Source organism: Pseudomonas urmiensis (genome assembly GCF_014268815.2).
In the GTDB taxonomy this organism is placed as follows: domain Bacteria; phylum Pseudomonadota; class Gammaproteobacteria; order Pseudomonadales; family Pseudomonadaceae; genus Aquipseudomonas; species Aquipseudomonas urmiensis.
The window spans coordinates 4726584-4949644 of record NZ_JABWRE020000001.1 but is presented as its reverse complement, the minus strand read 5'-3'; the positions used below and the strand labels follow the sequence as shown (position 1 = coordinate 4949644).

Annotated in this window: 208 protein-coding genes, 1 tRNA gene and 5 pseudogenes (2 of these 214 cut by a window edge); 114 read left to right on the top strand and 100 right to left on the bottom strand. The window is 62.0% G+C overall.

Annotated features, from left to right (window positions below; translation table 11 throughout):
* The 7 genes from HU737_RS22415 to HU737_RS22385 form a co-directional block, all read left to right on the top strand.
* Positions 1-761 carry the 3' portion of a phosphate ABC transporter substrate-binding protein PstS gene (locus HU737_RS22415; protein WP_186553054.1) on the top strand. 238 nt of this gene lie to the left of the window's left edge, so 761 of the gene's 999 nt are visible here — the last part of the coding sequence; its start codon lies off the left edge, out of view; its stop codon occupies positions 759-761.
* Positions 762-899: 138 nt separating this feature from the next.
* Positions 900-3188, top strand: a complete 2289-nt coding sequence (locus HU737_RS22410) for an ABC transporter permease family protein (RefSeq protein WP_186553053.1) — start codon at positions 900-902, stop codon at positions 3186-3188.
* Between the two features lie 17 nt (positions 3189-3205).
* Positions 3206-4876 carry a phosphate ABC transporter permease PstA gene (pstA, locus tag HU737_RS22405; RefSeq protein ID WP_186553052.1) on the top strand — a complete coding sequence of 557 codons (1671 nt, stop codon included), beginning with the start codon at positions 3206-3208 and terminating at the stop codon, positions 4874-4876.
* Positions 4877-4949: 73 nt separating this feature from the next.
* Positions 4950-5783, top strand: a complete 834-nt coding sequence (pstB, locus tag HU737_RS22400) for a phosphate ABC transporter ATP-binding protein PstB (protein ID WP_186553051.1) — start codon at positions 4950-4952, stop codon at positions 5781-5783.
* Between the two features lie 148 nt (positions 5784-5931).
* Complete coding sequence (gene phoU, locus HU737_RS22395; protein WP_186553050.1) at positions 5932-6702, top strand: phosphate signaling complex protein PhoU; 771 nt, start codon at positions 5932-5934, stop codon at positions 6700-6702.
* 163 nt (positions 6703-6865) lie between these two features.
* On the top strand, positions 6866-7768 hold the full coding sequence (locus tag HU737_RS22390) for a response regulator (protein WP_186553049.1): 903 nt from the start codon (positions 6866-6868) through the stop codon (positions 7766-7768).
* A 160-nt stretch (positions 7769-7928) separates the two neighbouring features.
* Positions 7929-8825: a M23 family metallopeptidase gene (locus HU737_RS22385; RefSeq protein WP_186553048.1), complete on the top strand. Its 897-nt coding sequence runs from the start codon at positions 7929-7931 to the stop codon at positions 8823-8825.
* A gap of 125 nt (positions 8826-8950) precedes the next feature.
* On the opposite strand, the gene HU737_RS22380 is transcribed toward HU737_RS22385, so the two are convergent.
* The 3 genes from HU737_RS22380 to phoB form a co-directional block, all read right to left on the bottom strand.
* On the bottom strand, positions 8951-10291 hold the full coding sequence (locus HU737_RS22380; protein WP_186553047.1) for a hemolysin family protein: 1341 nt from the start codon (positions 10289-10291) through the stop codon (positions 8951-8953).
* Positions 10292-10475: 184 nt separating this feature from the next.
* Positions 10476-11783 (bottom strand): phosphate regulon sensor histidine kinase PhoR, encoded by a 1308-nt coding sequence (gene phoR, locus HU737_RS22375; protein WP_186553046.1) that lies wholly within the window; start codon positions 11781-11783, stop codon positions 10476-10478.
* 47 nt (positions 11784-11830) lie between these two features.
* Positions 11831-12520: a phosphate regulon transcriptional regulator PhoB gene (phoB, locus tag HU737_RS22370; RefSeq protein WP_003253341.1), complete on the bottom strand. Its 690-nt coding sequence runs from the start codon at positions 12518-12520 to the stop codon at positions 11831-11833.
* A gap of 149 nt (positions 12521-12669) precedes the next feature.
* On the opposite strand from phoB, the gene HU737_RS22365 reads away from it, so the two are divergent.
* A complete protein-coding gene (locus HU737_RS22365; RefSeq protein ID WP_186553045.1) occupies positions 12670-13041 on the top strand; it encodes a COG4315 family predicted lipoprotein in 372 nt (123 codons plus the stop codon).
* 123 nt (positions 13042-13164) lie between these two features.
* On the opposite strand, the gene ubiA is transcribed toward HU737_RS22365, so the two are convergent.
* Both ubiA and HU737_RS22355 read right to left on the bottom strand, forming a co-directional pair.
* On the bottom strand, positions 13165-14055 hold the full coding sequence (ubiA, locus tag HU737_RS22360) for a 4-hydroxybenzoate octaprenyltransferase (RefSeq protein ID WP_186553044.1): 891 nt from the start codon (positions 14053-14055) through the stop codon (positions 13165-13167).
* On the bottom strand, positions 14055-14612 hold the full coding sequence (locus HU737_RS22355; protein ID WP_186553043.1) for a chorismate--pyruvate lyase family protein: 558 nt from the start codon (positions 14610-14612) through the stop codon (positions 14055-14057). The genes ubiA and HU737_RS22355 overlap by 1 nt, the downstream gene beginning before the upstream one ends.
* Positions 14613-14852: 240 nt before the next feature.
* Here HU737_RS22355 and HU737_RS22350 point away from each other — a divergent pair, with 240 nt between their 5' ends.
* From HU737_RS22350 to HU737_RS22335, 4 genes are all read left to right on the top strand, one after another.
* A complete protein-coding gene (locus HU737_RS22350) occupies positions 14853-15020 on the top strand; it encodes a rubredoxin (protein WP_186553042.1) in 168 nt (55 codons plus the stop codon).
* Positions 15021-15054: 34 nt separating this feature from the next.
* Positions 15055-16203, top strand: a complete 1149-nt coding sequence (locus tag HU737_RS22345) for an NAD(P)/FAD-dependent oxidoreductase (RefSeq protein ID WP_186553041.1) — start codon at positions 15055-15057, stop codon at positions 16201-16203.
* Between the two features lie 189 nt (positions 16204-16392).
* Positions 16393-16698 carry an HU family DNA-binding protein gene (locus HU737_RS22340; protein ID WP_186553040.1) on the top strand — a complete coding sequence of 102 codons (306 nt, stop codon included), beginning with the start codon at positions 16393-16395 and terminating at the stop codon, positions 16696-16698.
* A gap of 149 nt (positions 16699-16847) precedes the next feature.
* Positions 16848-17225, top strand: coding sequence for a helicase (locus HU737_RS22335; protein WP_186553039.1), 378 nt, complete (start codon positions 16848-16850; stop codon positions 17223-17225).
* 35 nt (positions 17226-17260) lie between these two features.
* Here HU737_RS22335 and HU737_RS22330 read toward each other — a convergent pair whose 3' ends face one another.
* From HU737_RS22330 to exbB, 6 genes are all read right to left on the bottom strand, one after another.
* A complete protein-coding gene (locus HU737_RS22330) occupies positions 17261-18664 on the bottom strand; it encodes an aminoacyl-tRNA deacylase and HDOD domain-containing protein (RefSeq protein WP_186553038.1) in 1404 nt (467 codons plus the stop codon).
* A gap of 78 nt (positions 18665-18742) precedes the next feature.
* On the bottom strand, positions 18743-20821 hold the full coding sequence (recG, locus tag HU737_RS22325; protein ID WP_186553037.1) for an ATP-dependent DNA helicase RecG: 2079 nt from the start codon (positions 20819-20821) through the stop codon (positions 18743-18745).
* Positions 20822-20824: 3 nt separating this feature from the next.
* Complete coding sequence (locus HU737_RS22320) at positions 20825-21754, bottom strand: hydrogen peroxide-inducible genes activator (protein WP_186553036.1); 930 nt, start codon at positions 21752-21754, stop codon at positions 20825-20827.
* A 93-nt stretch (positions 21755-21847) separates the two neighbouring features.
* Positions 21848-22582 (bottom strand): energy transducer TonB, encoded by a 735-nt coding sequence (locus HU737_RS22315; RefSeq protein ID WP_186553035.1) that lies wholly within the window; start codon positions 22580-22582, stop codon positions 21848-21850.
* Complete coding sequence (exbD, locus tag HU737_RS22310) at positions 22579-23007, bottom strand: TonB system transport protein ExbD (RefSeq protein ID WP_186553034.1); 429 nt, start codon at positions 23005-23007, stop codon at positions 22579-22581. The genes HU737_RS22315 and exbD overlap by 4 nt, the downstream gene beginning before the upstream one ends.
* A gap of 3 nt (positions 23008-23010) precedes the next feature.
* On the bottom strand, positions 23011-23988 hold the full coding sequence (gene exbB / locus HU737_RS22305; protein WP_186553033.1) for a tonB-system energizer ExbB: 978 nt from the start codon (positions 23986-23988) through the stop codon (positions 23011-23013).
* Between the two features lie 191 nt (positions 23989-24179).
* On the opposite strand from exbB, the gene HU737_RS22300 reads away from it, so the two are divergent.
* Positions 24180-25037, top strand: a complete 858-nt coding sequence (locus tag HU737_RS22300) for an SDR family oxidoreductase (protein ID WP_186553032.1) — start codon at positions 24180-24182, stop codon at positions 25035-25037.
* 125 nt (positions 25038-25162) lie between these two features.
* Here the strand turns inward: HU737_RS22300 and HU737_RS22295 are convergent, their stop codons facing one another.
* From HU737_RS22295 to HU737_RS22275, 5 genes are all read right to left on the bottom strand, one after another.
* A complete protein-coding gene (locus HU737_RS22295; protein WP_186553031.1) occupies positions 25163-25894 on the bottom strand; it encodes a hypothetical protein in 732 nt (243 codons plus the stop codon).
* Between the two features lie 56 nt (positions 25895-25950).
* Positions 25951-26331 (bottom strand): RidA family protein, encoded by a 381-nt coding sequence (locus tag HU737_RS22290; protein ID WP_186553030.1) that lies wholly within the window; start codon positions 26329-26331, stop codon positions 25951-25953.
* 23 nt (positions 26332-26354) lie between these two features.
* Positions 26355-28463, bottom strand: a complete 2109-nt coding sequence (spoT, locus tag HU737_RS22285; RefSeq protein WP_186553029.1) for a bifunctional GTP diphosphokinase/guanosine-3',5'-bis pyrophosphate 3'-pyrophosphohydrolase — start codon at positions 28461-28463, stop codon at positions 26355-26357.
* A 59-nt stretch (positions 28464-28522) separates the two neighbouring features.
* Positions 28523-28786: a DNA-directed RNA polymerase subunit omega gene (gene rpoZ / locus HU737_RS22280; RefSeq protein ID WP_012312123.1), complete on the bottom strand. Its 264-nt coding sequence runs from the start codon at positions 28784-28786 to the stop codon at positions 28523-28525.
* Positions 28787-29008: 222 nt separating this feature from the next.
* On the bottom strand, positions 29009-29884 hold the full coding sequence (locus HU737_RS22275) for a LysR family transcriptional regulator (protein ID WP_186553028.1): 876 nt from the start codon (positions 29882-29884) through the stop codon (positions 29009-29011).
* A 248-nt stretch (positions 29885-30132) separates the two neighbouring features.
* On the opposite strand from HU737_RS22275, the gene HU737_RS22270 reads away from it, so the two are divergent.
* The 3 genes from HU737_RS22270 (at position 30133) to HU737_RS22260 (ending at position 33915) form a co-directional block, all read left to right on the top strand.
* Positions 30133-31476 (top strand): glutamine synthetase family protein, encoded by a 1344-nt coding sequence (locus tag HU737_RS22270; protein ID WP_372353292.1) that lies wholly within the window; start codon positions 30133-30135, stop codon positions 31474-31476.
* A 4-nt stretch (positions 31477-31480) separates the two neighbouring features.
* A complete protein-coding gene (locus tag HU737_RS22265) occupies positions 31481-32254 on the top strand; it encodes a gamma-glutamyl-gamma-aminobutyrate hydrolase family protein (RefSeq protein WP_186553026.1) in 774 nt (257 codons plus the stop codon).
* A 113-nt stretch (positions 32255-32367) separates the two neighbouring features.
* Positions 32368-33915, top strand: a complete 1548-nt coding sequence (locus tag HU737_RS22260; RefSeq protein ID WP_186553025.1) for an APC family permease — start codon at positions 32368-32370, stop codon at positions 33913-33915.
* An 83-nt stretch (positions 33916-33998) separates the two neighbouring features.
* Here the strand turns inward: HU737_RS22260 and gmk are convergent, their stop codons facing one another.
* Both gmk and HU737_RS22250 read right to left on the bottom strand, forming a co-directional pair.
* The gene (gene gmk / locus HU737_RS22255; protein ID WP_186553024.1) at positions 33999-34619 is read right to left on the bottom strand and encodes a guanylate kinase; all 621 of its coding nucleotides are present in this window, start codon (positions 34617-34619) and stop codon (positions 33999-34001) included.
* A gap of 13 nt (positions 34620-34632) precedes the next feature.
* Positions 34633-35496 carry a YicC/YloC family endoribonuclease gene (locus HU737_RS22250; protein WP_186553023.1) on the bottom strand — a complete coding sequence of 288 codons (864 nt, stop codon included), beginning with the start codon at positions 35494-35496 and terminating at the stop codon, positions 34633-34635.
* Between the two features lie 227 nt (positions 35497-35723).
* Between HU737_RS22250 and rph the strand changes: the two genes are divergently transcribed.
* On the top strand, positions 35724-36446 hold the full coding sequence (gene rph / locus HU737_RS22245) for a ribonuclease PH (RefSeq protein ID WP_186553022.1): 723 nt from the start codon (positions 35724-35726) through the stop codon (positions 36444-36446).
* A 25-nt stretch (positions 36447-36471) separates the two neighbouring features.
* On the top strand, positions 36472-36840 hold the full coding sequence (locus HU737_RS22240) for a DUF4870 domain-containing protein (protein ID WP_186553021.1): 369 nt from the start codon (positions 36472-36474) through the stop codon (positions 36838-36840).
* A 115-nt stretch (positions 36841-36955) separates the two neighbouring features.
* On the opposite strand, the gene crc is transcribed toward HU737_RS22240, so the two are convergent.
* Positions 36956-37735 (bottom strand): catabolite repression control protein Crc, encoded by a 780-nt coding sequence (crc, locus tag HU737_RS22235; RefSeq protein WP_186553020.1) that lies wholly within the window; start codon positions 37733-37735, stop codon positions 36956-36958.
* A gap of 80 nt (positions 37736-37815) precedes the next feature.
* Here crc and pyrE point away from each other — a divergent pair, with 80 nt between their 5' ends.
* Positions 37816-38457 carry an orotate phosphoribosyltransferase gene (gene pyrE, locus HU737_RS22230; protein ID WP_014861506.1) on the top strand — a complete coding sequence of 214 codons (642 nt, stop codon included), beginning with the start codon at positions 37816-37818 and terminating at the stop codon, positions 38455-38457.
* A 158-nt stretch (positions 38458-38615) separates the two neighbouring features.
* Here the strand turns inward: pyrE and argB are convergent, their stop codons facing one another.
* The 4 genes and pseudogenes from argB to coaBC form a co-directional block, all read right to left on the bottom strand.
* On the bottom strand, positions 38616-39524 hold the full coding sequence (gene argB / locus HU737_RS22225) for an acetylglutamate kinase (protein WP_186553019.1): 909 nt from the start codon (positions 39522-39524) through the stop codon (positions 38616-38618).
* A gap of 30 nt (positions 39525-39554) precedes the next feature.
* Positions 39555-40934: pseudogene (locus tag HU737_RS22220) on the bottom strand (phosphomannomutase/phosphoglucomutase); the annotation flags it as partial.
* Between the two features lie 128 nt (positions 40935-41062).
* Entirely contained in the window at positions 41063-41518 is a 456-nt protein-coding gene (gene dut / locus HU737_RS22215; RefSeq protein ID WP_186553017.1) for a dUTP diphosphatase, read from the bottom strand.
* A gap of 5 nt (positions 41519-41523) precedes the next feature.
* Positions 41524-42735 (bottom strand): bifunctional phosphopantothenoylcysteine decarboxylase/phosphopantothenate--cysteine ligase CoaBC, encoded by a 1212-nt coding sequence (gene coaBC, locus HU737_RS22210; RefSeq protein ID WP_186553237.1) that lies wholly within the window; start codon positions 42733-42735, stop codon positions 41524-41526.
* Between the two features lie 131 nt (positions 42736-42866).
* On the opposite strand from coaBC, the gene radC reads away from it, so the two are divergent.
* Complete coding sequence (radC, locus tag HU737_RS22205; RefSeq protein WP_186553016.1) at positions 42867-43547, top strand: RadC family protein; 681 nt, start codon at positions 42867-42869, stop codon at positions 43545-43547.
* Between the two features lie 108 nt (positions 43548-43655).
* Here radC and HU737_RS22200 read toward each other — a convergent pair whose 3' ends face one another.
* Positions 43656-45248, bottom strand: coding sequence for an ABC transporter substrate-binding protein (locus HU737_RS22200; protein WP_186553015.1), 1593 nt, complete (start codon positions 45246-45248; stop codon positions 43656-43658).
* A gap of 362 nt (positions 45249-45610) precedes the next feature.
* Between HU737_RS22200 and rpmB the strand changes: the two genes are divergently transcribed.
* Complete coding sequence (gene rpmB / locus HU737_RS22195) at positions 45611-45847, top strand: 50S ribosomal protein L28 (protein WP_023629974.1); 237 nt, start codon at positions 45611-45613, stop codon at positions 45845-45847.
* 11 nt (positions 45848-45858) lie between these two features.
* Positions 45859-46014: a 50S ribosomal protein L33 gene (gene rpmG / locus HU737_RS22190; protein ID WP_021702025.1), complete on the top strand. Its 156-nt coding sequence runs from the start codon at positions 45859-45861 to the stop codon at positions 46012-46014.
* A gap of 115 nt (positions 46015-46129) precedes the next feature.
* Here rpmG and HU737_RS22185 read toward each other — a convergent pair whose 3' ends face one another.
* On the bottom strand, positions 46130-46489 hold the full coding sequence (locus HU737_RS22185; protein ID WP_186553014.1) for a cupin domain-containing protein: 360 nt from the start codon (positions 46487-46489) through the stop codon (positions 46130-46132).
* Between the two features lie 196 nt (positions 46490-46685).
* Here HU737_RS22185 and HU737_RS22180 point away from each other — a divergent pair, with 196 nt between their 5' ends.
* The gene (locus HU737_RS22180; RefSeq protein ID WP_186553013.1) at positions 46686-48179 is read left to right on the top strand and encodes an aldehyde dehydrogenase; all 1494 of its coding nucleotides are present in this window, start codon (positions 46686-46688) and stop codon (positions 48177-48179) included.
* Positions 48180-48348: 169 nt separating this feature from the next.
* On the top strand, positions 48349-49488 hold the full coding sequence (locus HU737_RS22175) for an MFS transporter (RefSeq protein ID WP_186553012.1): 1140 nt from the start codon (positions 48349-48351) through the stop codon (positions 49486-49488).
* 87 nt (positions 49489-49575) lie between these two features.
* Here the strand turns inward: HU737_RS22175 and HU737_RS22170 are convergent, their stop codons facing one another.
* The gene (locus tag HU737_RS22170) at positions 49576-51132 is read right to left on the bottom strand and encodes a phospholipase D family protein (RefSeq protein WP_186553011.1); all 1557 of its coding nucleotides are present in this window, start codon (positions 51130-51132) and stop codon (positions 49576-49578) included.
* 61 nt (positions 51133-51193) lie between these two features.
* Positions 51194-52624 (bottom strand): aminotransferase-like domain-containing protein, encoded by a 1431-nt coding sequence (locus HU737_RS22165; RefSeq protein ID WP_186553010.1) that lies wholly within the window; start codon positions 52622-52624, stop codon positions 51194-51196.
* A gap of 178 nt (positions 52625-52802) precedes the next feature.
* On the opposite strand from HU737_RS22165, the gene HU737_RS22160 reads away from it, so the two are divergent.
* Complete coding sequence (locus HU737_RS22160; protein WP_186553009.1) at positions 52803-53033, top strand: DUF1127 domain-containing protein; 231 nt, start codon at positions 52803-52805, stop codon at positions 53031-53033.
* A gap of 146 nt (positions 53034-53179) precedes the next feature.
* Here HU737_RS22160 and HU737_RS22155 read toward each other — a convergent pair whose 3' ends face one another.
* Entirely contained in the window at positions 53180-54472 is a 1293-nt protein-coding gene (locus HU737_RS22155; RefSeq protein ID WP_186553008.1) for an NAD(P)/FAD-dependent oxidoreductase, read from the bottom strand.
* 192 nt (positions 54473-54664) lie between these two features.
* Between HU737_RS22155 and HU737_RS22150 the strand changes: the two genes are divergently transcribed.
* Positions 54665-55018, top strand: coding sequence for a YkgJ family cysteine cluster protein (locus HU737_RS22150; protein WP_186553007.1), 354 nt, complete (start codon positions 54665-54667; stop codon positions 55016-55018).
* A 6-nt stretch (positions 55019-55024) separates the two neighbouring features.
* On the opposite strand, the gene dadR is transcribed toward HU737_RS22150, so the two are convergent.
* Complete coding sequence (dadR, locus tag HU737_RS22145) at positions 55025-55513, bottom strand: transcriptional regulator DadR (protein ID WP_003258963.1); 489 nt, start codon at positions 55511-55513, stop codon at positions 55025-55027.
* A 155-nt stretch (positions 55514-55668) separates the two neighbouring features.
* Between dadR and dadA the strand changes: the two genes are divergently transcribed.
* The 6 genes from dadA to HU737_RS22115 all read left to right on the top strand — a co-directional run bounded on the left by dadA (position 55669) and on the right by HU737_RS22115 (position 61745).
* Positions 55669-56970, top strand: coding sequence for a D-amino acid dehydrogenase (gene dadA, locus HU737_RS22140; protein WP_186553006.1), 1302 nt, complete (start codon positions 55669-55671; stop codon positions 56968-56970).
* Positions 56942-57295 carry a RidA family protein gene (locus tag HU737_RS22135; protein WP_186553005.1) on the top strand — a complete coding sequence of 118 codons (354 nt, stop codon included), beginning with the start codon at positions 56942-56944 and terminating at the stop codon, positions 57293-57295. The genes dadA and HU737_RS22135 overlap by 29 nt, the downstream gene beginning before the upstream one ends.
* 89 nt (positions 57296-57384) lie before the next feature.
* Positions 57385-58458: an alanine racemase gene (gene alr, locus HU737_RS22130; protein WP_186553004.1), complete on the top strand. Its 1074-nt coding sequence runs from the start codon at positions 57385-57387 to the stop codon at positions 58456-58458.
* 109 nt (positions 58459-58567) lie between these two features.
* Positions 58568-59116 carry a cupin domain-containing protein gene (locus tag HU737_RS22125; protein ID WP_186553003.1) on the top strand — a complete coding sequence of 183 codons (549 nt, stop codon included), beginning with the start codon at positions 58568-58570 and terminating at the stop codon, positions 59114-59116.
* Positions 59117-59251: 135 nt separating this feature from the next.
* Positions 59252-59674 carry a c-type cytochrome gene (locus tag HU737_RS22120; protein WP_312153681.1) on the top strand — a complete coding sequence of 141 codons (423 nt, stop codon included), beginning with the start codon at positions 59252-59254 and terminating at the stop codon, positions 59672-59674.
* Between the two features lie 208 nt (positions 59675-59882).
* Entirely contained in the window at positions 59883-61745 is a 1863-nt protein-coding gene (locus HU737_RS22115) for an acetyl-CoA hydrolase/transferase C-terminal domain-containing protein (RefSeq protein WP_225915637.1), read from the top strand.
* A gap of 266 nt (positions 61746-62011) precedes the next feature.
* On the opposite strand, the gene HU737_RS22110 is transcribed toward HU737_RS22115, so the two are convergent.
* A complete protein-coding gene (locus HU737_RS22110; protein ID WP_186553001.1) occupies positions 62012-62584 on the bottom strand; it encodes a xanthine phosphoribosyltransferase in 573 nt (190 codons plus the stop codon).
* Between the two features lie 64 nt (positions 62585-62648).
* The gene (rep, locus tag HU737_RS22105; protein ID WP_186553000.1) at positions 62649-64658 is read right to left on the bottom strand and encodes a DNA helicase Rep; all 2010 of its coding nucleotides are present in this window, start codon (positions 64656-64658) and stop codon (positions 62649-62651) included.
* Positions 64659-65076: 418 nt separating this feature from the next.
* On the opposite strand from rep, the gene HU737_RS22100 reads away from it, so the two are divergent.
* The gene (locus tag HU737_RS22100) at positions 65077-66663 is read left to right on the top strand and encodes a putative bifunctional diguanylate cyclase/phosphodiesterase (RefSeq protein WP_496198508.1); all 1587 of its coding nucleotides are present in this window, start codon (positions 65077-65079) and stop codon (positions 66661-66663) included.
* A gap of 101 nt (positions 66664-66764) precedes the next feature.
* Here the strand turns inward: HU737_RS22100 and HU737_RS22095 are convergent, their stop codons facing one another.
* Positions 66765-68153 (bottom strand): NorM family multidrug efflux MATE transporter, encoded by a 1389-nt coding sequence (locus HU737_RS22095; protein ID WP_186552998.1) that lies wholly within the window; start codon positions 68151-68153, stop codon positions 66765-66767.
* Between the two features lie 157 nt (positions 68154-68310).
* On the opposite strand from HU737_RS22095, the gene HU737_RS22090 reads away from it, so the two are divergent.
* The 3 genes and pseudogenes from HU737_RS22090 (at position 68311) to HU737_RS26685 (ending at position 71415) form a co-directional block, all read left to right on the top strand.
* On the top strand, positions 68311-69240 hold the full coding sequence (locus HU737_RS22090) for a LysR substrate-binding domain-containing protein (RefSeq protein ID WP_186552997.1): 930 nt from the start codon (positions 68311-68313) through the stop codon (positions 69238-69240).
* A gap of 189 nt (positions 69241-69429) precedes the next feature.
* Positions 69430-70551: pseudogene (locus HU737_RS26690) on the top strand (Cache 3/Cache 2 fusion domain-containing protein); the annotation flags it as partial.
* A complete protein-coding gene (locus tag HU737_RS26685; RefSeq protein WP_409456900.1) occupies positions 70546-71415 on the top strand; it encodes a methyl-accepting chemotaxis protein in 870 nt (289 codons plus the stop codon). The pseudogene HU737_RS26690 and the gene HU737_RS26685, both read left to right, overlap by 6 nt.
* An 82-nt stretch (positions 71416-71497) precedes the next feature.
* Here the strand turns inward: HU737_RS26685 and hglS are convergent, their stop codons facing one another.
* Positions 71498-72892 carry a 2-oxoadipate dioxygenase/decarboxylase HglS gene (gene hglS / locus HU737_RS22080; protein ID WP_186552995.1) on the bottom strand — a complete coding sequence of 465 codons (1395 nt, stop codon included), beginning with the start codon at positions 72890-72892 and terminating at the stop codon, positions 71498-71500.
* A gap of 190 nt (positions 72893-73082) precedes the next feature.
* A complete protein-coding gene (locus HU737_RS22075) occupies positions 73083-73973 on the bottom strand; it encodes a LysR family transcriptional regulator (RefSeq protein ID WP_186552994.1) in 891 nt (296 codons plus the stop codon).
* 136 nt (positions 73974-74109) lie between these two features.
* Here HU737_RS22075 and amaB point away from each other — a divergent pair, with 136 nt between their 5' ends.
* Both amaB and amaA read left to right on the top strand, forming a co-directional pair.
* A complete protein-coding gene (gene amaB, locus HU737_RS22070) occupies positions 74110-75600 on the top strand; it encodes an L-piperidine-6-carboxylate dehydrogenase (protein WP_186552993.1) in 1491 nt (496 codons plus the stop codon).
* Between the two features lie 126 nt (positions 75601-75726).
* Positions 75727-77013: an L-pipecolate oxidase gene (amaA, locus tag HU737_RS22065; RefSeq protein ID WP_186552992.1), complete on the top strand. Its 1287-nt coding sequence runs from the start codon at positions 75727-75729 to the stop codon at positions 77011-77013.
* A 313-nt stretch (positions 77014-77326) separates the two neighbouring features.
* Here the strand turns inward: amaA and HU737_RS22060 are convergent, their stop codons facing one another.
* Both HU737_RS22060 and HU737_RS22055 read right to left on the bottom strand, forming a co-directional pair.
* On the bottom strand, positions 77327-78754 hold the full coding sequence (locus tag HU737_RS22060; protein ID WP_186552991.1) for a mechanosensitive ion channel family protein: 1428 nt from the start codon (positions 78752-78754) through the stop codon (positions 77327-77329).
* Positions 78755-79322: 568 nt separating this feature from the next.
* Positions 79323-80720: a PAAR domain-containing protein gene (locus HU737_RS22055; RefSeq protein WP_186552990.1), complete on the bottom strand. Its 1398-nt coding sequence runs from the start codon at positions 80718-80720 to the stop codon at positions 79323-79325.
* Positions 80721-81023: 303 nt separating this feature from the next.
* Between HU737_RS22055 and ycaC (HU737_RS22050) the strand changes: the two genes are divergently transcribed.
* The 4 genes from ycaC (HU737_RS22050) (at position 81024) to HU737_RS22035 (ending at position 85355) form a co-directional block, all read left to right on the top strand.
* The gene (ycaC, locus tag HU737_RS22050) at positions 81024-81653 is read left to right on the top strand and encodes an isochorismate family cysteine hydrolase YcaC (protein ID WP_186552989.1); all 630 of its coding nucleotides are present in this window, start codon (positions 81024-81026) and stop codon (positions 81651-81653) included.
* A gap of 88 nt (positions 81654-81741) precedes the next feature.
* Positions 81742-82308: an antibiotic biosynthesis monooxygenase gene (locus HU737_RS22045; protein ID WP_186552988.1), complete on the top strand. Its 567-nt coding sequence runs from the start codon at positions 81742-81744 to the stop codon at positions 82306-82308.
* A gap of 53 nt (positions 82309-82361) precedes the next feature.
* Positions 82362-83180 carry an alpha/beta fold hydrolase gene (locus HU737_RS22040; RefSeq protein ID WP_186552987.1) on the top strand — a complete coding sequence of 273 codons (819 nt, stop codon included), beginning with the start codon at positions 82362-82364 and terminating at the stop codon, positions 83178-83180.
* 333 nt (positions 83181-83513) lie between these two features.
* A complete protein-coding gene (locus tag HU737_RS22035) occupies positions 83514-85355 on the top strand; it encodes an amidohydrolase (RefSeq protein ID WP_186553235.1) in 1842 nt (613 codons plus the stop codon).
* Between the two features lie 53 nt (positions 85356-85408).
* Here HU737_RS22035 and HU737_RS22030 read toward each other — a convergent pair whose 3' ends face one another.
* Complete coding sequence (locus HU737_RS22030; RefSeq protein ID WP_186552986.1) at positions 85409-86671, bottom strand: OprD family porin; 1263 nt, start codon at positions 86669-86671, stop codon at positions 85409-85411.
* Positions 86672-86891: 220 nt separating this feature from the next.
* On the bottom strand, positions 86892-87803 hold the full coding sequence (locus tag HU737_RS22025; RefSeq protein WP_186552985.1) for a LysR substrate-binding domain-containing protein: 912 nt from the start codon (positions 87801-87803) through the stop codon (positions 86892-86894).
* Positions 87804-88024: 221 nt separating this feature from the next.
* On the opposite strand from HU737_RS22025, the gene ycaC (HU737_RS22020) reads away from it, so the two are divergent.
* On the top strand, positions 88025-88654 hold the full coding sequence (gene ycaC, locus HU737_RS22020; protein WP_186552984.1) for an isochorismate family cysteine hydrolase YcaC: 630 nt from the start codon (positions 88025-88027) through the stop codon (positions 88652-88654).
* A gap of 84 nt (positions 88655-88738) precedes the next feature.
* On the opposite strand, the gene HU737_RS22015 is transcribed toward ycaC (HU737_RS22020), so the two are convergent.
* From HU737_RS22015 to HU737_RS22005, 3 genes are all read right to left on the bottom strand, one after another.
* Complete coding sequence (locus HU737_RS22015) at positions 88739-89032, bottom strand: hypothetical protein (RefSeq protein WP_186552983.1); 294 nt, start codon at positions 89030-89032, stop codon at positions 88739-88741.
* Between the two features lie 471 nt (positions 89033-89503).
* The gene (locus HU737_RS22010) at positions 89504-91288 is read right to left on the bottom strand and encodes a monovalent cation:proton antiporter-2 (CPA2) family protein (RefSeq protein ID WP_186552982.1); all 1785 of its coding nucleotides are present in this window, start codon (positions 91286-91288) and stop codon (positions 89504-89506) included.
* A 133-nt stretch (positions 91289-91421) separates the two neighbouring features.
* A complete protein-coding gene (locus HU737_RS22005; RefSeq protein ID WP_186552981.1) occupies positions 91422-92396 on the bottom strand; it encodes a GlxA family transcriptional regulator in 975 nt (324 codons plus the stop codon).
* Positions 92397-92531: 135 nt separating this feature from the next.
* On the opposite strand from HU737_RS22005, the gene HU737_RS22000 reads away from it, so the two are divergent.
* Entirely contained in the window at positions 92532-92894 is a 363-nt protein-coding gene (locus HU737_RS22000) for a helix-turn-helix domain-containing protein (protein ID WP_186552980.1), read from the top strand.
* A 59-nt stretch (positions 92895-92953) separates the two neighbouring features.
* The gene (ycaC, locus tag HU737_RS21995) at positions 92954-93580 is read left to right on the top strand and encodes an isochorismate family cysteine hydrolase YcaC (protein ID WP_186552979.1); all 627 of its coding nucleotides are present in this window, start codon (positions 92954-92956) and stop codon (positions 93578-93580) included.
* 31 nt (positions 93581-93611) lie between these two features.
* Here ycaC (HU737_RS21995) and HU737_RS21990 read toward each other — a convergent pair whose 3' ends face one another.
* A complete protein-coding gene (locus HU737_RS21990; RefSeq protein WP_186552978.1) occupies positions 93612-98711 on the bottom strand; it encodes a trifunctional serine/threonine-protein kinase/ATP-binding protein/sensor histidine kinase in 5100 nt (1699 codons plus the stop codon).
* Positions 98712-98973: 262 nt separating this feature from the next.
* On the opposite strand from HU737_RS21990, the gene HU737_RS21985 reads away from it, so the two are divergent.
* Together HU737_RS21985 and HU737_RS21980 are read left to right on the top strand one after the other, a co-directional pair.
* A complete protein-coding gene (locus HU737_RS21985) occupies positions 98974-99969 on the top strand; it encodes a response regulator (RefSeq protein WP_186552977.1) in 996 nt (331 codons plus the stop codon).
* 29 nt (positions 99970-99998) lie between these two features.
* Positions 99999-100349, top strand: a complete 351-nt coding sequence (locus HU737_RS21980) for a response regulator transcription factor (RefSeq protein WP_186553234.1) — start codon at positions 99999-100001, stop codon at positions 100347-100349.
* Between the two features lie 42 nt (positions 100350-100391).
* Here HU737_RS21980 and HU737_RS21975 read toward each other — a convergent pair whose 3' ends face one another.
* The 3 genes and pseudogenes from HU737_RS21975 to HU737_RS21965 all read right to left on the bottom strand — a co-directional run.
* Positions 100392-101693, bottom strand: a complete 1302-nt coding sequence (locus HU737_RS21975; RefSeq protein ID WP_186552976.1) for an Nramp family divalent metal transporter — start codon at positions 101691-101693, stop codon at positions 100392-100394.
* A gap of 174 nt (positions 101694-101867) precedes the next feature.
* On the bottom strand, positions 101868-102119 hold the full coding sequence (locus HU737_RS21970; protein WP_186552975.1) for a DUF2790 domain-containing protein: 252 nt from the start codon (positions 102117-102119) through the stop codon (positions 101868-101870).
* A gap of 142 nt (positions 102120-102261) precedes the next feature.
* A pseudogene (locus HU737_RS21965) lies at positions 102262-102906 on the bottom strand (ATP-binding protein); the annotation flags it as partial.
* 255 nt (positions 102907-103161) lie between these two features.
* On the opposite strand from HU737_RS21965, the gene HU737_RS21960 reads away from it, so the two are divergent.
* The 5 genes from HU737_RS21960 to HU737_RS21940 all read left to right on the top strand — a co-directional run bounded on the left by HU737_RS21960 (position 103162) and on the right by HU737_RS21940 (position 109027).
* Positions 103162-103710: a TnsA endonuclease N-terminal domain-containing protein gene (locus HU737_RS21960; RefSeq protein ID WP_186553233.1), complete on the top strand. Its 549-nt coding sequence runs from the start codon at positions 103162-103164 to the stop codon at positions 103708-103710.
* Positions 103707-105629: a TnsB C-terminal domain-containing protein gene (locus tag HU737_RS21955; RefSeq protein WP_186552974.1), complete on the top strand. Its 1923-nt coding sequence runs from the start codon at positions 103707-103709 to the stop codon at positions 105627-105629. Before HU737_RS21960 ends, HU737_RS21955 begins: the two co-directional genes overlap by 4 nt.
* On the top strand, positions 105626-106516 hold the full coding sequence (locus HU737_RS21950; RefSeq protein ID WP_186552973.1) for a TniB family NTP-binding protein: 891 nt from the start codon (positions 105626-105628) through the stop codon (positions 106514-106516). The genes HU737_RS21955 and HU737_RS21950 overlap by 4 nt, the downstream gene beginning before the upstream one ends.
* The gene (locus HU737_RS26465) at positions 106474-107595 is read left to right on the top strand and encodes a TniQ family protein (protein ID WP_186552972.1); all 1122 of its coding nucleotides are present in this window, start codon (positions 106474-106476) and stop codon (positions 107593-107595) included. The genes HU737_RS21950 and HU737_RS26465 overlap by 43 nt, the downstream gene beginning before the upstream one ends.
* Positions 107596-108265: 670 nt before the next feature.
* Positions 108266-109027 carry a hypothetical protein gene (locus HU737_RS21940; RefSeq protein ID WP_225915636.1) on the top strand — a complete coding sequence of 254 codons (762 nt, stop codon included), beginning with the start codon at positions 108266-108268 and terminating at the stop codon, positions 109025-109027.
* Here HU737_RS21940 and HU737_RS21935 read toward each other — a convergent pair whose 3' ends face one another.
* Entirely contained in the window at positions 109028-110752 is a 1725-nt protein-coding gene (locus tag HU737_RS21935) for a hypothetical protein (RefSeq protein WP_367616049.1), read from the bottom strand.
* 322 nt (positions 110753-111074) lie between these two features.
* On the opposite strand from HU737_RS21935, the gene HU737_RS21930 reads away from it, so the two are divergent.
* Positions 111075-111749 carry a hypothetical protein gene (locus tag HU737_RS21930; protein ID WP_186552971.1) on the top strand — a complete coding sequence of 225 codons (675 nt, stop codon included), beginning with the start codon at positions 111075-111077 and terminating at the stop codon, positions 111747-111749.
* Between the two features lie 160 nt (positions 111750-111909).
* Here the strand turns inward: HU737_RS21930 and HU737_RS21925 are convergent, their stop codons facing one another.
* Positions 111910-112314 (bottom strand): tautomerase family protein, encoded by a 405-nt coding sequence (locus HU737_RS21925; RefSeq protein WP_186552970.1) that lies wholly within the window; start codon positions 112312-112314, stop codon positions 111910-111912.
* A gap of 188 nt (positions 112315-112502) precedes the next feature.
* A pseudogene (locus tag HU737_RS21920) lies at positions 112503-112691 on the bottom strand (hypothetical protein); the annotation flags it as partial.
* A 320-nt stretch (positions 112692-113011) separates the two neighbouring features.
* Between HU737_RS21920 and HU737_RS21915 the strand changes: the two are divergent.
* The 8 genes from HU737_RS21915 to HU737_RS21880 all read left to right on the top strand — a co-directional run bounded on the left by HU737_RS21915 (position 113012) and on the right by HU737_RS21880 (position 118204).
* Positions 113012-113797: an SDR family NAD(P)-dependent oxidoreductase gene (locus HU737_RS21915; protein ID WP_064491855.1), complete on the top strand. Its 786-nt coding sequence runs from the start codon at positions 113012-113014 to the stop codon at positions 113795-113797.
* Positions 113798-113858: 61 nt separating this feature from the next.
* Positions 113859-114419 carry a TetR/AcrR family transcriptional regulator gene (locus HU737_RS21910; RefSeq protein WP_064491856.1) on the top strand — a complete coding sequence of 187 codons (561 nt, stop codon included), beginning with the start codon at positions 113859-113861 and terminating at the stop codon, positions 114417-114419.
* 94 nt (positions 114420-114513) lie between these two features.
* Positions 114514-114855, top strand: coding sequence for a carboxymuconolactone decarboxylase family protein (locus tag HU737_RS21905; protein ID WP_186553230.1), 342 nt, complete (start codon positions 114514-114516; stop codon positions 114853-114855).
* Between the two features lie 47 nt (positions 114856-114902).
* Complete coding sequence (locus HU737_RS21900) at positions 114903-115574, top strand: DsbA family oxidoreductase (RefSeq protein WP_186552969.1); 672 nt, start codon at positions 114903-114905, stop codon at positions 115572-115574.
* A gap of 67 nt (positions 115575-115641) precedes the next feature.
* Positions 115642-116208 (top strand): OsmC family protein, encoded by a 567-nt coding sequence (locus HU737_RS21895; RefSeq protein ID WP_186552968.1) that lies wholly within the window; start codon positions 115642-115644, stop codon positions 116206-116208.
* Between the two features lie 28 nt (positions 116209-116236).
* Positions 116237-117334 (top strand): alkene reductase, encoded by a 1098-nt coding sequence (locus tag HU737_RS21890; RefSeq protein ID WP_186552967.1) that lies wholly within the window; start codon positions 116237-116239, stop codon positions 117332-117334.
* A gap of 49 nt (positions 117335-117383) precedes the next feature.
* Positions 117384-117599 (top strand): tautomerase family protein, encoded by a 216-nt coding sequence (locus tag HU737_RS21885; protein ID WP_047595890.1) that lies wholly within the window; start codon positions 117384-117386, stop codon positions 117597-117599.
* Positions 117600-117808: 209 nt separating this feature from the next.
* Complete coding sequence (locus HU737_RS21880; RefSeq protein ID WP_186553229.1) at positions 117809-118204, top strand: antitoxin Xre-like helix-turn-helix domain-containing protein; 396 nt, start codon at positions 117809-117811, stop codon at positions 118202-118204.
* Here HU737_RS21880 and HU737_RS21875 read toward each other — a convergent pair whose 3' ends face one another.
* Positions 118205-118834 carry a GIY-YIG nuclease family protein gene (locus tag HU737_RS21875; protein WP_225915740.1) on the bottom strand — a complete coding sequence of 210 codons (630 nt, stop codon included), beginning with the start codon at positions 118832-118834 and terminating at the stop codon, positions 118205-118207.
* A 181-nt stretch (positions 118835-119015) separates the two neighbouring features.
* On the opposite strand from HU737_RS21875, the gene HU737_RS21870 reads away from it, so the two are divergent.
* Positions 119016-119756: a DNA adenine methylase gene (locus tag HU737_RS21870; protein ID WP_225915635.1), complete on the top strand. Its 741-nt coding sequence runs from the start codon at positions 119016-119018 to the stop codon at positions 119754-119756.
* The gene (locus HU737_RS21865) at positions 119756-120583 is read left to right on the top strand and encodes an 8-oxoguanine DNA glycosylase (RefSeq protein ID WP_186552965.1); all 828 of its coding nucleotides are present in this window, start codon (positions 119756-119758) and stop codon (positions 120581-120583) included. Before HU737_RS21870 ends, HU737_RS21865 begins: the two co-directional genes overlap by 1 nt.
* On the opposite strand, the gene HU737_RS21860 is transcribed toward HU737_RS21865, so the two are convergent.
* The 3 genes from HU737_RS21860 to HU737_RS21850 are packed head-to-tail and all read right to left on the bottom strand — an operon-like array spanning position 120524 to position 122986.
* Positions 120524-121198: a nitroreductase family protein gene (locus HU737_RS21860; protein ID WP_186552964.1), complete on the bottom strand. Its 675-nt coding sequence runs from the start codon at positions 121196-121198 to the stop codon at positions 120524-120526. The genes HU737_RS21865 and HU737_RS21860 overlap by 60 nt on opposite strands.
* Positions 121176-121781 carry a 7-cyano-7-deazaguanine synthase gene (locus HU737_RS21855; RefSeq protein WP_186552963.1) on the bottom strand — a complete coding sequence of 202 codons (606 nt, stop codon included), beginning with the start codon at positions 121779-121781 and terminating at the stop codon, positions 121176-121178. The genes HU737_RS21860 and HU737_RS21855 overlap by 23 nt, the downstream gene beginning before the upstream one ends.
* Positions 121778-122986: a PfkB family carbohydrate kinase gene (locus HU737_RS21850; RefSeq protein ID WP_186552962.1), complete on the bottom strand. Its 1209-nt coding sequence runs from the start codon at positions 122984-122986 to the stop codon at positions 121778-121780. Before HU737_RS21850 ends, HU737_RS21855 begins: the two co-directional genes overlap by 4 nt.
* On the opposite strand from HU737_RS21850, the gene HU737_RS21845 reads away from it, so the two are divergent.
* Together HU737_RS21845 and HU737_RS21840 are read left to right on the top strand one after the other, a co-directional pair.
* Positions 122985-123263 carry a hypothetical protein gene (locus HU737_RS21845; protein WP_186552961.1) on the top strand — a complete coding sequence of 93 codons (279 nt, stop codon included), beginning with the start codon at positions 122985-122987 and terminating at the stop codon, positions 123261-123263. The genes HU737_RS21850 and HU737_RS21845 overlap by 2 nt on opposite strands.
* Before the next feature lie 323 nt (positions 123264-123586).
* Positions 123587-123895: a hypothetical protein gene (locus HU737_RS21840; protein ID WP_186552960.1), complete on the top strand. Its 309-nt coding sequence runs from the start codon at positions 123587-123589 to the stop codon at positions 123893-123895.
* A 36-nt stretch (positions 123896-123931) separates the two neighbouring features.
* On the opposite strand, the gene HU737_RS26290 is transcribed toward HU737_RS21840, so the two are convergent.
* The 6 genes and pseudogenes from HU737_RS26290 to HU737_RS21810 form a co-directional block, all read right to left on the bottom strand.
* Entirely contained in the window at positions 123932-124747 is an 816-nt protein-coding gene (locus tag HU737_RS26290) for a hypothetical protein (RefSeq protein WP_225915634.1), read from the bottom strand.
* Positions 124748-124812: 65 nt separating this feature from the next.
* Positions 124813-125121, bottom strand: a complete 309-nt coding sequence (locus HU737_RS21830; protein WP_225915633.1) for a hypothetical protein — start codon at positions 125119-125121, stop codon at positions 124813-124815.
* Positions 125122-125143: 22 nt separating this feature from the next.
* Complete coding sequence (locus HU737_RS21825; protein WP_186552959.1) at positions 125144-126190, bottom strand: hypothetical protein; 1047 nt, start codon at positions 126188-126190, stop codon at positions 125144-125146.
* A 321-nt stretch (positions 126191-126511) separates the two neighbouring features.
* Positions 126512-127363, bottom strand: a pseudogene (locus tag HU737_RS21820) (YifB family Mg chelatase-like AAA ATPase); the annotation flags it as partial.
* A gap of 123 nt (positions 127364-127486) precedes the next feature.
* Positions 127487-128641, bottom strand: coding sequence for an ATP-binding protein (locus HU737_RS21815; RefSeq protein ID WP_186552957.1), 1155 nt, complete (start codon positions 128639-128641; stop codon positions 127487-127489).
* A 131-nt stretch (positions 128642-128772) separates the two neighbouring features.
* A complete protein-coding gene (locus HU737_RS21810; RefSeq protein ID WP_186552956.1) occupies positions 128773-129066 on the bottom strand; it encodes an accessory factor UbiK family protein in 294 nt (97 codons plus the stop codon).
* Between the two features lie 419 nt (positions 129067-129485).
* On the opposite strand from HU737_RS21810, the gene glnK reads away from it, so the two are divergent.
* From glnK to sutA, 3 genes are all read left to right on the top strand, one after another.
* On the top strand, positions 129486-129824 hold the full coding sequence (gene glnK / locus HU737_RS21805; protein ID WP_002555808.1) for a P-II family nitrogen regulator: 339 nt from the start codon (positions 129486-129488) through the stop codon (positions 129822-129824).
* 47 nt (positions 129825-129871) lie between these two features.
* A complete protein-coding gene (locus tag HU737_RS21800; RefSeq protein ID WP_186552955.1) occupies positions 129872-131194 on the top strand; it encodes an ammonium transporter in 1323 nt (440 codons plus the stop codon).
* A gap of 430 nt (positions 131195-131624) precedes the next feature.
* The gene (gene sutA, locus HU737_RS21795; RefSeq protein WP_186552954.1) at positions 131625-131948 is read left to right on the top strand and encodes a dormancy-specific transcriptional regulator SutA; all 324 of its coding nucleotides are present in this window, start codon (positions 131625-131627) and stop codon (positions 131946-131948) included.
* A gap of 104 nt (positions 131949-132052) precedes the next feature.
* Here sutA and HU737_RS21790 read toward each other — a convergent pair whose 3' ends face one another.
* Genes HU737_RS21790 through lptM form a run of 6 tightly spaced genes read right to left on the bottom strand, consistent with a single transcriptional unit; the run spans position 132053 to position 136663 of the window.
* Entirely contained in the window at positions 132053-132748 is a 696-nt protein-coding gene (locus HU737_RS21790; protein ID WP_186552953.1) for an HAD family hydrolase, read from the bottom strand.
* On the bottom strand, positions 132745-133644 hold the full coding sequence (xerC, locus tag HU737_RS21785) for a tyrosine recombinase XerC (RefSeq protein ID WP_186552952.1): 900 nt from the start codon (positions 133642-133644) through the stop codon (positions 132745-132747). The genes HU737_RS21790 and xerC overlap by 4 nt, the downstream gene beginning before the upstream one ends.
* Positions 133644-134354, bottom strand: coding sequence for a DUF484 family protein (locus HU737_RS21780; RefSeq protein ID WP_186552951.1), 711 nt, complete (start codon positions 134352-134354; stop codon positions 133644-133646). Before HU737_RS21780 ends, xerC begins: the two co-directional genes overlap by 1 nt.
* A gap of 13 nt (positions 134355-134367) precedes the next feature.
* Positions 134368-135198, bottom strand: a complete 831-nt coding sequence (gene dapF, locus HU737_RS21775; RefSeq protein WP_186552950.1) for a diaminopimelate epimerase — start codon at positions 135196-135198, stop codon at positions 134368-134370.
* A gap of 4 nt (positions 135199-135202) precedes the next feature.
* Positions 135203-136450 (bottom strand): diaminopimelate decarboxylase, encoded by a 1248-nt coding sequence (gene lysA, locus HU737_RS21770; RefSeq protein ID WP_186552949.1) that lies wholly within the window; start codon positions 136448-136450, stop codon positions 135203-135205.
* A 9-nt stretch (positions 136451-136459) separates the two neighbouring features.
* On the bottom strand, positions 136460-136663 hold the full coding sequence (gene lptM / locus HU737_RS21765) for an LPS translocon maturation chaperone LptM (RefSeq protein ID WP_186552948.1): 204 nt from the start codon (positions 136661-136663) through the stop codon (positions 136460-136462).
* Between the two features lie 188 nt (positions 136664-136851).
* Here lptM and cyaY point away from each other — a divergent pair, with 188 nt between their 5' ends.
* From cyaY to rnk, 3 genes are all read left to right on the top strand, one after another.
* On the top strand, positions 136852-137184 hold the full coding sequence (cyaY, locus tag HU737_RS21760; RefSeq protein WP_186552947.1) for an iron donor protein CyaY: 333 nt from the start codon (positions 136852-136854) through the stop codon (positions 137182-137184).
* A 1-nt stretch (position 137185) separates the two neighbouring features.
* Positions 137186-137398: a DUF1289 domain-containing protein gene (locus HU737_RS21755; protein WP_186552946.1), complete on the top strand. Its 213-nt coding sequence runs from the start codon at positions 137186-137188 to the stop codon at positions 137396-137398.
* A gap of 135 nt (positions 137399-137533) precedes the next feature.
* Positions 137534-137944, top strand: coding sequence for a nucleoside diphosphate kinase regulator (rnk, locus tag HU737_RS21750; RefSeq protein WP_186552945.1), 411 nt, complete (start codon positions 137534-137536; stop codon positions 137942-137944).
* 14 nt (positions 137945-137958) lie between these two features.
* Here rnk and HU737_RS21745 read toward each other — a convergent pair whose 3' ends face one another.
* The 4 genes from HU737_RS21745 to HU737_RS21730 all read right to left on the bottom strand — a co-directional run bounded on the left by HU737_RS21745 (position 137959) and on the right by HU737_RS21730 (position 142548).
* Positions 137959-138801 carry a PI-PLC domain-containing protein gene (locus tag HU737_RS21745; protein ID WP_186552944.1) on the bottom strand — a complete coding sequence of 281 codons (843 nt, stop codon included), beginning with the start codon at positions 138799-138801 and terminating at the stop codon, positions 137959-137961.
* A 90-nt stretch (positions 138802-138891) separates the two neighbouring features.
* Positions 138892-141750, bottom strand: a complete 2859-nt coding sequence (locus HU737_RS21740) for a class I adenylate cyclase (RefSeq protein ID WP_186552943.1) — start codon at positions 141748-141750, stop codon at positions 138892-138894.
* 180 nt (positions 141751-141930) lie between these two features.
* On the bottom strand, positions 141931-142176 hold the full coding sequence (locus tag HU737_RS21735) for a TIGR02647 family protein (protein WP_186552942.1): 246 nt from the start codon (positions 142174-142176) through the stop codon (positions 141931-141933).
* Between the two features lie 72 nt (positions 142177-142248).
* Entirely contained in the window at positions 142249-142548 is a 300-nt protein-coding gene (locus tag HU737_RS21730) for a hypothetical protein (RefSeq protein WP_186552941.1), read from the bottom strand.
* A 145-nt stretch (positions 142549-142693) separates the two neighbouring features.
* Here HU737_RS21730 and HU737_RS21725 point away from each other — a divergent pair, with 145 nt between their 5' ends.
* Positions 142694-143353 (top strand): glutathione S-transferase, encoded by a 660-nt coding sequence (locus tag HU737_RS21725; protein WP_186552940.1) that lies wholly within the window; start codon positions 142694-142696, stop codon positions 143351-143353.
* A gap of 169 nt (positions 143354-143522) precedes the next feature.
* On the opposite strand, the gene argH is transcribed toward HU737_RS21725, so the two are convergent.
* Positions 143523-144917 (bottom strand): argininosuccinate lyase, encoded by a 1395-nt coding sequence (gene argH / locus HU737_RS21720; protein WP_186552939.1) that lies wholly within the window; start codon positions 144915-144917, stop codon positions 143523-143525.
* 311 nt (positions 144918-145228) lie between these two features.
* Between argH and HU737_RS21715 the strand changes: the two genes are divergently transcribed.
* The 7 genes from HU737_RS21715 to rsd all read left to right on the top strand — a co-directional run bounded on the left by HU737_RS21715 (position 145229) and on the right by rsd (position 151633).
* Positions 145229-145978, top strand: a complete 750-nt coding sequence (locus HU737_RS21715) for a LytR/AlgR family response regulator transcription factor (protein WP_186552938.1) — start codon at positions 145229-145231, stop codon at positions 145976-145978.
* 135 nt (positions 145979-146113) lie between these two features.
* The gene (gene hemC, locus HU737_RS21710) at positions 146114-147055 is read left to right on the top strand and encodes a hydroxymethylbilane synthase (protein ID WP_186552937.1); all 942 of its coding nucleotides are present in this window, start codon (positions 146114-146116) and stop codon (positions 147053-147055) included.
* Positions 147052-147819 carry a uroporphyrinogen-III synthase gene (locus HU737_RS26285; protein WP_312153037.1) on the top strand — a complete coding sequence of 256 codons (768 nt, stop codon included), beginning with the start codon at positions 147052-147054 and terminating at the stop codon, positions 147817-147819. The genes hemC and HU737_RS26285 overlap by 4 nt, the downstream gene beginning before the upstream one ends.
* A gap of 45 nt (positions 147820-147864) precedes the next feature.
* Positions 147865-148965 (top strand): uroporphyrinogen-III C-methyltransferase, encoded by a 1101-nt coding sequence (locus HU737_RS26280; RefSeq protein ID WP_312153038.1) that lies wholly within the window; start codon positions 147865-147867, stop codon positions 148963-148965.
* A complete protein-coding gene (locus tag HU737_RS21700) occupies positions 148962-150200 on the top strand; it encodes a heme biosynthesis protein HemY (RefSeq protein WP_186552936.1) in 1239 nt (412 codons plus the stop codon). Before HU737_RS26280 ends, HU737_RS21700 begins: the two co-directional genes overlap by 4 nt.
* Before the next feature lie 224 nt (positions 150201-150424).
* Positions 150425-150931, top strand: coding sequence for a disulfide bond formation protein B (locus HU737_RS21695; RefSeq protein ID WP_186552935.1), 507 nt, complete (start codon positions 150425-150427; stop codon positions 150929-150931).
* Positions 150932-151162: 231 nt separating this feature from the next.
* Positions 151163-151633 carry a sigma D regulator gene (gene rsd / locus HU737_RS21690; RefSeq protein WP_186552934.1) on the top strand — a complete coding sequence of 157 codons (471 nt, stop codon included), beginning with the start codon at positions 151163-151165 and terminating at the stop codon, positions 151631-151633.
* Positions 151634-151642: 9 nt separating this feature from the next.
* On the opposite strand, the gene HU737_RS21685 is transcribed toward rsd, so the two are convergent.
* A complete protein-coding gene (locus HU737_RS21685) occupies positions 151643-152308 on the bottom strand; it encodes an FKBP-type peptidyl-prolyl cis-trans isomerase (RefSeq protein WP_186552933.1) in 666 nt (221 codons plus the stop codon).
* A gap of 223 nt (positions 152309-152531) precedes the next feature.
* Here HU737_RS21685 and HU737_RS21680 point away from each other — a divergent pair, with 223 nt between their 5' ends.
* Positions 152532-153680, top strand: coding sequence for an AlgP family protein (locus HU737_RS21680; RefSeq protein WP_186552932.1), 1149 nt, complete (start codon positions 152532-152534; stop codon positions 153678-153680).
* Here the strand turns inward: HU737_RS21680 and HU737_RS21675 are convergent.
* Positions 153656-154138 (bottom strand): TIGR02444 family protein, encoded by a 483-nt coding sequence (locus tag HU737_RS21675; RefSeq protein ID WP_186552931.1) that lies wholly within the window; start codon positions 154136-154138, stop codon positions 153656-153658. The genes HU737_RS21680 and HU737_RS21675 overlap by 25 nt on opposite strands.
* Positions 154139-154188: 50 nt before the next feature.
* Here HU737_RS21675 and HU737_RS21670 point away from each other — a divergent pair, with 50 nt between their 5' ends.
* The 3 genes from HU737_RS21670 (at position 154189) to HU737_RS21660 (ending at position 157417) form a co-directional block, all read left to right on the top strand.
* Positions 154189-156099 (top strand): ATP-binding cassette domain-containing protein, encoded by a 1911-nt coding sequence (locus tag HU737_RS21670; protein ID WP_186552930.1) that lies wholly within the window; start codon positions 154189-154191, stop codon positions 156097-156099.
* A complete protein-coding gene (locus tag HU737_RS21665; RefSeq protein ID WP_186552929.1) occupies positions 156099-156686 on the top strand; it encodes a mechanosensitive ion channel family protein in 588 nt (195 codons plus the stop codon). Before HU737_RS21670 ends, HU737_RS21665 begins: the two co-directional genes overlap by 1 nt.
* 98 nt (positions 156687-156784) lie before the next feature.
* A complete protein-coding gene (locus HU737_RS21660) occupies positions 156785-157417 on the top strand; it encodes a LysE family transporter (protein WP_186552928.1) in 633 nt (210 codons plus the stop codon).
* A gap of 29 nt (positions 157418-157446) precedes the next feature.
* Here the strand turns inward: HU737_RS21660 and HU737_RS21655 are convergent, their stop codons facing one another.
* A complete protein-coding gene (locus HU737_RS21655; protein ID WP_186552927.1) occupies positions 157447-158202 on the bottom strand; it encodes a slipin family protein in 756 nt (251 codons plus the stop codon).
* A 2-nt stretch (positions 158203-158204) separates the two neighbouring features.
* Positions 158205-159566: an NfeD family protein gene (locus HU737_RS21650; RefSeq protein WP_186552926.1), complete on the bottom strand. Its 1362-nt coding sequence runs from the start codon at positions 159564-159566 to the stop codon at positions 158205-158207.
* A 177-nt stretch (positions 159567-159743) separates the two neighbouring features.
* On the opposite strand from HU737_RS21650, the gene HU737_RS21645 reads away from it, so the two are divergent.
* From HU737_RS21645 to HU737_RS21635, 3 genes are all read left to right on the top strand, one after another.
* Positions 159744-160202, top strand: a complete 459-nt coding sequence (locus tag HU737_RS21645) for an aminoacyl-tRNA deacylase (RefSeq protein ID WP_186552925.1) — start codon at positions 159744-159746, stop codon at positions 160200-160202.
* 61 nt (positions 160203-160263) lie between these two features.
* On the top strand, positions 160264-160506 hold the full coding sequence (locus tag HU737_RS21640) for a DUF2789 domain-containing protein (protein WP_186552924.1): 243 nt from the start codon (positions 160264-160266) through the stop codon (positions 160504-160506).
* Between the two features lie 71 nt (positions 160507-160577).
* Positions 160578-161216: an NADH:ubiquinone oxidoreductase subunit N gene (locus tag HU737_RS21635; RefSeq protein WP_186552923.1), complete on the top strand. Its 639-nt coding sequence runs from the start codon at positions 160578-160580 to the stop codon at positions 161214-161216.
* Here HU737_RS21635 and HU737_RS21630 read toward each other — a convergent pair whose 3' ends face one another.
* The 5 genes from HU737_RS21630 to HU737_RS21610 form a co-directional block, all read right to left on the bottom strand.
* A complete protein-coding gene (locus tag HU737_RS21630) occupies positions 161217-161654 on the bottom strand; it encodes a CBS domain-containing protein (RefSeq protein ID WP_186552922.1) in 438 nt (145 codons plus the stop codon). It lies immediately after the preceding gene.
* 331 nt (positions 161655-161985) lie between these two features.
* A complete protein-coding gene (locus HU737_RS21625; protein WP_186553225.1) occupies positions 161986-162450 on the bottom strand; it encodes a DUF805 domain-containing protein in 465 nt (154 codons plus the stop codon).
* A 22-nt stretch (positions 162451-162472) separates the two neighbouring features.
* Positions 162473-162829, bottom strand: coding sequence for a DUF4190 domain-containing protein (locus HU737_RS21620; protein WP_186552921.1), 357 nt, complete (start codon positions 162827-162829; stop codon positions 162473-162475).
* A 265-nt stretch (positions 162830-163094) separates the two neighbouring features.
* Positions 163095-164825, bottom strand: coding sequence for a dipeptidase (locus tag HU737_RS21615; RefSeq protein WP_186552920.1), 1731 nt, complete (start codon positions 164823-164825; stop codon positions 163095-163097).
* Positions 164826-164989: 164 nt separating this feature from the next.
* A tRNA-Arg gene (locus HU737_RS21610) sits at positions 164990-165066 on the bottom strand.
* 214 nt (positions 165067-165280) lie between these two features.
* On the opposite strand from HU737_RS21610, the gene HU737_RS21605 reads away from it, so the two are divergent.
* From HU737_RS21605 to HU737_RS21570, 8 genes are all read left to right on the top strand, one after another.
* Positions 165281-166030 carry a GntR family transcriptional regulator gene (locus HU737_RS21605; protein WP_186552919.1) on the top strand — a complete coding sequence of 250 codons (750 nt, stop codon included), beginning with the start codon at positions 165281-165283 and terminating at the stop codon, positions 166028-166030.
* Positions 166027-167751 carry a fumarate reductase/succinate dehydrogenase flavoprotein subunit gene (locus HU737_RS21600; protein WP_186552918.1) on the top strand — a complete coding sequence of 575 codons (1725 nt, stop codon included), beginning with the start codon at positions 166027-166029 and terminating at the stop codon, positions 167749-167751. The genes HU737_RS21605 and HU737_RS21600 overlap by 4 nt, the downstream gene beginning before the upstream one ends.
* A 111-nt stretch (positions 167752-167862) precedes the next feature.
* Positions 167863-168108, top strand: a complete 246-nt coding sequence (locus HU737_RS21595) for a 4Fe-4S dicluster domain-containing protein (protein ID WP_186552917.1) — start codon at positions 167863-167865, stop codon at positions 168106-168108.
* 118 nt (positions 168109-168226) lie between these two features.
* Entirely contained in the window at positions 168227-169633 is a 1407-nt protein-coding gene (locus HU737_RS21590; protein ID WP_186552916.1) for an ABC transporter substrate-binding protein, read from the top strand.
* Between the two features lie 50 nt (positions 169634-169683).
* Positions 169684-170466: an ABC transporter permease gene (locus HU737_RS21585; RefSeq protein WP_186552915.1), complete on the top strand. Its 783-nt coding sequence runs from the start codon at positions 169684-169686 to the stop codon at positions 170464-170466.
* A complete protein-coding gene (locus HU737_RS21580) occupies positions 170466-171323 on the top strand; it encodes an ABC transporter ATP-binding protein (RefSeq protein ID WP_186553224.1) in 858 nt (285 codons plus the stop codon). Before HU737_RS21585 ends, HU737_RS21580 begins: the two co-directional genes overlap by 1 nt.
* Positions 171320-172285, top strand: a complete 966-nt coding sequence (locus HU737_RS21575) for a HEAT repeat domain-containing protein (protein WP_186552914.1) — start codon at positions 171320-171322, stop codon at positions 172283-172285. Before HU737_RS21580 ends, HU737_RS21575 begins: the two co-directional genes overlap by 4 nt.
* Complete coding sequence (locus HU737_RS21570) at positions 172285-172560, top strand: DUF971 domain-containing protein (RefSeq protein WP_186552913.1); 276 nt, start codon at positions 172285-172287, stop codon at positions 172558-172560. The genes HU737_RS21575 and HU737_RS21570 overlap by 1 nt, the downstream gene beginning before the upstream one ends.
* An 89-nt stretch (positions 172561-172649) precedes the next feature.
* Here the strand turns inward: HU737_RS21570 and HU737_RS21565 are convergent, their stop codons facing one another.
* A complete protein-coding gene (locus tag HU737_RS21565; RefSeq protein ID WP_186552912.1) occupies positions 172650-173513 on the bottom strand; it encodes an ABC transporter ATP-binding protein in 864 nt (287 codons plus the stop codon).
* The gene (locus HU737_RS21560; protein ID WP_186552911.1) at positions 173510-175084 is read right to left on the bottom strand and encodes an ABC transporter permease; all 1575 of its coding nucleotides are present in this window, start codon (positions 175082-175084) and stop codon (positions 173510-173512) included. The genes HU737_RS21565 and HU737_RS21560 overlap by 4 nt, the downstream gene beginning before the upstream one ends.
* A 297-nt stretch (positions 175085-175381) precedes the next feature.
* Here HU737_RS21560 and HU737_RS21555 point away from each other — a divergent pair, with 297 nt between their 5' ends.
* Together HU737_RS21555 and HU737_RS21550 are read left to right on the top strand one after the other, a co-directional pair.
* Positions 175382-176434 (top strand): ABC transporter substrate-binding protein, encoded by a 1053-nt coding sequence (locus tag HU737_RS21555; protein WP_186552910.1) that lies wholly within the window; start codon positions 175382-175384, stop codon positions 176432-176434.
* A gap of 42 nt (positions 176435-176476) precedes the next feature.
* Positions 176477-177382: a TauD/TfdA dioxygenase family protein gene (locus HU737_RS21550; protein ID WP_186552909.1), complete on the top strand. Its 906-nt coding sequence runs from the start codon at positions 176477-176479 to the stop codon at positions 177380-177382.
* A gap of 130 nt (positions 177383-177512) precedes the next feature.
* Here HU737_RS21550 and HU737_RS21545 read toward each other — a convergent pair whose 3' ends face one another.
* Positions 177513-178427 (bottom strand): LysR family transcriptional regulator, encoded by a 915-nt coding sequence (locus HU737_RS21545; protein WP_186552908.1) that lies wholly within the window; start codon positions 178425-178427, stop codon positions 177513-177515.
* A 191-nt stretch (positions 178428-178618) separates the two neighbouring features.
* Here HU737_RS21545 and HU737_RS21540 point away from each other — a divergent pair, with 191 nt between their 5' ends.
* The 5 genes from HU737_RS21540 to HU737_RS21520 all read left to right on the top strand — a co-directional run bounded on the left by HU737_RS21540 (position 178619) and on the right by HU737_RS21520 (position 187367).
* Positions 178619-180955, top strand: coding sequence for a TonB-dependent receptor (locus HU737_RS21540; RefSeq protein ID WP_186552907.1), 2337 nt, complete (start codon positions 178619-178621; stop codon positions 180953-180955).
* A gap of 17 nt (positions 180956-180972) precedes the next feature.
* A complete protein-coding gene (locus tag HU737_RS21535) occupies positions 180973-182649 on the top strand; it encodes an aryl-sulfate sulfotransferase (RefSeq protein ID WP_186552906.1) in 1677 nt (558 codons plus the stop codon).
* A 364-nt stretch (positions 182650-183013) separates the two neighbouring features.
* The gene (gabD, locus tag HU737_RS21530) at positions 183014-184456 is read left to right on the top strand and encodes an NADP-dependent succinate-semialdehyde dehydrogenase (RefSeq protein WP_186552905.1); all 1443 of its coding nucleotides are present in this window, start codon (positions 183014-183016) and stop codon (positions 184454-184456) included.
* A gap of 191 nt (positions 184457-184647) precedes the next feature.
* Positions 184648-185928, top strand: a complete 1281-nt coding sequence (gene gabT / locus HU737_RS21525) for a 4-aminobutyrate--2-oxoglutarate transaminase (protein WP_186552904.1) — start codon at positions 184648-184650, stop codon at positions 185926-185928.
* Positions 185929-186071: 143 nt separating this feature from the next.
* Positions 186072-187367 carry a response regulator gene (locus HU737_RS21520; protein WP_186552903.1) on the top strand — a complete coding sequence of 432 codons (1296 nt, stop codon included), beginning with the start codon at positions 186072-186074 and terminating at the stop codon, positions 187365-187367.
* A gap of 110 nt (positions 187368-187477) precedes the next feature.
* On the opposite strand, the gene HU737_RS21515 is transcribed toward HU737_RS21520, so the two are convergent.
* Both HU737_RS21515 and desA read right to left on the bottom strand, forming a co-directional pair.
* Complete coding sequence (locus HU737_RS21515; RefSeq protein ID WP_186552902.1) at positions 187478-188464, bottom strand: GGDEF domain-containing protein; 987 nt, start codon at positions 188462-188464, stop codon at positions 187478-187480.
* Between the two features lie 139 nt (positions 188465-188603).
* The gene (gene desA / locus HU737_RS21510) at positions 188604-189785 is read right to left on the bottom strand and encodes a delta-9 fatty acid desaturase DesA (protein WP_186552901.1); all 1182 of its coding nucleotides are present in this window, start codon (positions 189783-189785) and stop codon (positions 188604-188606) included.
* Positions 189786-190039: 254 nt separating this feature from the next.
* Between desA and dibA the strand changes: the two genes are divergently transcribed.
* A complete protein-coding gene (gene dibA, locus HU737_RS21505) occupies positions 190040-191935 on the top strand; it encodes a phosphodiesterase DibA (protein WP_186552900.1) in 1896 nt (631 codons plus the stop codon).
* An 87-nt stretch (positions 191936-192022) separates the two neighbouring features.
* On the opposite strand, the gene HU737_RS21500 is transcribed toward dibA, so the two are convergent.
* The 9 genes from HU737_RS21500 to tcyJ form a co-directional block, all read right to left on the bottom strand.
* Complete coding sequence (locus HU737_RS21500; RefSeq protein ID WP_186552899.1) at positions 192023-192667, bottom strand: methionine ABC transporter permease; 645 nt, start codon at positions 192665-192667, stop codon at positions 192023-192025.
* Positions 192657-193766 carry a methionine ABC transporter ATP-binding protein gene (locus HU737_RS21495; RefSeq protein WP_186552898.1) on the bottom strand — a complete coding sequence of 370 codons (1110 nt, stop codon included), beginning with the start codon at positions 193764-193766 and terminating at the stop codon, positions 192657-192659. The genes HU737_RS21500 and HU737_RS21495 overlap by 11 nt, the downstream gene beginning before the upstream one ends.
* A gap of 1 nt (position 193767) precedes the next feature.
* Positions 193768-194568 (bottom strand): MetQ/NlpA family ABC transporter substrate-binding protein, encoded by an 801-nt coding sequence (locus HU737_RS21490; RefSeq protein WP_186552897.1) that lies wholly within the window; start codon positions 194566-194568, stop codon positions 193768-193770.
* Complete coding sequence (locus HU737_RS21485) at positions 194561-195949, bottom strand: LLM class flavin-dependent oxidoreductase (protein WP_186552896.1); 1389 nt, start codon at positions 195947-195949, stop codon at positions 194561-194563. Before HU737_RS21485 ends, HU737_RS21490 begins: the two co-directional genes overlap by 8 nt.
* Complete coding sequence (locus HU737_RS21480) at positions 195949-197202, bottom strand: SfnB family sulfur acquisition oxidoreductase (RefSeq protein WP_186552895.1); 1254 nt, start codon at positions 197200-197202, stop codon at positions 195949-195951. The genes HU737_RS21485 and HU737_RS21480 overlap by 1 nt, the downstream gene beginning before the upstream one ends.
* 147 nt (positions 197203-197349) lie before the next feature.
* The gene (locus HU737_RS21475) at positions 197350-198591 is read right to left on the bottom strand and encodes an SfnB family sulfur acquisition oxidoreductase (protein ID WP_186552894.1); all 1242 of its coding nucleotides are present in this window, start codon (positions 198589-198591) and stop codon (positions 197350-197352) included.
* Between the two features lie 314 nt (positions 198592-198905).
* Entirely contained in the window at positions 198906-199667 is a 762-nt protein-coding gene (gene tcyN, locus HU737_RS21470; RefSeq protein ID WP_186552893.1) for an L-cystine ABC transporter ATP-binding protein TcyN, read from the bottom strand.
* A 2-nt stretch (positions 199668-199669) separates the two neighbouring features.
* Positions 199670-200338 carry a cystine ABC transporter permease gene (tcyL, locus tag HU737_RS21465; protein ID WP_186552892.1) on the bottom strand — a complete coding sequence of 223 codons (669 nt, stop codon included), beginning with the start codon at positions 200336-200338 and terminating at the stop codon, positions 199670-199672.
* Positions 200335-201129 carry a cystine ABC transporter substrate-binding protein gene (gene tcyJ, locus HU737_RS21460; RefSeq protein WP_186552891.1) on the bottom strand — a complete coding sequence of 265 codons (795 nt, stop codon included), beginning with the start codon at positions 201127-201129 and terminating at the stop codon, positions 200335-200337. Before tcyJ ends, tcyL begins: the two co-directional genes overlap by 4 nt.
* Positions 201130-201510: 381 nt before the next feature.
* Here tcyJ and epsC point away from each other — a divergent pair, with 381 nt between their 5' ends.
* Together epsC and betT are read left to right on the top strand one after the other, a co-directional pair.
* The gene (epsC, locus tag HU737_RS21455) at positions 201511-202440 is read left to right on the top strand and encodes a serine O-acetyltransferase EpsC (RefSeq protein ID WP_186552890.1); all 930 of its coding nucleotides are present in this window, start codon (positions 201511-201513) and stop codon (positions 202438-202440) included.
* Between the two features lie 254 nt (positions 202441-202694).
* Positions 202695-204692, top strand: coding sequence for a choline transporter BetT (gene betT, locus HU737_RS21450; RefSeq protein WP_186552889.1), 1998 nt, complete (start codon positions 202695-202697; stop codon positions 204690-204692).
* Positions 204693-204919: 227 nt separating this feature from the next.
* On the opposite strand, the gene tauD is transcribed toward betT, so the two are convergent.
* Genes tauD through tauA form a run of 4 tightly spaced genes read right to left on the bottom strand, consistent with a single transcriptional unit; the run spans position 204920 to position 208421 of the window.
* The gene (tauD, locus tag HU737_RS21445) at positions 204920-205753 is read right to left on the bottom strand and encodes a taurine dioxygenase (RefSeq protein WP_186552885.1); all 834 of its coding nucleotides are present in this window, start codon (positions 205751-205753) and stop codon (positions 204920-204922) included.
* Between the two features lie 52 nt (positions 205754-205805).
* The gene (tauC, locus tag HU737_RS21440) at positions 205806-206645 is read right to left on the bottom strand and encodes a taurine ABC transporter permease TauC (RefSeq protein ID WP_186552882.1); all 840 of its coding nucleotides are present in this window, start codon (positions 206643-206645) and stop codon (positions 205806-205808) included.
* Positions 206642-207436, bottom strand: a complete 795-nt coding sequence (tauB, locus tag HU737_RS21435; protein ID WP_186552881.1) for a taurine ABC transporter ATP-binding subunit — start codon at positions 207434-207436, stop codon at positions 206642-206644. The genes tauC and tauB overlap by 4 nt, the downstream gene beginning before the upstream one ends.
* A gap of 13 nt (positions 207437-207449) precedes the next feature.
* Positions 207450-208421, bottom strand: coding sequence for a taurine ABC transporter substrate-binding protein (tauA, locus tag HU737_RS21430; RefSeq protein WP_186552879.1), 972 nt, complete (start codon positions 208419-208421; stop codon positions 207450-207452).
* 597 nt (positions 208422-209018) lie between these two features.
* Between tauA and HU737_RS21425 the strand changes: the two genes are divergently transcribed.
* The 8 genes from HU737_RS21425 to HU737_RS21390 all read left to right on the top strand — a co-directional run bounded on the left by HU737_RS21425 (position 209019) and on the right by HU737_RS21390 (position 216325).
* A complete protein-coding gene (locus HU737_RS21425) occupies positions 209019-210380 on the top strand; it encodes an OprD family porin (RefSeq protein ID WP_186552878.1) in 1362 nt (453 codons plus the stop codon).
* 157 nt (positions 210381-210537) lie between these two features.
* Complete coding sequence (locus HU737_RS21420; RefSeq protein WP_186552877.1) at positions 210538-211176, top strand: peroxiredoxin; 639 nt, start codon at positions 210538-210540, stop codon at positions 211174-211176.
* A gap of 423 nt (positions 211177-211599) precedes the next feature.
* Positions 211600-212193, top strand: coding sequence for an NADPH-dependent FMN reductase (ssuE, locus tag HU737_RS21415; RefSeq protein WP_186552876.1), 594 nt, complete (start codon positions 211600-211602; stop codon positions 212191-212193).
* Between the two features lie 93 nt (positions 212194-212286).
* Entirely contained in the window at positions 212287-213252 is a 966-nt protein-coding gene (locus HU737_RS21410) for a sulfonate ABC transporter substrate-binding protein (protein ID WP_186552875.1), read from the top strand.
* 59 nt (positions 213253-213311) lie between these two features.
* Positions 213312-214460, top strand: a complete 1149-nt coding sequence (ssuD, locus tag HU737_RS21405) for an FMNH2-dependent alkanesulfonate monooxygenase (RefSeq protein ID WP_186552874.1) — start codon at positions 213312-213314, stop codon at positions 214458-214460.
* A gap of 11 nt (positions 214461-214471) precedes the next feature.
* Positions 214472-215269, top strand: a complete 798-nt coding sequence (gene ssuC / locus HU737_RS21400) for an aliphatic sulfonate ABC transporter permease SsuC (RefSeq protein WP_186552873.1) — start codon at positions 214472-214474, stop codon at positions 215267-215269.
* Entirely contained in the window at positions 215266-216078 is an 813-nt protein-coding gene (gene ssuB / locus HU737_RS21395) for an aliphatic sulfonates ABC transporter ATP-binding protein (RefSeq protein ID WP_186552872.1), read from the top strand. Before ssuC ends, ssuB begins: the two co-directional genes overlap by 4 nt.
* 31 nt (positions 216079-216109) lie before the next feature.
* Entirely contained in the window at positions 216110-216325 is a 216-nt protein-coding gene (locus tag HU737_RS21390; RefSeq protein ID WP_027595183.1) for a TOBE domain-containing protein, read from the top strand.
* 142 nt (positions 216326-216467) lie between these two features.
* Here HU737_RS21390 and HU737_RS21385 read toward each other — a convergent pair whose 3' ends face one another.
* The 4 genes from HU737_RS21385 to HU737_RS21370 all read right to left on the bottom strand — a co-directional run bounded on the left by HU737_RS21385 (position 216468) and on the right by HU737_RS21370 (position 221655).
* Positions 216468-217097 (bottom strand): TetR/AcrR family transcriptional regulator, encoded by a 630-nt coding sequence (locus tag HU737_RS21385; protein WP_186552871.1) that lies wholly within the window; start codon positions 217095-217097, stop codon positions 216468-216470.
* Positions 217097-218674 (bottom strand): glutamate--cysteine ligase, encoded by a 1578-nt coding sequence (gene gshA / locus HU737_RS21380; RefSeq protein ID WP_189661657.1) that lies wholly within the window; start codon positions 218672-218674, stop codon positions 217097-217099. Before gshA ends, HU737_RS21385 begins: the two co-directional genes overlap by 1 nt.
* Positions 218675-218947: 273 nt before the next feature.
* Positions 218948-219331: a PaaI family thioesterase gene (locus tag HU737_RS21375; RefSeq protein WP_186552869.1), complete on the bottom strand. Its 384-nt coding sequence runs from the start codon at positions 219329-219331 to the stop codon at positions 218948-218950.
* Positions 219331-221655, bottom strand: coding sequence for a Tex family protein (locus tag HU737_RS21370; protein ID WP_186552868.1), 2325 nt, complete (start codon positions 221653-221655; stop codon positions 219331-219333). The genes HU737_RS21375 and HU737_RS21370 overlap by 1 nt, the downstream gene beginning before the upstream one ends.
* A gap of 231 nt (positions 221656-221886) precedes the next feature.
* On the opposite strand from HU737_RS21370, the gene ompR reads away from it, so the two are divergent.
* Together ompR and HU737_RS21360 are read left to right on the top strand one after the other, a co-directional pair.
* Positions 221887-222627, top strand: coding sequence for an osmolarity response regulator transcription factor OmpR (gene ompR, locus HU737_RS21365; protein ID WP_186552867.1), 741 nt, complete (start codon positions 221887-221889; stop codon positions 222625-222627).
* 119 nt (positions 222628-222746) lie between these two features.
* On the top strand, positions 222747-223061 hold the beginning of the coding sequence (locus HU737_RS21360) for an ATP-binding protein (RefSeq protein ID WP_186552866.1). Its footprint extends 999 nt past the window's final position; 315 of the gene's 1314 nt are visible here — the first part of the coding sequence; the start codon lies at positions 222747-222749; the stop codon falls past the right edge of the window.

The window sequence follows — 223061 nt, the reverse complement described above, 5'->3', positions numbered from 1 at the left end:
CCGCGCCACCCGCGCTGACCGAGGGCACCGCCAACCTCGGCCCGATGAGCCGCAAGATGAAGGACGTCGAGCTGCAGGCCTTCGAGCAGAAGTACGGCTACAAGCCAACCGCCATCCCGGTTGCCGTCGACGCCCTGGCCGTATTCGTGCACAAGGACAACCCGATCAAGGGCCTGACCATGGCGCAGGTCGATGCGATCTTCTCCTCGACTCGCCTGTGCGGCGGCAAAGCCGACGTGAAAACCTGGGGCGACCTGGGCGTGACTGGCGACCTGGCCAACAAGCCAGTGCAGCTGTTCGGCCGTAACTCGGTATCTGGCACCTACGGCTACTTCAAGGAAGAAGCCCTGTGCAAAGGCGACTTCAAGCCTAACGTCAACGAACAGCCTGGCTCGGCTTCGGTCGTGCAGTCGATCAGCAGCTCGCTGAACGGCATCGGCTACTCGGGCATCGGTTACAAGACCGCCAGCGTCAAGACTGTAGCCCTGGCCAAGAAAGAAGGCGGGGAGTTCGTTGAAGACAACGAAAGCAACGCCCTGAATGGCACCTACCCGCTGTCGCGCTTCCTCTACGTCTACGTCAACAAGGCGCCGAACAAGCCTCTGGCCCCGCTGGACGCCGAGTTCATCAAGCTGGTCCTGTCGCAAGCTGGCCAGCAGGTCGTGGTCAAGGATGGCTACATCCCATTGCCGAAGAAAGTGGTCGACAAGGCCATGGCTGACCTCGGTCTGTCGCACAACGGTAACGTTGCCAAGAAGTAAGTGAGACCCCGGTGAGGGCTGGCCTGCGGCTAGCCCTCCCACCCATTCTCGGTCCGAAGCCAGAACTCCTGAGCGGCGGGCTTTTTTGCGTCAATGCACTGTCATGTTTTTGTAATACGGGACCGCTAGGGTGTGCGCATGAATGATCTGGCCAACTCCACCATGACCCAAAATTCTCCCCCCGTGCGGATTGATTTCAATACGCCCGAGTTGCAACGCAAGCGCAAAATGCGTGCGTTCAAGGATCGCCTGACCCGCTGGTATGTACTGGTGGGCGGGCTTGCCGTGCTGGCGGCAATCACCCTGATCTTCTTCTATCTGGCCTATGTCGTGCTGCCACTGTTCCAGGGCGCCGAACTGACCAGCAAGAAGGCCCTGGAGCCGACCTGGCTGCAGCAGGATGCCGGCAAACCGCTGATGATCGCCCTCGAGGAGCAAAACCTGGTCGGCATGCGTGTGTCCGATAAAGGCCAGGCGCTGTTTTTCGACACCAAGAGCGGTGCTGAAATCAATCGCGTGAACCTGCCCGTTCCGGCAGGCGCCCAGGTGACGTCGATCAGTACCGACCAGCCGGGTAGCCCGCTAATCGTGCTGGGCCTGTCCAATGGTCAGGCGGTGGTGTTCCACCACACCTACAAGATCACCTACCCGGACAACAAGAAGACCATTACCCCTGGCATCGATTTCCCGTATGGCCAGGAACCGTTCGTGCTCGACGAGCAGGGCCGCGCGCTTGAGCACGTCAGCGTCAACGTCAACGGCGAGACCGTCACGGTAGCCGGTTCGCACGGTTCGCAACTGCTGGTGACCCAGCTGACTCGCGAAGAGAACATGATGACCGGTGAGGTCACCAGCGAGCAGAACCGCATCGACCTGCCGCAAATGACCGAGCCGGTGAAGGCGATCTTCATCGACCCGCGCCAGCAATGGCTGTATGTGGTTAACGGTCGCGCCCAGGCCGACGTGTTCAGCCTGCGCGACAAGAGCCTCAACGGTCGCTACAAGCTGCTCGACGACGGCCAGGCCGAGATCACCGCCAGTGCCCAGCTGGTCGGCGGTATCTCGCTGATCTTCGGTGATTCCAAAGGTGGCCTGAGCCAGTGGTTCATGGCCCGCGACCCGGATGGCGAGCAGCGCTTCAAGCTGATTCGCAGCTTCCAGATGGGCAACGCCCCGGTGGTGCAGATCGACGCCGAAGAGCGCCGCAAAGGTTTCATCGCCCTGGACAGCGCCGGCAAGCTCGGCGTGTTCCACAGCACCGCGCATCGTACCCTGCTGGTCGAGCCTGCCGCCGAAGGCGCGGGTATCCTCGCGCTGTCGCCACGCGCCAACCGTATCTTCATCGAAGAAGGCGGCAAGCTGCTGCCCTTGAGCCTGAAGAACCCGCACCCGGAAGTGTCCTGGAGCGCACTGTGGAGCAAGGTCTGGTACGAGAACTACGACGAGCCCAAGTACGTTTGGCAGTCGACTGCATCGAACACCGACTTCGAGCCTAAGCTGAGCCTTTCGCCACTGACCTTCGGTACCCTCAAGGCCGCGTTCTACGCGATGATCCTGGCGGCGCCGCTGGCCATTGCCGCAGCGATCTACACGGCCTACTTCATGGCCCCTGGCATGCGCCGCAAGGTCAAGCCGGTGATCGAGCTGATGGAAGCGATGCCGACGGTGATCCTCGGCTTCTTCGCCGGCCTGTTCCTCGCACCGTACCTTGAAGGCCACCTGCCGGGTGTGTTCAGCCTGTTCCTGTTGATGCCGATCGGTATCTTGCTGGCCGGCTTCACCTGGAGCCGCCTGCCGGAATCGCTGCGCCTGCGTGTGCCGGATGGCTGGGAAGCCGCGATTTTGATCCCGGTGATCCTGTTCACCGGCTGGTTCGCCCTGTACATGAGCCCGTTCATTGAAACCTGGTGGTTCGGCGGCGACATGCGCCTGTGGATCAGCAACGACCTGGGCATCACCTACGACCAGCGCAACGCCCTGGTAGTCGGTATCGCCATGGGCTTCGCGGTGATCCCGAACATCTACTCGATCGCCGAAGACGCCGTGTTCAGCGTGCCACGCAGCCTGACCCTGGGTTCGCTGGCGCTGGGTGCCACGCCCTGGCAAACCCTGACCCGCGTGGTCATCCTCACGGCCAGCCCGGGTATCTTCTCGGCGCTGATGATCGGCATGGGCCGTGCAGTGGGCGAGACCATGATCGTGTTGATGGCCACCGGTAACACCCCGGTCATGGAAATGAACCTGTTTGAAGGCATGCGTACCCTGGCCGCCAACGTCGCGGTGGAGATGCCCGAGTCGGAAGTCGGCGGCAGCCACTACCGCGTGCTGTTCCTCGCCGCGCTGGTACTGCTGATGTTCACCTTCGTGATGAACACCCTGGCCGAGCTGATTCGTCAGCGTCTGCGCAAGAAATACTCGTCGCTTTGATAGAAAGGTAGAGATCCGTGAAAAAGGATTCCCTCAAAGGCTGGTTCAAGAGCGGCGCCCCCGGCGTCTGGATCAGCGGTGGCGCGGTCGCCATCGCAGTGATCATGACCGTGGGCCTGCTGGCGGTGATCGCCGTGCGTGGCCTGGGCCACTTCTGGCCGGCCGACCTGATCCAGGCCACCTATAAGGTGCCGGGCCAGGCTGATCATGTAGTCATCGGTGAAGTGGTACAGAAGGAAGAAGTACCGCTGGCGCGCTTGAAGGGCGCCGGTCTGCCGGTGCCGGATAACGGCCCGGAGTTCATGACCCGCGAGCTGATCAAGGTCGGCAACCGCGACCTCAATGGCAGCGACTTCACCTGGGTGGTCGGTGACTGGCTGGTGGATCAAACCACCCCCGCCGAACTGATCGCCCTGGAGCGTCGCGAATGGGGCAACTTCTACGGCTACCTGGTCAGCGTCAAGGAGAACGGCAAGGTCGTCGCCGAAGGCCAAGCGGCCTGGACCGAACTGCAAGCGCGCCTCAAGCGTGCCAGCAAACTGGCCGGCGAGCTGCAGACCCTTGAGAAGAAAGACATCGGCGCGATCAACCATGGCCTGGAGCGCCTGCGCCTGCACAGCCGTAAGCTTGAGCTCGACGGCAAGCTGGACGCCGCTGCTCAGGCGGACATGGACGCCGAGCGCGCCGAGCTGAACAGCCGCTACAAGACCATCGAAGACCGCCTGGGCGCGCTGCACAGCGAGTTCAGCCGTGACAGCCTGGTTGCCCGTGATGGCAATGGCCGCGAAGTCGAGATCAACCTGGACAAGGTGGTGCATGCCTATCAGCCAAACGGCATGGGTACCTTCACCAAGCTGGGCACCTACTTTGCCAAGGTCTGGGAGTTCTTGAGCGACGACCCGCGTGAAGCCAACACCGAGGGCGGTATCTTCCCGGCCATCTTCGGTACGGTGATGATGACCCTGATCATGGCCGTGATCGTCACCCCGTTCGGCGTGCTGGCTGCGGTGTACCTGCGTGAATATGCCCGCCAGGGCCCGGTAACGCGGCTGATCCGCATCGCGGTGAACAACCTGGCGGGTGTTCCGGCGATCGTCTACGGCGTGTTCGGCCTGGGCTTCTTCGTCTACGTGCTGGGTGGTTCGATCGACCGGCTGTTCTTCCCTGAAGCCCTGCCGGCGCCAACCCTGGGGACTCCAGGTCTGCTGTGGGCTTCGTTGACCCTGGCCCTGCTGGCCGTGCCGGTGGTGATCGTGGCCACCGAAGAAGGTCTGGCGCGGATCCCGCGGACCGTGCGCGAGGGCTCGCTGGCCCTCGGCGCGACCAAGGCCGAGACGCTGTGGAAGATTGTTCTGCCAATGGCCAGCCCGGCGATGATGACCGGCATGATCCTCGCCGTGGCACGTGCCGCCGGTGAAGTGGCGCCGCTGATGCTGGTGGGTGTGGTCAAGCTGGCGCCATCGCTGCCAGTGGACGGTAACTACCCTTACCTGCACCTGGACCAGAAGATCATGCACCTGGGCTTCCACATCTATGACGTCGGCTTCCAGAGCCCGAACGTCGAGGCCGCGCGACCGCTGGTGTACGCCACCGCGCTGTTGCTGGTGCTGGTGATCGCCACCCTCAACCTTTCGGCGGTGTGGATCCGTAACCACCTGCGCGAGAAGTACAAGGCGCTCGACCACTGAGTCTGATTAGCAAGCATGCCGCCCGCGAGCCGGGCGGCGCTTTGAAACGAATTGATAGCGTATGGAGTTGACCATGCAGCAAGAATCCCACACCCACGGCATCGACATGTCGGCCCTGGGTCGCGACAAGCAGAGCCTGCGCCTGGCCGAAGAGACCGTGGCCATCGAAGTGCCCGGTCTGTCCCTGTACTACGGCGACAAGCAGGCGTTGTTCGACGTCAGCATGAACATCCCCAAGCAGCGCGTGACCGCCTTCATCGGCCCGTCCGGCTGCGGTAAGTCGACCCTGCTGCGCACGTTCAACCGCATGAACGACTTGGTCGATGGCTGCCGCGTCGAAGGCGAGATCAACCTGTACGGCAACAACATCTACCGCAAGGGCGAAGACGTCGCCGAGCTGCGTCGGCGGGTCGGCATGGTGTTCCAGAAGCCTAACCCGTTCCCCAAGACCATTTATGAAAACGTGGTCTACGGCCTGCGCATCCAGGGCATCAACAAGAAACGCACCCTCGATGAGGCCGTTGAGTGGGCACTCAAGGGCGCGGCCCTGTGGGATGAGGTCAAGGACCGCCTGCACGAGTCGGCGCTGGGCCTGTCCGGTGGTCAGCAGCAACGTTTGGTCATCGCCCGTACCATTGCCGTCGAGCCTGAAGTGCTGCTGCTCGATGAGCCGTGCTCGGCACTCGACCCGATCTCGACCTTGAAGGTCGAAGAGCTGATCTACGAATTGAAATCCAAGTACACCATCGTCATCGTTACCCACAACATGCAACAGGCGGCGCGTGTCTCGGACTACACCGCGTTCATGTACATGGGCAAACTGATCGAGTTCGGTGATACCGATACGCTGTTCACCAACCCGGCGAAGAAACAGACCGAAGACTACATCACCGGTCGTTACGGCTAGAGGCCGCAGGAACGACTCGGACCCTGTGGGAGCGGGCTGGCCCGCGAACAAGGGCGAAGCCCATGCCATGCGCCGTAGGCGCCTGCTTTGCGGGCAAGCCCGCTCCCACACGAACACACTTGAAGCTTGCAGCTCGCGGAGCGAACGCATGATCAACAAAGAAAGCCTTACCCATCACATCTCCCAGCAGTTCAACGCCGAGCTTGAAGAGGTTCGCAGCCACCTCCTGGCGATGGGTGGGCTGGTCGAGAAGCAGGTCAACGACGCCGTCACTGCGCTGATCGAAGCCGACTCTGGCCTGGCTCAGCAGGTGCGTGAAGTCGATGAACAGATCAACCAGATGGAGCGCAACATCGACGAGGAATGCGTGCGCATCCTCGCTCGTCGCCAGCCTGCGGCGTCCGACCTGCGCTTGATCATCAGCATCTCCAAGTCGGTGATCGACCTGGAACGCATCGGTGACGAGTCGACCAAGATCGCCCGTCGCGCCATCCAGCTGTGCGAGGAAGGCGAGTCGCCGCGCGGCTACGTCGAGGTGCGCCACATTGGCGATCAGGTGCGCAACATGGTCCGTGACGCGCTGGACGCGTTCGCCCGCTTCGATGCCGAGCTGGCCCTGTCGGTGGCCCAGTACGACAAGACCATCGACCGCGAATACAAGACTGCCCTGCGCGAGCTGGTCACCTACATGATGGAAGACCCGCGTTCGATCTCGCGTGTCCTCAGCGTGATCTGGGCCCTGCGTTCGCTGGAGCGGATCGGCGACCACGCACGCAACATCGCCGAGCTGGTGATCTACCTGGTGCGCGGCACTGACGTGCGCCACCTGGGCCTCAAGCGGATGAAGGCGGAAGTCGAAGGCAACGCCGGGGTCGAGGTTGAAATCGCTAATGTTCCGGCTGAATCGGACGATAAATAGGATTGCTCCCGAGCATGAACGCCCGGCCTGTGCCGGGCGTTTTCGTTTGCGGTCGAGCAGCCAGCAGGCACCCGCGAACAATGTGAGAACTCCCGGCGTGACCAGTGGTTTGGCAAATGGCCATCAGTCAGCGGTATGCTAGTCGGGATCAAGAGGAGTGTTGATGAGTAAAGTCAATGTGCTGGTTGTGGATGACGCGCCGTTCATCCGTGACCTGGTAAAGAAGTGCCTGCGCAATGCCTTCCCCGGCATGGTCATCGAAGACGCGGTCAACGGTCGCAAGGCCATGGCGATGCTGAGCAAGGAAACCTACGACCTGGTCCTGTGCGACTGGGAGATGCCGGAGATGTCTGGCCTCGAACTGCTCACCTGGTGCCGCCAGCAGCCTGAAATGAAAGCCCTGCAGTTCATCATGGTGACCAGCCGCGGTGACAAGGAAAACGTTATTCAGGCGATTCAGGCCGGCGTTTCCGACTTCGTCGGCAAACCGTTCACCAACGAGCAGCTGCTGACCAAGGTGAAGAAGTCGCTGAGCAAGATCGGCAAGCTGGACAGCCTGCTGGCAGGTGGGCCGGCGCGGGTCAATTCGGCGTTCGCCAACGATTCGCTCAGCGCCCTGACCGGTGGACGGCCTGAAGCGGCCAAAGTCGCGCCAGCGCCGGCTCCAGCAGCTGCCAAACCGCTGATCAATGCCCCGACACCGCGTACGGCGGCTGCCGCTGCGCAGAGCGGGCGCGGCCAAGGCCAGTTGCGTTTGTCCAGCGGCACCCAGCAATGCGTGATCAAGGCGTTGAGCCTCAAGGAGGCGCTGCTGGTCGTGCGTCGTAGCGCCAATCTGCCACAAGTGTTGGAAGGCGCGGTGCTGGACCTGGAGCAGGGTGAGAACGCCGAGGTGGCGCGGCTCAACGGCTATCTGCATGCCGTAGCAGCGCTGGAGCCCAAGCCAGAGAGCGACTGGTTGCAGCTGACGTTCAAGTTCGTCGACCAGGATGCGCAGAAGCTCGACTACCTGTCGCGGCTGATTGCCCGCGGGACTACCCAGAAGCACTTCACCCCGGGCGCTTGAGCGCCGGTTCAGGACTCATCGCGGGGCAAGCCCAGCTCGTGGCAGCGAGCTTGCCCCGCGATGAGGCGCGCACTGCCTGATCCAGGCGACCAACTGCACCTACACCCCGGTACTGGGCTGCTAGGCTTCGACAGATCTAACCTGTCAAAAAGCCACTATCATGCCCAGCCGCCTGCTGCTGTTTTGTGCCTTGCTCCTGGCCTCAGCGTCGAGCCTGGGCATGACCATCTACAAGACCACTGACGAATTCGGAGTGGTGTCCTATTCCGAGCGGCCGAGCGCGGGCGCCAAACCTCTGATTTTCCGCGAACCGATGGTCGAACGTTTGGAAGGCCAGGTACGCCTAAACACTGAGGCCTTCGCAGGAGGCGTTCGGTTTTCGGCGCGTAACGAGCTATTCGCACCTGTTGAGGTCGAGTTACGACTGCTGCGCCTGAGCAATGCCCTTGGCGGCAATGCACCGCGTATTGTCCGGCGCGTGCTACCGCCGCGCTCGACCCAGGTGCTAAGCGTGGTGAAGGTGCGGCCAGGCGCGAAGCTGGGCTATCAGAGCAAGTTGAACTATGCCATGGGCGACCCGGTGCAGCGCCCCCAGGCGTTTCGCTACCCGTTCCCCTGGCGGGGTGGGCCATTCCGTCTGACCCAAGGGCCGAACGGTCGCTACAGCCATTTTGGCGCCAAAGGCCGCTACGCCATGGACATTGCCATGCCTGAAGGTACGCCTATCGTCGCGGCGCGTGGCGGGGTGGTGGTGAAGATTGAGAACAGCCAGAGCGGCCGCGGCACCCATCCTTCCGGCAATTTTGTGCGCATCCTGCACCCGGACGGCACCATGGGGGTGTACCTGCACCTGATGCGCGGATCGGTGCTGGTGGGGGAAGGTCAGCGGGTGGGGCAGGGCGAGGTCCTGGCCAAGTCGGGCAATACCGGTAACAGCAGCGGGCCGCACCTGCATTTTGTCGTGCAGCGTAATGTCGGGTTGTCGCTGGAGTCGATTCCGTATCAGTTCGACCGGCCGCTTGGCGGGCTACCGAATTTCACTGCCGGTAACCCCTGAGAATGGGGGGCCGCTTTACAGCCCCATTTGGTGCAAGGCAGCGAGGTATCTGGGCTGCCTGTAGGAGCTGGCTTGTCGGGGCGCCGAACCGCTGCGATGGGCCGCAAAAAAGCGGCCCCAACGGGTCAGTCGAGCTTGAGCACCTTGGCCAGCACGATCTTCGGCCCTTTCATCTTCTTGATGATGATCCGCAGCCCTTCGACCTCGAGCAGTTCTTCTTCCTCAGGCACCCGCTTGAGCGTCTCGTACACCAAGCCTGCCAGGGTCTCCGCCTCGATGTGGTCAAGGTCCACGCCGAGCAAACGCTCGACCTTGAACAGCGGTGTATCACCACGCACCAGCAATTTGCCTGGCTGGTAAGCGAGGATGCCGCGCTCGGTCTTGCGGTGCTCGTCCTGAATGTCGCCAACCAGCACTTCCAGTACGTCCTCCATGGTCAGGTAACCGATCACCTTGCCATCGGCTTCCTCGACCAGCACGAAGTGTGCACCGCCCTTGCGGAACTGCTCCAGCAGCTGCGACAGCGGCATGTGGCGGGACACACGCTCCAGCGGCCGGCACAAGTCTTCCAGGTCGATGGTGCCGGGGATGTGGTCCAGGTCGGCCAGCTCCAGCAACAGGTCCTTGATGTGCAAGAGGCCGGTGAACTCCTCACGCTCGGCGTCGTACACCGGGTAACGGCTGAACTTGTGCCGGCGGAACATCGCCAGGATTTCCTTCAGCGGCGCCTTGGCATCGAGGCTGATCATGTCTTCGCGGGAGTTGGCCCAGTCGACCACTTCCAGCTCGCCCATCTCCACGGCCGAGGCCAGCACGCGCATGCCTTGGTCGCTAGGGTCCTGGCCGCGGCTGGAGTGCAGGATCAGCTTGAGCTCTTCGCGGCTGTAGTGATGCTCATGGTGCGGCCCAGGCTCGCCCTGGCCAGCAATGCGCAAGATGGTGTTGGCGCTGGCGTTGAGCAGGTAGATGGCCGGGTACATCGCCCAGTAGAACACGTACAGCGGCACTGCAGTCCACAGCGATAGCAGCTCGGGTTTGCGGATCGCCCACGACTTGGGCGCCAGCTCGCCGACCACGATATGCAGGTAGGAGATGACGAAGAAGGCGACGAAGAACGAAATGCCCTTGATCAACTCTGGCGTATCGACGCCAAGGTAGGCCAGCAGCGGTTCGAGCAAGTGGGCGAACGCAGGTTCACCGACCCAGCCCAAGCCCAGCGAGGCCAGGGTGATACCCAGCTGGCAGGCCGACAGGTAGGCATCCAGTTGGTTGTGCACCTTGCGCAGGATGCTGCCACGCCAGCCATGCAGTTCGGCGATCGACTCGACGCGGGTGGAGCGCAGCTTGACCATGGCGAACTCGGCGGCAACGAAAAAGCCGTTGAGCAAGACCAGGAACAGCGCAAAAAGAATCATGCCGAAGTCGGCAAACAGAGAGGTGAAGCTGATACCAGGGGAAGGGTCCATGATGGGGTTTTACGGGGTCCGTCTTCGAAAAGGATGAAAAACAAGTGCCAGCAGAGGCTGGCACAGGACAGCCAATGTAGCGGCTGAGGCCGCAAAAGCAAAGGGTATGCTGCGGTGGAGCTGGCTGGTCGGGGCGCCGAAGCGCTGGGATGGACCGCGTAGCGGCCCCAGCGATGCTTGGCGCTTATGCTTTGTTGGACACCAGCTGTCCCGGCGCAAAGTGGCAGGTAAAGGTACTGCCATGCCCCAGTACACTGCTGATCTCCAACCGGCCACGATGGCGCAACAGCACATGCTTGACGATCGCCAAGCCCAGCCCGGTGCCGCCAGTGTTGGAGTTGCGGCTCGAGTCGACCCGGTAGAAACGCTCGGTCAGGCGCGGCAAATGCTTGGCATCGATGCCCATCCCCGAGTCTTGTACCGACAGATGCGCGCCTTGCTCGTCCGCCCACCAACGAATACGGATGTGGCCTTCATCCTGGGTGTACTTGACCGCATTGAACACCAGGTTGGAAAACGCGCTACGCAGCTCCGACTCGCTGCCCTTGAGATGAACCCCGGGCGCCGCCTCCAGGCTGATCCGCTGGTTACGCGGCCCGGACAATGCCTGTGCATCGCTCTTGATCGCGTTGAGCAGGGCATCCACCGCCACTGGCTGGTTGTCCGAGGGGTAGTCGGTGGCTTCGAGCTTGGCCAACAGCAGCAGGTCGTTGAGCAGGGTCTGCATGCGTGAGCCTTGCTGGCTCATCTGCTGCAGCGCCCGGCTCCAACGCGGGTTGACGTCTTCGACGTTGTCCAGCAGCGTCTCCAGGTAGCCGGTGATCACCGTCAGTGGCGTGCGCAACTCATGGGAGACGTTGGCGACGAAGTCTTTGCGCATCTGTTCGAGCTGATGGATGCGCGTGACATCGCGTACCAGCATCAGATGCTCGTTGTTGCCATACCGGGTGATATGCAGCTGGACCCGCATGCGGTCGTTGATCGGCGAGGGGATTTCCAGCGGTTCGAGGTAGTTCTCCGCTTCGAAGTATTCCTTGAAGCGCGGGTGACGGACCAGGTTGGTCACCTGCTGGCCGCCGTCCTGCGGGGTCTTGAAGCCCAGCAGGGTCTCGGCTGCGCGGTTCCACCATTCCAGGTTGCCATCGCTGTCGAGCATGATCACCGCATCGCGCAACGCGGCGGTGGACTCCTGGACCCGGTCGATCACGGCCTGCAGCCGGCCGCGCACACGTTGGTCGCGCCGTTGCAGGTGATAGATGCTGTCGAACACTTCACCCCACAAGCCGTAGCCGTCGGGTGGTGCTTCGTCGGGTTGATGGTTGCGCAGCCAGTCGTGCAGGCGCAGCAATTGCTTGAGGGTCCAACCCAGGTAGAGCGCCAGGCCAAGGGCCAGGCTCCAGCCGTAATAGCCGCTGATCAACCCGCCGATCAGGCAGACGGTGATCAACAGCAGCAGGTGACGAATCAGGGTCGCGTGCCAGTTCTGGTTCAATTGACGGTCCTTGTACAGCGGCGTGCAGCTAGGCGCTCGGGCTTCGATCAGCTCTTGGTCGAGAAGCGATAGCCGGTGCCCCGGACGGTTTGTACCAGATTTTCGTAGGCCTCACCCAGCGCTTTGCGCAGGCGACGGATGTGCACGTCGACGGTGCGCTCCTCGACATAGACGTTGCCGCCCCAGACCTGGTCGAGCAACTGGCCACGGGTATAGGCGCGCTCCTGGTGGGTCATGAAGAACTGCAGCAGGCGGTATTCGGTGGGGCCCATCTCGGCCGGCTTGCCATCGATGGTCACCCGGTGGCTGATCGGGTCGAGCAGCAGGCCGCCGACTTCGATTGGCGCTTCGCTGTCGCTGGGGCCGGTGCGGCGCAGCACGGCCTTGAGCCGAGCCACCAGTTCACGCGGCGAGAAGGGTTTGGTGATGTAGTCGTCGGCGCCGACTTCCAGGCCCTGGATCTTGTTGTCCTCTTCACCCTTGGCGGTCAGCATGATGATCGGGATGTCGCCCGTCAGCTCGTCGCGCTTGAGGCGGCGGGCCAGCTCGATGCCGGAGGTGCCCGGGAGCATCCAGTCGAGTAGGATCAGGTCTGGCTTGCGGTCGACGATGATGGCGTGGGCCTGTTGCGAATTCTCCGCTTCCAGGCAGTCGTAGCCGGCCATTTCCAACGCAACGGCGATCATCTCGCGAATCGGTGCCTCGTCGTCGACGATCAGAATGTTCCTGCCAACCATGCTCAAAACCTCTCCTGGATACGGTGTCTTGGCCCGCATTAGATAACGGAATTATTGCAGTCGTGTGACATGTCGTGGGCCGTTGCGGCAAGTATTGATGACTGAGCTAGGCTTTAAATCCCACACCCGAACAAAAACGGTGAAATCCAATGACACGAAAAACGCTGAACTGGATGGCCCTTTTCGCTGTGCTGGCACTGCCGGGCGTGGCATCTGCCCACCATGCCATGGAGAAAGATGGCATGTGGGTCGACCATGACGGCATGACGCTGTACACGTTCGACAAGGATGCCGGCGGCAAGTCCATGTGCAATGGCGATTGTGCCAAGAACTGGCCGCCGTTGATGGTCAAGCCGGATGATGAGGCGGCCAAAGGCAAGTGGACCCATATCACCCGCGACGATGGCAGCATGCAGTGGGCCTATGACGGCAAGCCGCTGTATACCTTCGTCAAGGACAAGAAGGCAGGGGAGACCACGGGTGATGGCATGAAGGACGTTTGGCACGTAGCCAAACCCTGAAGCGCGTTTTCTGGCGATTTTGCGGTGTGGGAGCGGGCTTGCCCGATAACGGCGGTGAACCCGGTATCGTCATCGCGGGGCAAGCCCGCTCCCACGCATTACGCCTAGATGCGGACTGTGGATTCAGCGCAACGCGTAGTCCAGCACCACCCCAATGAACACCAGTAACCCCGCCCAGTGATTGTGCAGAAACGCCTTGAAGCACGAGTCGCGATCGAGCTTGCGCGTCGACCAGAACTCCCAGGCAAAGCACAACGCCGCACCCATCAGCCCCAGGTGGTACCAACCGCCCAGCTCGAACTGGTTACCCGCCAGCAGCAAGCAGCCCAGCGACAGCATCTGCAAGGTCAGGATGATCGCCCGATCTGCTTCGCCGAACAGGATGGCGGTGGATTTCACGCCGATCTTGAGGTCGTCATCACGATCGACCATCGCGTAATAGGTGTCGTAACCCACCGTCCACAGCAGGTTGGCGATGTACAACAGCCAGGCGCTGGCCGGCAGCTCGCCGCCCGCTGCGGTGAAGGCCATCGGGATACCCCAGGAGTACGCCGCGCCCAGCACCACCTGTGGGTAGTAGGTGTAGCGTTTCATAAACGGGTAGCAGAACGCCAAAGCCACCGCGCCGAACGACAGCCACACCGTGCGCGCATTGGTGCACAGCACCAGCAGGAAGCTCACCCCCACCAGGATCGCGAACAGCACCAGCGCCTCTCGCGATTTCACTCGGCCGCTGGCAAGGGGGCGGTCGGCGGTGCGTTTGACGTGGCCATCGACCTTGCGATCGGCAAAATCATTGATGCAGCAACCCGCCGCGCGCATCAGGACCACGCCAAGGCCGAAGATCAGTACGTTGGCAACGCTAGGCGAGCCATTGCCGGCGATCCACACCGCAGCCAGGGTCGGCCATAACAGCAGGTAGATGCCAATGGGTCGGTCCATGCGGCTCAGTTGGACGAAGTCCCAGGCGCGTGGGTGCAGGCGGTTGAGCGACTTGAGCAGTTGCAGGTACATCAGCGGTTGTCCTCCTTGTCCGCTTGCCACAGCGCCGGTAGGAACACTTCGGCCACCAGCAGGTCGAGGCCATCGCGCTCAAAGCGCGAGCGCCGGCCCCACAGGCCGTTCTCGGCAGTTTCAGGCGGCAGCCAGGCCTGTGGATAAGTACACACTTGCAGGGGGTGGCGCACGAACGCCTGGTCGCAGAACAGCAGCTCGCCGAGCGAGCGACTGCCGAGCGTTTCCAGATCCAGGCCACCACGCTCCAAGGCGCTGCGTGCGGCCACGCTGCGGGCGAATACCCACGGCTGGCCGTGGCCGCGCAGGTACACCTCGCGCACCCAGCCTTGCGCGCCTGGCTCAAGGTTCAGGGCCTGGCATTCATCATCACGCAGGGGCTGCCAGCCCTCGAACAGCGGGGTGACGCAGAAGTGATCGTGGGACAGGGCGGTCAGACGGCGGGTCAGAGAACCCTCGTCGAAGAGCCAGTCGAGGGTAGGCTGGTCGATGTCGGCAGCCAGCTGTGAATACGCCAGCCACGCGACAGCGGCTGCTTGCGAGGATTCGTACGACACGTCGGTATGCTTGTTACAGCCAGAGAGGCGGCGAGCTTAGCATGTTTGCCCGTGCTGCTTGCATACTGCTGGCAGGGCCAGTACAAAGCCCCCTGGCTGCCGCGCACGCCAAGAATCTGCAGTCGCGGGCAAGCCTGCTACACGCTTGCCTTGTGGTTCGGGACAACGTGGCAGCGAGTTTGCCCCGCGATAGCCCTACAAAGCGGCGGCGCCAAGCCTGAGCCTGACGAGGAGGTATTGATGAAGAAGTGGCAATGTATTGTCTGTGGCCTGATCTACGACGAAGCCGAAGGTTGGCCGGATGACGGCATCGCTCCAGGCACGCGCTGGGAAGATGTACCCGAAGATTGGCTGTGCCCAGACTGCGGCGTGGGCAAGATGGACTTCGAAATGATCGCCATCGGCTGATCGCAACCCTATTCAACGAACGAGGAAGCACGACATGACGTCCCCTGTGGTGATCATTGGTACCGGCCTTGCGGGCTACAACCTGGCCCGGGAGTTTCGCAAGCTCGATGGCGAAACGCCGCTGTTGCTGATCACTGCCGACGACGGTCGTTCTTACTCCAAGCCGATGTTGTCCACCGGCTTTGCCAAGGACAAGGACGCCGAGGGCCTGGTCATGGCCGAACCTGGCGCCATGGCCGAGCAGCTCAAGGCCGAGATCCGCACCCACACCCGCATCAGCGGCATCGACCCTGGCCACAAGCGTTTGTGGATCGGTGAGGAAGCGGTCGAGTACCGCGACCTGATCCTGGCCTGGGGCGCGCAGACCGTACAGGTGCCGATCGAAGGCGATGCTGGCGAGTGGGTGTTCCCGATCAACGACCTGGAGGACTATGCGCGCTTTCGCGCCGCGGCCGCAGGCAAGCGTCGGGTGCTGATCCTGGGCGCTGGCCTGATCGGCTGCGAGTTCGCCAATGACATGAGCCTGGGCGGATTTCAGGTCGACCTGGTCGCACCCTGCGAGCAGGTGATGCCGACCTTGCTGCACCCGGCGGCCGCTGGCGCGGTCCAGGCTGGCCTTGAGCGCTTGGGTGTGCGTTTGCACTTGGGCCCGGTATTGACTCGTTTGCAGCGTGTGGCTGATGGCCTGGAGGCGCACCTGTCGGACGGCGGTGTAATTGCTTGCGATCTGGTGGTCTCGGCCATCGGCCTGCGTCCACGCACCGACCTGGCCGCCGCTGCCGGGTTGCAGGTCAATCGCGGGGTGGTGGTGGATCGCGAGCTGCGCACTTCACACGCCAACATCTTCGCCTTGGGAGACTGCGCCGAAGTCGCGGGGATCAACCTGTTGTACGTGATGCCATTGATGACCTGTGCGCGTGCTCTAGCGCAAACCCTGTCCGGCAAACCTACGGCAGTCGCCTATGGGCCAATGCCGGTCACCGTGAAGACCCCGGTTTGCCCGTTGGTAGTCTCGCCACCACCACAAGGCCGTGAGGGTAACTGGCAGGTCGAAGGGCAGGGCGCTGATCTCAAAGTGCTGTGCCGCGATGCGCAGGGCAACCTCTTGGGCTACGCCTTGACCGGCACGGCCGTGATGGAAAAGCTGGCGCTAAATCGGCAGTTACCGCCACTCATGGCGTAAACGGCGGGCGTTCTGTCGGGTTTACCTTGTTGTTGAAGGCACATTGGCCGCCCAGACACTGGCGCGGTCCCTATCGGCGTGCCATTCTCAGTCGCGTCTGCCGCAGTTTAGAGCCTGCGGCGCCTTGAGCGCTGCTTTGCCAAGCAGCACGGCAATAACAACAAGAATTCCCGTCCAAGAGGCTTCACTATGCGTAAACCAGAACTCGCCGCCGTCATCGCAGAAAAGACCGATTTGACCAAGGAAAAGGCCAATCAGGTGCTGAATGCGATCCTAGACAGCATCACGGGTGCCCTCGACAAGGACACCGTCACCTTGGTCGGCTTTGGCACTTTCGAGAAGCGTCATCGTGGTGCCCGCACCGGCAAGAACCCGCAGACCGGCCAGCCGGTCAAGATCAAAGCCAGCAACACTGTTGCCTTCAAACCTGGCAAGAACCTGAAAGACAGCGTGAATCCGCCTGCTGCTGCGGCCAAATCCGCAAAGAAAAAGTAATCACTGGTTAATGCTTCAACTGTGATCCGAACGGGCGCCCAAGTGGCGCCCGTTGTGCTTTACACGCGGTAACTGTGGCGAACTTGCATAAACAGGTCGGGATAAGGATAAACTGCGCGACTCAGTCATTTTTCAATCGAGGCGCGTCGATGAAGTTTCGTTTTCTTCTCTGGGCCATGGGGCTGCTGATGGCTCGGGCCAGTCGCAATAACCCGGCGTTCCAGCAGCAATTGCGCGACAAGGAGCTGGTGTTCCAGATGCAGACGCTCGATGGCAAGGTCGCTCGGCATTTCCTAGTCAGTAACGAGCGGATCAGTAGCAAGGGCGGCCAGCACCCGCAGCCGGCGTTTGCCATTGCCTTCAAAGACGCCGCGTATGGCTTTGCCACCCTGCAGGCGAGCAATAAGCAATTGGCGTTCATGCAGGGCATTCAGGACAAGAGCATCCAGATCAAGGGCAACCCGGCGCTGGTGATCTGGTTCCAGGGCTTGATGAAGTACCTGAAGCCGAAAAAGAACAAGGCCTGAGAGTATGGGCCGTCCAAGCGGCCCCAATTATCAACTCAGTGCGGCGTCTGGAACTGCGAAGCCAATTCGCGCAACAGCGCCTCTGCCTCCAGCACCTTGCTGACCACATCTTCAGCCTTGTCCCGGCTCAGCCCCAGACGCTCGAACAGCGCATCCGGAATCTCCTCCTGCGGCCCCGAGCCAATCCCGCGCGAGCGCAGCAGGCGCGTAGCCAGGCAAACCAGATTCGGATAGGCCGACAACTCGCCATCGTAGAATGGGTCGTGCTGGAAACGCAGGGCGGTGCGCAGCTCATCTGGCATATCCCACAGCTTCATCAACCAGGCGCCGATCTGCTCACGGCTGATGCCCAGCAGATGCTGCTCGACGTAGGTATGGCACAGGTGCGGATTGACCTCCAGATGGCGGCAGATCAGCGAGAAGTGCGGCGGGAATACATGCGCCAGCAGCAGGTAGCCAAAGTTGTGCAGCAGGCCGGCCAGGTAGGTCAGGCCGCTTTCGGGGCGCTCGGCGCGGGGCATGGCGCGGGTCAGGCCCTCGATGACGGCAGCGGTGTAGATCGACTGCTGCCAGTACGGGGTTGCCTGTTGCGGATGGTCTTTCGGCAGGCTCAAGGTCTTGCCCAGGGCCAGGCCCAGGGCAAGGTTGATCACCAGGTCAAAGCCCAGCACGCGCACGATGGCGTCTTCCACCGAGCGGATCTTGCCGGGCGAGGCGTAGTAGGGCGATGCCGCCCAGCTGACGACTTGGGCGGCCAGGGCTGGATCGGTCTCGACCACGCCGGTGATGTCATCGATGCTGGCATTGGGGTCGACGCGCAGCTTGATGATCTTCTGTGCGGTGTCGGCCAGCGGCGGGATCTCGATGGTCTCTTCGAGACGTTTCTGGATCCGCCGGGCGGTGAAGTTCTCCACAGCCTGGGTGATCTCATGGCGGTCATCGTCCGGGCGATCGAGGTTTGGCCGAATGTCTTTGAGCTCCTGGCCAAAGCTGCTGGCGCTGGCTTTGGCGAGTAACCTCTTGAAGTCTTTTTGTTCGATCTCCAGCAACAGGCCCGCTTCCCCGGAGTGAATCCGCACGGTTTCGGCATCCAGCAGGCTCTTTTCGTACTGGCATGGCGAACTGGTCAATGCCGGGATGGCTGGCAGGGTCTTGAGCTGATGCTTGTCGAGCATGTGCTTGAGCCGCTCAACCGGAACGGCGGTGAGTTTGCGGCCAGTCAGCTCGGTCAGGCGATTCAGGTCCAGCAGCTGGCTCTGCGGGAACAGCACCATCAAGGCGCCGATCTCATCGTCGAGCAATACCGCCTGAACGCGTGAGGCGGCGGGCAACGACGGGTGCTCAGGCACTTCGCGGTAGGCTACGCCGAGTTTTTCGAGCAACAGCCGGATGACAGACGGTGCGTGTAGGGTTGCGGTGTCCAGGGCAACTTCAGTCATGGTCTGTATCCAAGAAATTCTTTAAACGCAAAGTATAACCAGCCTGACCGACAGACTGGATCCATTCCGAGAGCTGCGTCACACCTGGCCATATTGCTGGCCGTGGCGCAACCAACGGTCGAGCAGCGGGCTGACATGATCCGGCCAGCGCGCCAACAGCGCCTGGGCGGCGTCGCGCACCGACGGCAGCAGGTCGGCATCGCGCATCAGGTCGGCGACCTTGAACTGTAGCAGGCCGGTCTGGCGGGTTCCGAGCATCTCGCCGGGGCCGCGCAGTTCCAAGTCCTTTTCGGCGATGATGAAGCCGTCGTTGGTTTCCCGCATGATGCCCAGACGTTCGCGGCCGATCTGCGACAGGGGCGGGTGATAGAGCAATACGCAGTGGCTGGCCGCACTGCCTCGGCCGACCCGTCCGCGCAGCTGGTGCAGCTGGGCCAGGCCCAGCCGTTCAGGGTTCTCGATGATCATCAGGCTGGCGTTAGGGACATCCACGCCCACCTCGATCACCGTGGTCGCCACCAGCAACTGCAAGTTGCCGGCCTTGAACTCGGCCATCACAGCGGCTTTCTCGGCAGGCTTCATACGGCCGTGGATCAGCCCTACGCGCAGCTCGCCCAAGGCGCTGCCGAGGTCTTCGTAGGTGCTCTCAGCCGCTTGGCAGGTGAGCTCTTCGGATTCTTCGATCAGCGTGCACACCCAGTATGCCTGTCGGCCTTCAGCGCAGGCGGCGCGGACCCGCTCAACCACTTCGAAGCGGCGGCTGTCGGCGACCAGCACGGTATTGACCGGCGTTCGACCGGGCGGCAGCTCGTCGAGGATCGAGGTGTCCAGGTCGGCGTAGGCGCTCATCGCCAGGGTTCGCGGGATCGGTGTGGCGGTCATGATCAGCTGGTGCGGGCAGAGCTCGCCGGCGACGCCTTTCTTGCGCAGGGCCAGGCGCTGCTGGACGCCGAAGCGGTGCTGTTCGTCGATGATCGCCAGGGCCAGGTGCTTGAACTGAACCTCGTCCTGGAACAGCGCATGGGTGCCGACCACCATCGGTGTGCCACCGGCAATCTGCTCCAGGGCGCTGGCGCGGGCCTTGCCCTTGAGCTTGCCTGCCAGCCAGGCAACTTCGATGCCCAGCGGCTCCAGCCAGCGCTTGAAGGTGATGAAATGCTGTTCGGCGAGGATCTCGGTCGGTGCCATCAGGGCCACCTGATACCCGGCTTCCAAGGCCTGCAAGGCGGCAAGGGCGGCAACCACGGTCTTGCCGGCACCGACATCGCCCTGAACCAGGCGCATCATCGGCTCACCCTGGCTGAGGTCGTAGGCGATCTCGTTGCCGACCCGTTGCTGGGCTCCGGTGGGGGCGAAGCCGAGGTTGGCCAGGTACTGCGCGGGCAGGCGGCTGGGCTTGGGCAAGACCGGTGCACGTAACGCGCGCAGGCTTTCGCGCAGGCGCTGCTGAGACAGCTGATGGGTCAGCAGTTCTTCGAAGGCCAGCCGGTGTTGGGCCCAATGATGGCCCAGGGCGAGCTCTTCGAGGTCGGCGTCGGCGGGCGGGTTGTGCAGGTAGCGAATGGCATCATCCAGCGGTGCCAGGTGATAGTCGTTGGCCAGTTCATGCGGCAGCCAGTCGGGCAGGCTACGAGGGCCGAGCAGGGTCAGGCTCTGCTGGCAGAGCTGGCGCAGGCGTTGCTGGGTCAGACCCTCGGTGGTCGGGTAGATCGGCGTCAAGGTCTGCTCTACCGGCGGCGCCGGCTCGCTGCCATTGAGCGCGCGATATTCCGGGTGATAGATCTCCAGGCCCGAAGCGCCCGGACGGGCCTCGCCGTAGCAGCGCAGGTGCGTGCCGCGCTTGAGGCCTTCTTTCTGGGCGTTGCTGAAGTGGTAGAAGCGCAGGCTCAGCACGCCCGTGCCGTCACCCAGGCGCACCACCAGGCTGCGGCGCTTGCCCATGGTCACATCGGTGCCGCTGACCACGCCTTCGATGACTGCATCCTGGCCAGGCCTTAGCTGGCCGATGGGAACTACGCGGGTACGGTCCTGGTAGCGCAGGGGCAAGTGGAACAGCACATCCTGCAGGTTCTCAAGGCCGACCTTGGCGAGCTTCTCCGCCATCGCCTCGCCGACGCCTTTGAGTTCGGTGACCGGGACCTTCGACAGCTCGCTCATGGGTCAGGCCGGTTGTTCCACGGCGGCCGGCTTGGCTACCGAGCACAGGCGGATCGAGTCAGCCAGGATCTCGATCGCTTTCGGTCGCGGGAAGCTGGCGCGCCAGGCAATCGCCACGGTGCGGAACGGCGCCGGGGCGGTCAGTGGGCGTACTTCGATCACGCCTGGCGCGTAATGGTGGCTGTGTACCGCCGACAACGGCAGGATCGATATGCCCAGGCCGGAGGCGACCATGTGGCGGATGGTTTCCAGCGAGCTGGACTCCACAGTGGTGTGCTTGGAGCCTTCGCCACCCTTGTTCAGGGTCGGGCAGGCTTCCAGGACCTGGTCGCGGAAGCAGTGACCTTCGCCCAGCAGCAGCAGGCTCTTGTCATTGAGCATGGCGGTGTCGATGGTCTTTTTCGCGGTCCACGGGTGGTCGGCCGGCATCAGCGCGCAGAACGGCTCGTCGTACAGCGGCAGGGTCAGCACGTCGGCTTCATTGAACGGCAGGGCGATGATCACCGCGTCCAGTTCGCCGTTGCGCAGCTTCTCGCGCAGGACATGGGTGAAGTTCTCTTCGATGTACAGCGGCATCTGCGGGGCGACCCGGTGCAGCTGCGGAATCAGGTGCGGGAACAAGTACGGGCCAACGGTATAGATAGCACCGACTTTCAGCGGAGCGGTCAGCTGGTTCTTACCCGCCTGGGCCAGTTCGCGAATCCCTTGGGCTTGCTCCAGGACCTTCTGCGCCTGGGCAACGATGCTTTCGCCGACCGGGGTCAGGCGCACCGCGCTCTTGCTGCGCTCGAAGATCAGTACGCCCAGCTCGTCCTCAAGCTTCTTGACACCGACGGACAGGGTCGGCTGGCTGACATGGCAACGCTCGGCGGCGTGACCGAAGTGCTGCTCCTGGGCGAGGGTGACGATATAGCGGAGTTCTGTGAGGGTCATAACGTGCGTCCATGAAGTTGCGGCCCCAGCATAGCGGGTGCAATCGATAGACGCACGTTATCAGACTTGCCGTTTTGTGACAGAAACAAAGTATCAGCGTTTGTCCAGCGAGTAGACGAAAGGTGCTACCACTTCGATCGAGCCATTATTCAGCAATTCTGCCGGCGGCTTAGGCACAGTGCCGGCTCGACGGATCATCTCCAGGGTGGCCCGGTCCAGGGCTGCGCTGCCAGAGCCACCGGCCAGCGAGTAGGACACGACCTTACCTTCGGCATCGACTACGAAGCGCAGGCGGTTGATGCCCTGCAAACCGCGACGGCGAGCGTCTTCCGGATAGCGCTTGTACTTCGCCAAGTGGCGCAGCAGGTCGCTTTGCCAGGTCGGCAAGGCGTTGCTGTTGGACGCGATGCTCGGTGCTGGCGCTGCCGATTTCTGCGGTGGCGCATTGCTCGGCGGCGTATCGGCAACCTCTTGGTCAACCGGAGGCTCATCTTTCGGCGGCTCAGGCTTTTTCTCAGGCTTGGGCGGCTGTGGCTTGGCCTTGGGCTTGGGCGGCTTGGCGATGGCGATCTTCGGTTTAGGCGCTTCTACCAGTTTCGGCAGCGGCGGTTCTTCAACCGGGGCCGGTGGTTGCGGTGCGACTTTTGGGGGTGGTGGCGGCGCTGGCTCAGGCAGCGGTGCCAGTTCGACCATCATCGCTGCCGGAGGCAGCTCGATGGCTTGGGGCACCGACCAATTGAGCGTCAGCAGCACAGCGACGGCATGGAGACCCAGCACGATCGCCAAGCTGCCGCTGTAACGCGCCAGATTGTGCCGCGTCTTGGTCATTTTTTGGCTGCCGTCTCGAGACCTACCAGACCGACTTTGAGGTAGCCGGCCGCGCGCATGTTGTTCATCACTTCCATCAGGTCACCATAATCCACGCCTTTGTCGGCCTGGAAGAAGATGGTGGTTTCCTTGTCGCCCTTGGTCTTGGCGTCGAGCATCGGGCCAAGCTGGTCGGGTTGGGCAACCTGATCGTCGCCGACGTAGAGCTTCTGGTCGGCCTTGACGCTGACGAACACCGGTTTCTCCGGCCTCGGCGCCGGCTTGGCGGTGGAGGCGGGCAGGTCGACCTTGATGTCGACGGTGGCCAGGGGCGCGGCGACCATGAAGATGATCAGCAGGACCAACATCACGTCGATGAACGGCGTGACGTTGATTTCGTGGTTTTCGGCGAGGTCGTCGCCACCTTCGTTGAGATGCAGGCCCATGGCTTACCCCACTTTCACCATGTGCGGGGCGGCGCGCTCGCCACCTTGGTGGTCCAGGTCACGGCTGACCAGCAGCAGAACCTGTGCCGAAGCATCGGACACCTGAGCCTTGTAGCCGGCAATGGAGCGGGCGAAGACGTTGTAGATGACGACCGCCGGGATTGCGGCGACCAGGCCCAGGGCCGTGGCCAGCAGGGCTTCGGCGATACCGGGAGCAACCACCGCCAGGTTGGTGGTCTGGGTCTTGGCGATGCCGATGAAGCTGTTCATGATGCCCCATACGGTACCGAACAGACCGACGAACGGCGCGGTGGAGCCGATGGTAGCCAGCACGCCAGTGCCGCTGCTCATGTTACGGCCGCTGGCGGCAACCAGGCGCTCCAGACGGAAGCTGACGCGCTCCTTGATGCCTTCTTTCTCGCGGGCGTTGGCCGACAGGCGCATTTCTTCCAGCGCATCGTGAACCAGGGTATGGGCCAGGGTGCCTTCCTTGTTGGAGGCTTCGCTGGCTTCCTTGAGGCTGGCGACCTTCTTCAGCACTTCGACTTCGCCGCGCAGACGACGCTTGGCACCCATCAGCTCGAAGCCCTTGGCGATCCAGATGGTCCAGGTGATGATCGAGGCGATGGCCAGGCCGATCATGACGATCTTCACGACGATGTCGGCGTTCTTGTACATGCCCCAAGGGGACAGGTCATGGGCCATACCCAGCGAGGTGTCCTCGACCAGCGCTTCGACGTTCTCGCCTGCTGCGGCCTGGCCATCAGCCACGCTGGCTTGAGTGGCGGCGCCATCGGCAGGGGCCTGGGCAGCTGCGCTGGCGTCTGCAGGAGCAGCGGCGGCGGCCGGAGTGCTGGCCGCCGGGGCGACAGGCTCATCGGCCATGGCGACCGGGGCCAGTACCAGGCTGAACATCAGCGCGGCAATGGCGCGCCATGCGCGCGACGTGGTTGGCGAAGCGGAAGGTTGAGTACGAGTCATGCTGGCCGGACCTGATGAAGAAAATGAGTTGACGTTCACCACGGCCTCGAGGCAGGCCGAGAACAGATAGGGCGCCATTATTGCAAGTAATTCTTGTTAACAAAAGTAATAAGGTTGCTTTTTTTCACCTTTGTCTAGCCGCTGATCGCGTAATCCGGCTAGCCTGACCCTTTGAGAAATGGAGTTTAGAGATGTCGGATTTATCTGCTTTGATCGTCGGCTGCGGGGATGTAGGCGGTCGTCTAGCCCGTCAGTTACTGGCTTGCGGCTGGCAGGTCAGCGGCCTGCGCCGGTCGGTCGAGCAGTTGCCTGAAGGCGTCAGGCCAGTTGCTGCGGACCTGGCCAACAGCAGCATTCCCGCTGCCTGGCCTGAGCAGTCACCTGACTATCTGGTGTACTGCGTGGCTGCCAGCCAGCATGACGAGGCGGGCTATCAGGCGGCCTACGTCGAAGGCTTGCGCAATGTTCTGGAATGGTTGCAAACGCGTGGCCAGCGTCCGCGGCGGCTGCTGTTCGTGTCCAGTAGCAGCGTATTCGCCCAGCAGAATGGCGAGTGGATCGATGAAACCGCTGCGACCGAGCCTGAAGGCTATTCAGGAAGGGTGATGCTTGAGGCAGAGCAATTGGCGCTGCACAGCGGTATCCCGACCAGCCTGGTGCGTTTGACCGGTATTTATGGTCCGGGTCGTGAGTGGCTGCTTAGCCAGGTGCGTCAGGGCTATCGCGTCGCTGAACAGCCCCCGCTGTATGGCAATCGAATCCATGCTGAGGATGCGGCGAGCTTGCTGGCGTACCTGCTGCAGGCGGATGCGCGCGGGGTTGCGTTGGACGACTGCTACATCGGTGTGGATGACGATCCGGCGCCGCTGGCCGATGTGGTCGCCTGGCTGCGCGGCTATATGGGGGTTACCGAGTGGTCGGATGAGCAGCGCGTGCGGCGCACCGGCAGCAAGCGCTGCAGCAATGCACGGGCGCGTGCGTTGGGCTGGGTGCCGCAGTACCCGAGTTATAAAGAGGGCTATGCAGCGATTCTTGAAGGGCGCGAGTGATACAGCTGCTCTGTGGGCTTGCCGGCCCTATCGCGGGACAAGCCCGCTCCTACAGGTTCGCGTTGATCCAGAAGGCGATACATCTGGTGTAGGAGCGGGCTTGCCCCGCGATGGCCTCGCAGTGATCAGCTACGTTCCAGCACCCACTGCCGCGGGCCCGGCGTCAGCTGCGGAATCTCATCGGGCAATGCAGTGTTGACCGCGCGGAAGATCTCCAGCTTGTCACCCTCACGTTTGAAGATGAACGGACCGCCACGCTGATTGCGTTCCAGCCACAGGGTATCGTTCTCTCCCCCCATGGTCGCGCAATCACCTTCCAGGCACAGCGCGTAACGATCAGGCCCTGGTAGGCCGGTCACGCTGCCGTTGTCGGCGAAGCGCACCACGCCGCCGCTACCTTGACCCTCGACGATCTTCCATTCGCCGCCCAGGTACGCTTTATAGAGGGCCTTCTCGAAGCTGCCGCCTAAAGGGGCATCAGCAGGTGCGGGTTGCTCGGGCTTTACAAAATCCTGCTGTTTGCCGTTCGGGTCGGTGACCTGTAGCGCCTTCCCGGACAGCTTGATGCGTTCGATGTAGTTGCGCTCGAACCTGGCTTCCCACTCGTCCCCCACAGCGCTTAGTTGGCCGTCCCCAGCTTCGAAGCCATTGCTGAAGCTGGCCTGCTGGCGGGCAACGTCGAGCTTCCATTCGAACACTGGGCCATGCGCTCTGAGGGCATGGCGCAGGCTGCCACCTTCTGCGGCGGCATCAATGGCGGCCTGGTTGATCCAGGTGCCGTTGTAATCTTCGGGTTTATGGCTGGCGCAGCCGCCCAGGAGCAGGGCCGCCAGCGCGAGAGGCAGGGCTTTACGCATGATGAAAAACCTTGAGGCAGGGAAGGTGACGGGCAGGGCGCCCGTCACCAGGGGCATCACTCGATGACCAGGATCGCGTCCATCTCTACCTGTGCGCCCTTTGGCAGGGCGGCCACGCCAATGGCGGCGCGGGCTGGGTAGGGCTGCTCGAAGTAGCGACCCATGATCTCGTTGACCTTGGCGAAGTGGCTCAGGTCGGTGAGGAAGATGTTCAGCTTGACGATGTCCTTGAACGAGCCGCCAGCAGCCTCGGCCACCGACTTGAGGTTCTCGAACACCTGCACGGTCTGGGCTTCGAAGCCTTCGACCAGTTCCATGGTTTTCGGGTCCAGGGGGATCTGGCCAGACATGTACACGGTGTTACCGGCCTTGATCGCCTGGGAGTAGGTGCCGATGGCGGCTGGGGCCTTGTCGCTGTTGATGACGGTCTTGGTCATGATGACTCCTTGCGGTTGGCGGACTACGCACGCATGCGGGTGATGCGGACCACGCCGGACAGGGTGCGCAACTTCTTGATCACACGAGCCAGGTGCACACGGTCGTGCACGCTGACCACCAGCTGGACCACGCTGATACGGCCGTCGCGTTCGTCCATGCTGATCTTCTCGATGTTGCCGTCGGCAGCGTTGACGCTGCTGGCCAGCAGGGCGATCAGGCCGCGCTGATGCTCAAGCTCGACACGCAGCTCGACGTTGAACTCGCCAGTGACGTCCTTGGCCCAGGAGAGTTGCAGGCACTTCTCCGGGTTATGGCGGATTTCACTGATGTTGCGGCAGTCTTCCAGGTGCACGACCATACCCTTGCCCGCCGACAGGTGGCCGACGATCGGGTCGCCCGGGATCGGCGTGCAGCACTTGGCGTAGCTGAGCACCAGGCCCTCGGTGCCGCGGATCGCCAGCGGGCCTTCCGGCGCTGGCAGCTGCTCGCCTTCGGCAGACAGTAGGCGACGAGCGACCACATAGGCCATGCGGTTGCCCAGGCCGATGTCTTCGAGCAGGTCTTCGACGACTTCCAGGCGGTACTCCGTAAGGATCGGCTGGATGCGTTCGTGAGGGATCTTGTCCAGGCTGCTGTCGAAACCGGTCAGCACCTTGTTCAGCAGGCGCTCGCCAAGGCTGATCGACTCGGAGCGGCGTTGCTGCTTGAGCGCGTGGCGGATGTGCGTGCGCGCCTTGCCGGTCACTACGAAGTTGAGCCAGGCAGGATTGGGTCGAGCGCCCGGGGCGCTGACGATTTCCACGGTCGAGCCGCTTTGCAGCGGCTCGGACAGCGGCGCCAGGCGGCGGTTGATACGACAGGCGATGCAGCTGTTGCCGACATCGGTATGCACCGCGTAGGCGAAGTCGACGGCAGTGGAGCCTTTGGGCAGCTCCATGATCCGCCCTTTGGGCGTGAATACGTAGACCTCGTCCGGGAACAGGTCGATCTTCACGCTCTCGATGAACTCCAGCGAGTTGCCAGCGCGCTGCTGCAACTCGAGGATGCCCTTGACCCACTGACGGGCGCGGGCATGGCTGCCTTTTGGCTGCTCATCGTCGTTGGACTTGTACAGCCAGTGCGCGGCGATGCCGTTGTTGGCCATCTCTTCCATTTCGCGGGTGCGAATCTGGATCTCGATGGGCACGCCATGCATGCCGAACAGCGTGGTGTGCAACGACTGGTAGCCGTTGGCCTTGGGGATCGCGATGTAATCCTTGAAACGTCCAGGCAGCGGCTTGTAAAGGTTGTGCACGGCGCCGAGCACGCGGTAGCAGGTATCGACCTTGTCGACGATGATGCGAAACGCGTACACATCCATGATCTCGTTGAAGGCGCGGCGCTTGCCGCGCATCTTCTTGTAGATGCCATAGAGGTGCTTCTGGCGGCCGCTGACTTCGCCTTCGATACCATCGGTGGCCAGGCAGTTGGCCAGCGATTGTTCGATCTTGGCGACGATCTCTTTGCGGTTGCCGCGGGCGCGCTTGACCGCCTGGTGGATGCGCGACGAGCGCATCGGGTGCATGGCCTTGAAGCCCAGGTCCTCGAACTCTACGCGCACGGTGTGCATGCCCAAGCGGTTGGCGATCGGGGCGTAGATCTCGAGGGTTTCCTTGGCGATGCGTCGGCGTTTTTCGCCCGACAGCACTTCCAGGGTGCGCATGTTGTGCAGGCGGTCGGCCAGCTTGACCAGGATCACGCGGATATCGCGGGCCATGGCCATGGCCATCTTCTGGAAGTTTTCCGCCTGCGCCTCGGCCTTGGTCTCGAAGTTCATCTGGGTCAGTTTGCTGACCCCATCGACCAGTTCGGCAACCGTCTCGCCAAACTGCTGGCTGAGGGCTTCCTTGGCGATGCCGGTGTCTTCGATCACGTCGTGCAGCATGGCCGCCATCAGGCTTTGATGATCCATGTGCATGTCGGCGAGGATGCCGGCGACTGCCAGCGGATGAGTCACGTAGGGTTCGCCACTGCGGCGGCGCTGCCCATCGTGCGCCTGTTCGGCGTAGAAGTAGGCTCGGCGGACCAGGTTGACCTGCTCCGGACCGAGGTAGGTCGACAGCCGTTCGGCGAGGGTGTCTATGCTCGGCATGGGTTTACCTCCTGCCGAGGAAGAGGTCCTGTTGCCGCACGACGTCGACCGGGCATCAATCAGACAGCCTCGTTGGACTCGTCCTCGAACGCGGCGAACACCGGATCCTCGGTGACGATCTCTTCGGCTGCGATGAATTCATTGGTGACGATGCCTTCGGCGATTTCGCGCAGGGCGACTACGGTCGGCTTGTCGTTTTCCCATGCAACGCGTGGCTCTTTACCACCGGTGGCCAGCTGACGGGCGCGCTTGGTGGAGAGCATGACCAGCTCAAAGCGGTTATCCACGTGTTCCAGGCAGTCTTCAACAGTTACGCGGGCCATGGTCTTCCTCAGTAGCAATGCGGTAGGCGTACAGCCCAGAATGGGCAGGCGGACTGTGTAGTTTAAAAAATCACCAGCCAATAGGGAAGGGCTGTTTTGTCCTTCCTCGGTACTGCAAAACCCTGTGGGAGCGGGCTTGCCCGCGAAAGGGCCGGTGCAGACGCCTTGTATGCCTCTGACGATAACGGCTTCACGGGCCAGAACACAACAGGCGATAGCACCCTAACGCAACAACGCACCGCGCAGATGCGGCGTCAGCTCCTCGAACAGTGTCTGCACCGAACGCAGGGCACGGCAATCAGGGCGGGTCAGCAGCCACAGCTGGGTGTCGCAACCCGGCAGTGGCGCACTCAGCGCCTCGACGTCGGCCATGCCATGCACCATGTAGTCCGGCAGCGCCGCCACGCCCAGGCCGGTGCTGACCAGCTGGGCAATGGTCGACATGCCGCTGCACTGGTAGCGCGGGATCAAGTCGGGGTACTGCTGGTTGCGCCAGACCACGGTGGGGTGGTCTTGCATCGAGTCGTCCGGGGCGATCCACGGCACGCTGTTGGCCGACTCGGCCAGGCGCTCGCGCAGGCTGGGGTGCCCGCAGATGACGTACGAGGTCGAACCCAGGCAGCGGCCAACCAGATGCTCGGGCGGCGTATTGGTCAGGCGCAGGGCGATGTCGGCGTCGCGTCGGCTGAGGTTGGCGAAGGTATTCGAGGTGCCCAACTCCAGCGACAGCGCCGGGTAGTTGGGCATGAAGGTCGCCAGCGCCGGCAGCAACAGGCTGTGCAGCACCGCCTCGGTGCAGGTCAGGCGCACCGTGCCGCTGACCACTTGTTCACCGCTGGTCAGGGCAATCCGCGCTGCCTCCAGCGCAAGTTCGGCGCGCTCGGCCTGCTCGGCCAGGGCTTGGGCAGTGTCGGTGGGCAGGTAGCCCTTGCGGCTTTTGACGAACAGCGCGGTGCCTAGCGCCGATTCCAGTCGGCGAATCGAGCGGAACACCGTCGAAACGTCGACCTTGAGTAGCTCGGCGGCCTTGGCCAGCGACCGCCCCCGCTCCAGGGCCAGGACCAGGGAAAGGTCGGCGTGGGAGATTTGATATTGCATTGGTGCACGCTCTGCTTGCCGAATTGCCAATGTCTGTTGCGTTGGGGCCATTTTATAGTGAAACGGCCCGCCCGAATCAATGCACTCGGTCGGGTCGATAAATCCCCACGATGGGACAGTGAAAAGAACAACAGCAGCAACCATCGTCGCCCGTGAGGCGCCAGCCGTATCTCCCCACATCGCCGCTCCACATCAAAGGATGTACAGCCATGACGTCGGTCACCCCGTGCGCCAGTTCTTCCAGCGAGATGAAAGACTTCCTCCAGGCTCATCCAGACACCCAATACGTTGATCTGCTGATCTCCGACATGAATGGCGTGGTGCGTGGCAAGCGCATCGAGCGCGCCAGCCTGCACAAGGTCTACGAGAAAGGCATCAATCTGCCGGCCTCGTTGTTCGCCCTGGACATCAACGGCTCGACCGTGGAGAGCACCGGCCTTGGCCTGGACATCGGCGATGCTGACCGGATCTGCTACCCGATCCCTGGCACCCTGTGCGACGAACCCTGGCAAAAGCGCCCTACCGCGCAGTTGCTGATGACCATGCACGAGCTCGAGGGCGAGCCGTTCTTCGCTGATCCGCGTGAAGTACTGCGTCAGGTGGTGAGCAAGTTCGATGACCTGGGCCTGGACATCTGCGCGGCGTTCGAGCTGGAGTTCTACCTGATCGATCAAGACAACCTCAACGGTCGCCCGCAGCCGCCGCGCTCGCCCATCTCCGGCAAGCGCCCGCAGTCGACCCAGGTGTACCTGATCGACGACCTCGACGAATACGCCGACTGCCTGCAAGACATGCTTGAAGCCGCCAAGGAGCAGGGCATTCCAGCGGATGCCATCGTCAAGGAAAGCGCCCCGGCACAGTTCGAGGTCAACCTGCACCACGTCGCCGATGCGATGAAGGCCTGCGACTACGCGATCCTGCTCAAGCGCCTGATCAAGAACGTTGCCTACGACCATGAGATGGACACCACCTTCATGGCCAAGCCCTACCCGGGCCAGGCGGGCAACGGCCTGCACGTACACATCTCGCTGCTCGACAAGAAGACCGGCAAGAACATCTTCACCAGTGACGACCCGCTCGAAAGCGAGCAACTGCGCCATGCGGTCGCCGGGGTGCTGGAAACCATGCCAGCGTCGATGGCCTTCCTCTGCCCGAACATTAACTCCTACCGCCGCTTCGGCGCCCAGTTCTACGTCCCCAACGCGCCGAGCTGGGGCCTGGACAACCGTACCGTGGCCGTGCGCGTGCCGACCGGCAGCAGCGACGCCGTGCGCATCGAACACCGCGTGGCGGGTGCCGATGCCAACCCCTACCTGATGATGGCGGCCATCCTTGCCGGCATCCATCACGGCCTGGTCAACAAGCTCGAACCGGGGGAGCCAATCGAAGGCAACTCGTACGAGCAGTTGGAGCAGAGCCTGCCGAACAACCTGCGTGACGCCCTGCGTGCGCTGGATGACAGCGAGATCCTCAACCAATACATCAGCCCGGACTACATCGATATCTTCGTCGCCTGCAAGGAAAGCGAGCTGGCCGAGTTCGAAGTGTCGATCTCCGACCTCGAGTACAACTGGTACCTGCACACGGTGTAAGCCCATGAGCGCAAATGCGGTCCCTCTGATCGGTGTCAGCGCCTGCCGCCAGCAGGTGGGGAAGAACTCGTCGCACACGGTAGGCGACAAGTATGTGGAGGCGGCCGGCTTTGCCGGGACCCCGCTGATTCTCCCGGCCCGCGATGTCGCCAGCGACCCACAGGCGTTGCTGGCCATTCTCGACGGCATTGTTTTTACCGGTTCGCCTTCAAATGTCGAGCCGCATCATTACAATGGCGCCCCCAGCGCCGAGGGCACCCGGCATGACCAGGCGCGTGACCGACTGACCTTGCCGTTGCTGCAGGCGGCGATTGCCGCTGGCGTGCCGGTGCTGTGCATCTGCCGTGGTTTCCAGGAATTGAACGTCGCCCTTGGCGGCAGCTTGCACCAGCGGGTGCAGGAGCTGCCGGGCTACCTGGACCACCGCGAACCTGAGGACGCACCCTTGGCGGTGCAATACGGCCCTCGTCATGCTGTCCGCATCGAAGCGGGCGGGATGTTCGAGCGCTTTGGTCTGGCTGAGCAGTTTGAGGTCAACTCGCTGCACAGCCAGGGGATCGACCGCTTGGCTCCAGGCCTGCGCGTCGAGGCTAAGGCACCGGATGGCCTGATCGAAGCGGTGTCCATGCTGGACGCGCCGGGCTTTGTGCTCGGCGTGCAATGGCACCCGGAATGGCGTTTCGCCGAAAACCCGGTCTCGCTGCGTCTATTCCAGGCGTTTCGCGAGGCCTGCATCGCCCACGCTGTACGGGAGGGTTCGCGCCAGAAGGCATTCTGACGTCACCCGAAGGTCTCGGATGACTCGCCCCCACGCAGCAGCTTTCAATGAGTGAAAGCGGACCCTCTTCGGACGGTCTGTGAAAACAATACCAATATCGACGGCGAATACTCATGAGCAATTACACTGAATCCGGCCGCCCACCCGATGTGGCGACCGATGCAGGCAACAGCGGCACGCGCGTCAGCAAAGGCTTGGCCAAGGGCCGTTTGGGCCTGTTGGCCAGCGTGGTGCTGGGCATCTCCACCATTGCCCCGGTCTACACCCTCACCGGAGCCCTCGGCCCTACCGTACGCGAGGTGGGTGCCCACCTTCCCGCCGTATTCATCGTTGGCTTCCTGCCGATGCTGCTGGTTGCCCTCGGCTACCGCGAGCTGAACGCGGCAGAGCCGGACAGCGGCACATCCTTTACCTGGTCGGCACGTGCCTTTGGCCCGATGATCGGCTGGATCGGCGGCTGGGGCTTGGTGGTGGCTACCACCATCGTACTGTCCAACCTGGCCGGGGTTGCCGTCGACTTCTTCTATTTGTTCCTTGGCCAGATTACCGGCGACCAGTCGTTGGCGGCGTTGGCTGATAATTTATTGGTCAATATCAGCACCTGTTGCGTGTTCATCGCCCTGGCAGTGTGGATCTGCTGCCGGGGCATGGGCACGACCATGACCGTGCAGTACGGCCTGGTGGCCCTGCAACTGCTGGTGTTGATCGGCTTTGGCTTTGCCGCGTTCGGTGAAACCGCCGCGCCGCCGCCGCTTGAGTTCGATTTCGCCTGGTTCAACCCGTTTGGCGTCGAATCGTTCTCGGCATTTGCCGCAGGCCTGTCGCTGTCGATCTTCATTTTCTGGGGTTGGGACGTGTGCCTGACGGTCAGCGAAGAGTCGGTCGGTAGCGATGAGGTGCCGGGCAAAGCGGCAACCTGGACCGTGCTGCTGATCCTCGCCTTGTACCTGTTCACTGCGATTGCCACCTTGCAGTTTGCCGGTATCAGTGACGTCGGCTTGGGCCTGGGTAACCCGCGCATTCAAGAAAACGTGTTCGCCCACCTGGCCGGTCCAGTGATGGGGCCGCTGGCGATCCTGATGTCGATTGCGGTATTGGCCAGTACCGCCGCCTCCTTGCAGTCGACCTTCGTTTCGCCTGCGCGGACCTTGTTGGCGATGGGTTACTACGGCGCTGTGCCACAGCGTTTCGCCAAGGTTTGCCCACGGTCGCAGACGCCCCAGTACGCCACGATCTGCGCTGGTATCGCTGCGGCGCTGTTCTACGTGACCATGCGGACCCTGAGCGAAAACGTACTGGCCGACACCATCACTGCCTTGGGCATGATGATCTGCTTCTACTATTCGCTGACGGCGTTTGCCTGCGTCTGGTACTTCCGCCACAGCCTGTTCGACAGCCTGCGCCACTTCTTCATGCGCGGCGTGTGCCCGTTGCTCGGTGGTGTGATTTTGTCGGTGATCTTCGTGCGCACGGCAATCGACAGCGCTTCGCCAGACTTTGGCAGCGGCTCGCATGTAGGGGGCTTGGGGCTGGTGTTCGTGATCGCGGCGATCATCTCGCTGCTGGGGATTTGCCTGATGATGCTGTCGCGGCTACGGCTGCCGGCGTTCTTCCTTGGGGCTACCTTGCAGCAGCAGGCTACCCTGCAGATTCAGGAATAAAGCTATCGCGGGGCAAGCCCGCTCTCACGTAGCCCGCGAAAGGTCGGGGCTGGCGTGGGAGCGGGCTTGCCCCGCGATGTTTTTTAGCCAACCAATTGCTTGAGCAGCGCCCCATGGCGCTGTTTCTGTTTATCCAGCAGCAGACGGTTCGAGCGGAATACTGCTTTGATGTCTTCAAGCGCAGTCGCGAAATCGTCATTGATGATGACGTACTCGTATTCGCCGTAGTGCTCCATCTCGCTGACCGCTTCCTTCATGCGCCCCTCGATGATCTCCTCGCTATCCTGCCCGCGCCCGGTCAGGCGCTCACGCAGCGCCTCCTGGCTTGGCGGCAGAATGAAGATCGACAGTGCCTGCGGCATCAGCTCGCGAACCTGCTGCGCACCTTGCCAATCGATCTCCAGGATCAGGTCGATGCCTTGATCCAGGGTCTGCTGCAATGCGCTGCGCGACGTTCCGTAGAAGTTGCCGAACACCTCGGCATGCTCAAGGAAGTCACCCTTGGCGATCAGCGCCTGGAACTCTTCATGCGCCACGAAGTGGTAGTTCACCCCGTGCTCCTCGCCCTCACGCTTGGCACGGGTAGTGTGCGAAACCGAGACGCGGATGTTCTTGTCGACCTGGGTCAATGCTGTAACCAGGCTGGTCTTGCCAGCGCCGGAGGGCGCCGAGACGATATAAAGGGTGCCGCTGCTGTGATTCATGGTAGGGGTGGCCTTACTCGATGTTCTGTACTTGTTCACGCATCTGTTCGATCAACACCTTCAGGTTGACCGCCGCCTGCGTACTGCGCGGGTCGAAGGCCTTGGAGCCGAGGGTGTTGGCTTCGCGATTGAGTTCCTGCATCAGGAAGTCCAGGCGCCGGCCCGCAGCGCCGCCGGACTTCAGCACCCGGCGCACTTCGGTGATGTGGGTATTGAGCCGATCCAGCTCTTCGGCAACATCGCTCTTCTGCGCCAGCAGCACCATCTCCTGCTCCAGGCGCTGTGGGTCGAGCTCGGCCTGCATGTCGTGGAAGCGGTCGAGGATTTTCTGCCGCTGTGCAGCGAGCATCTGTGGCACCTGGGCGCGCAAGGTGGTGACCTCGGTCGCCATGCCGTCCAGACGTTCGTTGATCAGTCGGGCCAGTTCCTGGCCTTCGCGTTGGCGACCGGCCTTGAGCTCCTTGAGGGCTTCGTCGAACAGGGCGATGGCTTCGGCGTTGAGCGCCTGCGGATCGCTGGCATCACCCACCAGCACGCCAGGCCAGGCCAGTACTTCCAGCGGGTTGAGCGCTGCCGGCTGCTTGATCAGGCTGGCGATGGTTTCGGCAGCGGCAACCAGCTGCGCGGCGCGCTCGCGATCGACCTGCAAGGGTTTGCCGGTGCTCTCTTCACTCAGGCGCAGGGTGCATTCCACCTTGCCGCGCGACAAACCTTGGCGCAAGCCTTCGCGCACCGCGCCTTCGAGGTCGCGCAGGGCTTCTGGCAGGCGCAGGTGCGGTTCCAGGTAACGATGATTGACCGAGCGCAGCTCCCACGCCAGAGTGCCTTGGCTGCCGGCGCGCTCGACGCGAGCAAAAGCGGTCATGCTGTGCACCATGGGGGAGTACCTCGCAAAAGATGGGAAACAGGGAAGCCTTTCGGCTGCAAGGCGCAGGATTGTAGCGCAGTGCGGCCCGGGCGCCCAATCCACCCATCCTATCGACAGCCTACGCGGCAAGTGGGAAAAGGCGACAGGCTGCCCGGGGCGCGACAATAGGCATGTCCCTGCCGGGCTACGGGCTCTATAATGCTCGGCAGATTCAAGTCCCAGTACAGGTATCCCAGATGAAACGTCCAAGTGGTCGCGCCGCCGATCAGCTCCGCTCGATCCGCATTACCCGCAACTACACCAAGCACGCCGAGGGGTCGGTACTGGTCGAGTTCGGTGACACCAAAGTCATCTGCACGGTCAGCGTCGAGAATGGTGTTCCCCGCTTCCTCAAAGGCCAGGGCCAAGGTTGGCTGACCGCCGAATACGGCATGCTGCCGCGTTCGACCGGTGAGCGTAACCAGCGTGAAGCCAGCCGTGGCAAGCAGGGTGGTCGCACCCTGGAAATCCAGCGCCTGATCGGTCGTGCCCTGCGCGCTGCGCTGGACATGAAAAAGCTCGGTGAGGTCACCCTGTACGTCGACTGCGACGTGATCCAGGCCGATGGCGGCACCCGCACAGCTTCGATCACCGGTGCCATGGTCGCCCTGGTCGATGCCCTGCGCGTGATCAAGAAGCGCGGCGGCCTCAAGGGCGGTGACCCGCTCAAGCACATGATCGCTGCCGTATCGGTCGGCATGTACCAAGGCGAAGCAGTGCTCGACCTGGACTACCTGGAAGACTCCGCTGCCGAGACCGACCTGAACGTGGTCATGACCAGCGCCGGTGGTTTCATTGAAGTGCAGGGCACCGCTGAAGGCGCACCGTTCCAGCCTGAAGACTTCAACGCCATGCTGGCGCTGGCGCAGAAGGGCATGAACGAAATCTACGAACTGCAGAACGCCGCACTGGCCGACTGAGCGCAATGCCAAGGAGGTGCGGAACATGAGTGATCCGAATGTACCGGTCAATCTGCCCAATTCCGAGATCCGCCAATGGGCGATGTTCTGTCACCTCTCGGCACTGCTCGGCCTGGCAGTGCCCCTTGGCCATTTGCTGGGGCCGTTGGTGATGTGGATCTGGAAGCGCGAGCTTGATCCGTTCATCGATGCCCAGGGCAAGGAAGCGCTGAATTTTCAGATCAGCGTGACCATTGCCGGGTTTATCTGCTTCCTGCTGACGTTCGTGCTGATTGGTCTGGTGCTGTTCGCCATTCTGGCGGTGGCGGTGCTGATCCTGATCATTCTGGCGGGGGTCAAGGCTAATGAAGGGCAGGCGTATCGCTATCCCTTCATCTGGCGGCCGATCAAGTAGAACGAGTTGGGGCCGCTTCGCGCCCCATCACAGGCAAGCCAGTTCCTACAGATCAACACGATTCATGTAGGCGCTGGCTTGCCTGCGATGGGGCGCGAAGCGGCCCCAACGTGTATCAGATGGTCAGCGTCCAGTCGTAATCGACGATCAGCGGCGCATGCTGGGAGAACCGCGGCTGGCGCGGCAGGCGGGCGTTGCGCACGAAGCGGCGCAGGCCTGGGGTGAGGATCTGGTAGTCGAACCGGTAACCCAGGTTGAGCATTTCGGCCTGCTCGTTATCCGGCCACCAGCTGTACTGGTCGCCTTCACGGCTGACTTCGCGCAGGGCATCGACATAGCCCATGTCGCCGACAATCGAGTCCATCCACGCGCGCTCGGGCGGCAGGAAGCCTGGCGATTGCTGGCTGTCGCGCCAGTTCTTGATGTCGAGCTTCTGCTGCGCAACGTAGAACGACCCGCAGTAGATGTACTCGCGGCGCTTGCGGCGCTGCTTGTCCAGGTACTTGCCGAAATCGTCCATCAACTTGAATTTCTGGTTCAAGTCTTCGTCGCCGTTCATGCCCGAAGGCAGCAACAGGCTGGCAATACTGACTTTGTCGAAGTCTGCTTGCAGGTAACGTCCGTAGCGGTCGGCTGTCTCGAAGCCCAGGCCGGTGATGACTGCCTTGGGCTGCATCCGCGAATAGAGCGCCACGCCACCTTGGGCAGGCACCTCCGCATCGCAGGCATAAAGGAAATAGCCATCGAGCTGGAAAGCTGGGTCGTCGAGTTCAAAGGCCGAGGCGCGGGTATCCTGAAGGCAGATGACGTCGGCATTCTGGGCTTGTAGCCAGCTGAGCAATCCACGCTCGGCGGCAGCCTGAATGCCATTTACGTTCACACTGATGATCCGCATAAATGGCCCCAAAAATCTCGTGCGTGTATGATACCCGAGCTCAACTCATTTAGCTAAATCCGTGGTGTCTGGGACTCTTCATGCAGCCGTATCAGCGCGACTTCATTCGTTTTGCCATCGATCGGGGCGTTTTGCGCTTCGGTGAATTCACCCTGAAATCGGGGCGTACCAGCCCGTACTTCTTCAACGCCGGCCTGTTCAACACAGGTTCCGCCCTGGCTGAGCTGGGGCGTTGCTACGCGGCGGCCATCGTCGACAGCAAGATCCCGTTCGACGTGCTGTTTGGCCCAGCCTACAAGGGCATTCCACTGGCGGCCACCACCGCCGTGGCCCTGGCTGACCAGCATCAGCTCGACGTGCCGTGGTGCTTCAACCGTAAAGAAGCCAAGGATCACGGCGAAGGTGGCAGCCTGGTAGGCGCGCCTTTGGCCGGTGAAGTGTTGATCATCGATGACGTGATCACTGCCGGTACCGCTATCCGCGAGGTCATGCAGATCATCAACGCCCAGCAGGCCAAGGCCGCTGGCGTGCTGATCGCGCTCAACCGCGAAGAGCGCGGCAATGGCGAGCTGTCGGCGATCCAGGAAGTGGAGCGTGACTTCGGTATTCCGGTGGTCAGCATCGTTTCGCTGACCCAGGTGCTGGAGTTCCTGGCCGATGATCCGCAGCTCAAGCAGCATCTGCCTGCTGTTGAAGCGTATCGGGCGCAGTACGGGATCTGACCGTCCTGAAATGAAAAGGCGACCTCAGCAGGTCGCCTTTTTTTTGCCTGTGCCGGCCTCATCGCGGGGCATGCCCGCTCCCACGCCAACCCTAGTGCTGCTGCGCCTGCGTGGGAGCGGGCTTGCCCCGCGATGGGCCGCAAAGCGGCCCTGGGCTATCAGTAGTGACGCTTGCGATTGGTGATCAGGGTGCCCACGCCGCTATCGGTGAAGATCTCCAGCAGTACCGCGTTCGGCACGCGACCGTCGATGATGTGCGAGCTCTGTACGCCACCTTGCACCGCATCCAGGGCGCATTTGATCTTCGGCAGCATGCCGCCGTAGATGGTGCCGTCGGCGATCAGCTCGTTGACCTGCTCGGTATTCAGGCCGGTCAGTACCTCGCCTTTCTTGTCCATCAGGCCTGCGATGTTGGTCAGCAGCATCAGCTTCTCAGCCTTCAGCGCCTCCGCCACCTTACCGGCCACCAGGTCGGCGTTGATGTTGTACGACTCACCGTTGGCACCCACGCCGATTGGCGCGATCACCGGAATGAAGTCGCCCTTGACCAGCATGTTCAACAGATCGGTGTTGACCCCAACGACTTCGCCGACGTGGCCGATGTCGATGATTTCCGGAGTGGTCATCTCGGGCGTCTGGCGCGACACGGTGAGCTTCTTGGCGCGGATCAGCTCCGCGTCCTTGCCGGTCAGGCCGATGGCGCTGCCGCCGTGGCGGTTGATCAGGTTGACGATGTCCTTGTTGACCTGGCCACCGAGGACCATCTCGACCACGTCCATGGTCGCCGAGTCGGTGACGCGCATGCCGTCGATGAAGTGGCTCTCGATCGACAGGCGCTTGAGCAGATCACCGATCTGCGGGCCGCCGCCGTGCACCACCACCGGGTTGATGCCAACTGCTTTCATCAACACGATGTCGCGGGCAAAACCGGTTTTGAGCTCTTCGCTCTCCATCGCGTTGCCGCCGTACTTGATCACCAAGGTCTTGCCGACGAAGCGGCGAATGTAGGGCAGCGCTTCGGACAAAACCTCGGCTACATGGGAAGCGGCATCGCGATCGAGGGTCATGCAGGGCTCCTGTAAGGAACAGATAGTCGGTCAGAACGGCAGTTGCAGCTCAGGGGCAACCCGCAGCAACTGGGCGCGGAAAACATCCTTGATACGTTGCAATTCGGCGTCGCTGTCGGCCTCGAAGCGCAGCACCAGCACAGGCGTTGTGTTGGAAGCGCGTACCAGGCCCCAGCCGTGGGCGTAGTCGACCCGCACACCATCGATGGTGGTCAGGTTGGCGTCGCCCCAGTCAGCGTCGCGTTGCAGTGCATCAATGATGCTGAATTTACCCTCGTCGGTCACATCAATATTGATTTCCGGCGTGGAAATGTCGTTCGGGAACGCCGCGAACAGGCTTTCGGCGTCTTGCCCGGCCTTGCTGAGGATCTCCAGCAAGCGCGCGGCACTGTAGATACCATCGTCAAACCCGTACCAGCGCTCCTTGATGAAGATGTGCCCGCTCATCTCGCCTGCGAGCAAGGAACCGGTGAGTTTCATCTTCTTCTTGATCAACGAGTGACCGGTCTTCCACATTAGCGCGCGACCGCCGTGCTGTTCGATCAGCGGGGTCAGGCGGCGGGTGCATTTGACGTCGAAGATGATCTCGGCGCCTGGGTTGCGCTCCAGGACGTCTTGGGCAAACAGCATCAGCAGGCGGTCGGGGTAGACGATGTTGCCCGTGTTGGTCACCACACCCACGCGGTCGCCGTCACCGTCGAAGGCCAGGCCGATATCGGCGCCGACTTCCTTGACCTTGGCGATCAGGTCTTCGAGGTTTTCCGGCTTGCCCGGGTCCGGGTGGTGGTTGGGGAAGTTGCCGTCGACCTCGCAGAACAGCGGGATCACCTCGCAGCCCAGGGCTTCGATCAGCTGCGGGGCGATCACCCCAGCTGCGCCGTTACCGCAGTCGACCACTACCTTGAGCTTTTTCTTAAGCTGGATGTCGGCGGTGACCTGGTCGAAGTAGCGGCCGAGGATCTCGACCTTTTCCACACGGCCTTCGCCACGGCTCAAGTCGTTGGTCTTCAGACGAGTCAGCAGGGCCTGGATCTGCTCATTGGCCAAGGTGTCGCCGGCAATGACGATCTTGAAGCCGTTGTAGTCGGAGGGGTTGTGGCTGCCGGTGAGCATGACACCGGACTTGCCCGCCAGCACGTTGGCGGCGTAGTACAGCGCCGGAGTCGGCACCAGGCCGACGTCGCTGACCTGGCAACCGGCGTCGACCAGGCCCTGGATCAGTTGCTCGACCAGCATCGGCCCGGACAGTCGACCGTCGCGGCCAACCGAGATGTTCGGTTCGCCCTGGGCCAGGGTCTGCGCACCGATGGCGCGGCCGATCCAGTAGGCGGTTTCGGCATGCAGGGTTTTGCCGACCACGCCACGAATGTCGTAGGCGCGGAAGATGCTTTCGGGCAGTGCGGGTACCCGCTGGGCCATGTCATTCATCTCTGGGAGCTCCAATCTTCAAAGGCTTGTGGGTAGACGCAAACTGAACGCTTGGACGGCTCTTTCGCCAGAGAGTTCGCCATCCTTGGCGTCAACGCGGTGCTATCGGCTCAGTGGCTGCCGGAGTGGCCAAAGCCACCGGCGCCGCGCTGGCTCTCGTCGAAGGCCTCGACGATGTCGAAATGCGCTTGCACCACAGGCACCAGCACCAGCTGCGCGATGCGCTCGCCAATGGCGATGGTGAACGGCGTGTTGCCGCGGTTCCAGCACGACACCATCAGCTCGCCCTGGTAATCCGAGTCGATCAAGCCGACCAGATTGCCCAGCACGATGCCGTGCTTATGGCCCAGGCCCGAGCGCGGCAGGATCATCGCCGCCAGGCCCGGGTCGCCGATGTAGATCGACAGGCCGGTTGGGATCAGCAGGGTCTGGCCGGGCTCAAGCACGGTGTCTTGCTGGAGCATGGCGCGCAGGTCCAGGCCAGCAGAGCCAGGGGTGGCGTACTGCGGCAGGGGGAATTCGGCGCCAATGCGCGGGTCGAGGATCTTGGCTTGAAGAGCGTGCATGTAACTTATTGAACCTGATTGAGTCGTTCGGCGATGAAGGCAACCAGCTGGCGGGCGATCTTGCCCTTGCTGGTCTGCGCGAAGAGGGTCTGGTGCTGCTGGCGATCGATCACGGTCAAGGCGTTCTCCTCGCTGTTGAAGCCGATGCTGGGGTTGGCCACATCATTGGCGACGATCAGGTCGAGGTTCTTGTCCTTGAGCTTGCGCGTGGCGTAATCGAGCAAGTGTTCGGTCTCGGCGGCAAAGCCGACGCTGAACGGACGGTCGGCCCGGCCAGCAATGGTCGCAAGGATATCCGGATTACGCACCATCTGCAGCAGCATGCCGTCGCCGGTCGTAGGATCCTTCTTGAGTTTTTGCGCGGCGACCACTTCCGGACGGTAGTCCGCGACCGCCGCCGAGGCGATGAACAGGTCGCATGGCATCGCTGCTTCGCAGGCCGCGAGCATGTCCCGTGCGCTGACCACGTCGATCCGGTTGACCCGATCCGGGGTCTGCAGGTGCACAGGCCCCGTGACGAGGGTCACCCTAGCCCCCGCTTCTGCGGCCGCTTCGGCCAGGGCAAAGCCCATCTTGCCGGAGCTATGATTGGTGATATAGCGCACCGGATCGATGTTTTCCTGGGTCGGGCCGGCAGTGATCAGCACGTGTTTGCCGGTCAGCGCCTGGCGCTTGAAGCTTTCTGCCGCGCACCAGGCCAGGTCGCTAGCTTCGAGCATGCGCCCCAGGCCCACGTCGCCACAGGCCTGGCTGCCAGAGGCCGGGCCGAACACCTGGATGCCGCGGCTCTGCAGCAGTTCAAGGTTGGCCTGGGTGGCCGGGTCGCGCCACATTGCCTGGTTCATCGCCGGGGCTACGGCCACGGTGGCGTCGGTGGCCAGCACCAGGGTGGTCAGCAGGTCATCGGCCATGCCTTGGGCCATGCGCGCCATCAGGTCGGCAGTGGCTGGGGCGATCAGCACCAGGTCGGCCCATTTGGCCAGTTCGATATGCCCCATCGCCGCTTCGGCGGCGGGGTCGAGCAAATCCATGTGCACCGGATGGCCGGACAGGGCCTGCAGGGTCAGTGGAGTGATGAACTCGGCGCCCCCGCGGGTCATGACGACGCGCACCTGCGCGCCGTGTTCCAGGAGTCGGCGAATCAGCTCGGCGCTCTTGTAGGCGGCGATGCCGCCACCCACGCCGAGAACGATGCGCTTGCGATACAGCCGCTGCATAGGCTTGCCTTTTTCCAGTGAGAGCGGGCGGCGACGCATGAAAACTGCCTGCGGCAGAACGTCGCATTTAACGAGGCGAAATAGATTAACACAGGGCTTGAACGCGCCGCAGTATGAGGCAAGGAGCAGGGATGAACATCAGGGAATGGCCAGCCGACGAGCGGCCGAGAGAAAAACTGTTACAGCGCGGCGCGGCCGTGCTGTCGGATGCCGAGCTGCTTGCCGTGCTGCTGGGTTCGGGGGTCGCGGGGCGCAATGTGGTTGACTTGGCGAGGGGGCTGTTGCGCCGGTTTGGCGGGCTAAGGCAGTTTCTTGAGGCTGAGCGCAGCGCGGTTCTCAGCGAGCCTGGGGTAGGCCCTGTGAAGTACGCACAATTGCAAGCTTTACTCGAAATCGGTCGTCGCTATCTGGATGAGACCATTGAGCGAGCGCCTGCATTGGAAAGCCCTCGAGCCGTGCGCCGTTATCTGAAATCGATGTTGCGCCATGAGCCCAGCGAGGTGTTCGGCTGCCTGTTTCTCGACTCCAAACACCGGCCATTGGCCTTTGAGATCCTGTTTCGCGGCACCATCGACCGCGCCAGCATCTATCCCCGCGAGGTGGTGCGGCGCTCGCTGCTGCACAACGCAGCGGCGTTGATCCTGTGTCACAACCACCCTTCGGGCAACTGCGAGCCGAGCCAGGATGACGTGCACATGACCCTGTCGCTCAAGCGCGGGTTGGCGATGATCGATGTGCGGGTGCTCGATCATGTCATCGTCGGCGATGGCGAGCCGTTGTCGATGGTCGAGCAAGGGTGGATAGCGGGCTGATTCAGCTCTCGTAGGAGCGGGCTTGCCCCGCGATAGCGTCAGAGCTTGAGACGCTATCGCGGGGCAAGCCCGCTCCCACGCTGGTCGATATGGCTATGACCCCGAGCCTCAGCGAGTCACCGAAACCTTGCTGAAATCCAGCCGCCCAAACGGATTCACCTGATACCCCTCGACCCCCTGGCGCAGCAATGTGGCGGCAGTGGGGTGGGCCAGTGGCAACCACAGCGCCTGCTGCTGGATCAGCGCCTGTGCCTGCTGGTACAGCCGGCTGCGCACGCTTTGGTCATTGGTAGTGCGGCCGGCACTGATCAGCTGATCCAGGCGGCTGTCGCAGAACCGCGCAAAGTTGGTCCCGGACTTGACCGCCGCGCAGGAAAACTGTGGGCTGAGGAAGTTGTCCGGGTCACCGTTGTCACCGGCCCAGCCCATGAACAGCAGGTCATGCTCGCCGGCCTTGGCGCGGCGGATCAGTTCGCCCCATTCGATCACCTTGATCTCGGCCTTGATGCCCACCTTGGCCAGGTCGGCCTGCAGCATCTGCGCGCCCAGGCTTGGGTTAGGGTTGAGCAGGCTGCCGGAAGGGCGGGTCCAGATCGTGGTGCTGAAGCCATCTGCCAGGCCAGCCTTGGTCAGCAGGGCCTTGGCTTTTTTCAGGTCTATCGGATAACCCGGCAGGTCCTTGGCGTAGCTCCAGGTATTGGGCGGGTAGGGGCCATTGGCCGCAATAGCGGTGTCTTCGAACACGGCCTTGAGGTAGCTGGTTTTGTCGAAGGCGAGGTTGATCGCCTGGCGCACTTCAGGCTTGTCCAGCGGTGGGTGCTGGCTGTTGATGGCGACGAAAGCCGTCATGAAGGCAGGCGTGGTGGCGACCTCGAGGTTGCCATCCTTGCCGGCCTCGGCAATGTCCAGTGGCTTGGGCGACAGGGCCATCTGGCACTCGCCCCGCTTGAGCTTTTGCAGGCGCACGTTGGCGTCCGGGGTGATCGCATAGATCAGTGGATCGACCGCAGGCTTGCCAGCAAAGTAGTCGGCATTGGCGCGATAGCGCACCACGGCGTCCTTCTGGAAGCGCTGGAAGACGAACGGGCCGGTGCCGATCGGCTGGCTGTTGAGCTTCTCCGGGGTGCCGGCCTTGAGCAGCTTGTCGGCGTATTCGGCGGAATAGATCGAGGCGAAGCCCATGCTCAGGGTGGCCAGGAAGGTGGCGTCGGCGTGGGTCAGGGTGAAGCGCACGGTGTGCGGCTCTGGGGCATCGATCGACTTGATCAGGCTGCCCAGCTGCAGCGACTGGGCGTGCGGATAGCCGCCGGACGCAGTCTTGTGCCAGGCATGGGCCGGGTAGAGCATGCGCTGGAAGCTGAACAGCACGTCGTCGGCATCCAGCTCGCGGGTGGGCTTGAAGTAGGGCGTGGTGTGGAACTTCACCGCGCTACGCAGCTTGAAGTCGTAGATCAGGCCGTCGGCCGAGACCGTCCAGCTTTCGGCCAGGCTAGGCACGACCTTGCCTTGGCCGGGGTCGAACTCCACCAGGCGGTTCATCAGCACGTCGGCCGAGGCGTTGGTGGTGGTCAGCGAGTTGTACTGCACCACGTCGAAGCCTTCCGGGCTGGCCTCGGTGCAGACAGCGAGTGGCGCCGCCTGGGCGAGGCCGACGAACAAAAGGCTGGAAGAGAACAGCAGGGAAAGCGCGGCGGCACGCATCGAAGCTCCTTGGCGAGATCAGTGGCCCATCTGCCAGTGCAGTCTGGAAACGTTCTACCCTAGTGCGAGCGTTGGTAAATGGCCACACCCTTTTTTACAAACCCTGCGACGAGCGGTCGACAGCCCGCCGGCCTTGTCGCTATGCTGGCCGCACTCACTTGGCCGACTGCAGAAACGCATCTTCTGTTGTTGCAGCCGAGTCTTTCTGGTATAAAGCAGCGCTCTTTTCTAGGGGCTCGCTCTGTCGCGAAAGCGGATACGGTCGATAAGACCCCCGGAAACACGGCGCCTGGCGCCATAGACTGAGAGATTAAGCGGCCAACCCATGCCGGGTTGGGCATGTGGTTTTAGAGGGCTGAGGCATGTCGAGAGTCTGTCAAGTTACCGGTAAGGGTCCGGTAACTGGGAATAACATTTCCCACGCAAACAACAAAACCCGTCGTCGTTTCCTGCCAAACCTGCAGCACCACCGTTTCTGGGTTGAATCCGAGAAGCGTTTCGTGCGTCTGCGCGTTTCCGCCAAGGGCATGCGTATCATCGACAAGCGCGGCATCGATGCCGTTCTGGTTGACATCCGCCGTGCCGGCGCCAAGGTTTAAGGGAGAGCATCATGCGTGAATTGATCCGTCTGGTATCGAGTGCTGGCACTGGCCACTTCTACACCACCGACAAGAACAAGCGCACCACCCCGGACAAGATCGAGATCAAGAAATACGATCCGGTCGTCCGTAAGCACGTGACCTACAAGGAAGCCAAGATCAAGTAATTGATCGGCAACCTGAAAAAACCCGCCTCCTCACGGAAGCGGGTTTTTTTATGCCTGGGAAATTCATCGCGGGGCAAGCCCGCTCCCACGCCGATCGTGATAGCGAGCTCGGCTGTTATTTCTGCTCGAACATCACGTAGATCTTGCGGCACGGCTCCAGCACTTCCCAGGTGCCTTTGAAGCCAGCCGGGATAACGAACCGATCACCGGCACGCAGGGTCTTGGCGCCCCCGGCCTCATCACGCAGCACCGAAACGCCCTGCACGATCTCGCAGTACTCATGTTCGGTGTAGTTGACGGTCCACTGACCGACCTCGCCTTCCCACACGCCCGCGGCGAACTGGCCGCAGGGGCTGGAGTAGTGGTTGTAGACAGCCTGGTCTGGCTCACCCTTGAGGATTTTCTCCGCCGCCGGGCGATAGCGTTCTGCCTCGGTCAGCACTTGGGCGAAGTCGATAATGCCGGTGATAGTCATGGTTCTCCCCTCTTGTTGTTTAATAAAATGCACATCAGTAGGCTTTTGAGCCTTCCGTGTCAAATATATTGATAGTTTACACTGGCTGGTTTAGGGTGACGGGTGCCAGTGTGCGCTTGTCGCCCGGCCAGAATTTCTGACAGCGCCCGTGAGTCTCCAGTGCGGCGTTGCACCTTAACAAGAGGAGGAGTTTCGTATGACCACCCTGACTCGTGCGGACTGGGAACAGCGTGCCCAGCAATTGAAGATCGAAGGCCGCGCCTTCATCAACGGTGAGTACACCGACGCCGCATCCGCTGAAACCTTCGACTGCCTGAGCCCGGTGGACGGACGCTTCCTAGCCAAGGTCGCCAGCTGCGACCTGGCCGACGCCAACCGCGCTGTGGAAAACGCCCGCGCCACCTTTGATTCCGGCGTTTGGTCGCGCCTGGCTCCGGCCAAGCGTAAAGCCAAACTGATCCGCTTCGCCGAGCTGCTGCGTAAGAACGTAGAAGAGCTGGCGCTGCTGGAAACCCTGGACATGGGCAAGCCGATTGGCGACTCCTCAAGCATCGACGTACCAGGCGCGGCGCAAGCCCTGCACTGGAATGCCGAAGCCATCGACAAGGTCTACGACGAGGTCGCGCCGACTCCGCACGACCAGCTCGGCCTGGTGACCCGCGAGCCCGTGGGTGTGGTTGGCGCCATCGTGCCGTGGAACTTCCCGCTGCTGATGGCCTGCTGGAAACTCGGCCCAGCCTTGGCCACCGGTAACTCGGTGGTGCTCAAGCCGTCCGAAAAATCGCCACTGACCGCCATCCGTATCGCCCAACTGGCGATCGAAGCCGGCATCCCGGCTGGCGTGCTCAACGTGCTGCCAGGCTACGGCCACACCGTCGGCAAGGCCCTGGCCCAGCATATGGATGTCGACACCCTGGTATTCACCGGTTCGACCAAGATCGCCAAGCAACTGATGATCTACGCTGGCGAATCGAACATGAAGCGCATCTGGCTGGAAGCTGGCGGCAAGAGCCCGAACATCGTCTTCGCCGACGCGCCTGACCTGCAGGCCGCTGCCGAAGCCGCTGCCAGCGCCATCGCCTTCAACCAGGGCGAAGTCTGCACCGCAGGTTCGCGCCTGCTGGTCGAGCGCTCGATCAAAGACAAGTTCCTGCCGCTGGTAGTCGAGGCGCTGAAAGCCTGGAAGCCAGGCAACCCACTGGATCCGGCGACCACCGTGGGTGCGCTGGTCGATACCCAGCAGATGAACACCGTGCTGTCGTACATCGACGCAGGTCATCAGGACGGCGCCAAGCTGCTGGCCGGTGGCAAGCGCATCCTCGAAGAGACTGGCGGCACCTACGTCGAGCCGACCATCTTCGACGGCGTGACCAATGCCATGAAGATCGCCCAGGAAGAGATCTTTGGCCCAGTGCTGTCGGTGATTACCTTCGACACCGCCGAAGAAGCCGTGGCCATCGCCAACGACACGCCGTACGGCCTGGCCGCAGGTATCTGGACTGCCGACATCTCCAAGGCGCACAAAACTGCCCGTGCCGTGCGCGCCGGTAGCGTCTGGGTCAACCAGTACGACGGCGGCGACATGACCGCACCGTTCGGCGGCTTCAAGCAGTCGGGCAACGGCCGTGACAAGTCGCTGCATGCGCTGGAGAAGTACACCGAGCTGAAGGCGACCTGGATCAAGCTGTAATCCCAGGTAGACATCGCGGGGCCAGCCCGCTCCCACGCAGCCAGCGTAATGCCCGGGTTGACGTGGTAGCGGGTTTGCCCCGCGATCGATCCTGAACCAGCCGGGCCGGCGCTATGCCGTCCCGGCTGTGTCGTCTCTGCGATTCACAAATTTTGCCTAGGAGGCTGTCATGCGTTGGGGAACCTACTTTGCCGTACTGGCGTCGGTGCTCAGCGTCGGGCTTGCGCTCGGCGTGAGCATGCCGCTGGTGTCCCTGCGCCTGGAAGGCTGGGGCTACGGCGGGTTTGCCATCGGCGTGATGGCGGCGATGCCCGCTATTGGTGTGCTGCTCGGTGCCAGCCTGGCCAGCCGCCTGGCCGGTTGGGTCGGGGTGCCTGCGGCCATGCGCCTGTGCCTGTGGGGCGGGGCGCTGTCGATCGGGCTGCTAGCGCTGTTGCCAAGCTATCCACTGTGGCTGGCCCTGCGCTTGCTGATCGGCATGTCGCTGACCGTGGTGTTCATCCTCGGTGAAAGCTGGATCAATCAGTTGGTCGTCGAGCAGTGGCGTGGCCGGCTGGTAGCGCTGTATGGCAGCAGCTACGCCTTGAGCCAGCTGGCCGGGCCGCTGGTACTGGGCTTTCTGGGTTCGGATGATGACTTCGGTTTCTGGGCGGCGACCGCCCTGTTGATCGTGGCGCCGCTGGTGCTATTGGGGCGTGGCGGCGCGCCGACCACCGAAGCCTACAGCGTCACCTTCAGGGACCTGTTCGCCTTCTGCCGACGCCTGCCGGTGATCGCCTGGGCCATTGCTCTGTTCGCCGCCTTCGAGGCGATGATCCTGACCTTGCTGCCGGTGTACTGCCTGCAACAGGGGTTCACGGCGGAAGTGGCGCTGTTCATGGTCAGCACCGTGGTGGTGGGGGATGCGGTGTTGCAGCTGCCGATCGGCGCCTTGGCCGACAAGATGTCGCGACAGACGCTGTTCAGTGGTTGTGCGCTGACCTTGCTGGTCTCCAGCCTGGCGATTCCGCTGCTGCTGGATACTGCGCTGATCTGGCCGGTGTGGGTGCTGTTCGGCGCCAGTGCCGGGGGCTTGTTTACGCTATCGCTGATTTTGATCGGCGAGCGTTATCGAGATGATGCGCTGGTGCGGGCCAATGCGCATGTGGCGCAGCTATGGGGCATCGGTTGCTTGCTCGGGCCGCTGTTGGCGGGGGCGGGGAGCCAGTGGATCAGTGGCCATGCGTTGCCGCTGTTGATGGCGGTCGGGGCTGCTGGGTTGGTGCTATTGACGCGGCGGCGGGGCGCCTTTGAGCCGGCGTCGGTCTGAGCCGATGCTATCGCGGGGCAAGCCCGCTCCCACGCCAAATGTTTAGGTACTGGCAAGCGTGGCAGCGGGCTTGCCCCGCGATTGGCCCTAGAGCATTTTCTCCAGCCCCACGGCTTTGCTGATCCAGGCATTGAACCTGCGCCACATGCCGCCCGGCTCAGTGGTGAGCATGTGCCGTTTGCCATTGTCCTCGGTTACCCACACCAACTTGCCAGCCACCAGCGTCGGCTGGTAACTGAGCGCTGGTGCCATGCCCTGCACCGCCAGGTCGCGGGTGTACTCGGCCAGCTCCGGGCTGTCGACCAACACCCCGACCTCGGTATTCCACAGCACTGACCGCGGGTCGAAGTTGAACGAGCCGATAAAGGTCTTGCGCCGATCGAACACGATCGCCTTGCTGTGCAGGCTGGAATCCGAACTGCCATGGAAGTTGATGCCACGACTGGCACTGGGATCGCCCGGCTGGCGGCGCAGCTCATACAGCTGCACACCATGCTCCAGCAAGGCGCGGCGGTAGGGCGCATAGCCGCCATGCACGGCCGGCACGTCAGTGGCTTCCAGCGAGTTGGTCAGCAATTTGACTGAAATGCCCGCGTCGGCATGGCTGGTCAGGTACAGCAATCCATCCTCACCGGGAACGAAATATGCCGACACCAGAATCAGCTCGTGATCGACATTGTTCAGGTCCGGCGCCAGTTGCTGGCTCATCAGCAGCTGCGGATCGGGCTCGTCCTGGGCCAGGACCTTGCTCGGCGCATCCCACAGGGCCTGGCTGTGCGCCCAGATCAGCTCATTGCGCCAGACATCCAGGCGCGGCTGGGACTGGTAGGCCATCAGTCGGTCATACAGCGCCTTGCGCTTGATCCGCGCTTCGGCCAAGGACACTTCCAGGCGATGGCGGCTGGCGCGCAGGTCGTCGGCATCCGGCTCGCGCCAGAGAAAATCGCCGATAGGCCGGCTCAGGGCGCTGTTCCAGTATTGGTCGAAACTGTGCCCAAGCTGCTCGGCCACTGGGCCGACGCCGAGCAGGTCGATGTCGGTGAAATTGAGATTGGGCTCGGCGTCGAAATACTCATCGCCCAGGTTGCGCCCGCCGACGATGGCCATGCTGTTGTCGACCAGGAACAGCTTGTTGTGCATGCGTCGGTGCTGGCGCGACAGGTTGAACAGCCGGCCCATGGCGCGGGTGACGCCGGTACTGCGCCCCAGGTGCAGTGGGTTGAATACGCGGATATGGATGTTCGGGTGGGCGGCGAGGGTGCCCATCAGGGTATCGAGGCCGTCGCTGGTGGTGTCGTCGAGCAGGATGCGCACGCGCACGCCGCGGTCGGCGGCACGCAGCAGTTCGTGGACCAGCGCCCGCGTGCTCAGGCCGTCATGGACGATGTAGTACTGCAGGTCGATGCTGGCCTGGGCGTTGCGAATCAGCTCGGCCCGCGCGCGGAAGGCCTCGTTGCTGTTGGGCAGCAGGCGAAAACCCGAGCGGCCTTCATAAGGCGCCGCCTGGCGCAGCACCGAGCGGCCGAAGGCCGAGTCGTTGGCCGGCAGCGCCTGGCTGACTTCACGCGGGGTTCCGACGCTGGCGCACCCGGCAAGGCCGAGCGTTAGCGCCAGCAAGAGAGGCAGAGCTCGCTGGAGTCTCAAGTAAGGGTCGTCCTGTACAGCAAAGGCCTATGAGCTATGGACCATGGAGGGCGGCGCAAAGTTACGCTGGGCTGTGTTCTTCGACCAGTAGACGAAGGGCGGTTTCACCCACCTTGCGCACCGCTGCCTCGATTTGCGGGGTGGGCCGCGCGGCGTAATTCATCCGCAGGCAGTGCCGGTACTTGCCTGAGGCCGAGAAGATACTGCCCACTGCTATCTGCACCCCTTGCTCCAGTAAAGCGCGGTTCAGCCGCAGCGTATCGAAACTTTCCGGCAATTCGACCCACAGCATGAAGCCGCCCTGCGGCCGGCTGGCGCGGGTGCCAGGCGGGAAGTAGCGGGTAACCCAATCGATCATCTGCTCGCGGCCGCGCTGGTACTGGCTGCGCATGCGCCGCACATGCGGGTGATAGTGGCCCGCCTCGATGAAGTCGGCGATGGCCAGCTGTGGCTGGGCTGAGGTGCTGCCGGTGCTGATGTACTTCATGTGCAGCACCCGCTCCAGGTAGCGCCCGGGCGCGACCCAGCCGATGCGCAGGCCTGGCGCCAAGGTCTTGGAGAAGGAGCTGCACAGCAGCACCCGGCCATCTTCATCGAACGACTTGACCGTGCGTGGGCGCGGGTAGGTGTAGGCCAGGTCGCCATACACATCGTCTTCGAGGATTGCCACATCATAGCGCTGGGCCAGGGTCAGCAAGGCCTTCTTGCGCGCTTCGGGCATGATGTAGCCCATTGGGTTGTTACAGCTGGGCGTGATCTGGATGAGCTTGATCGGCCACTGTTCCAGGGCCAGTTCCAGCGCCTCCAGGCTGATCCCGGTGATCGGGTCGGTGGGGATCTCCAACGCCTTCATGCCCAGGCCCTTGAGCGTCTGCATGGCGCCGTGAAAGCTGGGCGAGTCCACCGCGACGATATCGCCGGTCTCGCAGACCGCGCGGATGCTGGTCGACAACGCCTCGTGGCAACCGGTGGTCACCACCAGATCGGCAGGGCTCACCCGGCAGCCGGAATCGAGCATCAGCCGGGCGATCTGCTCGCGCAGGGCGAGATTGCCGTGGATGTTGTCGTAATACAGGCCGGGCATGTCCTGCCGCCGGCTGATCTGCGCAAGGCTGCGCAGCAGCGGCTTGAGGGTCGGGCTGTTGACGTCGGGCATGCCACGGCCGAGCTGGATCACGTCTGCTTGCGGGGTGCTGCGTACCAGCTCCAGTACCTGTTCCCACTGCGAGATATCCACAGGCCGCTGCGCCGGCCGGCTGATGGCGGGCAGGGCAGGGAGGCTGCGGTGGTCAGTGACGAAATAGCCAGATTTGGGCCGTGGCGCGACCAGGCCGTTGTCTTCGAGCATGCGATAGGCCTGCTGTACGGTGCTCAGGCTCACGCCGTGTTCCAGGCTCAACGAGCGTACCGATGGCAAGCGTTGGCCAGGACGGTACAGGCCCTGCTCGATACGGGCGCCAAGTAGCTCGGCGAGGTTCAGGTAAAGGGTCACGGCATACTCCTGCGCTCAGGATTCTGAACGACCAGTACAGATCGCTGAAAAATACAGCATTCAGCGGTTATTCAGCTAATTCTGTATGGGAATAATAAGCCTGTATTGGGTCTGTATTGTCATGCTTGCGCACGCGCATGCTTTCTGCACGGTATGAGCTGATCGGGAGGAAGCAGCGATGGGTGGCTTGAGCGATGTGCGCTTGCAACTGTTGGGCAAAGAGCTTGAAGGGGGGCAGCAGCAGCGGGTCTACAGTGCCCCGGCTGGGCTTGGGCGACTGGGCTTGATGCTGCATCGCTGGAATACCCGCAAGGCGCTGTTGCAGCTTGATCAGGCGCAGCTGCGCGATGTTGGGTTGACCTGGGAGCAGGCGCGCACTGAAGGGCGCAAGCCGTTCTGGAAGGATTGATTAACGGTTGGGATTCTTGGGCCGCTTTGCGGCCCATCGCAGGCAAGCCAGCTCCTACAGGCTGGCGCGGTCCCTGTAGGAGCTGGCTTGCCTGCGATGGGCTGCAAAGCAGCCCCAAAAATGGCTCTGGCAACAAAGCCCCAGGATCAAACCAACTCTTTCAACCGATGCCAAAGCATCCCCAGCGCCAACAATGGCGAACGCAGATGCCTGCCCCCCGGGAAGGTCACGTGCGGCACCTGCGCAAATAGATCGAAACGCCCGCTCTGCTGGCCACTGATCGCCTCACCCAGCAAGCGCCCAGCCAAGTGCGTGGCATTCAGCCCATGCCCGGAGTAGGCCTGGGCGTAATAGACATTCGCCTGGCTGGCCAGGCGGCCGATCTGCGGCAGGCGGTTGGCGCCGATGCCGATCATCCCGCCCCACTGAAAGTCGATTCGCACATCCGTCAGCTGCGGGAACACCTTGAGCATCTTTGGCCGCATATAGGCGGCGATGTCCTTGGGATCTCGCCCGGAATAATGGCAAGCGCCGCCAAACAACAGACGCTGGTCGGCCGAAAGCCGATAGTAGTCCAGCGCCACCCGCTGATCGCACACCGCCATATTCTGCGGCAGCAACGAGCGCGCGCGTTCCTCACCCAGGGGCTCGGTGGCGATGATGTAGCTGCCAGCGGGCAACACCTTGCCCCCTAGCTCGCGGTTCAGATCGTTGTGATAGGCGTTGCAGCACAGCACCAGGGTGTTGGCGCGAACCCGGCCGCTGGCGGTGTGCACTTGCACCTGCGGCCCGTAGTCGATGCGGGTCACCGCCGACTGCTCATGCAGCTTCACGCCCAACTGGCTGGCCACGGCCGCCTCACCCAACGCCAGGTTGAGCGGATGCAGATGGCCCGAGCCCATGTCGATCAGACCGCCGACATAGCGTTCGGAACCCACCACGGTATGGATCTGTTCAGCCGGCACCAGTTTTAGCTCATGGGCATAGCCCAGGCTGCGCAGCTCTTCGGCGTCTTCGGCGAAACCTTGCAGCTCGCCCGGCTTGTTGGCCAGGTCGCAGTAGCCCCAGGTCAGGTCGCAGTCGATCGCGTGGCGTTCGACCCGCTGGCGCACGATGTCCACTGCTTCCAGGCCCATCAGTTTCAGGCTGCGCACGCCTTGCTCGCCGATGACCGGCAGGAACTGCTCGACGCCATGGCCAACGCCGCGGATCAGTTGCCCGCCATTGCGACCGCTGGCGCCCCAGCCGATCTTATGCGCTTCGAGGAGGATCACCGAGAGGCCGCGCTCGGCCAGTTCGATGGCGGTGTTCAGGCCCGAGTAGCCGCCGCCGACGATGCACACGTCTGCGCTGTGCTCGCCTTCCAAGGCCGGGTAGTCAGGCTGCGGGGCGCTGCTGGCGGCGTAATAGGAGGCGGCGTGCTGCGCGCTGTGGATCATTGGCTCGGCCCTGGGTGTTTGTTGAGGGATGCGAGGATAAGCTGGGGTGGGTGGTGCGGCAACCGGCGCTATCGCGGGGCAAGCCCGCTCCCACGTGACCACAGGTGTAGGCTACCTGGGTATACGCTAGGTGCGGGCTTGCCCCGCGAATGGGCCTATAATTGAGCACATTCTCTTGATCCTAGCGCCGCCATGTCCTGCAATCGCCACAAGATCCACTTCCTGCGCGAGCTCATTCCTTCCTTCGAATGCGAGCCCGGCTGCCACGACTGCTGCGGTCCGGTCACCACTTCAGCAGAAGAAATGGCCCAGCTACCGCGCAAGTCCCAGGCCGAGCAGGACGCCGCCCTCGAGCGCCTGGACTGCGTGCATCTAGGCCCGCAAGGCTGCACGGTCTACGAAGATCGGCCAATGATCTGCCGCCTGTTCGGCACCACCCCGCGCATGGCCTGCCCACGTGGGCGTGGGCCGCAGCAGCCCATCGACCCGCAGGCCGAGCAGTTGGTCCACCAGTTCATCGCCAGTACGCGCCAGGTACTGGTCTGAGCAGCCTCAGTCGGGAATCGGCAGGCACAGGCTCTCTTTGACTTCTTCCATGACGATATAGCTCTTCGACTCGCGCACATGCGGCAGCTTGAGCAGGATGTCGCCCAGCAGCTTGCGGTACGAGGCCATCTCGGAAATCCGTGCCTTCACCAGGTAGTCGAAGTCGCCCGAAACCAAATGGCATTCGAGTACATGCGGCAGCTTGAGCACGGCGCGGCGGAACTCCTCGAAGGTGTCGCCCGACTTGTAGTCCAGGCTGATTTCGACGAACACCAGCAGGCTGCCTTTGAGGTGCTGCGGATTGAGCCGGGCGTTGTAGCCCATGATGATCCCTTCGCGCTCCAGCCGGCGCACGCGCTCGGTGCAAGGGGTCGTGGAAAGCCCTACTTTTTCGCCCAGTTCGGTGAAGGAAATACGCCCGTCATTCTGCAGGATCCGCAGGATGTTGCGGTCGATCTTGTCCAGTTCACGCTTGCTCTGATGCTGGGTTCTCATAGGGGATGCCCCTCCGTAAAAGGCCACTTTGCCAAGAATTGTCGCCAAATATAGGCTTTTATATAGTGAAATGCACTGGCCTGTCCTTCTTATACTGCGCGCATCCATGCCATATCAACAAAAGACTGCGGTGCGCCGCGTGCGAGGGATAAACGATGCGAGTTCTGGTACTTGGTAGCGGTGTAATCGGAACCGCCAGTGCCTACTATCTGGCCCGGCAAGGTTTCGAAGTCACGGTGGTCGACCGCCAGCCAGCGGTGGCCATGGAAACCAGCTTTGCCAACGCCGGCCAGATCTCGCCCGGCTATGCCTCGCCCTGGGCTGCCCCAGGCGTGCCGCTCAAGGCCATCAAGTGGCTGCTTGAACGCCACGCCCCGCTGGCCATCAAGCTGACTGGCGACGTCGATCAGTACCTGTGGATGGCGCAGATGCTGCGCAACTGCACCGCCAGCCGTTATGCGGTGAACAAGGAGCGCATGGTGCGTTTGTCCGAGTACAGCCGTGACTGCCTCGACGAGCTGCGCGCCGAAACCGGCCTGAGTTATGAAAACCGCGCGCTGGGCACCACCCAGCTGTTCCGTACCCAGGCCCAGGTAGACGCTGCGGCTAAAGACATCGCCGTGCTGGAACAGTCCGGCGTGCCTTATGAGCTGCTCGACCGCGACGGCATCGCCCGCGTTGAACCGGCCCTGGCTGGGGTGAAGGATATCCTCGCTGGCGCCTTGCGCCTGCCTAATGACCAGACCGGCGACTGCCAGCTGTTCACCACCAAGCTGGCTGAGATGGCGATCAAGCTGGGTGTGGAGTTCCGCTTCGGCCAGGACATCCAGCGCCTGGACTTCGCTGGCGACCGGATCAACGGTGTGTGGATCGATGGCAAGCTGGAAACCGCCGACCGCTATGTGCTGGCGCTGGGCAGCTACTCGCCGCAGATGCTCAAGCCGCTGGGCATCAAGGCGCCGGTCTACCCGCTCAAAGGCTACTCGCTGACCGTGCCGATCACCGACCCGGCGATGGCCCCGACCTCGACCATTCTCGACGAAACCTACAAGGTCGCCATCACCCGTTTCGACAACCGTATCCGCGTCGGCGGCATGGCTGAAATCGCCGGTTTTGACCTGTCGCTGAACCCGCGTCGACGCGAAACGCTGGAGATGATCGTCAACGACCTTTATCCTCGCGGCGGCGACCTGAGCCAGGCCAGCTTCTGGACCGGCCTGCGTCCGGCGACTCCGGACGGCACGCCGATCGTGGGTGCCACGCCGTTCCGTAACCTGTTCCTCAACACCGGTCACGGCACCTTGGGCTGGACCATGGCCTGCGGCTCCGGCCGTTTGCTGGCCGATCTGATTGCCCGGCGCAAGCCGCAAATCAGTGCCGAAGGCCTCGATATTTCCCGTTACGGCAACAACAAGGAGATCGCCAAGCATGGCAATCCAGCGCCAGCTCACCAATGAGCGCATGAGCCAGATCGTCACCCACAACGGCACCGTTTACCTGGCGGGCCAAGTGGCTGACGACATGAGCGCCGGCATCGAACAGCAGACCCGCGAAACCCTGGCCAGCATCGAGAAGCTGCTGGATCAGGCGGGCACCGACAAGACTCGCCTGCTGTCGGTGACCATCTACCTGAAGGACATCGATGCGCACTTCGCCGGCATGAACGCAGTGTGGGACCAGTGGCTGCCAGAAGGCGTCGCCCCAGCCCGTGCCACGGTCGAAGCCAAGCTGTGCGAGCCGGAAATCCTCGTTGAGCTGTCGGTAGTCGCCGCACTGCCGTAACCCGTTCCCTCACCCCGGCGCGGTGGCACCTACCCCCGTCTGCCGTGCCGGGGATTTATTCAAACCAGAACTGCCAAAAGGCTGCCGCCATGCGTCCCGCCCGTGCCCTGATCGATCTTCAAGCCCTGCGTCACAACTACCGTCTGGCCCGTGAGTTATCCGGCGCCAAGGCCCTTGCCGTGATCAAGGCCGATGCCTATGGTCATGGCGCGGTACGTTGTGCCCTGGCGCTTGAGGCCGAGGCTGATGGCTTTGCCGTGGCCTGCATCGAGGAAGCCCTGGAGCTACGTGCGGCAGGCATCAAGGCCCCGGTGCTATTGCTCGAAGGCTTCTTCGAGGCCAGCGAACTGGCCCTGATCAGCGAGCATGACCTGTGGTGCGTGGTGCACTCGCTGTGGCAGCTGGAAGCGATCGAGCAGACCCCGGTCAGCAAGCCGCTGAAGATCTGGCTCAAGCTCGATACCGGTATGCACCGGGTTGGCGTTCATCCGAAGGATTACCACGACGCTTACCAGCGCCTGCTGGCCAGCGGCAAGGTCGCGCGCATTGTGCTGATGAGCCACTTCGCCCGCGCCGACGAACTGGATGTCGACTCGACTGCGCAACAGGTGGCGGTATTCGAAGCTGCTCGCCAGGGCCTGAGCGCCGAGTGCAGCCTGCGCAACTCCCCGGCAGTGCTGGGCTGGCCGCACGTGCCGAGCGACTGGGTGCGCCCCGGCATCATGCTGTACGGTGCTACCCCGTTCGAAGTCGCCCAGGCTGAGGCCGCACGCCTGCAACCGGTGATGACCCTGCAATCGCGGATCATCAGCGTGCGCGAGCTGCCGGCTGGCGAGCCGGTGGGCTACGGCGCCAAGTTCGTCAGTCCGCGCCCGACCCGCGTCGGCGTGGTGGCCATGGGGTATGCCGATGGCTATCCGCGTTTGGCGCCTACCGGTACGCCGGTAATGGTCGCCGGCAAGCGCACCCAGTTGATCGGCCGAGTGTCGATGGACATGCTCTGCGTCGACCTCACCGACATCCCCGAAGCGACCCTGGGCAGCCCGGTCGAGCTGTGGGGCAAGCAGGTACTGGCCAGCGATGTGGCGATGGCTGCGGGCACCATCCCCTACCAGATCTTCTGCAACCTCAAACGCGTGCCGCTGGACTATATCGGCGAATAAGGCGCTGAAGCGGACAGGCTGGGGCCTCGAGTGTTGTAAATACTGAACGGCATTGCCATGATATCGTTCACATTCGACCCCATCTCGACCGTTTCAGGAGGCTCCAGCTTTGGACGTCGGCGAACGACTGCAAGCCATCCGCAAGCTCAAGGGCCTGTCCCAGCGTGAACTCGCCAAGCGCGCGGGGGTAACCAACAGCACCATCTCGATGATCGAGAAGAACAGCGTGAGCCCGTCGATCAGCTCCCTGCGCAAGGTGCTCAGCGGCATTCCCATGTCCATGGTCGAGTTCTTTTCGGTCGAACTGGCGTCGGAGAGTCCCACGCAGATCGTCTACAAAGCACACGAGCTGATCGATATCTCCGACGGTGCGGTGACCATGAAGCTGGTCGGCAAGTCGCACCCCAATCGGGCGATTGCCTTCCTCAACGAGGTTTATCCACCGGGTGCCGACACCGGCGAAGAGATGTTGACCCACGATGGCGAAGAGACCGGCATTTTGCTCGAAGGCCGCCTGGAGCTGGTGGTCGGCACCGAGACCTTCCTGCTCGAAGCCGGCGACAGCTACTACTTCGAAAGCACCCGCCCGCATCGATTTCGCAACCCCTTCAACGAGCCTGCCCGGCTGATCAGCGCTGCCACGCCGTCGAACTTTTGATCCAGCGCAGCGTATTGCTTCGCCAATACCCCTTTCCAGTGTGTGGTCGTTTCACGGCTCTTGGGATCCCGCTATACTTTTCAACGCCCGCAATTCGTGGCTGCGGGCGTGATTAGCCACCATGAGGGTGTACGCGTGAACCAAATCAAGAAGATGCTGGCCGTACCAGCAGCCGTTTTCGCCCTCTGGGCACTCAATGCACACGCAGCGACCAACGATGAACTTGCCAAGCGCCTGGAGCCGGTCGGCCAGGTGTGTGTCCAGGGCCAGGAGTGCAAAGGCATGGAAGTGGCGACCGCTGCCAGCGGCGGTGGGGCGAAGACGCCCGATGAAGTTATCGCCAAGCACTGCAACGCCTGCCATGGCACCGGCCTGCTGAATGCGCCGAAGATTGGCGATACCGCCGCGTGGAAAGAGCGCGCCGATCACCAGGGCGGCTTGGATGGCATCCTGGCCAAGGCGATCACCGGCATCAACGCCATGCCGCCGAAAGGCACCTGTGCCGATTGCTCGGATGAAGAGCTCAAGGCTGCGATCAAGAAGATGTCTGGCCTTTGAGGCTTAACTGAATTTGCACAGCCCGCCGTTTGGCGGGCTTTGTGTTTGCGGGCTTGAATTGGTGCTGTCCTTTTCGCGGGCAAGCCCGCTCCCACAGGGATCATCGCTCACCCTGTGGTAGCGGGCTTGCCCGCGAATAGGCCTATGCAGCAATTGCAGGCTGCCCACGGTCCAACCCCTGAATGCACGGATGTCACAGGAGGCACAGATGGCCCACAGCTGTTCCATCGACCAGGCGGTCGAGCATGTCCTCGCTCACCTGCCGGCGCATATCCACATGGGCCTGCCCCTGGGCCTGGGTAAGCCCAATGCCTTCGTCAACGCGCTCTACGCCAGAATCCGCGCGCTGCCTGAGCGGCGCCTGACCATCTACACCGCGCTGACCCTGGGCCGCCCACCGCTGGGCGACGGCCTGCAACGGCGCTTCCTCGAACCCTTCATCGAACGGGTGTTCGCCGACTACCAAGAGCTCGACTACCTCGCCGACCTGCGCAATGACCAACTGCCAGCGAACATCCGCGTCGAGCAGTTCTTCATGCAGCCCGGCAGCCTGCTGCACAGCGCCATGGCCCAGCAGGACTACGTCAGCAGCAACTACAGCCATGCCGCCCGCGACATTAACGCCAAGGGCCTCAACCTGGTGGCGCAGTTGGTGGCCGCAACGCCGGAGTATCCTGATCAGCTGAGCCTGGCCTGCAACCCGGACATCACCCTCGACCTGCTACCCATGATCGCCAAGCGACGTGCCGCCGGCGAAACCATCCTGATCCTCGGCCAAGTGCACAGCGAGTTGCCCTACATGCCGGGTGCTGCGCAGCTGGGGCGAGAGGCGTTCGACCTGTTGATCGACGAGCCGGAGCAGCGGCGGCTGTTCTCCACTCCGAACATGCCGGTCGCGACCCAAGACCATTGCATCGGCTTGCATGCCAGCACCCTGGTGCGCGACGGCGGCACCCTGCAGATCGGCATCGGCGCCATGGGCGACGCCGTGGCGGCAGCCTTGCTGGCGCGTCAGGGCGACAACCAGGGCTATCGCGCCTTGCTCAACGAGCTGGACGTCGGCCCCTGGCAGCCACTGATCGACAGCGAAGGCGGCCTGGATGCCTTCGCCCAAGGCCTGTATGGCTGCAGCGAAATGTTCGTCAACGGCCTCCTGGCGTTGGCCGAAGCTGGGGTGGTGCGCAGGCCTGCCGATGAGCACGGGGTACTGGTGCATGGCGGATTTTTCCTCGGCCCGCGCGCGTTCTACCAGCGCCTGCGCGAGATGCCGCTGGAGCAGCGCAAGCAATACGCGATGACCGCCATCAGCTTTATCAACGAACTGTACGGCCAGGAAGAGCTCAAGCGCCGTCAGCGCCGCGATGCACGCTTCATCAACACGGTGTTCGGCATGACCCTGCTAGGCGCCGGGGTGGCCGATCAGTTGGAAGATGGTCGCGTGCTCAGCGGCGTCGGCGGTCAGTACAACTTCGTTGCCCAGGGCCATGCGCTGGAAGGCGGGCGTTCGATTCTGCTGCTCAGGAGCTGGCGCGAGGCGGGCGGCGAGGTGACCTCGAACCTGTTCTGGACCTATGGCCACTGCACCATTCCCCGCCATCTGCGCGACATCGTGGTGACTGAGTACGGCATTGCTGACCTGCGCGGGCAGACTGACAGCGAGGTAATCGCGCGCTTGCTGGCGATCAGCGATTCACGCTTTCAGGCTGAATTGATGGAGCAGGCCAAGGCGGCGGGCAAGCTGGCCAAGGATTTCGAGTTGGACGAGCGCTTCAGGGACAACACACCTGAGCGGCTGGAGGCGCTGCGCGAGCATCATCCGCGGTTGTTCCCGGAGTATCCGTTGGGCAGTGATTTCACCGCCGAAGAGAGGGATTTGCTAAGGGCGCTGAACTGGCTCAAGAGCAAGTTCAAGCTGAGCGAGGTGTTGCAGTTGGGCAAGGCGGCACTGGATGCGCCGGCGCCTGAGGCCTATCCGACGCAGCTGGCGCGGATGGGGCTGGAGCAGCCGCAGGGGCTGAAGGAGGAGCTGTACCAGCGGTTGTTGCTGGCCGGATTGCAGGCGACTCGCTGAGGTAGGCGAGCTGCTAGCCACTAGGGCGTAGCGTGGGAGCGGGCTTGCCCCGCGATAGCGTCATAGCAGACAGCGAAGGCGCTCCTGCTTATGCTATCGCGGGGCAAGCCCGCTCCCACGATGCCCGCGAGGCCAGTCGAGTCACTCGATGAGGCTCCCACGATGCCCGCGAGGCCAGTCGAGTCACTCGATGAGGCTCCCACGAGGCCCGCGATGTCAGTCGAGTCACTCGATGAGGCTCTCACCATGCCTGCGCGGCAGTCGAATTACTCGATGAAGCTAACCACGCCGCCTTCCAGCGATTTCACCCGAGCCAGCGACTCAACGCGATAGCCCTGGCTATCGAGCTCGGCACGCCCACCCTGGAACGACTTCTCGATGACGATGCCCAGACCGGCAACGGTAGCGCCCGCCTGCTTGATGATCGAGATCAGCGCTTGCGATGCCTTGCCGTTGGCCAGGAAGTCGTCGATCACCAGCACGCGGTCGCTGCTGTTGAGGTGACGCGGCGAGATCGCCACGGTGTTCTCGGTCTGCTTGGTGAAGGAATACACCGAGGCGGTCAGCAGGTTCTCGGTCAGGGTCAGCGACTGGTGCTTGCGGGCGAAGATCACCGGCACACCCAGCTTCAGACCCGTCATCACCGCCGGGGCGATGCCCGAGGCTTCTATGGTGACGATCTTGGTCACGCCGCTGTCTGCATACAGACGGGCGAATTCGTCACCGATCAGCTGCATCAGCGCAGGGTCGATCTGGTGGTTGAGAAACGCGTCGACTTTGAGAACCTGGTCGGAAAGCACGATGCCTTCTTCGCGAATCTTCTGCTGCAGTGCTTCCACTGGTGTATTCCTCGATGTAGCAAAAATGGCCACGGCGATGTGCTGTGGCAAAGTTTAAAGGTGATTAGCGCTTGAGCATGGCCCGTATATCGGCCAATGCGTTGTTGCCACGCGCGGCTTTGACTTCCACCGGCGCATCATCCAGGCCTTCCCACGACAGATCGTCCGGCGGCAGTTCGTCGAGGAACCGGCTGGGCGTGCAGTCGATGATTTCGCCGTATTGCTTGCGCTTGGCGGCGAAGGTGAAGGCCAGGGTCTGGCGCGCGCGGGTGATGCCCACGTAAGCCAGGCGCCGCTCCTCTTCGATGGTGTCGGCCTCGATGCTGGAGCGGTGCGGGAGGATCTCTTCTTCCATGCCCATGATGAACACGTAGGGAAATTCCAGGCCCTTGGAGGCGTGCAAGGTCATCATCTGCACGCCTTCGGCGTTCTCTTCTTCTTCCTGCTGGCGCTCGAGCATGTCACGCAGCACCAGCTTGCCGATGGCGTCTTCGATGGTCATGTCACCCTCTTCGTCTTTCTCGAGGGTGTTCTTCAGCGCATCGATGAGGAACCAGACGTTGCTGATACGAAAATCCGCGGCTTTGTCGCTGGCGGTGTTCTGGCGGATCCAGTTCTCGTAGTCGATGTCGCGGACCATTTCGTGCAGCGCGGCGATCGGGTCGTCCAGTGCCACCTTTTGGCGGACCCCATCGAGCCAATGCTTGAAACGCTGCAAGCGCTCGGTATAGCGCGCATCGAGGTGCTCGCCCAGGCCCATCTCATCGCTGGCGGCGTACATCGACACGCCACGCTCGGTGGAGTAGTTGCCGAGCTTTTCCAGGGTGGTCGAGCCGATTTCCCGGCGTGGTACGTTGATTACCCGCAGGTAGGCGTTGTCGTCATCCGGGTTGACCAACAGGCGCAGGTAGGCCATCAGGTCCTTGACCTCCTGGCGGCCGAAGAAGCTGTTACCGCCCGACAGGCGATACGGCACCTGGTGGTGCTGCAGCTTCAACTCGATTAGCTTGGCCTGGTAGTTGCCCCGGTAAAGGATGGCGAAGTCGCTGTAGGGGCGGTCGGTGCGCAGGTGCAAGGTGAGGATTTCCATGGCCACCCGCTCGGCCTCGGCCTCTTCGTTCTTGCAGCGGATCACGCGGATCTCGTCGCCGTGGCCCATCTCGCTCCACAGCTGTTTCTCGAACGCATGCGGGTTGTTGGCGATCAGCACGTTGGCGCAGCGCAGGATGCGGCTGGTGGAGCGGTAGTTCTGCTCGAGCATCACCACTTTCAAGGACGGGTAGTCATCCTTGAGCAGCATCAGGTTTTCTGGACGGGCGCCACGCCAGGCGTAGATCGACTGGTCATCGTCGCCCACCACGGTGAACTGGTTGCGCATGCCGATCAGCATCTTCACCAGCAGGTACTGGCTGGCGTTGGTGTCCTGGTATTCGTCGACCAGCAGGTAGCGCACCTTGTTCTGCCAGCGCTCGAGTACCTCGGGGTTTTCCTGGAACAGCTTGACCGGCAGCAGGATCAGGTCGTCGAAGTCCACCGCGTTGAACGCCTTGAGCGTGCGCTGGTAGTGGGTGTAGACGATGGCGGCGGTCTGCTCACGCGGGTTGCGCGCGTTCTCCAGGGCCTCGGCGGGCATGATCAGGTCGTTTTTCCAGGCACCGATCATGTTCTTGATCTCGTCGATGCCGTCGTCGCCGGAGTATTCCTTTTGCATGATGTCCGACAGCAACGCCTTGATGTCGGTCTCGTCGAAGATCGAGAACCCCGGCTTATAGCCAAGGTGCTGATGCTCCTTGCGGATGATGTTCAGGCCCAAGTTGTGGAAGGTGCACACCGTCAGCCCACGGCCTTCTCCGGCGCGCAGCAGGGTGCCGACCCGCTCCTTCATCTCGCGCGCGGCCTTGTTGGTAAAGGTCATCGCGACGATGTACTGGGCGCGGATGCCGCAGTTCTGGATCAGGTGGGCGATCTTGCGCGTGATCACGCTGGTCTTGCCGGAGCCTGCACCGGCGAGCACCAAAAGAGGGCCGCCGACGTAGTCACAGGCTTCCTGTTGCCGGGGATTGAGTCGGGACATGCTAGAAACCGGGGGTCGCCAGAAAATAGCCGCGCATTCTAACAGGCAAGTGGTGCTTATGGCGCGACCGTCTGACGCCAGAGTCAGACTTTTGTGGCCTCATCGCGGGGCAAGTCCTCCCTTACACCGCCAGTGAGATACCGCTGGGTGCGGGCTTGTCCCGCGATGAGGAGCACGCAAATCGGATTTGCCGCTCAGCCAACTTTCGCGCAGGATGCACGACAAAATACGTCGGACCGCAGGCCATGGAAGGGTATGTATTAAAGTGAAAATCATTTTCAATCATGAGGTAGGATACTTCGCGTTCACCGTACTACCGACCAAGCCCTAAGGAGCCAGCTTGTCCACGCCTGTCGAACCCTTGCGTTTGCTGCTGTTGGCCGATGAGCCGGAATGGGCCGCCTGTTTGCGCGACTGCTTGAAGCCACTGGCGGGCAGCGCGGTACTGTTGACCGCACCGAACTGGGAGGCCGTCGACAGCCTGTTTGCCCACGACCGCCAGGCTGTGGTGCTGGCCACCCCGGCCTTGCTGCCCAGCCCTGGCCGCTGCGACCTACCGACCATCCTGTTGCTGGAGCATGAGCCCGAGGCGCCCCCCGCCGGGGTCAGCGACTGGTTGGTGCAGGCCCAGTTGACCTGCGACACCCTACGCCGCTCGCTGCGCCATGTGCGTGAACGGGGCGTATTGGTGGCCACCTTGCAGCGCCTGGCCGAGCAAGACCCACTGACCGGTATCGCCAACCGCCAGGGCTTTCAGGCCCTGTTGACTACCCGCCTGGCCGAGAACGACGGCCGCGGCGTGGCCCTCGGTCATCTCGATCTGGACAACTTCCGCCACGTCAACGACGCCTTGGGCCACCAGGGCGGCGATCGGCTGATCCTGCAAGTGGTTACCCGCCTCAAGCATCAGCTGGATGCCGGCGACCAGCTGGCCCGCCTGGGTAGCGACGAGTTTGCCCTGTTGATCGACACCCGCCGCGATGCCAATCGCGCCGAGTGGGTCGCCGAACGCATCGTCGAAGCCCTCGCCGAGCCGTATTGGATCGATGGAGAAAGCCTGCTGGTTGGCTGTAGCCTGGGCCTGGCCCACGCCCGCGCCCAAGGGGGCGCCGACCCGCTGATGTGGCACGCGCACATCGCCATGCGCCAGGCCAAGAGCAGCCAAGGCTGCACCTTCCATGTGTTCAACGAGCGGATCAACCGCAACGCCCGCAGCCTTGCCGACCTTGAGGGCGAGCTGCGCCGCGCCTTGCGCCGCGATGAGCTGGAGCTGCATTACCAGCCGCGACTCAATCTTGCCGATGGCCGTATCGTTGGCCTTGAGGCGCTGGTGCGCTGGAATCACCCGGAGCGCGGTTTGCTGGCACCCAGCGAGTTCGTGCCGTTGGCCGAACAGAGCGGGCTGATCGTGCCGTTGGGTTACTGGGTCATCTCGCGTGCCCTGCGTGACATGCAGGCGCTGCGCGAACACGGCCTGCAACCACTGCACATGGCAGTCAACCTGAGCTTCCGCCAGTTCCAGGACAGCCAGCTGCTGGCGACCCTGAGCCGGCTGATCATCGAGCATGGCGTCGATGCGCGCTGGTTGGAGTTCGAGCTGACCGAAACGGCGGTGATGCGCCGCAATGAGCTGGTGCGCCAGACCATGGATGCGCTGGGCCGGCTTGGCGTGCGCTTCTCGCTGGATGACTTCGGCACTGGGTTCTCTTCGTTCGTCCACCTCAACAGCTTGCCGATCACCCTGCTCAAGGTCGATCGCAGCTTTGTCGGTGGCATGGAAATGCGCGAGGAGAACCGCAAGTTGGTGCACGCGATGATCAACCTGGCGCATAACCTCAACCTGGAGGTCGTGGCCGAAGGGGTCGAGAGTGAGGAGCAGATGGCGTTACTGCGCGGTTTTGGTTGCGATCAGGTGCAAGGGTTCCTGGTCAGCAGGCCGTTGCCGGTGGGAGAGTTGATCGAGTATCTGACACGCACGCCAGCAGCGGGTATCTGTGCTGTCTGATCGGGCCTCATCGCGGGGCAAGCCCGCTCCCACGCAAACCCGCACTCACGTGTAGGAGCATTACGTGGGAGCGGGCTTGCCCCGCGATGAGGGCCTCAAGATCAAGCCGAAACCGCCGCCTTACCGCCAATCCCAGCCTTGCGCATCAACCGCTTCATCCGCCACTCGAAACCAAACGTCAGCGCCACCGAAGCACAGGCCAGCCCCAACGCCAGCCCCCACCAGATCCCTACCGCCCCGCCGCTCAGATTGAAGGCAAACAGCCAGGCCGCCGGCGCACCTACCAGCCAGTAACAGCACAGGCCAATCAGGAACGTGGTCTTGGCGTCTTTCAGCCCGCGAATCGAACCCATGGCGATGGTCTGCACGCCATCGAACAATTCAAACCAGGCCGCCACCATCACCAGGCTCACCGCCAGCTGGAAGATCCCGGCAAACGCTGGATCATCACGGTTGATGAACAGCCCCACCAGCTCTTGCGGCAACAGCCAGAACAGCGCAGCAAAGCCGAACATCAGCAGTGCGCCAAAGCCGATGCCCACCCGCCCGGCACTGCGCGCGGCAAGCAGATTACCGGCGCCGAAGTACAGCCCCACACGCATGGTCACCGCATAGGACAAACCGGTCGGCACCATGAACGCGGTAGACACGATCTGCAGGGCAATCTGGTGCGCGGCCAGCTCGGTACTGCCCAGCACGCCCATGCACAACGCGGCGAAAGCGAACAAGCCGACCTCGACCATGTACGTGCCACCAATCGGCAGGCCCAGGCGCCACAGCTCGCGCAGTGCTGGCAACGACGGCCGCGACAGGCCCTTGCGCAGCGGGTAGGCGGCATAGAACGAGTGCCAGCGGATATACAAGGCCAGGGCGATGGCCATGCCCAGCGAAACCAGGGCGGTCACCATGCCGATGCCCATCAAACCGAGCTTGGGCAGGCCGAACATGCCCTCGATCAAGGCATGGTTGAACAGGTAGTTGAGCACCGTGCCGACCAGGCTGATGACCATCACCGGGGTCGAGCGGCCCAAGGCGCTGGTAAAGCCGCGCAGGGCCATGAATGTCAGGTAGCTGGGCAGGGCCAGCGGCAGCAGGGTGAGAAACTGCATGGCGGCATCGACGTTGGCCGGCTGCTGGCCAAACATCAGCAACACCGGCCCCAGGTTCCACAGCACCAGCGCTGCGCCCAACGCCAGGCCCCAGGCCAGCCAGATACCGGCTTGGGCCAGGCGCGTGGCGCCGGCAATGTCGCCTGCGCCCTTGCGAATCGCCACCAGGGTGCCGACTGCGGCGATCACCCCCAGGCAGAAAATCGACACGAACGAATAGCTCGCCGCACCCAGGCCGCCACCGGCGAGGGCCTGCGGGCTGATGCGGGCCATCATCAGGGTGTCGGTGAGCACCATCAGCATGTGCGCCAACTGCGAGGCGATCAGCGGCCCGGCCAGGCGCAGCAAAGCCTTGAGTTCAGTGGTGGGCGCGACATGCATGGGTAGGGTCCTTTTTCCTTAGGGGTGGGGCAGGGCGAGGATTCTGAGGCTTTGGTCAACTTTGCACAAAAGGATAAATGCGATCGTTGGCATGAGTTCTACTCATGCATGTATGATTTCCAAGACCACTTGCATGCCCCCAGATCATAGGTGCGAAATGTCCCGTCAGCTTCCTCCGTTGTATGCGCTACGCGCATTTGAGGCCGCAGCCAGGCACAGCTCATTCACCCGTGCGGGCGAAGAGTTGTCGATCACCCAGAGTGCAGTCAGCCGGCATATCCGGACCCTTGAGGAGCACTTCGCCTGTCGCTTGTTCGTGCGCAGCGGCCGTAGCCTGCAACTGACCGAGGCTGCGCGGGTGCTGTTGCCGGGGGTGCGCGATGGCTTTGCCGCCTTGGAGCGAGCCTGCGACACCTTGCGCGGCGAAGATGACATTCTGCGCATGAAAGCCCCCTCGACCTTGACCATGCGCTGGTTACTGGCACGGCTGAGCCGCTTTCGCCACCTGCAGCCGGGTAACGAGGTGCAACTGACCAGTGCCTGGATGGATGTCGATCATGTGGACTTCAATCAGGAGCCATTCGATTGCGCGGTGCTGCTCAGTGACGGCGTCTTCCCTGCGGACTGGGAAGTGCGCCGGCTGTTCTCGGAGCTGCTGATCCCTGTCGGCGCGCCAGAGCTGCTCAAGGAGGGGCCGTGGGATGAGCGGCGCCTGGCCGGTATCGAGCTGCTCCACCCAACCCCGGACAAACGCGACTGGCGCAGCTGGCTGGCGCGCATGGGGCTGAGCGACAAGGTCTCGCTCAAGGGCGGGCAGGTGTTCGATACCCTGGAGCTGGGGATGATTGCCGCGGCGCGTGGCTACGGCATCTCCATGGGCGATTTGCTGATGGTGGCCGAGGATGTGGCGCAGGGGCGGCTAAGCCTGCCGTGGCCGACGGCAGTGGCCAGCGGCATGGATTACTACCTGGTGTGGCCACGGACCCGACCGGGTGGCGAGCGCTTGCGCCGGCTCAGTGGGTTTTTGCAGGAAGAGGCAGCGGCTATGGATCTGCCGGATGTGCAGATCCTATCGGCGGGCGCCTGACAAAACGCCTGGGAGCGAGCCCTACTGCGTCGAAAACGTTTGCGAATCTCCCGGTCCGACACTCAAGTATTCGCCCGCGACGCCGATTCAGTGGCACCAGCGTCCCGCTAGAGGATGCGTTTCCCCGTAGATCGAAGTGGGCGGTCAGCGTGATCAGGATGATCCCGGCCTCTTGCCAGGAGCTTCCTCATGTCTGAACCCCGTGCCCGGATTGCCTCGCAACTCGGTATCGCCCTCGCCATCGTGCTGGCGTTGGTCATCACCGGCAGTACCTTGTTCGCCCTGCGTTCGCTGGACAGCGCCAACCTCGCCACCCGCCAGGAGCACCTGGCCAGCGAAGCGCGGCTGCTGGCTGACCAGCTCGATACCTTCCACGGTTCGCTCAAGGACAACACCCAGCGCCTGAGCGGCCTGTTCGAGCGCCGCTTCGCGTCTGGCCTTGCGCTGCACGCAGGAGAAACCGTCAACGTCGCAGGCCAGGCTACCCCGGCCCTGTACCTGGGCGAGCACCTGCTGAACAACGACTTCCGGCAAGTCGACGAATTCCAGCAGATGACCGCTGGGGTCGCGACGCTGTTCGTGCGCAGCGGCGACGACTTCATTCGCATCAGCACCTCGCTGACCAAACAGGACGGCAGCCGCGCCATCGGCACCCAGCTCGACCGCCAGCACCCGGCGTATGCCAAGCTGATGGCCGGGCAGACCTACGTCGGCCGGGCGCTGCTGTTCGAACGCAACTACATGACCCGCTACGTGCCGGTGCGCGATGGCGGCGGGCGGGTTATCGCCGTGCTGTTCGTCGGCTTCGACTACACCGACGCACAGAACGCCCAGTTGGCCAATCTCAAGCGTTTTCGCATTGGCCACACCGGCTCGCTGGCGCTGCTCGACGAGCAGGGTAAATGGTTGGTCCAGCCGGCCGATGTACGCGACCCCGACAGCGCTGCACACGCAGTGAAGGCACTGGCGGCGCAGCCGGGCAGCGGCAGCTTCTGGGCCAGTGGCAAAGAGCAAGTGTTCAGCGTTGCGATGCCGTTTGCCGAAGGCCCATGGACTGTGGTGGCGAGCATGCCTGAAGCAGAAATCCGCGACGTCACCTGGAGTGTCGGCCTGCGCCTGGCCATCGGCAGCCTGCTGGCCATGCTGTTGGCAGTGGCCGCGACGTTGTTCCTGCTGCGGCGCAAGCTGCGCCCGTTGGGTGACCTGGTGCGCCAGGCCGAAGCCTTGGGCGCGGGTAACTTGAGTGCGCGCCTGGCCGTCAGCAGCCATGACGAGATCGGCCAGTTGGCGCGCAGCTTCAACCAGATGGGTGATGCGCTATCGACCATGGTCGAGCACATCCGCAGCGCTTCCGAGCAAGTCAGTGGCCGCGCGCGTTCGCTGGCCGGATTGTCCTCCGGCGCCTGTGAGGGCATGGAGCAGCAGTCGGGCGAGATCACCAGCATGGCTGGCGCGGTGGAAGAGTTCAGCGCTACCTCGATGAACATCGCCGACAACATGGCCGGTACCGAGCGCATGGCCCGCGACAACGTCCAGCACACCAGGGTGGGGCGCTCGGCGATGGACGAAGCGTCGGCCTCGCTGCGCCAGATTGCCGATGCCTTGGGTGGCACTGCCGAGGTGATGGACACCCTGGGAGCGCGCTCGCAGGAAATTGGCGGCATCGTTGGTGTGATCACCGCCATCGCCGAACAGACCAACCTGCTCGCGCTCAACGCCGCCATCGAAGCCGCCCGCGCGGGCGAGCAGGGCCGTGGCTTTGCCGTAGTTGCCGATGAAGTGCGTGGCCTGGCTGCGCGTACTCGCTCGGCGACCGATGAAATTTCCGCGATGATTGGCAGCATTCAGCAGCAGACCGGGCATGCCATCAGCACCCTGGAGCAGGGCAACCGCCTGATGCAGGAAGGCCTGGAGCGCAATGACAAGGTGGCTGACGCCCTGGCGCGTATCGATGAACAGAGCCGCAGCGCGGGCGAGCAGTTTGCCGCGATCAGTACCGCGACCCAGGAGCAGAGCAGTACGGCGAACGTACTGAGCCGCAATCTGCAGAGCATCGCCCAGGCCAACAGTGAGCAGCGTGACGTGGCCAATGAGCTGGCCACCACTGCGCGGGAGTTGGAAGGGTTGGCGGCGCAGCTGCGCCAGGAAGTCGATCGGTTTCGGGTTGGTGGTTGATTGACCTGACACTATCGCGGGGCAAGCCCGCTCCCACAATTTGCGTGGGAGCGGGCTTGCCCCGGGATAGCGGTCCTTGGGCTTACAACGAGCCCAGGTTCAACGCCTGCGCACACGCTTGCAACGAGCGCTGCTCACTCTGCGCATACAGCGCCAATTCATCCTGCACCTGCAACCCCAGCGCCGCTTCGAAGGCCTCGCGGTTGGCATTGCTGCCGTACTCCGCCTGCGCATCGTCGCCCAGGTTGGACTGGAAAATCCCCGCCGCACTCACCGGCAGGAAGTCTTCGTACACCAACGCCTCGAAATGCACATGCCCGGCATCGATCAGCCCTTGCAGGTCGCTCGGTCGCTCGGCCTGATCGCGTGCGGCCAAGCCCTTCTCGGTGGCGAAATAGCGGAAATACGCCAAGCCCTGCTCACGCATCTGCGTCAGGTCATCGGGGAAGGCTGCAAAGGTCTGTGCCAGCAATGCGCGGTAGCGTTCGGCATTGGCTTCGGCAGGCACGCCACCCAGCGCTGCGCGGGTGGCATCGAGCAGCTTGTCGTAGAGCTGGCGGCCTTTTGGGGTCAATGCTGCACCGCGCTGTTCGATCTCGCCGAAACGTGCGGTGTGGCTGCCCTCGCTACCCTGTTGATCGCTGAACGCAACCTTCTCTTGCAGCGCCTTGAAGCTGGTCTGGCGCAGCAGGATCGGGTGACGGCGGGTGGGCGGGCCTTCGACCACCGCCTTGGGCGGAATACCCTTGGCCGGCATGCCAACCTGGATCGCATCGATGTCCAGGGTGCGCGGGGTCAGGTGGTTGATGTGCGGGCCTTTGAACGCCACCACGTCGGCGATCAGGCGATGCTGGTCGTGCAGTTGCTGGTACTGCTCGGCGGTGACGGTCGCGTCCTGGTGCCAGCGGAAGGTGTGCAGCGCTTCGCTGACGAAAGCCTCGGCGTCAGTTGCACTCAAGCCACCATCGCGTTCGCACTGGGCGATCAGCTCCAGTGCACGCGGGGTGAAGATCTGTCGCTTGGCCAAAATGCTCTCGGCCAGGGCGCGCAGTTGCGGGTTGTCGATCAGCTCCAGGCGCAGCAGCGAGGTGAACACCCGGAACGGGCTGACATGCAGCGACTGCTCGTGCACCGCGCGGAATGCAGTGGAGTGCACCGGTACACCCGCCGAGCTTAGGTCGTAGTAGCCGACCGGTTGCATGCCCATGACTGCGAACAGACGGGCAATGGTTGCCAGCTCGGCAGCAGTGCCGACGCGGATGGCGCCATGGCGTTCCTGGTCGAGCCGCTCGATTTCACCGGTCCAGCGCAGGGCCTCGGCGACCTGCGGCTGCTGCTGCATGACCTGCTGGTTGATCTCGCTTACCAGCTCCAGCAGCGTGCCGTAGAGGGGCACTTCCTGTTTGTACATGAGCGACATGGCGGCAGAGAACTGCGCGCGGATGCTGTCTGGGCTGACGAAATCATGGGCGGGCATCGCAAGCTTCCTGATGGTGAATGGGACCGTTACATGAAAGCGGGGAATGCACATGGGCCACAAGCGAAAAAAAGTAGAGGTGTCATTCCCTTTTTGATTGACCTTGAGGGCCTATCGCGGGGCAAGCCCGCTCCCACGTGATAAAGCGTAGGGCTTGCCCCGCGATTGCAATATGGCTGCCCACATCCGTTCAACCCGTTAATTGCTCTCGGGTCCATTCCACAAGCGCCCTGACTTTCGGCACCTCTGCCGCGTGCTCGGCAAACGCCAGGTAATGCGCGCCATGGCTACGCATCGCATGATTCCAGGCAATCACCAGGCTGCCATCGCCCAGCTCCTTTTCCACCAGATAGCGCGGCACTAACGCCACCCCACAGCCTGCCTGCGCAGCACTCAAGGCCATATAGAACGTATCGAAGCGCGGCCCGTGGTAACTGTTATCGGTATGCAGCCCCTGTTCCAGGAACCACTCATGCCATGCTTCTGGCCGCGACGCACTCTGCATCAGCACCAACTCCGCCACCTGCGCCGCATCGGTCAACTCGCGCCCCTGTAGCAGCTCTGGCGCGCACACCGGCACCACCTCTTCACGGAACAGCTCCACGCACGTTGCACCCGGCCAGGTGCCTTGGCCAAAGAAGAACACCACATCGGCAGAGCCTTGCAGCAGTGAGAACGGCTCCATCTCGTTGCGGATATCCAGGTGGATGTTCGGGTGGCGTTTACCGAAACCCTTGAGGTGCGGAATCAACCAGCGCACGCCAAAACTCGGCTGAGTGGCTACCTTCAATATCTCGGTCTGCTCGCCATAGGTCAGGATGTAGCGGCTGGACATGTCGACCTGGTTGAGGATCTTGTTCACCTCGGCCAGGTACAGGCTGCCGGCCGGCGTCAGTTGCAGGCGCCGACGAATACGCAGGAACAGGTGATTGCGCAGCATCTCTTCGAGCTGCGCGACTTGCTTGCTGACCGCGCTCTGGGTCAGGTGCAGTTCTTCTGCGGCGCGGGTGAAGCTTAAGTGACGGGCTGCGGCTTCGAAGCACTGCAGGGCCGTCATCGACGGCACCAGACGTTTGGACATAGCAGTCTCTATGGCAAGGGATCATGAGCTGAGGGAATGATATGCGGAATAAAGGTCGTTTGTTGCACCGCTGTGATCGGATTAATACTGATCCACATCACCTTTACCACCCTTCACCCGATGTAGGAGAAGCACAATGGTTGCTGCATTGCTCGAGCGTCTAGGCGTCGCTGCCCAGGCTTACACCCAGGGCGACTACCCTGTTCACACCCCGATCGATGGTAGCCAGATCGCTACGGTGAAGCTGCTCGGCAAGGCCGAGACCACTGCGCGCATCGACCAGGCCCATGCTGCCTTTGAAGCCTGGCGCAGTGTGCCGGCCCCGCGTCGCGGTGAGTTGGTGCGTCTGTTCGGTGAAGTGCTGCGCGAACACAAGGCCGACCTCGGTGAGCTGGTCTCGGTCGAAGCCGGCAAGATCACTCAGGAAGGCCTGGGTGAAGTACAGGAAATGATCGACATCTGCGACTTCGCCGTAGGCCTGTCGCGCCAGCTGTACGGCCTGACCATCGCCTCCGAGCGCCCTGGCCACCACATGCGTGAATCCTGGCACCCGCTGGGCGTGGTCGGCGTGATCAGCGCCTTCAACTTCCCGGTCGCGGTCTGGGCATGGAACACCGCGCTGGCGCTGGTCGCCGGTAACGCCGTGGTGTGGAAACCTTCGGAGAAGACCCCGCTGACCGCCCTGGCGTGCCAGGCGCTGTTCGACAAAGCCCTGAAAGCCTTTGGCGATGCCCCTGAAGGTTTGGCCCAGCTGGTCATTGGCGGCCGCGAAGCCGGCGAAGCACTGGTCGATGACGTGCGTGTCCCACTGGTCAGCGCCACCGGCAGCACCCGCATGGGCCGTGAAGTCGGCCCACGGGTGGCTGCACGTTTTGGCCGCAGCATTCTTGAACTCGGTGGCAACAACGCGATGATCCTCGCGCCGAGCGCCGATCTGGACCTGGCCGTGCGCGGCATCCTGTTCTCCGCTGTCGGCACTGCCGGCCAGCGCTGCACCACCCTGCGCCGGCTGATCGTCCATCGCTCGATCAAGGACGAAGTGGTGGCCCGCGTCAAAGCCGCCTACGGCAAAGTGCGCATCGGTGATCCACGCGAGAACAACCTAGTGGGCCCGCTGATCGACAAGCAGTCGTTCGATGCCATGCAAGGAGCGCTGGCCAAGGCCCGCGACGAGGGCGGCCAGGTGTTTGGCGGTGAGCGTCAGCTGGCCTCCGAGTACCCCAATGCCTACTACGTCTCGCCGGCCATCGCCGAGATGCCAGGGCAGAGTGATGTGGTCCGTCACGAAACCTTCGCGCCGATCCTCTACGTGCTGGCCTATGACGATTTCGAAGAGGCGCTGCGCCTGAACAACGAAGTGCCACAAGGCTTGTCTTCGTGCATCTTCACCACCGACATCCGCGAAGCCGAGCGCTTCCAGAGTGCCTCGGGCAGTGACTGCGGTATCGCCAACGTCAACATCGGCACCAGCGGCGCAGAGATTGGCGGCGCATTCGGTGGCGAGAAAGAGACTGGCGGCGGTCGTGAGTCCGGTTCGGATGCCTGGAAAGGCTACATGCGTCGCCAGACCAACACCGTCAACTACTCGCGTGAGCTGCCGCTGGCGCAAGGGATTGTGTTCGACTGATGATCGTAGGCGGGGGCCATCGCCCCCGTTCGCGGGAAAAGTCGCAGCGGCGCACCGCCGCGACTTGACCCGCGATAGGGCCTACGCGGCCCGACCCGCAATAAGAACAATATGCTGGAGCCGGTCATGCCCCAATTGCGTCAAGAATGTTTGTGGGAATTCGTCACCAAGCCTACCGTCGCCAGCCAGGCCCTGGCCGGTGAACACCAGGCTGATGTCTGTGTGATCGGTGGCGGCATCACAGGCCTGTCCGCCGCGATCCATCTGCTCGAACAGGGCAAGTCGGTGATCTTGCTTGAGGCCTGGAAGATCGGCCACGGTGGCTCGGGGCGCAACGTCGGCCTGGTCAACGCCGGCACCTGGATCCGCCCCGATGACGTCGAGGCCACCTTGGGCCACAAGCAGGGTAGCCGCCTGAACAAGGCTTTGGGCGATGCGCCTGGCGAAGTGTTCGCCATGATCGAGCGGCTTGGCATCGACTGCCAGGCCCAGCACCAAGGCACTCTGCACATGGCGCACAACGCCACCGGCATCGCCGACCTTGAGGCTCGCCACCAGCAATGGACCCGGCGTGGCGCCGATGTCGAGTTGCTGACCGGCGCGCAATGCCAGGAATACTGCGGTACCGACAAGATCTCCGCCGCGCTGCTCGACCGCCGCGCCGGCACCATCAACCCCATGGGCTACACCCAAGGCCTGGCTGGCGCCGTGGCGCGTCTGGGCGGCAAGGTGTTCCAGCAGTCCTCGGTCGAAGGCCTGGAGCGCGAGGGTGATGGCTGGCGGGTGAAGACCGCGCGCGGCTCGGTACGCGCCGACAAGGTGGTGATTTCCACCGGCGCCTACACCGAAGGCGACTGGAGCAATCTGCAGAAGCACTTCTTCCGTGGTTACTACTACCAGGTCGCCTCGACGCCCTTGCAGGGTGCGGCTGCCGACAAGGTGCTGCCGCATGGCCAGGGCTCGTGGGACACCCGCACCGTGCTCAGCAGCATTCGTCGTGACGACCAGGGCCGGCTGCTGCTTGGCAGCCTCGGCCGGGTCGATAACAAGCCAGCCTGGTTCGTGCGTAGTTGGGCCGATCGCATCCAGAGCCACTACTACCCGGAGCTGGGCAAGGTCGAGTGGGAGATGCACTGGACGGGCTGCATCGACTTCACCCCGGACCACCTGATGCGCCTGTTCGAACCGGCCCCAGGACTGGTGGCGGTGACGGGCTACAACGGCCGTGGCAACACCACCGGAACGGTGATCGGACGGGCGTTTGCCGAGTTCCTGCTCAAAGACGACCCGGACAGTTTGCCGGTGCCGTTCTCGCCGATGAAGGCGGTCAGCGCGCCGTCGTTGCGCACGGCTTTCTACGAGTCGGGCTTCTCGCTGTACCACGCGGGGCAGTGCCTGCGGGTGGTGCTCTAAGGCGAGGTCTGTTGCGTCCCAGTAGTGGGTCGTGGGAGCAGCTCGTGGGAGCGGGCTTGCCCCGCGATGGCGGCAGAACAGGCGCCATCTGGGCAATCCCTGCCGCTATCGCGGGGCAAGCCCGCTCCCACGCCTGATAACCCGTTGGCACACTCAACTGTGCAGCCAACTCAGGAAACCGCCTTTGTTCTTCACCGTCTGCTGATGCATCAACAGTGATTGCCGTCCCCTAGAGGCCCTCCACAATAGTTAAGGTCTGTGCGTTCCATGTGGGAGCGGGCTTGCCCGCGAAGAGGCCAGGACTGACACACAATCACTTGTGCAGCCAACTCAGGAAGCCACCTTTTTTCACCACCGCAGGCTTTTGCATCAGCAATGACTCCCGACTCTGTCGACGGAAGCGCTGCAGTTTGGTCAGCGCCGACTGCACCTCGCCGCGCTCGACCAGGCAACTGCGGACCTGCTCCTTGTCGATGCGGTACAGCACGCAACCGGTCAGCGTGCGGAACTCCACCGCTGAGTCTTCGTCATCGACCAACCCTTCGATCGCCAGCACCTCACCTGGCCCCATGCGCCCAGCCTCGATCAGCCGTTCGCCATCGCGCACCGAGGCCGAGACCACGCCGCTGCCAATCACCAACACATGCTCGGAACGCTCACCCACGCCCAGGATCACCTGATCGGCCAGGTACTCCATGGCCGTCATGCGCTGGCTCAGCGCATCGCGCTCCTCACTGCTCAACGAGCGGAAGACCCGCACCTCGTCGAGCAACTCGCGCTGACGACTGCGCGGCGCCACGGCCAGGTCGACGTTCCACATCACCCCAGTGGCTTCCAGATGACGGTGAGCGAGGTCGAACAGCTGGTTGCGCACTTCGGTCTTGCGCGCCATATCGGCGATGAACCCGCTGGCTTCGTATTCCACTGACTCAAGCGTCGAGGCTTTCACCGTGACCTTGGGGGCGGGGTTGTCCAATAGCGCCGACGTCCCTTGCAGGGCCTTTTCCAAGGCGTCGAAGACCCGCTTGGGGCGGACTTTGGCCGGCACCACCACACTGATCGACACACCGTTGCGGTCGGCAGGTCGGCTGTGGTTGAGCAACTTGGCCTTGGCTGCCACCGAGTTAGGGATCACCGCCAGGCTGCCGCTGCCGGTGATCATGCGCGTGGCCCGCCAATCGATATCGATCACCTTGCCCTCAGTGCCATCGATCGAGATCGAGTCGCCGATCTGATAGGGCCGGGTGGTGTTCAGCACGATCCCGGAAAACACATCGCTCAGGGTGCTCTGCAACGCCAGGCCGATAACGATGGCCATCACCCCCGAGGTCGCCAGCAGGCCCTTGACCGGCAGTTGCATGACATACGCCGCTGCCGCCACCACCGCCACCAGGAAGATCAACGCCCCCAGCACATCCTGCAGCAAGCGCCCGCCATGACTGCCGCGCGCCACCAGCAGCAGGCCGAACACCACCGTGACCGTGCGTGCACCGAACAGCCACCAGCCAATCGCCAGTACCGTCGCCATCAAATTGCGCGAGACATCATCGGCCCACGGCGGCGGTTGCAGTGGGCTCATGCCGGCGGCCAGCAATACCCAGCTGAACAGCAGGAAGATCACCAGCCGCGTAGCGATGCGCCAGGGCTGGCGCTGGAGCGGGATCAACTGCCACAGCAGCAGGTCGAGGAAGATCAGGCAAGTGCCGAGCAACAGCGGGTATGACTGGATGAAAGCCAGCATGACGGTCTCGGAGCGGGGGAGGGCTTTGGCTAGTAAAGAGCAGGTGGGGTGGACAAGCAATAGGGGATCGTACTGATCATGGTGCGGGGCCGATGCCTGCCTTGTCGCGGTACTAACCCAGCCCATTGTGGGAGCAGGGATGCTCACGCGACTTTGGCATGGCAAAGCTATATTTAGCCCTCCTTACTTATCCTGTATACGCATGTTGTAATAATGCAAAGCGTTCCCCCTAGATAGGTAAGGTATTTGCCTGTTAATAATTGAAATTTAAGGTTTCTGGGGAAGTTATCAACATCCTCATTGTTTAACTTACCTTTGCGAATATGCAGTTGTTTTACCGGCCAGGTGAGTAACCCCGCTATCATTGCCGTTAGAATGTATCTTCCCCTTAGACCGAAGCACCGCCAAATCGGCACCTGAAGTTTCAGCCATTCACTGCTGGGTAGAGCATTGAGCATGGTCTCTAGCTTTTTGCTCCAGGCTAATCCCGCCGTGATTGCTAAACCCACGTAAAGTAAGATCCACGGGGTGAGGAGAAATACGAGTTTCCAATGAGTTGGCCATGTGCTCATGGCTCGGTTACCTCATAAATAAATTCACCGATGGACTCTCCTCCTGACATGCCTATGTAGCCGCCAGTCAGAGATCCGGCACCCACCAAAACTATCCCGCACACAGTAGCGCTGATCGGGCCGAGACCGAAGCAGGCAACAGTGGTTAGATCGCCGGCCAAGGCACCAGCATAGGCACCCATTCCTAGCCCTCCAGCAAAACTGCCAGCTTCCGTAAACCTGACTTTTCGACACGCTGCAGTTTCCCCGGCTCTGCAGACCTCCTGCACCTTTAATAGAGAAGCGCCTGCGCCAATCACAATTCCGATTTGACCTCCGCGCTCAAGGTATTTTGAGATACGTGCCAGCTTATCCAGATGCGTTGTATACCCTGGTATCTGACTCGGTCCACCTGCTTTGGACCAGTGATGCACAAGGCTTTTGCTCGAAATACCAAGATCTCGACGTAATCCGTGATGACTCCCTAAATCCATCGTCTTGTTGAGAAAACTCATCCTCAGTTTTACATCCAACTGTTTGAAGAGTTTTTTGCGTTCCGCAAAAAACTCTGGGCTTCGCAGATGACCGTGCTTGGAGAACTGCTGTTGGTGAAGTTTCTCTATGTAGTTCAGCGTATTTTTCAATTCTTCAAGCGACTTGGCCATCATCGCTTGGCTTACTCCCATCGCCAGGCTCACATCGCTCAACAACCCAGCGATCTCGGCCTGATGGCGCATCATGAAATCGGCTTCGCCGTCGCTCAAGCTGGCCAGGCTATCGCGCGCCAGGTCCGCCGCTTCCATCAGGTGCAGTTCCTCGCGGGTGCACATATGGCCGTTGTTGGGGTCGCCAATGACGAAGATCTCGCCGGCTTTGAAACCCTGCGCAAAGTTTGGATTGAGACGCTGCAGATGCTTGATCAGCAGTCTGTCGTGAATGGCCAGCCGGTCCAGTAACTGATCGAACGACTGGCTGTACTGAACAATGTGAAAACCTGGCTCAAGGCCTGGCGCGGGAGAGGTGTCCCGGGCAAAGGTGTTGAAAGCATGTTGAGCAGAGGCGCGCGGCGTAGAGCTGAATGAGGGTGCATAGGTCTGAGTGGCGATGGCGCTCTTGGGTGCGGGCCGCTGATGAAGGGGCGCTACCACATAGTTGCTGCCTAAAGGACAGCCGCACTGCACCAGTGAGCCATCTACGGCAGTGGGAATGTCGTCCTGCCGCCAACGTGATTCGCCACGGATGATCGTGCCCTCGATGCCGCACCGAGGACAGGGCGTGGTTTTGTCCCCTTCGAGTAGCCAGGCAATGGCATGAACCTGCCCCCGCGCGCGGCTGGCGATGCAGCGAGCGCCGGTGCTGGTGAGGTCGCCGTCCAGGCCCTGACCCTTGCCAAAGATGTTAAGCCGTTGACTCATGATGCCCGCCTTCCTTACGCAGAAAGTCCGCAACCTAGCAGCTCGGCGAGGCAATTTTTCCCGGTGTGGGCAGATAGAGAAACGTCCTACGCGGCTTGAAGATTTGGATGTAGCCAAGCCAAGGGGAGATCGCGGGCGAGGTTAGGAAATGTATCTATGGGGCTAAATTCTATCGTTCACAAAACAGAACGCTAAAGGCAAATTTCGCTATCTAGTGCGCCAAAGGTCTTGGTTTTAATCTTTCCCCATCAACGCGAAACACCCAACTCACTGAACATCAAAATCCCCTTTAGGAGCACGACCATGGCCCACTTCAAATACAACCGCCTGAACAAAGACGACGCCGCCGTACTGCTGGTCGACCACCAAGCTGGCCTGCTGTCGCTGGTACGTGACATCGAGCCAGACCGCTTCAAGAACAACGTGCTGGCCCTGGCTGACTTGGCCAAGTTCTTCAACCTGCCGACCATCCTCACCACCAGCTTCGAGCAAGGCCCCAACGGCCCGCTGGTGCCGGAGCTGAAAGCGCTGTTCCCAGATGCGCCGTACATCGCCCGCCCAGGCCAGATCAACGCCTGGGACAACGAAGACTTCGTCAAGGCAGTCAAGGCCACTGGCAAGAAGCAGCTGATCATCGCCGGTGTGGTGACTGAAGTGTGCGTGGCCTTCCCAGCGCTGGCGGCCCTGGAAGAAGAGTTCGAAGTGTTCGTGGTGACCGATGCCTCCGGCACCTTCAACGAGATGACCCGCGACGCCGCCCACGACCGCATGAGCCGTGCTGGCGCCCAGCTGATGACTTGGTTCGGGGTGGCCTGCGAGCTGCACCGCGACTGGCGCAACGACATCGAAGGCCTGGCTGCGCTGTGCTCCAACCACATCCCGGACTACCGCAACCTGATGACCAGCTACAACGCGCTGACTGCCGCCAAGTAAATCATCCGCCCACAGCACATTGATCCAATCCAGCGCCTGCCCACTGCCGCACAGTGGGCCTTGGCCCGCTCATCTCCAGGGAACGCCGATGAACACTGCAACCCAAGACAACCGCAACGTGGTGACCCTGGTCATCCAGCACAAGGCCCGCGCCGAATCACTGAGCCGCTATGAGGCCTGGCTCAAGCGCGCGGTCTCCGCAGCCCGCCTGCAACCTGGCCATCTGGACGTCAACGTGATTCGCCCAGACGACGGTGGCCGGCACTTCACCACCGTGGTGCGCTTTGCCGATGCGGGGCTGTTGCAGGCCTGGGTCAACTCAGCCGAGCGCCAGGCGCTGGTCAGTGAAGTGCTGCCGTTGCTCGAAGACGGCGACCACACCCAGGTGCATGAGGATCCGGAGTTCTGGTTCACCCCGCCGAGTAGCAACGCCGCGCAGCCGCCGCGCTGGAAGCAGGCACTGCTGACCTACCTGGTGATCTGCCCAATGACCATGGTCATCCCGCAGTTGCTGGCGCCGTTTTTCGCCCGCTTCCCGCACCTGGGCGGGCCAGTGGCGGGCAACCTGATCGTCAACCTGTTCGTCATCTTGCCGGTGGTGTTCTACATCATGCCGTGGGTGACCCGCCGCTGTGCCAACTGGCTGCGCGGCTGAGTTTTGCTGACTGCCTCGTTCAACTACCTACCCATTTTCAGGAGATTACCGATATGAGCACGCTCGTGACCCGCGATGGCACCTCGATCTATTACAAGGACTGGGGCAGTGGCAAGCCCGTGCTGTTCAGCCACGGCTGGCCCCTGGACGCCGACATGTGGGACTCGCAGATGGAGTTCCTGGCGAGCCGTGGCTACCGCGCCATCGCTTTCGACCGTCGTGGTTTTGGCCGCTCCGACCAGCCGTGGACCGGTTATGACTACGACACCTTCGCCGACGATATCGCCCAGTTGATCGAACACCTCGACCTGCGCGAAGTGACCTTGGTCGGTTTCTCCATGGGCGGTGGCGATGTCAGCCGCTACATCGCTCGCCACGGCAGCCAGCGGGTAGCCGGGCTGGTATTGCTGGGCGCGGTAACGCCGATCTTCGGCAAGTCCCCGAGCAATCCTGATGGCGTCGACGGGTCGGTGTTCGACGGCATCCAGGCGGGGCTGCGCGCGGATCGGGCGCAGTTCATCGCCGATTTCGCCACGCCCTTCTATGGGCTGAACCAGGGCCAGACGGTGTCCCAGGGGGTGCAAACGCAGACGTTGAACATCGCCCTGATGGCGTCGTTGAAAGCCACCCTGGACTGTGTCACGGCGTTTTCGCAAACCGATTTCCGTCCTGATATGAGCAAAATCGACGTGCCGACCCTGGTGATCCATGGCGATGGCGACCAGATCGTGCCGTTCGAAACCACCGGCAAGCGCGCTGCCGAGCTCATTGGTGGGGCTGAGTTGAAAGTGTACAGCGGTGCGCCGCATGGCTTTGCGGTCACTCATGCGCAGCAGTTGAACGAAGACCTGCTGGCATTCGTGTCCCGCTAAGCCTCGGTCTTGCGGCCCTTCGCCGATCGATACGCGAAGAGGCCGCAACTGCCACCGGCACAGCCGGCACCCCACGCACTTCGTTGCTAGCCTCAAGGCCTCAACGCAGCACATCCATCCAATCGTCACCAGGCATGAAGCGGCATGCTCCGCAGTCGCGCCTGCCGATGCCGCCTTCAGACGGAGACCCTTATGAGTCAGGACCCCAACGACAAGAGCCGTCGCCAGTTCCTCGCCACCAGCACCGTGCTCGGTGCTGCCGGTGCGCTTTGGTCCGCGCTGCCCTTTGCCGGTTCAGCCGGTGCCGCCCATGCATCCACCCAAGGAGCCCCCATGACCGCCGATCTCATTCTGTTCAACGGCAAACTGCACACGGTCGACCGCGAGAAGCCCACCGCCAGTGCCGTTGCCATCAAGGACGGCCGCTTCCTCGCAGTCGGCAGCGACGCCGAGGCCATGGCCTACAAGAGCGCCGCCACGCAGATCATCGATCTCAAGCAGCGCACGGTCATCCCAGGCTTGAACGACTCGCACCTGCACCTGATCCGCGGTGGCCTGAACTACAACCTGGAATTGCGCTGGGAAGGCGTGCCGTCGGTGGCCGATGCCCTGCGCATGCTCAAGGACCAGGCGGCGCGTACGCCGACTCCGCAGTGGGTGCGCGTGGTCGGTGGCTGGAACGAATTCCAGTTCGCCGAAAAGCGCATGCCGACCCTCGAAGAAATCAACCAGGCCGCGCCCGACACCCCGGTGTTCCTGCTGCACCTGTATGACCGAGCGCTGCTCAACCGCGCCGCGCTCAAGGCGGTCGGCTATGACAAGAGCACGCCGAACCCGCCAGGCGGCGAGATTCAGCGTGACAAGTTCGGCAATCCGACCGGCATGCTGATCGCTCGTCCCAACGCAATGATTCTCTACGCCACCCTGGCCAAAGGGCCGAAGCTGCCGCTGGAGTATCAGGTCAACTCCACCCGCCAGTTTATGCGTGAGCTGAACCGCCTGGGCCTGACCAGTGCCATCGACGCCGGCGGCGGCTACCAGAATTTCCCCGACGACTACTCGGTGATCCAGGAGCTGGCCGACAACAACCAACTGACTGTGCGCATCGCCTACAACTTGTTCACCCAGAAGCCCAAGGAAGAGTTGGACGACTTCCGCAAGTGGACCTCCAGCGTCAAGCTGCACAGTGGCACCGACTTCCTGCGCCACAACGGCGCCGGCGAGATGCTGGTGTTCTCCGCCGCCGACTTCGAAGACTTCCTCGAACCGCGTCCGGATTTGCCGCAGACCATGGAAGAAGAGCTGGAGCCGGTGGTGCGCCATCTGGTCGAGCAGCGCTGGCCGTTCCGCCTGCACGCCACCTACAACGAATCGATCACACGCATGCTCGATGTGTTCGAGAAGGTCAACCGCGACATTCCATTCAACGGCCTGCCGTGGTTCTTCGACCACGCCGAAACCATCACCCCGCAGAACATCGAGCGCGTACGCGCCCTGGGCGGTGGTATCGCCATCCAGGACCGCATGGCCTTCCAGGGTGAGTACTTCGTTGATCGCTACGGTGCCAAGGCCGCCGAACAGACCCCGCCAATCAAGCGCATGCTCGAGATGGGCGTGCCAGTGGGCGCCGGTACCGACGCTACCCGAGTCTCCAGCTACAACCCGTGGACTTCGCTGTACTGGCTGGTCAGCGGCAAGACCGTGGGTGGAATGGAGCTGTACCCGCAAGGCCTGGATCGCGATACCGCGCTGCAGCTGTTTACCCAGGGCAGCGCCTGGTTCTCCAGCGAGCAGGGCAAGAAGGGCCAGATCAAGGTAGGCCAGCTGGCCGACTTGGCGGCACTGTCGCTGGACTTCTTCAGCGTCGAGGAAGAAGCGATCAAGGGCATCGAGTCGGTGCTAACCCTCGTCGACGGCAAGGTAGTGTACGCGGCGGGCGAATTCGATCGCCTCGGTCCACCGCAGGTGCCGGTACTGCCTGAATGGTCGCCGGTGGCCAAGGTTCCAGGGCACTGGCGCGTCGGCACACCCTCGCTGGTGGCGGCAGTGCACCAATGCAGCGGGCCTTGTGGGGTGCATGCGCATAGTCATGAGAAGGCGCGGCAGTCGAGCGTGCCGGTCAATGACTTCCAGGGCTTCTGGGGTGCGTTGGGTTGTTCGTGTTTCGCGTTCTGATCTGAAATCGGGGGCCACTATGGCCCCCGTTTTTTTGTGCTGTCAGGGGCGACTCAGAAACCACCCTTGAGCGGGTATTCGATGATCAGGTACAGGCGGTCGATGTCATCCCCGGCTTGGGCGCTGTTGGCCCGATGGCTGACATGTGACAGCGACAGGCTGAGGTCTTTGGCGGTGCCACTCTGCACCACGTACTTGAGGTCCAGGTCACGCTCCCAGTGACGGCCGCCTTTGCCTTGCTGGCCAAGGTAGGCGCCGCCAGCCGGGGCATGCGTACCATCGATGCCGCGACCGCTGACGTAGCGACCCATCAGGCTCAGGCCAGGGATGCCGAGGGTGGCCAGGTCGAGGTCGTAGCGCAACTGCCAGGAGCGTTCGTTGGGGCCGTTGAAGTCGGCGTACTTGATCGAGTTGGCCAGGTAGATCGAGTCGCCACCGACGAAGTCGAACGGCGTGTCGCCTTCGATCCGTTGATAGGCCAAGGTCAGCGCTTGGGGCCCGAAGCGGTATTTGGCCGCCAGGCTGTAGGCGAGCGTATCGATCGGCCCGGCGCTGGCTTGGCCAGTGTCGCGGCTGTGGTAGAGGTTGCCATCCAGGCGCCAGTTGCCCTCGGCCAGGTTCAGGTTGAGGTAGGCCTGACGCCAAGTGTCCTGCAATTGTGCTGCATACAGAGCGCCGCCAAACGGCCCGCTGGGCGCGTAGCTGGCCCCCGCCAGGCTGATGGCGTGCCCTTGGGTGGTTGCGCCATAGCCGCTGAAATCATCATGGCTGGAGCTGTTGTCCTGATTGTTGAACGCGGTGAAGCGCCCGGCTTGCAGATGCCAGTCGGGCAGATCGCTGTTTTCCAGCAGCCATCCGCTGGCGTATTCGGGATGCAGACGTTTGTCGCCGGTATCGAACACCGGTGTTTCGACGGTCATCTCGCCGTAGCGCAGCAGCGTCTTGCCAAGGCGTAGCTTGAGGGCGGCACCAGCGCTGGAATAGGCGGACTCAGCCCGCCCATCGCTGTCACGCGGCAGCAGGCCGGTGCCGGCATGGCCGCGGCCGCCGTCGAGCTTGAGGCCGACAAACCCGTGGGCATCGACGCCCAGGCCAAGCGGGCCTGGAGTAAAGCCTGAGCGCACTTCGCCGATGAACCCCTGGGCCCATTCCTGGCGATAGCTCTGGCCGCTGGCCGACGGGCTGCGGTAGTCGTTGTGCAGCAGGTAATTGCGGCTGAGCAGCGACCAGCCCGGTTCGTCCGCGTGGCTCAGGGCGGGGCCGAGGATGACCATGACGAGCAGGGCGCGGGCGGGCCTGGATGATGCGAAAGACATGGGTGCTCCGGTGTGGATGATCGGGCACTGTGAGGCAGGCACGCTGAACTGTCTTGTAAAGGTGTGCTGGTGATCTGAGTCGTCGGTGCTGGCCTCTTCGCGGGCAAGCCCGCTCCCACAGGGGGGGCGTAACTCAAACAGGGACGCTGTACCTGTGGGAGCGGGCTTGCCCGCGAAGAGGCCAGCACGGACAGCCAATCAGGCTTGCCCGAGCGCCTGCTCAGGCCATATCGCTGGAAGAGAACTCTTCAGCCAGGTGATCGATCAGCGAACGCACCGAAGGCAACAGGCCGCGACGCGACGGGAAGATCGCATGGACGATACCGCAGCGCGGATTCCAGCCCGGCAACAGCTCGACCAGGCGACCTGTGGCCAAATCGTCGCGCACCGCCACCCGCGGCAGGTGCGCGATGCCGACGCCGGCCACGACGAAATGGCGCAGGGCAAAAAGGTCGTCGGTGACCATCCGCGGCGTGTGCGGGATGACGATGCTGCGGCTCATGTCCTCGCCCTGGAACAATTCCCACTGATATTCACGCTGCGCGCTACCCCAGTGCACGCTGGGCAATTCGCTCAATTGCAGCGGATCGAAGCCTTGTGGCAGTTGTTCGAGGAACGACGGCTGGCCGACCAGGCATTGGGTGCTGTTGCTCAGCACCTTCATCACCATGTCGGTGTTTTCCAGCGGCGGGAAACGCACCCTCAACGCCACGTCGAAGCCTTCGTGCAGCAGGTCGACGCGGCGGTTGGTGCTTTCGATGAACAGCTCCACCAGCGGGTACTTGAGCATGTAGCGGGTCAGCATCGGCCCGACCCACGAGTTGAGCAGGGTGGTCGGGCAGCTGATGCGCACCAGGCCGCGCGGCTCGCAACGGTTGCGTTCGATGACCTCAGCGGCGCCCTCGGCTTCGACGCGCATCGCCAGGCAGCGGCGGTAGTACTCCTGGCCGATTTCGGTCAGCGAGCAATGCCGGCTGGTGCGGTGCAACAGACGCACGCCCAGGCGATCTTCCAGGTCGGCAATGCGCCGACTGAGCTTTGACTTGGGCATGTCCAGCGCCCGGCCTGCGGGGGCAAAACCGCCGTGCTCGACCACTTGGGTGAAGTAGTAGAGCGAGTTGAGGTCTTCCACGTGTGGGGCTCCAGTTCATTCGGTGGGGCTGCGGGCGCTATCGCGGGGCAAGCCCGCGCCTACAGGGACCGCGTTCGCAGCATAGCTGCATCGTTCGTAAAACAGAACGCTAAAGGCAAATTTCGCTATCTAGTGCGCCAAAGGGCTTGGTTTTAATCTTTCCCCATCAACGCGAAACACCCAACTGACTAAACATCAAAACCCCCTTTAGGAGCACGACCATGGCCCACTTCAAATACAACCGCCTGAACAAAGACGACGCCGCCGTACTGCTGGTCGACCACCAAGCTGGCCTGCTGTCGCTGGTACGTGACATCGAGCCGGACCGCTTCAAGAACAACGTGCTGGCCCTGGCTGACCTCGCCAAGTTCTTCAACCTGCCGACCATCCTCACCACCAGCTTCGAGCAAGGCCCCAACGGCCCGCTGGTGCCGGAGCTGAAAGCGCTGTTCCCAGATGCCCCGTACATCGCCCGCCCAGGCCAGATCAACGCCTGGGACAACGAAGACTTCGTCAAGGCAGTCAAGGCCACTGGCAAGAAGCAGCTGATCATCGCCGGTGTGGTGACTGAAGTGTGCGTGGCCTTCCCGGCGCTGGCGGCCCTGGAAGAAGAGTTCGAAGTGTTCGTGGTGACCGATGCCTCCGGCACCTTCAACGAGATGACCCGCGACGCCGCCCACGACCGCATGAGCCGTGCTGGCGCCCAGCTGATGACCTGGTTCGGCGTCGCCTGCGAGCTGCACCGCGACTGGCGCAACGACGTCGAAGGCCTGGCCGCGCTGTGCTCCAACCACATCCCGGACTACCGCAACCTGATGACCAGCTACAACGCGCTGACTGCGGGTCAATAATCAGCCACTGCAATCGAAAAGGCCGGCATCCCTAAGGGGGTGCCGGCCTTTTTGCATGTGTCGGTGAAAAAGCTGGCGAGCTATTCAGCGCACAGGCTGCGACTCGATCCCTTCCAACATCGCTTCAACCAGCGCATCAGCCATTTCGACGGCGTGCAGGTTGGCCCAGAACAGACCTTTGCCTTTTTCGTGCACATGATCGAGTGCCTGGTAGCCACTGGCGTAGGCGCTGCGCAGGTACAGCGCGACATGCACCAAGGCGTCGTGGGCGGTGATGTTGGGATTGACGCAGAAGATCGGCGGATGGCCGGCGTCGCAGTGGCCGAAGGCGTGTTGCTGGGTGCTGGGGAGCGGTGGGTCGGGGACGATTTTTTTCATTGCAGGATCTCTGAAGTTGAGCTGCAACCGTCCGTTTCCACGCGAAGGGTGGCAGTTGTACGCAGGGTGGAAAACCGGTCAGAGAGTCACCCGGTAGGCCGTAAGGCCTCCCGCGTACAACCGCCATTGAAGACGAAACTCTGTAGCCAGGTTTCCACACCTGATCGCTGAAACGTCAGCGACTCGGTCAGCCTAGAGGGCTCGGATTTCCCGGACAATCAGATGGGGGTCGACAGGTTTTGTAGGGTATTTCGCTGGTCTGGTGGTAACCAGTAAGAAAGGTATTCAGCGGTTGTAGGACGATGCTGATACAACAATTTTGGGGCCGCTTTGCGCCCCTTCGCGGGCAAGCCCGCTCCCACAAGTACAGCGCTGCTTTGAAGCTTCGCGCTGTCCCTGTGGGAGCGGGCTTGCCCGCGAAGGGGCGCAAAGCGGCCCCAAATGTACCCGTCTGGCTTTTGCCTGAGCCGCTCAATCGGCATCAGACTCGAACAAGCGTTGCAGCTCCTCCCGCGCCTCCTTGGCGTTCTGCATTACCTTGGCGCGGTCATCACGCACACGGCCCTGGGTCTCCAGCACCTGTTCGTCATGCTCGGTGAAGCGCTCGATACGATCCGCCGCCTGCTCCTCGGTCAAGCCCAGGCCAACCAAGGCGCGCCGGGTCATCTCCAGGCTGGAGTAGAAGGTTTCCCGAATCGGTACGGCGCCAACGTCAGTCAACTTGTGCACATGCTGGCGGTTACGTGCCCGGGCCAACACTTTCAAGTGCGGGTAGAGGCGCTTGACCCGTTCGGCAGTGCGGGTGGTGATCTCAGGATCATCCGTGGTGATCACGAAATACTCGGCCTCGCCGACCTTCGCCGCATGCAGCACCTCGGCGCGCAGTGGGTCGCCATAGAACACCGGTACTTGTTCGAAGGTGCGGGTCATTTCGATGGCGTCCACCGACGTGTCGAGGGCGATGAAGGGGATGTTCTGCGCGCGCAGGATGCGCGAGACGATCTGGCCCATGCGGCCCATGCCGACGATCACCACGCGCGGCGCATCGGTCTGGATCTGTTTGTACTGTTCGGGCACTTCGCGGGCGGCTTGCGGGCGCTTGAGCAGGCGTGCGCAGATGATCAACAGCAGCGGGGTAGCCGCCATCGACAGGGTGATGGTCATCAGCAGCAGGTCATAGGTGTAGGCGTCGAACAGGCCTTGGTCCTTGCCCAGCTTGAAGACCACGAAGGCAAACTCGCCACCAGCCGCCAGCACCACGCCCAAGCGCAGCCCATTGGCTTTGTTGAGGCCGCCGATGCGCCCGACCAGCATCAGCAGTGGCAGTTTCACCGCCACCAGCAGCAGCGTCAGGCCCAGCAGCAGAAGGGGGGCCTCGAGCAGCAGGCTGAGATTTGCGCCCATGCCCACACTGATGAAGAACAACCCCAGCAGCAAGCCTTTGAACGGTTCGATCTGTGATTCCAGCTCGTGGCGATACTCCGAGTCCGCCAACAGCAGGCCGGCCAGGAAAGCGCCCAGGGCCATGGAGATGCCGGCTTCTTCCATCAGCCAGGCGGTACCGATTACTACCAGCAGCGCAGTGGCGGTGGAGACTTCCGGCAAGCCGGTGCGGGCGACGATGCGGAACACCGGGCGCAGCAGGTAACGACCGCCGACGATGACCACCGCGATGCTGGCGAATACCTTCAGGCCATGCTCCAGGCTGTCGCCATGACTGGTCTCCGGGCCACTGGCAGCCAGCAGCGGCACCAGTGCGATCAGGGGAATTGCGGCGATGTCCTGAAACAGCAGGATGGCAAACGCCAAGCGGCCATGCGGCGCGTTGAGCTGCTTACTCTCGGCCAGGCTTTGCAGGCCAAGCGCAGTGGAGGAGAGCGCTAGGCCCAGGCCCACCACCAGCGCCGCCGGCAGCGATTGGCCGAAGCCGAACACGGCAATGGCGCCAATCACGGCGCCGGTCAGCAGCACTTGTGCCAGGCCCACGCCGAAGACCGCCTTGCGCATCAGCCACAGGCGTCGAGGCGAAAGCTCCAGGCCGATGATGAACAGCAGCAGGACCACGCCCAGTTCAGAGATATGTGCGACGCTTTCGGTATCACGGATCAGCCCCAAGGCCTGTGGGCCGATGGCGACCCCGGCGAGCAGATAGCCGATTACGGCGCCCAGTTGCAGGCGCTTGGCCAGAGGCACGGCAATGACGGCGGCAAGCAGAAAGATCACCGCGGTTTGTAGAAGGCTGCCTTCGTGTGGCATCGCTCGGACTCCATGAGCTGCTACGGGGCAGCGTTGATAGGTGGAGGGCGGATTGTGGGGTGCCGGTGAGGTTTGGACAATCTGGCTCGCTTGAGACTGATTGTCTCCTTCAAGGTGACAGTCAGTTGTGCCCTCAGCCCTCGCCAAACTGCGCGCGATACTGATTCGGCGTCATCCCGATCCGTTCGCAAAACACCTTGCGCATGTGCCGATCGCTACCAAAACCACTGCGCGCCGCCACTACCTTTAACGCAAGGTCGCTACCTTCAAGGAGTTTGCGGGCGTGGTCGATGCGTGCATTTTGCAGGTACTGCAGGGGTGTCAGGCCCACCTCGCGGTGGAAGGTGCGAGCAAAATTGCGGCTGCTCATGGCCACCAGCTCGGCCATTTTTTGCACGGTATACGCTTGGTCGATGTGATCGACGATATACGCCTGGACCCTGGCGATAGGTGAGCCATCGCGCGGTACAGCGGCAAGCAAGGGCCCGTAGGGCAACTGGCCGCCCTGGCGATGGCGGGCCACCAGCAGCACCTTGGCCACTTCCAAGGCCAGCGCTTTGCCGTGGTCTTCGGCGACCACGGCCAGGGCCAGGTCGATCCCGGCGGTAATTCCGCCCGAGGTGATCAGGTTGCGGTCAATCACGTAGATCTGCTCGGTCTCGACCTTCGCTTCGGGAAACTGCTGGGCCAGGCGCTCCACGTAGTTCCAGTGGGTCGTGCAGCGAAAGCCGCCGAGCAGGCCGGCGCGGCCGAGCAAGAACACCCCGGTGCAGATCGCGCCAAAGCGCTTGGCGCTGGCTACGGCCTGGGGCAGCCAGCTTTCCAGCCCAGGCAGCGCCAGGTCATAGGCGCCCGGTCCGCCTGGTACCAGCAACAGGTCAATGTCGCCGGGCAGCTGCTGCAAGCTGAGGTCAGCCACCACCTGCAAGCCACAGGAGCTGCGGATCTTGCCTTCGCCCTCTGCCAGGGTAAGCAGGCGGTAACGGCGCTCTGCTGGCAAGAAGCGGTTGGCCAGGGCGAACGCGTCCATTGGGCCCGTCACGTCGAGCATCAGCACATCATCGAACAGGACCACTGCCACGGTTTTGTGAGCATGAGGCTGCTGCATAACCCATATACCTCTTGAATCTGTGCGGCATCTTAACAAGGCGCGGGCGGCACAATTAAGAACTATTAAGCTTTGCCTCAGGACTTTGTAATGAGCCGGCGGCGAGACTGCTCCCATTGAAAGAGGAGCCTCGACATGCCCACCCAGACCGAGCCAGGCGCACTTACGGCCGGGCGTCTGCATCGAGCCAAGGAGCTGATGCTGCGCAGCGACCTGTCGATTATCGAGATCGCCGCGGTGTGCAACCTGACCCGCAGCCACTTCTCTCGCGCGTTCAAGATCAATACCGGGCTGTCACCACAGGCCTGGCGCCTGCTGGCGCGGCTGGAGAAGGCCAAGCAACTGCTGGTCACTGAAGCGCCAATCACCCATGTCAGCCTGGAGTGCGGGTTTTTCGACCAGTCGCACTTCACCCGTGTCTTCAGCCGCCTGGTCGGGCAGCCGCCCAAGGCCTGGCGCCAGTCGGCTAGATCGCAAGTTCCGAGCTACCACCCTTAAGCCATTTCTATCCCTATGGATAGGTCTGAAGGGTGTTCCCAACCCAAGGAGTTACCATCATGAGCAATCCCGACTACAAGCGCCTGAACAAAGATGATGCCGTGGTACTGCTGGTCGATCACCAGACTGGTCTGATTTCGTTGGTCCAGGATTTCTCGCCCAACGAATTCAAGAACAACGTCCTGGCCCTGGGCGATCTGGCCAAGTTCTTCGGCCTGCCGACCATTCTGACCACCAGCTTCGAGCAAGGCCCGAACGGCCCGCTGGTGCCCGAGCTCAAGGAAATGTTCCCGGACGCGCCGTACATTGCCCGTCCAGGGCAGATCAACGCGTGGGACAACGAAGATTTCGTCAAGGCGATCAAGGCCACTGGGCGCAAGCAGTTGATCATCGCGGGCGTGGTCACTGACGTGTGCGTGGCGTTCCCGACCTTGTCGGCACTGGCCGAAGGCTTTGAGGTGTTCGTGGTGACGGATGCGTCCGGCACCTTCAACGAAACCGTACAGCAGGCGGCGTGGGTGCGCATGACCCAGGCCGGGGCGCAGATGATGAACTGGTTCTCGGTGGCGTGTGAGCTGCATCGTGACTGGCGCAACGACATCGAAGGCTTGGGCAATCTGCTGTCGCAGCGGATTCCTAACTATCGCAACCTGATGAACAGCTACTCGGCACTCACGGCCAAGTAATACCGCGGGGCCGCTGCGGCGGCCCCAGCTTTCAGGGCAGCGTCACCACAATTCGGCAGCCGCCCAGCGTCGAGGCCTGCACACGCAGACTGCCGCCATGCGCCTGCACGACTGAATTGCAGATCGCCAAGCCCATCCCCAAGCCACTGGCCTTGGTGGTATAGAACGCATCGAAAACTCGCCCTTGCTCCTCTGGCGCGATGCCTGGGCCGTTGTCATCCACACTGATTTCAACGCCTGCCTCGCCAAGGGTGCAGGCAATCTGCAGCACCCCGTCAGGGCGAAAATCGCTTAGCGCTTCCAGGGCATTGGTGATCAGGTTGAACACCAGTTGCTGAATCTGCACTGCATCGACCTTGGCGCTTACCCCAGGCTGCAGTTGCGCCTGGACCTTCACCGCAGCCCTGAGCGCATCGGATGACGTCATGCGGATAACGTCTTCGAGCAACTCATCCAGCCTGGCCACCTTGAGCTGCATCGGCGTCTGCTTGGCCAGGGCGCGCAACGCCTTGACGATGCTCGCCGCCCGTTCGCTGTCGGCGCGGATGTCTTGCAGGCCGTCGATGGCTTCCTCAAGGTTGGGCTGTTCGCGCTTGAGCCAGCGCAGGCTGGCCGCGGCATTGGAGGCGATGCCCAGCAGGGGCTGGCTGATTTCGTGGGCGATCGAGGCGGACAACTCGTTCATCACCTGCAGGTGCGAGCTGCGCGCAAGCTCGGCACGCGAGTGGCGCAGTTCCGCGGCCATCTGCGCGCGGGCCTGGTTGTCTTCGGCCAGGCGGGTATAGAACTTGGCCGTCTGGAGCGATACTGCGGCCTGCGAGGCGAGGATTTCCAGCATGGCTAGCCGCTGGCTGCCGAACAGGTTGGGCACCATTCGATTTTCCAGATAGACCAGGCCGATCAACACCCCTTGAATCACCAGCGGCAGGCACAGCACCGAGCGCGCGCCGCGCGCTTGCAGGTCGTGGCGGAAGGCCTCGGGGCAGTCGGACAGGGCGTCATGCAGCAGCAGCGGCTTTTTGGTGCGCATGGTCGCGTTGATGATCGACAGCGGCGCTTGGGTGATGAACTTCTGGCAATCTTCCATGCTCACTTGCAGCCCGCCGTCGCTGATGGCTGCGCTGGCGGCCATCTGGAACTCGGCACCGCTGACGATCAGCAACGCGCCGTGGTCGGCACCGGAGTGCAGGGTCAGGTGGCCCATGAGCGTTTCGATCAGCCCTTCAAGCAGCACTTCTTCAGACAGCGCCCGCGCAGCCTGGATGCCGGCTTCAAGGTCCAGGCTGGCCTGGGAGGTCGAGCGATAGGTCTCCTGAATCGGCTGGGTACGCAAAAACGGGTGCAGTGTTTCCAACTGACGCACCTTGCCGGCTGCCCCCCAGATATGGAAGCAGTCGCGGGCAATACGCAGATGCAGGTTGGCCCCGGATATCAGACCGCTGGGGATGCACACTTCGGCCAGTTGCTCGTGGGCCAGCGCTTGCTCATGAATGAAGCCTGCGGCGGTAGCGGCGATCTGCGCCTGGTCAAAGCAGCGGATGGCTGCCAGTCCATCGCCGTCGAGTTTGGCGATCACCCCTTCGATCAACAGCAGTTTGTTGCGGAAGGTGACTGGATTGAACTGTGCCCACTGGCTGAACAGCTCGCGCAGGCGGCTCAACTGTTCACGCTTGTGCTCAAGGCTGCCGGGCGCTTCCGGGCTGCCCAGGGTCAAGCCGCAAAACAGGTGATAGTCGGCCAGGTTGATATGCGCAGGCGCTGCCCAGGTCAGGGGTGCGGCGCGTTCGAGGGCGACCACGGCCTGGTTGATATCCCCCAGGTAGAACGCCGACATGCCCTCGAACAGCCGCTTGAAGAATAACGTCGTGCGCGAAGTGGCGTGGGTTTCCAAGGCGTCGTAGAGCGCGCTTTCGAGGCTGTCGCGGTGGGCTTCGCCACCTTCCCTCAAGGCGCTCACGAAGGCCTGTTGGGCCAGCAGGATCTGTTCGATATCGCGATAGCCATACTGGCGCACAGTAGCCAGGCCGAGTTGGATTTCCTCGGCAACCGAATGCAAGTGCTGGCCCATCACCAGCGAATCGGAGACCAAATGGTTGCAGGCGTAGCAGGCCATCGCCAGGTCGCCGCTCAAGCGTCCCGAGTCGATGGCTTGCTGCGCGGTGCGCCGGGCGAAATCCATCGACGCAGTCCAGGCGCTGACTTGGTCGAGGGCTAGCAGGGTGCTGGTCAGGTCGACCTCAAAGCCGTACCGCTCGATCAGCTTGAGCGCCGCCAGGCAGTAGGCGTGACCATCGTGATACGCACCAAAGCGCTCTGCCGCCATCACCCCGAACCAGGCCAGGCCGTAGGTACTGCCGGGAGCAACGCCGTGCGCGAGGGTCAGTTCGAGGATTTTCGCCAGGTGCAGGTAACGGATATCGTCATCGATGAAGAAGGAGCAAGACAAGGTCGCCAGTAGGCCAATGGCGACGATGACTGTTTCGCTCTCGGCCTTGGGCAACGCCTCAAGGCAATGCCGGCCGCGCTGTTCGATCAGCGCCTGGATGCTGCGCAGCTGAGTCTCGACCTGAAGCGCGTCGTTGCCACGGCCTAGCTCGATGCCCAGCAGGCGCAGGCCTTCAAGCGCATCGTTGATCGCCGCGTCATAGTCTGAATGCAGGGTTTTGAATCGCGCGCGCAGTTTGCAGGCGATGGCCTGGTCGAGCGGCGAGTGCGCCCGTTTGCTGCATTCGCCGATCCGCTGCTGGGCTTGGCTCATGCGCGACAGCAGCATGTCGCATTCTGCCGCCATGCAGGCAAGGCTGAAGGCGTGTCGGTAGTCGACCGCTGGCGAGCCGCAGGTCTGTAGCAGTTCTTCGCCGGCGTTCAGATATCCAGCGGCTTGCTCGTGCGAGGCCGAGTCACGGGCGCGGCGTGCCGCCTCCATCAGGAGAATCAGGTAGGCCTCGCACTCCTCAGTGCTGAACACAGACTTTTCTGCACGTTGGACCTGATTGGCGATCTCGAACACTGCATCGGCCAGCGCGTTGCGCCACACGTATTTCATCACCCGGGCGATCTGGGCATGCTGTGCAGCGCGCTCCGGAGCGGCAGTCAGCAGGTAGGCGGCTTCCTCCACGCGGTCGTGCGAGAAACTCAAGCCGTGCTGGCTGGCCGCAAGAAAGCCTGCGTCCAGCAAAGCGTTGAGATGCTCGCCCAAGCGATCGTGGTCGATCGTCACCAGCTTGGCCAGCAGCGGTGGGTCGAAGCGCCCGCCAGCGGCGCCGGCGACCCGCAGGATCTCCCGTTGCGCCGCTGGCAAGCGGCCCAGGCGATGGATCATCAGGTCGGCGACATTGTCGGCATAACGGTGTTGGGCCACAGCTTCGAGGGACCACGACCAGCGCATGGCCAGGGGGTCGAAGGTGAACAATTTGTCTTCGACCATGGCTTTGAGGATTTGCCGAGCGAACAGCGGGTTGCCGGCGGTTTTCGCGTGCACCAGTTCAGCGACCTGCCGGGCGTCGTCAGTGGTGACGTGATAGCGCTCGCTGATCAGCTGGGCGACGGCATCGACCGGCAGCGCCAGCAGCTCCAGGTGATGGCTGTGCAGCGGGGTCAAATGGGTGGAGTTGGCCAGTTCGTAGGCTTTGCCAGCCGGGTTGCCGGCAGCATTGCAGCGGCTGGCAAAAATCAGCAGCAGGTTAGCCGGGGAGCGCGCGAGCAACTCCCTGAGCAGGTGCAACGAGGCGTCGTCAGCCCACTGCAAGTCGTCGAAAAAAAGAATCAATGGCCGGCCAGGCGCGGTGAACAGCTGAAGGAAATCGACGATTGCCCGCAACTCCTTTTCCAGTGCCAGCCGAGAGGGTTGTTGCGGAAATTCGGCCATTGGCCCGATGATCAGCTTCAGCTCTGGAGCCAGCGTGCCGAGCAAGCGGCCGCGGTTTTGGATGCGCTGCTGGATCTGGCTGCGGATGGTCTCCAGGTCTGCACGGTTCTTGGCCAGCAACTGGGTGGTCAGCGCACCTAGGATATCGACCCACGGGGCGTAGGGGATGGCCTGCTCCAGGCTGTTGCATTTGCCGGCCGCCCAATAGCCGGCGTCATGATCGCGCAAGGCCGCCTTGACCAGGCTCGATTTGCCCATGCCCGTCGCCCCGCTGATGAACAGCGCTTGGGCTGTGCTGTCACGACGCAAGGTCTTGAGGATGCGGGCGATGGACTGCAACTCGCTGCTGCGGCCATACAGGCGCTCGTGGGTGCAGGGCATGGGGTCGGAGCAGCCCAGGGTAAAGGTCGCGATCGTCTGGCTCGCCTGCCATTGCCGCTGGCAATGGGCAAGATCGACGGCCAGCGCCTGGGCGCTCTGGTAACGCGCATCAGGCTCTTTGGCCAAGGCTTTGGCGAGGATCAGGCTGATCGCCTGGGGCACGTCTGGGCTGAGCTCGGCGGCGGGGCGGGGCAGAACGCCTGCGTGCAGCTGGCGCCAATGCTGCTTGTCGCGACCGGCCAGCGGTAGTTCACCCACCAGCAATTGGTAGAGGATGGCGGCTAGGGCGTAGAGGTCGCTGCGTCGGTCGCTGCTGGCGCCGTGTGGGCAAACCTGCTCGGGCGCAAGGAAGGACCAGGTATCGGTCGCTGTACCCTGATCACTGATCCGCTCGCCGCTGTCGGCCTGGAACCCACCGAGCTTGACCCGATTATCAGCGAGCAATACGACATGCTGCGGCTGCAACGCGCCATGCAAGACCCCGGCCTGATGGGCCTGCGCCAGTGCCTTGCTGGCGTTGACCGCGATCTGCAGAAACGCGCGCAAGGTAGGCCGTCCTTGGGCGATGACCTCGGCCAGCGATTCACCTGCTGGGTAGACCAACAATGGGCCTTCGGCCGAGCGCACGAATGCACATGGCGTGACAGCCCATTCAGGGTCGAGCCGCAGTCGGTAGTCGCGCTCCAGACGCTGGCAGGCAGCCGGCGATTCCACTGGCGCGCGTATCGCCGTCCAGGCTCGAGCAGAACGTGCGTCCCACAAGCGGAAGTAGCTGAGCTCGCCCTCCTGTGTCAGCAAGGCAGTATCGCAACGGTTGAGCCAATCTTCATCGATCGACGGATCGTGATCGATAGGCCATTGAACGAGGCGTTCACCCAGCATCGCGCATCCCCTGCAGCCTGCATTTTCCACGCGAGTATACGCAGCGGACCCGGCGCGAATGCCCGTTGTAGGCGGCTTGGCAGGAATGGGAACCAATCTGACCGTTCTGGATCCTGCGCCGCGGCCTTTGCTCGATTGCCGCGTGCGTTGGAGGTGTATCCTCAGGCCAACCTATCCCTCGGGATAATTGTCTGAACGCGCACGCTCACCTAGATTGCACAGGGCTGCGCAACCGCCTTGGCCTGTGAAACTTGAGACGATCATGATCCGACTAGGCAATGCGCTGGTGTCGCTTGAGCGACGAGAGGCTTTCCTCGACGGCAAGCCGTTGCCTCTGGGTGGCCGTGCGTTCGATGTCCTGGCGATGCTGGTCAGGGCCAAGGGCCGCGTGGTTAGCAAGGAAGAGCTGTTCAGCCAGGTCTGGGCGGGCACCGTGGTCGAGGACAACAATCTTCAGGTGCAGGTATCGCTGCTGCGCAAGATGCTCGGTGACAAGCGCCTGATCCAGACCGTCGCCCGTCGAGGCTACCGGTTGGCAGTCGATATTGCCGCAGACCTTGCGTCATTCGCCCATAGCCCTTCATTCAACCTCGATCCCGACCTGCCGCCACCGAGCGACGATGGCGCCGCTGTGCCGGTTCTGGTGGTGGACGACGATCCGTCGGTGCGCTCCGCGCTGGGCAGGTTGTTGCGGGTAGAGGGTATCCCTCACCGGCTTTACGCCTCGGCAGAAGAGCTGCTGCAAGCGCGGTGGGATTCGCCTTATGCCTGCCTGTTGCTGGACATCAATCTGCCAGCCGCCACTGGGCTGGAGCTGCAGGACATGCTCGGCAAGCTCGACTTGCCGTGGCCGGTGGTGTTCATGACCGGCTACGGGACTATTCCCATGGCGGTGCAGGCAATGCGCGCGGGGGCGATCGAGGTGCTGACCAAACCGTTCGACGAGCAGCAGCTGTTAACGCTGCTCGATGTCGTACGTTTGCGCGCGGTGGCGGCGGGCAGGGCGTGGCAGCATGCGCGACAGGTTAAAGACAAGTATGCGCGCCTCACTACTCGCGAGCGCCAGGTGTTTTCGCTGGTGGTCAGTGGGCTGTCGCACAAACAGATCGCCAAACACATCGGAACCAGCGAAGTGACGACCAAGGTGCACAAGAAAAACATCATGAACAAGATGCAGTCGCGCTCGCTGGTCGATCTGGTCTCGATGCACAACGTGGTCGCTGGCTGCGGTAGCGTCGAGGGCCAGGGCGCCGCATGAACGGACCCGTTTCAACCGCCAAGGCTTGGGTGTGCATCGTCGACGATGATGCGTCCGTTCGCAAAAGCCTGGCCAACCTGTTGCGCTCAGCAGGCTTCGACCCGCTGCCGTTCAGCTCGGGGGAGGCATTCCTCGGGTCTGGGTTGGCGCGTGAGGCGGGCTGCGCCTTGCTCGACTTGAAAATGCCGGGGCTCGGTGGCTTGCAGGTTCTGCGTGAACTGGCGGCGATGGGTTGGCGCTTGCCAGTGATCTGCATGTCTGCACACTGGAGCGATGCCGGGCTGGATGAGTCGATGCGCGAAGGGGCGGTGGCCTGTTTGCGCAAGCCATTCAGCGAAGAGGCGTTGTTGCAGGCAATAGGCTTGGCCTTGGCTGTTTGATGCCGGGGCCGCGAAGCAGCCCCGGGCACGTTGTACGATGACTTAGGTGAACAGATCCACACCCAGCTGGAACGCTACCCACAACGCAAGGCCGGTGGCGAAGGCCAGGGCAATGTTCTCGAACAGGTTGTTGCGGTACTCCTTGCTCAGCAACGACTTCTGGTTGGACATGATCAGCAAGCCCAGCGAGATCACCGGCAAACCGACGATGTTCAGTGCGCTGACCCCGATGGTCAGGGTGACGAAGTCCGGCATGCCGGGGATCGACCAGATCAGCGGCGTGACCAGGATGAACAGCATGAACCAGCGGTGCGCAGGGTCCTTGTGGAACTCCTTGCCATAGCGCTCGCGCCGCTGTGGCCTCACGTGCTGGAAGGCATCGGTAATCAGCATCGGGAAGGCAGTGGTCTTGCCCGAGATGCTGGCGAACAAGGTCGCGAACACGCCGATGAAGAAGATGTACCAACCGATCGGGCCGAAGAACATTTCCAGGGCCTTGCCCAGGTCGCCCAGGGTGTTCACTTCGATGCCATTGGGACGCAGGATTTCTGCGCCGACGATCCAGATCGCCAGGTTGATCACGATGCCGACGAACACCGCGAACAGCAGGTCATTGCGCTGTACGCGCTTGTGCTGCGGGCCGGTCCAACCTTTCTGGCGCATCACGTACGGGTGGACGAAGTTGGCCACCGAGCCTGCCACCGCACCGATCACCGACACCGCGACCAGCATGGCGCCGTGCACGCCCTCATCAGCAGGGATGCTAAAGCCGATGGTGCCTTTGACGATGCCGACCACATCGGGGCCAGACATCACCGCCAGGGCGAGAAACGCCAGGGTCATCACTGCCAGCAGCAGCTTCATCACCCCTTCGATCATCGAATAGATATTGCGCCCGACCAGCATCCACACCGCCAGCACCACGGCCATCGAGCACAGCAGCGGATAGTCGATGCGCAGCAGCATCGCCAGCGCTTCACCAGCGCCCTTGATCATGTAGGCATTCATCAGATGACCCATGAGCAAGGCATAGCCGAGCATGAACCAGGCAAACACCGGATGCAGTTGGGCGTAGCCCTGGAGAATGGTCATGCCCTGGTTATTGCACAGCTGGAAGCGGGCAATGATGTTGACGATCAGGTAGCGCAGCAGCAGTGACACTGCCAGTACCCACATCATCGCGTAACCGTAGTTGGCCCCGGCCACCGACGAGGTGATCAGATCACCTGCGCCGAGCCAGGACAGCACGGCAATGATGCCCGGCCCGAGCAGTTTGACTACCCGAGAAAGGCGGCTTTGCGAGGGCGTGGCAGTTTTGCCCTCCACGGAAGGTATGCTCGTCATCGATGGTGTCTCCGTTATTTTTGTTGTGAGAGCCGGCGCAGTCGAACACAGTAGATAGGATGTCGTACAACTAAAATTACGCGCTAAATATTACAAGATGTTTCTAAGCCAGCGATGGCCTTTTAACACGAAAGGGCCGCAAAGCGGCCCTGTTCGGTGTGGCTGGACTCAAACTCAGTTCTGATTGGCGAGGGTGTTGGGTTGGCTGTAGCTCACCTGGTGTACCTGGCCATTGCTGTCGCGGTAAGTGAGTGTGGCGGTACTGCTGTGGCCTTGAGGGTTTGCCGGGGCCTGCACGCTGATCACCTGATCGATGTCCATGCCGTAGTGGTAGGCGCGGACTTCACCGGACTGGGCGAAGGCACTGGCACTGCTGGCAATGGCGAAGGTGGTAGCGGCAATGGCGAAGCTTTTGCGAAGGGTCATGATCGTTCTCCAGATTAGTCGGTAGTGGGCGACGACTGCTTGCTGTCTGGAGGCAATATTGAGCGCAAATAGTTAGTGCGCAAAATATATTGCTGCTATGGCTGGGATTGAACCGGTGTATGGGCATCCCAACCCGCTCCTGTCAGGACCCTGGCCGATACTGCAACGCCTCCGCCAGATGCGAGCGTGCGATGTCCTGCACCTGTTCCAGGTCGGCCAAGGTCCGTGCGACTTTCAGTAATCGGTGCGCCGCACGCAGCGACAAGGTCAGGCGTTCGCAGGCGTTTTCCAGCCAGCGCTGGTCCTCGGCGCTCAAGTGGCAGTGCCGGCGTAGACCCTTGAGGTCGAGAAAGGCATTGGCGCAGCCTTGGCGGCGCTGCTGTACGTCGCGAGCTTCGGCGACCACGCGGGCGACGTGGGCGCTGGTTTCACCGCTGGGGGCGTTGGTCAGCACGGTGCTTTCGCGGGCCACGGTCAGGTGCAGGTCGATGCGGTCGAGCAGCGGGCCGGAGAGCTTGTTGCGATAGCGCTGGATCTGCTCGGTGCTGCAGCGACAGCGTCCGCTGGGGTCGCCCAGGTAACCACAGGGGCAGGGGTTCATTGCCGCCACCAACTGGAAGCGGGCAGGGAAGCGGACTTTGTCCTTGGCCCGGGCGACGACGATTTCGCCCGATTCCAGCGGCTCGCGCAGTACCTCAAGCACGCGGCGTTCAAACTCGGGCAGTTCGTCCAGAAACAACACGCCGTGATGGGCCAGGGTGATCTCGCCTGGCTGGGGACGACTGCCGCTGTAGGCTTTCGAAATAGCTGCGAACCTATTAGGCTAGAGGCCGCGAAGCACCGAACCTGATTGCACAAATAAATGCGAAAAAATTTCGAATTGGATGCGACAGAATTGAATATTACTCGAAATAGCTGCGACCAGCCTAAACAGGTCCGTCCGATCAAGCCGACTCGTCGCAGCGTCTCGGGCTTTCTGCCTTTCCGCGGTGCAGGTGGCGTCCCCTTCGAGTCACTGCTCGAGCGCGACTTCCTCAAGCGCATGAGGTTTTCCCATCGCGTTGAGTCAGTAATTGCTCAGCCTGTGCGGGTAGACTTTATCGACGCACTTGGGCGTGCTCAGACCTATACCCCTGACTTTCTCGTGCACTACCGCCAGCCACACGGCGTCGACTACATGGACTACTTCAAGCCGATGCTGGTTGAGGTCAAGCCCGCCTACGAATGGCGCAAGAACTGGCGCACCTGGCTCGGGAAGTGGAAAGCAGCGCGTCGCTACGCGCGGAATGAAGGCTGGACATTTAGCATCTATGACGAATCGCGAATCCGTGGACTGCCGCTCGACAACATCACGTTCCTGGAGCGGTTCGAGCGCTTGGACTTTGATCGGGAAGATATCGACATGGTCCTGAAGACGCTCCACGAAATGGACTTTGCTCCCGTGCACTATCTGCTTGCGCGCCATTTCAAAGGCGTTTATCGCGACCGTGGTGTGGCACTGTTGTGGCACCTGATCGCTACTGGACGGGTCGAGTGCGATATCACCGAGCCTTTGAACGAATACCTTGAGCTTTGGGTGGCCACACCATGAACATCTATGAGATCGACACGGACGAGCACCTCGTCCCATTCGAGCCGTCCAGGGAGCGTGTGAGTGTTGAGGTTGGCGAGATGGTCCGCCGCGACAAGCAGGTCTACCGAATTGTCCAGCTGCTCGACTTTCAAAATGTCGTGGGCGTGGAGGTCGAGACCGGCCGAAGCGTATCGCTTCGAATCCCAGAATTGCAGCCTGTAGAGCAGGAGCGAGTTGATGGACTCTTCGTCAACTATGACATCTCGACAATCAGCTCGGATGAGTGGGCGGTTGCCCAGCAGCGCTTTTCGGCGATCAAGCCTCTATTGCGTGACTCGGTTCTGCCAAGAAGCAGTGTAGAGGCACGCGCCAAAGAGGTTGGTGTCGACACGGCCACGCTTTATCGTTGGTTGGATCGGTACCAAAGCTGGCAAGAGGTGCTGGCGCTTGTCCCACGCAAGCGTGGATGGCAAACCGGTAATAGCCGGTTGAGCGCCCAGGCGGATCAGCTCATCGATGAGGTGGTTGATAAGCACTATCTGACAACTCAGCGTAATTCGGTCCAGTCGACGATCAAAGAAATCGAAACTCAGGCCAAAGCGCTTGGTCTCACTCCTCCTAGCGCGTCAGCGATCAGGATCAGGATCAAGCGAATCCCAGAGAAGATTGTGTTGCGTAGACGGGGTTACGCCGATCAGGCTCGCAACCGGCACACACCTTCCGTTGGCCAATTCCCCGGCGCTGACTATCCGCTGGCAGTCGTCCAGATTGACCACACGCCAATCGACCTGATCATTGTGGATGACCGACATCGCAAGCCGATAGGTCGTCTGTGGCTGAGCCTGGCAATCGACGTGCACTCGAGGATGGTCAACGGCTACTACCTCGCGCTGGAAGAGCCGTCCGAGATATCTGTCGCTATGTGTCTGGCGCACTCCATCCTGCCTAAAGAGGATTGGCTTAATCTGCATGGCATCCAAGGCGAATGGCCGGTGTGGGGGTTCCCTCGTGTTGTCCACTCGGACAACGGCCCTGACTTCCAGGCCGAAAACTTCCGCCGGTCGTGCTCGAACTACAACATCGAGAACCAGTTCCGGCCGGTGAAGCGGCCAAAGTATGGAGGCCACATCGAGCGGCTCCTCGGCACGTTCATGAGAGAGCTGCATGCGCTGCCTGGTACCACGCACAGCAGCGTTGCCAAACGAGATGGCTACGACTCAGACAAGCACGCGGTTCTCACGATGAGTGAGTTTGAAGAATGGCTGGTGCGGTCCATCATCCTGTACCACAACAACTACCACTCCGCGATTTACATGAGCCCTGCTCGGAAATGGCATCTCGGGTTCTTTGGAAGTCGTGAGGCGGATGCGTTGGTGAGCATTCCACCGCGGCCTGCAGATCCTCTCACGGTCCAGCTGGATTTCATGCCGTCTTACCGTCGAACAGTGCAGCATTATGGCGTGCAGCTTGATGTGTACTATTACTCGGAGGCTTTGCGTCACTGGATCGGGACTACGGACCCCGAGACTGGCCAGGCTCGAAAATTCGTTTTCAGACGAGATCCTCGCGATATCAGCGTGATCTGGTTCTACGACCCTGTACTCAAGCAGTATTTCAGGGTGCCGGTGGCCAACCAGGCGTTTCCAGCAGCAACGTTGTGGGAATTCCGTGCCGCGAAGAAGCAGGCCGTTGACGAAGGCCGTATGCACATTGATGAGACGTTGATCGCAAGGATGATCTTAGAGCGTCGTCAGATCGTGGAAACGGCATCGGCCAATACCAAAAGGGCACGTCGGGACGCGCAAAAAAACAAGGTGCATAGCAAGAATTCCACGCCGGCGCGTCCTGTTAAAATGCCAGTGGATGCGCCACCTTCAATCCCTGCGATTGACGGGCTGCTGCTCGATGATGTTGACCTGATCGGTGATATCCAATGACTGAGTACGCACATCTGCACGCCGACTTCAGGCCTGTGTTGCAGCTATCAGCTCGGGAGCGGATTCGCTTCATGCGAGAGCCCCGTTGGATTGGCTACAAGGCGGCCCACCACATCCTCGACAGCTTGGAGTGCCTGCTCGACGCACCCAAACGCCCGAGAATGCCGAATCTGCTCATTGTCGGCGATCCAAACAATGGCAAGAGCACCATTGTTCAGCATTTCGAAAAAACACATGGCCAGGGCTACGTCGACGAAAACTCCGAACCTGTGCGGCCAATCATTTTGGCTGAAGCACCGCCGTCTGCAGAAGAGAAAGACCTCTATGCAGCCATCCTCGAAAAGATGTGGATGCCTTACAAAACTACCGACTCCAAGCTCACCCTGAGGTACCAAGTCATACATGCCCTTCGCGAGCTGAAGGTGCGCATGCTGATCATCGACGAAATCCACTCGATGCTCGTCGGGCCTGCTACCAAGCAGCGTGAGGTTATGAACGCCCTCAAGATGCTATGCAATACGTTGGTGATCCCCATCGTCGGCGTCGGAACACCTAACGCTGTGCAGATCCTCCACTTGGACGCGCAGCATGCCAGCCGTTTTGATGTGATCAAACTGGAGAATTGGAAATTGAACGCCGACTTTCAGCGCTTGCTGAAAGCGTTCGAAGCCATCCTGCCGCTCAAGCATCCCTCTGAACTCTATAAGCCCGAGCTAGCTCAGCTGATCCATTCGATCTCGGGCGGCAATACCGGCGACCTGCACAGCCTACTGATCGAGTGTGCCATTGAAGCCATCAACTCTGGTAAGGAATGCATTGATCGACAGCTCATCGAGAGTAAGTCGTGGAAGCGTCCTACACGTGGCATCCGGGAGCTCATTGTCTAAAGCCCCGCTGGCCACTCACCCCGCCGATTCTGCCTGATGAGCTGTTCTCTTCCTGGCTCATCAGAACGGCGCATGTCCATGGCTGTTCGCCGAGCACGCTAACAGCGTCTGCTTGGTCGAAGCCTCATGCTTGGGGTGCAGATCTTGACCGTTGGCACCCTTGGGCAGATTTTAAGGTACTTTCAGGCATTGTTGGCTTGAGACCTCAGACACTTCTGGCCTGTACGCTCTGGCGGGTTATGTCCGACCTGCACCCCTATCTCGTGACGGCCAGGTTGGGGAATGTGCCATGGATCCTCCCTTTGGGGTGTCGGAGCCACTCCCACGCCGGGGGGCTGATGTGTTGCCCCTGCTGCATCGATGGACCAACACCTCATTATCAACTGCAGTCCCGACTTGCATGGCACACAGTCTGCCCCTGGCATCGAGTGCTTCTAATCGACCGCTGCCTCAGATGCGGGGTGGCTCTACAGCCCGCTCGCTTGCAGCCCGGTCACCCGCTTTCTGAATGCCATCACTGTGGTCAGTCGCTGGCGAAGAAGTCGTTTGGGCCCTCGATAGAGTCGGCGCTCGAGTTTCAGAGGTTTGCTGACCTAGCCAGTGGTTCGAGCCCGCTGTTTGGCGATCGGCCCTTGAGCTTTCCTGAATGGATGGCCGTCGCTCGACTCATCATCAGTTTCCTGCTGAATGCGATAAGACATCCTTCTGCGGGCACACTACAGTTCTGCCGAGCTATTGGGGTGGAAATCTCCCTGCTGCAACCCTCATCACTTGGGTTGCCATTTGAGTACCTTTCTCCTGCCGAGCGCTCTGTGTTGTTGGGCCAGACCTGGGTGATAATGCAAGCAGGTCCAGAGCGGTTTATGGAGCTCGCCTCGTGTACTCAGCTGCCCATCAGCGCTTTTCCATCGCTGGCAAAAGGCGCGCCCGAGATCGCTAGGGAAATGCTCTCCGTACTCACCCGACATAGTCAGCATAGGCCTGGCCGGCAAGGTCAAAGGCAGTCTCATACCCCCCTTGATGTGTGGCAGATGTGGCACCGATTGCAGAGAAGGACGCATAGAAATGGCATCTCATGACGCATGCACCAGCGCGGAATGCCATGAATGCAGGCGCGAAATGACCAACGCTAAAAAGGTTCATGCGGGCAAGCGCTACTGTGAGGCTTGCTATCGGCGCCTGTTCAAACGGCGCATGTGCCTAGAGTGTGGTGACTTCGCTCGGCTTCCAACCTTCGACCTATCCGCGCGCTGCACCACCTGTGAGCGCTCTGCGGCATGTGTACGCTGCGGTAGGCTTGATTTTGAAACAGGCATGCGCTCGGACTATGGTCCGGTGTGTAAAGCTTGCACGCCTTTCTTCCGTACCGCTGAGCCCTGCGAGGTATGCGGTAAGTACTCCCAGCGATTGGCCAGGAACAAGGTGACGGGTCTAAAAAGCTGTCCCAAATGTAGCGGTCCAGAGATGGCCACGTGCCCGCGTTGCCGGCGCTATCGAGTACTGGCTGCAGGAGAGGACGGCGTGCCACGCTGCGAGCCCTGCAGCACTCTATCTACACACCCTTGCGACACTTGTGGCGCCCCCACGCCGGCTGGCCGTGGACGGGAATGTGAGACATGCTACTGGTTGAGGCTTTTCCATAAGCGTTTGGCGACCAACGCAAAAGGGTTCAGTAGCGATCAGATCGCTGGGCGGTATGCGCGTTTCGGGCAGTGGCTCCTAGATCGGACTGGTGCCCATAAAGCCGCTTTGAGCATCAATGGCCACTACCATTTTTTCCTGGCACTCGATATCACGTGGGGGGCGGTGCCGTCCTATGAGCAACTCGTGCAGCACTTCGGCGCTGCAGGGCTACGCAAGGCAGAAAGTCCGATGCGTTGGCTGACAGAAGTCGGCGAGGTCGTCGTGAGTGTGGAAATACGAGAGCAGCTGACGGAGCAGCGTCGACTGGAGGCAATTCTGGCGGAACCTGCTGACAGCTGGTCGGCTCAGCTTCTGAAGGAGTATGTCGCTGCTCTGAAGGGGAAAATGGAGCACAGTGGTACTGACCTGCGGTCAATCAGATTGGCGGCTCGCGCTGCGGCGAACTTGTTGAAAAATGCTCAACTGAAATTGGGCGCTATGCCTAGCCAGAAGGCTCTTGAGTCGTTTTGGCGTGGAGCACCAGGTCAGGTGGCTGCTGCCACAGGTTTTGTTGGGCACTTAAACAAGCACCATGGCCTTGAGCTTAAGGCGAGGCCGGACCCACGCTGGCTGGCAGGAGCTAAGCGACAAAAGGCGGAGCGGGAACTGGTGGCGCTGTTGAGCGAGGTGGAGCATGAGACCTTTGAAGAGCGCTGGATCGTGAAAGGACTCGCCTACTTCCACGGTGTTACGAGGGCGAGCCGCAAGTCGCTTGTGTACCAACCTCAAGTTTATCGAGGGGTCGCGGGTTTCAACGTCACCTATGAGCAGCAGGTTCTGTGGGTGCCGTCCGCGAGCAGCTATCAGCGCGGTGATCACTCTGATTAGCTACTCGAGTTCTACCCCAATTTCTTTGAAGGCGTTAATCAACCTGCTTCGATAGAGTACCTTCGCGTCTTTCTGGTGGTGTTTGAAGATTTTCGCCCCAGTCGGGAAGAAGGACTCCATGTTCTTGAATCTGCCAACAACGAAGCGGACCCTTGAGCACAGCTTCTCTACGAAATCCTCGAACTCGCCATGAGTCGCGACATGGGATTTCATGAGGACGCCAGAGTAGGCTGGTTTGTGAGGCTTATCGGGCTGAATTTCGAAACAGAAATAATTTTGACCGTCGACCTGAATGCGCAACACCAGCAGGCCGCGACGCAGCCCCGTTTCTCGATCAAGGTAAACCCATCCACGGCATGACTTATCGTCAGATGGCCACTCAACTGGTGGTTGCAGCAAAATAAGATTCGGAGGACTTTGCTCTCGAAACCTGCTGGGTGTGTACCAATTCACATGACTCACCCGGTCAGGATTAGCCGCCATGATCGATTTGAACGCATTCCAGATATCGTACAAAAAACCGTGGGTCTCAAGCTCAGCCTCGGCGCCGTGCTCCAGTTTGCCGACATTCTTGCCGGCACCACTGCCTTCTCCCGAAGAGTGAGACGAAGCCTCTGATGGCTTTGGTCCTAGACGGCCGCGGTCCGTCTTGATCACGTGCTTCGTTTTCTTGACTTTGCGCTTTGCCCCCAAAAGCTTGAAAGGTGGTGTTTTAACGATGATGATTTCGGAATGACTGTCCGGCTCTGCGTGGGAGTGTTCACCGATAAACTCCTCAGCTTCGGCTGTGCGAAGTGGACGCGGAAGGACAATGCGACCGCCTTCAGGCCCCTCGCTGCTGTCGAACTTCATGCGCTGCCATTCAATTTCCTGCCCATCAGGCTGGTTCGAGCCAACCAGGTCCAGGCACAGAAATGTGTTGCCCCCGTTGATCCAGCGTCCTCGGCACAAAAACTGGCCTTTCCCTTGGAACCAGGGCGTTGCCTTGAGGAATATCTTGGAGGATGGATCTTTCGAGATGAACTGGGCATTAATGCTTTTTACCGCTTGCTCTGCGTAGTCGTCGTAAAGCAGGTGGGCAAGAAAAACCGCATCATAATTACGCATCAGACGAGATGGTTTGACCAGCCAGCGATGCTCGTGACGGCGAGGTTCATCAAAAAGTACGGACCTGACATCTGACCAGCGTAAGGTGGCTACAGCCCGGCAAACCTCCATGTTTCTCGCGTAAGCGCGCACAAAATACTCGGTACACGGGATGAGCAGATTCTTTTCATCCTTGCCGATTTTGAAGCTCAGCAGTTGGCCGTGATCTTGCGGGTATTTCAGCGGATAATCACTGTCGTGGAAGACATGCGCATTGCCTCGCCGAAGCAGCTCGGCTCTGGATGTTAGTGACCATCCACCTTCATTGAAGTCTACGTCAAACCGTTCTTGCTCCAGCTCTGTACTGGAGATGCACTTCCCATCGCGCCAGATGGAGCCCTTTCGGTAGTGCGGTAGGCTGCTGAGGGGAACAACGGCCGGCGAGAAAGCGCCAGGTTCATCGTCGATGAGCTTTCTGAAGTACACCGTCACCAAGGGGATGGAGCGGGGTCTTGTGTTCTGCTGGATGGGGCCATACCACCACACAAGGTGGTCCCCCTTCATTCGTTTGACCTGGCTATCAGGGTGCCTCAGGTCAGCACGTTTGTGCGTAAAATCGACGCGTTGAACCTTTTCCACCAAGCCGAATCCTCCCTCATGCTAGATAGCCATCACGTGGAGTGTATCGAGTTGGCAATCTGTGCGCGACGCCAAAAGCGCCTGGGTGCTGCAGCTTGAGGTATCGGCTGTCGGACGAATTCTTCATGTGCTCTCCGAGGCTAGGGGTGGCTATCCATTTGCCGTCTTCAGGTGGTCAAGCCCAGAGGTGTTGCTTGATCACCTGGCCCCCCGGTGGGACCTTTGAGGCAAAGCAGGTTGTATCCCGCTCGAACGATTGTGGAATCTGGGGCCGTCGGATAGCTTGTAGGCCACTGACGATGGTTCTCATAGAGACTCCGACATGTCCCTTGCAGCCCAAGAGCGTGGTGCTCTATCAGCGTTACTCTCACGCACAGCTGACAACTCTGCTTTCTACACGGCGCTCACAGCGGCTGACGGGGTGAGCGAGATCAATGAGCTGGCAGGTCTTAGGGCTGACCCTCGCTATCGTTTGGTTCGTGTTGACCGTAGGCTGGGACCGGGAAAGAATGAGTTCGAAATCGCCTTGGTCGACGATATCGAGATGTCAGTGGCCTTTTACGACAAGGTTACGCTCGTGTATGTCCCAGGAGTCAGTAGCCGACTCCTTGCGCGCAACTCAATCTGGCGATCGGCGAGTAACCGTCATTCCCTAGCTCTCCGCGATATTTCGCAGAAGGTGCTTTTCAACTACATCGTTCAGCACTACGACATCTTCCTAGAAGCGGACACGATGACAGATGGTGGAAATTTTAATTGGCACCGCCAGGTCTCTAGGGCGATTGAGAAAGGTCTCTACGCCTTTGTGTACGACGCAACGACGCAAGCCCTTCAATCAATTCCAACGCAGCGCGCGCTCAACGATTTACAGGATCTGGCATGGTCTGATCCCAATCATGAGGCCTTGCGAGCCGTTATCTCGCTTTCTCCTCTGGCCAGTCGTCTGGAAATACCCACAGGGTTCGCGTCAGCCTCAGGAAATGATCAATACCACTGATTTTTCAACGGCAGTTATGGGTCGATAGCTGCCTGTCGTGGATGACCGCATTCGACCCATAGCGGATGGTCGGTCTTGGTGGCAGTCATCAATAACGCGGCAAGAAACAATCAGTGTTGGGGGGGCTGGCGAGCCATCTCATAAAAGAGTGCTTCATGGGTTACCACTTCGGCCCGCCTTCCGCTAGCTGAAGTTCACCACGGCCAAATGAGAAGTTCTCATTTGGCACAGGTACCAACGAGATGAAGATGTCGTCAGGTGACACTCCTGTAGCATCGACAACCAAGCGGTTAATCGCGGCAGCGAGCTTGCGCTTGTCCTCAAGAGGTCGGTGAGCGCCAACCAGAACAGTGATAATCATCGCCTGAGCCGGATCACGGTTCATTTCCATGAAAGTCGGATGCAGGAACAACTCATCGGGACCATGCTCGCTGAGCATCACGAAGCGGTCACCCTCTGGTATCCCCAAACCTTGGACGAGAGACTGGTTGAGGGCGTCGGCAATAGCCCGCTTCTCATCACTCGAAAAGCGGCCCTTAGGGATGTGTGCGTTGAAAACAGGCATAGTGCTTCCTTGGTTAATTCGTACGGGTCTGATGGGGGTATGTGTCCCAGCTAGGTTAAACCCAACTATTCCCACTGAAGAGAATTGAGAAACAAACTGTCCAGGCTAGCTTGCCCCACCGCTATTGCGTCATTACACCGGCTTCCGAAACTTCAATGTCATCCGGTCACTCTCCCCAATAGCCTGGTAAGTCGCGACGTCTTGTTGGCGATGAACAAGCTGTAGTAGCGGTAGGCAATCAGGTAGATGGCGACGGCAGCGGTCACGATCCAGAGAGCGCTGATGGCTTCGCCTCTGCGCAATGCCAGGGTGCCTAGAGCAAACGCACCCAGCAAGGCGACGGCGAACCAGGCAATTCGGGTAGCCAGTGTGGTCATCGAATTTTCTCCTGTCGCGGGTCGTAAACCCGGCGACGGCTTTTGTTGTTGTGTGTGCCCTGATAAGGACGGCGACACTCTCGCCGTCCTGCGTCCACAAGAAAATGCGCAGTACTACGGGCGCAGGCTGCGTAGAACTACGTAGGCCGCGCCTCGAAAAAGGGAATCTGATCCCGCTCCCTGCGCCGGCACCAAGCATGTAGCCCACCTCACCTGATTCGCTTCCATCCGGCTTCGCCGATCAGCGGTAGCTTGACACTCGTCAGATCGAGGAATAGTCTACCTACTAGTAGATAGACAAACGAACAGAGGACATCATCATGCAGTTCAAAGGTCGCAAGCTTCTGGTGGTAGGTGGAACGAGCGGTATCGGTCTGGAAACCGCACAGATGGTCGCCGAGCAAGGTGGTTCGGTGGTGATCGTGGGTAACCGCCCTGAGAAAGCCGAAGCAGCACGCCAACAACTGGCTGCCGTTGCTGGCGAAGATAAGGTCGTAGCCTACGCGGTCGACTTGACCGATTTTGTCAGTGTCCAGGCACTGATCGAGAAATTGGCCACCAGCCACAAGGACATTGACCTGATGGTCAATTCCGCGGGTATCTACTACCCGAAAGCTTTCATCGAGCACTCGCTGGAGGATTACGACAACTTCCTCAACCTGAACCGCGCTGTCTTCTTCCTGACCCGTCAGGTGGCAGCACAGCTGGTAGCTCAGGGCAAACCTGGCTCGATCGTGAACGTCACTGCTGTGGCTGCGCGCCAAGCCGTCGAAGGTGTTCCAGCGTCGGCCTACTCCATGGCCAAAATGGGCCTGGATGCCCTGACCACGCACGCGGCAGGCGAGCTGGCGCAGCACGGCATTCGCGTCAACTCGGTCAGCCCAGGCATTGTGGAAACCAAGATCTTCGAGCGTTTCATCCCTGGTGAGCAATTGGCAGGCGCGCTGAATGATTTCAACAACTTCCACCCGCTGGGTCGCAACGGCACCCCACGGGATGTGGCTGAGTCCATTGTGTTCTTGCTCTCTGACAAGGCGTCTTGGGTGACCGGCGCAGTGTGGGACGTGGACGGTGGGGTCATGGCCGCCCGCAAGCAAGGGAAGTAAACTGTCTGAGTAGTGGCCGGAATCGCTCTTTTCTGGTCGGGCGATGAAGGCAGGAGAATGTATGGCACTGGCAACACGGGACGCGTTAATTCAAGCCGCTGAAGGACTGATGCGGACCAAAGGCTATGCGGCGTTCAGCTATGCGGATCTTGCTGATGCGGTCGGTATTCGCAAAGCAAGCATTCATTACCACTTCCCGACAAAGGAAGACCTGGGTATCGCGATCGTCGAAGAGTACGTTTCGCAAGTGCAGGCTGAGTTCGAGCGTATTGAGATCAATCAGAAAGGTGCGGAAGAAAGGCTCAAGGCGTTCTATGTGCTTTTCTACTCCAGCACTGAGGGTGGTCTTTTGCCTTTGTGTGGCGCGCTGGCAGCTGAAATGGCTGCGCTGCCAGATGGGCTTCAGCGCCTGACACGACGCTTCTTCGATGTTCAGTTGTCCTGGTTGACCAGAGTGATGGACGAAGGCATTGCCGCTGGTGAGTTACCCCAGGGGCGAGGGTCCAGAGAGAAGTCTTACTTGTTGCTCAGCATCCTTGAGGGATCGAGCTTCATTAACTGGGCTACCAAGGACGGTGAGATGGTAAATATGGCAGTTCTTCGGATGATCGCAGAGTACTGATATCTGCGAATAAGGGGGCCGATACGCGACCCGTTTCGGCCCATTTTTTGGTAAGTCATACCTATCAACTAGTAGGGTGGTAATCATGTCTAGCATGCCTAACTGGCAACAAACCATCACCGACGTAAGCGCCCGCCTGAAAGAGTTTGGCACACGTTCGCCTGACACCCTGCGGGGCGTGGCAATGCTCGGTAATGCCGGCAACAAAACCAATCACCTCGACGCCAAGACCCGTGAGCTGATCTCGCTTGCTGTCGCTGTCACCACGCGCTGCGATGGTTGCATTGCTTTCCACGCTGCAGAAGCCAAGAAGCTCGGCATCACCACCGAGGAAGTTGCCGAGGCGCTCGGTGTGGCCGTGAACATGAACGCCGGTGCTGCGGTGGTTTACAGCACGCATGTCCTGGATGCCATGGACAGCAAACCTCAGAGCTAAGTGGCTTTCGCAGCTTATCCAGCAGAGACAGATAGAGAGGAGATTCTATGAAGAAAATTACGGTTGAAGTCTGGTCCGACTTTGTCTGTCCCTGGTGCTGGATAGCAAAGAAGCGCTTGGGTCAGGCTATTGATGATCTCAAGGATGAGATCGAAGTTGAGATCGTGCCGCGTGCGTACCGCCTGGCCAGAGGCATGACCCCGATCTCTTTCAACGAGGCTTTGGTACAGAAAACCGGAAGCCAAGCGCGAGCGGACGTATTCATGGAAGCCGTGCGAGAAAGTGCTGCACTTGAAGGGCTGGACTACCGGTTTGACGTCATGCGCTTCGGGGATACCTCCGCCGCTCACCAGTACGTGAAGGCGATTTCCGACCCGGCTCTGCAGGCGCGCTATGTCGAGCGGCTTTATCTGGCCGGAACGACTGAGGGAAGGAATATCTTCGACGAACGGGTCTTGCGGGACCTGGCGACAGAGGTGGGGGCAAACGACCTCGTTGATTTCGATTCGGCGCAAGCCGCAATCCTGAGAGATGAAGCAGCAGTGAACGGACTAGGTACCGGCATTCCTTTGTTCGTGATCAACGGCAACCGCTACATCTCCGGTGCACAGGAGCCGGCAGTGTTTACCAAAGTGCTCCGTGCTGCGATGGAAGAGCTTTCAAGTGACGAAGAGGCAATCAGTGCCACCAGCTGTTCAATCACTGGCTGCTCGCACTAACCAGGTGATCACCTTCGGGTGCCTCGTGATTTTGATCTTTTATCCACGAATTTAAGAGGATTTGAAAATGGACAAGCATCTCAACGGTATCGACATCCCTGCTCTGCAAGCCTTTGCACAGGGCGTCGCTGAGGATCCAGCCAAGCGTCACGCGCGCTTCAAAATCAACACCAAGTGGGAGCATCAGACCCGCACCGTGGCCACCGTCGACCTCTTTCACTTGAGCGGTACCGACTACCCACGAAATGTCCAGATCGCAGCTGATGAACCGTTGGAACTGCTGGGAACCAACTCTGCCCCCAACCCGCAGGAACTGCTCATCTCGGGTCTGAACGCCTGTCTCTCCGTTGGCTACGTGGTGAACGCTTCAGTCATGGGTATCACCATCCACAGCCTGGAAATCGAGACCAGTGGTGAACTGGATCTCCGTGGTTTCCTGGGCCTGGACGAAAGCGTCAACCCAGGCTTCGACGAGATGAGTTACGTGGTGCGCATCCACACCGATGCACCTGCCGACAAGGTAGAAGAGCTGCATCGCATCGTCACCAAGACTTCCGTGAACCTCGCCAACTTCTCGAAGGCCATCCGCATGGTGCCCAAGCTGGAAGTTATCGCTGGCCAACCAGCTGCCTGATTCACGTATTCGTTTGCAGAGGTAGATCATGAAAAAGCTGTTTTCTCCATACGACCTGGATGGCCTCAAACTGGCCAACCGCGTTGTGATGGCTCCAATGACCCGTACCCGGACGGAAGACAACGTACCGTCCGAGCTGACCGCACTGTATTACGCGCAGCGTGCTTCGGCGGGCCTGATCATCACTGAAGGCTTGCCGATCTCGGACGAGGGGCGTGGTTACCTGTACACCCCAGGTATTTACACCGACGAGCAGACCCGCGCGTGGCGCGCAGTGACTGATGCCGTTCATGCCAAAGGCGGCAAGATCTTCGCCCAGCTGTGGCATGTGGGCCGCATGTCGCACGTGTCGCTGCAGCCAGGCAATGCTGCACCCGTTTCGGCGAGTGCCGAGCCAGCTGTGGGCACCACGGTTTACGCCTGGACTGGCCCTGGTGTAGCTGGCCCGGTTGCGCCGAGCGTACCGCGTGCGCTGACTGTCGACGAGATTCACCGTGTCACCGACGACTTCGTTGCCGCCGCATTGCGCGCGGTGGAGGCTGGCTTCGATGGTGTCGAGCTGATGGCGGCCAACGCATTCCTGTTCGACCAGTTCCTGAGCAGCCAGATCAATACGCGCACTGACGAGTACGGTGGATCGATCAAGAATCGTCAGCGGTTCCTGCTGGAAACGATCGATGCGATCGGAGATGCCATTGGTAGCTTCCGCGTAGGCGTGCGTATCTCGCCGTTCGGGCGTCTGTACGACCTGCGCCCTTATCCGGAAGAAGAAGCAACCTGGATGAGCGTTGCCGCTGAACTGAACGAGCGTGAGTTGGCTTTTGTCCATCTGAACTACCAGCCCACGGTGACTACAGTTCCATTCCCTGAAGGCTTCTACAAACAGTTCCGCTCGCTCTACAAAGGCACGGTCATCGGTGCCGGCGGCTTCACCGCTGAGCTGGCAGAAGTTGAGCTGCAGAATGGCAATCATGACCTGATCGCCTTCGGCACCTCGTATATCGCCAACCCTGACCTGGTTGAGCGGATGCAGAACAGTTGGCCACTAGCACCGAGCGATCACTCCACCTTCTACGGTGTGATTGGCGCGAAGGGCTACACCGACTACGCGACATATCAGGGATAACCGTCCCGGTTGATTCACCACGCTATTCAACTACTGTAGGAGTCTGGACATGCCACTGGTTACTGTAAAAGGCATTGAGGGTGTTTTCTCTTCGGAGCAAAAAGCCGAGATCATCAGCAAGATCACCGACGCCATGGTCTCCGTCGAGGGAGAGAAGATGCGGGCTGTGACTTGGGTGATTTTTGAGGAAGTGAAGAGCGGCGATTGGGGCATCGGCGGCGAGCCGATCACCACTGAGAAAGTCCGAGCCATTCAGAACGGCTGATGGTGAAGCTGGCCCGGTCCACGCAATGCGCAGGCTGGGCCAACTTGTTTTGGACACTCCTAGGCCGTAGCTCGATCCCCATCTCGTAGGTCTGAGGTGAAGGGATGAAACAGGTGAGCTAGGCGGGATGTGGACGGCTGGTGCTCATCAGTGCTTCACTCATGCCATCAGAGGTAAATTGCCTGATGGCGGTAGGAGTAGGCAGCATTATGGGCAGCGGGCGTTTTAACCAGGAGCAGTCTTCGGTAGGTCTGAAAGTGGCGCTGCGCATCATCGCCGGCTGGCAGGCCTCCCCCACCCAAGCTTGCAGAATCCTGCGCATATCGTACTCAACATACCGTCGCGCTTCTCAAGATTGCGGTGCTGGCCGAAGGCTCGATCAAGATCAGCAGCAGCGTATAGGCCTGGTGCTGGGCATCCACGCATCGTTGCGGACCACGTTTGCGAATCAGGCTAACGTCAAAGGATTCCCTAGGTTCAAAAACGAAAATGAATTCTTCGGAGGGCGCTCTCCCTTGGAGATCATGGCGCAAGGCGACATGATCTCGCTCTATGAGACCTACAAGCGCGTTCATCAGTTACCGCGGATCGGCGTGGCGCAGTGATCAAGCTCGCGCCGCAGAGTCTCCATTTCCTATAGTTCCCGCATCGGGGTAGAGGACCACTGGGGTGAGCTTCTGCATCACGACCTCGATTAGGGATATCGAGTTGGCTTCAACCTCTCCGGTGGGCCAATGACCTGGCTGTCCAGGTAGGCTTTCCGGCCTCGGTAGCCCGCCCCATTTGTGTACATCGGGCGTTTCAAAGCCAGCATTCTGTGCGCGTTGAAGCCAATAGCCCTCATAGTAATGTGCGTTGCTATCTGTTCCTGAAGTCCAAGTAAGTACTACCGCCTGGATGTCGACCTGTTCGTGCGCTGCCCATTGGAAAAGTGCGTAAGAGCAACGTCCCTCTCGTGGATGGTGTAGATGCTCCTGGAATCGCTTGCGAAGATTTACGGTCTGCCCGACATAACAAGCTTTCCGTTCCCCATCCTTACTGTGGGCTACTAAAGCGTAAATCCATATGCCGGTTGTATCTTTGCTTAATCTGGACCTGTTGCCTTTGGGCTCCTTCGGTGGGCGATCGTTGAATTCGAAGTGAACGCGTAACCGTTTCCCGCTCTCACATTTAAAGCCCGCGTAGTCCCTCCCGTCCCTGGTAACGGTCAAGCCATGGCTGGCCGCCAGTGCCATCAGTTGCTTGCGATCCGCGATTTCGCCTGAGTCGATAGCCGCTTGCATCGACTTCTTCAGTCCCAGCGCGTGCTCGATAGCTTCCCTATTCATGTTTCTTCCCTGATGCTCCCTGCACTCAATTTGTGGTGCAGCCTACGGGTGATTCAAGGGGTTAGGCAATGCTCGGTAGCGCGCTCCTTTGAGGCTGACCGCCTGGCGGTTAAGCATTGACATCATCGTCATTTCTGACGATGCTTTCGGCATGAGATATCCAGGCGGAAAAGGCAAGTGCTACCAGCGCTTGATCAACCTGATGCCACCGCATCAGACCTACATTGAATCCCACCTCGGTGGCGGTGCTGTCATGCGTAACAAAAAGGCAGCGCAGCGCAGCATCGGGCTGGATCTAGATTTGTGCGTCATTGAACGATGGCGTGCCGAGCAGCCGGATGCTTGTGAGTTGCATCAGGCAGATGCCGTGTCCTTCCTCGAGGCCTTTTCGTTTGGCGGCGATGAACTGGTGTATGCCGATCCGCCGTATGTGGCAGAAACACGGCGCCGATCGAAGGTGTACCGCTGCGACTACACGGACACCGATCACCTGCGACTTCTGCGTTGCCTGGCAGCCTTGCCGTGCAACGTGATGCTCTCGGGTTATGACAACGAACTCTACAACCGTGAGCTGGCCGGGTGGCGCAAGGTGAGCTTCCCAGCAAAAACGCATGTAGATGTTCGCGAAGAAGTGGTCTGGATGAACTTCGATGCCCCAGACCGCTTGCATGATGCTCGCTACCGCGGCGAGACCTTCAGAGACCGACAAACCATCCAGCGTCGCCAAGCTCGCCTACGCTCAAAAATCGATGGCATGGATCCGCTTGAGCGACATGAGCTCCTGCAGTGGATGCAGGACAACTACGGCATTGCCGAGGAGGCCGCCTGATGCAATTAGGCGCAATATTCATTGACCAACTGGTGTTCAACGTTGAGCTACCCAAGCCCAATGACGAGGTCATTCCTGGTGTGCCTTGGGGAGCCGTCGAGGCATTTCCCACACCAGCCTATTGGGCTTATCAGGTCTATGCACGTCGTCTCAACGGCGAACGTATCAACTACAAGCTCGGCGCGACGCTGAAGGAAGAGGTTGGCGCTTGCCTGCTGGGTGGCCACGGCATTCCCTCCACAGTCGGGCTCGCGGCCTATTACCATGTGAAGGCACGTGGCGCGTTTGGTGACGAACCACCCTCCGAGGACCAGCTGCTGGCGTGGCTGCGGGAGCCTATGGCCATCGATGGGCGCTTGGTGCGCTACCGCTTCGCCAAACAGAAAGCCCGCTACCTGGCTGCCGCGTTGCATAAGCTGGCTGGTGAAGAGGCGCCTATCCAATCTGGAAGAGCTCTACGTGACTGGTTGCTCGACGTTCCGGGTATCGGGTACAAGACCGCCTCGTGGGTTGCGCGCAACTGGCTGGACGCGGATGACGTGGCGATTCTCGATATCCACATTCTGCGGGCCGGCCTGTTAGGCAAGTTCTTTGATAGTCACCTGACCGTTGAGCGGCATTACCTTCAATTGGAGGAGCAGTTCATACGTTTCAGCAAAGGTCTCGGCGTCCGAGCATCGGAGCTGGACGCACTGATCTGGTTGGAGATGATGTCGTCGCCGGCGACAGTTCACTCGATCATGGGTATGGGGCCGGCGCCGGCTGCCTCAGGCAGGCGCCCCAAGAAGACCAAGGCCGACGCCAATCAACTTTCCTTGATCGGCTAGTTTGCTTGCCCACGGCTCACCGGTGATGCCCAGTGGGCAGAAGTTGAGCCCGTGGGCGTGTGCGGTGAGCGCGATGATAGCCAGCAGTGCGCCGGCGTCACGCCAGATGAGACTGCAGCCATCCTGGTACTTCGCCAGCGTCTTCCCTGGCTCGGCGACAAACAGAATATGCACGGCCTGGCTACCTTCCAGAAGCTCTGCGCTATGGAGCTGCAGGCCTTCTAGAAGCTGAGCCGCCCCACAGATCTCAACCAGGTAGTGCCCCTGCGGCTGGTAGAGCCACCACCGGCGATCACCTGGTAAGTGCAACACCATGTGGATCGGATGGATGGCTCCTGCAGAAGGTGTCGCCCTATGCTCTAGGTCGAAACCGTAGGGTGAAGGCCAGCTCTCCCGGCTGCGGCATGCTTGCCAAAGCAGTTCGCCCAGCTGCTCATCGCCCAACTCACGGAAGTCGCGTTGGGTTTGCCGGCTGCCAAGCACCTGCTCGTACGAGTGGTTCTGAGGTGTCGGCCCGATGGGCAGACGCTTGATCTCACCGGTGGGCCAGCGCACCAGTTCGTAGGGCACGACACAGGCCCTGGGTACTGGACTACCCAGGTCGATCCAGGTCATAGCCGACTTCATCAAAGACGTGGAAGAACTTGTTGCATCCTCGGCAATCGCCGCAAGGCACATTGGCTTTGTGGCAGCTGTGAGCCCAAGCCAACGATCCGGCAGGGACACCCGATATCCGCACCAGTTCCGCGGTCGACAACTCGATGGCCGGTGCCTCTACCACCATCCCGCCTTCCTGCAGCGAAAGCAGGTGACTGATGGCCTGCATGAATTCAGGCGAGCCGTCTCGGTGGAAACCGTCAGACTTCACGGTACCTAACCACAGATGGGTTACGCCCAGCGAAATTGCTTTCATGGCCGCCAGGGTGACGAGCATTTGGTTACGGTACGGCCACCAGTCGGAGGCAGGCGCCAACTCGTCAGCCTCGCTGCCCGCCATGTCCCCTGAGCCTAGATGGCGACAATCAATCTCCACGATGTGGTGAGGGATGTTGAGCTGTTTGCAGATCGCGCGCGATGCGGCCAATTCGGCCTCCGCGGCCAGCTGACCATAATTTAAGGTGATCGCCAGGGACGGGCGTTTCCACCAGGCAATCGACAGAGAGTCCATGCCACCGGAGAGCAGCAACGCCGTTTTCATAACGTGCAGGCCTCCCAAACAGTTTGGTAGATCCCAGTGACGTAATCGGTGGTGATGCGACAGCCCGAGCCCTCCATCATTTTCTTGTCCTGGGCCGACTCATTTTCCGCATAAAGCACAACAGGTTTGTCGATCGCCCTGGCGTAGCCGATTTCGTAAATTGTGCCGGAATCCAAGCCGTCACCGATGGCGAACAGCAGGTCGCATTCCTGAATCGCGTCGAGGTCTTTCTGGACGACATCATCGGCGGAGCCGAGGCCAACATCATGGTAAGGAGAGAACACCTTCAGACCGAGGGCGCTTAGGTCGTTGCGGGCCTCGTTGATCATCCAGAGCTGGGCCAATGAGAAGAAGGGGCCAGCAAGGTATACCTGTGGCACGAAGCCGTTAATGTAGCGCTCCGAGGGCTCAAGCGGTTGTGCTGGGAATTGCGCAAGTTGATGAGGCCGCGGGTAGCCTTGGGTTTCACAGTAATAAGCCGTTGCCTTCGATGCCTGGAGAGCCGCCTCATGTGCCGTCATGCCGTGCTCCATCCACCCCAGGGCAAAGTGTGCGGCGAAGGTGTCGCCAGAGCCGATCTTCCAGACGCGGTCAGTTCTGAACACCGGCACTCGGCTGATAGCGCCTTTGTCATAAACCAGGGCACCTAGGGGGCCCATTTTCAGCACCACTACTTCAGCCCGTTGCTGGTCGGCTACGGTTGTGAGCAGCGTTTCAGGAGGCAGGGAGTGGTCACCCAAGAACAAGCCGGCTTCGTGGCGGTTGAGCACGAGGGCCAAGTGCTCGGCCTTAGAGCCGTTGGCGGAGAATGGCTCAGGGGCCGCCCCGTTTTGGGGGTCGTACACGGCATAGGAGGCATTCACCACCGCAGTCCCTTCGATCATGCCGAAGCGAAGGATCTTTTCTGCGCTGGCTTGCAGGTGATGCGATTGTTCCGTTGGACCGACCACGACAGGGTTGGACAGACTGTGGAGATACTCGAACGAGACTCCATGCTCGACTTCTGTCGGGTGGAAGGTGAAGCCTTCCAGGGCTGCGCGGTTCTCCATGATGAACCTTTGTTCGGTATCAACTACTCCATGGAGAACAGCGTTACCACCGAATCGCGCGATGGCTGTCGCGGCTCGACCAGCCGAGCCATAGACTTCGTCCCAGATGGGGCGGACACAATGCTCGCTGTAGACACCGCCAAGAATCGTGATCATGGAAGCCTCCGTGCTTAAGTCAGATGGGAGAAATGTGAACGCGTACTTGCCCGCTGATGATGGACACCACGCGGCCCGAGTAGATGTGGCCGTCGGTCATACACTGGCGCAGGCGCTGCAGTCTTCGATCGGCGATGCCACCGACCTCTTGGCCCTCCCAGTAAGCAAGCACCACGGATTGCCCGTTCTGGTCGCCGACGACGATTTCAAGCAGATGACCTTCGCGCAGCTGCTGGACAACCTCTTCCTTCGGCGAGGCGATCTGAGCAGTGAATGAAAGTTGATCGCAGGCGACAGTAGGGTCCGTAGACGGCCCGCGTCGATCTCCACCTAAACCTGACATATGCACTTCCCTTGCAAGTTAATCGAGACGATACCAATACCATGGAGAAATGGCAGATCGCCATTTAGCCGTATTAGACTTTAGTCGTATTTGCTGATATTTGAATTATTACCATTTGTGAATGCATTTAAAGTGCGTTCTCCAAACCGATTGCTTGACGCTTAAAGAACCTTCTGTCAGTACTTAAAGGGCAGGACGGGTTTGGATGGCGAAGTTATCGCAAGGCCCTCTGCGATTAATGCTTAGGAAAGATAGTTATGGCGCTTTATGCATTGCTGTCGCTGGATTATGAGGAGAGAGGGCCAAGTAGAGCCAACTTCTACGCTCATTTGTCGAGAAAAGGTTGGAGCAAAATGGGTGACGTGGACACTGTATGGAAAAAGTCGCACACTCATTCGCCGGCTTCGGATGGTACAGTCGAGCTTGAAATCAAATCGATGATGAGTGCAGCAGCGACTGAATTCAAACCAAAGCGAATTGATTATGTGGCGCAGATCGGAAATAACCCGCCGATTGAGCGTGCGTTCGTCAGAAAAGTAAGTGGCTACGACTACGAGAAGAAATAGTCAGATATAGGTGCTGCTAATCGACTTTAGCAGCACTTAGCTAAAAAGCTTTGCGACACCATAAGCTAAGCTGCAGAGAAAAATTCCGAATACAGGTCTTCCGATCCACGGATGGCATGCCATCAGGACTCCCAAGTGGGTTTTCGGTTTTTGCGTATCCCACTCAGATTCGACTACCGTACCGTCGATGATATATGGCTTCCAGTACTTGGAAATGTGGTCGTTGTCAGGGACAAAGAAATCACTGTGGCCGTAATCGAAGAATCGATCGGTTACTCGTGTATTTTTGAATCCATTACGTCCACTACCGCCGTACCCCAGTGTCGACATAGACGCCAACACTGGGTACAAATCCCGCGTGCCTACGTCGTTCAGAATGTTACCCGCGGGCATGTGTCGAGTATGCAGATCCCACGGGAAATTATTCTTGATGATCGACCCGCAGAGGACGACACGCTCGATCTGGATGTCTGAGAAGCGCGACAGAATGTGGCTAATTATGTAGGTGCCGAAGCTGTGCGCAATTACCATGACTCGAGCTGTAGGCTCCATTGTCTGGGCATCGCGGAACTGCTGCGCAACATGATTGATAGGCGCTGAACGCAATGGGCATGCGAGCTGCAGAGCTGTTACGCAGTTGTAGCCAATGCCTTTGACCCGAACATGGTCAACATCTCGGAATGCGGCCTTCACCATCTCGTGCCAAGCTCCGTCAGTCTGAATGCCATGAACCAGCATGAGGGTGATGGCCTCGGTGCTGTCTTTGATATTGGCAATCTGCATGTCGACCAAAGAGTCGAACAGCTCCTGGTGCTCCGCGCTCAGCTGTTCACGGATGACTTGCAACTGCAAGAGTCGCTTTTCCGGAATCGTGTTTTCCCAGGTGCTTCTGACGAGGGAGACAATTTCGACTGGTCTCAATCGAGCACCAGTCGATAGGTCGGTTCGACGATGTCGGCGCTCACTTCGACATCTATGTCCATGCCAGGGTCGCGGACGATTTCAGGAATTTCGCCATATGACTGAAACGTAACACCTTCGCCGCTAGGGCACCGAACGATTAAAAATCGCTTGATGATGTGACCGGTCACCAAGATGTTGATCAAAATTGCGAGGTGCGCAGCGGTACCCGCTTGCATGATATCGAACATGCGGTTCGGATTAAGGCGAATTCGAGGCAAAGCTTCGCCATCCTGGGATTCAAAACCCTGGATGTAAGTTGCCATTCTTCTGAGACCTTCGGCCTCGTCAGGATGGTGATGTATTAAAGGCGATAACTTTTCCGCGAACATATTCGTATTCTCCAGCGGAGCACGCTACGGTCACCGCAAACTCGTTTCTCTCACCCGATATCAAAAGACGCAATTCACGGGGAGGATCACTGTCTGGTAGTTTAACGTAAATATTGGCTCCCGTCACTTCGCCATTACGCTCTACGAAGCGGTCAAGCGCAGACATCGACCCCTCGTCGGACGAAAGGTTCTCCTCCGTGCTCGAGGATGTAATCTGCATCATGGCGCCAAATTCATTTCTGGCGGTGGAGTTACTGTATCGAATTTCTTCAGCCAAGTTTTCACGATCCCGGTGAATCTTGTTTTTTGCAGTGCGCAATGAAATTTCTTCGAACCCATCGTCAGGCAAGAACTTTCTAATTTTGGTTTTCAGCGAAAAAAGAAGTTCGGCGTATTTTTTTGCCTGATTGTCTTGCGAGGCGATTCGAAACTCTAAAAGGCCGGTGTGATCCAAGTGGACAATGTTCACCGCACGCTTTTTGGTCGTTGCATAGCGACGCAGGACCTCCCCGGAGTCAGGATCCCTTTCCTCGGAGTGTAGTCGACGGATTTCGCGACTCTCGACCACTTTGATTGTCAGCGAGGCGGGTTGCTTTTGAGGGTCTGGGCGGTGCAGGCGGATGTCTACGATGGTGGGGTGATCAGGCAACTCGAGATCAAGCGGGTTGGTGAACAGCCCAGCCAGGCCCTCGGCCTGGGCGATGGAAGCGATACGGTTTGAATTCAGCAGGGCTTCCGCCCGGTCTTGTGGGCATTTGAACAGGAAGGTGTGCTGTTTGCCGAACTCTTCCACCTGTTGCAGCAGATCGCGAAGGTCCTTGACCGCAATTCTCTTCTCGGCGAGCGCCGGCTCAATCCGCTTTTCGTACAGATCGTCCCAGTTCTGTGCGGAAACCGGGATGCCTTTTGTCCTGAGGAATTCCTTGACGACTGTTTGGCTGGTCGCGGTTTTGAGGAGGCCAAACAGGATCTTGGCTAGATTTTTGTCGTCATCGCTCAGCACATCACTCTCCACTAGTTGGCATTTGCTCACTGGCTCGGAGGAGCCATCGCTGTGGAGGCATGAAGCCGGTGACATCCTGCCACGAGAGCGCCGACCTGCGCGCACCATACTTCCCTAGCGCGGGCATTCTCACTTTTTAGGATCCAAAGCACAACGTTAAAGTGCCATTGGAATGGCATCAAAATGATAGGTTCTGGCGTGGTCCACGACCGAGCCTCCGTGTTATGGGCATACAAAGTGCGGCACCCACCAATTTAGTCGTCGTGGAGGACGATTTCGCCAGTCGCATCTATTTCGATTTTTTTGCATCTATTTCGAAAACCTACAGCCGCCACCGACCAATGCCGGCCCGGAGGCCGAGTGGTGCGGGTGGCGAAAGGGTCGCTGTGGCCAGCTGTTCAAGGGTGTGCACCCGCTGACTGACTGGATGGCGGCAACTTCCAGCGCTTCGTGTTCATCCAGCGGCGGCAGTAAACCCGGCAAGCGGCTGGCGAGCAGGGTCTTGCCAGTACCTGGCGGGCCGGTGAACAGCAGGTTGTGCGCACCTGCCGCCGCCACCAGCAGGGCGCGTTTTGCCGCGATTTGGCCCTGTACCTCGCTCAAATCTGGGTAAGGCGTGCTCTGCAGGACCAGGCCGTTCGCGGCATAGGGTGGCAGCGGCACCTGGCCATTGAGGTGAGCGACCAGTTCCAGCAAATGGCCGATGGCATACACCACCAGCCCGCTCGCCAAGCTCGCCTCTTCGGCGTTATCGCGCGGCACCACCAGGGCGCGACCGGCCTCGCGGGCAGCGAGCGCGGCGGGTAGCACGCCTTGCACGCTGCGCACCGCCCCTGAAAGGGCCAGTTCGCCCAGGCATTCGATGTCGCTCAGGGTCGCTACCGGGACCTGGCCATCGGCGGCGAGAATGCCCAAGGCAATGGCCAGATCGTAGCGTCCGCCATCCTTGGGCAGGTCGGCGGGGGCGAGGTTCTGGGTGATGCGCCTGGCGGGGTAGTTCAGCCCGGAATTGACGATGGCGCTGCGTACGCGGTCCTTGCTTTCTTTGACCGTCACTTCCGGCAAGCCGACCAAGGTCAGGCTGGGCAGGCCGTTGGCCAGATGGGTTTCAACGCTGACAGCCGGCGCCTGCACGCCGACTTGGGCGCGACTGTGGACAAGGGCAAGGGACATGGACACTCCGTGGTCGCTGAGATGTAGGCCGCGTCCTGCGGCTTTTCAAAGCGTAGCGGCGCCGTCACCGAGGCAACCGCAAAGAGTGAGTCGAGGTTTTACCGGCAAGCGCAGGTGCGCGGCTCACGCTCTGGTCAGCCACTCGGCCATCGCGGAATCTTCCAATGCGTATTCGCCGCGATTGGCTTTCCATACCAGCTCTTGCTCGCGCAGCACCTCAAGGGCTTTCTGCACATTCGGAGCCGTCGCGTTCGGCAGGTTCTGGCTCAGCTCCAGCCGACGGTTGATTTCTGTGAAGGTCTGTTCACTGAACGGCGAAAACGGCTGTTTGTCGATGACGCGCCGCGCCATCACCTCCAATACCGCCTGCTGCAAGGGCGAAAGCTCGTTGAAGGCACTTTCGTAATCACTCCAGACCCCGGCCTGATGATTGAGTGCACCGGTCTTCAGCAGCTCGCCAAGATTGCCCGCTTCGCCCAAGCCGACACTGACTTCCGCGAGCAATTTGGCGAGCATTTCCGGGCGTCTGCCGACCAGGCCGAATGCATACTCGAGATCTTCGACCTTGAACTGGTTGGTAGCGGCCAGGCGTTGGTTCCACACCTGGGTGATGAATGCGACGAACTCTTTGCCCAGGAGCGGAAAGGGCGTGATGTTGGCGCCATAGAAGGGCTGTTTGCTTTTGAGTACCAGGTTGGCCAGTTTGTCGCGACTGGATCCGGTGAATACCAGCCTTAGGCCGTCCGGGTCGCTGCCACGGTTGAGCTGATCGCGGGCAGCCTTGAGGGCAAACATGGCGTTGATGCCGCTTTCGGTATTGAGCGCGTGCTGCGCTTCATCGATCACCAGCACGACCATCTTGCCAGCAACCTCATGCAATACCCCCAGTGCCTGAGCCAGGGTGGTGCCTTGTGGCAGGCGCGGCTTGCTGAAATCCCAACTCAGGGTACGTAGCAAGTTGATCTTGTCGATTCCCGCCTTCTTGGCGACTTTTTCGAACGCGCTTTGGTATTGGCCCAAGGCGTTGCCGATGGCGGCGCTGATCAAGTCGGCGGGGTCGGCTTCGCGGTCTGCCCAGAGGTCGACATACACCGGCAGCCAGCCACGGCGTGCGCACTCGGGGATCAGGTCGTTGTTGAGGAAGGTGCTCTTACCCGTACGCCGCGGGGCTGCCAGGAACATCCCCGAGCTATAGTCGACCAGCGATTCCCCGGCCAGATCGTTGGCAAGTGTCTTGGCCAATAGCTCTCGTTTGAAGATCGGGCGGGAAGGGCTCATCGAAGTATCCTAAATTATCTCGCTTGGTATAATTTATACCTAAAAAGATAATTTTGGTATAAAACAAAATTCAGACCCGGGCGCCTGCCCCCTGGAGGGGCAGGGCTGACGAAGCCAAATGACGGCCTGCATCAATCTGCTGCTGGATTATCCGTTGCTGGCTGCGGCGCTGCGGCGGGAGCCATTCGCGCATCCAGCTCGGCGACTTGTTTCTCCAGGGCCTCCAGGCGTGCGCGGGTGCGCGCCAGGACCACCATCTGGCTGTCGAATTCTTCGCGGCTGACCAGGTCCAGCTTGCTGAAGGCGCTTTGCATGAGGACTTTGAACTGGCTCTCCAGTTCGGCGCGCGGTTGCGCGGTGTCGCCGCTGAACAGGCGTGAGGCTTGGTCGCTGAGGGCGTCGAGTAGGGCTTTGGGCGCGAGCATGTTCGGCTGTCCGCTTGATCAGTGAAAAGAGCGCCAGTGTAGCACGCCACCTTTGGCTCTCTGGCTGCCCCTGCGTTGCACAGTTTTTGCGCAGCGCCCCTGAATGGCGCGCACCGAAGTTGTGCATGTTTTTGCTGGTGGCGACTGGCCAATCCCCGGTTTTCTACGCAACACGCTGTTTTTTGGCGGTTTATCCGACCTGGCAAGGTTTCTGCAAAGACCTCTGCGAGCCATGCACTGATGCAGTTCCTTGTGACCAGGCAGTGCGCAGGCCGAGCCGAAAGGCTGTTCAGCACCGTCGAGGCGTGCATCGACGGTGAGGAGGGTGCCAACGATGCGTTACAAAGCCGGGCGCTGCGCTTAGACTTGAGACGGGTTTGTTTTCCTGGGGCAAGTCCACCAAATCGGGAGAGAGTTTCATGAAGCTAGTCACTGCCATCATCAAGCCGTTCAAGCTGGACGACGTGCGCGAGTCGCTGTCGGAAATCGGCGTGCAGGGCATCACCGTCACCGAAGTCAAAGGCTTCGGTCGGCAGAAGGGCCACACCGAGCTGTATCGCGGTGCTGAATACGTGGTCGACTTCCTGCCCAAGGTGAAGATCGACGTTGCCATCGACGACAAGGACCTGGACCGGGTAATCGAGGCCATCACCAAGGCCGCCAACACCGGCAAGATCGGTGACGGCAAGATTTTCGTAGTCAATCTGGAGCAGGCGATCCGCATCCGTACCGGCGAAACCGATACCGACGCGATCTAAGCAACAAAAAAAGCCTCACCAAACCCAACGCCCCAGGAGAAAACAACATGACTCTGCGTAAGATCGCAGGGCTAGGAGCCCTATTGTCCCTCGCAATGCCAGGCCTCGCCCTGGCCGAGGAAGCTGTCCCCACACTGAACTCCGGCGACACCGCCTGGATGCTCACTGCGACGGCGTTGGTCCTGTTCATGACCATTCCGGGCCTGGCCCTGTTCTACGGCGGCATGGTCCGCTCCAAGAACGTGCTGTCGGTGATGATGCAGTGCTTTGCCATTACCGGCCTGATGAGCATCCTGTGGATGGTCTACGGCTACAGCCTGGCTTTCGATACCACCGGTATGGAAAAAGGCGTTCTCAATTTCAGCTCCTTTGTCGGCGGCTTCTCCAAGGCCTTCCTCAATGGCGTTACCCCTGACAGCCTGACCGCGGCCTTCCCGGAAGCGGTGTTCATCACCTTCCAAATGACCTTCGCCATCATTACCCCGGCGCTGATCGTCGGTGCCTTCGCCGAGCGGATGAAGTTCTCGGCAATGCTGATCTTCATGGCCGTGTGGTTCACCCTGGTCTATGCGCCGATTGCGCACATGGTCTGGAGCGGTGACGGCGCGCTGATGTGGGACTGGGGCGTACTGGACTTCGCTGGCGGCACCGTGGTGCACATCAACGCCGGTATCGCAGGCCTGGTCTGCTGCCTGGTACTGGGCAAGCGCAAAGGCTACCCAACCACCCCGATGGCCCCGCACAACCTGGGCTACACCCTGATGGGCGCAGCCATGCTGTGGATCGGCTGGTTCGGCTTCAACGCAGGCTCGGCTGCTGCGGCCAATGGCACTGCGGGCATGGCCATGCTGGTCACGCAGATCGCCACCGCTGCTGCGGCGCTGGGCTGGATGTTCGCCGAGTGGATCTTCCACGGCAAACCGAGCGCCCTGGGTATTGCTTCGGGTGTGGTTGCCGGTCTGGTCGCCATCACCCCGGCCGCCGGCACCGTCGGCCCGATGGGCGCCCTGGTGATCGGCCTGGCCTCGGGTGTGATCTGCTACTTCTGCGCCACCAGCCTCAAGCGCAAGCTGGGCTATGACGACTCGCTGGACGCCTTCGGCGTGCACGGTATTGGTGGCATCGTCGGCGCGCTGCTGACGGGTGTGTTTGCAGCACCGGCCCTGGGCGGCTTCGGCGCGGTCGAGGACATCGGCGCGCAGTTCTGGATCCAGGCCAAAGGCGTGATCTTCACCGTGGTCTACACCGCCATCGTCACCTACGTGATTCTCAAGGTGCTGGATGTGCTGATGGGCCTGCGGGTCAACGAAGAAGAAGAGTCGGTCGGCCTCGACCTGGCTCAACACAACGAACGCGGCTACAACCTGTAACTGCGACGCTGGAAAAACTTGCCCGGTTCGCCGGGCATTTTTTTGCCTGAATTTTGCAGTTTCGCGTACAGCAAACGGTTTATCTGCGCCGTTTGCGACGCGCGCAAAAAACTTACAACACATAGGGCGTTTATGGAGCTTTGCTTTTTCTGCGGGCACGCTAGAATGCGCGCCGAAGGGTGTTAGACGAGTAGTCCCCACACTTCGCTACCCTTTGCTAGGCTTGCCAATATCGTATGGCCAGCAAGGGCTCAAAAGATTTCGTCAGGTCCTGCCAGGAGCAGGGCCTGCAGGGTCCCGCCGCCCATCAGGAGGCGGATGCCCAGGGCAGTGGCCAACCCACGGCCAGTTGAATTTTCACCGGTGGCAGCCGGTCTACGGCTGCACTGGTCTATAACTAACCTGCTTTTCGCAAGTCATGAGGTAGAACATGAGCGACGACGATCTGGAAAATGATGACCTCGAAGTAGGCGACGAAGACGAGGCTGATGACGGCCTGGAAGCTGCGGCTGACGACGGCGCGGAAGACGCTGGCGACGATAGCCCCGCTCCGGTTGCCAAGGGCAAGTCCAAGGCGGCGGTCTCGGTAGACGAGATGCCGAGCATGGAAGCCAAGCAAAAGGAGCGTGATGCGCTGGCCAAGGCGATGGAAGAGTTTCTGTCGCGCGGTGGCAAGGTGCAGGAAGTGGAGGCCAACGTGGTCGCCGATCCGCCCAAGAAGCCGGACAACAAGTACGGCAGCCGCCCTATCTGAGTGGTTGTTTGCAAAAGAGCCCGCCGTCGCTGCGGGCTTTTTTGTGGGTGATGTCGCGGGGCACGCCCGCTCCCACCCAGTCGCTTGAGTGCTTGCTGATTGCCTCAGCGCCAGCGCGCTAGCACCTCGGGTAATTGCGACAGCCGCTGAATCTCGGCGTCCGGCGCTTTGTCGCCGGCCCAGGCCTTGCCTTGCGGGTTGAACCACACCGCGCGCAAACCAGCGCGCTGGGCCCCGGCGATGTCATCGCCAGGATGGTCGCCAATGTGCACGGCATGCGCCGCCTGCACTTCACCGCGCTTGAGCGCTTCGAGGAACGGCGCCGGGTCTGGCTTGCCAATCCCCAGGTCCTCGGCGCACAGGGCGAACTTGAAGTAGTCCGCCAGGCCGATCCGGCTGACGTCGGCATTGCCATTGGTGACCACGCCCAGGGTGTAGTGGTGGCGCAGGATCTCCAGCACCGGCTGCACTTCAGGGAATACCTCGACCTGATGCCGCGCATGCAGGAACACCTCGAAGCCTTCGTTGGCCAACGTCTGGGCCTGCAGTTCGCTATAGCCGACCTCTTCCAGAGCATGGAACAGCACCCGCCGGCGCAGGGCGCTGATGCGGTGCTTGAGCCCAGGCTCAGCCTGGACCAGGCGTTCGCGGATGGCATACAGGTGCTCGACCGGCACACCGCCCAGGCGCGGAGCGTTGGCTTCGAGCCAGTCGCGCAGGACGGTTTCGGCGCTGAGAATGACCGGTGCGGTGTCCCACAGGGTGTCGTCCAGGTCGAAGGTGATCAGCTTGATGCTCATGAGTCTGTGCCTTTGCTGCGTTTGGCCCGGGGGTGGGCGCTGTCGTACACCGCGGCCAGGTGCTGGAAGTCCAGGTGGGTATAGATCTGCGTGGTGCTGATGTCGGCATGGCCAAGCATCTCTTGCACGGCGCGCAGGTCCTGGGACGATTCCAGCAAATGGCTGGCGAAAGAATGGCGAAGCATGTGGGGGTGCAGGTGCTGGCCCAGCTCGCGCTCTCCGGCCGCCTTGACCCGCAGCTGGATGGCCCGTGGGCCCAGGCGCCGGCCTTGGCGGCTCAAGAACACCGCGTTGTCACGGGGGGCACTGATGCCGCGCAGCTTGAGCCACTCTTGCAGCGCCTCGCGAGCTTTGCGACCGACTGGCAGGACGCGGGTCTTGCTGCCCTTGCCCTGGACCTGGACCAGCCCGGCGGCCAGGTCCAGATGTTCAAGATCGAGGTTGGTCAGTTCCGACAGGCGCAGGCCTGAGGAGTAGAACAGCTCAAGAATGGCCTGGTCGCGGCGGGCGATGAAGTCGTCGTCGACGCCGCCTTCGAGCAGTTGCAGGGCGCGGTCGGTGTCCAGTGCCTTGGGCAGGCGCTTTTCGCCCTTGGGCGGCGTCAGGCCATTGGCTGGGTCGTGCGCGCAAACGCCTTCGCGGTTGAGATAGCGATACAGCCCGCGCACTGCCGACAGCAGCCGGGCGATGCTACGTGAAGACTGGCCATGGTGATGCTGGCGCGCCACCAGCTGGCGCATCTGCTGTATCTGCAGCGCTTGCCAGCTGGCGATGCCCAGGCTGTTGCAGTATTCGAGGACCTTTTCCAGGTCGCGACGGTACGCCAGCTGGGTGTGTTCCGATACCTGGCGCTCGTTGCGCAAGTGTGCGCAATAAGCCTCCAGCTGGCGCTCCATCAGCGCACCGGTCGCAGGGTCTGGGTCAGACGCGGGACGACCCGGCCGAGCACTTCGGCGATGTAGCTGAGGAACAACGTGCCGACCGTGCTTTTGTAGTGCTGCGGATCGCGGCTGCCGATGGCCAGGACGCCGTGCAGGCCCTGGTATTCCAGCGTCGCGACCGCGCTGGAACCGACTTCCTTGCGCTGCTCGTCACCGAACAGGAAGGCCAGCTCGTGTTCGCGCAGGTTGCCGCTGACGGTCTTGCCGCTGCCCAGCAGAGCCCCGATGGCCTGTTGCGCCTCGCTGTTGCTGACCCAGCGGCCGACGGGCGTGGCGTTCTCGCCAAACAGGATCAGGCTGACGAAGGGCACCTGGAATTCCTGGCGCAGGCTGTCTTCGACGGCCATCACCACTTCTTCCAGGCTACTGGCATCGAGCAGGTCGAGAATCAGCCGGCGGGTTTTTTCGAACAAGCGGTCGTTGTCGCGGGCCACGTCCATCAGTTGCGACAGACGATGGCGCATCTCGATGTTGCGGTCGCGCAGCAGCTTGAGCTGGCGCTCCACCAGCGACACGCTGTCGCCGCGCTGGTGGGGGATGCGTTGCTCGATGAGCAGTTCGTCGTGCTCGGCGAAGAACGTCGGGTGGGCACGCAGGTAAGCCACCACCGCCTCGGCATCGAGGTCGGTGGTTTGTTCGGGTACAACCTGTGGCTGATCGGTCATGGCGGTTACTCGCTTAGAGACGAACCTGTCCTTCGTAGACACGTACGGCCGGGCCGGTCATCAACACCGGTTGGCCTGGGCCAGCCCATTCGATGCTCAGGCGTCCGCCCGGCAGATCGATGGACACGGGCGAATCCATCCAGCCCTGGCTGATTGCGGCCACCGCAGCGGCGCAGGCGCCGGTACCGCAGGCCTGGGTTTCGCCGGCGCCGCGTTCCCAAACCCGCAGGTTGGCGCGATGACGGTCGATGACCTGGATGAAGCCGGCGTTGACCCGTTGTGGGAAGCGCGGATGGTTTTCGATCTTCGGGCCCAGCGCGTGTACTGGCGCGGTGTGCACGTCGTCGACGCGCAGTACCGAATGCGGGTTACCCATCGAGACGGCGGCGATCGAATAGCTCTGGCCGTCGATTTCCAGCGGATAGCTCAGGGCCTGTTCGGGCGCCTGGAATGGAATATCCACTGGATTGAGCCGTGGTGGGCCCATGTCGACGCAGATCTGTCCGTCGTTGCGCACGTCCAGCTCGATGATGCCGCCTTTGGTTTCGACGCGGATCAGCTTTTTCGCGGTCAGGCGCTTGTCCAGCACGAAGCGCGCGAAGCAGCGCGCGCCATTGCCGCACTGCTCGACTTCGGAACCGTCGGCGTTGAAGATCCGGTAGCGGAAATCCACGTCCGGATTGTTCGGCGCCTCGACGATCAGCAGCTGGTCGAAACCGATGCCGGTGTGCCGATCACCCCATTGCTTGGCGTGCTTAGGCTGGATGTGCGCGTGCTGGCTGACCAGGTCGAGGACCATGAAGTCGTTGCCCAGGCCGTGCATCTTGGTGAAACGCAGCAGCATGGTTTCACTCCGGCAGCAGGCTTTCGCCAGCGAACAGTTCAGCAATGGTCTCGCGGCGACGTACCTCGAAGGCCTGGTCAGCGTCGACCAGCACCTCGGCGCAGCGGCCACGGGTGTTGTAGTTCGAGCTCATGACAAAACCATAGGCGCCCGCCGACTCGACGGCCAGCAGATCGCCTTCGGCCAGGTTCAGCACACGGTCCTTGGCGAGGAAGTCGCCGGTCTCGCAGATCGGCCCGACCAGGTCGTAGGCACGGCCTTCGCCGTCACGCGGCTGGACCGCGCTGACGCCCATCCAGGCCTGGTACAGGGCTGGTCGGATCAGGTCGTTCATCGCCGCATCGACGATGGCGAAGTCTTTGTGTTCGGTGTGCTTGAGGTATTCGACGCGGGTCAGCAGGACGCCGGCGTTGGCCACGATGTAGCGGCCTGGTTCGAACACCAGGGCCAAGTCACGGTCGCCGACGCGTTCGCGGATGGCCTTGACGTAGTCGCCGGCTAGCGGCGGCTCTTCGTCGCGATAACGCACGCCGACGCCGCCGCCCAGGTCCAGGTGGCGCAGCAGGATGCCGCATTCACCGAGGCGGTCGATCAACGCCAGCAGGCGGTCGAGGGCATCGAGGAACGGCTCCAGGGTGGTCAGCTGCGAACCGATATGGCAGTCGACGCCGACCACTTCCAGGTTCGGCAGTTGCGCGGCGCGCACGTAGACTTCTTCGGCATCGGCGATGGCGATACCGAACTTGTTTTCCTTGAGGCCGGTGGAGATGTAAGGGTGGGTACCGGCATCGACGTCCGGGTTGACCCGCAGCGAGACCGGGGCAACCTTGCCCATCTCGGCGGCCACCACTTGCAGGCGCTCCAGCTCATCGGTGGATTCGACGTTGAAGCAGTGCACGCCGACTTCCAGGGCACGACGCATGTCTTCGCGGGTCTTGCCGACACCGGAGAACACCACGCGGTCAGCCCGGCCGCCAGCGGCCAATACCCGCTCCAGCTCACCGCCAGAGACGATATCGAAGCCCGCGCCCAAGCGGGCCAGCAGGTTCAGCACGCCGAGGTTGGAGTTAGCCTTGACCGCGAAGCACACCAGGTGCTCGACGCCTTGCAGGGCATCGGTGTAGCTGCGGTATTGCGCCTCGATGTGAGCGCGCGAGTAAACGTAGGTCGGCGTACCGAACCGTTCGGCGATAGCCGAGAGGGCCACGCCTTCCGCGAACAGCTGGCCGTCGCGGTAGTTGAAAGCGTCCATTGGATTTCCTTACTGCGCTGGCTGCTGCTCGGGTTCTTGCTCTGGCTGCGGCGCTTGCTGCTGCGAGGGCTGAGCGTGCTGGTGCTGGTGCGATTTTTTGGCCTTGCCGTCTTTGCCGTCTTCTGGCAAGTACAGGGGGCCCTTCTGACCGCAGGCCGAAACGAGGCAGGCAACCGCGACCAGCGCCGCGAGGGAGGAAATCAGGCGCTTCATTGGTGAAATCCTTGAAATATGCAGTATTGCGCCCGAGTATACCGAGCGCCTGCCTGATTGCCTATGCAAGGGCCGGTCCGCCTGGCGGGCGCGGGCCTGCCTCGTGATTGGGTTATCCTTTGCATTCGCCGGCCAGCGTCCGTATCGTGCCCCGCTTGCCGTAAGCAGCCAATTTCGAGGTTTGTGTAATGAGTTTGAGCGAAGCGCGTTTCCACGATCTGGTCGACGCGACCCAACAGGCCCTGGAAGACCTGTTCGATGAAACCGACCTGGACCTGGACATGGAAAATTCCGCCGGCGTGCTGACCATCAAGTTCGACAATGGCAGCCAGCTGATCTTCAGCCGCCAGGAGCCGCTGCGCCAACTGTGGCTGGCCGACAAGTCTGGGGGTTTCCACTTCGACTACGACGAAGAAAGCAAGAAGTGGGTCTGCGAGAAGAGCGAGGAGCTGCTCGGCGAAATGCTCGAGCGCATCGTTTGGGAGCGGATCGGCGAGAAGCTGGACTTCGACGAGATCTGAGATGAGCGAGCAGCCGCGGCCACCCAAGCCGCTCTACAGTAATGTCAGCACCGCGGTGAAGTCGCCGTGCATCAGCGTTTGTCGTTTGGATGAGCAGCGGGTCTGCACCGGTTGCCACCGCCATGTCGAGCACATCCGCGAATGGCGCTCGGCCGACGACGAACGGCGCCGGCAGATTTGCCGCGAAGCCGAGGCCCTACGCGCCCGGGCTTGAGTATTTACCCGGCTGTGATACTGTCGGGCTCTGCGTCGGTGCTGCCGAAAGCATTCACAAACCCCGCCCTTGGGCGGGGTTTTGCTTTATCTGCCCACCACAATTTGCCTGATGAACAAGGAGTCTGACTGGATCATGAGCACCAAACCTTCCCTCATCCTCACCCGATTGGACGTGCAACGTCTCGAGCGTCTGATCGACAGCCTCGATGAAAACACGCCAGGTGTGGAGGCCTTGATGGCCGAGCTTGACCGCGCCGACAAGGTGGTCGGTCACGAGGAGGTCCCGGCTGGGGTGGTGACCATGAATTCGCGCGTGCACTGCCGCGAAGAAGCCAGTGGCAAGGACTACCACCTGACCCTGGTGTATCCGAAAGATGCCGGGCCGGAAGGCAATGTCTCGATCCTCGCGCCCATTGGCTGCGCGCTGCTGGGGCTGTCGGTGGGCGACCAGATCGATTGGCCGGCGCCGGCTGGCAAGACCCTCAAACTCAAGCTGCTTGAGGTTGAGTACCAGCCGGAAGCCTCGGGTGATTTTGACCTCTGATCACCCTTGTGTGATCAAGGGATGTTGCGTGCCCGCAACAGGCTGGCATGGATGCAGTTGTCGACGATGCGGCTGCGCAGTGACCAGTCGGTGTTGATGATGTGGAAGTTCTGAATGTAGCTTCCCAGGTCGCGCGACTCGAACCACTCATCGATCTTGTCGCTGAAGTCGTCGGGGGTGAAAACTCCTTTGTTGTACTTGGCGCACTGGATCGCATGCAGCGGATCAAGCTCTCGACCTTCGGCTGCGACCTCGTCCATGAACGCCTTCAATTCGCTGGTTGTAGGTGTATTGCGGCCAATCCAGGCCTGGTACACACCATCCCAGTGCGCCCCTGGGCTCTCAGTGTTGTAGGCGATCACCACGGTTTTGCCAGGGTGGTCGCGCCATAGCTGGTCGAGGGTCAGATCCTTTAAGTGCCATGGAATCAATCGCTGGCCAATGTACTTTTCCAGCACCCCCTGCAGCCAACGATGCTCATTGGGGCTGAAGTTGTCGAATTGATGAAAGTCGAGGATGACGATCTCTTTGGCGTTTTCAGGTTTGCCATAGAATTTGTTCAGCTCGTAGATGACATCGCCCAGCAGGGTTCGCCCTGATGTATTGAGGTGGAACAGCTTGTATCGGTTGGGTGAGTCCGGCAGGTACTCACGGTTGGCCCTTACACGCAGGTCAAGAACACGAATGCCGCCGCGAATTTGCTCGATGCAGGAAACGTCTTGGGTGATTTCCTGAGGTAATGTCAGGCTGTCGGATTGTTTGTCCGCACCAGAGTCGTGACTGCCAGGTAGCACCAACTGATCAATGCGCAGGCGACCCAGCTCGGGCAGGGAGCCCATCCAGTTTTCTTTGTTCATCTCGCACTCCGGTTTTGGATTCGAGTGCGCAGGATGTGACGCCCCCACGCCGTCTGGCATAGGGAAAGTCCTCCTGTTGAGCAGGGTCAATCAGGGTTGCAAGGTCGCCTGAAGTTGCGCCAGACCCGCATTCAGTGCCTGCTCCAGCTCGCGCTTGTAGCGCAGGTAGAGAATGGTCGAGCCTTGGTCGTCGTCGAGCAGTTCGGAAAGATCCAGGTCAGTGATATAGCAGCGGTAAGTGCCGGCGCTACGACGCTTGCTGAGGATTTGCCGGGAAACCACGCTGTATAGCTGGTCTGCGTAGTCCAGCTCGGAAAACTCCTGCTGATTGCAATACAAGGTGACATGCACCCCGTCGCCAGCGCTTTTCTGCAAGATAGCCTGGACTTCGTAATAAGGCTGGTCGCTGCCATCGACGGGTACTGGCCGTTGTTCAATGCTGCGAGTTTTGCCGCTTCCCGGCAGCAATTGGTAATAAATAATGCTCAGCGAGTCTTGCAGGCTGTCCAGCGGTAGCTGGGCATCACGGCGCCTGACCACCGAACAAAGGAAGCGCTGCAGCGGCAGCAGCAGGTGGGTTTCATCATCCAGCGGCAGGCGCTGTTGCCACAGCGCATTGTATTCATCCAGCACATACAGGTCGGCCCAGCCATCGAGCAGACGGTAGAACACCTGAATGCACTCGGGCTGGCCGAGCTCAAGAATCCGCGGCAGGTCGTGGTCCTGCAGGGCATTGGCATCCAGGTGCAAGGGGCTGTACTGGCCGCGCTCCTCGCCCAGGTAGCTGAGCACGTCTTCATGGTTGGCCAGTGTGGCCAAGGTGACATGCCCAGGCAGCAGCTCCAATGCGTGGGTGTCTTGGGCAATCTGCACCAAGTAGCGGTGGTTCAAGTTTTGATCGAGCAGCAGTTGCGCGGTGTCGAACAGTTCCTCGACCCGCTGGGCGATTGCCTGGGCGCGGTTATGGCAGAAACAGCGCACCCGCACTCGCGGGCGATGACTGCGCTGGCCCAGGCTGTTGAGGAAGTCGCGTAAACAGCGCATCAGGGCATGCTCGCCGTCGTAGCGCTGCACCAGCACTTCGTTCCAGCTGTTGAGGGTGATCTGGTCGAGGCTAAGCACCAGGTTTTCGCGCACGCCGGCATAACTCAGCGAGTCGGTCCGTTCGGTGGTCATGAGGATGTTCAGGTCGCGGTGGTGGCGCAGGGGGTCCAGGCCAACGTTGACCAGCAGCAGGATCTCGTCGGCCACGCTTGGCTGCAACAGGCGCACCTCGCTGACCGGCTCCAGCGGCAGGGCAATGCTCTGCTGCAAGCTGCCCAGCAGGTTGAACAGCTCGAACTCGCTCAAGTCACTGACGCCGGGGTGAAGAGCGAGCCGCGTGCTGCTGTCGATCACGCCATTGCGGTGCGCCCAGGTCAGCAGCTCAAGCAGTTCGCGGCAGCGCTTGATCGGGCTGAAATGCTCCCACTCGTGCACGCCCAGATTGCCGTTGTATAGGCCCCAGTGGTGGGTACCTGGCTCCTTGCGGTTGGGTGATTGCACCAGGGTCAGGGTGTCTTCAGCCAGATCCGGGGCGATCCCAGGGTTGATCACTTCGATCTTGCCGGCACGGCGCTCGAACGCCGCGTAAAGCCTGCGCCCGAGCACATTGAGGTCGCGCTGGTCGGCGCGGCTGCTGGCGTTCTGCTCGCGGGCGAGCTGGCTGAGGAAGCGGTAGCTGTGGTTGAGCTCGGCGACCAGCTCGCGGCGCTCGACCGCGACCTGGCGCACCTTCCACTGGCTGCGGCTGTCGAGCAGGGCCAATTGGCGTTCGTCCCAGCCCCATTCCTCGACCAGTCGGGCGAGCAAGCGCCGCTGCCAGTCGCCATTGCGCGAACGGCCAAGGCCGCTGAGTTTCTTGTTGATCTTCAGGTACAGGCTGCGGCGCACCAGCTCCAGGCGCTGCTGGTCACCGCGCCGCTGCAGGTATTGCTCGATGCGGCGATAGACCATCACGTAAGGGTCGAGCGCATCGAGGTCGAGCTGGTTGGCGAATACCGCCTGTTTGTAATCCAGGCTCAGGCAGCGCACGGCCGGCTGTTCGCTGGCATAGACCTCGGTCAGCAGTAACTTGAGCAGCGATTTGTACGGTGAGTCGATGCCCTTGAACAGCTGCCACAGGCCGGCTCCGACAAACTCGCCTGCCGGGATGTGCGCCAGGTGGCCAAGGTCCAGATCGTGGTCGGCGCGAATGAACCGCTTGGACAGCAGGGTTTGCGTGTACGCCTGGTAATTGTGTTCTTCATACACGGGTACCAACCACCACAGCGGGGTGCGCCCGGCCAGCCAGATCGCGGTGCGATAGAACTCGTCGAGCAACAGATAGTGCTGGGTGGTGCCGCAGTCATCGGAGCTCAGCTGGCTGTCGCGCTCGCCTTGGACGAAGTTCTGCGGGTCGATCAGGAAAAAGTGCGCCTCGGTGCCCAGGCTCATCGCCCAGGCTTCAAGCAGCTGACATTTGCGTCTGAGCTCCGCCAGTGCACTTTCACCAAGCCCCGGGGCGTGGCAGACCCAGAGGTCCATGTCGCTTTGTTCGGCCTGAGCCAGGGTGCCCAGGCTGCCCATCAGGAACAGACCGTGAATGGGCCGTGGCGCATTGCCCAGGCGCGCCTTGTGGGTAAACGAGCGGGCCAGGCGCTGGGCTTCGGCAACCAGCTCGGGCTCAGGCTCGAAGCCTGACACACCCGCGGGGGTGTTGCCGCTGACATACCCCGGTAGCAGTGGGTGATTGACGTGGAACAGTAGCGGCAGCAGCGTGAGCACCTGCTGCTGGCGTGTCGACAGGCCGTCCATCGCCCGTTCCAGCCGACCGTTATTGATGAGCAGAAAGCGCGCGCGCAATTTCGCCAGCACCTTGCGGTCGATGCCTTCATCCAGATCGGGGCGAATTTCGTGGGGGTGGTTCATTGCGCACTCAGGGTCAGGCCGGGGCTGTGGCGAGTTTAGCCTGAGCGGGGAAGTCGGATAAGGGCTATGTGAATTTTTGGCGTCAGATTTTTAGCGGGGCTGTAGGCCTCTTCGCGGGCAAGCCCACTCCTACAGGGGTATGCAGGGAGCGAGGCTTGGCCGCGAACAGGATTACAGAAATCAGGCGGTCTCTGCGCTTTTCAGAATGATCAGCAGTGACTGGACATGCTCAGCCGCATCACGCCCCAGGCTGGTCAGATAACCACCATCGGGCTGGTCGGTCAGTTCCTTTTCGTGCAGGCGCTTGGCGGCGGCGATCAGCGCGGGGGAGGCGTTGTTGTGGACTTGGATGCCTTCCTGGCTGCTGTCCAGATTGAACAGGGCAAGGACTTCCAGTTCAGCGATCAGCTCGGGGGTAAGGGACATGGCAACTCCTGACTTCCAGACAAGGATGGGGCACCGCAATGGGTGCCTGAGCGTGGAGTGTAGTCAGACTTTTTACTGGTCGCCTTGATCCGCCTCAGGTGGCAGCTCCGGCAGTGCCCGCAAGGCGTTCTCGTACCACTCGGTATTGAACGGGCGATCTTCGTCGAGCAGGGCGTCGATCTCGATGGCCAGCACGTGAGCCATCAGGTTGAGGATGTCTTCGCGCTCGTAGCCGACCAGGGTCAGCTTGTTGAAGGTGGCCTTGGCGGCGGGGGGCTCGCCACTTTCAATCTGGTTTTCGATGGCCTGGGTCAGGGTGGCCTCGGCGAAGGCTTCTTCTTCATCAGTATCGATGTCGCGGGGTTCGCTCATGGCGGTGCTCCTGTAGTGAAGTGCACAGTTTGCCATGCTCGCGCAGGCAATGCCCGGCCATCGACGCGGTGCATGACGCTGGTCATGGCGAGGGGTTGCGGCTATAACTCCGGGGCCATCCCCACACGGCCTGGAGGCTGTATCAATGCTCAAGCTTCACGGATTTTCGGTCAGTAACTACTACAACATGGTCAAGCTGGCCTTGCTGGAGAAGGGCCTGCCGTTCGACGAGGTGACCTTCTTTGGCGGGCAAACCCCCCAGGCCCTGTCTATCAGCCCACGTGGCAAGGTGCCGGCGCTGGAGACCGAACATGGCTTTATCAGTGAAACCAGTGTGATCCTCGACTATATCGAGCAGACCCAGCCAGGCAAGCCGCTGCTCCCAGCCGATGCCTTCGGCCAGGCCAAGGTGCGCGAGCTGCTGCGGGAGATCGAGTTGTATATCGAACTCCCCGCGCGTACCTGCTATGCCGAGGCGTTTTTTGGCCAGGCGGTCGAGCCGCTGGTCAAGGAGAAGGCGCGTGCCGAGCTGATTGCCGGGTTTGCCACGCTCAAGCGTAATGGCAAGTTCGCCCCGTATGTTGCTGGCGAACAGTTGACCCTCGCCGACCTGATGTTCTGTTTCTCAGTCGATTTGGCCTGTGCGGTGGGCAAGAAGGTGTTGAACCTGGACTTGCTGGAAGACTTCCCGCAGGCCAAGGCGCTGCTGGAGCTGATGGGGGATAACCCGCACATGGCGAAGATTCTCGCGGATAAAGCAGCGGCGATGCCGGGCTTCCTGGAGATGATCAGCAAGAAGCGCTGATCTGAGCGAAAGGCTGCGTTGCAGCCATCGCGGGACAAGCCCGCTCCCACGCCTTGCGTAGAACGGTACGAGGGCGTAGCCTTGGCAATCAGGCTCCCACGCCTTGAGTCGAGCTGCGCGTGGGAGCGGGCTTGCCCCGCGAACGAGGGCGAAGCCCTCGCAATGAAGCTTATCGCGCAGCCAGCAACGCCTTGCCGCGCACTACAGCCGCACGCACCTGCGCCGGTGCAGTACCGCCAATGTGATTACGCGCATTGACCGAGCCTTCCAGGGTCAACACGGCAAACACATCCTGCTCGATCTGATCGCTGAACTGGCGCAACTCGTCCAGGCTCATCTCGGCCAAGTCTTTACCAGTATCGACACCGTACTTCACCGCATGGCCAACGATCTCGTGGCAATCACGGAACGGCAGGCCGCGGCGTACCAGGTAATCGGCCAGGTCGGTCGCGGTGGAGAAACCACGCAGCGCCGCTTCACGCATGATCGCGTGACGTGGCTTGATCGCCGGGATCATGTCGGCAAAGGCGCGCAGCGAGTCGCGCAGGGTATCGGCGGCATCGAACAGCGGCTCTTTGTCTTCCTGGTTGTCCTTGTTGTAGGCCAGTGGTTGGCCTTTCATCAGGGTCAGCAGGCCGGTCAGGGCGCCAAACACGCGGCCGCTCTTGCCACGTACCAGCTCCGGTACGTCCGGGTTCTTTTTCTGCGGCATGATCGAGCTGCCGGTGCAGAAGCGATCAGGCAGGTCGATGAACTGGAACTGGGCGCTGGTCCACAGCACCAGCTCTTCGGAGAAGCGCGACAGGTGCATCATGGCAATGCTGGCGGCGGCACAGAATTCGATGGCGAAGTCACGGTCGGAGACGCCATCGAGCGAGTTGCCGGCCACAGCTTCGAAGCCCAGCAGCTTGCAGGTCAGTTCGCGATCGATCGGGTAGGTGGTGCCGGCCAGCGCGGCGCTGCCCAGGGGCATGCGGTTGGCGCGCTTGCGGCAGTCGACCAGACGCTCGTAGTCACGGCTGAGCATCTCGAACCAGGCCAGCAGGTGGTGGCCGAAGGTAACGGGCTGCGCAGTCTGCAGGTGGGTGAAGCCCGGCATGATGGTCTCGGCTTCGCGCTCGGCTTGCTCCAGCAGGCCCTGCTGCAAGCGCGTGATTTCGGCCAGGATCAGGTCGATCTCGTCACGCAGCCACAGGCGGATGTCGGTGGCCACCTGATCGTTACGGCTACGGCCAGTGTGCAGCTTCTTGCCGGTGATGCCGATGCGGTCGGTCAGGCGCGCTTCGATGTTCATGTGCACGTCTTCCAGGTCGACGCGCCAGTCGAAGTTGCCGGCCTCGATTTCGCCCTGGATGGTCTTCAGGCCATCGATGATGGTGTCGCGCTCGGCGTCGCTGAGTACGCCGACCTGCGCCAACATGGTGGCGTGGGCGATCGAACCCATGATGTCGTGGCGGTACAGGCGCTTGTCGAAATCGACCGAGGCGGTGAAGCGGGCGACGAAGGCGTCGACGGGCTCACTGAAGCGGCCGCCCCAGGACTGATTGGTCTTGTCGGTGCTCATGGATTCACTCGTTGAAGGCGTGAACGATAAAAAGTGGCGCCGATAATAGCAGGGTTGCGCGGGCTGCCGCAGGGCGCCGGTCGATTGAAATCGCGAGAAAACACCAGACCCTGTCTTGCGTAAGGATATTTAGCGATTGAACGGCAGTGTTCCACGGACCGTCTACAGTTGGACAAAGGACTGGCAGTGAATCTGCCGGACCAGTGAATCTTTGGCCATTGCATCGGTCTAGAGCGTGACCGCGGTGTCGGTCGACCCACACCTGTCTACGCTATACCCGTGCGAGACTCATTCAGGAATCCAGCGCAATTATGAATGTCCTGATCGTTGATGACGAACCCCAAGCCCGCGAACGCCTAAGCCGCTTGCTAGGCGAGCTGGAGGGCTACACCGTGCTGGAGCCCAGCGCCACCAACGGCGATGAGGCCCTGGCCCTGATCGAAAGCCACAAGCCCGACGTGGTCCTGCTGGATATCGACATGCCCGGCCTTGATGGCTTGCAAGTCGCTGCACGCTTGTGCGAACGCGAAGCGCCGCCAGCTGTGGTGTTCTGCACCGCTGGCGATGAATACGACAGTGAAGCCTTCAAGGACAGTACCCTCAGCCACGTCGCCAAGCCGATTCAGCCGCAGGCGCTGCGTGATGCCCTGCGTAAAGCCGAAAAACCCAACCGCGCCCAGTTGGCGGCGCTGACACGCCCGGCCAATGAAGGGGGTGGCAATCCGCGCAGCCATATCAGCGCGCGAACGCGCAAGGGCATCGAGTTGATCCCCCTGCCGCAAGTCATCTATTTCATCGCCGACCACAAGTACGTCACCCTGCGCCACGAGGCCGGGGAAGTATTGCTCGATGAACCGCTCAAGGCGCTTGAGGACGAGTTCGGCGAACGCTTCGTGCGCATTCACCGCAATGCGCTGGTGGCCCGCGAGCGTATCGAGCGTTTGCAGCGCACGCCGCTTGGGCATTTCCAGCTGTTCCTCAAAGGGCTGGACGGTGATGCGCTGACGGTCAGCCGCCGGCATGTGGCCGGCGTGCGCAAGATGATGCAGGGGCTGCACTGACACAACCCAGGCAGCTGCTCGCGCAGGGCAGCACCGCGCCTTTGCGGCGAGGGCCGTCGATTGCTGATCTGGGTCTGCAGGCAGACCCGGAGGAGCTGTTATCATCGACAGCATCTCTCTGCATCGGGGCGTTACATGTCCACTCGCGAAATCCGCATTGCCACCCGTAAAAGTGCCCTGGCCCTGTGGCAGGCCGAATACGTCAAAGCGCGCCTGGAACAGGCTCATCCAGGCCTGCGGGTGAGCCTGGTGCCCATGGTCAGCCGCGGCGACAAGTTGCTCGACGCGCCGCTGGCGAAAATTGGCGGCAAGGGCTTGTTCGTCAAGGAGCTGGAAACCGCGCTGCTGGACAACGAAGCCGACATCGCTGTGCATTCGATGAAAGATGTACCCATGGACTTCCCGCAAGGCCTGGGTCTGTATTGCATCTGTGAACGCGAAGATCCGCGTGATGCGTTCGTTTCCAACCGCTTCGCCAGTCTTGAAGCGCTGCCAGCGGGCAGCGTCGTCGGCACCTCCAGCCTGCGTCGTCAGGCCCAACTGCTGGCGCGTCGGCCGGATCTGAAGATCCAGTTCCTGCGCGGCAACGTCAACACCCGCCTGGCCAAGCTCGATGCTGGTGAATACGACGCCATTATCCTCGCCGCTGCCGGTTTGATTCGCTTGGGTTTTGAAGACCGTATTACCTCCAGCATCAGCGTCGACGACAGCCTGCCAGCCGGTGGCCAGGGCGCGGTAGGTATCGAATGCCGCAGCGCCGACAGTGAAATCCACGCCTTGCTGGCGCCGCTGCACCACATTGATACCGCCGACCGAGTGGTGGCCGAGCGCGCGCTCAACAAACACCTCAATGGCGGCTGCCAAGTGCCGATTGCCTGCTACGCGGTGCTCGAAGGCGAGCAGCTGTGGCTGCGTGGCCTGGTGGGTCAACCGAGTGGCGGCACCTTGCTGGTCGCCGAGGCGCGTGCGCCGCGCGCGCAAGCCCAAGCCTTGGGCGTGCAGGTCGCCGAAGACCTGCTGGGGCAGGGCGCCGAGGCGATCCTCAAGGAAGTCTATGGCGAGGCTGGCCATCCGTGAGCCCCTGGCGCTTGCTGCTGACCCGACCTGAAGAGGATTGTGCGGCACTGGCGCACAGCCTGGCGCTTGCCGGTATCGCCAGCAGCAGCCTGCCGCTGTTGGCGATCGAGCCAGTTGCCCTGGACCCGCCACAAACCCTGCGCCTGAGCGAGCTACAGCGCTACCAGGCCTTCATCGTGGTGAGCAAGCCGGCTGCCCGCTTATTGCTCGAACGGCTCGCCCAGACCGGCCTGCAAGCACCCCGCGAGGGCTGGTTCACGGTGGGTGAAGCGACCGCCCGCGTGCTTGAGGATGCTGGGCTTTTGGTGACTTGCCCTACTGCAGGTGATGACAGCGAGGCCTTGCTTGAGCTACCCGATCTGCGTAAGGCTACCGCCAGGGCGGATTCACGGGTATTGATCATCCGCGGTGTCGGAGGTCGTGAACTGCTGGCAGAGCGTCTTGCTGAGCAAGGTGCTAGTGTCGATTATCTGGAACTGTATCGCCGCTGCCTGCCGCAGTACCCGCCGGGCACACTGGTACGCCAGATCGAAGCGGAACGCCTCAATGGCCTGGTGGTCAGCAGTGGGCAGGGTTTTGCACACTTGCGCCAGCTGGCAGGTGCAGATTGGCCACGTTTGGCGCATTTGCCGTTGTTCGTGCCAAGCCCGCGGGTAGCCGAGCAAGCGCGAGCGGCCGGCGCCCAACACATTGTGGATTGCCGTGGCGCCAGTGCCACGGCCTTGCTGGCAGCTGTGCAGCGCAGCGCTGCACCTGCCTCTTAAGGCGCTAAGCTCAGAGCGACGCGCCCCCATGCAAAGGATGGATACGTGAGCGAAACTGTCTTGTCCAACAACGAACAGCCCACCGCAGCCGACGCGCTGGAAACCCCAGCCGCAAAGCCCGCCAAGCGTTCAGGCAATGGCCTTGCAGTGCTGGCGTTGCTGCTCGGTGCCGCCGGGGTCGCGGTCGGGGGCTGGGGCGTCTGGCAGGTGCGACAGCTGCAAGGCAGCGAGCAAGGCCAGGGCCAGCGCCTCGAAGCGCTGAGCGAGCAGACCGCTGCCTTGCAGCAGCGCGATCAACAAATCAGCGCCCAGCTGGCCAGTCTGCCGGCAGCCAGTGAGTTGGAAGATCGGCGCCGCCTGGTGTCGCAGCTGCAGGGCGATCAGCAGCGCCTGAGCCAACGCCTGGAAACCGTGCTGGGCGAGAGCCGCAAGGAATGGCGCCTGGCTGAAGCCGAACACCTGTTGCGCCTGGCGACCCTGCGCTTGTCCGCCCTGCAAGACATCACCAGTGCCAAGGCCCTGGTCGAAGGCGCTGACGAGATTCTGCGTGAACAAAGCGATCCAGGTGCCTTCGCCGCTCGCGAGCAACTGGCCCGCAGCCTGGCTACCCTCAACAGCACTGCGCAACCAGACCGCACCGGCCTGTTCCTCAAGCTGGCTGCCCAGCGCGAGCAAGTCCAGCAACTGAGCGCCCAGTCGCCAGAGTTCGATGGCAATGCCGACGCCCTCGGCGCGCTGACCTCCGACGGCGATGGTGCCAGCCGCTGGTCGCAGTGGTGGGCAGAGATTTCCAAGTACTTCCAGATCGAATTCAACGCAGACGACAACGTCCGCCCACTGCTGGCCGGGCAGTCGCTCAATCAGTTGCGCCTGGCCCTGAGCCTGACCATCGAGCAAGCCCAGTGGGCGGCCCTCAATGGTGAGGCAAAGGTCTATACCCAGGCCCTGGACGATGCCCGCAGCGTGCTGCTGGCCAACTTCAACGCCGACAACCCGCAAAGTAAGGCCATGCTCGACAGCTTGAACGCCTTGGCCGAACAGCCGGTCTCGGTAGTTACCCCCGATTTGAGCGAAAGCCTGGCCGCAGTGCAGGCCTACATCCAGCGCCGCCATCTGCCGACTGAAGCAGAAGGGGGCAAGCCATGAAGCGGGTCTACCTGCTGGCAGTAGTGGCGATCGTAGTAGCCGCAGCGTTGGGCATCGCCATTGCCAAGCACAGCGGCTACGTACTGATCGCCTATGGCAGCTTTCGCTACCAGTCTGGCTTGTGGGCCGCGTTGGGCGCGTTGGTGGGTATCGTCCTGGCAGTGTGGCTGCTGCGTTACCTGATTGGCCTGGTGTTGACCTCCAGTGGTGTGGTCAACCCTTGGTCGCGGCGCAACCGCCGTCGGCGCACGCGCATCGCTGTCGAGCAAGGCCAGCTGGATCTGGCCGAAGGCCGCTGGGCCAGCGCTCAGCGTCACCTGCATCGCGCCGCCGAGGCCGAGCGCCAGCCGCTGCTGTACTACCTCGGTGCTGCGCGTGCAGCCAACGAGCTGGGCCGCAGCGAAGACAGCGACAACCTGCTGGAGCGCGCCCTGGAGCGTCAGCCGCAAGCAGAACTGGCGATTGCCTTGACCCATGCGCAACTGCAGATGGACCGTGGTGAAGCCGATGGCGCCTTGGAAACCTTGCTGGCGATGCACGAGCGTCACCCGCACAACGGCCAGGTGCTGCGTCTGTTGCAGCGATTGTACCTGCAGCGCGGCGATTGGCCGGCGCTGATTCGCCTGCTGCCCGAGCTGCGCAAGGGCAAGGTGTTGCCGGCTAACGAGCTGGCCGAGCTGGAACAGCGTGCCTGGGGGCAAAACCTGAATCTGGCGACGACCCGAGGAGAAGACTCCCAGAGCGCGCGCCAAGCCTTGGAGCGCGCCTGGCAGCAGCTGACCTCGGCCCAGCGCCAAGAGCCGCAACTGGTCTTGGCCTGCGCCGAACAGCTGCGCCAGGTAGGCGCCCAGGGTGAAGCCGAACAGGTGCTGCGCGCGGCACTCAAGCGTCAATACGAGAGCCACCTGGCCAGGCTCTACGGGCTGGTGCGCGGTGAAGACCCCGCGCGGCAGTTGCAGACCGCCGAAGGGTGGCTCAAGGACCACCCGCAAGACCCAAGCCTGCTGCTCACGCTGGGCCGCCTGAGCCTGCAGAATCGTCTCTGGGGCAAAGCTCGTGACTATCTGGAAAGCAGCTTGCGCCTGGAGCGCAATCCAGAAACCTGTGCCGAGCTTGCGCGTCTGCTCGCAGGATTAGGCGAGATCGAGCGCAGCAATCAGTTGTTCCAGGAGGGCTTGGGGTTGCTGGATGAGCGCCTGCTGGCGCTGCCGCTGCCCGAGGGCGTACGCGCCTGACCCACCTCCGGACCTGCGCAATGATGTGCAGGTCCGGGGGTACGGCGTTTATCCACAAGCATTCGGCCGGGTTACAGGACCGCCATCAGAATCTTCCTACGCAAAGTTGAAACTTTTCCCGCGCAATCAGCGACTTGTCTCTACTGTAGTGCCTTGAAACAAACTGTCGCTTTCCTCTACCGTTTCAAATCACGTCACTGACTACCCCGGGACCTACATCGCTCATGTCGCTGGCCCGTTATCGAATTTGCTACCTGCCTGCCTTGCTCGCCTCGCTGGCGATCCTGAGCGCAACCTTCGTACTGGAAAGCAGCCTGGGCCTTGCGCCGTGCTCGCTGTGCTATAGCCAGCGCCTGCTGTTGGCGCTGTACGCCATGGTCTGCTTGTGTGCAGTTGTTCACGCGCCGTCGGGGCTGGGCTGGCGCACCTATGCGCGGCTGACGCTGGCCTGCTCGGCAGGTGGCGCGCTGTTGGCGGCGCGGCATGTCTGGCTGCAGGGCAGCGGCATGCCTATCGAGACCTGCCCGGCGCCTATCGGCAGGCTTTTCGAGCACTCCTGGAGCCAGGGTCTGAAGACGTTTTTGTTGGGCGGCCCGGACTGCGGCTCGCTGACCTGGAGCTTTCTTGACCTGACCCTGCCCGAATGGAGCCTGCTGGCCTTCCTGCTGCTCGCGGCGCTGCCCCTGTCGCGCCTGTTGGCGTATCGTTTCCGCACCCTCAACACGCTTTGACTTGGCGCAAGCCTGGGCCGGTTGCTCGACCAATGGCGTAATACCCAGGGATGAAACGCTTGTATGAACTTTGTCCAATGCGTACCTTGAAGGGCAGCACGTGCGGGAATAATCTCCCTGCACGGATACCGAAAAACACAACTGCTCGATGCCGTCCTGCTGATGTCACCTTTGTGCCGCAGAGTTGTGGAACGAGGTGCAGCGGCATCTACCCAGAAGGGAAGAATCGCCATGCTCGATAGTTGTCAGAATGCCCAGGAACGCTGGGGCGGGGTTCACAAGCTGATTGACCGTTGGCTCCAGGAACGCGAGGAGCTGGTGCAGTCTTTCCGTGCCCTGCGCGATGCCAAGCCGGCCTTCGCCGACAAGGACAAGAACAGCGGTTTCTGCGCGGTGTTGGTCGACTATGTCTCGGCCTGGCATTTCGAAATCAGCGAACAGCTGGTCAGCGAAGCCAAGGCCTTCGGTGATCAGGGTGCCTTGGAGCTGGCTACCCAGATCAACCCGCGCATCGATGACAGCACTCAGATCGCCCTGGCGTTCAACGACCACTGTGCCAAAGGTGAGTGCACCGACCCTGAGCGATTCGCCGACAAGTTGAGCAAGCTCGGTGCCTTGCTACGTGAGCGCTTCGAACTGGAAGACTGCCTGATCGAAGTGCTGCACAACGCCCACAAGCAAGAGGATGCGGTCCAGGCCTGATGGCCCGGATCAGTCCGCCACCGACAGCAGTTCGATCTCGAACACCAGCGGGGTGTAGGGCGCGATCAAGTCGCCCGCACCTTCGGCGCCGTAAGCCTGGGCCGATGGAATCACCAGCCGCCACTTGCCGCCCGCCTTCATCTTCGGCAGTGCCACCTGCCACCCTTCGATTACCGAGTCCAGGCTGAACCATTGTGGTTGCTGGTTCTGATCGAACACCGAACCGTCCGGCAACTTCCCTACGTAGCGCACCTGCACCTTGCCGGTGGCCTTTGGCTGAGCACCAGTGCCTGCGACCAACTCGCTGTAGAGAATACCTTCGGGCAATTCGTGTACGCCTTTGCGGGCGCGTTCGTTAGCCATGAAGCGCGTTTCCACGGCCTTGAGTTGGTTCACCTGAGTCTGCTCGGAAGCGGCATTGGCCTGCTCTTCGTGCTGCTCAAGAATGCGCTGCATGCGCGCCTTGTCGAGCTTCAGGGGTTTGTCCTGATAAGCCTGGCGCAGGCCCTCGACCAGGGCATCGAGTTGCAGGCCGGGGACTTCCTGGCGCAGCCGTTCGCCAAGGCTGGCGCCCAGGCTGTAGGCCAGGTCCTGGTCGTTGGACGATGGTTTATCAGCGGCGGCGAGGGCGAAGGGCGCCATCAGGCACAGGCCAAAAACAAGATAACGAGGCACGGTCGACTCCTGCTGCGAAGAGTGGCAAGTATGCCAGCCTTGTTGTCGGCCCCGTGTAAATATCAGCAATACTTTAATGGCGAACTACACTTGCACGGAGCTGCAAGATAACAACTTTGCCCAGGCATGCAACGCGGCGCTAACAATACTGTCAACATGCCCTAGCGGCGGTAGCAGCAGAAGCATAGTATGAGCCGCAATCTCGTCAGCCAGGAGGTAAACCATGTCGGCCAAGAAGAAGCCAGTAAGTACGCCGTTGCACCTGCTCCAGCAACTTTCCGGTAGCCTGCTCGAACATCTGGAAGATGCCTGCTCGCAAGCGCTGGCGGATGCAGAGAAACTGTTGGCAAAGTTGGAAAAGCAACGTGGCAAGGCGCAGGAAAAACTGCACAACTCGCGTCTGAAATTGCAGGACGCGGCCAAGGCCGGCAAAGCCAAGGCGCAGAACAAGGCGCATAAAGCCGCGGGTGAACTTGAAGCATTGCTCGATTCACTCAAGGAGCGTCAATCGCAGACCCGTACTTATATCCAGCAACTCAAGCGTGATGCTCAGGAAAGCCTGAAACTTGCCCAGGGTGTTGGCAAAGTGCGTGAAGCAGCCGGCAAGGCCCTCGGCCAGCGTGCTGCTGCCAAGCCTGCTGCCAGCAAAACTGCAGCCAAACCTGCTGCGACTAAGTCGGCTGCCAAGCCAGCGGTGAAAGCCACCGCCGCCAAAGCACCAGCAAAAACCGCTGCCGCTAAGCCAGCAGCCAGAACCGCAGCTAAACCCGCTGCCGCCAAGGCCCCGGCGAAAACCGCCGCAGCCAAACCTGCTGCCAAACCTGCTGCTAAGCCAGCCGCAGCCAAGGCCCCGGCTAGAACCGCTGCCGCCAAGCCAGCTGCCAAAACTGCCGCGAAACCGGCAGCCGCCAAGGCCCCGGCCAAGACCGCTGCAGCCAAATCTGCTGCCAAGCCAGCCGCCAAGCCAGCCGCCAAGCCAGTAGCTGCCAAAGCGCCTGCTAAAGCTGCTGCAGCGAAACCTGCAGCCAAACCAGCCGCCGCCAAAGCACCGGCCAAAACCGCTGCTGCTAAACCGGCTGCCAAGCCCGCCGCGGCCAAACCTGCTGCCAAACCGGCCGCTGCCAAGGCACCCGTGAAAACCGCTGCCAAACCCGCCGCCAAGCCCGCTGCCGCTAAAGCACCGGCCAAGCCAGCTGCCGCCAAACCAGCCGTAGCCAAGCCTGCCGCTGCCAAGGTCGAAAGCAAGCCAGCCGAAGCCAAGCCTGCACCGTCCGCGAGCAGCTCGGCCTCTGCGACCAACTCGGCAGCGCCAGCCTCGACCGCTTCGGCCCCGGCCAGTGCCCCAGCTCAGACGCCGTCTTCGGCTTCCTGAAGCTGTTGCGCCGCGACGCGCAGCTGATGCAGCGCGTCGTGGTCGCGGCAACGGTCTGGTGCCAGCCGGGCCAACCAATCGTCCGTGGTCTCGTTCGAGCCCGCGGGCCATTGTCGCGAGCACGCTTGCAAGCGCTCCAGTAGCGTTCTCTCTGCCTGCAATTCCAAGCCCTTGACCTGCTCACGCAAGGCGGCCAACTGCGGATCGTTTTGCCCAGCGCTGCGCCATTGTTGGCGCAGGCTACGCAGGGGCATCACCACCTCCTGCTGCCAGGTCCGGGCCAGGTCGCCCAGGGCCTGCGCGCGCTCGGCATCAGCGCTGACACCCTGCGCCTGCAACCAGGTTGCGCAGAGCAGCAGGCAAACGTCCGCGCCCAATTGCTGAAGACTCAGGCAGGCCTCTTCGACACCCGGCTTGGCGTACAGGGCCAGGGCGTGATTCCACAGGTCGGTGTGCATGGTTCCACTCGCGCTTGCGGCCGAGGAAGCTGGTAGACTCCGCGACCATCATGATCAGACTATCCAACCTCACTTTACAGCGTGGTCCGCAGCGCTTGCTAGATGGCGCCGAGATGACCCTGCACACCGGTCACAAAGCCGGCCTCATCGGTGCCAACGGCGCCGGCAAATCCAGCCTGTTCGCCCTGCTGCGCGGTGAGCTCACGCCCGATGGCGGCGATTGTCAGCTGCCCGGCGACTGGCGCATCGCTCACATGCGCCAGGAGGTCGACACCCTCGACCGGGTGGCGGTGGACTATGTGCTCGACGGCGACATCCGCCTGCGCCAGGTTCAGGCCGAGCTGGCGCTGGCCGAACAAGCCCATGACGGCACGGCCCTGGCCCGCTTGCACAGCGAGCTGGAGATCGCCGACGGCTATACCGCCGACGCCCGTGCGCGCAAGCTGCTGGCTGGCCTTGGCTTCAGCAACGAGCAGATGGACCGCCGCGTCGGTGACTTCTCCGGTGGCTGGCGGATGCGCCTCAACCTGGCCCAGGCGCTGATGTGCCCGTCCGACCTGCTGCTGCTCGATGAGCCGACCAACCACTTGGACCTGGATGCCATCCTCTGGCTGGAAGACTGGCTCAAGGGCTATCCAGGTACGCTGCTGCTGATTTCCCACGACCGCGACTTCCTCGATTCGGTGGTCGATCACGTGCTGCATGTCGAACAGCGCAAGCTCAACCTCTACAAGGGCGGCTACACCGCCTTCGAGCGCACCCGTGCCGAGCGCCTGGCGCAACAGCAGCAGGCCTACGAGAAGCAGCAAGCGCAGCGCGCGCACATGGAAAAGTACATCGCCCGCTTCAAGGCCCAGGCTACCAAGGCCCGTCAGGCGCAGAGCCGGATCAAGGCCCTGGAACGCATGGAAGAGCTGTCAGCGGCGCATGTCGATTCGCCGTTCGACTTCGTTTTCCGCGAGTCGGAGAAGATCTCCAGCCCACTGCTCGACCTTTCCGAGGGTCGCCTGGGTTATGGCGACAAGGCGGTGCTGGAGAAGGTCAAGCTGCAGCTGACCCCAGGCGCCCGTATCGGCTTGCTCGGCCCGAACGGCGCCGGTAAATCGACCCTGATCAAGAACCTTGCCGGCGAGCTGCAACCCCTCGGTGGGCGGCTGGTGCGCGGCGAAAACCTGGCGGTGGGCTACTTCGCCCAGCACCAGCTCGATTCGCTGGATGACAAGGCCAGCCCGCTGTTGCACCTGCAACGCATCGCTCCAACGGAACGTGAGCAGACCCTGCGCGACTTCCTTGGCGGGTTCGACTTCCATGGCGCCCGCGCCGAGGAGCCGGTGCTGAACTTCTCCGGTGGTGAGAAGGCGCGTTTGGCGCTGGCCCTGATTGCCTGGGAGCGGCCGAACCTGCTGCTGCTCGACGAACCAACCAACCACCTCGACCTGGAAATGCGCCTGGCCTTGACCATGGCCTTGCAGGAGTTCAGTGGCGCAGTGGTGGTGGTCTCTCACGACCGGCACCTGCTCAAGAGCACCACCGACGACTTCCTGCTGGTGGCCGACGGCAAGGTCGACACCTTCGATGGCGACCTCGATGACTACAGCCGCTGGCTGATCGACTACCGCCAGCGCAATGCGCCGGTCAGTACTGCGCCGGCCAACCCGGACAAGACTGACAAAAAGGCCCAGCGCCAAGCCGCAGCCGCTTTGCGTCAGCAACTGGCCCCGCACAAGCGCGCCGCCGAGAAGCTGGAGACCGAGCTGGGCCAGGTCCACAGCCAGTTGGCCGAGATCGAGACTGCACTCGGTGACAGCGGCTTGTACGAAGCCGCCCGCAAGGACGAGCTGCGCGACCTGCTCGCCCGCCAGAGCAAACTCAAGCAACGCGAAGCGCAGTTGGAGGAGTCCTGGATGGAAGCCTTGGAACTGCTGGAAAGCATGCAAGCCGAGCTTGAGGCGCTGTCCTGATGGAGGAGTTGCAAGGCCTGCTGCCGGGGCAATGGATGGACGCACTGTGGTTGGGTTTGCAGATTTTGCTGATCCTGGTCGCAGCGTTTGTCCTGCAACGCTTCATCGCCCGCTGCCTGAGCCGCCTGGGCGAGCGCTACCCGTTGCCACCGGAGCTGCTGGTGCCGGTGCGCGGCGGCTTGCGTTGGCTGATCATGGGCAGCGCGCTGCTGTTCGTGTTGGAGCGCATGGGCGTTTCGGCGACGGTGTTGTGGACTGCGCTGTCAGGCTTCGTCGCGGTTGCGGCGGTGGCTTTCTTCGCCATGTGGAGCGTGTTGTCCAACCTGCTGTGTGCGGTGCTGATCTTTACCGTGGGGCCGTTTCGCATTGGTGATGTGGTCGAGCTGGTCGATACCCTCGACAAACCGGGGGTGAAGGGTCGGGTGATTGCCATCAACCTGCTGTTCACGACCTTGATGGAGCTGCCCGAAGCGGGTGGGGCGCTGGTGCAGGTGCCGAACAGCCAGTTCTTCCAGAAATCGGTGCGGCGCTGGCGGGGCGCTGAGGTGCCGGGTGTGGCTAAGGATGTTTCGGTTCAAGAGGACTGAAAGGCTGCCTGAACCCGTCCCTGCAAAATATCGCTGGTCATTTTTTCATCAACCTCGTAGCTTAACGTTTTGCAACATGTGCACGAGCGAGGTGTGTGATGTCGATGGAAACGTGGTTGGCCTTTTTTGCCGCGTGCTGGGTGATCAGTCTGTCGCCAGGTGCCGGGGCGATCGCCTCGATGTCCAGCGGTCTACAGTACGGTTTCTGGCGCGGTTACTGGAACGCGCTAGGCCTACAGATCGGCCTGATCGTGCAAATCGCCATCATCGCTGCCGGTGTCGGCGCGATCCTCGCCGCCTCCGCCACTGCCTTCCAAGTCATCAAATGGTTCGGCGTCGGTTACCTGGTGTACCTGGCCTACAAACAGTGGCGCGCGCTGCCGATGGACATGAGCGAAGAGTCCGGCGTGCGGCCGATTGGCAAGCCGTTGAGCCTGGTCTTTCGTGGCTTTCTGGTGAACGTCAGTAACCCCAAGGCATTGGTATTCATGCTGGCGGTGCTGCCGCAGTTCATCAACCCGCACGAGGCGCTGTTGCCGCAGTACCTGGCGATCACCGTGACCATGATCAGCGTCGATCTGCTGGTGATGGCGGGTTATACCGGGCTGGCTTCGCGGGTGCTGCGTTTGCTGCGTACGCCCAAGCAGCAGAAGCGTCTGAACCGCACCTTCGCCGGGTTGTTCCTGGGCGCTGCGACCTTCCTCGCGACCCTGCGTCGGGCGCCGCTCTGATGCAGTTTGGGGCCGCAATGCGGCCCCAGTCATGAGCGATCCCGATCCACCATTCCCTTGAGCAAATCGAGCGGCATCGGAAAGACGATGGTCGAGCTCTTGTCCCCGGCAATCGAACCCAGCGTCTGCATGTAGCGCAACTGCATCGCCCCTGGCTCCTTGCTGAGCATCTGCGCGGCCTGCATCAGCTTTTCCGACGCTTGCAGTTCACCCTCGGCATGGATCACCTTGGCCCGCCGTTCGCGCTCGGCTTCGGCCTGGCGGGCGATCGCGCGGATCATCGACTCATTGAGGTCGACATGCTTGATCTCGACGTTGGCCACCTTGATTCCCCAGGCATCGGTCTGCGCATCCAGCACTTGGCGAATGTCCTGGTTGAGCTGCTCGCGCTCGGCCAGCAGCTCGTCCAGCTCGTGTTTACCGAGCACTGCTCGCAAGGTGGTCTGGGCCAGCTGGCTGGTGGCGTTGAGAAAGTCCTCGACCTGGATGATCGCCTTCTGCGGATCGAGCACACGAAAGTACAGCACCGCGTTGACCTTGACCGAGACGTTGTCGCGGGTGATGACATCTTGTGGCGGCACGTCGAGCACCACGGTGCGTAGGTCTACCCGAACCATCTGCTGGATCACCGGGATCAGCAGGATCAGCCCCGGCCCCTTGACCTGCCAGAAGCGCCCAAGCTGGAACACCACCCCGCGCTCATACTCGCGCAGGATGCGAAACGCCGAGATCAGCAGCACGCCGACCAGCATCAGCAGCGCGCCGAAGCCCAATTGCACGAACATCGTCATTCTCCTTGCGCCGTGGGCGCAGTGGCGCTGACCTCAAGCCGCACGCCGTGGCGGGCGATCACCCGTACCGACTGGCCGGGCTGCAGTGGCGTCGCGCATTGCACTTGCCATTGTTCGCCCTGGGCCTGTACCGAGCCGCAGAACGGGTTGTCCGCCGTGACCTGGGTCACTGTCACCAGGCTGCCGACCAAGCCGGCATCGCCGCTGACCAGCGCCCGTCGTCGTGCCCGCATGGCCATCCCCAGCACGCCACCGAGCAACAGCGCCGAGGCTACCGCCAAGGTGACGATCAACGGCAGCGGAATGCCGTAGCCAGGGGCGTCGGTGTCCATCAGGATTACCGCGCCGACCACGAACGCGACGATGCCGCCAAAGCCCACAACGCCAAAGCTGGGCAAGAACGCCTCGGCGATCATGAACGCCAGCCCGAGCATGATCAGCGCCACCCCGGCATAGCTCACCGGTAGCAGCTGCAGGGCGTACAGCGCCAGCAGCAGGCTGATGCCGCCGATCACGCCCCCCACACCAGTGCCGGGGCTCATGAATTCGAACAGCAGGCCGTAGATGCCGATCATGATCAGGATCAGCGCCACGCTAGGGTTGGTGATCACTGCCAGCAGACGGGTGCGCCAGTCCGGCAGGTGCTCGACCAGCGGCGCGTCATTGGTTTGCAGCTGGCGCGGCTCGCCGGCGGCTTGCAGGGTCTTGCCGTCCAGTTGCCGCAGCAGGTCGGGCACATCGTTGGCCATCTGGTCGATGACCTTCAGGCGCAGCGCCTCATTGGCCGACAGGCTGACCGCCTCGCGTACCGCCTTTTCCGCCCAGTCGGCGTTGCGTCCACGTAACTGGGCCAGGCCGCGGATGTAGGCAGCAGCGTCGTTGACCTGCTTGCGGGCGAGGGTGTCCTGATCGTCTGGCGTATCGGTTTGGTCGTCCTTGGTCTCGCCTGGCTGTTTGCCGGGCATACCGATGTGCACAGGGGTGGCGGCGCCCAGGTTGGTCCCCGGCGCCATCGCTGCCACGTGGCTGGCATAGAGGATGTAGGTGCCGGCACTGGCAGCGCGAGCGCCACCTGGGGCGACGAACGTGGCGACGGGTACGGGGCTGGCGAGGATGGCCTTGATGATCTGACGCATGGAACTGTCCAGGCCGCCTGGTGTGTCCATGCGGATCACCACAAGCTGGGCGCCTTGTTGCTGCGCCTGGTCCAGGCCGCGTACCAGGTAATCGGCGCTGGCCGGGCCGATCGCGTCATCGATATCCAGCATCCAGATGCTGCCGCCAGCCGCAGCGTGGCCACCCGTGGCTACGCCGAGCAGCACTAACAACAGCAAACAGCGCCAGCAGCGAGCGATCACCTGTCGTCACCTCGAGTGTCTCTATCAGTGAAGTTTAGTCGTGCCCTTCGAGGCAGGGCCTAAACTTGGAGAGGGGGCGAGGCCAGCGCTGTTCATGCGCAGGCGCTCGGGCGGCTTTGCTGCCCAATCGCGGCACAACGCCGCTCCTACAGGTGGGGGCGAAACCGGAGGTGCATCATGCGTATGGCCAAGACCCTGCAGCAGCGCCTGGACCAGGCAAACTGCGACTATGACATTGTTCCCCATCCACATTCCGCGACCAGCCTGGAGTCGGCGCGCACCGCAGGCGTACCGGCCGAGCGAGTCGCCAAGTCGGTGCTGCTCGACGACCGCCACGGCAACTACATCATGGCGGTGCTGCCGGCCAACCGGCACCTGGACATGAGCAAGGTGCGCATGACCGGCGCCTGGCAACTGACCCGCGAAAGCGGCCTGCCGACCCTGTTCGGTGATTGCGAACGCGGTGCTGTTCCGGCGTTGGGCGATGCCTATGACATAAAAATGCTGCTCGACCCGACCTTGACCCGCCAAGGCGATGTCTACCTTGAGGCAGGTGATCACGATCACCTGATCCACATGAGTATGGAGCAGTATCTCAAGCTGGTCCCGCAGGCCGAAGTGCGCGAGCTCTGCTGATGAATCTCAACCCAGTGCCGGGCGGGCGTCGTGGACGACCTTCCCGGCCAAGGAGGAACCCATGGAAGCACCGAACCATCCGTTTTCCGATCTGTTCAAGCAACTAGGGCTGGCGGACGATGCCAAGAGCATCGATCAGTTCATCACCGCGCATTCGCCGCTGAAGAACGACATCAAGCTGGTCGATGCGCCGTTCTGGACCGACTCCCAGCGCGCGTTCCTCAAGGAAAGCATCATCGAAGATGCCGATTGGGCGGTGCCGTTCGATCAACTCAACGAGGCCTTGCGTCGCCCGCGAAAATAAAGCGCCGAGCGGCACCTGATGGGTGATTTGGTCGTTGCTATGCTCAGGTAAAACAATAAGGGGATAGCGCGATGAAAGATCCCTACGCACCAGGCTTCTGGTGCACCGTGACGATCCTGGGCACCCTGACCGCCGGCTACTTCTACGGTATCCGGCACACCCACCAGATGAACCAGGCGGTGCAGTTCATGTACGCCGCTGCGGCGGTGACTGCGGCGGTGGCGCTCTGCGGTCTGGCGTGGATCGCCTGGCAGCAACTGCACTTGAACAAGCGCGAAGTGAGCCAAGGGCGAACGTTGGTGACCATCTGGAACACCAAGGTCGCGCTACGCCGGGTCGAGACGGTCTTCGACCGCTATTTCTGGGGCAGCTACTGGCATTCGGGGCGCACCTTCGAAGAAGTCATGGGCGAGCTCAAGGGCACGCCGCTGGAACAGAGCCTGGACGCCCTCAAGTGCCAATGCCGTGAACTCGACCGCGAGACCCACGACCCGCACCATCACTGGCTGGCCTTTGCCCGCGACCTTTCCAGCGTGGCCACGGCGATGGCCCGCGAGCGCTACCAGTTGGATTTGTGCGATACCCCGGATAACAGCCGGGGCGGCACTGCGCTGCTCAACCGCGATCTGGAAGTGCTGGTGTACACCTGGTCGGCGCGCCTGCGCAGCTTCGACCATCAACTGGACGAGCTGGAGAGCGCCTATCACTGATCATTCGCCGCGAATGTACTGCTCCAGTTGGCGGATCAGGCTGGCCTGCTCGGCGATGGTTTCCTTGACCAGGTCGCCGATCGACAGCAGGCCGAGCAGCTTGCCGTCCTTGACCACGGGTAGATGGCGCAGGTGACGGTCGGTCATCAGGTTCATGCAATGATCCAGGCTCTTGCTCGGATCGACCGTGAGCACATCTCGGGTCATGATTTCGCTGACTGGGGTAGCGGCGGATGAGCGGCCTTTGAGTACCAGCTTGCGCGCATAGTCACGCTCACTGACGATCCCCACCACCTGGTCGTTTTCTACCACCGGTAAGGCGCCGATGTTTTTCTCCGCCAACAGCTTCAGGGCTTCGAGCACCGAGAGATCAGGCCCAATGGTGTAGACGGTCTGATGTTGGGACTTGGTTTTGAGGAGTTCTTCGACGTTCTTCATACAGGCCTCGGTGGGTGGGGAATGCTGGTCTTCAGGTAACTAAAGCATCGGCGACGACGCTCTGCACGGCAACGCGGAAAACGGCATGGACCTGATTGAAAAACGTCATGAGCCTGGCTTGTGTCCGTAACTTGTTGGGGCCGCCGCTTTGCGGCCCTTCGCGGGCAAGCCCGCTCCCACAGGAACAGCGCCGCTATAACGGTCGGCGCCGGACCTGTGGGAGCGGGCTTGCCCGCGAAGGGCTGCAGAGCAGCCCCAAAGCTGACTAGGCCTTATGTGAACAGCATTAGCCCGCAGGCCGCCCTCCCATGATCCATGTACACCTGCCGCCTCAGACGATGCCTTTCGGGCTCGGACCAAAGCGGTTGCTGCCCTGGGTGCCGTCCTGGATCAGGAACACCAGGTTGACGATCGGCACCAGCAGCCACCAGCCGCTGCGGTCACTGTCGTGCAGGCGACGCACGGCAACGGCGATGCTCGGCAGCAGCACGGCCAGGTTATAGAGACCGCCCAGCGCCGGCGCTGTACCGATCAGGCCGTCGACAAAACCGACCACGAAGGCCACCAGCATGTTGAGCAGGATGAACATCCAGTATTCCTTGCGGCGCGCACGGCCCTTGAATACGGCGTACTTCTTCATCACTTCGATGTAGGCATTACCACTGGCCACGCTCGTGGTCGCGGTCGCGCCATTGCCGATCGTGCCCGTGTAGGTTGTGGTCTGGGTGGCGCCGCAACCTGGGCAGCTCAGTGCCGACTGGTGAATTTGTTTGGCGCAACCACGGCAGAACACCATGCTCATTTGTTTTCCCTCACGATTAATTAACTGATAGTCCGATAAAGCAGAGCAATGAGAACGTCGTCATGACGAGGCCGGCGACGGCCATGCCGTTGCCGGGTTTTTTCTGGCAGATACTGACAATGCCGCTGACCAGGCCGATCGAGGCGAACAGGCCCAGACCGAGCAGGGTATCGGCGTCCCATTCGGCGTCATCGAACAGGGAGAGCAAGCAGAGGATGCCGAGGATCAGCGCGGTGACGGCCATCCACGACGACTCGCCGCCGATGCTCTGGGCAGGCGGTGTGACAGCGAATTGGGGGGCGCCACATTGGGGGCAGGCGGGTGCCGTTTCGTGCAGCTGCTTGGCGCAGCCGCGGCAAAATACCATTGCCATTGCAAATCCTTTTGTGGCGTCTTTCGAACGCGTCCTGTGTCGAAACCCGATGCCAAGGACTTCAATGTCCGCTGGGCACCGGTTGAAAAATTTTCTAACTGTCAGGCGGCCAGGCCTTGCGAAGAGCCGGGCTGAGCGCGCAAGCGGCGCAGAGATTACCAAATATTTCGATTATGGCGAAATGCTGGCGCCAAGATTTCTCTGGCTATAGCGCAGGCCTTGGAAAAAGGCGCCGTAGCGCCTTGTTCAACCATTGAGCTAAACCTCAAAGTTTTGGCATCTGCCCAATCCGCGCGACCATCTCGCTGACGATCTGCAAGTCCAGCATGAATTGCTCCACAGTCTTGAACTCGTTGTCGTTGTGCCCGGTGTATTTCACGTTGGGCATGGCCAAACCAAACTGCACGCCATTTGGCAGGTCATGCACCGAAGTGGCGCCGGCAGAAGTGCCGAACTCATGAGGCATGCCGAGGTTCTCGCTGGCTACTGCGAGCAGGGCCTTGACCCATTCGCCTTCAGGATTGCGGTACATCGGCTGGTCGAGGTTGGTGTCGAAGGACACTGCCACAGCGCTGGCCTTGACCCAAGCACCGAGCTTGTCGGTCAGTTCGGCCTTGAGCGTGTCGACCGACTTGCCTTTAGGGACGCGCAGGTTGACCGCCAATTTCAGGGCTTTGTCATCCAGGCCAACGAAGGTCGGCGAGGCCGTCAGCGGGCCCATGAATGAATCTTCAAAGCCAATGCCCAGCTTCTTGCCGGTGTAGTCCAGCCCCCAATTGTCGGCGGCGTAGCGGGCTGCGTCGGTGATGTGGTTGTGCTTGAGCGGCACTTGCTCACCCAGCCCGTTGATGAACACCAGCATGCGCGCGACCGGATTGACCCCGGACTCAGGCTCGGAAGAGTGCGCCGAGACGCCTTTGCTGGTCAGCAGCACTTGCTTGCCTTCGACTTTCGCCTCGATGCTGAAGTTAGCGCCGTTATCCTTCACGAACTGCGCACCGGCTTTGTTCAGGCGAGCGGCGAGATCGGCAGGGTTGTCGCCAATCAGGGTCACCACCGAAGTGGTGGGGATCTGGTTGTTGGCCAGGCCACCCGTCAGGCTGGTGAGCTCGGCACCTTGGCCGCTGGCTGCGCGGCGGGGGAAGGTGGCCATTACCGCGCCGGAGCCTTTCTCGGCGATGACCACCGGGTAGCCGCCGTCCAGTGCCAGGTTGTAGTCCGGCACCGGGTTGCGTTCGAAGTAATAGGGGATGGCCTCACCGGTGGTTTCCTCGGTGGTATCGACCAGCAGCTTCAATTGGCGAGCCAGCGGCAGCTTCTCGTCCTTGGCGACTTTCATGGCGTACAGCGCAACGATGATGCCGTTCTTGTCATCCTCAGTGCCGCGGCCGTACATGCGATCACCCACCAGGGTGACTTTGAACGGGTCAAGGTGAGTGCCGTCGTCGAGCTTCCAGTTGTCTGGATTGACCGGCACCACGTCGGCGTGGGCATGAATGCCGACCACTTCCTTGCCTTCTCCGAGCGTGATCTCGTAGACCCGGTTGTCGATGTTGCGGAACGTCAGGCCGAAGCTCTCGGCCAAGGCTTTGATCTTGTCGGCGATCTTGTGAAATTGCGGATTGTCATGCTGGGCTACGCCTTCGACCTGAAAAGTCGGGATCGCGACCAGCTCGCGCAGGTTGTCAGTGGCGGCCTTGCCGTACTTGATGCGGGTATACAGGCCGAGCAGGCGGTTGATCTCGTTGTGCTGTTCGGCGGCCAGCGGCTTGCCGGCCAGGTAGGCCTTGAGGGTGTCACCCAGGTTGTCGGCCTTGGCCAGGTCGCTGCTGGCCAGCTTGCCGATAAATTGCTTGAAGTCGGCCGGGTCGCTGCCGTCGTAGGCTTTGAGGATGGCGGCCGATTGCTGCTGGGAAAGATTGGCTTGGGCCTGCGTGGTGAACAGGCCGATGCTGGCCAGCAACAGGGTCAGGGCAGAGATTTTTTTCAGGTGCATGGGTAAGCGCATTCCTTTGCTGATGCATGAAAGGAGGTACCCGCTCGGATGAACGGGAAGCTGCTCACGCTAACATCAAAGGACAGCGGCACGGGAGTACCAGAAACGCGACGCGGCGCACAAACAAAAAAGCCCCGGGACAAGTCCCAGGGCTTTTCAAGATATGGCGCACTCGGCGGGATTCGAACCCACGACCCCTGCCTTCGGAGGGCAGTACTCTATCCAGCTGAGCTACGAGTGCAACGCGGCGCAATGATACCCATCTTGGGGAATGACGTCCATCGCCTTGATCTGTGGTGTTTTTCCCTGTGCATCTTTAGGCCGCTCGCACCGGGGGCGCTCCTTGCCTGTCAGCAATATCCATATTCGATATCAGTATTTCCCTAGCCATTCTTATGCTCGCTATTCTCTGGTCACAACTTGTTATAACAAGTCACCGATCAGCGAAGAGAACCATGGCCCAATTGCTCCCCCTGTCCCCGGTACCGCTCTACACCCAGCTCAAGGAACTGCTGCGCGAGCGCATTCTCGACGGCAGCTACCCACCGCACAGCCGCATGCCCTCGGAAAACGAGCTGGGCAAGGCCTTCGATGTCAGCCGCATCACTGTGCGCCAGGCGCTGGGCGATCTGCAAAAGGAAGGGCTGATCTTCAAGATCCACGGCAAGGGCACCTTCGTCGCCAAGCCCAAGGCGTTCCAGAACGTCAGTACCTTGCAGGGTTTGGCCGAGTCGATGACGCAGATGGGCTACGAAGTGATCAACCGCCTGCGCAGTTTCCGTCACGTGCCAGCCAGTGCGCTGGTGGCAGCGCGGTTGCAGGTTGAGGAGGGAGAGCTAGTCACCGAGATCCGCCGCGTGCGCCTGATCAACCGCGAGCCGGTGTCGCTGGAGCTGACCTGGCTGCCCAAGGCGGTCGGTGAAAAGCTGGAAAAAGCCGACCTGGTCACCCGCGACATCTTCCTGGTGCTGGAGAACGACTGCGGCATCCCGCTTGGCCACGCCGATCTGGCCATTGACGCGGTGCTGGCAGATAGCGACCTGACCCAGGCACTGGAGGTCGAGGAGGGCGCGCCGATCATGCGTATCGAGCGTCTGACCCACGCCGCCGACGGCACGCCGCTGGACTTCGAACACCTCTACTACCGCGGCGATGCCTTCCAGTATCGCCTGCGCATCGACCGCCAGAAGGGGGGCAAGGCATGAGTATCGAGACCCAGGACTACGACATTATCGTCATCGGCGGCGGCACCGCCGGCCCGATGGCGGCGATCAAGGCCAAGGAGCACGACAAAAGTCTGCGCGTCCTGCTGCTGGACAAGGCCAACGTCAAGCGCAGCGGCGCCATCAGCATGGGCATGGATGGCCTGAACAACGCCATTATTCCCGGCCACGCCACGCCCGAGCAGTACACCAAGGAGATCACCGTCGCCAACGATGGCATCGTCAACCAGACCGCAGTGCACGCCTATGCCACTCACAGTTTCGCCACCATCGAGCAGCTCGACCGCTGGGGCGTGAAGTTCGAGAAGGACGAGACTGGCGACTATGCGGTGAAGAAGGTGCACCACATGGGCGCCTACGTGCTGCCGATGCCCGAGGGCCACGACATCAAGAAGGTGTTGTACCGCCAGCTCAAGCGTGCGCGGATCGAGATCAGCAATCGCATGGTCTGCACGCGGGTACTGCTCGATGGCCAGGGCGCCGCTGCCGGAGTCCTTGGATTCGACTGCCGTAGCGGTGAGTTCAAGGTCGTCCGCGCCAAGGCCGTCATTCTTGCCTGCGGCGCCGCCGGCCGCCTGGGCCTGCCTTCGTCGGGTTACTTGATGGGCACTTACGAGAACCCGACCAATGCCGGTGACGGCTACGCCATGGCCTATCACGCAGGAGCTGAACTGGCCAACCTTGAGTGCTTCCAGATCAACCCGCTGATCAAGGACTACAACGGCCCGGCCTGCGCCTACGTCACTGGCCCCTTGGGTGGCTACACCGCCAACAGCAAGGGCGAACGCTTCATCGAGTGCGACTACTGGAGCGGGCAGATGATGTGGGAGTTTCATCAGGAGCTGGAGGGCGGTAATGGCCCGGTGTTCCTCAAGCTCGATCACCTGGCCGAGGAAACCATCCAGAACATCGAAGAGATCCTGCACAGCAACGAGCGCCCCAGTCGCGGCCAGTTCCACGCCAATCGTGGTACCGACTACCGCCAGCACATGGTCGAGATGCACATTTCCGAGATCGGCTTCTGCTCCGGGCATTCGGCCTCGGGCGTGTGGGTCGACGAGAAGGCCCAGACCAGCGTCAAGGGCCTGTACGCGGCGGGCGACATGGCTGCGGTGCCGCACAACTATATGCTCGGCGCCTTCACCTATGGCTGGTTCGCCGGGGTCAATGCCGCGCAGTACGTGGCCGGACGGGAATTTGCCGAGGTCGATGTCGAGCAGGTCGAGCGCGAGCGGGCGCGGGTGTTCGCGCCGCTGCAGCGTGAGCACGGTCTGCCGCCAGCGCAGGTCGAGTACAAGCTGCGGCGCATGGTCAACGACTACCTGCAGCCGCCCAAAGTAACGAAAAAGATGGAGATCGGCCTGGCGCGCTTCGCCGAGATCGAACGCGACCTTGCGCAGATGAAGGCCAGCAACCCCCATGAGCTGATGCGGGCGATGGAGGTCACGGTGATTCGCGACTGCGCCGAAATGGCCGCACGCGCCTCGCTGTTCCGCGAGGAAAGCCGCTGGGGGCTGTACCACCATCGGGTCGACTTCCCCGAGCGCAACGATGGCGAGTGGTTCTGCCATTGCCACCTCAAGAAGGGCGAGGACGGTGAGATGACCAGTTTCAAGAAAGCGGTCGAGCCGTACCTGATTGCCCTGGATGCCGACGAACAGACCGCGTACGACCGGCTGCGTGTAAAGGCCGATGCCGCCTGATCGCGGGGCAAGCCCGCTCCCACGCCTGGGATCTAGCGTGGGAGCGGGCTTGCCCCGCGATTGCGATGCCACTGACAGAACGAGGGCCAAAGGCCCCAAGGACCCCGTGAAATGGCCTATCAACCCCAGGAAATTTTCTTTCGCAGCAGCGCCCCGGTGACCATCGACGAAGACAAGTGCATCGCCGAAAAAGGCTGCACCGTCTGCGTCGAGGTGTGCCCCATGGACCTGCTGGCCATCAACCCGGCCACGCAGAAAGTCTACATGGCCTTCGACGAATGCTGGTACTGCATGCCCTGCGAAAAGGACTGCCCGACCGGCGCCGTGAAGGTCGATATCCCGTACCTGCTGCGCTGAAACACCTGCCATCCGGCGAACCACCGGACGCCCACCTGCTGTGCCCCTCGTTTCCCACCACCCAGTCAGGGCGGCGGAGACGACTCAAATACCTAAAACGATTCGAGGGGAAACACCCATGCGCCTTGTAGCAACCGTGGCCGGCCTCGCGCTGGCAATCGCTGGCCTGAATGCCCACGCCGAAACCATCCGCGTCGCCATCGGCACCCAGGACACCACCATCAACTGCGCCACCGGCGGCCTGCTGATCCGCGAGCTGGGCCTGTTGGACAAATACCTGCCACACGATGGCAAGTACAAGGACGCCCAGTACCAGATCGAGTGGAAGAACTTCACCAGCGGCGCGCCACTGACCAACGAGATGGTCGCCGGCAAACTGGACTTCGGCGCCATGGCCGACTTCCCCGGCTCGTTCAACGGCGTCGCCCACCTCGATGCTGGCAAGCGCAGCCTGTTTATCAGTGTGCTGTCCGGTAGCGTACACGGCAGTGGCAACGGCATCGTGGTGCCGGCAGCCTCAGGCGTGCAGTCGCTGGCTGAGCTCAAGGGCAAGACCATCTCGGTGCCATTCGCCTCGACCGCCCACGGCATGCTGTTGCGCGCCGTCGCCGCCCAAGGCTGGGACCCACAGAAAGATGTGCGGATCATCGCCCAGGCGCCAGAGATTGCCGGTTCGGCCTTGCGCAGCAACCGCATCGAAGCGCATGCCGACTTCGTGCCGTTCGCCGAGCTGTTCCCCAATCGCGGCTTCGCCCGCAAGATCTTCGATGGCTCGCAGGCCAATGCGCCGACCTTCCATGGCGCGCTGGTCGATGCCGACTACGCGAAGAAATACCCCGAGGTGGTCACCGCCTACCTGCGCGCCAGCCTTGAGGCCGATCGCCTGATCGCCGCCGAGCCAGAGAAGTACAGCGAGCTGATCGAGAAGGTCACCGGCATCGAAGCCGAGGTCAATTACCTGTTCCACGGCCCGCTCGGCCTGCAGACCCGCGACCTGACCTGGAAGCCTGAATACCGCCAGGCGGTGGCTACGTCGATCGACACCCTCAAGCTATTGAAGAAAACCGACCGTGGCCTGGACACCGCGCAGTTCATCGATGACCAGTACATTCGCGCCGCCTTCAAGCAGGCCGGGCTGGACTACGAGCAGGCGCTCAAGCACTACCAGCCACTGCCGCTCAAGGCCAATGACGCCCTGACCGGCAAGCCGATCACCGACTTCAGCCGCCTGGCGCAGATCTGGGTGCGCGGCGAAGACAAAGTGCGCCACTACGCCTCGCCTGAGGCAGCGCTCAGCGCCTTGGCGCAGCTGGAGCAGGAGGGCAAGGACATCCGCGCGATCTACGCCCAGGCCGCTGACAGCGGTATCAAGCTGTTGGCCAACCAGGCCTGGTTCGTGCGTAACGGCAAGGGCGAACTGGCAGCCTTCCTGCTCAAGGATCAGGCCGAGCAGTTCGCCAAGGCCCACGGTGGCGAGGCGCTGGACTTTGTCAGCGCCAACCAGAAGCTGGTCGCCCAGCGCTGATCGGCCGGCCCCGACCCGGCAGCGGGCGGGGCCAACCTGGGAGAATTTTCATGACAAGCACCTTCACGCGCTGGCCTGTGCGACTGGCCTCGCTGCTGACCTGCCTGCTGTTCTGGCACCTGGCCGCGAGCAGCAAGCTAAACCTGGGCCTGTTCACCTTCACCTATGTGCCGACCCCCAAGGCGGTGCTCGATGCGGCCTGGCAACTACTGACCTCCAGTTCGTTGCTCGCGCACCTGACCAGCAGTCTGTCGCGGGTGTTTTCCGGCTACCTGGTCGCGGCTGTGCTGGGCGTGTCCCTGGGGCTGGTGATCGGCCGCTCGAAGTGGGCCGAAGACACCCTGCTGCCCCCCCTGGAGGTGCTGCGGCCGATCCCGGCGGTGGCGTGGATTCCACTGGCGATCCTGATGTTTCCATCGTCTGAGCTGTCGATGGTGTTCATCACCTTTACCGGCGCGCTGTTCCCGATCCTGCTCAACACCGTGCATGGCGTCGAGGCGGTCGACCCGCGGCTGGTCGCCTCGGCGCGCAGCCTGGGTGCCGGGCGCTACGCGATTCTGCGCGAGGTGATCTTGCCGGGTGCGCTGCCGAGTATCGTCACTGGCCTGGCCATCGGCATGGGCACCTCGTGGTTCTGCCTGGTCACTGCCGAGATGATCGCCGGGCAGTTTGGCATCGGCTACTACACCTGGGAGTCCTACACCTTGCAGAACTACCCGGACATCATCGTCGGCATGCTGTTGATCGGCGTGCTGGGCATGGGCAGCAGTGCCCTGGTCAAACGCCTCGGCGCGCTGGCCACGCCCTGGTATCGGCTGCGGAGGGGCGCATGATGAGCAGTTATCAACAGGCACCCGAGCCTGGCCGTATCGAAGCGCGCGGCGTGTCGATACGTCTGGGGCAGGGCAGTCAAGCGTTCGAGGCGGTACAGGCGCTGGACTTCACCATCGCGCCGGGCGAGTTCGTCTGCATCCTGGGGCCATCGGGTTGTGGCAAGTCCACCCTGTTGGGGGCTTTGGCCGGTCATCTGTTGCCCAGCTCGGGCGTGCTCGAGGTCGATGGTGCGCCAGTCGCGGGGCCATCGCCGGAGCGCGGCATGGTCTTCCAGCATCACACCCTGCTGCCGTGGCGCAGCGTGCTCGACAATGTGGCCTTCGGCCTCAAGATGCAGGGCCAGGGCAAGCCTGAGCGGCATCGACGCGCCAGCGAAATGCTCCAGCTGGTGGGCCTGGCCGACTTCGCTGAACGCTGGCCAAGCCAGCTCTCTGGCGGTATGCAGCAGCGCGCCGAAATTGCCCGGGTGCTGATCAATCGCCCGCGCCTGCTGCTGATGGACGAACCCTTCGGCGCCCTCGACGCGCAAACCCGCTCACGCATGCAAGAGTTGCTGCTGGATATCTGGACGCGCATCCGCACCACCGTGGTGTTCGTCACCCATGACATCGACGAGGCGCTGTTCCTGGCTGACCGGGTGTTGGTGATGAGCCCACGCCCAGGTCGTTTCATCGAAGACCTGCGCCTGAGTTTTCCTCGCCCACGCCGCGCCAGCTTGCTGACCAGCGCGCAGTTCACCCATCTCAAGCGTCACTGCCTGGCCTTGCTGCGCCACGAGGAAGGCCGCGAACTGCCGCGCCTGACGCCACTTGGCCTACCCGACACTGACCCTCCACCGCTACGGATCGCGCTATGACTGAACGAACTACAGACCACCCCGATATTGCCGAACTGCTCCCGCGTTTGAACGCCGACGACGCGGCCGTGCGGCGCATCGCCCTGATCGACTTGGCCGATCTGGAAGAGCCCGAGGGCTTGCCGTGGCTGACTGATGCGCTGCTGGTCGACTCCTCGACCGAGGTACGTACCGAGGCGGCGCGTTTGCTCGAAGCCTGGGAACAGCCAGATGTGGTGCAAGCACTGTGTGCTGCGCTGGCCGACAGCGCCGAGCCGGTGCGCCTGGCCGCCGCGCAAAGCCTCAGTGAGTTGAAGAGCCTGGAAGCGGGCTTGCTGATCTTGCCTTGGGTGAACCAGGCCGATGCCTTTGTGCGCGCCAGTGCGTTGCGTGCCCTGCGCGAACTGCGCCTGGAAGACGCCGCAGGCCCGGCGCTGCTGGCGCTGCAAGATGCGGACGCCGCGGTGCGTCGCGAGGCCGTGGGAATTCTTGGCTGGCTCAAGCATGAGCCGGCCTTGCCAGCGTTGGCCGGGCTCGCCGCGCAGGAGCCGGACACCGAGGTGCGCCGCGCAGCCATTGGGGCGTTGGGCCTGGCCCGGGATAGCAGCGTGTTGCCCGCGCTGACTGCGGCATTGCGCGACGAGGCCTGGCAGGTGCGTGAAGAAGCCGCCACCACCTTGGGCAAGGTCGGCCATGCCCAGGCCGGCCCGGCATTGGTCGAGGCCTTGGCCGATGATTATTGGCAGGTACGCCTGCGCGCGGCACGCTCGCTGGGGCGCCTGCGTTTCCGCCAGGCCCTGCAAGGGCTGGCCGAGCTGCTCGGCCACGGCATCGCCAACTTGCGCAAGGAGGCCGCATTGGCCTTGGGTGAATTGGGCGATAGCGCCGCGCTGCCGGCGTTGCGCAATGCCGAGGCTGACAGTGATCCGGAAGTGCGCAAAGCGGTGCGCATTGCCCTGGCGCAATTGCAGGGGGCGGCGTGATGAACGCGCCGAGCGGGTTACGTAATGTGCGCGGGCAGGGCGAGTTGGCGGTGCAATGGGCAGATGCGCTGCAAGTGATCAGCCATGTGCGGCTCAGGGGAGCGTGCCCCTGCTCGCAATGCCGGGCAAGCAAATTGCGCGGGGGCATTTTGGCGGTGCGCGATGATGTTCGGGTTGAGCGGATCGAGGTGCAGGGGTATGGCGTGCAGTTGGTGTTCAGCGATGGCCATGAGCGCGGGATCTACCCCTGGCAGTATCTTCGGGAGCTGGGTTGAAGCCGCTGGCCTCATCGCGGGGCAAGCCCGCTCCCACGCAGTACGGCCATGCGTGGGAGCGGGCTTGCCCCGCGATAAGGCCAGTGAACTCAAAGTGCGATCAGTTCTGGGCGCAGACCTTCCACCCGCTGCGCTGGCGGCTTCAGATAGCCGCCATCTCCGGTAATCTGGTGCAGGACCTTCTCGCGTAACCCATGCAACGCGACTCCGGTGCGCTGGCGCGGGTGGGCGATGTCGACTTCCACTACCGCCTTGATCCGCCCAGGTCGTGGCTCTAGCACCACCACCCGATCCGCCAGATAAGTCGCCTCTTCGGCATCGTGCGTCACCAGCAGGGTGGTAATCCCTGAGCGCTCGCGGATCGCCAGCAGCTCATCCTGCAACTGCTGGCGGGTCAATGCATCCAGCGCGCCGAACGGTTCGTCCAGCAGCAGGATGCGTGGGCTGGCGACCAAGCCGCGGGCGATCGCCACCCGCTGCGCCATGCCACCCGACAACTGATGCGGATAGGCCGATTCAAACCCGACCAAACCCACCAACTGCACGTATTCATGCACGCGCCGCGCGCGCTCGCCCTGGGTGAGCTTCTCGTTGACCAAGCCCAGGCCAATGTTCTGCTCGACATTCAACCAAGGGAATAGCCGATGCTCTTGGAACACGATGCCGCGTTCGCCACCAATGCCGTGTACCGGCTGGCCATCGACGCGGATGCTGCCGCTGTAGTCGGTATCCAGCCCCACCAGCAAGCGCAGCAGGGTCGACTTGCCGCACCCCGAGGCGCCGACGATGGCGATGAACTCGCCTTGGTTGATCGATAGGTCGAAATTACGGATGGCCTCCAATGCCTGGCCGTCGACGGTGAAGGTCTTGCTGACCTGCTCGAAGCTCACCAGCGGGGGCGTGGCGTCAGCCTGGTTGGCGGCGTGCAAAGCGGCATTGATAAAGGCGTTCATGCGGTTCTCCAGCGCGTGGCGCGCGATTCGAGGCGTTGTCCAAGGTTGCCCAGCAGGGCGCCGACCAGGCCGATCAGGACCATCGCGGCCATCACCTGGTCCATGCGGAAAAGCTGTTGCGCGCCGAGCATCAGGCTAGCGATGCCGCCGTCCGAGGGCATGAAGTATTCCGCACCAATGGTGCCCAGCCAGGCATAGATCAGCGACAGGCGCAGGCCGGCGAAAATCGCTGGGGCGGCGCCGGGCAGGACCAGCAAGCGCAGGCGGTGCGGCAGGTCCAGGCGCAGCGCGCGGGCGGCTTCGCCCAGCTGCGGCGACAGGCTGGCGATGCCACGTTGGGTGGCGATGAACAGCGGGAAGAATGCCGCCAGGCCGACGAACACCAACTTGGCCCCTTCGCCCAGGCCAAACCAGGCGGTCAGCAGCGGCACCCAGGCAAAGATCGCCACTTGGCGCAGCGCCGAAAGGCTCGGCCCGAGTAGACGTTCGGACCTGTTCGACAGCCCCAGCAGCACCCCCAGCAAAAAGCCTGCGCCGCCGCCAATCAGCAGGCCGGCCAGGGTGCGTTGCAGGCTCAGGCGCAGGGCTTCAAGCAGCGAGCCGTCTGCCACGCCAGCTTTCAGACTGTGCAGCACGCCTAGGGGCGAGGTGAGGATGTTGTCGTCGACCCAGCCGAAACTGCTGCTCGCCTGCCACAGTGCCAATAGCGCCAGCGGTAGCAGCAAGCCTTGCCAGGCTCGCGGCACGATGCTGCGGCGTTGCTCGCCGGTGGCCGGTTGCGGCCAGTACAGCAGGCGTCGCTCAAGGCTGCTGAAGCCGCGATCCATGCACGCCCCGACCAGACCGATCAACAGGATGCAGAGCAATACCAGATCGAGCATGAACAGCTGTCGGCCCCAGACCATCAGGTAGCCGATGCCCTCGCTTGAGGCCAATAGCTCGACCGCCAGCAGTGAGGTCCAGCCCGTCGCCAGGGCCAGGCGCACGCCCGCCAGGAACAAGGGCAGGGCGGCTGGCAGCAGCAGACGCCGGAACACCAAGTGACGCGGCAGACGCAGGGTTGCGGCCGCTTCGCGTAGCTTCGGTTGGGCGTCGCGCACGCCGACCAGGGTATGCAGGGTTACTGGCACCACGATGGCCTTGATCAGCACCACCAGCTTGAGCAGCTCGCCGATGCCGAAAAACAGCATGAACAACGGAATCCAGGCCAGCGTGGGGATCTGCGCCAACGCCACGAATGTTGGCAGCACCAGCGTTTGCGCTCGTCGCGAGGCGCCCAGCCAGGTGCCCAGCAACAGCCCGCCAGTAATCCCCGCGAGCAGCCCCCAGGCCAGGCGTTGCACACTTATCCACAGGTGGCTCCAGAGCTCACCGGTACCGAAGTCCAGTGCGCTCTGCCAGACCAGCGTCGGCGCCGGCAGAATCTGTTCGCTCATCCAGTGCAAGTGGCTGGCGCTCACCCACAATGCGGCCAGCGCCAAAGGCAGCAGCCAGGGCAGTAGGCGCTCGGCGCCAATTCGCCATCTCGGCAGGGCCGGCAAGGCAGGCCCCGAGGTCAGCAGTTCGCTCATCGGGCATCTCTCGAAGCGTTGTTAGATTATTCATTTATGGAATAAAAAATCTCCATTAATGTACTTCAAGAGATAAGAACATGCGTTTCATGCATGGGGAAGCCTATCGGCGTTGCGTTTTCCTCATATTTTCCATGCGTTTCACGCAAGCCGGGCTGCGGCCCGCGCAGCGCCTCATTTATATCTTTCAGTTACTAAAAAATGAAGATTTGATCTTTGTTGGTACTAAGCAGACCCGCCTAGCTTCTGGCCAAAGCGCCGGCCCTCGCCGGTGGCAGCCTGCCAAGGAGCCTTGCCATGAAAAGCCCACTGCGTCACTTGCTCAGTCGTTTCGCCCCCACCCTGCTGGCTGGCGTGCTCAGCGCCTTTGCGCTGAACGCGCAGGCCGCCGAGGTCGACACCATCCGCATTGCCGTGCCCGACTTGAGCGCTGGCAGCAAGCCCAGCGCGGGCGGGGTGGTGGACGTGCTGCGCAGCCAGCAACTGCTGGAGAAAGAGTTTGCCAAGGACGGCATCCAGATCGATTGGCGCTTCTTCAAGGGCGCAGGCCCGGTGATCAACGAAGCCCTGGCCAACGGCCAGGCGGACTTCGCCTACCTGGGCGATCTGGCGGCGATCATCGGCAAGGCCAATGGCCTGGATACCCGCGTGCTGTCGGCCGGGGTGCGCGGGGTGAAAAGCTACCTGGGCGTGGTGCCAGGCTCCGGGATCAAGACCCTGCAAGACCTCAAGGGCAAGCGGGTGGCGGTATTTCGCGGCACGGCCAACCAACTGTCATTTGCCAGTGCCTTGGCCAGCCAAGGGCTGTCGGAGCGCGATCTGAAGGTCATCAACCTGGACTTCAACGCCGCCAATGCCGCCATTGCTGCCAAGCAGATCGACGCCACTTGGGGGCTGTCCAACCTGCTCTCGCTGCGCGATCGCGGCTTGGTCGAACTGCCGGTCAACTCGCGCGACCTCAAGGGCGCTGGCAGCACCCAGGCGGTGCTGCTTGGCACCGGCGAATTCATTCGCCAGCACCCTGAGCTGACCGCCCGCCTGGTCAAGGCTCAGCAGCAGGCCACCGAGTGGCTGCGCGATGAGAACAACCGCCAGGCCTACGTCGATCTGGTGGCGAGCACCGCCAACTATCCCAAGGTGATCCTCGAAGGCGACCTGGCCCAGGAGAACCTCGCGCACTACTTCGATCCGCGGCTGGACGCCGAATTCGTCGGCCTGCTGCAACAGGGCGTCGACCTGGCGGCCAAGGAACGCCTGATCCGTCGCAGCTTCCAGGTTTCTGATTGGATCGAGCCGCGCTTCCTCGATGCTGCGCTGCAAGCACAACAGGCCACCCAGGCCGCTCGCTGATAACCGCAAAGCCCCCTTCATTTGACCGTGAGGACCACCGCAATGAGCAATGCCGCACTGGCCACCGCGCCGCACACCGTTGAGCTCGACATCCAGCCGATTGCCGGCCGCATCGGCGCCGAGATACGCGGGGTCAAGCTTGCCGCCGACCTCGATGCAGCGACCGTCGAGGCCATTCAGGCCGCACTGGTCGAGCACAAGGTGATCTTCTTCCGTGAGCAGACCCATCTGGATGACCAGAGCCAGGAAGGCTTCGCCAAGCTGCTCGGCGAGCCGGTCGCCCATCCCACGGTGCCCGTGGTCGATGGCACCAGTTACTTGTTGCAGCTCGATGGTGCCGAAGGGCAGCGGGCCAACTCCTGGCACACCGATGTGACCTTTGTCGATGCCTACCCCAAGGCCTCGATCCTGCGCAGCGTGGTGGCGCCGACCTCAGGCGGCGATACGGTTTGGGCCAACACGGCAGCGGCATATCGCGAGTTGCCGGAGGCGCTGCGCGAGCTGGCGGACAAATTGTGGGCGGTGCACAGCAACGAGTATGACTACGCCAGCCTCAAGCCCGACGTTGATCCCGCCAAGCTTGAGCGTTATCGCAAGGTGTTCACCTCGACCGTCTACGAGACCGAGCATCCGGTGGTGCGGGTGCACCCGATCAGTGGCGAGCGGGCGTTGCAGCTGGGGCATTTCGTCAAGCGTATCAAGGGCTATTCGCTGGCTGATTCGCAGCATTTGTTTGCCGTGTTGCAGGGCCATGTGACGCGCCTGGAGAACACCGTGCGCTGGCGCTGGCAGGCGGGCGATGTGGCGATCTGGGATAACCGCGCCACCCAGCATTATGCGGTGGATGACTATGGGACCCAGCCGCGGATCGTGCGCCGGGTGACCTTGGCAGGGGAGGTGCCGGTGGGGGTTGATGGGCAGTTGAGCCGGACTACGCGCAAGGGCTGATGCAACGTAGGAGAGGGCTTACCCCGCGATAGCGATGGTGAATTCACCACTGCTATCGCGGGGCAAGCCCGCTCCTACGAAGCTTATCCCGCTCCTACGAAGCTTAGGCAGCACGAACCCTAAGCAGCATTCAGGCTTGCGCATCACAGGCAATCAACTGCCTGACCAACCCCTGCGCCAACGGCGACAAGCCATACCCGACCCGGCTTACCACCCCGTAGCGGGTGTAGCACTCTTGCTCCTGCTCCGCCGTCAGGTCCACCAACTGCAGCGCCATCAACCCTCGCTCACCCTGATACGGCCGCAAGTTGGCACTACAGGCGATGCCGATGGTGTCCGAGTGCAGCACCACATTGAGCAGCGCATAGCCATGCTCGCATTCCACGCTAGGCAGAAAATCCTGGCGACCGCTGAGGTCGCTGAGGATCTTGCGGATATTCGGCGGGCGGAAGGTGGTCGCCAGGGGGTAATCGAACAGATCTCGCGCACGTACCTCGGCTTGCTCGGTCAACGGATGTCCGGCGCGGCAGCAGAAGTGCCAGCGCTGCGGCGTCAGCTTGTGCACGCGGTAATCCGGATCAGCCTCGAACTGGCGGGTGTCGGCCACGAAGAACTCGATCTCCTCGGCAATCAACTTGCGGTTCAACGCCTGCCAGTTATCCACCTGGAAACAGGTGCGCGCCGCCGGAAATTCACTGACGAAACGCGCCACCGCGCGCGGCACCAAGCCGCCCGCCGGCGCAGGCCCTGAGCCGAAGCGCACCACCCCAGTGGTCGCGCCGTTGAACTGGTTGATCTCGTTGACCAGGTTGTGTGCGCCATGCACCAACCGCCGTGAGTGCTCCAGCACCAGCAAGCCTTGCCGAGTCGGCGCCAGCTCCTTGCTGGCGCGGTCGACCAGGCGGCAGCCAACGTTGTGCTCCAGGGTCTGAATGCTGCGGCTGAAGGCCGATTGCGACAGGTTCACCGCCGCCGCCGCGGCGACAAAGCTGCGGTGTTCGACAAGGGCGATGTAGTGGCGCAGCTGACGAAGATCTATATGCATTTTCTACATGAAAACTTTCGGTGAAATGCAATTGATGGGAAGGGTTGTGACCCTTATAAAGAGTGTTACTTATTCCACAAAATATGAATTACACATATTTATAGATCTTAAAAGAATATAAGTCTGCCTGACCGCGATTCGGTTCCGACAACGGAAATGCTCGCCACGGCCCATGCCTCAAGGAGCATTGCATGTCCCGAATCTATCGTTGGCCCGCGCGCGCATCACTCTTCGCCCTGCAGCCCCTGGCCGCTGGCGTGCTGCTGGCCGCCGCTGGCAACAGCTTTGCTGACGAGCCGGTCAGCGCCACCCCGGCGGTGGAGCAAGCCGCCAAGCTCGGCACCGTTACCGTCAACGCGCGTCGCCGCGAGGAAACCGCGCAGAGCGTGCCCACGCCGATTAGCGTGCTGGGCAGCGAAACCCTGGAAACCCAGCGCATCTACCGGGTTCAGGACCTTCAGCAGTTAGTACCGAGCACCAACGTGGCCTACGTTCACGCCCGCCAGTCGAGCATCTCGATCCGTGGCCTGGGCAACAACCCGGCCAGCGACGGTCTGGAAGGCAGCGTCGGCATTTATCTGGACAACGTCTATCTTGGTCGCCCGGGCATGGCCGTGTTCGACCTGCTCGACGTCGAGCAGCTGGAAGTGCTGCGCGGCCCGCAGGGCACGCTGTTCGGTAAGAACACCACCGCCGGGGTGCTCAACATCACCACCCGCAAACCGACCTTCCATCGCGAAGGCAGCGTGCAGTCGTCGCTGGGCGAGGATGGCTACTGGCAGACCCAGGGCAGTTTCTCCGGGCCGATCAGCGACACCTTGGCCGGGCGCATCAGCGCCTACCACACTGAAGACGACGGCTATGTGAAGAACGTCCACGACGGCCACGACCTCAACGGCGGCAAGCGCCAAGGCTTTCGAACCCAGCTGCTGTTTCAGCCCAATGAAACCTTCAACCTGCGCTGGATCGGCGAGTACAACGAGGAGAATTCCGACAACGGCATTCTCAGCCTGTACAGCACCGGCCCGACCATCAATGGCGTCAACCGCTACGAGAGCCTGGCCGCCCAGGCCGGCGCCACACTGGTGTCGGGCAAGGACCGCAAGGTCAACTTCGATGCCGAGCAGCAGGTCACGGTGTTCCAGGGGGGAACGTCGGTAGAGGCCAATTGGACCCTACCCAACGATTTCACCCTGACTTCGATCAGCGCCTACCGCTGGTGGGACTTCACCCCGCGCAACGACGATGGCCTGGATGTGCCGGTGTTCTACAGCGCTGGGGTCTCGGTGCGCGACAAGCAGTATTCGCAGGAGATTCGCCTGGCCTCGCCCACCGGCGGCTTCTTCGACTATGTCCTGGGTGCCTACTATTTCAAGCAGGACCTGGATAACAAGTCGTTCACCTATTACGGCCCGCAGGCCGATATCTGGAACCAGACGCCCGCTGGCGCCCTGGCCAACGTCAACACCATCGGCAATGGCCACATCGATACCGACAGCTACGCGCTGTTCGCCCAAGGCACCTGGCACCTCACCGAGCGCCTGGATTTCACTGCCGGAGTGCGCGGTACGTATGAAGAGAAGAGCGCCTGGGTCACCCGCGATGCCCCGTCTGGCGGCACGGCGGTATCTGGAGCGGCGGCGGCGGCGCGCAATGGTCGCGTCGGCGCCTACGACTCGGGTGACCTCAACCAGTACAGCTTCAGCCCCTCGGGCCTGCTTAGCCTGAGCTACCGCTTTACCGACGACCTGCTGGGCTACGCCAGCCTCACCCACGGCGAGAAGTCGGGCGGGGTCAACCTGACTGTCGGTGCCGCGCCACGGCTTGGGACCGATTCGTTGCTGGTCGGCACCGAGCGGGTCAACAACGCTGAGCTGGGCCTCAAGAGCACGTTGCTCGACAACCGCCTGCAGCTCAACGCCAACCTGTTCTGGGCCGAGGTGCATGGCTACCAGGCCAACGTCTACGACCAGGTCAACCGCGTGCAGTACCTAGCCAACGCCGGCAGCGTGCGCTCGCGCGGCCTTGAGTTCGAGGCCACTGCGCTGCCGATCACCGGCCTCACGGTCAACTTCAACGGCTCGTGGAACGATGTGCGTTACACCGACTACAAAGACGCCCCATGCCCACCTGAAGTGAGCCTGGCCAGCGCCACCGCCACCTGCGACCTGTCCGGGCACCAGGTGGTCGGCGCCTCCAAGTACATCGCCAACCTCAACGGCCAGTACAAGTGGCAATTGACCGAGCGTATCGAACCCTACGTTACCGCCAGCTACGCCTTCCGCTCCAAGGCGGTGGGCACCATCGACGACTCCGACTACGGCCAGATCCCCAGCTACGCGATCGTCAACCTCTCCACCGGCGTGCGCCTGGACCAGGGTGATGGCGTGCTCGACCTGTCGCTGTGGGTCAAGAACGCCGGCGACAAGACCTACTTCACCAGCCTGTGGAACTCCGCCAACGGCGGTTATGCCGGCGTGCTTGGCACCCCGCGCACCGTGGGCGCCACCGCCCGTTACGACTTCTGAGCACAAGGAGCTTTGCCATGAATGCCAAGACCGACACCCCCGCCTTGCCCGAAGGCGCTTGCCTCACCGCCAAGGTGCCCGACCATGACGAGGCGCTGCTCGGCGATGTAGTGGTCAACCCCTATCGCCTGGCGCCACTGACCGCGATCATCCGCGATGGTGGTCGGGCCATCAGCGCTGCCCATGTACGCGTGCGCGGGCGGGGCGAGCGCGGGGTGGATATCGTCTACGACGTATCCGACCGCTCGCTGTGGACCTATGGCGGCATCCCGGTGTTTGGCTTGTACCCGGATCACGTCAACCAGGTCGAAGTCAGCTACAAGCTCGATGGCGAGCGAATTCGCGAACAGTACGAAATCTATGCCCCGGCCGTGCGCTTGCCAGTGGTGGCAAAACAGACAGCGGCGCTGCCGCAGGTGGTGCCGGTCAAGGTCGCGCCGGGCTTCGAGAAACGCCTGTACCTGTTCAACCACCTGCTCGGCGATATTCCGGGTGGCCGCGCACTGAAGTGGAACGCCCTGGGCGGCGCTGCCGAATGGGACCAGGTCGGCAACAACTGGATCGCCGACAGCAATGGCGATGTGCGCTGGTACCTGGACATCGAGCAGATCCACGACTCCAACCGCCGCGACGGCCTGGGCGGGACCATGGGCTTCCAGCAGACCCGCGACGGCAAGCTGATCTGGGGCCAAGGCCAGACCTATTCCAAGTACGACCTGCTCGGCCGCCAGGTGTGGCAGCGCACCCTGCCAGACAAATTCGCCGACTTCTCCCACGAGATCCGCGAAACGGTCAACGGCACCTACCTGCTGCGCGTCGGCACCAGCGACTACCGCCGCCCGGATGGCAAGCGGGTGCGTTCGATCCGCGACCACATCATTGAGGTCAACGAAGCGGGTGACGTGCTGGACTTCTGGGACCTCAACCAGATCCTCGATCCGTACCGTGGCGAGTTGCTGGAAACGCTCGGCAAAGCGGCGATCCAGTTGCCGGACGGCGTGGCCAAGCAGGACAGCACCCTGGCCAATGAACTGGCCGAAGGTGACTTGCCGTTCGGCGATACCCCAGGCGTGGGCACCGGGCGCAACTGGGCGCACGTCAATGCCATCGATTACGACGCAGAAGACGACAGCATCATCGTTTCAGCCCGTCATCAGGGCGTGGTGAAAATTGGCCGAGACAAACAGGTGAAGTGGATCCTCGCCTCGCCCCAGGGTTGGCCACAGCGGCTCAAGGACAAAGTACTGACGCCTGTGGCCAGCGAAGGCTTCGACTGGTCGTGGACCCAGCACACCGCCTGGCTTACCGGCAAAGGCACGCTGACCGTGTTCGACAACGGCTGGGGGCGCAACTTCGAGCCGACCAAGCTCAGCGGCAATTACAGCCGCGCCGTTGAGTACCGCATCGATGAGGCCAAGGGCACGGTCGAGCAGGTCTGGGAGTATGGCAAGGAGCGTGGCGATGAGTGGTATAGCCCGGTGACCTCGGTGGTGGCTTATCGGCCGGAGACCGATACCCAGTTCATCTATTCCGCTTCGGTGGGCTTCCTGACCAAGGAGAAGCTGACCAGCACTACCCTCAATGAAGTGCGCCGGGGCAGCCAGGAAGTGTTGGTGGAGCTCAAGGTGCTCAGCCGGCAGCCGGGCAGTGTCGGTTATCGCGCCCTGGTGATCGATCTGGATAAAGCCTTCTGATGCCTGCCGGGAGGGCCGTCCGGTCCTCCCAACCTCTGCCTCTGTTCTGTGTTCTATCCTGTTCCTGCCCCATCGCGGGGCAAGCCCGCTCCCACGCCGTGGCGCCATTGGACTTTGCAGCCCAGCTAACCTGTGGAATTCAGACGAGGTGTTCAACCACTCGTTCTTTTTTTCGAACAGCCTATTGTCCAAGACCCAACAGACCCTTAGGATTCGTTTGAGATTTCAAACGCTCGACGCCCGCAGGTTGAACACTTGGCTCAACCCGGTGCCTGAATTCCTGACGGCAGCTCCCTTGATGGGGGCGCTTATTCAACAATCAATAATTCGCCCCGTGCGCGCACGGTGCTCAAGGGAAGCCGACATGCAGCTCAAAGACGCTCAGTTGTTCCGCCAGCAAGCCTTCATCAACGGTGAATGGCTGGATGCGGACAACGGCCAGACCATCAAGGTGACCAACCCGGCCACCGGTGAAGTCATCGGCACCGTGCCGAAGATGGGCGCCGCCGAAACTCGCCGCGCCATCGAAGCCGCCGACAAGGCCCTGCCGGCCTGGCGTGCACTGACTGCCAAGGAGCGTTCGAACAAGCTGCGTCGCTGGTTCGAGCTGATGATCGAGAACCAGGATGACCTGGCTCGCCTGATGACCACCGAGCAAGGCAAGCCTCTGGCCGAAGCCAAGGGCGAAATCGCCTATGCCGCATCGTTCATCGAGTGGTTCGCCGAAGAAGCCAAGCGCGTCTACGGCGACACCATCCCAGGCCACCAGCCCGACAAGCGCCTGATCGTCATCAAGCAGCCAATCGGTGTTACCGCCGCGATCACCCCGTGGAACTTCCCGGCCGCGATGATCACCCGTAAAGCCGGCCCGGCCCTGGCCGCTGGCTGCACCATGGTGCTCAAGCCTGCGTCGCAAACCCCGTACTCCGCTCTGGCCCTGGTCGAGCTGGCTACCCGCGCCGGCATCCCGGCTGGCGTGCTCAGCGTCGTCACCGGCAGCGCGGGTGAAGTCGGCGGCGAGCTGACCGGCAACTCCCTGGTACGCAAGCTGTCCTTCACCGGCTCGACCGAAATCGGTCGCCAGCTGATGGAAGAATGCGCCAAGGACATCAAGAAGGTTTCCCTGGAGCTGGGTGGCAACGCCCCGTTCATCGTGTTCGACGACGCCGATCTGGACAAGGCGGTCGAAGGCGCGATCATCTCCAAGTACCGCAACAACGGCCAGACCTGCGTCTGCGCCAACCGTATCTACGTGCAGGACGGCGTCTACGACGCGTTCGCCGAGAAGCTCAAGGCTGCTGTTGGCAAGCTGAAGATCGGTAACGGCCTGGAAGATGGCACCACCACCGGCCCGCTGATCGACGGCAAAGCCGTTGCCAAGGTTCAGGAACACATCGAAGACGCCGTCTCCAAAGGCGCCAAGGTGCTGTCCGGTGGCAAGCTGATCGAAGGCAACTTCTTCGAGCCGACCATTCTGGTCGACGTTCCGAAGAGCGCCGCAGTCGCCAAAGAAGAGACCTTCGGCCCGCTGGCGCCGCTGTTCCGCTTCAAGGACGAGGCTGAAGTCATCGCCATGTCCAACGACACCGAGTTCGGCCTGGCCTCGTACTTCTATGCCCGCGACATGAGCCGTGTGTTCCGTGTTGCCGAAGCGCTGGAATACGGCATGGTCGGTATCAACACCGGTCTGATTTCCAACGAAGTTGCGCCATTCGGTGGCATCAAGGCCTCGGGCCTGGGCCGCGAAGGTTCCAAGTACGGTATCGAGGACTACCTCGAGATCAAGTACCTGTGCATCAGCGTCTGAGAAACTGATTAAGTAGCAAGGTTTTTACCTCTGCCAGCGGGGCGCGAGAGCGACGTCTCGCTGGTCTTTTTTACATCGCAGTACCTGGTGGCCCGGGCGTTCACGCCAGTCGATCAACGAATACTGATCGTGCACAGACCCAGCCACCCCCGAATAAAAGCGCCGTCAGAGTCGGCGCGAATGAGGGCATTATGAGCAAGACCAACGAATCCTTGATGCAACGCCGTGTCGCCGCCGTCCCACGTGGCGTTGGCCAGATTCACCCGATCTTCGTCGATACCGCGAAGAATGCGACGGTGATCGACGTTGAAGGCCGCGAACTGATCGACTTCGCTGGCGGCATCGCCGTACTCAACACCGGCCACCTGCACCCGAAAGTGGTTGCAGCGGTGCAAGAGCAGCTGACCAAAGTCAGCCACACTTGCTTCCAGGTTCTGGCGTACGAGCCCTATGTTGAGCTGTGCGAGAAGATCAACAAGCTGGTCCCAGGCGACTTCGACAAGAAGACCCTGCTGGTTACCACCGGCTCCGAAGCTGTGGAAAACGCCGTCAAGATCGCCCGTGCCGCTACCGGCCGCGCTGGCGTGATCGCCTTCACCGGCGGTTACCACGGCCGTACCATGATGACCCTGGGTCTGACCGGTAAAGTCGTTCCTTACTCGGCTGGCATGGGCCTGATGCCAGGCGGCATCTTCCGCGCGCTGTTCCCGAACGAGCTGCACGGCGTAAGCATCGACGACTCGATCGCTTCGATCGAGCGCATCTTCAAGAACGACGCTGAGCCACGCGACATCGCCGCGATCATCATCGAGCCAGTTCAGGGCGAAGGTGGTTTCATTCCGGTGACCAAGCCGTTCATGCAGCGCCTGCGCGCCCTGTGCGACCAGCACGGCATCCTGCTGATCGCCGACGAAGTACAGACCGGCGCTGGCCGTACTGGCACCTTCTTCGCCATGGAGCAGATGGGCGTCGCGCCTGACCTGACCACCTTCGCCAAATCCATCGCTGGTGGCTTCCCGCTGGCCGGTGTATGCGGCAAGGCCGAGTACATGGACGCCATCGCGCCAGGCGGCCTGGGCGGCACCTACGCTGGTTCGCCGATCGCTTGCGCCGCGGCCCTGGCCGTGATCGAGGTGTTCGAAGAAGAGAAACTGCTCGATCGCAGCAAGGCTGTTGGCGAGCGTCTGGTCGCTGGCCTCAAGCAAATCCAGGCCAAGCACCCAATCATCGGTGACGTTCGCGCCCTGGGCTCGATGATCGCTGTTGAAGTGTTCGAGGGCAAAGACTCGCACGCGCCGAACGCCGCTGCCGTCAACCAAGTGGTTGCCAAGGCACGTGACAAGGGTCTGATCCTGCTGTCCTGCGGCACCTACGGCAACGTCCTGCGCATCCTGGTGCCGCTGACTGCCGAAGACGCGCTGCTGGACAAAGGCCTGGCGATCATCGAAGAGTGCTTCGCTGAGCTGGCGTGAAATCTGTGACACGCGTCAGAAAAAAACCCGCCTAGGCGGGTTTTTTTTATGCCTATTGTCTGCCTGGAGCGCTATGGTTAGCCGATGGACTTGCCTTGGAAGCTGCAACGGATTGCGCGTCAGGATTACTCAGGAGTTGACCAATGAGCGCTGCAGACCCCACCCCGCCTTGCGTATTGATTGCCGAAGGCGATCCCTGGGTGCGCGATATGCTGCGCGAAACCCTGCTCAGCGTGCGCTGTGACGCCCGCCTACAGATCTGCGCCGACGGCTCACAAGCGCTCAGCGCACTGTCGAGCAAGCCTGACCTGATCATCGCCACGCGTGAACTCAGCGACTTCGATGGCTTGGACTTATTACGCAAGGTGCGCGCCAAAGGCGACAACCCTGGCTTGCCGTTCATACTCCTGAGCAATCGCAGCGACAGCGCCAGTGTGCGTGAAGCGTTGCCGTTTCAACCCACCGAGTACCTGAGCAAGCCGCTCAATCTGGACAAGCTGCGCAAACGCCTTGAAGTTCTGCTGATTGCCGGTGGTGAAGAGATCGCCTGCCCGGTGCCGCCCTTGCACCCCGGCGCCAAGCTGCCTGCGTTTCTTGAGGAACGTCGCGCTAACGCCGACGGCGGCCCGCTGCTGGCTGATGTCGAGGTCGCGATCAAACGCGCGCTCAACCCCCAGGGGCTCGACCTCAAGGTGCTGGAAGCAGAGGTGCGCAACGATCCACAGATCACCGGCGTGCTGATCGCCGCCGCCAACAGCGCCGCGATGCACCGCGAGGCGCCGGTGCAGACCCTGCTGCAGGCGCTGAACAAGCTGGGCAGCACGCAAAGCATGAACCTTATCCTCGGCCTGACCCTCAAGCGCAGTGCGCGGCTGAGTGATCCTTTGTTGGCCAAGCATGCGACGCATTACTGGAACCTGTCGCTGCACACCGCCGAGTACGGCCGCACCCTGGCGCGCCAGTTGGAAGTGGACGAAGCGCGCTGCTATTGCGCAGGGCTGCTGCATTGCCTGGGTGACCTTGCGGTGCTGCGCTGCCTGCAAGAATGGCGTTTGGCCGGGGGCGAGCTCGATGAAGATCAGGTGCAACTGGCCCTCAACGAGTTCGGTGCTCCCTTTGGCTCGGCACTGCGTACCCGCTGGCGTTTGCCGCTGACATTGCGCGAACTGATCGCTGCGGTGTATGCGTTGGGCGGCGGGGTGTATTCGCGTGAGATCCTGGCGATGAACCTCGCTGGGCAGCTGGCGCGGTTGCCGGCGGATCAGGGGCTGGAGAAGGTGGCCAGTAACAAGACTGCGCGGTTGTTGAGGCTGGGGCTGCCGGAGTTGAACCGGTTGCGTAAGGTTGACAACGTACCGGCGAAGCCGCAGGAAGCCAATGCTGCAGCAGTCGAACCGGCTCCAGAAGGGCGGGCTGCCCCTGAATCTGATCAGCTCTAGGGTGTTGCTGACCTCGCGCTGGACGGGAGCCCGATGGGGCCGCACAGCGGCCCCTTCAGACTCCCGCCAAGGCGTTGGCCCAGCCCTGACACTGAGAAGCTATGGCCGCCTCAGCCCCGCACGATCTGGTTCTTGCCCTGGCGCTTGGCCTGGTACATCGCCGCATCGGCCCTGGCGAACAAGGTATCGAGGGTCGCGTCTTCATCGGTCAGCCCGGTCAGCCCTTGGCTTACGGTGACGCCATAGGTTTGCTGCCCGTGGGTGAAACTCAACCGCTGAATCTCGCGCTGTAAACGCTCGGCAATCTGCTCGGCGACCTGCGCCGTGCAGCCCGGAAACACCGCGGCGAACTCCTCACCACCGATGCGGCCAAACTGATCACCACGACGTAACACCGCCTTGCCGCTGTCGGCAATGCGCTGCAGCACCTGGTCGCCTTCCTGGTGGCCGTAGCTGTCGTTGATCTGCTTGAAGTCGTCGATATCCAGCAGCAAGAAGGCCAGCGGCGAACCCTCTGCGCGGGCACTGTCGAACGCTTGCTGGGCGCACTCGAAGAAGTGCCGGCGGTTGCTGCTCTGGGTCAGCACATCGGTGGTCGCCAGGCGCTGCAATTCGCCTTCAAGGTGCTTCTTCTCGGTGATGTCTTCGGCAATGCCGACGATGATCACTCGATCGCCTTCCTGTTGTTGGTTGATGTAGCACTTGTCGCTGAGCCAGCGGGTTTCACCTGCGGCGTTGATGATGCGGTACTCGCGATCTTCCACCGAGCCCTTGGTGAGCACTTGGGCCAGGCTGCCTTCGGCGTATTCGAGATCGTCGGGGAAGATGCTGTCGCGCCACTCGTTGTAGTCAGCCAGCACCAGGCTCACGGGTCGGCCGAAGATGCGTTCGTAGGCCGGGCTGACATAGAGCACCTGGCGGGTTTCCCAATCGAATGCCCACAGTACGGCGTTGACGCTATCGAGCAGAGAGCTGAACAGTTGGTCGCGCTCGCTCAAGCGAGCGACTTCGCCTTGGGCATGAAACAGGGCAAGGAGGGTTTGGGCGGCTTCGGGTGGCGGGTTGCCGGGCAACGGTGGATTGATTTTATTGGCCATGAGCACGGAGCGATTCTCGGCTGAAAGCGTGCGGCCACGATCCGGCCCGCCACGCGGGCGATATGCCGAATTTGAGTAACTACGGGGGGTGAAGTTCCGGATGGCACGCCCCAGAGCGGGGCGTGCCGATCAACGGCGGTCAGGCGGTGGGGCGCAGCGAGTAGGTCTTGAGCTGGCTGGCGAAGTCACGCAGCGACTGGATACCGCTGGCTTCGGCCTCGTGTACCCAGTCTTTCATGGCAGCCAGCATGTCGTGGCCGTTGGCGCTGGTGCGGGCCCAGATCTGCTGCAAGGCCAGGCGCTTTTCGTAGATGGTCTTGAGTGCCTGGCTTTGGGCGAGGATCGACTCGATGCGCACGTGATGGCGATCTTGCAGCAGGCTGGTTTCACGCGACAGCAGGCGCTTGGCGCGGCGATAACGATGGCGCACCGAAGCGTCGACCTTGTTCAGCTCCTGCTTGACCAGCGGGCCAATCACCAACTTGCGGTACTGGGCCATGATCTGGAAGCGGTTGTTGAGGATCGCCATGGCGGTGTCCATGTCCAGGTTGGCTTTGCCTTCGACCCGGTGGGCAATGGGTGCCACGCGTTGCACCTTGGCCAGGCGCAGCATGCTCAGCAAGCGGATCCAGGCCCAGCCCATGTCGAATTCCCAGCGCTTGACCGACAGCTTGGCCGAGTTGGGGTAAGTGTGATGGTTGTTATGCAGCTCTTCGCCGCCGATGATGATGCCCCACGGCACCAGGTTGGTGGCGGCGTCGCGGCATTCGAAGTTGCGGTAGCCCACAGCATGGCCCAGGCCATTGACCACGCCTGCGGCCCAGAACGGAATCCACATCATCTGGATGGCCCAGATGGTGATGCCGATGGTGCCGAACAGCAGCAGGTCGATGACGGCCATCAGGGCGATGCCGCCCAGCTTGTAGCGGCTGTAGAGATTGCGCTCGATCCAGTCGTCGGGGCAGTTCTTGCCGTAGATGCGCAAGGTCTCAGGGTTGCGCGCTTCCTCGCGGTAAAGCTCGGCGCCCTTGCGCAGGACTGTGCCCAAGCCCTTGTAGACCGGGCTGTGCGGGTCGTCGGGGGTTTCGCACTTGGCGTGGTGCTTTCGGTGGATAGCCGTCCACTCGCGGGTGTTCTGCGCGGTGGTCAGCCACAGCCAGAAACGGAAGAAGTGCTTCAGCCCGGCATTGAGCTCCAGGGAGCGGTGCGCCGAATAGCGATGCAGGTAGATGGTGACGCTGACGATGGTCACGTGGGTCATCAGCAGGGTGACCGCGACCAGTTGCCAGGCCGACAAGTCGAGTAAACCGTAGTACCACATAGGTGTAGAAGCCCTCGGAAAAACGGGGGGAGTAGCGCTTGGCATTATCCCTTGGCAGGGAAATAAAACCATAGGCCTGTATTGATAGCGCTGCCCTTATCGCGGGGCAAGCCCACTCCTGTACGCGCCGTGCACCGCTGATAGAGCGGGTTCAAGCGCCCATTGTCTAGACCAATTTCTGATCCGGGAATGAGTCACGGCATGTTTCCGCCTTTATAATGCCCCATCGTTTTCTATGGGCTTACACACCCGACATGTCTGTTTCCGTTCGCGACGCCTTGCGTATGGCTGCGCTCTATGTGGTGTTCTCGATCCTCTGGCTGGTGCTGTCCGAGCAGCTTTTGCAGCGATTGACCGAAGATCCACTGGCGCTGAACCTGGGACGCTGCATCAACGTGCTGGTGTGGGTGCTGTTCAGTGCGTTCCTGATCTTCGTCTCGCGCGCCCGGCTGCTCAACTTCATTGGTATCGGTGCGCGCCTGCGCAGCGAGGACCGTGAGCGCCTGCGCATGGCGGCTGCGGTGTTCGACAGCACCCTGGAAGGGGTACTGGTGACTGATCGCAATGGCCTGATCGTGCACGTCAACCGGGCGTTCATGCGCATTACCGGTTATCAGCAGGACGAGGTCCTCGGCCAACGCCCAAGCAAGTTCAAGTCGGGCCGCCACGACGCGGCGTTCTACCAGCAGATCTACGCGACGCTGGCGGACAAGGGCGAATGGAGCGGCGAGATCTGGAACCGGCGCAAGAGTGGTGAGATCTACCCGCAGTGGCAAACCATCTGCGCCATTCGCGACGACAGCGGCGAGCTGACCCACTACGTCGCCGTATTCAGCGACATCAGTGCGATCAAGCACTCCGAGCAGGAACTGGCCTATCTGGCGCACCATGACCCGCTGACCGGCCTGCCCAACCGCCTGCTGTTCAACGACCGCGCCGAGCAGGCGCTGGCCGCCGCTCAAGCGCACAAGCGCGGGTGTGGCCTGTTGTTGCTCGACCTCGACCACTTCCAGAGCATCAACGACGGCCTTGGTCACACCGTTGGCGACCAGCTGCTCAAGCTTGTGGGCGAGCGTTTGCGTGAAGTGCTAGGCCAAGGCGTAACCCTGGCGCGCCTGGGTGGTGACGAGTTTGGCGTGCTGCTGGAGAACTGCCAGCAGGTCGGCGAGGCGGCGACCTTGGCGCAAGAGATCATCGAGCGCATGCGCGAGCCGTTCGTCTTCGAGGGTAACCGGCTGTTCATCAGTGTCAGCGTTGGCATTGGCCTGTTCCCCAGCGATGCCCTGAGCGCCGAGCAATTGCTGCGCAACGCCGATGCCGCGCTGTTCAAGGCCAAGAGCAATGGCCGCGCCTGCTATGCGCTGTATACCGAAGAGCTGACCGCTCACGCCCAGCAGCGGGTGGAGACCGCCGGCGAGCTGCGCCGGGCGTTGGAGCAGGAAGAGCTGCGGGTGTTCTTCCAGCCGGTGCATGACCTGTTCACCAGCAAGATGATCGGCGTCGAGGCCCTGGTGCGCTGGCAGCATCCGGAGCGCGGGCTGGTGCCGCCGGGCGAGTTCATCCCGATTGCCGAGCGTACTGGATTGATTGCCGAGATCGATGCCTGGGTGCTGCGCCAGGCCTGCCGGCAGATGGTCCAGTGGCAGGCCGAGGGGCATGCGCTGGCGTTCGTTGCGGTGAATATTTCCAGCCGGCTTTTCGGCCAGCGTGAGCTGTACCGGCAAGTCGCCGAAGTGCTGCATGAGACCGGCCTGGATCCGGCGTTGCTGGAGCTGGAGGTCACCGAGAGTGCGGTGATGGAAGACCCGGAGGTGGCGCTGGAGCAGTTGCACCGTCTGCGCGAACTGGGTTTGAGCCTGGCGATCGATGATTTCGGCACGGGCTACTCGTCGCTGCTGCGGCTCAAGCGCTTGCCGGTGCAGAAGCTCAAGATCGATCAGGGCTTTGTTGCCGGGCTGCCGCAGGATGAGGATGACATCGCGATTGTTCGGGTGATCATCGCCTTGGCCAAGAGCATGGGTATGCAGGTGCATGCCGAAGGGGTCGAGCAGGCGGAGCAGGCACGGTTTCTGCTGGAGCAGCAGTGTCAGCTGGGGCAGGGCTATTGGTTTGGGCGGCCGGTGCCTGCGCAGGATTTGCGTTGGGGCTGAATAGCTCATCGCGGGGCAAGCCCGCTCCCACGCCTTCCCCAGATCGATTGCGGGGCAGCGTGGGAGCGGGCTTGCCCCGCGATAGCGTCAGCGCTTGTTCAAGCCTTTCGCCAAGCGATCGCCACCCAACTGGATCAGCGCCACCAATGCCACCAACATGGCAATCACGGTCAGCATGATCTGGCTGTCGAAGCGCTGATAACCATACCGATAGGCAATGTCGCCCAAGCCCCCAGCACCAATCGCCCCGGCCATGGCCGATGAGTTGATCATCGTCACCAAGGTAATGGTGAAGCCGCCGACGATTCCCGGCAGCGCCTCAGGTAGCAGCACGTGCCAGATGATGTGCCAGCGTCGACAACCCATGGCCTGGGCCGCCTCAACCAGGCCATGATCGACCTCACGCAAGCTCACCTCGGCGATCCGCGCAAAGAACGGCGTCGCGGCAATGGTCAGCGGCACCACGGCGGCCCACACGCCATAGGTGGTACCCACCAGCAGACGGGTGAACGGGATCAGCGCGACCATCAGGATCAGAAACGGGATCGAGCGGAACAGGTTGACGAAGGCGCCGAGCACCCGGTTAAGCGCCGGTGCCTCGTAGATTCCGCCCTTGTCGCTGGTGACCAGCAGCACAGCCATCGGCACACCGACCAACAGCGCGATCAGCGACGACACGCCGACCATCAATAAGGTGTCCAGCAAGCCCTGTAGCAGACGATCAACCCACATAGCCCAGCACCTCCACGTCATCGGCCCAACGGCGGGCGCGCTCCAGCAACTGATGCGGTTGGTGGACCGAGCCGCGTACCGCCAAGATCAAGCGCCCCAAGGCACGTTCACCAATGGTCTCTACACCGCCCTGGAGCAGGCTGACCTGCCCGCCCAGATCCTTGAACAGGCCAGACAACTCCAACTCCCCCAGTGCCACCAACTTGAGCACCACAGCCGCATCCCGGCTGGCCGGGTTGGATCGCAAGCTGGCTTGCAATGCCGCTGGCAGCTTGGCTTGCAGCGGTGCCAGCAGGGTCCGGGTCACTTCGTGATGGGGGCTGCCGAATACCTGCCAGACCTCACCTTGCTCGACCACTTCGCCACGTTCGAGCACCACCACGCGGTGGCAGATATCGCGGATCACCGCCATCTCGTGGGTGATCAACACCACGGTCAGGCCCAGGCGTTGATTGATGTCGCGCAGCAGTTCGAGGATCGAGGCGGTGGTCTCCGGGTCGAGCGCCGAGGTAGCTTCATCGCACAGCAGAATCTCCGGGTCATGGACCAGCGCTCGGGCGATGCCGACGCGCTGCTTCTGGCCGCCGGACAACTGCGCCGGGTACACATGGTGCTTTTCGGCAAGGCCGACCAACTCCAGTAGCTCACGCACCTTGCGTTGGCGTTCGGCCTTGGCCACGCCGGCAACCTTGAGCGGCAGCTCGACGTTCTGCCACACGGTCTTAGCCGACATCAGGTTGAAGTGCTGGAAGATCATGCCGATGCGCCGCCGCAGCTCGACCAGGCGGTCTTCGTCGAACGGTGCGATATCGACCTGATCGATCAGCACCCGGCCCTGAGTCGGTTGCTCCAGGCGATTGATGGTGCGCAGCAGCGACGACTTGCCAGCGCCGCTGCGGCCGATGATGCCGAAGATCTCGCCCCGGCGGATGTTCAGGTCGATGCCTTGCAGCGCTGGCTGGGCCTGGCCGGCGTAGGTCTTGCCCAGGCCGATGAAGCGCACATGGGCCTCATTGACCTCTGGGCGCAAGGCCTGTTCGCGAGCGGGCGGCGGCGAGGCGTGGACAGTGGGCGCCCTGAGGGCGCTGGCGCTGCTCATGTCAGCCTTCCCAGCCGGCCTGGTAGAGGCTGCCATGGGCTTTGTTCAGCGCTTCGCGTACGGCCGGGGAGTGCTGATAGATATCGACGAACTTGGCCAGGCGTGGATCGTCCTTCGATTGTGGGCGGATGACGAACTGGATCACGTACTCCTTGTTCTCCAGGCCATCGAACAGCAGCGCCGAGGTGGCGTCGAAGGTGTTGGCCAGGCGGATGTAGGCCGGGTAGCCCTGGACCAGATCGGCATCGTCATAGGCGCGCACCAGTTGCACCGCCTCGACCTGAAGGATTTTCAGCTTCTTCGGGTTGGCGACGATGTCATCCTCGGTGGCCTCGTAGCCAACGCCTGGCTTGAGGCTGATCAGCCCAGCCTTGGCCAGCAGCTGCAAGCCACGGCCGCTGTTGATCGGGTCGTTGGCGATGGCCACGCTGGCGCCTTCAGGCAGCTCGGCGAAGCTCTTGTACTTTTTCGAATACAAACCGACGTTGTTGATGATCCCCGGCTTATAGGGCACCAGGTCAAAACCGGCAGCGGCCTTGGCGTTTTCCAGGAACGGGATGTGCTGGAAGTAATTCAGGTCGATGTCGCCGCTGTTGAGGCTGACATTGGGTGCGATCCAGTCGCTGAATTCGATCAGCTTCACCTCCAGGCCTTGCTTGTGGGCTTCTTCCACGGCGGCTTCCAGCGGGATGGCGAAGGCGGCGGTGGTGCCGATTTTCAGCGGTTCGGCGGCCAACACAGTGGCGGCGATACCCAGGGACAACACAGCGGCCGCGACGGGGCGGAACAATTTATCAAGCATGGTGCAGGGCTCCAGTCGGGGCAGGGGTAGGGTTGCGGTAGCTGGCGCCGGGATGGTCGGCGGGCAGGTGCGGCAGGTCGCTGGCGAACAGTTTTTCGCGCAGGCTGCCGGCTTGGTAGGCGGTCTTGTAACGGCCACGGCGTTGCAGCTCGGGGACGACCAGCTCGATGAAGTCCTCGTAGCTTTCCGGGGTGACAGTGCGGGTCAGGTTGAAGCCGTCCAGACCGGTCTCGTCGATCCAGGCGATCAGCTCGTCGGCAACTTGTTCAGCGGTGCCGATCAGAGTCACATAGCGCCCCCCGAGGGCGTGCTGATCCAGCAGGCGGCGGCGGGTCCAGGCGCTGTCTTGCAGTTGGCGCGTGGCCGACTGGATGGCGTTGCCCTTGGTAAAGCCGATCGGCTCGTCCAGCCCATAGGCGGCAAAGTCGATCCCGGTGGAACTGGCAAAGTGCGCGACACCCGCTTCTGGGCTGGCGTAGCGCACGTATTCGGCATGCTTGGCGTGCGCTTGTTGTTCAGTGGCGGCGACGATGACCGTGATCCCCATGAACACCTTGACCGCCTGCGGATCGCGGCCTGCTGCCTGGGCTGCGGCGCGTACCTTGTCGACCTGGGCGCGGGTGGCGGGCTTGTCCTGGCCGCTGATGAAGACACATTCGGCGTGGTTGCCAGCGAAGGCCAGGCCACGTGGCGAGCTGCCGGCCTGGAACAGTACCGGCGTGCGCTGCGGCGACGGCTCGCAGAGGTGATAGCCCTCGACCTTGTAGAACTCGCCGTGGTGCTCGACCTTGCGCACTTTGTCGGGCCGGGCATACACGCGCTGCTCGCGGTCTGCGACCACGGCGTCGTCGTCCCAGCTGCCTTCGAGCAGCTTGTACAGCACGTGCAGGTATTCGTCGGCCTGGTCGTAGCGCCGGTCGTGCTCGGGCTGCTGGTCCAGGCCCATGGCGCGCGCGGCGCTGTCCAGGTAGCCGGTGACGATGTTCCAGCCGACCCGGCCGTTGCTCAAATGATCCAGGGTGGAAAGCCGCCGAGCGAACAGATACGGCGCCTCGTAGGTGAGGTTGGCGGTCAGGCCGAAGCCCAGGTGGCGGGTCACGGCGGCCATCGCCGAGACCAGCAGCAGTGGGTCGTTGACCGGCAGCTGGATCGACTCTTTGAGCGGCACCTCGACCGATTGCCCGTAGACGTCATAGGTGCCGACGATATCGGCGATGAACAGCCCGTCGAACAGCCCGCGCTCAAGCAGCTTGGCCAGGTCGGTCCAGTACTCCAGCGACTTGTATTGAGTCGAGGTGTCGCGCGGATGCGTCCACAGGCCGTGGTTGATATGGCCAATGCAGTTCATGTTGAAGGCATTGAGCAGGATCTGCTTGCTCATCAGAGGGTCCCTCGACGGGGTGGATTGACCTGGTTGAGGTAGTAGTTGCCGATGGCGTGGTACTTCCAGCGCACTGGGTCGTGCAGGGTGTGCACGCGGGCGTTGCGCCAGTGGCGGTCGAGGTTGTGCTCGGCCAGGGTGGCCTGGCTGCCGGCCAGTTCGAACAGGGTGGTGCTGGCGGCCAGGGAGATTTCGGTGCTGATCGCGCGGGCTTCGGCTACGGCGATGGAGGCGGCGGCGACCAGATCGGTGGCGGATTCATCGCGGGGCAAGCCCGCTCCCACGTTGGCTGCTGAGGCTGAGGCTGAGGCTGAGGCTGTGACTGTGACTGCTGCTGCGGCGCGGTCGAGGTATTCGCCGGCGCGTTCGAGCAAGGCCTCGGTGGCGTGCAGGCGGATCGACAGGTGGCCGAAGCTTTTCAGGGTCAGTGGATCGTCGCTGGCTTTGTCCTGGCCCGAGTCGACCCATGGCCGGCTGCGGGTACGGACGAAGTGCAGGGCGTCTTCGAAGGCGGCGCGGGCGATGCCAGTGTCGATTGCCGCATGGAGGATCTGCGCCAGCGGGCCGACGGTGGTCGGGCGCTCGAAGGCGCTCTGGAATGGCACCACGTCAGCGGCGGCGACGAACACGTTGTCGAACACCACCGAACCGCTGCCGGTGGTACGCTGGCCGAAGCCGCTCCAATCGTCGATCACCTGCACGCCCGGCGCGTCGGCGGGGACGAACGCCAGTTGCTGGACGCCGTCGTCATCGATCACCGAGGTGGGGATACGTTGCGCATAGAGGGCGCCGGTGGAATAGAACTTGCGGCCGTTGATCCGGTAACCGTCGCCGTCACGGCTCAGTCGGGTGGTGCGGTCGTGGGCGGTCTTGGTGCCCAGTTCAGCCAGGGCGTTGCCGAAGCGTCGACCGGCCAGCACTTCGCCGTACAGGCGTTGCTGTTGTTCGGGGCTGCCGTTCACTCGCAGCACTTCCAGGGCGTAGAAGTGGTTTTGGGGGATCTGCCCGAGCGAGGCGTCGGCTTGGGCGATACGGGTGATGACCTTGGCCAGGGTGACGTTGGATACGCCGGCGCCGCCGAAGGCCTTGGGCACGCTGATGGCCCACAGGCCGGAGCGGGTGAACAGTTCCAGTTCGGCGTGTGGCTGGCGGCGCTCGCGGTCGCGCAGGGCGCTGTCTTTGCGCAATTGCTGGGCGATGTGTTCGGCGACGGCCAGGGCTTGAGCGTCGCTGCTGATGACTGCTGCGTTCATAGTGTTCTCCGGGGCCTTGGGGCCGCTTGCGCAGCCCTTCGCGGGCAAGCCCGCTCCCACAGGTACAGCGCCGTCTTCAAGGGCGGCGCGGTCCCTGTGGGAGCGGGTTTACCCGCCAAGGGCCGCACAGCGGCCCCAGGCGCTCACTCAGATCCAGGAATGTCGGGCAGGACGGGTGCCGTTCAGGTGGCAGGCACCAATCGCGTGATACTTCCAGCGCACTGGATCGTGCAGGGTGTGCACGCGGGCATTGCGCCAATGCCGATCGAGATTGAACTCGGCCAAGCTGGCGCGGCTGCCGGCAAGCTCGAACAGCTTCTCGCTGGCCTGCAGGGCGATCTCGGTGGTGAGCACCTTGGCTTGCGCCACGGCAATCGAGGCGCGCGCGGCGGCGTCTGCATCGATCTCCCCGGCATTGACCTCATCGAGCACCCGCGCAGCCCTGCGCAGCAGCGCCTCGGCGGCGTGCAGTTCGAGCTTGAGGCGGCCGATGTCGGCGATCACGTAAGGGTCGTCGCTGGCGCGCTCGACATTGGCATCGATGAACGGCCGCGATTTGTCACGCACGAAGCTGATTGCATCATCGATGGCCGCTTCGGCGATACCGGCGTCGATCGCGGCCTGGATCAACTGCGAAGCTGCGCCCTGGATGTTCGGCAGGTCGCGCTGGCGCCAGTTGTCGATCACCAGTTCCGCGTCCACCGGCACCTGGTCGAGCAGCACCGTGCCGCTGGCCGTGGTGCGTTGGCCAAAGCCGGACCAGTCGTCGACGATACGCAAGCCAGGGCTGCCACGGCGAACGAACGCCAGGCGCTGGCGGCCCTCGTCATCTAGGGCCTTGACTGCCACCCAGTGGGCGAACAGCGCCCCCGTGGAGTAGAACTTCTCACCAGTGATGCGATAGCCCTCGCCATCGCGGCTGATTCGCGCCTTGAGGGTCAGGGTGTCTTTGCTGCCGCGCTCAGGCCCGGCATTGCCGATGCGCCAGCCGTCGAGCACGCAGCGGAAAATCAGCGCTTGTTGAGCCTCGGTGGCGGTCAGGCGCAGCAGCTGGAGCATGCCGAACTGGTTTTGCGGGATCTGCCCCAACGCAGGGTCGGCGGCGCTGATGATGCGAAACACTTCGGCGACGGTTTCAAAAGAAACATCCGGGCCACCGAAGGCCTTGGGAATGCTGATGCTGCCCAGGCCGCTGCGGGTGAACAGCTCGATTTCGGCCCAAGGCAGTTTGCGCTGCTGGTCGCGGCGGGCTGCCTGCTGGCGGGCAACTTGGGCAAGTTCGTGGGCGGCCTGCAGGGCTTCGGCGTCATTGCGCAGGATCTTGGCAGGCAACAGCAGCGGCGAGCTGTCGAGGTCGCTGGCGAATAGGGTTTCTGGCTGGCTGGACATCAGTACCGCTCCTTGGCTGCACTCAATGCCCTGGCGTTATGCACTGGGGTGATTGTGATCCTGACCATTCCTTACCTCACAAAGTGGCTGTGTCGCGGGTGGTGGTGGCGACAGACGTTTGTTGGTCCGGTGGTCCGGTGCATATACCCTATTCGCTTATAAAAACTTTATGAACTAACCTTTTGGAATATAAATAGAAGCAGTTTTCTGGCCGTGAAACGAACGTGGGAGCGGGCTTGCCCCGCGATAGCGCCAGTGAATTCACCGACGCTATCGCGGGGCAAGCCCGCTCCCACGCTCAGATCAACAGGTGGTTAGTCTTGCGAGGCCGCCGTCCCCAAGAACTTACGCAAGAACTGTCGCGTGCGTTCTTCCTTCGGATTGGCAAACAACGCCTTGGCTTCCCCTTGTTCGACGATTACCCCCTTGTCGAAGAAGATCACCCGATTCGCCACATCCCGGGCAAAGCTCATCTCGTGGGTGACGATAATCATCGTGCGCTTCTCTTCGGCCAGGCCGCGGATGGTTTCCAGCACCTCGCCGACCAACTCCGGGTCGAGCGCTGATGTCGGCTCGTCGAACAGGATCACGTCCGGCTCCATGGCCAAGGCCCGGGCAATCGCCACCCGTTGCTGCTGGCCACCCGACAAGCGCCGTGGGTAAGCGTCTTCCTTGCCCGCCAGGCCGACCTTGGCCAGCAAGCGCCGCCCTAGCTCGACAGCCTTGTCACGCGGCGTCTTCTTGACCACCAATGGCCCTTCGATGACGTTCTCCAGGGCGGTGCGGTGCGGGAACAGGTTGAAGCTCTGGAACACGAACCCGGCCTGTTGGCGCAGCCGGCGGATCGCACTCTGCTGGCCGCCCAGCGGACGATTGGCATCGATGTTGATGTCGCCGATCTGGATGCGTCCGGCATCGGGTGTTTCCAGCAGGTTGAGGCAGCGCAGGAAGGTGGTCTTGCCCGAGCCACTCGGGCCGATGATGGCAATGACTTCGCCGGGCTGTACGGTCAGGTCGATCCCGTTGAGTACGGTCTGGCCTTTGAACCGCTTGGTCAGGCCTTCTACTACGATCATCTTCAGTGCTCCTGGTCATGCTGGTTGACCCGCGCTTCCATGCGGTTCTGGAAGTGCGCAAGGATCGTGCAGAGTATCCAGTAGACCACTGCCACGGCCAGGTACATGGTGAACACTTCGAACGTGCGCGCGGTGATCAACTGCGCTTGGCGGAACAGCTCGGGGACCTGGATGGTCGCCGCCAGGGCGGTGTCCTTGACCAGCGAAATGAAGCTGTTGCCCAGCGGCGGCAGGGCGGTGCGCATGGCTTGCGGCAGGATCGCCCGGCGCATCGCCTGGGTGCGGGTCATGCCGATGCTGGCGCAGGCTTCCCACTGGCCACGGTCGATCGAGGAGATCGCCGCACGGAGGATTTCGCAGATATACGCCGCCATGTTCAGCGACAGGCCAATCAGCGAAGCCGGGATCGGATCGAGCTCGATGCCGATCTGTGGCAAGCCGAAGTAGATCACGAACAGCTGCACCAACAGCGGTGTGCCACGGAAGAACGATACGTAGATGCGCGCCAGCCAGTTCAGCGGCAAGATCTTCGACAAACGCATCAGGGCCAGGGCAAAGCCCAGGACCAGGCCGAAGAACATGCCACCAACGCTGAGCAGCACGGTGTAGCCTGCGCCCTTGAGCAGGAAGGGCGCTGAATCGGCTACCAGTTGCAGGCTTTCTTCAATCATTTAGTCACGTCAGCGCCAAAGTACTTCTCGGACAGCTTGGCCAGGGTGCCGTCGGCCTTGAGTTTGTCCAGCGCCTTGTTGATCGCGTCGAGCAGTTCCGGCTCGCCTTTGCGCAGGGCCACGCCCGACTCCAGGCGCGAGAACGCCTCACCCGCCAGCGCGGTGTCCTTGGCTTTCTGGGCGTATTCCAGGGCGGCAAGGCGGTCGACCAGGATCGCATCGATACGACCATTGCGCAGGTCGGCGAACTTGGTTGGATCGTCTTCGTAGGTGCGCACTTCGGCTTTGGGCACGTCTTGCTTGACCCATTGCTCGTAGTTGGTGCCCAGGCCTACGCCGACCTTCTTGCCGGCCAGGTCTTGGGCGCTCTCGATTTTCAGGTCTGCGGCCTTCTTCTTCAGGATCAGCGCCTGGATGCCGGACACGGTGTAGGGCTCGGAGAAGTCGTACTTCTTCTTGCGCTCTTCGGAGATGGTCACCTGGTTGATCACCACGTCCAAACGTTTGGACTCGAGGGCAGCGAGGATGCCATCCCACTTGGTCGGCTGGATCTTGGCCTTGACCCCCAGCTCCTTGGCCAGCAGCTCGGACAGCTCGACTTCAAAGCCGGCCAGCTTGCCGTTTTCGTCCTGGAAGCTGAAGGGCGGGTAGGTGCCTTCGAGGCCGACGCTGAGCACGCCTTTGTCCTTGATGGTCTTGAGCTGCTCACCGGCGAAGGCCTGGCTGAGCAGACCGGTGCCCAGCAGGATGGCCAGGCTGGCGTTGAGTAGCGGTTTGGCGAATTTCGACATGTCAGAGCCCCGCGCTTGTTGTGGAAGTGGTGGGTGGCGACTATAGGGGTGGGCTGTATAGGCCTGGAAATAATAAAAACTTATTTTGTTATTCCCATTGATAATTTTTGTCAGTGATCAGGCAGCTCTGAGGGTAGTCCGTCAGTGCTGCTTATGCCCGACTTAGCGCAGGATGGAATAAAGCGTTGTTTTTTCCAAGAGGGTTATTTGCCGTAGAGTGATCACAGGCGCCGCCAGCTTAACGTGGGAGCGCAACGTGGGAGCGGGCTTGCCCCGCGATGGCGATTTCGAATTCCCCAACACGATCAAAGGCCAAACCCGCTCCGCCTGTCCACATACCTTGTACTTTTTCAGAAAAATCCCGCCAGCCAGGAGACCACCGTGAGCGAAAAACCATCCCCAGGGCATTGGCAACTGCACAGCATCGTCAGCGGCTTGCGCGGCGCGCGCGAGCAGTGGCGAACCCGCAATGGCCGCAGCAGCGGCGAGCAGGGCGGCCGTGAGTTGCCGTCGCGTGAAGCGGTTAGGCAGATCCTCGAGCAGCTGTGTGGCGCACTGTTCCCCATGCGCTTGGGTCCGGTGGACTTGCGCGAAGAGAGCGAGGACTTCTACGTCGGCCACACCCTCGACGCAGCGCTGACCTCGCTATTGACCCAGGCCCGGCTGGAACTGCGGTACGCCACGCGCCAGGGCAAGACCGACCTGAGCGACGTCGATGCCCATGCCCTGCGCTTGATCCAGGACTTCGCCGCCGCGCTGCCGGCCTTGCGGGTGCTGCTCGATACCGATGTGCTGGCTGCCTACCACGGCGACCCGGCAGCGCGCAGCGTCGACGAAGTACTGCTGTGCTACCCCGGTATCCTGGCGATCATCCACCATCGCTTGGCTCATCATTTGTACCAGGCTGGCCTGCCGCTGCTGGCGCGGATCAGTTCGGAGCTGGCGCATTCGGCCACGGGTATCGATATTCACCCAGGCGCGCAGATTGGCCCGAGCTTCTTCATCGACCACGGCACGGGTGTGGTGATCGGTGAGACGGCGATCATCGGCGAGCGGGTGCGCATTTATCAGGCGGTGACCTTGGGCGCCAAGCGCTTCCCGGCGGATGAGTCGGGAACGCTGCACAAGGGCCATCCACGCCACCCGATTGTCGAGGACGATGTGGTGATCTATGCCGGGGCGACTATTCTCGGGCGTATCACCATCGGCAAGGGCTCGACCATTGGCGGCAACGTCTGGCTGACCCGCAGCGTGCCGGCTCAGAGCAATATCACCCAGGCGAATCTGCAGCTTGATTGTGAGGGCAAGTAGTAATCGATAGTGCCGAGATAGAGCGTGGGAGAGGGCTTGATCTGCGACAGCGAGGGTGAATGCATCGCCGCTATCGCGGGGCAAGCCCGCTCCTGCGGGCGGGTGTTGCGGGTCGCAATGAATACCGATCCATGTTTAACTTGAACGCTTGTTCAAAGTAAAACGCTGGTCGCTGCCGGTGTTCAACAGGAGGAATAGCCTTTGCTGAACCCGTTCAATTTCTACCTCACGCCCCGCGTGGAGGTGCCTGCGCAATGAGTGCACCTTCCACCTCTTCCAGCAATATCCGCATGAACCCTCCGGTGTTCTATTTCGCGGCAAGTTTCATCCTGATCTTCGGCCTGGTGGTCATTGCCAACCCTCAAGCGGCAGGCGATTGGCTGCTCGCGGCACAGAACTGGGCGGCCAATACGGTCGGCTGGTACTACATGCTGGCGATGACCCTGTACCTGGTCTTCGTGGTGGTCACCGCCTTGTCTGGCTACGGCAAGATCAAGCTCGGTGCCGACCACGACGAACCCGAGTTCAGTTACCTGTCGTGGGCCGGCATGCTGTTCGCCGCAGGCATCAGCATCACCTTGTTCTTCTTCTGCGTCTCCGAACCCCTGACCCACATGCTCCAACCGCCGCAAGGCGAAGGCGGTACCGCCGAGGCTGGGCGGCAGGCGATGCAGGTGCTGTTCCTGCATTGGGGCCTGCATGGCTGGGGCGTGTTCGCCTTCGTCGGCATGGCGCTGGCGTACTTTGCCTATCGCCATAACCTGCCGCTGGCGTTGCGCTCGGCGCTGTATCCGTTGATTGGCAAACGCATCAACGGCCCGATCGGTTACGCAGTGGACGGCTTTGGCATCATCGCCACGGTGTTTGGCCTGGGCGCCGACATGGGCTTTGGTGTGCTGCACCTCAATGCTGGCCTGGATTACCTGTTCGGCATCGATCATAGCCAGTGGGTGCAGGTCATCCTCATCACCTTGATGATGGGCGCGGCGGTGGCCGTGGCGGTCGCCGGGGTGGAGAAGGGTGTGCGGGTGATGTCCGACATCAACCTGTTCCTGGCCTGTGCGCTGCTGTTGTTCGTGCTGTTCGCAGGGCCCACCCAGCACCTGTTCAATACCTTGATCCAGAACCTGGGCGACTACCTCGGCGCCTTGCCGCGCAAGAGCTTCGACGTTTATGCCTACGGCGAGAACCGCGACTGGCTGGGTGGCTGGACAGTCTTCTACTGGGCTTGGTGGATTGCCTGGGCGCCGTTCGTGGGCTTGTTCATCGCGCGGATCTCGCGTGGCCGGACCATCCGCGAGTTCGTCTTCGGCGTGCTGCTGATTCCGCTGGGCTTCACCCTGGCGTGGATGTCGATCTTCGGCAACAGCGCCCTGGACCAGGTGATCAACCACGGCATGACCGCGCTCGGCCAGTCGGCGTTGGATAACCCGTCGATGAGCCTGTACTTGCTGCTGGAAACCTACCCTTGGAGCAAGACGGTGATCGCCGTGACGGTGTTCATCAGCTTCGTGTTCTTCGTCACCTCGGCAGATTCCGGCACGGTGGTGCTTTCGACCCTGTCGGCCAAGGATGGCAACGCCGACGAAGATGGCCCGAACTGGCTGCGGATCTTCTGGGGCGCGATGACTGCGCTGATCACCAGCAGCTTGTTGTTCGCCGGCAGTATCGATTCGCTCAAATCTGCCGTGGTACTGACCTCGTTGCCGTTCTCGCTGATCTTGCTGTGCATGATGTGGGGGCTGCACAAGGCGTTCTACCTGGAGTCGCAACGGCAGATCGCGCAGATGCACTCGCTGGCGCCGTTCGCCCAGTCGCGCCGCGGCCGGGGTGGCTGGCGGCAACGCTTGAGCCAGGCGGTGCATTTCCCTTCACGCGATGAGGTGTACCGGTTCATGGACGATGTCGTGCGTCCGGCGATTGCCGAGGTGCGCGAGGTGTTCGAGCAGAAGGGCCTGGTGCTGATTACCCAGGATGACCCGAGCCATGACAACGTCAGCTTGAAGATCGGCCATGGCGAGGAACAGCCGTTTATCTACCAGGTGCAGATGCGTGGGTATTTCACCCCGTCCTTCGCGCTGGGTGGGTTGGGTGCCCAGGACTTGAAGAACCGTCGTTACTACCGGGCCGAGGTGCATCTGGCCGAAGGTAGCCAGAACTATGACCTGGTGGGCTACAGCAAGGAGCAGATCATCAACGACATCCTCGACCAGTACGAGCGGCATATGCAGTTCTTGCACTTGGTCAGGTAGCTGCGAGCGGAGGATCGAGCAGGATGGGAGGAGCTAGCCGCTAGAAGCTAGAAGCTAGAAGCGTGGGAGCGGGCTTGCCCCGCGATAGCGATGGTGAGTTCACGCGCGCTATCGCGGGGCAAGCCCGCTCCCACGCTCACGCTCACGCTCCCGCTCCCACGCTCCCAGCCCCACGTTCCCAGCTCTCACGCTACACCGTATTGCTCGTATCTCCCTGCCATCCGGACCTAGAACGGCGCATCCCCAAGGATGGTCGCCCGATGCATCACCCGCCGCTGCGGCCGGTAGTCATCCACCGCGTAATGCTGGGTCACGCGGTTATCCCAAAACGCCACGTCGTTCTCCTGCCAGCGCCAGCGAATACTGAACTCCGGCCGCGTCGCATGGGCGAACAGTAGCTTGAGCAGCGCCTCGCTCTCTTGCTCGCTCAGCTCGTTGATCCGCGTAGTGAACCCCTCATTGACGAACAGCGCCTTGCGTCCACTCACCGGATGCGTGCGCACCACCGGGTGCGACAGCGGCGGATTGTTACGCCGGGTCGCTTCCCAGCGTTCGAGGTCTTGCGCCGTGGTGCCGAAGCGCTCCAGCGGGAACGACTTGGTGAAGTCATGGGTCGCCGTCAGCCCTTCAAGCATTGTGCGCAGCGGCGCCGACAGCGCTTCGAACGCCGCAATGCCACTGGCCCACAGCGTGTCGCCACCGTAAGCCGGCAACTGCTTGGCACTGAGTACCGCGCCCAGCGCCGGGGTCGGCAGGAAGGTCACGTCGGTGTGCCACACGGCGTTGTCACGCACATCGGTGACTGCCGTGTCGAGGATCAGCACCTGCGGGGTATCCGGCACGTTGGGGTAGATCGGATGAATATGCAGATCACCAAAGCGCGCCGCAAAGTTGGCCTGCTGGGCCGGGTTCAGTGGCTGGTCGCGGAAGAACAGCACCTGATGCTTGAGCAGCGCTTGTTCGATAGCGTCGCGCTGCTCTTGGGTAATCTCGCGGCTGATGTCCACGCCGCTGATCTGGGCGCCGAGCGCCGGGCTGAGAGGGGTGATGGTCAGGCTCATGTCGGTCTCTTCTGGTAAGCGTGCGCCGGGCTGCCGGCGTGGTCAGTCAGCATCAGTAGCTTTGTCCGTGCCAGGGCACCAGCTTGCGTTGCAGGGCGCGCAGGCCCATCTCCAGGGCGAAGGCGATCAGGGCAATCAACAATATGCCCAGCACCACCACGTCGGTGACGAGGAACTGCGACGCCGACTGCACCATGAAGCCCAAGCCACTGGTGGCGGCGATCAGCTCGGCGGCGACCAGGGTCGACCAGCCGACGCCCAGGCCGATACGGATACCGGTGAGGATGTCGGGCAGGGCGCTGGGCAGGATCACATGGCGGATCAGCTGCGCTTTGCTCGCGCCCAACGACTGCGCGGCGCGCAGTTTGGCCGGGTCGACGGTGCGCACCCCGGTAGCGGTGGCGATGGCGATCGGGGCGAAGATCGCCAGGTAGATCAGCAGCACCTTGGACAACTCGCCAATGCCGCACCAGATCACGATCAGCGGCAGGTAGGCCAGCGGTGGGATCGGCCGGTAGAACTCGATCAGCGGATCGAGAATGCCGCGGGCGATGCGGTTGTAGCCGATGGCGATGCCCACCGGGATCGCGGTCAGGGTCGCCGCCGCCAGTGCCAGGCCGATCCGCCCCAGGCTCGCGCCCAGGTGCTGCCACAGGCTGGCGTCCATGTAGCCCTGGGTCAGCAGCACCCAGGCCTTGGCCAGGATGTAGGCAGGTGACGGCAGGAACAACGGCTCGACCCAGCCCGCGGCGGTCACCAGCCACCACAGTACGAGCAGCGCGGTCAGGGTCAGGGCACTGATCCAGCGGGTCGGCAGTGATCGGCGCAGCTTGATCACGGACTTGCTCTGGCGGGTGGGTTTGCCGGCGACGGGCAATTCAAGGCTGCTCATAGGGACGCCTCCCGGCGGGTGGATTCGCGTTGCGAGAACACCCGCGCCAGCACGTGCTCGCGGGTTTCGATGAAGCGCGGATCGGACTTGATCGCCCGCGCCGATTCACCGGCGGCGTAGCGCTGGCCGAAGTCCAGTTGCAGGCGCTCGACCACGCGACCGGGATTGGGCGCCAGCAACACCAGTTCGCTGGCGAGGAAAACCGCTTCTTCAATATCGTGGGTGATCAGGAACACTGGCTTGGCAGTGCGCTGCCAGACCTGCAACAACAGCTCTTGCATCTGTTCGCGGGTAAAGGCGTCGAGTGCGCCAAACGGCTCGTCCATCAGCAGCACGCGGGGGTTGGCCGCCAGTGCCCGGGCCAGGCCCACGCGCTGTTTCTGACCACCGGAAAGCTGCCAGATACGCCGTTCGGCAAAGTCTGCCAGGTCGACCAGCGCGAGCATTTCGCGGGCTTTCGCCTCGCGCTCGGCGCGCGCTACGCCGGCCAGTTCCAGGCCAAAGGCAACGTTGCCGAGCACATCCTGCCAAGGCAGCAGGGCGTCGTCCTGGAACACCACCCCACGTTCGGCGCCGGGGCCTTGCACCGGCACGCCGTCAAGGGTGATGCGTCCGCCGCTGGGGGCGACGAAGCCGGCGATCAGGTTGAGCAGCGAGGTCTTGCCGCTGCCCGATGGCCCCAGGGCCACCAGCAGCTGGCGTGGACCCAGGCTCAGGTTGATGTCGGCCAGCACCGGGGTGGCGGCGCCGGGGTACTGTGCGCTGATGCGCTCCAGTTCAAGCAAGGCCATGACAGGCTCCGGATCAGTTGGGGAGGTATTTGGCGCTGACGTAGGGCGAATAGTCCGGCAGTACCGCATCGACCTTGCCTTGTTGCTTGAGGAAGGTGGCGGTGTCGGTCAGCGCCTGGGTGGTCGGAGCACCGAGGGCATTGGCCTGGTCGGCGGCCAGCGGATAGACGTTGCCTTCCAGCAGGACCGGGATGTCCGTGGACTTGGCGCCCGAGAGCTTGGCCAGCTTGGCCACGTTGTCAGGGTTGGCCAGCCAGGCTTTGGGGTCTTTGCGGTAGTCGGCGTAGGCGTCGAGGGTCACTTTGGCGAAGGCCTTGACCACCTCTGGATGCTTGTCGGCGAAGTCCTTGCGCACGATCCAGGCGTCGAAAGTCGGTGCGCCTTTGTGCGCCAGTTCACCGGAGGTGATCAGTACCTTGCCGTTTTCCTTGGCCACGCCCAGTGCTGGGTCCCACACGTAGGTGGCATCGATGTCGCCGCGCTTCCAGGCCGCGATGATTGCCGGTGGCGCGAGGTTGAGGATCTGCACTTTGGAGGGGTCGATGTTCCACGCCTTCAGTGCGGCAAGCAGGCTGTAATGGCCGGTGGAGACGAACGGCACCGCGACTTTCTTGCCGATCAGGTCTTGCGGGGTCTTGATGCTGTCGCGGGCGACCAGCGCTTCACCGGCGCCGATCTGGGTAGCGATCAGAAAGGTTTCCACTGGCAGCTTGCGGGTGGCGGCAGCAGCCAGTGGGCTGGAACCGAGGTAGCCGATTTGCACATCGCCCGAGGCGACGGCGGTGATCACGTCGGCGCCGTTGTCGAACTTGCGCCAGTCGATGCTGGCCTTGCTGGCTTTTTCATAGTCGCCATCGACCTGGGCCACCTTGGCTGGGTCGACGGTGGTCTGGTAAGCGACGGTCAGGTCGGCTGCCTGGGCGAACCAGCTGGTGCTGGCGAGGGTCAGGGCGGCGAACAGGCGCAGCGGAGTGTGCGGGATCATGGTTGAACTCCTCGTCAGGCAATCGGGATGATTATGGCGAGAAGACTAGATGATCTAAGAAATCGTAAATAAATAACTTTTTAGCATTAGCTTAGGAGCCAAATGCTTTAAGCCTGCGGGCCTCATCGCGGGGCAAGCCCGCTCCCACGCAATCTGGGTCGTCCTCACGGTTTCGGGCTCTGCGTGGGAGCGGGCTTGCCCCGCGATGAGGCCCGCACTGACAACCTTCTTGCCTGGAAAAATCAGAATCGCCTGCTAGCCTTTCGCGGCCCTACAGATCGTTGTGGAATAAGGTTATGAGCAAACGTTTGCAAATAACCTAAAGCTCTATACGGGGTCGCCGATACAACTTTTGGTAGTAAAGGTTCCTAGGATATTCCGCAAAAGTCTTACAGATTCATAAAACAGTCATTTTGGATTTATAGGATTGTCATTATCCTGTAGCGCAGGTGGCGTCTTAGACCAAAGTCGTGAAACGATTAGAAATGATTGACTTCACGGTCACACTTTGGGACTAAATCGCCCATCCACGGCAGAGCGGGGCAGCAGATCCCGCCGCCTGAGATACACAAAAATTAGAACGTAGAGGAGCAAAACATGTACAAGTCCAGCCTGGCTCTGGCCGTGGCACTGGGGGTTCTCGCCCAACAAGCAGGCGCTGCTGGTTTCGTTGAGGACAGCAAGCTGTCCCTGAGCTCGCGCACCATGTACTACGACAACGATAACCGTGAAGCTCACGCTAGCAGCTCTACTAACTTCAAGCGTCCGGATCAGCGCGAGACTGGTCAAGGCTTCAAGCTTGACTACATTTCGGGCTTCACTGAAGGCACTGTAGGCTTTGGTGTTGATGCTCAAGCGGTGTGGGGTATCCACCTGGACGGTGGCCGTGGTTACCACAAAAGCGGTTTCATGCCTGACGCTAGCAACGGCTCTTCGGTAAACCAGTGGGCTCGTTTCGGTGCCAACGCCAAGGCTCGCTTCTCGAAGACTGAAGCGCATTTCGGTAGTGCCCTTGCGCCGAACCTTCCGATCCTGGTTGCCAACGACGGTCGTGTCCTCCCGCAGACCTTCGAGGGTGGCACCATCACCTCGAAAGAAATCGACAACCTGACCATCAACGCGGGTCAGCTGACCCACGCTATGGGTCGTGCCTCGAGCAACCGTACGGGTCTTTCTGTTTCGGGCTCTGGCGCCTACAACGATAGCAACAAGTTCCGCTACGGTGGCCTGGACTACAAGCTCACCCCAGACCTTACCCTGCAGTACTACTACTCGAACCTGGAAGACTTCTACAAGCAGCACTTCCTGGGTGCGACTCACGTCTTCAAAATCGCCGATGACCAGTCGTTCAAGACTGATCTGCGCTACTTCGACAGCAGCAGCGACGGCAAGAATGGCGACGGTGGCGGCTATAACTTCGGTAACAACGGTGGTTATGCCAAGAATCCCGGCGAGGTCGATAACAAGACCTGGAGCGCCATGTTCACTTATACCCTCGGCGGTCACTCCCTCATGCTGGGTCACCAGCAAGTTAGTGATGACGGTGGCTTCGTCTGGCTGAACCAGGGCAACGTGCGTAAAGACGGTTTGAACTCGGCTTCGGAAGGTGCGGGCGGCGCAAGCTTCTACCTGTTCACCGATAGCATGATCAACCAGTTCGCACGTGCTGGTACTAACACCACGTTCGGCCAGTACAGCTATGACTTTGCACGCGTTGGTGTGCCAGGTCTGAAGGCATCCGTCGCTTACCTGCGTGGTACTGATATCCGGAATGAGTCTGGCCACGGCACCTACAGCGAGTGGGAGCGTGATGCTCGTATCGACTACGTGATCCAGGAAGGCACCTTCAAAGGCTTGGGCGCTAGCCTGCGCCACGGCATCTACCGTGGTGAAGGTGAGTCGCCAGCCGATCAGGATCAGACCCGTCTGATCGTCAACTACACTTACAACTTCATGTAAGTCGCAGTTGCACAAAAAGAGCCTCGCCTAGTGCGAGGCTTTTTTGTGCCTAAGATTTCGTATGCATTCTAGTTATAAATAAATCGATATTTATTCTTTTTGTTTTGAAGCGAAGACAGGCACATTGAACCCATAACGCAGACACAGGAGCCGCACCATGAGCCTCAAACTCGGCGACATCGCCCCCGATTTCGAACAGGATTCCAGCGCTGGCAAGATTCGCTTCCACGAGTGGTTGGGCAATAGCTGGGGCGTGCTGTTCTCGCACCCTGCCGATTTCACCCCGGTGTGCACCACCGAGCTGGGCCTGACCGCCAAGCTCAAGGATGACTTCGCCCAGCGTGGGGTCAAGGCCATCGCCCTGTCGGTCGACCCGGTCGACTCGCACCACAAATGGATCGATGACATCAACGAAACGCAGAACACCGTGGTCAACTTCCCGATCATCGCCGACGCCGATCGCAAGGTTTCCGACCTGTACGACCTGATCCACCCCAACGCCAACGACACCCTGACGGTGCGCTCGCTGTTCGTGATCGATCCGAACAAGAAAGTGCGCCTGACCATTACCTATCCAGCCAGCACCGGGCGCAACTTCAATGAGATCCTGCGGGTGATCGACTCGTTGCAGCTGACCGACAACTACAAGGTCGCCACCCCAGGTAACTGGCAGGACGGCGACGAAGTGGTGATCGTGCCGTCGCTCAAGGACGAAGACGAAATCAAGCAGCGCTTCCCCAAAGGCTACCGTGCCGTGAAGCCCTATCTGCGTCTGACGCCACAACCGAATCGTTAAGCTATTCCTCGTTGCATTGCTCTTAGCCAAGCAGGGATCTTCGGGCCGTTTCGACGGCCCTTTTTTATGCCTGAGAGAAACTCAGGCAGCGTTGGCCTGGAAGACGGGCTAAGTGGAAGACGGGCTACGTGGAGGAAGGGCTGCGTGGGAGAAGGGCTGCATGGGAGAAGGGCTGCATGGAGGAGCGGCTGCGTGGGAGCGGGCTTGCCCCGCGATAGCTATCGCGGGGCAAGCCCGCTCCCACGCAATCCGTTTTCCACGCAGCCTTCTCCCACGCAATCGCTGGTTTCGCTTTATATTAAAAATGGAATAAACAAATGAAAAAATATGATTTATAGATATATGTGATGTGCTGTTAATGTCACTCCATCAGCGGGGCGTACAACTGCAAAGCCCCGGCAACGAATCCAAGGAAGCGCGTCAATGCTGGTTGTTTCGGTCGGTGGAAGCCCAAGTACCCGTTCACGCTCCGGCGTGCTGCTAGAGCGTTCACGCCAGTGGCTGCAGGATCGCGGGGTCGAGGTGGTGACCTTCCAGGTACGTGAGTTCCCCGCCGAAGACCTGCTGCATGCCCGCTTCGACAGCCCGCAGGTGCGCCACTTCCAGGACCTGGTCGCCCAGGCCGATGGCCTGGTGGTTTCCACCCCGGTGTACAAGGCATCGTTTGCTGGCGCCCTGAAGACCTTGCTCGACCTGCTGCCGGAGCGCGCGCTGGAACACAAGGTGGTCCTGCCGATTGCAACCGGCGGCAGCATCGCCCACATGCTGGCGGTGGATTACGCACTCAAACCCGTGCTGTCGGCACTCAAGGCGCAGGAGACCCTGCAAGGGATCTTCGCCGACGACAGCCAGATCGCCTACGGCGAAGGCAACAACCCGGCGCAGTTGGCCGACGCGCTGCAAGCGCGACTGCTCGATTCGCTGGAAACGTTTCACAGCGCCTTGGCCCGCCGGCCGAAACCGGTGGCTCCTGGCGAGCTCAACGAACGCCTGATCAGTGCTCGCTGGAGTATCTGAACTCGCCCAACCGCTTCACTGTTTTTCCACCTTACTCGCCCGTCAACGAGGCAAGCAGGTGCAACCCGAACCTCATTCGCACAGGAGAGCGCCATGCGCACAGTCTTCTTGCGTCGCGGTCTGGTCGCCCTGTTTGCGGCGGCTGTGTCCTTCGGCGCCATCACCCAAGCCCAGGCCCAGAGCCTGCGCATCGGTTACCAGAAATACGGCACCCTGGTGCTGCTCAAGGCCAAGGGTACGCTTGAGAAGCGCCTGGCCGAACAGGGCATCCAGGTGCAATGGACCGAGTTTCCTGGTGGCCCGCAGCTGCTCGAAGGCTTGAACGTCGGCTCGATCGACTTCGGCGTCACCGGCGAAACCCCGCCAGTGTTCGCTCAGGCCGCCGGCGCCGATCTGCTGTATGTGGCCTACGAGCCGCCAGCCCCGCACAGCGAAGCGATCCTGGTGCCCAAGGGCTCGACGATCCAGTCGGTAAAAGAGCTCAAGGGCAAGAAGGTTGCGCTGAACAAAGGCTCCAACGTGCATTACCTGCTGGTCCGCGCGCTGCAAGACGCTGGCCTGAAATACGCCGACATCCAACCGGTGTACCTGCCGCCAGCCGATGCCCGCGCCGCGTTCGAGCGTGGCAGCGTCGATGCCTGGGTAATCTGGGACCCGTACCAGGCCGCCGCCGAACAGCAACTGCAAGCGCGCACCTTGCGTGATGGCAAGGATCTGGTCGACAACCACCAGTTCTACCTGGCGACCCGCAATTACGCCACCCAGCACCCGGCTGTGATCAACACCCTGATCGAAGAAGTCCGCGCCGTCGGCGAGTGGTCGCAGGCCAATCCGCAGGAAGTTACCGACCAGGTTGCACCCCTGCTCGGTCTGCCCGCCGACATCACCCTGACCTCGGTCAAGCGCCAAGGCTACGGTGCCGCGCCGCTGACCCCTGAAGTGGTGGCCGCCCAACAGAAGATCGCCGACACCTTCCAGGCGCTCAAGCTGATTCCCAAGCCGCTGAGCATCAAGGACGTGATCTGGACACCCCCGGCCAAGGTCGCTAGCGCGCCTTGATTGATTCGCCTGTGCCGGGGCGTCGCTCCGGCTGAGCCCCACTTGAGGAGACAACTCCAATGAGCCTTAATATTTTCTGGTTCCTTCCCACCCACGGTGACGGCAAGTACCTGGGCACCTCCGACGGCGCCCGCGCGGTCGACCACGGTTACCTGCAACAGATCGCCCAGGCCGCCGACCACCTTGGCTTTGGCGGGGTGCTGATCCCGACCGGACGTTCTTGCGAGGACTCCTGGCTGGTCGCTGCCTCGCTGATCCCGGTGACGCAGAACCTGAAATTCCTGGTCGCCCTGCGCCCAGGCATCATCTCGCCGACCGTGGCCGCTCGCCAGGCCGCGACCCTCGATCGCCTGTCCAATGGCCGCGCGCTGTTCAACCTGGTGACCGGCGGTGACCCGGACGAGTTGGCGGGCGACGGCCTGCACCTGAACCATCAGGAGCGCTACGAAGCGTCGGTCGAATTCACCCGCATCTGGCGCAAGGTGCTCGAAGGCGAAAACGTCGACTACGACGGCAAGCACATCCAGGTGAAGGGCGCCAAGCTGCTCTATCCGCCGATCCAGCAACCGCGCCCGCCGCTGTACTTCGGTGGGTCGTCAGAAGCAGCCCAGGACCTGGCCGCCGAGCAGGTCGAGCTGTACCTGACCTGGGGCGAGCCGCCATCGGCCGTGGCCGAAAAGATCGCCCAGGTGCGTGAGAAAGCCGCCGCCCAAGGCCGCGAAGTACGCTTCGGTATTCGTCTGCACGTGATCGTGCGGGAAACCAACGAAGAGGCCTGGGCCGCTGCCGATCGCCTGATCTCGCACCTGGACGATGACACCATCGCCCGTGCCCAGGCTTCGCTGGCGCGCTTCGACTCGGTTGGCCAGCAACGCATGGCTGCCCTGCACGGCGGCAAGCGCGACAACCTCGAAGTCAGCCCCAACCTGTGGGCCGGTGTTGGCCTGGTGCGCGGTGGCGCCGGCACTGCGCTGGTGGGCGATGGCCCGACCGTTGCGGCGCGGGTCAAGGAATACGCAGACCTGGGTATCGATACCTTCATCTTCTCTGGTTATCCACACCTGGAAGAGTCCTACCGGGTGGCTGAACTGCTGTTCCCGCACCTGGACGTGCAGCGCCCAGAGCAGCCGAAGTCCGGCGGCTACGTGAGCCCGTTCGGCGAGATGGTGGCCAACGACATCCTGCCCAAGTCCGTGTCGCAGAGCTGAGGACGTAGGCCATGAGTCGTGCAACCTCCTCCAACCTGTCGCAACGCCTGGCGCCGTGGGCCTTGCCCGTGCTGCTGTTGGCGGTGTGGCAACTGGCAGTCAGCGCAGGCTGGCTGTCGACCCGCATCCTGCCGGCGCCGAGTGCGGTGATCAGTGCAGGCGTCGAGCTGGTGCGCAGCGGCGAGATCTGGAGCCACCTGGCGATCAGTGGCTGGCGCGCAGGCGTCGGCTTCCTGATCGGCGGCAGCATCGGTCTGTTGCTGGGCTTCATCACTGGCCTGTCGAACTGGGGCGAACGTCTGCTCGACAGCTCGGTGCAGATGATCCGCAACGTACCGCACCTGGCGCTGATCCCGCTGGTGATCCTGTGGTTCGGCATCGATGAGTCGGCCAAGATCTTCCTGGTCGCGCTGGGCACGCTGTTCCCGATCTACCTGAACACCTACCACGGCATTCGTAATGTGGACCCGGCGTTGGTGGAAATGGCGCGCAGCTACGGCCTGTCAGGCTTTGGCCTGTTCCGCCAGGTGATCCTGCCCGGTGCGCTGCCGTCGATCCTGGTCGGTGTGCGTTTCGCCCTGGGCTTCATGTGGCTGACCTTGATCGTCGCCGAGACCATTTCGGCCAACGCCGGCATCGGTTACCTGGCAATGAATGCGCGTGAGTTCCTGCAGACCGACGTGGTGGTCCTGGCCATCGTCATGTATGCCGTGCTCGGCAAGCTCGCCGACCTCGCCGCCCGTGGCCTGGAGCGTGTCTGGCTGCGCTGGCACCCGGCCTACCAACCGGCGAAGAAGGAGGGCGCATGACCGTGCTCAAGGAACAACCGCCGCGCTTGCTGCGTGGCATCCCCCTGGCATCCCAAGGCCTGCGCAAGACGTTCGGTCAGCGCGAAGTGCTGCGCGGGATCGACCTGCACATCCCGGCCGGTCAGTTCGTCGCCATCGTAGGGCGCAGCGGCTGCGGCAAGAGCACCTTGCTGCGCTTGCTGGCCGGGCTCGACAAGCCCAGTGCCGGTGAACTGCTGGCCGGTGCTGCGCCGTTGGCCGAGGCCCGTGAGGAAACCCGCTTGATGTTCCAGGACGCGCGATTGCTGCCCTGGAAAAAAGTGATCGACAACGTTGGCCTGGGGTTGTCCGGCGACTGGCGGCCAAAGGCGCTGCAAGCCTTGGAAGCGGTCGGCCTGGCCGATCGCGCCAATGAGTGGCCGGCGGCCTTGTCCGGTGGCCAGAAGCAACGTGTGGCCTTGGCCCGTGCGCTGATTCACCAGCCGCGCCTGCTGCTGTTGGATGAACCGCTCGGTGCTCTGGATGCGCTGACCCGGATCGAGATGCAGCAACTGATCGAACGCCTGTGGCGTCAGCATGGTTTCACCGTGCTGTTGGTCACCCATGACGTCAGCGAGGCAGTTGCGGTGGCCGACCGGGTGATCCTGATCGAGGACGGCGAAGTCGGCCTGGACCTGAACGTCGACCTGGCCAGGCCCCGTGCGCGTGGTTCGCACCGCCTGGCGGCGCTGGAAAGCGAAGTGCTCAACCGTGTTCTTTCCGTCCCGGGCACACCGCCCGAGCCGGACCCTGTAGCCCCTTTGCCCACGCAACTGCGTTGGGCCCACTGAACCCCAGAAGCCAGAAAGAAGGAATCAAGCCATGACTATCAAAGCCATCAACGTCCGTAACCAGTTCAAAGGCACCGTGAAAGAAATCCTCGAAGGTCCGGTACTGTCGGAAATCGACGTGCAGACCGCTTCCGGCGTCGTCACCTCGGTGATCACCACCCGCTCCGTGCGTGAGCTGGAGCTGCAGGTCGGCAGCGAAGTGATTGCCTTCGTCAAATCGACCGAGGTGTCCATCGCCAAGCTGTGATGACCTGAGCATGCCCAGCCATGCCATGTGGTGAGCGTGATACGTGGGAGCGGGCTTGCCCCGCGATAGTGTCAGGCCGGACGACGAGGGTGTCGCGACGGTCGCTATCGCGGAGCAAGCCCGCTCCCACGTTGCGCGTTCTTCAAATGCGTTTTGGCAGGAACGGCGGCAGGTATAACCCCAGGTACGCCTCGAACACCCGCTTGCCTTCCTCGGCCATGCGCGGGGTGATCTGCTCATGCAACTGCACCGAGCGGGCATACACCCGGTCGCTCAGTTCCATGGCCAGGGCGAACACATCGACGTCGCTCGGCACCGCCGGCAACTGGAAGTGTTGGTCGAACAGCTTGTGCATCAGCTCGCCCAATTCCATGTCGTGCTGCCGGTCGGCTTGCACCACTTCGCTCAGACCATGTTGCGCCAGGATCAACTGACGCGCCGCGGCATCGCCGTTGTAGATGTCGAGCATGCGTTGCTCGATCAGTCGCGACAGGTCATGCCAGGTTACCAGCGTGGCGGGGTCAATCGGCGCCCGCAATGCTTCGCGAAACGCCCGGTGCACATCGGCGGTGAGCGCTTCAAGCAGCGCCGGAACGCTGGCGAAGAAGTGATACACCGAAGACGGCGGAATCTGCGCCCGCTCGGCAACGCTGTACACCGACAGCCCAGCCACACCTTGCTCAGCCAATAGTTCGCGCGCCGCCGCCAGGATCGCTTCGATCCTGGCCTGGCTGCTCGCGCGTGGCTTGCGTGGCGTGGCTGTGCGGGTCATCAGTTGCTGATCGCCAGGATGCTCGCCTGGTAGGCGCCGACGAACACATCGAAATCGCCGACTTCTTCCTGCTCAAGCTTGGCTTGCTCGGCCAGCGAGTTGCGCGCCAGGGTCTCGAAGGCCTGTTGGCGCTCCGGGCTCAGCGGCTGCTCGCGGAACGTTGCGGCGTGCAGCTGGCTCTGGCGCAGGGAGAACTGCACGAAGGTTTCGTCGTGTTCGGTCATGCGTGCCAGGACCTGGGCCGATGGCGTCAGCTCAGGATCATCGATCTTGGCCTGCTGCGCGCGTAGCGCCCGAACGTGCTCCTCACCGCCGTTGGCCTGGTCGAGCAGCTCGGCCAGTGGCGTGATGCGTTCGATCAACTCAGAGGCCCAGGTCTTGAGCGCGATCGGCTGACCGCCCCGCTGCAGCTCCAGCCCTGGGCGGCGGCCTTCCTTGACCACGGTCAGGAAGTTGTTGGTGCATTGGCCACATTCGCCGTTGTCCAGCTGCGGGCTGTCGTCGAGCGCGCAGAGCAGCAGGAAGGCATCGAGGAAGCGCGCCTGCGCCAGGTCGATACCCACCGGCAGGAACGGGTTGATGTCCAGGCAGCGCACTTCGACGTACTGCACGCCACGGGCCATCAGCGCCTGGATCGGCCGCTCGCCGGTGTAGGTGACGCGCTTGGGGCGAATGTTCGAGTAATACTCGTTTTCGATCTGCAGGATGTTGGTGTTCAGCTGCACCCACTCGCCATCCTTGTGCGTGCCGACCTCGACGTAGGGCGGGTAGGGCGTGCCCACCGCCTTGCGCAGGCTGTCGGTGTAGCTGGCGAGGTTGTTGTAGCACGGCGTCAGGCCGGCCTGGGCGCTGCTCTGGTAACCCAGGTCGCTCATGCGCAGGCTAGTGGCGTAGGGCAGGTACAGGGTTTCGGCGTCGAGGTGCTCGAGCTGATGCGCACGGCCGCGCAGGAAGCCGGCGTCCAGCGCCGGCGAGGCGCCGAACAGGTACATCAGCAGCCAGCTGTAACGGCGGAAGTTACGGATCAGGGCGATGTACGCCGACGACTGGTAGTCGCGGTCGCTCTCGGTGCCGCCTTCGGTTTGGCGCAGCAGCGGCCAAAGCGCTTCAGGCAGCGAGAAGTTGTAATGAATACCGGCAATGCACTGCATGGTGCGGCCATAGCGCAGGGCCAGGCCCTTGCGGTAGACGTACTTGAGCTGGCCGATATTGGAGGTGCCGTAGTAGGCGATCGGAATGTCTTCTTCGGCCGGCAATGCACAGGGCATCGACGGGCTCCACAGGTATTCGTTGCCAAGCTTGGACTGAACGAAGCGGTGGACCTCCTCGAGGTTCTCCAGCACTTGCGCAGGATCGGCCAGGGCTGGGGTGATGAACTCCAGCAGCGACTCGGAATAATCGGTGGTGATCTGCTCGTTGGTCAGCGCCGATCCCAGGGCTTGCGGGTGCGGGGTCTGGGCCAGGCGACCTTCGTCGGTCACGCGCAAGCATTCGCGCTCAATACCGTGCAGGCACTGCTTGAGCAAGGGGAGATTGGCACTGAGCAGGCTCAGGCGGCTTTTGAGGAGGTCGCTCAAGATGTATTCCTTCACGCGTCAGTCGCCCCAATATGGGGGTAGATATGACGGTCTACAAGGGTAGGGACAAAGGAACTGGCGTTGTCGCCTGGTTTAGCTGGGTTTTCGGTAATGCCAACGCCGATTCAGGGCCGCTACATAGCCCATCGCAGGCTGGGCCAGCTCCCCCAGATACGGCATGAAACCTGTGGGAGCTAGCGCAGCTTGCGATGGGGCACGTAGCGGCCCCACCGTTCAATACTGCCGAAAATACCGCAGATAGCTGTTTGGGAGCTAGAGAACCGCGAAGGTTCCTTGCGCTTTGGCCACCAGTTTGTCGCCTTGGACTACGTCGGCGTCGACAACCAGGGTGCGCCGCCCAGCGTGCAGCACGCGGGCGGTGCACAGCACCTCACCGTCGCTGACGGCGCGCATGTAGTTGATCTTGCACTCGATGGTCACGCTCTGCTGGTCAAAGCCATGGCTGGCCGAGCAGGCCAGGCCCATGGCGATGTCGACCAGGCTGAAGATCGCCCCGCCATGCAGCTTCTGGCCACGGTTGCGCAGGTGCGGTTCGAGCGCCAGGGCGACCGTGGCGACACCTTGTTCAAGGTGTTGCAGTCGGCAGCCCAGCAGCTGGCTGAAGGCGCTCTCGACGTACTCCTTGGGCACGTCCATCACTTTTTCTTCAACTGCTTGGCGTTAGCGAACAGCGCCGCCATGGCGTTATTGGCTGGGGCGGCAGGCGTGGTTTCGCGTTGGCGTGGCGCTTGCTGCGCACGGTTGCCGCCATTGCCACGGCCACCGCCACGGTTGCCTTCGACCTTCTCGCCAGGGGTATCGCCCATGCGCATGGACAGGCCGATGCGCTTGCGCGGGATATCCACTTCCATGACCTTGACCTTGACCACGTCGCCGGCCTTGACCGCCTCACGCGGATCCTTGATGAACTTCTCCGACAGCGAGGAGATGTGCACCAGGCCGTCCTGGTGCACGCCGATGTCGACGAAGGCACCGAAGTTGGTGACGTTGGTCACCACGCCTTCGAGGATCATCCCCGGCTCAAGGTCCTTGAGGTCTTCAACGCCGTCCTGGAACGAGGCGGTCTTGAACTCGGGGCGCGGGTCGCGGCCAGGCTTGTCCAGCTCCTGGAGGATGTCGGTGACGGTCGGCAGGCCGAAGGTCTCGTCGGTGAACTTCTTCGGGTCCAGGCGCTTGAGAAAACCGCTGTCGCCGATCAGCGAGCGGATGTCACGGTCGGTGTCGGCGGCGATGCGCTGCACCAGCGGGTAGGCTTCCGGGTGCACCGCCGAGGCGTCCAGCGGGTTGTCCCCGTTCATTACCCGCAGGAAGCCTGCGGCCTGCTCGAAAGTCTTCTCGCCGAGGCGGCTGACCTTTTTCAGCGCGGCACGGGTGGCGAACGGGCCGTTGGCGTCGCGGTGGGCAACGATGTTCTGCGCCAGGGTCGCGTTGAGGCCGGAGATGCGCGTCAGCAGCGCCACCGAGGCGGTGTTGACGTCGACGCCGACGGCGTTCACGCAGTCCTCGACTACGGCGTCCAGGCCACGCGCCAGTTTCAGCTGCGAGACGTCGTGCTGGTACTGGCCGACGCCGATCGATTTCGGATCGATCTTCACCAGTTCGGCCAGCGGATCCTGCAGGCGGCGGGCGATGGAGACGGCGCCACGGATCGACACGTCCAGGTCAGGGAATTCGCGTGCGGCCAGTTCCGAGGCGGAGTACACCGACGCGCCGGCTTCGGAGACCATGATCTTGGTGATCTTCAGGGCGGGGTACTTTTTCACCAGCTCAGCTATCAGCTTGTCGCTCTCGCGGCTGGCGGTACCGTTGCCGATGGCGATCAGCTCCACCGAGTGCTTGGCGCACAGCGCGGCGAGCACGGCAATGGTGCGGTCCCAGTCGTTTTTCGGCGCGTGCGGGTAAACCGTGGTGTAGTCGAGCAGCTTGCCAGTGGCGTCGACCACCGCGACCTTGCAGCCGGTACGCAGGCCCGGGTCGAAGCCCAGGGTCGCCCGCGGGCCAGCTGGTGCGGCCAGCAGCAGGTCGTGCAGGTTGTGGGCGAAGACGTTGATCGCCTCGCCTTCGGCATTGTCGCGCAGCTCGCCGAACAGATCGGTTTCCAGGTGGGTGTAGAGCTTGACCTTCCAGGTCCAGCGCACCACCTCGCCCAGCCACTTGTCAGCCGGGCGGTCACGGTTTTCGATGCCGACATGGCTGGCGATCATCAGCTCGCACGGATGCAGGGTGCCCGGCAGCTCTTCGCCAACCTTCAGCGAGGCGCTGAGAATGCCTTCGTTACGGCCGCGGAAGATCGCCAGGGCGCGGTGCGAAGGCGCGGTGCGCAGCAGTTCGTCATGGGCGAAGTAGTCGCGGAATTTGGCGCCTTCCTCTTCCTTGCCGGCCACCAGGCGGGCACTGAGCACGGCCTCCTGCTTGAGGAAGTTACGCAGTTTTTCCAGCAAGCCTGCGTCTTCGGCGAAACGCTCCATGAGGATGTACTTGGCGCCTTCGAGCGCAGCCTTGACGTCGGCCACGCCTTTATCGGCATCGACAAAGCGTGCAGCCTCGGTTTCCGGGCTCAGTTGCGGGTCGTTGAACAGACCGTCGGCCAGCTCGCCAAGGCCGGCCTCCAGGGCAATCTGGCCCTTGGTGCGGCGCTTTTGCTTGTACGGCAGGTAAAGGTCTTCGAGGCGGGTCTTGGTGTCGGCCAGCTTGATGTCGCGGGCCAGTTCTGGGGTCAGTTTGCCCTGCTCCTCGATACTGGCCAGGATGCTTGCACGACGGTCGTCCAACTCGCGCAGGTAGCGCAGGCGCTCATCCAGGTGGCGCAGTTGGGTGTCGTCCAGGCTGCCGGTCACTTCCTTACGGTAGCGGGCGATGAAGGGCACCGTCGAGCCTTCGTCCAACAGGGCCACGGCCGCCTCGACCTGTTGCGGGCGAACGCCCAGTTCCTGGGCGATACGGCTGTTGATGCTGTCCATGAGAACCACCTGACAATATGTGAATACTGGAGGCCGCAGGTGGGCATTCGAGCCCGGCGGCGCTGGGTGAAAGCCGCGCATTATACTCATCACGCCAGGCTTGCGGTGATGGCGCTGAGCCAGCCGGGATCTGCACGGAAGTGGCGCCCCGGGAAAAATCTGCTAACAATGCACACGGCACGCGCCGCAATGGCTACGCCATAATACGCGGCGATATCAGAGGAGTTATTGATGACCAGCACCGCAAATACCGCTGAAGGCGACAAGATTCTCATCGTCGACGACGATCCAGGGCTCAGCAGCCTGCTGGAACGTTTCTTCACCAGCAAGGGCTTTCGCGCCCGTGCGGTGCCCAACGTCGAACAGATGGACCGGCTGCTGGCGCGTGAAGTGTTCAACCTGGTGGTGCTCGACCTGATGCTGCCTGGCGAGGACGGCCTGTCCGCCTGCCGCCGGCTGCGTGCGGCGAACAACCAGATCCCGATCATCATGCTCACCGCCAAAGGCGACGAGCTGAGCCGTATCAAGGGCCTCGAACTGGGCGCCGACGATTACCTGGCCAAGCCATTCAACCCCGACGAGCTGGTAGCCCGAGTCAAGGCAGTACTGCGTCGGCAGGCGCCAAGCGTACCGGGTGCTCCGGGTAGCGAAGACGAGACCGTCACTTTTGGCGACTACGAGCTGTCGCTGGCTACCCGTGAGCTCAAGCGTGGCGAAGAAGTGCACATGCTCACCACCGGTGAGTTCGCCGTGCTCAAGGCGCTGGTCATGCACGCCCGTGAGCCGCTGACCCGCGACAAGCTGATGAACCTGGCCCGTGGCCGTGAGTGGGACGCCCTGGAGCGCTCCATCGACGTGCAGATCTCGCGCTTGCGGCGCATGATCGAGCCGGATCCGTCCAAGCCGCGCTACATCCAGACCGTCTGGGGCGTGGGCTACGTGTTCGTGCCGGATGGAAACGCCGGCAAATGAGCCTGCAGGCTTGCCAGGACGCGGCAGGGCGACCCGAACGGGCCGCCCTGTTTTCGTCTGTGGCCGGCCGGCAACCCTGGCGAGCCCTGCTCGCGGCTGTCTTGCAATAGTTGTCTTCGATGAAAACGCCTCTGTGGTTCCCGCAAAGCTTCTTCGCCCGCACGCTGTGGCTGGTGCTGATCGTCGTCCTGTTCTCCAAGGCGCTGACCTTGGTGTACCTGTTGATGAACGAGGACGTACTGGTCGACCGCCAGTACAGCCATGGTGTGGCACTGACCTTGCGCGCCTACTGGGCGGCCGACGAGGAGAATCGCGACAAGATCGCCGAGGCTGCTGGCTTGATCCGAGTCACCGGCTCCGGTGTGCCGGAAGGCGAGCAGCACTGGCCGTACAGCGAGATCTACCAGCGCCAGATGCAGGCCGAGCTGGGCGAA

What these genes read in the sequence shown, in the direction of transcription:
- HU737_RS22410 (WP_186553053.1), top strand. Translation starts at nt 900, where the DNA reads ATGAATGATCTGGCCAACTCCACCATGACCCAAAATTCTCCCCCCGTG.
- pstB (WP_186553051.1), top strand. Translation starts at nt 4,950, where the DNA reads ATGCAGCAAGAATCCCACACCCACGGCATCGACATGTCGGCCCTGGGT.
- phoU (WP_186553050.1), top strand. Translation starts at nt 5,932, where the DNA reads ATGATCAACAAAGAAAGCCTTACCCATCACATCTCCCAGCAGTTCAAC.
- HU737_RS22390 (WP_186553049.1), top strand. Translation starts at nt 6,866, where the DNA reads ATGAGTAAAGTCAATGTGCTGGTTGTGGATGACGCGCCGTTCATCCGT.
- HU737_RS22385 (WP_186553048.1), top strand. Translation starts at nt 7,929, where the DNA reads ATGCCCAGCCGCCTGCTGCTGTTTTGTGCCTTGCTCCTGGCCTCAGCG.
- HU737_RS22380 (WP_186553047.1), bottom strand. Translation starts at nt 10,291, where the DNA reads ATGGACCCTTCCCCTGGTATCAGCTTCACCTCTCTGTTTGCCGACTTC.
- phoB (WP_003253341.1), bottom strand. Translation starts at nt 12,520, where the DNA reads ATGGTTGGCAGGAACATTCTGATCGTCGACGACGAGGCACCGATTCGC.
- HU737_RS22365 (WP_186553045.1), top strand. Translation starts at nt 12,670, where the DNA reads ATGACACGAAAAACGCTGAACTGGATGGCCCTTTTCGCTGTGCTGGCA.
- ubiA (WP_186553044.1), bottom strand. Translation starts at nt 14,055, where the DNA reads ATGTACCTGCAACTGCTCAAGTCGCTCAACCGCCTGCACCCACGCGCC.
- HU737_RS22350 (WP_186553042.1), top strand. Translation starts at nt 14,853, where the DNA reads ATGAAGAAGTGGCAATGTATTGTCTGTGGCCTGATCTACGACGAAGCC.
- HU737_RS22345 (WP_186553041.1), top strand. Translation starts at nt 15,055, where the DNA reads ATGACGTCCCCTGTGGTGATCATTGGTACCGGCCTTGCGGGCTACAAC.
- HU737_RS22340 (WP_186553040.1), top strand. Translation starts at nt 16,393, where the DNA reads ATGCGTAAACCAGAACTCGCCGCCGTCATCGCAGAAAAGACCGATTTG.
- HU737_RS22335 (WP_186553039.1), top strand. Translation starts at nt 16,848, where the DNA reads ATGAAGTTTCGTTTTCTTCTCTGGGCCATGGGGCTGCTGATGGCTCGG.
- HU737_RS22330 (WP_186553038.1), bottom strand. Translation starts at nt 18,664, where the DNA reads ATGACTGAAGTTGCCCTGGACACCGCAACCCTACACGCACCGTCTGTC.
- recG (WP_186553037.1), bottom strand. Translation starts at nt 20,821, where the DNA reads ATGAGCGAGCTGTCGAAGGTCCCGGTCACCGAACTCAAAGGCGTCGGC.
- HU737_RS22320 (WP_186553036.1), bottom strand. Translation starts at nt 21,754, where the DNA reads ATGACCCTCACAGAACTCCGCTATATCGTCACCCTCGCCCAGGAGCAG.
- HU737_RS22315 (WP_186553035.1), bottom strand. Translation starts at nt 22,582, where the DNA reads ATGACCAAGACGCGGCACAATCTGGCGCGTTACAGCGGCAGCTTGGCG.
- exbD (WP_186553034.1), bottom strand. Translation starts at nt 23,007, where the DNA reads ATGGGCCTGCATCTCAACGAAGGTGGCGACGACCTCGCCGAAAACCAC.
- exbB (WP_186553033.1), bottom strand. Translation starts at nt 23,988, where the DNA reads ATGACTCGTACTCAACCTTCCGCTTCGCCAACCACGTCGCGCGCATGG.
- HU737_RS22300 (WP_186553032.1), top strand. Translation starts at nt 24,180, where the DNA reads ATGTCGGATTTATCTGCTTTGATCGTCGGCTGCGGGGATGTAGGCGGT.
- HU737_RS22295 (WP_186553031.1), bottom strand. Translation starts at nt 25,894, where the DNA reads ATGCGTAAAGCCCTGCCTCTCGCGCTGGCGGCCCTGCTCCTGGGCGGC.
- HU737_RS22290 (WP_186553030.1), bottom strand. Translation starts at nt 26,331, where the DNA reads ATGACCAAGACCGTCATCAACAGCGACAAGGCCCCAGCCGCCATCGGC.
- spoT (WP_186553029.1), bottom strand. Translation starts at nt 28,463, where the DNA reads ATGCCGAGCATAGACACCCTCGCCGAACGGCTGTCGACCTACCTCGGT.
- rpoZ (WP_012312123.1), bottom strand. Translation starts at nt 28,786, where the DNA reads ATGGCCCGCGTAACTGTTGAAGACTGCCTGGAACACGTGGATAACCGC.
- HU737_RS22275 (WP_186553028.1), bottom strand. Translation starts at nt 29,884, where the DNA reads ATGCAATATCAAATCTCCCACGCCGACCTTTCCCTGGTCCTGGCCCTG.
- HU737_RS22270 (WP_372353292.1), top strand. Translation starts at nt 30,133, where the DNA reads ATGAAAGACTTCCTCCAGGCTCATCCAGACACCCAATACGTTGATCTG.
- HU737_RS22265 (WP_186553026.1), top strand. Translation starts at nt 31,481, where the DNA reads ATGAGCGCAAATGCGGTCCCTCTGATCGGTGTCAGCGCCTGCCGCCAG.
- HU737_RS22260 (WP_186553025.1), top strand. Translation starts at nt 32,368, where the DNA reads ATGAGCAATTACACTGAATCCGGCCGCCCACCCGATGTGGCGACCGAT.
- gmk (WP_186553024.1), bottom strand. Translation starts at nt 34,619, where the DNA reads ATGAATCACAGCAGCGGCACCCTTTATATCGTCTCGGCGCCCTCCGGC.
- HU737_RS22250 (WP_186553023.1), bottom strand. Translation starts at nt 35,496, where the DNA reads ATGGTGCACAGCATGACCGCTTTTGCTCGCGTCGAGCGCGCCGGCAGC.
- rph (WP_186553022.1), top strand. Translation starts at nt 35,724, where the DNA reads ATGAAACGTCCAAGTGGTCGCGCCGCCGATCAGCTCCGCTCGATCCGC.
- HU737_RS22240 (WP_186553021.1), top strand. Translation starts at nt 36,472, where the DNA reads ATGAGTGATCCGAATGTACCGGTCAATCTGCCCAATTCCGAGATCCGC.
- crc (WP_186553020.1), bottom strand. Translation starts at nt 37,735, where the DNA reads ATGCGGATCATCAGTGTGAACGTAAATGGCATTCAGGCTGCCGCCGAG.
- pyrE (WP_014861506.1), top strand. Translation starts at nt 37,816, where the DNA reads ATGCAGCCGTATCAGCGCGACTTCATTCGTTTTGCCATCGATCGGGGC.
- argB (WP_186553019.1), bottom strand. Translation starts at nt 39,524, where the DNA reads ATGACCCTCGATCGCGATGCCGCTTCCCATGTAGCCGAGGTTTTGTCC.
- dut (WP_186553017.1), bottom strand. Translation starts at nt 41,518, where the DNA reads ATGCACGCTCTTCAAGCCAAGATCCTCGACCCGCGCATTGGCGCCGAA.
- coaBC (WP_186553237.1), bottom strand. Translation starts at nt 42,735, where the DNA reads ATGCAGCGGCTGTATCGCAAGCGCATCGTTCTCGGCGTGGGTGGCGGC.
- radC (WP_186553016.1), top strand. Translation starts at nt 42,867, where the DNA reads ATGAACATCAGGGAATGGCCAGCCGACGAGCGGCCGAGAGAAAAACTG.
- HU737_RS22200 (WP_186553015.1), bottom strand. Translation starts at nt 45,248, where the DNA reads ATGCGTGCCGCCGCGCTTTCCCTGCTGTTCTCTTCCAGCCTTTTGTTC.
- rpmB (WP_023629974.1), top strand. Translation starts at nt 45,611, where the DNA reads ATGTCGAGAGTCTGTCAAGTTACCGGTAAGGGTCCGGTAACTGGGAAT.
- rpmG (WP_021702025.1), top strand. Translation starts at nt 45,859, where the DNA reads ATGCGTGAATTGATCCGTCTGGTATCGAGTGCTGGCACTGGCCACTTC.
- HU737_RS22185 (WP_186553014.1), bottom strand. Translation starts at nt 46,489, where the DNA reads ATGACTATCACCGGCATTATCGACTTCGCCCAAGTGCTGACCGAGGCA.
- HU737_RS22180 (WP_186553013.1), top strand. Translation starts at nt 46,686, where the DNA reads ATGACCACCCTGACTCGTGCGGACTGGGAACAGCGTGCCCAGCAATTG.
- HU737_RS22175 (WP_186553012.1), top strand. Translation starts at nt 48,349, where the DNA reads ATGCGTTGGGGAACCTACTTTGCCGTACTGGCGTCGGTGCTCAGCGTC.
- HU737_RS22160 (WP_186553009.1), top strand. Translation starts at nt 52,803, where the DNA reads ATGGGTGGCTTGAGCGATGTGCGCTTGCAACTGTTGGGCAAAGAGCTT.
- HU737_RS22155 (WP_186553008.1), bottom strand. Translation starts at nt 54,472, where the DNA reads ATGATCCACAGCGCGCAGCACGCCGCCTCCTATTACGCCGCCAGCAGC.
- HU737_RS22150 (WP_186553007.1), top strand. Translation starts at nt 54,665, where the DNA reads ATGTCCTGCAATCGCCACAAGATCCACTTCCTGCGCGAGCTCATTCCT.
- dadR (WP_003258963.1), bottom strand. Translation starts at nt 55,513, where the DNA reads ATGAGAACCCAGCATCAGAGCAAGCGTGAACTGGACAAGATCGACCGC.
- dadA (WP_186553006.1), top strand. Translation starts at nt 55,669, where the DNA reads ATGCGAGTTCTGGTACTTGGTAGCGGTGTAATCGGAACCGCCAGTGCC.
- HU737_RS22135 (WP_186553005.1), top strand. Translation starts at nt 56,942, where the DNA reads ATGGCAATCCAGCGCCAGCTCACCAATGAGCGCATGAGCCAGATCGTC.
- alr (WP_186553004.1), top strand. Translation starts at nt 57,385, where the DNA reads ATGCGTCCCGCCCGTGCCCTGATCGATCTTCAAGCCCTGCGTCACAAC.
- HU737_RS22115 (WP_225915637.1), top strand. Translation starts at nt 59,883, where the DNA reads ATGGCCCACAGCTGTTCCATCGACCAGGCGGTCGAGCATGTCCTCGCT.
- rep (WP_186553000.1), bottom strand. Translation starts at nt 64,658, where the DNA reads ATGTCCCGACTCAATCCCCGGCAACAGGAAGCCTGTGACTACGTCGGC.
- HU737_RS22095 (WP_186552998.1), bottom strand. Translation starts at nt 68,153, where the DNA reads ATGCATGTCGCGCCCACCACTGAACTCAAGGCTTTGCTGCGCCTGGCC.
- HU737_RS22090 (WP_186552997.1), top strand. Translation starts at nt 68,311, where the DNA reads ATGTCCCGTCAGCTTCCTCCGTTGTATGCGCTACGCGCATTTGAGGCC.
- HU737_RS26685 (WP_409456900.1), top strand. Translation starts at nt 70,546, where the DNA reads ATGGGTGATGCGCTATCGACCATGGTCGAGCACATCCGCAGCGCTTCC.
- hglS (WP_186552995.1), bottom strand. Translation starts at nt 72,892, where the DNA reads ATGCCCGCCCATGATTTCGTCAGCCCAGACAGCATCCGCGCGCAGTTC.
- HU737_RS22075 (WP_186552994.1), bottom strand. Translation starts at nt 73,973, where the DNA reads ATGTCCAAACGTCTGGTGCCGTCGATGACGGCCCTGCAGTGCTTCGAA.
- amaB (WP_186552993.1), top strand. Translation starts at nt 74,110, where the DNA reads ATGGTTGCTGCATTGCTCGAGCGTCTAGGCGTCGCTGCCCAGGCTTAC.
- amaA (WP_186552992.1), top strand. Translation starts at nt 75,727, where the DNA reads ATGCCCCAATTGCGTCAAGAATGTTTGTGGGAATTCGTCACCAAGCCT.
- HU737_RS22060 (WP_186552991.1), bottom strand. Translation starts at nt 78,754, where the DNA reads ATGCTGGCTTTCATCCAGTCATACCCGCTGTTGCTCGGCACTTGCCTG.
- HU737_RS22055 (WP_186552990.1), bottom strand. Translation starts at nt 80,720, where the DNA reads ATGAGTCAACGGCTTAACATCTTTGGCAAGGGTCAGGGCCTGGACGGC.
- ycaC (WP_186552989.1), top strand. Translation starts at nt 81,024, where the DNA reads ATGGCCCACTTCAAATACAACCGCCTGAACAAAGACGACGCCGCCGTA.
- HU737_RS22045 (WP_186552988.1), top strand. Translation starts at nt 81,742, where the DNA reads ATGAACACTGCAACCCAAGACAACCGCAACGTGGTGACCCTGGTCATC.
- HU737_RS22040 (WP_186552987.1), top strand. Translation starts at nt 82,362, where the DNA reads ATGAGCACGCTCGTGACCCGCGATGGCACCTCGATCTATTACAAGGAC.
- HU737_RS22035 (WP_186553235.1), top strand. Translation starts at nt 83,514, where the DNA reads ATGACCGCCGATCTCATTCTGTTCAACGGCAAACTGCACACGGTCGAC.
- HU737_RS22030 (WP_186552986.1), bottom strand. Translation starts at nt 86,671, where the DNA reads ATGTCTTTCGCATCATCCAGGCCCGCCCGCGCCCTGCTCGTCATGGTC.
- ycaC (WP_186552984.1), top strand. Translation starts at nt 88,025, where the DNA reads ATGGCCCACTTCAAATACAACCGCCTGAACAAAGACGACGCCGCCGTA.
- HU737_RS22015 (WP_186552983.1), bottom strand. Translation starts at nt 89,032, where the DNA reads ATGAAAAAAATCGTCCCCGACCCACCGCTCCCCAGCACCCAGCAACAC.
- HU737_RS22010 (WP_186552982.1), bottom strand. Translation starts at nt 91,288, where the DNA reads ATGCCACACGAAGGCAGCCTTCTACAAACCGCGGTGATCTTTCTGCTT.
- HU737_RS22005 (WP_186552981.1), bottom strand. Translation starts at nt 92,396, where the DNA reads ATGCAGCAGCCTCATGCTCACAAAACCGTGGCAGTGGTCCTGTTCGAT.
- HU737_RS22000 (WP_186552980.1), top strand. Translation starts at nt 92,532, where the DNA reads ATGCCCACCCAGACCGAGCCAGGCGCACTTACGGCCGGGCGTCTGCAT.
- ycaC (WP_186552979.1), top strand. Translation starts at nt 92,954, where the DNA reads ATGAGCAATCCCGACTACAAGCGCCTGAACAAAGATGATGCCGTGGTA.
- HU737_RS21990 (WP_186552978.1), bottom strand. Translation starts at nt 98,711, where the DNA reads ATGCTGGGTGAACGCCTCGTTCAATGGCCTATCGATCACGATCCGTCG.
- HU737_RS21985 (WP_186552977.1), top strand. Translation starts at nt 98,974, where the DNA reads ATGATCCGACTAGGCAATGCGCTGGTGTCGCTTGAGCGACGAGAGGCT.
- HU737_RS21975 (WP_186552976.1), bottom strand. Translation starts at nt 101,693, where the DNA reads ATGACGAGCATACCTTCCGTGGAGGGCAAAACTGCCACGCCCTCGCAA.
- HU737_RS21970 (WP_186552975.1), bottom strand. Translation starts at nt 102,119, where the DNA reads ATGACCCTTCGCAAAAGCTTCGCCATTGCCGCTACCACCTTCGCCATT.
- HU737_RS21960 (WP_186553233.1), top strand. Translation starts at nt 103,162, where the DNA reads ATGAGGTTTTCCCATCGCGTTGAGTCAGTAATTGCTCAGCCTGTGCGG.
- HU737_RS21955 (WP_186552974.1), top strand. Translation starts at nt 103,707, where the DNA reads ATGAACATCTATGAGATCGACACGGACGAGCACCTCGTCCCATTCGAG.
- HU737_RS21950 (WP_186552973.1), top strand. Translation starts at nt 105,626, where the DNA reads ATGACTGAGTACGCACATCTGCACGCCGACTTCAGGCCTGTGTTGCAG.
- HU737_RS21930 (WP_186552971.1), top strand. Translation starts at nt 111,075, where the DNA reads ATGTCCCTTGCAGCCCAAGAGCGTGGTGCTCTATCAGCGTTACTCTCA.
- HU737_RS21925 (WP_186552970.1), bottom strand. Translation starts at nt 112,314, where the DNA reads ATGCCTGTTTTCAACGCACACATCCCTAAGGGCCGCTTTTCGAGTGAT.
- HU737_RS21915 (WP_064491855.1), top strand. Translation starts at nt 113,012, where the DNA reads ATGCAGTTCAAAGGTCGCAAGCTTCTGGTGGTAGGTGGAACGAGCGGT.
- HU737_RS21910 (WP_064491856.1), top strand. Translation starts at nt 113,859, where the DNA reads ATGGCACTGGCAACACGGGACGCGTTAATTCAAGCCGCTGAAGGACTG.
- HU737_RS21905 (WP_186553230.1), top strand. Translation starts at nt 114,514, where the DNA reads ATGCCTAACTGGCAACAAACCATCACCGACGTAAGCGCCCGCCTGAAA.
- HU737_RS21900 (WP_186552969.1), top strand. Translation starts at nt 114,903, where the DNA reads ATGAAGAAAATTACGGTTGAAGTCTGGTCCGACTTTGTCTGTCCCTGG.
- HU737_RS21895 (WP_186552968.1), top strand. Translation starts at nt 115,642, where the DNA reads ATGGACAAGCATCTCAACGGTATCGACATCCCTGCTCTGCAAGCCTTT.
- HU737_RS21890 (WP_186552967.1), top strand. Translation starts at nt 116,237, where the DNA reads ATGAAAAAGCTGTTTTCTCCATACGACCTGGATGGCCTCAAACTGGCC.
- HU737_RS21885 (WP_047595890.1), top strand. Translation starts at nt 117,384, where the DNA reads ATGCCACTGGTTACTGTAAAAGGCATTGAGGGTGTTTTCTCTTCGGAG.
- HU737_RS21880 (WP_186553229.1), top strand. Translation starts at nt 117,809, where the DNA reads ATGGGCAGCGGGCGTTTTAACCAGGAGCAGTCTTCGGTAGGTCTGAAA.
- HU737_RS21875 (WP_225915740.1), bottom strand. Translation starts at nt 118,834, where the DNA reads ATGGCACTGGCGGCCAGCCATGGCTTGACCGTTACCAGGGACGGGAGG.
- HU737_RS21865 (WP_186552965.1), top strand. Translation starts at nt 119,756, where the DNA reads ATGCAATTAGGCGCAATATTCATTGACCAACTGGTGTTCAACGTTGAG.
- HU737_RS21860 (WP_186552964.1), bottom strand. Translation starts at nt 121,198, where the DNA reads ATGACCTGGATCGACCTGGGTAGTCCAGTACCCAGGGCCTGTGTCGTG.
- HU737_RS21855 (WP_186552963.1), bottom strand. Translation starts at nt 121,781, where the DNA reads ATGAAAACGGCGTTGCTGCTCTCCGGTGGCATGGACTCTCTGTCGATT.
- HU737_RS21845 (WP_186552961.1), top strand. Translation starts at nt 122,985, where the DNA reads ATGGAAGCCTCCGTGCTTAAGTCAGATGGGAGAAATGTGAACGCGTAC.
- HU737_RS21850 (WP_186552962.1), bottom strand. Translation starts at nt 122,986, where the DNA reads ATGATCACGATTCTTGGCGGTGTCTACAGCGAGCATTGTGTCCGCCCC.
- HU737_RS21840 (WP_186552960.1), top strand. Translation starts at nt 123,587, where the DNA reads ATGGCGCTTTATGCATTGCTGTCGCTGGATTATGAGGAGAGAGGGCCA.
- HU737_RS21830 (WP_225915633.1), bottom strand. Translation starts at nt 125,121, where the DNA reads ATGGCAACTTACATCCAGGGTTTTGAATCCCAGGATGGCGAAGCTTTG.
- HU737_RS21815 (WP_186552957.1), bottom strand. Translation starts at nt 128,641, where the DNA reads ATGAGCCCTTCCCGCCCGATCTTCAAACGAGAGCTATTGGCCAAGACA.
- HU737_RS21810 (WP_186552956.1), bottom strand. Translation starts at nt 129,066, where the DNA reads ATGCTCGCGCCCAAAGCCCTACTCGACGCCCTCAGCGACCAAGCCTCA.
- glnK (WP_002555808.1), top strand. Translation starts at nt 129,486, where the DNA reads ATGAAGCTAGTCACTGCCATCATCAAGCCGTTCAAGCTGGACGACGTG.
- HU737_RS21800 (WP_186552955.1), top strand. Translation starts at nt 129,872, where the DNA reads ATGACTCTGCGTAAGATCGCAGGGCTAGGAGCCCTATTGTCCCTCGCA.
- sutA (WP_186552954.1), top strand. Translation starts at nt 131,625, where the DNA reads ATGAGCGACGACGATCTGGAAAATGATGACCTCGAAGTAGGCGACGAA.
- HU737_RS21790 (WP_186552953.1), bottom strand. Translation starts at nt 132,748, where the DNA reads ATGAGCATCAAGCTGATCACCTTCGACCTGGACGACACCCTGTGGGAC.
- xerC (WP_186552952.1), bottom strand. Translation starts at nt 133,644, where the DNA reads ATGGAGCGCCAGCTGGAGGCTTATTGCGCACACTTGCGCAACGAGCGC.
- HU737_RS21780 (WP_186552951.1), bottom strand. Translation starts at nt 134,354, where the DNA reads ATGACCGATCAGCCACAGGTTGTACCCGAACAAACCACCGACCTCGAT.
- dapF (WP_186552950.1), bottom strand. Translation starts at nt 135,198, where the DNA reads ATGCTGCTGCGTTTCACCAAGATGCACGGCCTGGGCAACGACTTCATG.
- lysA (WP_186552949.1), bottom strand. Translation starts at nt 136,450, where the DNA reads ATGGACGCTTTCAACTACCGCGACGGCCAGCTGTTCGCGGAAGGCGTG.
- lptM (WP_186552948.1), bottom strand. Translation starts at nt 136,663, where the DNA reads ATGAAGCGCCTGATTTCCTCCCTCGCGGCGCTGGTCGCGGTTGCCTGC.
- cyaY (WP_186552947.1), top strand. Translation starts at nt 136,852, where the DNA reads ATGAGTTTGAGCGAAGCGCGTTTCCACGATCTGGTCGACGCGACCCAA.
- HU737_RS21755 (WP_186552946.1), top strand. Translation starts at nt 137,186, where the DNA reads ATGAGCGAGCAGCCGCGGCCACCCAAGCCGCTCTACAGTAATGTCAGC.
- rnk (WP_186552945.1), top strand. Translation starts at nt 137,534, where the DNA reads ATGAGCACCAAACCTTCCCTCATCCTCACCCGATTGGACGTGCAACGT.
- HU737_RS21745 (WP_186552944.1), bottom strand. Translation starts at nt 138,801, where the DNA reads ATGAACAAAGAAAACTGGATGGGCTCCCTGCCCGAGCTGGGTCGCCTG.
- HU737_RS21740 (WP_186552943.1), bottom strand. Translation starts at nt 141,750, where the DNA reads ATGAACCACCCCCACGAAATTCGCCCCGATCTGGATGAAGGCATCGAC.
- HU737_RS21735 (WP_186552942.1), bottom strand. Translation starts at nt 142,176, where the DNA reads ATGTCCCTTACCCCCGAGCTGATCGCTGAACTGGAAGTCCTTGCCCTG.
- HU737_RS21730 (WP_186552941.1), bottom strand. Translation starts at nt 142,548, where the DNA reads ATGAGCGAACCCCGCGACATCGATACTGATGAAGAAGAAGCCTTCGCC.
- HU737_RS21725 (WP_186552940.1), top strand. Translation starts at nt 142,694, where the DNA reads ATGCTCAAGCTTCACGGATTTTCGGTCAGTAACTACTACAACATGGTC.
- argH (WP_186552939.1), bottom strand. Translation starts at nt 144,917, where the DNA reads ATGAGCACCGACAAGACCAATCAGTCCTGGGGCGGCCGCTTCAGTGAG.
- HU737_RS21715 (WP_186552938.1), top strand. Translation starts at nt 145,229, where the DNA reads ATGAATGTCCTGATCGTTGATGACGAACCCCAAGCCCGCGAACGCCTA.
- hemC (WP_186552937.1), top strand. Translation starts at nt 146,114, where the DNA reads ATGTCCACTCGCGAAATCCGCATTGCCACCCGTAAAAGTGCCCTGGCC.
- HU737_RS21700 (WP_186552936.1), top strand. Translation starts at nt 148,962, where the DNA reads ATGAAGCGGGTCTACCTGCTGGCAGTAGTGGCGATCGTAGTAGCCGCA.
- HU737_RS21695 (WP_186552935.1), top strand. Translation starts at nt 150,425, where the DNA reads ATGTCGCTGGCCCGTTATCGAATTTGCTACCTGCCTGCCTTGCTCGCC.
- rsd (WP_186552934.1), top strand. Translation starts at nt 151,163, where the DNA reads ATGCTCGATAGTTGTCAGAATGCCCAGGAACGCTGGGGCGGGGTTCAC.
- HU737_RS21680 (WP_186552932.1), top strand. Translation starts at nt 152,532, where the DNA reads ATGTCGGCCAAGAAGAAGCCAGTAAGTACGCCGTTGCACCTGCTCCAG.
- HU737_RS21675 (WP_186552931.1), bottom strand. Translation starts at nt 154,138, where the DNA reads ATGCACACCGACCTGTGGAATCACGCCCTGGCCCTGTACGCCAAGCCG.
- HU737_RS21670 (WP_186552930.1), top strand. Translation starts at nt 154,189, where the DNA reads ATGATCAGACTATCCAACCTCACTTTACAGCGTGGTCCGCAGCGCTTG.
- HU737_RS21665 (WP_186552929.1), top strand. Translation starts at nt 156,099, where the DNA reads ATGGAGGAGTTGCAAGGCCTGCTGCCGGGGCAATGGATGGACGCACTG.
- HU737_RS21660 (WP_186552928.1), top strand. Translation starts at nt 156,785, where the DNA reads ATGTCGATGGAAACGTGGTTGGCCTTTTTTGCCGCGTGCTGGGTGATC.
- HU737_RS21655 (WP_186552927.1), bottom strand. Translation starts at nt 158,202, where the DNA reads ATGTTCGTGCAATTGGGCTTCGGCGCGCTGCTGATGCTGGTCGGCGTG.
- HU737_RS21645 (WP_186552925.1), top strand. Translation starts at nt 159,744, where the DNA reads ATGCGTATGGCCAAGACCCTGCAGCAGCGCCTGGACCAGGCAAACTGC.
- HU737_RS21640 (WP_186552924.1), top strand. Translation starts at nt 160,264, where the DNA reads ATGGAAGCACCGAACCATCCGTTTTCCGATCTGTTCAAGCAACTAGGG.
- HU737_RS21635 (WP_186552923.1), top strand. Translation starts at nt 160,578, where the DNA reads ATGAAAGATCCCTACGCACCAGGCTTCTGGTGCACCGTGACGATCCTG.
- HU737_RS21630 (WP_186552922.1), bottom strand. Translation starts at nt 161,654, where the DNA reads ATGAAGAACGTCGAAGAACTCCTCAAAACCAAGTCCCAACATCAGACC.
- HU737_RS21625 (WP_186553225.1), bottom strand. Translation starts at nt 162,450, where the DNA reads ATGGTGTTCTGCCGTGGTTGCGCCAAACAAATTCACCAGTCGGCACTG.
- HU737_RS21620 (WP_186552921.1), bottom strand. Translation starts at nt 162,829, where the DNA reads ATGGCAATGGTATTTTGCCGCGGCTGCGCCAAGCAGCTGCACGAAACG.
- HU737_RS21615 (WP_186552920.1), bottom strand. Translation starts at nt 164,825, where the DNA reads ATGCACCTGAAAAAAATCTCTGCCCTGACCCTGTTGCTGGCCAGCATC.
- HU737_RS21605 (WP_186552919.1), top strand. Translation starts at nt 165,281, where the DNA reads ATGGCCCAATTGCTCCCCCTGTCCCCGGTACCGCTCTACACCCAGCTC.
- HU737_RS21600 (WP_186552918.1), top strand. Translation starts at nt 166,027, where the DNA reads ATGAGTATCGAGACCCAGGACTACGACATTATCGTCATCGGCGGCGGC.
- HU737_RS21595 (WP_186552917.1), top strand. Translation starts at nt 167,863, where the DNA reads ATGGCCTATCAACCCCAGGAAATTTTCTTTCGCAGCAGCGCCCCGGTG.
- HU737_RS21590 (WP_186552916.1), top strand. Translation starts at nt 168,227, where the DNA reads ATGCGCCTTGTAGCAACCGTGGCCGGCCTCGCGCTGGCAATCGCTGGC.
- HU737_RS21585 (WP_186552915.1), top strand. Translation starts at nt 169,684, where the DNA reads ATGACAAGCACCTTCACGCGCTGGCCTGTGCGACTGGCCTCGCTGCTG.
- HU737_RS21580 (WP_186553224.1), top strand. Translation starts at nt 170,466, where the DNA reads ATGAGCAGTTATCAACAGGCACCCGAGCCTGGCCGTATCGAAGCGCGC.
- HU737_RS21575 (WP_186552914.1), top strand. Translation starts at nt 171,320, where the DNA reads ATGACTGAACGAACTACAGACCACCCCGATATTGCCGAACTGCTCCCG.
- HU737_RS21570 (WP_186552913.1), top strand. Translation starts at nt 172,285, where the DNA reads ATGAACGCGCCGAGCGGGTTACGTAATGTGCGCGGGCAGGGCGAGTTG.
- HU737_RS21565 (WP_186552912.1), bottom strand. Translation starts at nt 173,513, where the DNA reads ATGAACGCCTTTATCAATGCCGCTTTGCACGCCGCCAACCAGGCTGAC.
- HU737_RS21560 (WP_186552911.1), bottom strand. Translation starts at nt 175,084, where the DNA reads ATGAGCGAACTGCTGACCTCGGGGCCTGCCTTGCCGGCCCTGCCGAGA.
- HU737_RS21555 (WP_186552910.1), top strand. Translation starts at nt 175,382, where the DNA reads ATGAAAAGCCCACTGCGTCACTTGCTCAGTCGTTTCGCCCCCACCCTG.
- HU737_RS21550 (WP_186552909.1), top strand. Translation starts at nt 176,477, where the DNA reads ATGAGCAATGCCGCACTGGCCACCGCGCCGCACACCGTTGAGCTCGAC.
- HU737_RS21545 (WP_186552908.1), bottom strand. Translation starts at nt 178,427, where the DNA reads ATGCATATAGATCTTCGTCAGCTGCGCCACTACATCGCCCTTGTCGAA.
- HU737_RS21540 (WP_186552907.1), top strand. Translation starts at nt 178,619, where the DNA reads ATGTCCCGAATCTATCGTTGGCCCGCGCGCGCATCACTCTTCGCCCTG.
- HU737_RS21535 (WP_186552906.1), top strand. Translation starts at nt 180,973, where the DNA reads ATGAATGCCAAGACCGACACCCCCGCCTTGCCCGAAGGCGCTTGCCTC.
- gabD (WP_186552905.1), top strand. Translation starts at nt 183,014, where the DNA reads ATGCAGCTCAAAGACGCTCAGTTGTTCCGCCAGCAAGCCTTCATCAAC.
- gabT (WP_186552904.1), top strand. Translation starts at nt 184,648, where the DNA reads ATGAGCAAGACCAACGAATCCTTGATGCAACGCCGTGTCGCCGCCGTC.
- HU737_RS21520 (WP_186552903.1), top strand. Translation starts at nt 186,072, where the DNA reads ATGAGCGCTGCAGACCCCACCCCGCCTTGCGTATTGATTGCCGAAGGC.
- HU737_RS21515 (WP_186552902.1), bottom strand. Translation starts at nt 188,464, where the DNA reads ATGGCCAATAAAATCAATCCACCGTTGCCCGGCAACCCGCCACCCGAA.
- desA (WP_186552901.1), bottom strand. Translation starts at nt 189,785, where the DNA reads ATGTGGTACTACGGTTTACTCGACTTGTCGGCCTGGCAACTGGTCGCG.
- dibA (WP_186552900.1), top strand. Translation starts at nt 190,040, where the DNA reads ATGTCTGTTTCCGTTCGCGACGCCTTGCGTATGGCTGCGCTCTATGTG.
- HU737_RS21500 (WP_186552899.1), bottom strand. Translation starts at nt 192,667, where the DNA reads ATGTGGGTTGATCGTCTGCTACAGGGCTTGCTGGACACCTTATTGATG.
- HU737_RS21495 (WP_186552898.1), bottom strand. Translation starts at nt 193,766, where the DNA reads ATGAGCAGCGCCAGCGCCCTCAGGGCGCCCACTGTCCACGCCTCGCCG.
- HU737_RS21490 (WP_186552897.1), bottom strand. Translation starts at nt 194,568, where the DNA reads ATGCTTGATAAATTGTTCCGCCCCGTCGCGGCCGCTGTGTTGTCCCTG.
- HU737_RS21485 (WP_186552896.1), bottom strand. Translation starts at nt 195,949, where the DNA reads ATGAGCAAGCAGATCCTGCTCAATGCCTTCAACATGAACTGCATTGGC.
- HU737_RS21480 (WP_186552895.1), bottom strand. Translation starts at nt 197,202, where the DNA reads ATGAACGCAGCAGTCATCAGCAGCGACGCTCAAGCCCTGGCCGTCGCC.
- HU737_RS21475 (WP_186552894.1), bottom strand. Translation starts at nt 198,591, where the DNA reads ATGTCCAGCCAGCCAGAAACCCTATTCGCCAGCGACCTCGACAGCTCG.
- tcyN (WP_186552893.1), bottom strand. Translation starts at nt 199,667, where the DNA reads ATGATCGTAGTAGAAGGCCTGACCAAGCGGTTCAAAGGCCAGACCGTA.
- tcyL (WP_186552892.1), bottom strand. Translation starts at nt 200,338, where the DNA reads ATGATTGAAGAAAGCCTGCAACTGGTAGCCGATTCAGCGCCCTTCCTG.
- tcyJ (WP_186552891.1), bottom strand. Translation starts at nt 201,129, where the DNA reads ATGTCGAAATTCGCCAAACCGCTACTCAACGCCAGCCTGGCCATCCTG.
- betT (WP_186552889.1), top strand. Translation starts at nt 202,695, where the DNA reads ATGAGTGCACCTTCCACCTCTTCCAGCAATATCCGCATGAACCCTCCG.
- tauD (WP_186552885.1), bottom strand. Translation starts at nt 205,753, where the DNA reads ATGAGCCTGACCATCACCCCTCTCAGCCCGGCGCTCGGCGCCCAGATC.
- tauC (WP_186552882.1), bottom strand. Translation starts at nt 206,645, where the DNA reads ATGAGCAGCCTTGAATTGCCCGTCGCCGGCAAACCCACCCGCCAGAGC.
- tauB (WP_186552881.1), bottom strand. Translation starts at nt 207,436, where the DNA reads ATGGCCTTGCTTGAACTGGAGCGCATCAGCGCACAGTACCCCGGCGCC.
- tauA (WP_186552879.1), bottom strand. Translation starts at nt 208,421, where the DNA reads ATGATCCCGCACACTCCGCTGCGCCTGTTCGCCGCCCTGACCCTCGCC.
- HU737_RS21425 (WP_186552878.1), top strand. Translation starts at nt 209,019, where the DNA reads ATGTACAAGTCCAGCCTGGCTCTGGCCGTGGCACTGGGGGTTCTCGCC.
- HU737_RS21420 (WP_186552877.1), top strand. Translation starts at nt 210,538, where the DNA reads ATGAGCCTCAAACTCGGCGACATCGCCCCCGATTTCGAACAGGATTCC.
- ssuE (WP_186552876.1), top strand. Translation starts at nt 211,600, where the DNA reads ATGCTGGTTGTTTCGGTCGGTGGAAGCCCAAGTACCCGTTCACGCTCC.
- HU737_RS21410 (WP_186552875.1), top strand. Translation starts at nt 212,287, where the DNA reads ATGCGCACAGTCTTCTTGCGTCGCGGTCTGGTCGCCCTGTTTGCGGCG.
- ssuD (WP_186552874.1), top strand. Translation starts at nt 213,312, where the DNA reads ATGAGCCTTAATATTTTCTGGTTCCTTCCCACCCACGGTGACGGCAAG.
- ssuC (WP_186552873.1), top strand. Translation starts at nt 214,472, where the DNA reads ATGAGTCGTGCAACCTCCTCCAACCTGTCGCAACGCCTGGCGCCGTGG.
- ssuB (WP_186552872.1), top strand. Translation starts at nt 215,266, where the DNA reads ATGACCGTGCTCAAGGAACAACCGCCGCGCTTGCTGCGTGGCATCCCC.
- HU737_RS21390 (WP_027595183.1), top strand. Translation starts at nt 216,110, where the DNA reads ATGACTATCAAAGCCATCAACGTCCGTAACCAGTTCAAAGGCACCGTG.
- HU737_RS21385 (WP_186552871.1), bottom strand. Translation starts at nt 217,097, where the DNA reads ATGACCCGCACAGCCACGCCACGCAAGCCACGCGCGAGCAGCCAGGCC.
- HU737_RS21375 (WP_186552869.1), bottom strand. Translation starts at nt 219,331, where the DNA reads ATGGACGTGCCCAAGGAGTACGTCGAGAGCGCCTTCAGCCAGCTGCTG.
- HU737_RS21370 (WP_186552868.1), bottom strand. Translation starts at nt 221,655, where the DNA reads ATGGACAGCATCAACAGCCGTATCGCCCAGGAACTGGGCGTTCGCCCG.
- ompR (WP_186552867.1), top strand. Translation starts at nt 221,887, where the DNA reads ATGACCAGCACCGCAAATACCGCTGAAGGCGACAAGATTCTCATCGTC.